We start from the raw sequence: 230,686 nt of genomic DNA on the forward strand, positions 1-230,686 counted from the left end.
GGTCGCAGTGCCGTGGTTAAAGCATTCTGCCAAGTTAGGGCAAGAAGCTTCTTCACAGACCGAGTGCAGACCGTTCGAACGCAATGCTTGCTTGATCTCGAGAATGCGTTGGTTAGAAGCGGGCAGTTTGACCCTTAACCAATCGGGTTTGCGTAACATGGTTTCGCGCTCAGAGGGCACGATTTTAACCGGAATGCGCGAGACCTTATCGGCATCTCTTAATTTGACTCCGGGTTGTAAACGTTCAGGCCTATTCATGACGCTGCTAATCCTTGATGATGAACTAGTTGTTGGTAGCCCAATAGTTGGCTAAGGGTAATAATGAGTTGGTCGCCTGCTTCTATCACGGTTTGTGGGCCGCCCAGTTCCTTGCATTGCACCATTTCAAGGCCGGCATAACCGCAGGGGTTAATACGGCGAAACGGCGCCAGATCCATATCGACATTCAGTGCTAAGCCGTGGAAGGAGCAGCCTTTACGAATGCGAAGCCCTAAAGAGGCGACTTTGCGCTCATCCACATACACGCCCGGCGCATCGGCCTTGGCGTAGGCATTGATATCATATTTGGCGAGCATATCGATAATGCTTTGCTCGATATGGGTCACGAGCTGACGGACGCCAATCTTGCTGCGTTTAATATCGAGGAGAGGGTAGACAACTAATTGTCCCGGCCCGTGGTACGTCACTTGGCCGCCACGATCCACTTGGATCACGGGAATATCACCCGGATTCAAAATATGTTCGCTTTTACCTGCTTGGCCTTGGGTAAATACGGGTGGATGTTCAACGATCCACAGTTCGTCTGGGCTATCGCTGTTACGTGTGTCGGTGTAATGCTGCATCGCATGCCACACAGACTCGTAATCCTGTTGTCCCAGATGCCGAATATGCAAAGTGGTGTCTTGCAAGGGCAACCTCTCCCCTAGAATTGAGTGGCGCTATTATACGCCTCCTGACCATAAATGTAAGACAGATCACATTTCATGGCCTTGAGGAATACTTATAGTACGCGGCGTACGCCTTCGATACCGGCAAGCTCAGTGTACAGTGTCTCAATATGATCTTTGCTGGTCACTGTGACGCGGATGGTCACAGAGTAGTAGCTACCTTTGCTTGAGGCCTTAACCGTAGGTGAATAATCACCTGGGGCGTGTCTTTGCACTACGGCAACGACTCTGTCGGTCAAGGCTTCGTGGGCATCGCCAACTACTTTGAAGGGGAAGGCGCAGGGGAACTCCATGAGTTCATCAAATTTCGTGTTTAACATAGTCGTGCTCTATAACCATTTTAATGGGAACTATATGGTGACGATTATACCCGATTCAAGGGCGATACTCCCCCAAAAACAACTAAGCCACCCGAAGGTGGCTTAGTTTTTGTGATTCGGATTAGCTAAACCAACCAGAAAACAGTTGCTTAAAGTAATCAACTAATTTGCTGAACCAGCTGCCTTCGTTGACTTCTTGCAGGGTAACCAGTGGGAATTGCGCAATATCTTTGCCATCTAACTGGAAGTATAAGCGGCCAACGGTTTCACCTTTTTTCAGTGGTGCATCCAGTGGCTTAGTCAGTTCGAAGTTGGCTTTTAAGTCTTTCGCACGGCCACGGCTGATGGTGATTGGGGTATCAGTAGCAACACCTAAATCGACAGTGCTCTTATCGCCGTACCAAATTTGTTGGGTTACGAAGCTGTCGCCTGCCTTGTAAGGGGTTACGGTTTCGAAGAAGCGGAAACCATAGGTCAGTAGCTTTTTACTTTCGGCTTTACGGGCGGCTTCACTCTGGGTGCCCATGACCACTGAAATTAAACGCATGCCGTCTTTGGTGGCAGATGCAACTAAGTTATAACCCGCGCCAGAGGTGTGGCCGGTTTTGATACCGTCGACATTCATGCTGTTATCCCACAGCAGACCGTTGCGGTTATATTGCTTGATACCGTTGAAGGTATAGTATTTTTCACTGTAGACACGGTATTCTTCAGGCACGTCACGGATCAGTGCGGCACCTAATAACGCCATATCGTAGGCGGTTGATTTGTGGTTTTCAGAGTCTAAACCGTGGGAGTTTTCGAAGTAGCTGTCACGCATGCCAAGCTGCTTCGCCCATGAGTTCATCATGTCGACGAAGGCGCCTTCGGTGCCAGCAATGTGTTCGGCCATGGCCACACAGGCATCGTTACCCGACTGGATGATGATGCCGCGGTTTAAGTCGGAAACCTTAACGGTTTTACCCACTTCGATGAACATTTTTGATGAGTCAGAGAAGTTCTTTGACCAGGCATTTTTACTGATGGTCACATCATCATCTGGGGATACGTTACCGGCTTTGATTTCTTGACCAATCACGTAACTGGTCATCATCTTCGTTAAGCTGGCTGGGTTTAAGCTTTCGTAGGCATTTTCTTCGGCAATGATTTGGCCCGAGTAATAATCCATCAAGACGTAAGCCTTGGCGGCAACTGTAGGTGCATCAGGGGTAACAATCGGCTGCGCAGCATAAACAGGAAGAGAAACACTCGAAATTAGCAGCAATGTTTTAATGGGACTTTTTACAAAATTCATCATTAACTTAGCACGTCTTTTTGGTTGTATTGAAAGAAAAGGCAAAATAGTTTCGCGAGTATACCACCCTTCGACAAAGGTTTTCAGTGAAGGTTCCTTCATCTGGGGTATTTTTAAGCTAAATCTATATCTTATAGTGAGCGGTCACTACTCCAAAACCATATAGCCTTCGGGGTAACCGTCTTGTTTCACTTTATTGAGTAATCGGTCGGCTAGTTCGGTTTGGCCAATTGGACCGAGCTGTAGTCTATACATATTGTTTGCCGGTTGTACACGGGTCTTGACCTGATATTTCTTCTCCAGATCCTTCGCCATTTTGTTCAGCCTATGCTGATCCTTCGAAGCCACCAATTGTATGTAGTGATTGCCTGAGGATTGAATACTGGCGATGGCGGACTGTGTCGCGGCCTGAGTGCCAATATAGATCACATCCAGCTTAATTCGCGCGGTACCTGTGCCTAGCATGCCCAGCTTATAAGCGGCGGCGTAGGATAAGTCCAAAATCCGGTCCGAATGGAAAGGGCCGCGATCGTTAATCCGAATAATGACCTGCTTATTGTTATCTAAATTAGTGACGCGAGCATAGCTTGGCAAAGGCAAGGTCTTGTGCGCCCCAGACATGCCATACATGTCGTAGGGCTCGCCATTTGATGTCTCATAGCCGTGGAATTTCTCACCATACCATGAGGCGCGGCCAGTCTCGGAAAAGCCTTGGCCCGAATCTAACACCGTATAGGACTCACCATAAACCGTGTAAGGTTTATTACCGCGACGGCTGTAGGGCTCGTATTTTGGGGTCGCGTTTGGCACATGGTCCACATTGGGTGGATTGATGGGCATCTTATCGTTTTTTAGCGCATAGCGGCCCTTGTTGGGATCCATGTTCTTGTTCTTCTCGCTGGCCGAGCCAGAATTAGAACTCGAGCAGGCCGCAAGCGCAAAACAGCAGCCGAGCATCAAGAGCTGTAAAAGATTATTTCTTAGCGTCATGTTGTTGCTTCAGTTGTTGGCTAAATTGGTAAACGGCCATGGAATACAAAGGGCTACGGTTATAACGGGTGATCACATAAAAGTTATTAAGCCCTAACCAGTAGTCCTTGCTATCCACTTGTTCCAGTTCGATAAGCATGGCCTTTTGCGAGGCATCTAAATCGCGGGCGGTGGCCAGCGATAAGCTTGGGGAGAGAATATCAGAAACCTTGTACTGCAACTTTTCGCCGGCCCACACTTTGGCTTTAGGCGCATTGGGACTGCTGTTCACTAAAGGAAGCGCAACGGGCGCGTGCAATTGCCAGCCGTGTTCATGGAAATAATTGGCAACACTGCCGATGGCATCCTCTGGACTCTGGAGTAAATCACGGTTGCCGCTGCCATCAAAATCCACGGCATAGTGGCGGTAGCTTGACGGAATAAACTGACCAAAGCCCATGGCGCCAGCGTAAGAACCCTTGAGGCTATTGATATCTAAGTGTTCTTCTTTTACCAGCTTCATCAGCTCGCCAAATTCCTTGCGAAAGAAAGTGGCTCTTGGCTCGTAATAAAACCCTAAGGTGTAGAGCGCGTCGATTACCGGATAATTGCCCGTGTACTGACCATAGAAGGTTTCGATACCAATAATGGCCACAATAATTTGTGGCTCAACTTGGTATTGAGTGGCAGCTTTGGCAATCATCGCCTCGTGTTTTTTCCAGAAGGCTAGGCCCGCGTTGAGGCGTTTCTCTGTGAGGAAAATTGGATAATACTGATGCCAAGGCTTAGCTTCCCAAGGGCGAGAAATCGCATCGATAACAGTCTGGTTGTAGTTGGCTTTGGCCAAGAAATTTTCCACTTCGGCTTGAGTAAAGCCTTGTGCCATTTGGGTTTTAATAAACTCTGCCTTTAAGGCCTCGGGTAATACAGGTGTTGGCGCCTGTGTGGTCACGGCCGCGCTTGGTGGCGGTGTCGTTGTTGCTGGCTCGTTCGCGGTTGAGCAGCCAATGAGGTATGAACTGAGGCAAAGCACTGCCAGTGGAGCCAAACAAGCTCGAAGAATAGGCATTAAGAAGTCCCTAAAAATTATCTATCTACAAAACGTCTATGGGTATGAATGCTCATAAGAATGCCAAACCCTGTCATCAATGTCAGCATGGAAGTGCCACCATAACTGACAAGGGGTAAAGGTACACCCACCACAGGCAGGATACCTGAAACCATGCCAATATTCACAAAAACATAAACGAAGAAAGTCAATGTGATACTGCCGGCAAGGAGTCTGGCAAAGCTGGTTTGCGCCCGAGAGGCGATGACTAAGCCGCGTCCGATGATGTACAGATACATCAGGAGCAGGATAATACTGCCTATCAGGCCAAACTCTTCACCGATCACCGCAAAGATAAAGTCGGTGTGACGTTCGGGGATAAATTCTAATTGGGATTGAGTGCCATCGAGCCAACCTTTACCCCAGAGGCCACCAGAGCCGATGGCAATTTTCGATTGGATAATATGGTAACCGGCACCTAAGGGATCCTGCTCTGGATCGAGTAGGGTCAATACGCGGGTTCTTTGGTAATCGTGCATCAGGAAGTACCAAAGGATCGGTAAGAAGGCTAATACGGCGGCAATAAACCCACCCACAATCGCCCAGCTCATGCCCGATAAAAACAGCACGAAAATGCCCGATGCGGCAACCAAAATCGAGGTGCCTAAGTCAGGTTGTTTGGCAATTAAAAGCGTTGGTACTAAGAGGATCACCGCAGCGCCCGCAAGGTAGCGTTTCTTCGGTGGCAGAGGGAACTTACTGATATACCAAGCCATAGTAATGGGGAAGGCGAGCTTAATCAGCTCCGAAGGCTGGAACTCCATAAAGCCTAAGTTCAACCAGCGCTGTGCGCCTTTGTTGATTTCCCCAAAAAAATGCACACCAAGCAGTAGCACAATCCCCGCAAGGTAAATCGGTAGGGCCCAGCGTTTGAGCGCCTCGGGATTGATCTGCGCCATGGTAAACATGATGCCTAGGGATAAAAACATCCTAAACAGTTGGCGCTCCATCATGCCAAGATCTTCACCGCTGGCAGAGTAGATAACGAACAGGCCAAAGCCCATGACGGCAAACAGGCCGAGCAGTAAGGGCAAGTCGATATGCAATCGTTGCCAGATGTTTTGACGTTGATGGGCACTCATGGCGTTGGTTTCCAAGTGTCTCTTAGCATGTATTCATCGAGCATGGCGCGGGCGACTGGGCCTGCGTTTGCGCCACCCCAGCCGGCGTTTTCCATTACCACAGCGAGGACGATTTTAGGATCTTCAAAGGGCGCGTAGGCGACCACGAGGGCGTTATCGCGGAAATGCTCGGCAATCTTATTGGCATCGTACTTAGTGTTTTCGGCCACGCCAATCACCTGCGCCGTACCGGTTTTCATCGCGGCCGTGTAACTGGCATCGGTGAAGCGAGACTTATGAGCCGTTTGGCGCATGGCTTCGTTGATGATTTTCCAGTTGCGCGGGTTCTTAAGTTCAATCGGCGGTAACTCGTTAATTGGTGAGTCAATTTTGGCCGTATTATCCTTAATCGACTTTAACAAATGCGGTGGGAAGCGGCGGCCATCATTGGCGAGAATGGCGGTGGCGCTAGCCAATTGCAATGGCGTGGCGGTCCAGTAACCTTGGCCGATACCGACAGAAATGGTGTCACCAATGTACCAAGCTTGGTTGTATTTTAAGCGCTTCCATTCCTTCGACGGCATATTGCCTGCCGACTCTTCGAAAATATCGACACCGGTATTTTGGCCAAAGCCGAATTGCTCCATAAAGCGGGCGATAGGATCGACACCGATTTTATAAGCCAATTCATAGAAGTAGGTATCGCAGGATTCCACGATTGCGCTGTAGACGTTCACCCAGCCATGGCCCCAACGTTTCCAGTCGCGGTATTTGCGCTCAACGCCGGGGATTTGCCAAAAGCCAGGGTCCCAAATACGAGTGTGTTCGGTGACGGCTTTTTCATCCAATCCCAGCAGGGCAATAATGGGTTTAACCGTCGATGCGGGCGCATACTGACCTTGGGTCGCGCGGTTAATCAGCGGGCGAGATTTATCATTCAATAAATCGCTGTAATCTTTGCTGTTAATCCCTTGAACGAACTGATTCGGGTCGTAACTTGGGCTTGAGACTAGGGCTAAGATGCCGCCGTCCCTCGGGTCGATAGCAACGATTGAGCCTTTATGGCCTTGGAGTAACTCCACAGCCTTTTGCTGCAATTGCAAATCTAGGGTTAAGTAAATATCTTGCCCTGGCTCCGGCGGTACGATTTTAAGGGTACGGATAGTTCGGCCGCGGTTGTTCACTTCTTCTTCGAGGTGACCCGGTGTGCCGTGCAGTAGAGATTCATAAAATTTTTCAATGCCTTGCTTACCAATATCCTTGGTGGCGGCATAGTTCTTCCATTGATCGTTACGCTCCAATTGGGCGCGATCACGGGTGTTAATTTTGCCCACATAGCCCAGCACATGGGTGAGCTGGCTCGCATAGGGGTAGTTACGCTTTAAACCTGCCTCGACGGAAATCCCGGGAAAGCGATGCTGGTTCACGCTAAAAATCGCCACTTGTTCTTCGGTCAGCTGATTTTTAAGGGTAAGTGGCTTAAAGCGGCGGTGAAACTTTAATGCCTCGGTAAAGGTTTCGCGCTCATCTGGGGTGATTTCGATTAACTTGCCTAGCTCGTCCAAGGTTTCGGACATATTGGCAATTTTCTCAGGCACCAGATCGAGGGAGTAAAAGGGTTGGTTTTCGGCGAGGAGTACGCCGTTTCTGTCATAAATCAGGCCACGGCTTGGGGCGATGGGCACGACACGAATACGGTTGTCATTAGAACGTGTTGCGTAATCTTTATAGGATTCAACCTGAAGGTGATAAAGATTGGTCACCAACACACTCAGGAGGGCGACAACACAAAAAAAAGTGAACAGCGCACGGCGCTTAAACAGTGACGCCTCGGCGGCGTGGTCGTGCATGGTTATCCGCTTTTTTGGCGACACTTAGGCTATCTCCAGCTGATCCCATCCGGGTGGTTGACACTCGTTAACATCAAGATCCCGTTATTCTCTGTGATAAGGGTGATTGGTGTTCACGCTCCACGCGCGGTATAAGCTTTCGGCAACCACAATCCGCACCAAAGGATGGGGCAGGGTCAATGCCGATAGGCACCAACTCTGATGGGCGGCTTCCTTACAGGCGGGCGCTAAGCCTTCGGGGCCGCCAACCAGTAAGCTCACATCACGACCATCGAGTTGCCATTTGTTCATGGCGGTCGCCAATTCCGGCGTAGTCCAGTTTTTGCCAGGAAGATCTAAGGTGACAATATGGTTGCCCTTAGGGATTGCCGCTAACATTTGCTCGCCTTCCTTTTGCAGAATGCGAACGATATCAGCGTTTTTTCCGCGCTTGCCGGCAGGGATTTCGATAAGTTCCAGCGCCATATCTCGGGGGAAGCGGCGTTGGTACTCTTCAAAGCCGCGGGTGACCCAATCGGGCATCCGTGTCCCTACTGCGATAAGTTGCAACTTCATTAGGCTTGCTTTTCTGACCAGAGCTTTTCAAGCTGGTAGAAATCGCGGGTTTGGTCTTGCATAACATGCAGGATCACGTTGCCCATATCCACCAATACCCATTCGCTGCTGTCGCGGCCTTCGATACCAATTGGTGGAATGCCAGCGGCTTTCGCTTCGAGCACGAGGTTTTCGGCGATCGCTTTCACGTGAGTTTTAGATGTACCTGAACAAATCACCATATAGTCGGTGATGTTAGATTGGTTGCTGACATCGATAACCACGACGTCACGGGCTTTTAAATCGTCGATTTTGTCGACAACAAACTGCTTTAATTCGGCGCTCTGCACGCTGATGTACCTCATTCATTTTAAATAGCGCGCTAGTATATCAGTCTTAAGCGGGGGAATACATTCTCTTAGCGATCTTAGCGGCTGAGTTTGTACTCTTAGCGCTTGATTTTCAGCCTAGGAAAAATAAAGCCGTTGTTTTTGAATGTAATTTAGAGTGACGGGTAGGAGGGCGTCCTGTGGAATTTCCCCCATGGCCAGCTGTGAGCGAATTTGGGTGGACGAAATATCCTGTGGGCTGATGTCGACGGTAAAGATGCGCCCATGTTGCGGCGCGCTTGAGTGACTTAAGGCTTCAAGCGTTGCGTGACGTGCGCTGAGCTCATGCTGCATTGGGTGCCCTTCGGCTAAATGCCAGCCCGGGCGCTGACATACCACAATATTGGCTAATTCAAACAGTTGCTGCCATTTGTGCCAGCTTTGCAGGTGAATAAACGAATCCATCCCCATGATAAAAAACAGTTCGTCATCGGGATAAAGCCGACTTAATTGCTTTAGGGTGACAACCGTATAGGATGGGCTGTTGCGTTTAGCTTCGATATCACAAAGCTCGAAACCTGTTAATGCCTCACATACCTGCGCGACCATTTCGAGCCGCTGCGCCGTGCTCGAGTGGGTGGTGTTTTTATGCGGCGGAATATGGTTGGGCATCAGCAGGATGTTATCCAGCTTGAGACTGGCTTTGACTTCCATCGCGGGGCGAATATGGCCGTAATGTATGGGGTCGAAGGTGCCGCCTAAAATACCGATACGCATTCAGTCAGTGCCTTAATCTAAGCTGATATGGGCCAAATGGCCGTGGGCCTTAGGATCGAATAATAAGCACAGGTGGCTGAGCCCTGTCCAATCTTCATGGCCTAATTGCTTTAGGTTCAGCTCCAGCTTAGACGCGAAGGCAAGCATATGTTCGATTTGGATGAGGCTTAAGCGCTGCAACGCAGTTTGGTACAAGGGTTTGCGTTTATCCCAAATTCGATGTTTACCAAACAGGCTATTTAAGGGCGCGCCTTGGGCTTGTTCACTCTTGAGGCTAAGCAGTAACTGTAGCTCTTTGAATAAGGCCCAGAGTAAAATCGGCATGGCCGTGCCTTCACCGTTGAGCTGGGCCAGCATATGCTGAGCACTGTCTTGACGATTATTCAGCAGCGCATCGGTGAGCTGAAACACAGTAAAGCGGGATTGATCTTCAAAGTAATGGCTTAACTCGTCAGCACCGATAGGCTGGCTTGGGCTTAACAGTTGTAGTAACTGCATGGCCTGATCGGCGGCGAGTAAATTCCCTTCGTACAGTGTGTACAGCATAGCGCGCGCATCGGGCTGTAAATTCAGCTTAAAGTGCGCAATGCGTGAGTCGAGCCAACGTCTGAATTGATCGCCCTCTGGCGTAGTGCAGGGCAAATAAATCCCTAAACTATCCAAGGTTTTGAACCACTTGCTATTGGTTTGCTCGCTGGCGAGTTTTGGACCTTCGAGGATCAGCAGCACATCGGGATTCGGCGTTTGCAGCAACGCTTGTAGCGCCGCCGAACCCTCTGCACCGGGTTTTGCGTTGGGTAGTGTTAGCTCAATGATGCGCCGACTAGAAAATAGGCTCATGGACTGCCATTCTTGGGTCAAGTCACCCCAGTTAAAACCCGTTTCTTGAATTAACTGAACACGCTCTTCAAACCCTTGGCGTTTGGCTGCTTGGCGGATCTGATCCTTGGAGGTTTCGAGCAACCAAGGATCATCACCAAAAATCAGGTAGCAAGCGTGAAGCGGATTGAGATGGCGGGAGAGTTGATCAGGATAAACACGCATTTAAACCACTCTCCACATTTTATTGCAGTGCCACATTAATTTGGACCCTGCATTAATTCACCTCTGTGCTGGCCATGGATTGCAGGATCCGGTCGGCCGCCTGGATACGCATTTCTTTGACTAACAGTTCCATCTCACGGCTTTTCGCCAGTGCGGTGCGAGGGTCGTCTAAGTAATCGCGGCGAATTTCAATCTTGAAAGGCTGCGCCTCTTTGCCCGGCAAGGCCACGGCAAATTCGACGAAATAGATAAGCTCATACTCAGCCACATTGCCCGTAGGGTAAAGTGACAGGGTAGAACGCTCTAAGGAGTCTGTGATGAGCCTTAACACTGGCACATCATTGGCAGCATCGACAATCTTGACGTTGTTCAAACGTAACCGCTCACGCACCAAACGGGTGAGTTCGCTGTATTCGTCCGAGCTGCTCAAACTGAGTTGATTGAGCTGCTCGGGGATTTGGTAGCTACGTTGAAGCTTAAAACCGCAACCTGCGCTGGTCATAATGACCAGCGCCATGATTGCGAAAGCTAAGCGTTTAATTAGCATAAGTTTTCGCGGTTTCCTGTTTGTCTTGTGGACAGCATCCGTTTATCACAGCAACGATGTTAGTTGGCAACGATGCTGAGCAGTTTACCGGGTACATAGATAACTTTACGAACCGTAACACCATCTAAGTACTTGATGACTTGCTCGTCCGCCATACCCAGAGCCTCAACAGACGCTTGGTCAGCATCGGCAGCGACAGTGATTTTAGCGCGCACTTTACCGTTCACTTGTACCACGATGAGTTTGCTGTCTTCTACCAGTGCAGATTCATCCACAACAGGCCATTGGCTGTCTTCGATGCTGTTGGTGTTGCCCAGTTCGTTCCACAGGGTGAAGCTCACGTGTGGGATGATTGGGTACAGTAAACGCACTACCGCAGTTAAAGCTTCACCGATAATGGCTCGGTCTTGACCTGTGGTTTGTGGCGCTTTTTGCAGGTGGTTCATCAGTTCCATCACGGCGGCAACCGCAGTGTTGAACATCTGACGACGGCCGATATCATCGGTCACCTTAGCGATGGTCTTGTGCACTTCACGGCGCAGCGCTTTTTGCTCGCTAGTTAATTTGCTAACGTCTAAGGCTTCACTGTTGTCCTGCGCCACATAATCGCTGGCCAGTTTCCACAGACGTTTGATAAAGCGGTGTGCGCCTTCAACGCCTGACTCTTGCCATTCCAGCGTTAATTCTGGTGGTGATGCGAACATCATAAACAGACGCACTGTGTCGGCACCGTATTTCTCTACCATCACCTGTGGGTCGATACCGTTGTTTTTCGACTTAGACATCTTGCACATACCGGTGTAAACCAGTTCGTTACCGTCTTTATCGATGGCTTTGGTGACTCGGCCCTTGTCGTCTTTTTCTGTGGTCACTACATCCAGCGGAGACACCCATACACGGGCACCTTTGTCGTTGTTGTAGTAGAAGGCATCGGCTAAAACCATGCCCTGAGTCAGCAGTTGTTTCGCTGGCTCGTTAGAGTTAACCAGACCCGCATCACGCAGCAACTTGTGGAAGAAGCGGAAGTATAACAAGTGCATACAAGCGTGTTCGATACCACCAATATACTGATCCACGGGTAACCAGTAGTTAGCCTTGGTTGGATCTAACATTTGGTCTGCTTGTGGGCTGCAGTAACGGGCGTAATACCAAGAAGACTCCATAAAGGTATCGAAGGTATCGGTTTCGCGTAGCGCATCTTGGCCGTTAACTTGGGTTTTCGCCCACTCTTTATCAGCCTTGATTGGGCTTTGAATACCATCCATCACCACATCTTCTGGCAGAATCACTGGCAGTTGATCTTCAGGCGTAGGAATAACAGTGCCGTCGGCTAAGGTCACCATAGGAATCGGTGCGCCCCAGTAACGTTGACGTGATACACCCCAGTCGCGTAGACGGTAGTTTACTTGGCGTTTGCCTTTACCTTCAGCCACTAACTTGTCGGCGATGGCATTGAAGGCGCCGTCAAAGTCTAAACCGTCGAACTCGCCAGAGTTAAACAGTACGCCTTTTTCGGTGTAAGCCGCTTCGCTGATGTCTAACTCGCCATCAACAGGCTTGATTACCGCTTCGATGGACAGATTGTACTTTTTAGCAAATTCGTAATCGCGTTGGTCGTGGCCAGGGACTGACATCACGGCACCAGTGCCGTAGTTCATCAGTACAAAGTTCGCCGCCCAAATAGGCACTTGTTTGCCTGTGATGGGGTGAATCGCATAAAGACCAGTCGCGACACCGCGTTTTTCCATGGTGGCTAAATCGGCTTCTGAAGTGGTGCTGTTTTTGCACTCTTCAATAAATTGAGCCAGCTCAGGGTTAGTTTGAGCGGCTAATTCAGCTAATGGATGACCCGCAGCAATCGCCACATAGGTTACGCCCATCAGGGTATCGGGACGGGTTGTGTAGATATCGAATGACTTGTCGCTACCTGCCACACCGAAGGTCATCTCAACGCCTTCGCTGCGACCAATCCAGTTGCGCTGCATGGTCTTAACTTGCTCAGGCCAGCCGTCTAAGGTGTCGATATCGTTTAACAGTTCTTCGGCGTAGGCGGTGATCTTAATGAACCACTGTGGAATTTCTTTTTGTTCTACAGGGGTATCACAACGCCAGCAGCAACCGTCTTGTACCTGCTCGTTGGCCAGTACGGTTTCATCGTTAGGGCACCAGTTAACAGAGGCTGTTTTCTTGTAAACTAAGCCTTTTTCGTAAAGTTTAGTGAAGAACCATTGTTCCCAGCGGTAGTATTCTGGGGTACAAGTGGCGATTTCACGGCTCCAGTCATAGCCAAAACCTAACAGTTTTAGCTGATTCTTCATGTACTCAATATTTTGATAAGTCCATGGTGCTGGGGCTGTTTTGTTGTTGATTGCGGCGTTTTCTGCAGGCAAACCGAAAGAGTCCCAACCGATAGGTTGTAGCACGTTTTTGCCTTGAAGACGCTGGAAGCGGGCAACCACATCGCCTATGGTATAGTTGCGAACGTGTCCCATGTGGAGTCGACCTGAAGGATAGGGGAACATCGAAAGGCAATAAAACTTTTCTTTGTTCGCATCTTCAGTAACTTCAAAGGTTTTGTTGTCGTGCCAGTGCTTTTGCACTAAGGCTTCAATTTCTGAGGGATTATATTGCTCTTGCATCACGCTATTTCCGGCAGTGCCGCCTATTTATTTGATCTAACGCCATATCGACGCGAATAAGATCTGCATAGAATAAACTAGAAGCGATGCATTAAAAAGGTTCTATGAAGGAGTATTGGTTATGAATGATAGAAGTAGTGCGCTACTGGGACTGTATCAAGCCTTAATTAACGAAGTGAAAGCGCAATTTGCGGAAGATAACTCGCTGACTGCAAAGAATTTATTTAAGTCTGTCACTCAAGGGAAGGAGTTTTTACGCCTCAAAGAACAAGCGGGGGAAGATGAGCTCGCCTTAGTGGAGCAATTCTTAAAGCGTGATATCGCCAGCTTTTTGCGTGAGCAAAATGCTGACAGCTTAAGCCACAGCCCGACGGTGATCACCCTTGAAAACACCCTTTGGCATTGGTTAAGTGAAATCACTGACCGCAGCCAAGTGGAGTGGCACGAGTTGACTCAAGACTTCAAGCACCACGGCTATTACCAGAGTGGCGATATTGTCAGTCAAGGGGTGATGGTATGCACTAACTGCGGCCATGAAATGAGTATCGAGTTCCCGGGAGTGATCCCAGATTGCCCCGAGTGTGACCATGAAGAGTTTACCCGCGAGGCATTAACGCCTTAAGGGGATTGCTTCAACGTGCATAAATAAAAAACGACGCTTAGCGTCGTTTTTTTGTGAGTCATCAACAGCCTTGAACATTGATATCGTAAAGCGGCGGAGTGCTCGAATCGGCAGCTTGGGTGTAGCGGAAATAACACTGATCGTCGTCGACGATAGAATTGTCATTTAAGTCGTAACCAATATAAGTAATATCAATGCCTTGGTATTGAATAACGAGTTTATCGTCTTTCGTTATCCATTTTTCGATATCGGTATTGTCCAGATATCCCCACTTGAGACGAGTGTCGACCGTGCCATTACCATCGAGGTCGATGTCGATAATATCGTCACGGCCCACAACGGCTTGGCTTTGCAAACTGGGCATTTGGGTCTTGGAATAGGCCAAGGTATTGGCGGTTTTGACGCTGGCTTGGAGTTGCAGCAGACTTTTCTCCCGCGCCTCTTTGCTCATACCGATAAATTTCGGCGCCGCAATAACCGCTAAAATCCCGAGCACTATGATAACGACGACGAGTTCGATTAAGGTAAAACCTTGAATGCGTTTCTGATTAATCAATTTCTAACTCTATTGTTATTTTTTACGACGAATAAACCCGACTAACAGCAGCGCACCACACAGCAGTAGCAGTGGTGTTTGACCGATTTTGGCAAACCAAGTTTGGCCTGTCACCAGTGGAATCGTCGCGCTTAGCACGCCCGTTTCGAATTGCGGTAGTGCAGCTGTGATATTGCCTTTCTCATCAACTACCGCGGTCACGCCGTTGTTGGTGGCGCGCACTAGCGGACGGCCCAATTCGATGGCGCGCATTTGGGCGATTTCCATATGCTGCAACGGCCCATTTGAGGTGCCAAACCACGCATCGTTCGATACGGTTAACAGCAGATCGGTGCCGAGGTTAACACTGTCACGCAGCTGCTCTGGGAAGGCGATTTCATAACAAATTGCCGGAGCAATTTTATGGCCTACGGCGCTCAAGTTCGGCTGTTGATAATCGCCCCGAGCGAAGGAAGACATCGGCAGATTGAAGAAAGGTGCGATCGGGCGCAGTAAGGCTTGAAAGGGTACAAACTCGCCGATAGGCAGTAGATGGTGTTTCTTAAACTGGTTGCTGCCACCGCTCTCATAATCCGGCGTATCTTGCTGTTTCTGATTATGGTTACCTAGCACGATCAAAGAGTTATAAAACTCGTTCTGTTGACGGCTAATAATCCCCGTGATGATTGAAGTGTGGTTAAGGTTGGCGACCTTGTTAGCATTATCCAAAAAGTCTTGCACTTGGTAGTCAGGTGCAGGGATCGCTGCTTCTGGCCAGACGATAATGTCAGCGTCGAAGTGCTCACGGGATAAATCCATGTATTTCAGTAGGGTTGGCCAGAGCGACTCGGGTTCCCATTTCATACTTTGGGGAATGTTTCCCTGCACTAGTGCAACTTTGACTGACTCGCCTGTCGGTTGGATTTGCGTTAGCTTTGGGGCAACCCAAGCCGCAGCCGCGATGATGGGCAGTAAAATCAACAGGCTTTTGTAGCGCTTGCTAAAACACAGGGCTAAGGCGCCTGCGAGCATCGCAATTAAGAAACTGAGTCCTAGTGCACCAATAATACTCGCGAGTTCCTTTAATGGACCTTGGGTTTGGGAGTAACCAGCCCAGATCCAGGGAAACCCTGTCATTACCCAGCCTCTAGCCCATTCGGTTAAGACCCAAAGCGCGGGGAAGAGGAGCAGGTTACGCCATAGCGAGGGAGTATTAGTGCGGGTCAACCACGCTAAACCGAGACCCGTTAAGGCCGGATAGAGGGCTAAATAGAGGGCTAACAGTGCCATTAGCCCCACTGAGGCGGCCAAGGGTAGGCCACCGAAGGTGTCCATACTGACATGCACCCAACTGATCCCAACGGCAAAACAGCCAAAACCAAAGCTTAACCAATGGAAGAAGCTGGCTTTAGGAGTCAAGGAGTCACTCAGCCACAGGGCTAAGGCCATGGCGACGGGATAGATAATCCACAAGGAATAAGGGGCAAAGGAAAGCGCCGTACTGGCGCCTAAAATAAACGCCAGCACGAGCCGTAACACGCTCAGTCGGGACTTTTGTTGGGCAAAAGCCCGAATGTTAGTTAGCACGGATAATTCTTCTTACACTGAGCGTTATTCTTACGCAGAGGGTTATTCTACGTCTTCACCGACATTGGGATCCGGGAGTTTAACTCTGAGTTGGATTAAGCGTCTGGTATCGGCATTGATGACTTTAAATTCAATACCTTCGATCATAATGCTCTCATTACGCTCTGGTAGATGACCAAAGGCATGGGACACTAAACCACCGACGGTATCAAACTCTTCATCGCTGAAGTGAGTATTGAATTCTTCGTTAAAATCCTCGATAGGCGTCAACGCTTTTACCATGTAGACAGTGTTACCGACCTTGCGGATCTCAGTGTCTTCAGGGCTATCGTGGTCGAATTCGTCTTCAATCTCACCGACGATTTCTTCGAGAATATCTTCAATGGTCACTAGACCCGATACTCCGCCGTATTCGTCGACGACAATCGCCATATGGTAACGCTGGGAGCGGAATTCTTTGAGTAACACGTCGACGCGTTTGCTCTCTGGCACAACGACGGCGGGGCGGATCACGCGCTCAAGGGAGAAGGGTTCGTCACTGTTTGAAAAACCATAAGGGATCAAATCTTTAGCCAGTAAAATGCCTTCGATATGGTCCTTATCTTCGTTAACCACAGGGAAGCGAGAATGGCCTGAACCGATAACAGTTGCGAGCAACTCTTCGACGGTATTGTCGATTTGTATTGCGACAATTTGAGCACGCGGGATCATAATATCCCGAACACGCATATCAGAAACTTCTAATACACCTTTGATCATTTCGCGGGTGTCTTCGGTGATTAACTCGCGCTGCTCTGCGCCATCAATCACATCGACTAAGTCTTCACGATTTTGAGGTTCGCCCTGAAATAACTGGCTTACTCTGTCAAACCAGCCTTTCTTTTGGGCGCTCGTACTCGGGGGGATATCGTCACTCATAGTTTTCTCATTAACCTTGATGCTTTGCACCGCGGTTAATTATTGTTCCTTATATGGGTCAGTAAAACCTAAGCTTTCAATGAGTTGAGTCTCTAACGACTCCATCTCTTCGGCTTCTTCGTCTTCAATGTGATCATAACCTAGCAGATGCAGGCAACCATGTACAACCATGTGTGCCCAATGGGCTTCTAGGGTTTTATCTTGTTCACGCGCTTCATTTTCAACGACTGTGGCACAAATGACAAGATCTCCAAGCAGTGGAAGTTCAATTTCTGGCGGTGCTTCAAAGGGAAACGATAGCACATTGGTCGGTTTGTCTTTTCCTCTGTACGTGCTGTTTAGCATTTGGCTTTCACGGGAATCGACGATGCGAATGGTCAGCTCCGCCTGTTCCATGCTGTTACCAATGGCGGTTTTTACCCAGAGGGCAAACTGCTCTTCACTCGGCAGATAGTCACTCGCCGTGGCGTATTGCACATCTAAGGCTAAATCAAGACTCATGCTTTAAGACTTCCTCTTGTGTTTTTGATTGCGCGTGTTGATAGTCGCGGCGCTCTTTTTCAGCCTTTAATGCCTGCTCTTTACGATCGTAAGCATCATAGGCTTCAACAATCCGAGCAACCACAGGGTGGCGCACTACGTCTTGAGACACGAAGAAGTTAAAGCTGATTTCCTCGACTTGGCTCAGGACTTCAATGGCGTGGCGCAGACCCGACTTAACATGTTTAGGCAAGTCTGTCTGGGTGATGTCACCGGTGATCACCGCGCGTGAGTTAAAGCCAATACGGGTTAAGAACATTTTCATCTGTTCGACCGTGGTGTTTTGGCTCTCATCGAGAATAATAAAGGCATCGTTTAGGGTGCGACCACGCATATAGGCGAGCGGCGCCACTTCGATGACGTTTTTCTCGATTAAGCGTTCCACCTTTTCAAAGCCGAGCATTTCAAACAAGGCGTCATAAAGTGGTCGTAGGTATGGGTCGACTTTCTGGCTTAAATCGCCGGGTAAGAAGCCGAGTTTTTCCCCTGCTTCAACTGCGGGGCGGGTGAGCAGAATACGGCGCACTTCTTGACGCTCTAATGCATCAACGGCGGCGGCCACCGCTAAATAGGTTTTACCCGTTCCCGCTGGGCCAATACCAAAGGTAATATCATGGCGCACAATGTTGGCCACATAGGTGCTTTGGTTGGGGTTACGCGGTTTAATGACGCCACGGCGAGTTTTGATAAATAAGGCTTTATCATCACCGCTGTCGTCCTGTTCGAGGGCGATGGCTTCTTGAATTGCCAAATGCACCTGCTCAGGATCGAGATCTGGCGTGCTGCCCTTGACCGTTTGGGTTTCGATATAGAGCTGCTTAAGTAAGTTATTGGCACTTAAACAGTTACGCGGCAGTCCGGTAATTTGAAAATGGTTGTTCTTACGGACTATCTCAACGCCAACGCGACGCTCAATCTGTTTGATATTGTCATCGAAGGGACCGCACAGCGAGGCCAAACGGCGGGTTTCTGCGGGTTCGAGATACAGATTCATTGTGGTTAATTTACTGGACAAATAGTACTCCTATTGTCAAATACCAAGCAAAGTGCTGAATGAAAAGCCAAGTGCGATGCCTGTTTGCTATCGCAGTCTCTAATCAGAAGATAATCTCAGTTTACGAGCCATAACGGATAATTGCTAACGGAAAATCGTTAAGCCCAAGGGTTTTGAATGACTGCTCTATAGAAGGCAAAAGTACACAAAACAAAAAGGGCGACACTGAGGTTAACTAAACCATGTCGCCCTGATATAGGTGCTACTCGCTCGATTTTAAACCCTTAAGGTTTAAATTGTGTCACACCGAGATCGTCATCCTGTTTGTGTTTGGCCAGAATATCCGATGGGCGCAGGTTGCGGCGCAGATCCATCTCATCTTCACCACGGATAAATTTACCGCGTAGTGAGTTAGTGTAAACGTCGACAATTTCGACATCCACAAAGCTACCAATGTGCTTCGGTAGACCTTCGAAGTTGACGACACGGTTGTTTTCGGTACGGCCGCGCAGCTCCATAGGGTTTTTCACCGATGGGCCTTCAACCAGAATACGTTGTACTGTGCCCATCATATGGCGGCTGTAACGCATGGCTTGTTGAGTGATACGGTCCTGCAGAATCGCCAGACGCTGCTTTTTCTCTTCCATATCAACGTCATCGGGTAAATCTGCCGCAGGTGTACCTGGGCGCGCACTGTAAATAAAGCTAAAGCTGTGGTCAAACGCCACATCTTCAATCAGCTTCATGGTATCGGCGAAGTCTTCTTTGGTTTCGCCTGGGAAGCCAATGATAAAGTCAGAGCTGATTTGGATATCAGGACGGGCCTTGCGCAGACGGCGGATGATTGACTTGTACTCAATCGCCATATGACCACGCTTCATTGCCGTCAGAATGCGGTCAGAACCCGATTGCACTGGTAAGTGCAGGAAGCTGACTAATTCAGGAGTATCTTCGTAAACGTCGATAATATCCTGCGTAAATTCAATCGGGTGACTGGTGGTGAAGCGAATACGGTCGATACCATCGATAGCGGCAACATAGCGTAATAGCTCGGCAAAGGTACAAATGCCGCCGTCGTGGGTTGCACCACGGTAGGCGTTAACGTTTTGACCGAGCAGGTTGACTTCGCGCACACCTTGTTCTGCCAGTTGGGCAATCTCGAGGATGATGTCGTCCGATGGACGGCTGACTTCTTCACCACGGGTATAAGGCACCACGCAGAATGAACAGTACTTGCTGCAACCTTCCATGATAGACACAAACGCCGTTGGGCCTTCGGCGCGCGGTTCTGGTAGACGGTCAAACTTTTCGATTTCAGGGAAGCTCACGTCGATCACGGCCTTTTCGCCACGACGCACTTGCTCGATCATATCTGGCAGACGGTGCAGTGTCTGTGGTCCAAAGATAATGTCAACGCAATGAGCGCGGTCTTTGATCGCTTTACCTTCCTGCGATGCAACACAACCACCAACCCCAATAATCAGATCGGGATTTTTATCTTTGAGGGTCTTCCAACGACCTAACTGATGGAACACTTTTTCCTGTGCTTTTTCGCGGATAGAACAAGTGTTTAGCAGTAGAATATCTGCTTCTTCCGCTTCTTCAGTTAAGGTGTAACCTTGGTATTCGCCTAAAAGATCCGCCATCTTGGATGAGTCGTACTCATTCATTTGACAGCCCCAAGTTTTAATATGGAGTTTTTTGCTCATCAGTTGTGTTGCCCTACGCTGCCCTGTAAAAAGAGTCCTGAGCCGTCGTTGCCCCATAAAAAGACCAACAGACCGCCCAGTCAAAATAGCGCGACATTTTACCCGCAGTTATGGCTGCTGACCAGCTTTGTCCACATTTTTACTCGCTAATGCCCTGATATTGTGATACCCACAAAGAAGCTAGGTTTATCTCAGTTGGTTGATTTTGCGCGAGCGATGGTTGGCTAAATTGGGCGGCATTTGCCATTTCTAACAAGCTATTACGGGCTTGAATGCTAATGTCTTCACGGATTTCGAGTCGAAATACGCTCAACATTTCCGTGGTATGTATATATAAGGCATAATCGACGGGATCGCGGTAGCTGACGGTGATGGTTTCCATCGTTGGTGTTGCGGCCAAGGCATAACTAAATGGGATCGCGCTGCAAATTAGTAGACTACTGGCTATCTGCAAGTGGATGAGTGTTTTCATGACATCCTCACTAACTCTATTAAGTGGATTCACTGGTAACTCGTCCCGAACGGCTAGGGCTCGCTAAGTGAGAGGCTAATCGATTGAACCCCGCTGACAGCCTTAAATTCCCGCGGGGATGTTTTAGAGTGTAACGGGTTTAAGGGAAGGGAAAACTCGCCTTTGTAAGCAACTGTGAGCAAATGCCCCTCTAGCAACATTTGCTCACCGTTGAGCCGAAATTGACATGCTTTTAACAATGTCCCGATTAAGAGTGATGTGCTTTAACTGAGATAAAGTGATGTGCTTTAACTGAGATAAAGTGCGTCAGATAAATGGAAAGAACAGTAAAGAGTGGTAACTAAGATGAGTCAAGCGATAAGCCAAACACTGCAGCCTGAACAGACAACCTCAGACACTCGCGTATTTGATGTGATTTTAGTTGGTGGCGGCATGGTGGGGGCGGCGACGGCCATAGGGCTGGCAAAGCAAGGATTACAGGTGGCCGTGATTGAATCATTTGCCCCCGAGGCTTATTCCCCTGAGCAGGCATTAGATGTGCGTGTGTCGGCGATAAGCGTGGCCTCTGAACAGTTGCTCGGGCAGTTAGGCGCGCTCGAGAGCCTGCTTAACATGCGTAATGTGCCTTATCTGGGCTTAGAAACCTGGGAGCTTGATGGCTGCATTACTCAATTCCATAGCTCACAAATCGGCGCAAGCCATTTAGGGCATATTGTTGAAAACCGTTTGGTGCAACTTGCCCTGTGGGAGCAAATGCAGCAATGGGATGCGATTAAATTGTTTTGCCCCGAACGTGTGGCGACATTTTCGCGCCTCACAGACGGGGTGAGTGTGCACTTACAATCCGGTATTCAACTTGAGGCAAAGCTGCTCATCGGAGCTGATGGCGCCAACTCGCAGGTGCGCCAATGGGCGGGGATTGGCATCTCTGGGTGGGACTATGCCCAATCGGCGATGCTGATTAATATCCAAACCGCCCAAGGTCAGCAAGATGTCACTTGGCAACAATTTACCCCTAACGGCCCGCGCTCGTTATTACCTCTCCCCGGCAATCATGCGTCGTTAGTCTGGTATGACGATGCCAATCGCATTAAACAGTTAATGCAGCTGAATCATAAGCAGCTTGCCGACCAAATTCGCCAACATTTTCCCGCTCGCTTAGACAGCGACTTTACCGTTGAAGCCAAAGGCAGTTTTGCCCTCACGCGCCGCCACGCGAATGCCTATTTTAAGTCGAATGTGGTGATTTTAGGGGATGCGGCGCACACAATTAACCCGTTGGCTGGCCAAGGGGTTAACCTCGGCTTTAAAGATGTCGAGGCCTTACTAACGGTAATCAAGGCTGCATTAACCGAGGATAAACCTTGGTGGTCCACCGAGGTATTAAACGCCTATCAAGCCAAGCGTTATCGCGATAATCAGCTGATGATGACGACCATGGATGTGTTTTACGCAGGCTTTAGTAACGACATTCTGCCACTTAAATTACTGCGTAATGGCGCGTTAAAACTGGCCAATATTAACTCCCCCATCAAGCGAACCGTGCTGAAGTATGCGATGGGCCTCAATTAGGCCACATCGAGAGTGCTGACTCACTCGGCATTTGTTGACTTACGCATTGAGTGCTAAAATGCCGCGTTTTTAACGAGCATAAGCGGCATTATTAACTCAAGATGGTCGTCCATGTGCACTTTGCCATCGACCAATTAACACAGTATTGAGTGCCATTAGTGGGTGTCATGAGCGAAATTAAATTAATCGTAGGTCTTGCCAATCCGGGCGCCGAATATGCGCAGACTCGCCATAATGCGGGTGCTTGGTATGTGGAAGAATTGGCCCGCATCTGTGGCGTCAGCTTAGTGCCGGATAGCAAGTATTTTGGCCTCACCGCCAGAGCCGTATTGCATGGCAAAGATGTGCGTTTGCTGATCCCAACGACTTATATGAACTTAAGCGGCAAAGCCGTGGGGGCCTTAGCGAATTTCTTCCGAATTACGCCTGAAGAAATTCTAGTGGCCCACGATGAGTTGGATATGCCGCCCGGTGTGGCTAAATTTAAACTCGGTGGCGGTCATGGTGGCCATAACGGTTTAAAAGACATTATTGCTAAACTGGCTAATGATAAAAACTTCTATCGTTTACGGATTGGGATTGGCCATCCCGGCGATAAGAATAAAGTCAGTGGTTACGTACTGGGTAAGGCGCCAGCCAAAGAACAAGAGCTGATCAACGCCGCCGTAGATGAAGCCGTACGTTCCACTGAAGTGCTATTTAAAGAGGACATGGTGAAAGCCATGACTCGCTTACACTCCTTTAAAGCGGAGTAAGCCCTGTGCTCGCGGCCTGCGAAAAGAACAGCGAACACCAGGACAATAGAATTAATTAATGTACTGCCTAAGGGCAGGGTGACTATAAACTTGCTGGTGAGTGTGACTCGCCAGCCTATCATCGAGAGAAAGGTAAGAATATGGGTTTTAAATGCGGCATTGTTGGTCTTCCTAACGTAGGTAAATCAACGCTTTTTAATGCGTTAACTAAGGCTGGCATCGAAGCGGCAAACTTCCCGTTTTGTACCATCGAGCCAAACACTGGCGTTGTACCTGTGCCGGATCCACGCTTAGACGCGCTGGCGGCGATTGTTAATCCGCAACGTGTGCTGCCAACCACAATGGAATTCGTGGATATTGCTGGTCTAGTCGCGGGCGCGTCGAAAGGTGAAGGCCTAGGTAACAAGTTCCTTGCTAACATCCGCGAAACCGATGCCATCGGTCACGTTGTGCGTTGCTTTGAAGATGACAACATTGTCCACGTGGCTAACCGTGTTGACCCTGCGCGCGATATCGAAGTCATTAACACTGAATTGGCATTAGCCGACTTAGACAGCTTAGAGCGTGCGGTGATCCGTCAACAAAAACGCGCTAAGGGCGGCGACAAAGACGCTAAGTTTGAAGTGGATGTTCTCGAGAAGATGCGTCCAATCCTCGATGAAGGCCATATGTTGCGTTCTATGGAGCTGTCTAAAGAAGAATTAGAAGCGGTTGCTTACTTAAACTTCTTAACCTTAAAGCCAACCATGTACATCGCGAACGTGGCTGAAGATGGTTTCGAAAATAACCCACACTTAGATGCAGTGCGTGCCATTGCTGAAAAAGAAAACGCCATTGTTGTGTCTGTGTGCGCCGCCATTGAGTCAGAACTGGCTGAAATGGAGGCCGAAGAGCGTGATGAGTTTATGGCTGACCTCGGTTTAGAAGAGCCAGGGTTAGACCGCGTGATCCGCGCTGGTTACCAATTACTGAGCCTGCAAACTTACTTTACAGCGGGTGTAAAAGAAGTGCGCGCTTGGACCGTTTCTGTAGGCGCGACTGCACCACAAGCAGCGGGTGTTATCCACACCGACTTCGAACGTGGCTTTATTCGTGCTCAAGTGATGGCATTTGACGACTTTATTACCTATAAAGGTGAAGCGGGCGCCAAAGAAGCGGGTAAGTTACGTGTAGAAGGCAAGACATACATTGTTCAAGACGGCGATGTAATGCACTTCCTGTTTAACGTATAACGGGTTTGACAAAGGGCTAAGCTTTAGAAAGTAAGGCAAAATACGGGCAACAGAGGTCGATTTAGCGCATCTGTTGCTCAGTTTGGTGAAGTAATAGCCGAACGGTTTGTCTCAAGGAAAATAGCGAAAAAAAGCTGTTGACCTCGATACCTCGAATAAGCATAATACGCCCCGTTCCTCGCTACGAGGGGCGCGCAATAACGAAGTGGCAATGTAGCTCAGCTGGTTAGAGCACAGCACTCATAATGCTGGGGTCGCAGGTTCAAGTCCCGCCATTGCTACCATTTCGTTATCCTAGCGTTTGCTAGCATCAATTCAGGATGTCAACTTGAAGCAGTGCGGGAATGGTGAAATTGGTAGACACGCCAGATTTAGGTTCTGGTGCCGAAAGGTGTGAGAGTTCAAGTCTCTCTTCCCGTACCATTATTTTTAAACATCGGCGTAAGCGGATGTATGAAACAAGTTAGTGATGGGGTATCGCCAAGCGGTAAGGCACCGGGTTTTGATCCCGGCATACCTAGGTTCGAATCCTAGTACCCCAGCCATCATTTCATGTTTCTCAGTTTTTGGGGTATCGCCAAGCGGTAAGGCACCGGGTTTTGATCCCGGCATACCTAGGTTCGAATCCTAGTACCCCAGCCATGGCAATGTAGCTCAGCTGGTTAGAGCACAGCACTCATAATGCTGGGGTCGCAGGTTCAAGTCCCGCCATTGCTACCATATTTAAATCCACGTTAAATCAATTTGATTTATCTGGTAAAAATCCAGAGACGCCTTTGTTTGCCAATCTGGTACATTTTGATGCGGGAATGGTGAAATTGGTAGACACGCCAGATTTAGGTTCTGGTGCCGCGAGGTGTGAGAGTTCAAGTCTCTCTTCCCGTACCATCAAAGTGAAACAAGTTAATTGGGGTATCGCCAAGCGGTAAGGCACCGGGTTTTGATCCCGGCATACCTAGGTTCGAATCCTAGTACCCCAGCCATAGTTAAAAAGCCCGTCTTACGACGGGCTTTTTGCTTTCTGTCTTTTGTGATGTGTTTATCGAGTCACTCCCTCATTACTTCGTTATCTTTCAATCTTCTGCTCTATTGCTCGCGTGTTATGGCTTTACTAGAGCAAGCCTTGTGTTTTGGTTATGTGCGAATGACTCCTAGGATGCGCTTTGGGGGGAATGGATGTGTCATTGAGATAAAAAAAGCCACAGTGCTTAATAAACACTGTGGCTGACACCGACAAAAATGAAATGCGACTAAAACGCTCGCAGAACGTTGATTAGTTGTTATTGTACGGGTTTAACTTCTTTAACCGCTGCGGGAGCTGCGACTTCGCTTACTGCCTTTTCAAGCACCGCTTCCTGTGTTGCTTTTACATCTCCAGTGGCAACCGCTTTTAGGGGCGCAGCCGCTGGGATTTGTTCTTGCAGCTTTTCCGTGCCTGCATCGATCGCCTTTTGCTGTAGTTTTTGCGGATCTGTGTAGTCAGCCAGTTCTTTAGGCCAGCTTGGTACCAGTTTCTCAGCCTGATCGGTAAATTGCTCAGAGATAATTTTTGGCGAGCCACCCGTAAGCAACATCACCGCCATTTGGTTGGTTTCTGAGTTCCACACAAAGCCTGCTTTTTCGGCCATTTCCGGCACAGGCGTATAGGTCGATACCATATAAAACAGCGGACCTTCCTGCTGGATTTTATCGGCGGTTTTCAGCAGCGATACTGTGGTCTCGTAGTTGTCTCCGAGCAGAGCCTTCATTCGATCTTTAATCAGCGGCTGTTCGAACAGCCCCACGTCATTTGGATTTAATCCGACAAGGGGTTTTAGCAGTGCCCACATGAGTTGGCCTTGGGGGGACATCAATAGCAGCGGGGCAACACAGGCATTAAGCATTAGTGCGAGCCAGATAATATGTAGGCAACGCATTTTTTTGAGCAGAGTTGTACTCAAGATGATATTTCCTTTGGAAGTACCAGCAAGTCGCCGGCGGCGGATTGTAGCCGATTGCGATTCTGTAAACGAGAGGGGTGAATAAGTAAATTTTTACCGAGATTAGAGGGTAAAAGGTTAAGTTTTATCTAATTGAATTTGTATCGGTTTTACAATTATTTCGGTTTTCTCCGCTTCTTTTATCGCACTGCGAGTTTGCGATATTTCCCATCAACGTTGCCGTTATACCGTACTCCTGATGTAAAGAATGTAAACCTGAGTTTTGTTGATAATAAATATCATTTACTCTCTATCCCATTAACTTTCGTTAATACAGGCTATTAGCTAACGGTTGGTGGCGATTTAGGCGCTCGCCTAATATCCCTTCTTGAGAGTCAGTCATTGAAATTAAAAGTTAGTAAATCATCGCTTTCCTTCGCTCGGATTATTCATGTTTATGTCTCTATGGCATTGCTGCTGTTAATGCTGTTTTTTGCCGTAACCGGGATCACCTTAAACCATCCCAATTGGTTTTCATCAGCAGATCAAGAACCGCGACGTGAACAGTTTGATATTCCTAACTACTTGATACCAGCAGCGCCGCAGGAGCCAGAATGGCGTTTAGCGGCGGGGCATTGGTTAAAAAGCCAGTGGGATATGGATATTGGCACTGCCGATATCGATGAGGATGAGATAAGCCTTGTGAATAAAGGCCCCGGCACGTATCGCACCGTCACCTTAGATCTGCTCGACGGCAAAGCCTATGTTGAGACCTTAGATTATGGCGTTGTTGCAGTGCTTAACGATCTGCACAAGGGGCGCAATACCGGGATAGTCTGGGCTTGGGTGTTAGATCTCTGCGCCTTGCTGATTATTCTCTTTTCGCTCACCGGCGCTTATTTGCTGCTGCCTCAAACGAAACGACTTAAAAAATCCTTGTTTTATATGGTGATCGTCAGCTCAGGCTGTGCACTTGTGTATGTCTACTTTGTTCCATAGGGAGAACCGATTAATGATGCGTCAGCTTATTCGCACCAGCGCCATCGGTGCGTTGTTTGTGAGTTCAGCGGTATTTGCCGCGCCAAAAATGACCGTTGATTTGACCTTGCCTGAAATTACCGAAGGCCAGTATCACCGCCCCTATGTGGCTGTGTGGGTAGAGGATGCCAAGGGCCAAACCGTTAAAACCTTAAGCCTATGGGTATGGGATGAGGGCCATAAATGGCTTAAGGACATTCGCCGTTGGTGGCGAAAGGCGGGGCGTGAAGATATGAGTTTTGTCGACGGTATCGCCTCGGCGACCAAACCTGCAGGCCATTACAAAATTGATTGGGACTTAACGGATGATGCGGGTAAACCGCTGATTCCTGCCTCCTACACAGTGTTTATCGAAGTGGTGCGCGAGCACGGCGGGCGTGACCTCGTGAGACAAAATCTGGATTTAACGGCGGGGGATTTTACCGCCCAACTACCAGCGACCACTGAAACTGGCGTGATTGATATTCGCTTAAGCGGTATGACTCGCTAAGTCCTGCACTTTACTGAAAGGATATGAAGATGAAACTACGTTTACTTGCCTTAGTTAGCGCGCTCTGCATCAGCCCATTGGCGAGCAGCCATGACCGCTGGATTTTACCTAGCCACTATAACGTTTCGGCCGAAAGCCAAGAGGTGGTGTGGATCACCTCGGATGTGTCCGCCAGTAACCAAGTCTTTATGTTTGATAAACCAGTCACCGCCAGCGATGTGCGAGTGTATTTACCCGATGGTAAGCCAAGCTCCCCAAGTTCAAGCTACACTGGTGGTCGTAAATCGGTTTTCGACGTGCAATTACTGCAAGACGGTACCTATAAGTTCGAAAAGGAAGTCACGCCGAGATACTTTTCTGTTTATAAAATCAAAGGTAAAGAAGGCATGGTTCGCAGTCGACTCGATAAAAAAGCGACAGCGGCTGTGATGCCAAAGGATGCCTATGAGCTAAAAGGTTCATTAAATGTGGCGCGGGTTGAAACCTATGTGACCCGTAACAAACCCACCGATAAGTTATTAGCACCGAAAGGTGAATATTTGGAGTTGGTGCCTATTACCCATCCCGCGGATATCGTTGAAAATGAACCCGCAACACTGCAGTTTGTTTACGATGGTAAGCCCGTCGAAGGCGTGAGTGTGGCGATCATGAAGGATGGCAGCCTGTACCGTAACAAGCCGGAAGAAATCAGTTTAACTTCGGACAAAGAAGGTAAAGTGGCGATGACGCTGCCAGCTGCCGGTCGTTATCTGCTGCATGCTTCAATCGAACGTCCAAGTCCTGATAAATCTCTTGCCGATAAAACAGTTAGCGAAATCTTTTTGACCTTCGAAGCAGGGCTTGAATAAGCGCATGTTTTAACACTCCCCATGCCCACAAATTCATTTGTGGGCATTTTGTCCCACTTAAGTTCGCACTATTATACTTTGGCACTAGCATCTGAGCGTGAGCTTCAGTAAGCTGCACTGGTGCATAGTTCTTGATGCATCCCAAGCGCATAACGATTAGAATAGCGCAATTCCACCCTGATTTTACTGTGTTGACCTTTAGCGTCGGCACGGGTTGCTTTTGTTTTAAAGGAGACGAAAGAAGTTATGACTAAGGTTCCTATGACAGTTGTCGGTGCAGAACAGCTGCGTAAAGAGTTAGATATGCTCAAGTTTGAACGTCGCCCGAAAATCACTGAAGCGATTGCCTCAGCGAGAGAGTTAGGCGATCTGAAGGAAAACGCGGAATATCATGCAGCCCGTGAAGAGCAAGGGATCTGCGAAGCGCGTATCCGTGACATTGAAGGCAAACTTTCTAACGCGCAGATCATCGACGTGACTAAGATGGCGAACAATGGTCGTATCATTTTTGGTACCACTGTGACTATCCTTAATCTGGATACCGATGCGGAAGTGACTTACCGTATCGTGGGTGACGATGAAGCTAACATCAAAGAAAACCTGATTTCAGTCAACTCTCCGATTGCCCGTGGTTTAGTGGGTAAGAATGAAGGTGATGAAGTGTCGATCGCAACTCCTGGTGGTTTGACCGATTACGAAATTATTTCGGTGCAATACATCTAAGTCTTGGTCTCAGCAGACTCGATTATTTACCGATAAGAAGCCGCCTAGCGCGGCTTTTTTATGCCTTTTTATATCTCAGTGTCCTTGGCGCACAAATATGCAAGATGGATAAAGTTTAATTTGCCTCTGAGGCGGCGGTTACCTAAGCTGCATGCTTGGAGCTTTCTATGCATTCATCAAGGTTCTTTATGAAAACTATCCAAAAATGTGTTGTTTCTTCTGCAAATATTTCATCACTTAAAAGTTGCGTGTACCCAATTAGGAACTGAGTTTGATTAAGCACTGGCGCCAAGGATTAATGTTACTCTGTGTGTCGATCATCTTGATCGCCCATGCGGGTGGCTATGCGCCGCGCAGCTTAACCGCCCAGCAACTGCATCTGGCGCCTAAAACGGTAGCGACAACGGTAGTAACAACTGCGCCTACCGCGGATACGCCGTCACTCACTGCGCAAGATAACACTGCACCACATCACTCAACGGTACAATCGACGGCGAGCGATAAACAAGCTGTCTGCACCGATTCAGATAAGGCACAAGCCACCGATTGCTCAGAGTCTGAATTAGTCAGTCACTCGGATGATTTTAATTTTGCTCCGGCTAACTCCCAGCGTTTTATCAATCTTGTTCAGCATGATATGCGTGAGGTGAAGCCTGTTTACCTGTTAGCCTTTGAGTTCGAACCAGAGCCTGCGCCCGCATTAGGGGAAAATATTCGCCTCGATGCACGTCCAGATTGGACTCTCTTAGCCGAATCTTCACCAGCGCGGATCTCCGGCTGGAAAGTCTCCAACCTCCAATATCGCTTTAGTCAGCAAGCCGCTTAACTCACCGCTCCCTTTAGCAAGTTAGCAATGCTTATCCATAACTAACGTCTGAGTTCATAATCTGAACCAGAGGTCGTTAGGGATACCTTTGATTAACTTCGCATTTTGTCATCCGAAACCTGTACCCGATAACCTAGCATCAAAGCCTGCGGTGTGTACGCCGAAGGTGCGACTAAATCGCATTGGATTTAAATCCATTCGGTTTAGACGGATTTTAATCGGTTATCACCACTGAGTTTGCTCGCGTTTAGCGTACTCCTTGTGGGATCCGTGTTTACAGGTTTTACCGTAATACAGTGATTGTTCGCTCATGTTTAGCTGCACTATTTGCGCTACAGATGGCTATTCGAGCGGGCAATATCATGCGAGTGATATCTATGGATAAAATTCAGAGTAAAAAGCTGTTAAATCACTATTCAGCTTGGAAATACGTTGTGCTTATTGTCACGATTATCGTGATGTTATTTAGTGCCTTACCGACTTGGTATGGAGAAGATGCCGCCGTGCAGGTGGGCGCTAAAGCGGGGCTTAATTTAACCCCCATCGAACTGCGGGATAAATTAAAGGCGCAGGGCGTTGATGTTAAGCGTATCGAGGTTAAGCATGCCCAACATGGCAACGCCAACAGCTCAGAAGACGGGCAAACCCTTATTGTACTCAATGATGACAGCGAGCAAACCTTAGTGAAGACCTTAGTGTCATCCATGGTGAGTGAGCCGAAAGAGCTCACGCTCGCACTGGTGAGTGCAGCGCCAAGTTGGTTGCAAAATATGGGCTTTGAACCGATTAAACTCGGGCTCGACTTACGCGGAGGAGTGCAATTTTTGCTGGATGTTGATGTGCAGCCCGTCTATCAAGCCCAGGCCGATGCATTAGTCGAGTCCCTTAGGCAGTTTTTGCGTGAACAGCAAATTCGCGGCGCCAGTGTGCGTATTGATAGCACGCGCGATGACGCAGGGTTGCAAATTGCAATTGCATTTAATGACGCGGCTGAATCCACCAATAATGCGCGCTCAGCTATTCGCCAATTTATGCAACAAAGCTACCCGACTTGGCAATTAACCAATGCGGATAATGGCTTAGTCGTACAGCTCGCTCAAGAAGAGCAAATCAAGTTACGTAATTTAACCGTGCAGCAAAACCTGCAAATTATGCGTAGCCGGATTGAAGAGCTGGGCATCACTGAGGCTTTAGTACAACGTCAGGGCGAACACCGTATCCGCATCGAGCTGCCCGGTGTACAAGACCCCGCTGCCGCGAAAAACGTGATTGGTGCGACCGCTAGTCTGGCCTTTTTTGAAGTCAAAGAATCGGGTTCAGTGAATGCGCAGGTACTGAAGGATAAATCAGGCAATCCTGTTTATGTGGCACGCACGCCGATATTGGGCGGCGATCATATTGTCGATGCCCGCGCCAATATTGGCGAAATGGGCATGGCCGAAGTGAACATTCACCTCGACCGTATCGGCGGCCAAAAAATGTCGGAGTTTTCCCGCGCCAATATCGATAAGCCTATGGCAACATCCTACAGCGAATATAGCCGGGATGAGCAGGGCAAAGCTAAGCAAACCCAAGAGATCATCAGTGTCGCGACCATTCAATCGCAGCTGGGAGATCGTTTCAGGATCACTGGCGCAGGCACCTATCAAGAGGCGCAGCAATTAGCCTTGTTGCTACGCGCTGGCTCAATGACGGCGCCTGTAACTATTGTTGAAGAACGTACCATTGGCCCAACCCTTGGCGCCGAAAACATTCAAAACGGCTTTGCAGCGCTCGGCCTTGGTATGGGAATTACCTTGCTGTTTATGGCGCTCTGGTATCGCCGTCTCGGTTGGGTGGCCAACGTGGCCTTGATTGCCAACATGGTGATCCTCTTTGGTTTGCTGGCACTGATCCCCGGCGCAGTATTGACCTTACCCGGCATTGCCGGTCTGGTGCTGACGGTTGGTATGGCGGTCGATACCAACGTACTGATCTTCGAGCGGATTAAAGACAAGTTGAAAGAGGGGCGCAGCTTTGCCCTGGCGATTGACACTGGCTTTGACAGTGCGTTCTCAACCATTTTCGACGCTAACTTCACCACTATGATCACTGCGGTTGTGCTCTATTCCATTGGTAATGGCCCCATCCAAGGTTTTGCCTTGACCTTAGGTTTAGGTCTGTTGACCAGTATGTTTACCGGTATTTTTGCCTCAAGAGCCTTAATCAACCTAGTGTATGGGCGTGATGCGCGCCGCCATGTGAGGGTATAACTATGAAGAATCTCAATCTAACTAAATGGCGTTATGTGTCGAGCGCTATCTCTCTCTTTTTAATGTTGGCCTCTCTCACCATCATCGGGATGAAAGGCTTTAACTGGGGCTTGGATTTTACAGGTGGTGTGGTGACCGAGGTGCAGCTCGACAGAAGGATCACCAGTAGCGAGCTGCAACCGCTATTGAACGCGGCTTATCAGCAAGAGGTGACAGTGATTTCGGCCAGTGAGCCCGGACGCTGGGTATTGCGCTATGCCGATACGGCGCAAAGTAATGTCAATATTCAAGAAACCTTAGCGCCACTGGGTGAGGTGCAAGTACTGAACACCAGTATTGTCGGCCCGCAAGTGGGTAAAGAGTTAGCCGAGCAGGGCGGTCTTGCTTTGTTGGTGGCCATGCTGTGTATCTTAGGCTATTTGAGTTATCGCTTCGAATGGCGTCTCGCCTCCGGTGCGTTGTTTGCACTGGTGCACGACGTGATTTTCGTGCTCGCCTTTTTCTCATTAACCCAAATGGAGTTTAATTTAACCGTGCTCGCCGCCGTGCTGGCGATTTTAGGCTATTCGCTCAATGATTCGATCATTATTGCCGACCGGATCCGGGAGTTATTGATAGCCAAACCAAAGCTTGCTATTCAAGAGATTAACAACCAAGCGATTGTCGCGACATTTTCCCGTACCATGGTAACCTCGGGCACCACCTTAATGACGGTGGGTGCGTTATGGATTATGGGCGGTGGGCCGCTGGAAGGATTCTCGATAGCCATGTTTATCGGCATCTTAACTGGCACTTTCTCATCGATATCGGTCGGGACTTCATTGCCCGAATTTTTGGGATTAACGCCAGAGCATTATAAAGTGCAAGTCATCACAGATACGCCATAAGTGCTAAAAACAAAACGGCCACTCGCTTGAGTGGCCGTTTTGTTTAAGGCTGGAAAATTACTTAGCTCTTGGCAGGGCAATTTTCATTTCAGGCGATTGACGATAAATCACCAGAATATGACCAATAAGTTGCACTTTTGCAGATTGAGTTTCACGTACTATGGCATCAACGATGGCATTTTTTAGCTCTCTGTCGGCAGAGGCTACTTTCACTTTAATCAGTTCATGATAAGCGAGTGCGCTTTCAATTTCAGCGAGTACACCTTCAGTCAATCCATTGGCACCAAGCAGCACCACTGGCTTTAAATTGTGCGCCAGACCTTTTAAATGCTGTTTTTGTTTGGTTGTTAAGTTCATTTCTACCAACTTTTGCTGAGTTACTGTTGAAAAACGGCTATTCTACCCTTATATAGCCCTTGTGTAACTCTCAATTGTTGCGGATTTTAAATGTCAGGTAAAAAACGTACGGCCAGTTCCACCCGTTGGATGCAGGAACACTTTGATGATCATTATGTCAAACTAGCACAGAAACGGGGATTGCGTTCTCGCGCTGCGTTCAAGCTTGAGGAGCTCCAGGAGAAGGACCAATTGATCCGCCCAGGTATGACTGTGGTGGACTTAGGTGCGGCTCCTGGTGGTTGGTCTCAAATAGCCGTCAAGCTGACCGGAGATAAAGGTAAAGTGATCGCCTGTGATATTTTGCCAATGGATCCCATCGTCGGCGTGGATTTCTTGCAAGGGGACTTTCGTGAAGAGAAAGTGCTCGAAGCATTGCTAACTCGCGTCGGTGCGGATAAGGTTGACGTTGTATTGTCTGATATGGCGCCCAACATGAGTGGTTCCGATGGTGTCGATCAGCCGCGCGCCATGTATTTAGTCGAACTGGCGTTAGATATGTGTCATCAAGTATTGGCACCTAACGGCAGTTTTGCGGTCAAAGTCTTTCAGGGGGAGGGGTTTGACGAATATATGAAGGCGGTAAAAGACGCATTCAAAGTAGTAAAAACACGTAAACCGGACTCGTCGCGGGCACGCTCCCGTGAAGTCTATCTTGTGGCGACAGGGTACAAGTTGTAGTAACCTAGCGTTAATCATCGCAAGACTTTATGAGGTCTAGTAATTTGAGTGACATGGCAAAAAATCTAATACTCTGGGTTGTCATCGCCGTTGTGCTGATGTCAGTGTTTCAGGGTTACTCCCCCTCTTCTTCGTCATCGCAGAAGATGGATTATTCTACGTTCCTAGACAATGTTCGTGATGGACAAGTCGCCAGTGTTGAAGTGAAAAGTGACCAACGTACTATCGAAGGTGCTAAGCGCACGGGCGAAAAATTCACGACCATCATGCCACTGTATGACCAAGATTTAATTAATGATCTTGACCGTAAAGGCATCACCATGAAAGGCCAAGAAGCCGAAGAGTCGGGTTTCTTAACCCAGATCTTTATTTCTTGGTTCCCGATGTTGTTGCTGATTGGGGTATGGATTTTCTTTATGCGCCAGATGCAGGGCGGCGGTGGCAAAGGCGCTATGTCCTTTGGCAAGAGCAAAGCCAAGCTGATGAGCGAAGATCAAATCAAGACCACTTTTGCTGACGTTGCTGGCTGTGATGAAGCCAAAGAAGAAGTGAAAGAGCTGGTCGATTATCTGCGTGATCCAACCAAATTCCAAAAACTGGGTGGCCGTATTCCAACGGGCGTGCTCATGGTTGGCCCACCAGGTACAGGTAAAACCTTACTGGCTAAAGCGATTGCGGGCGAGTCAAAGGTACCTTTCTTTACCATTTCGGGTTCTGACTTCGTCGAAATGTTCGTCGGGGTCGGCGCATCTCGCGTGCGTGACATGTTCGAACAAGCGAAAAAATCAGCCCCTTGTATTATCTTCATCGACGAAATCGATGCCGTAGGTCGCCAACGTGGCGCAGGCTTAGGTGGTGGTCACGATGAGCGTGAGCAAACCCTTAACCAAATGCTGGTTGAGATGGACGGCTTCGAAGGTAACGAAGGGATTATCGTGATTGCGGCGACTAACCGCCCAGACGTATTAGACTCTGCGCTGCTGCGTCCAGGTCGTTTCGACCGTCAAGTGGTTGTAGGTCTGCCGGACGTTCGCGGTCGTGAGCAAATCCTTAAAGTGCATATGCGTAAAGTGCCGCTTTCTGAAGATGTGAAAGCAAGCGTAATTGCTCGTGGTACGCCAGGTTTCTCCGGTGCCGATTTAGCCAACTTAGTCAACGAAGCTGCACTGTTTGCGGCGCGCGGTAATCGCCGTGTTGTCGGTATGGAAGAATTCGAGCGTGCAAAAGACAAGATCATGATGGGTGCAGAGCGCCGCTCTATGGTGATGTCAGAAGCCGAGAAAGAAATGACGGCATACCACGAAGCGGGACACGCGATTGTGGGCTGTTTAGTGCCAGAGCATGACCCTGTGCACAAGGTAACCATTATCCCGCGAGGTCGTGCGCTGGGTGTGACCTTCTTCTTGCCTGAGGCCGATGCGATTAGCCAAAGCCGTCGTAAGTTAGAAAGCCAGATTTCGGTTGCCTACGGTGGTCGTTTAGCCGAAGAGCTGATTTACGGCAGCGAAAAAGTGTCTACAGGTGCTTCGCAAGATATTAAATACGCGACATCGATTGCCCGTAACATGGTGACCCAATGGGGCTTCTCCGACAAACTCGGTCCATTACTCTATGCCGAGGAAGAAGGTGAAGTGTTCTTAGGCCGTAGCATGGGTAAAGCCAAGGCGATGTCCGATGAAACCGCGACGCTTATCGATGCCGAGGTGAAGGCCTTTATCGATAAAAACTACGGTCGTGCCAAGCAAATTCTGCTGGATAACATCGATATTCTGCATTCGATGAAAGACGCGCTGATGAAGTACGAAACCATTGATTCACTGCAAATTGACGATTTGATGAATCGCCGTGAAGTGCGTCAGCCTGCCGATTGGCAAGCGGATGATAATGGTTCAAACGACAAAGGCAGTGACAAAGGCGAGCCTGCGGTTAAAGTCGACGAAGTGGTAAAGACCGCTCCCGTTGAGGCAGAGCTGAAAGATGCCGATGAGTCACCCGTTAAGTAGCGGTTGTTAATTGAAAGAGAACCCCGTTAAGGGGTTTTCTTGTTTTATCTTGCTAGAAAATTGACTGCGCTGTCATTCAATATAAATCAGTCACATGAGTGAACCGCGCAGAGAACAAATGAAACGCGCTAGCAAGCTGTCCCATATGGAGTCAATGCGTGTTTGAATTAATTGCTGGAACCAAACGCTTATCCTTAGCTTCGCCCGTCGTGATGGGCATTCTGAATGTTACTCCCGATTCTTTTTCCGACGGTGGAAAGTTCTCTTCCTTTGAATTAGCTTGTCAGCATGCCGATGACATGGTGGCCCAAGGTGCGCTTATCATCGATATCGGTGGCGAGTCGACAAGACCGGGTGCGGCCGATGTGACGGTTGAGGATGAACTCGCCCGTGTGATCCCTCTGGTGGAATATGTCGCTAAACATCATGATGTGTGGATTTCAGTCGATACCAGTAAACCTGAAGTGATGCGACAAGCGGTGAATGCTGGCGCGCATTTAATCAACGATGTGCGTGCCTTGCTGGAACCTGGGGCATTAGAGATTGCGGCTCAGCTGAATGTGCCCATCTGTTTAATGCACATGCAGGGCGCGCCGCGCAGTATGCAAATGGCGCCGGAATACCAAGACGTTGTTGCCGATGTTTCTGAGTTTTTGCGTGAGCGTATTCAAGCCTGCATCGATGCGGGGATCCCGCGAGAGCGATTGTTAATCGACCCGGGTTTTGGTTTTGGTAAAACCTTAGAACATAACTATGAACTGCTGGCGAAGTTAGAGCGTTTTGCGCAGTTTGAATTGCCGATATTGATAGGTTTATCCCGTAAGAGCATGATAGGAAACCTTCTCGCTAGACCGACCTCCGAGCGTCTAGCGGGGAGCCTTGCTGGCGCCATGATAGCGGCCCAGAAAGGGGCACATATCATTCGTGTCCATGATGTCCCTGAAACTGTCGATATGTTGAAAGTGTTACAAGCGACACAGGCATATCTTTAAAGGCTATTTTTGTTAAGTATTTCATTAATATTATGATCCCAACCGAAGGGACACATTGAAGTTTGTGGGGCGATATGAGCGAACGTAAATTTTTTGGAACCGATGGTATTCGTGGCAAGGTAGGTTCAGGCCAGATGACTCCCGAGCTGGCATTAAAGTTAGGTTGGGCTGCTGGACGTGTGTTATCCCGCAGCGGCACAAACAAAGTGATTATTGGTAAAGATACCCGTATTTCCGGTTATATGTTTGAGTCTGCCTTAGAGGCAGGCCTTTCGGCAGCGGGCCTCAATGTAATGTTAATGGGGCCAATGCCAACACCCGCTGTGGCTTATCTCACTCGTACATTTCGCGCCGAAGCGGGTGTGGTGATCAGTGCATCCCACAATCCATACTATGATAACGGCATTAAATTTTTCTCCAATGATGGCAGCAAGCTCGATGATAACTTAGAGCTTGAAATTGAAGCCGAATTAGAAAAGCCCTTAGAGTGTGTTGAGTCGCATTTATTGGGCAAAGTGTCACGCATTGAAGATGCGCGTGGCCGCTATATCGAATATTGCAAGGGTAACTTCCCTGCGGATCAAACCCTAACAGGGTTAAAAATTGTCGTGGACTGTGCTCACGGTGCGACCTATCACATTGCACCTGCGGTATTTCGTGAGTTAGGTGCAGAGGTGATTGCTATTGGTGATAAGCCCAATGGCGTTAACATCAATGACAAAGTGGGCGCCACGTCCATGGCGAAAATTTGTGAAACCGTATTAACCGAAGGCGCCGATTTAGGGATTGCGCTTGATGGTGACGGCGACCGTATTATGATGGTCAACAGCCGCGGTGAAGTGATCGATGGCGACCAAATTCTCTATATTCTGGCCTGTGATGCTAAGGCTCGTGGCGTGCTGCGCGGTGGCGTTGTAGGGACGCTCATGTCTAATCTCGGTCTCGATTTAGCCCTGCAAGCCTTAGATATTCCTTTTGCTCGCTCTAAAGTGGGTGACCGTTATGTGATGGAGTTACTGAAAGAACTCGATTGGCGCATCGGCGGTGAAAACTCGGGCCACATTCTAAACCTCGACCATGGCACGACGGGTGATGGTATCGTGGCGGGGATCTTGGTGCTGGCGGCAATGCGTCGACAAAATGCCACTTTAGAGCAACTCACTGCCCCGATGGAGATGTTGCCACAAGTGTTAGTGAATGTGCGTTTTGAGGGGGAACACGACCCATTAAGCTCAGATAAAGTCAAAGCCGCTCAAGCTCTGGTTGAATCACAACTGGGTGCCCGAGGTCGCGTATTACTACGTAAATCAGGTACTGAACCGTTAATTCGCGTAATGGTTGAAGGTGATGATCACAATACTGTGTTAGCGCACGCCAATTTGATTGCAGATGCGGTAAAATCGGCGAGCTAATCGAACCAATCTTTAGTCGAGTGCAGCTGATACCGATTAAAAATGAAGGTGTTAGCTGCATTAATGAGCAAGAATAGGGTTTGGCGTGTAAAAAGTAAGCATTCCAACCTAATATCTGAAAAATTTCGAATTTAGCTATTGTAACTTAATAAGTGGTTCGCTATTATTCACGCCGCTTTCAGAGGAGACAGTGATGGCACTCAGACGTCCTATGGTAGCTGGCAATTGGAAGATGAACGGCAGCGCGGCATTAGCCCAAGAGTTGTTCAAGAAATTTGCCTCAAAGCTCCAAAATGATTCAGCTGAAGTGGTTTTATGCCCGCCTTCTATCTATCTAGAAAGCGTAAGGCAACTGCTAGAAGCAAACAAGGAAGCGTTAGACGGTTCACTTGTTAGGATGGGCGCTCAAAATTTAAGTCAACATGACTTTGGCGCTTATACCGGAGAAGTTTCGGGTCAGATGCTTAAAGATTGCGGATGTCGATATGTGATTATCGGGCATTCAGAACGTCGCCGTATGTACGGAGAGACGAGTAATATCGTAGCGGAGAAATTCGCCGCTGCACAAAAGCACGGTTTAACCCCCATTTTATGTGTGGGTGAGTCGGGTCCAGCACGAGAAGCAAGACGTACCTTCGAGGTGATTGCGGAAGAGTTGGATATAGTGATCCAGAAAAATGGCACTATGGCTTTTGATAACGCCATTATCGCTTACGAGCCGTTATGGGCTGTAGGAACTGGTAAGAGCGCGACACCAGAGCAGGCACAAGAAGTACATGCGTTTATTCGCAAGCGTCTCTCTGAAGTGTCTCCGTTTATCGGAGAGAATATCAGGATCTTGTACGGTGGTAGTGTGACGCCGAGTAATGCGGCAGATTTATTCGCCCAACCTGATGTTGATGGTGGACTGATTGGCGGTGCCAGTTTAAACTCTAGCGAGTTTTTAAGTCTGTGTACCATAGCGATGAGCGCATAATATGTATGAAGTTTTAGTGGTTGTTTACTTGTTGGTTGCATTAGGTTTAATTGGCCTGATCTTAATCCAGCAAGGTAAAGGAGCTGACATGGGGGCCTCATTTGGCGCCGGTGCATCAGGTACCTTATTCGGTTCAAGCGGTTCAGGTAACTTCCTGACACGTACAACGGCGATTCTTGCCATTGCGTTTTTCACTCTAAGTCTGCTGATTGGCAACTTAAGTGCAAACCACGCAAAAAATGAAGATACATGGAAAAATTTAGGTGTTGATGAACAGGTAACTCAACCAGTTGATCAAGCAACCGAAAAGTCAGAAACTAAAATTCCTGACTAGTAAAAGGTGTCGCCGAGGTGGTGAAATTGGTAGACGCGCAGCCTTGAGGTGGCTGTGTCCTAACGGACGTGCGGGTTCAAGTCCCGCTCTCGGCACCATAATATAGCTAAGTGAGACGAAGTAAGAGCTGACTTAGTTATTGCAAGCAAAGACGATAGTCAATATACTTGCACACAGTTGACGCGGGGTGGAGCAGCTTGGTAGCTCGTCGGGCTCATAACCCGAAGGTCGTCGGTTCAAATCCGGCCCCCGCAACCAGCTCCTAGTAATGAATGTTGTATAATTCATTATGGTTTACAGGTTCTTGAAGCTAATAACCTCGTCATTACGGGGTTTTTTGTTGTCTGGGACTTTTAAATTTGTCGTATCCTTTACGGCGTTTTACTAGGGCTATTAAGCCCTTTTTTGTTTTTTCGGGGGTCAATTTTGGCAACATTAGAATCCAGACTGGTAGACATGCTCACAGTGCCTGTGGAAGCACTCGGCTTCCAACTTTGGGGCATTGAATATGTGCAAGCGGGTAAACATTCAATCCTGCGTGTGTTCATTGATGGTGAGAATGGTATCAATATTGAAGATTGTGCCAACGTAAGTCGCCAAGTCAGTGCTGTGCTCGATGTTGAAGACCCAATTTCTACTGAATATACCTTAGAGGTTTCTTCGCCAGGCGTAGATAGACCCTTATTTACAGCTGAGCAATATGCGGCCTATGTCGGCGAGGATGTCAAGCTTCAACTGACTATGCCTGTCGCGGGCAGTCGTAATTTAAAAGGCGCCATTACACAGGTTGACGGCCAAATGTTGTCGCTAAATGTGAATGGTAAAGAGCTGGTTGTCGCCTTGGATAATATCCGTAAAGGCAACATCATCGCTAAGTTTTGATGGTTTCAAGGTGAACGAGGCAAGACGAAATGAATAAAGAGATTCTGCTAGTCGCTGAGGCGGTTTCAAATGAAAAGGCCGTTCCACGCGAGAAAATTTTTGAAGCGCTAGAGACAGCTCTGGCAACTGCTACCAAGAAAAAATACGAAGGTGATATCGACGTTCGTGTTGCTATTGATCGTAAAACGGGCGCCTATGAAACTTTCCGCCGTTGGATGGTGATTGATGACAACGGCGTCGCGTTAGAAAACCCATACCGCGAAATCACCTTGGAAGCTGCGCGTTTTGAAAACCCAGAAATCCAGCCTGGTGATTTTATCGAAGACGAGATCGAATCAGTGGCATTCGACCGTATTACCACCCAAACCGCTAAGCAAGTGATCGTACAAAAAGTACGTGAAGCCGAGCGTGCGCAAGTGGTTGAACAGTTCCAAGATAAAGAAGGCGAGTTGATCACTGGTGTTGTGAAAAAAGCGACCCGTGAAAGCGTAGTCGTTGACTTAGGCAATAACGCCGACGGCGTATTGTTCCGTGAAGATTTAATTTCTCGCGAATCTTTCCGTCCTGGTGACCGTGTGCGTGCATTGCTTTATTCAGTCCGTCCTGAAGCTCGTGGTGCGCAGTTGTTCTTAACCCGCACTAAGCCAGACATGCTGATTGAGCTGTTCCGCGTAGAAGTACCTGAAATTGCCGACGAGCTGATCGAAGTCATGGGTGCCGCGCGCGACCCAGGTGCACGCGCTAAGATCGCGGTGAAATCAAACGACCGTCGCATCGATCCAATCGGTGCTTGCGTTGGTATGCGTGGTGCACGTGTTCAAGCCGTATCGAATGAACTCGGTGGTGAGCGTGTGGATATCGTATTGTGGGATGACAATCCAGCACAATATGTGATCAACGCAATGGCGCCTGCTGATGTGGCTTCTATCATCGTTGATGAAGACAACCACTCAATGGATATCGCTGTTGAAGCGGAAAGTTTAGCTCAGGCCATTGGTCGCAATGGTCAAAACGTACGTTTAGCGACTCAGTTGACTGGCTGGGAGCTGAACGTGATGACAGTAGAAGACATGAACAAGAAACACCAAGCCGAAAGCGCCAAGGTGAAGAGCTTATTCATGAAATCTCTGGATGTAGATGAAGATTTTGCACAAGTACTGGCCGACGAAGGTTTTACCTCGCTGGAAGAAGTGGCTTATGTGCCTGTGTCAGAATTATTAGCAATTGACGGCTTCGATGAGGATATCGTTGAAGCGTTACGTGAACGTGCAAAGGCTGCGATCTCTACTCGAGCGCTCGCATCTGAAGAAGCACTAGATGGTGTGGAGCCAAGTGAAGAGTTATTAGCACTTGAAGGTGTTGAAAGACACTTAGCCTATGTTTTAGCAAGCAAAGGTATCGTGACTCTAGAAGACTTGGCTGAACAAGGCATTGATGATTTGATCGAAATTGAAGAATTGACAGAAGAAAAAGCAGGTGCGCTGATCATGGCTGCCCGCAACATCTGTTGGTTTGGCGAAGAAGCATAAGTCGATCAACAGGGGGATTTAACTGATGGCAGATACTACCGTAGAGAAATTGGCCACGGAAGTGGGTAAAAGTGTTGAACGTCTGATTGAGCAATTCTCTCAGGCCGGAATTAAGAAAGGCCATACAGATAACGTGTCTGAAGCTGAGAAGCAGCAGTTACTGGATTATCTCAAGAAACAACATGGTGGCGATAATGCGCCGACCAAAATGACGCTGCAACGTAAAACCGTATCGACCCTGAGTGTGGCTGGTAATGGTGGTCAATCTAAAGACGTTAAAGTAGAAGTGCGTAAAACCCGCACTTTTGTAAAGCGTGATGCGAATGACGCGGTTCTGAAGGCTGAAGAAGAAGCGAAAGCCAAGGCAGAAGCCGAAGCTAAGGCTAAAGCGGAAGCTGAAGCCAAGGCAAAAGCAGAAGCCGAAGTGAAAGCCAAGGCCGAAGCCGAAGCGAAAGCTAAGGCTGAAGCTGAAGCAAAAGCTAAGGCAAAAGCAGCGGCTGAAGTCAAAGTCATCAAAGAATTATCGCCAGAAGCTGAAGCGGCTCGTGTTGAAGCTGAGCGTTTAAAAGCGGTTCAAGCGGAAGCGACAAAGCGTAAGCAAGACGAAGAAGCTGCGAAAGCGGCAGAAAAAGCGCGTCTGTTAGCAGAAGAAAACTCTAAGCGTTGGGCCGAGGAAGAGCGTCAACGTTTAGAAGCCGAACGTTACAGTGATCACCATATCACCACCTCTAAAGTGGCTCGTGCCGCTGAAGATTCATCAGATATGGATGAAGAGAAACGTGGCCGCCGTGCGCGTAACAAAAATACCGCCAAGTCCAAACGTGGTGGTAAAGATGCTCGCGATGGTCGCGAAAAACACATGCGTAACCGCAGCACCGCGCCAGAATCAATGGCTCATGGCTTCAATAAGCCAGTTGCAGCTGTTAACCGTGATGTGCGTATCGGTGAAACTGTTACTGTGGCAGAACTTGCTCACTTAATGGCTGTTAAAGCGACTGAAATCATCAAGCAAATGATGAAGATGGGTTCAATGGTTACGATCAACCAAGTGTTAGATCAGGAAACCGCCCAATTAGTTGCTGAAGAAATGGGTCATAAAGTCGTACTGATCCGTGAAAACGAATTAGAGCAACAAGTACTTTCTGAGCGTGATGAAGAAGGCGTTGTGAAGCTTGAGCCTCGTGCTCCTGTTGTGACCATCATGGGTCACGTTGACCACGGTAAAACGTCGCTGCTTGACTATATTCGCCGCGCGAAAGTGGCTGCGGGTGAGGCCGGTGGTATTACTCAGCATATTGGTGCATACCATGTTGAGACCGATAACGGCATGATCACCTTCTTAGATACCCCAGGTCACGCCGCGTTTACCGCAATGCGTGCCCGTGGTGCTAAGGCAACGGATATCGTAGTACTGGTTGTTGCTGCCGATGACGGCGTAATGCCACAAACCATCGAAGCGATTCAACATGCTAAAGCCGGTAACGTGCCATTGATTGTTGCTGTCAACAAGATGGACAAGCCAGAAGCCGATATCGACCGCGTTAAGAGCGAATTAGCTCAGCACGGCGTAATGTCTGAAGATTGGGGCGGTGACAACATGTTCGCCTTCGTATCTGCTAAGACGGGTGCTGGCGTTGACGACCTACTCGAAGGCATTCTGCTGCAAGCGGAAGTTCTTGAGCTTAAAGCCGTTCGCGATGGTATGGCTGCTGGTGTAGTTATCGAATCGCAACTGGACAAAGGTCGCGGCCCTGTGGCAACGATTCTGGTTCAAGAAGGTACACTGCGCCAAGGCGATATCGTTCTATGTGGTTTAGAGTACGGTAAAATCCGTGCGATGAAAGACGAGAACGGTCGTTCAATCACTGAAGCGGGCCCATCAATCCCTGTTGAGATCTTAGGTCTGTCAGGTGTGCCATCTGCTGGTGATGAAGCTACTGTTGTTCGCGACGAGCGTAAAGCCCGTGAAGTTGCTCTGTACCGTCAAGGCAAGTTCCGTGACGTGAAATTAGCGCGTCAGCAGAAGTCTAAGCTGGAAAACATGTTCGCGAACATGACCGAAGGCGAAGTGAAGGAACTGAACATCGTTCTGAAGGCAGACGTTCAAGGTTCACTCGAAGCGATTACCGACTCCTTAATGGGTCTGTCTACCGACGAAGTGAAAGTGAACATCATCGCTCGCGGTGTGGGTGCACTGACCGAAACCGACGCGACTTTAGCTGCGGCTTCTAACGCGATTATGGTTGGCTTTAACGTCCGTGCCGATGCACAGGCGCGTAAGACTATCGAAAGCGAAAGTGTTGACCTGCGTTACTACAGTGTTATCTATAATCTGATTGATGAAGTGAAAGCGGCGATGACGGGTATGTTGTCACCAGAATTCAAGCAACAGATTATCGGTCTGGCTGAAGTACGTGACGTATTCAAATCACCAAAACTGGGCGCAATCGCCGGTTGTATGGTGACTGAAGGTACCATCAAGCGCAGCGCACCAATCCGCGTACTGCGTGATAACGTGGTGATCTTCGAAGGTGAACTCGAATCGCTACGTCGCTTTAAAGACGACGTTAACGAAGTTCGCAACGGCATGGAATGTGGTATCGGTGTTAAGAACTACAACGATGTCCGCGTGGGTGACCAAATCGAAGTATTCGAAACCGTCGAAGTGGCACGTACACTGTAACGATAAAGAGGGCGGCATTAGCCGCCCTTTCAATTTAATACATTAGCTATGGTAACTCTATTATGGCAAAAGAATTCAGTCGTACACGTCGCATAGGCCAGCAGTTGCAGCAAGAGCTAGCTGTTGTGTTACAACGCGACATGAAAGATCCCCGTATTGGTTTTGTAACCGTTAATGACGTCGATGTGTCCCGCGATTTAAGTTACGCCAAGGTATTTGTGACCTTCTTCGAAGAAGATAAAGAGGTAGTTCAAGAAAAGCTCAATGCCTTGATTGCCGCAGCACCTTATATTCGTACCTTAGTTGCAGGCCGCATGAAGCTGAGAGTTATGCCTGAAATCCGTTTCGTGTATGACAGTTCATTGGTTGAAGGTATGCGTATGTCTAACCTCGTTAGCCAAGTGATCAACAGCGACAAAGCCAAGCAACAGCAGTTTGGTAGTGCCGACGATGTTACGGAGAATGACATCGACGAAGCTGATGACACCGAAGGTAAAGCGTAATGGCGAGACGTTCGAAGGGTCGCTTTATCGACGGTATCGTGTTGTTGGACAAGGCCACAGGAATGAGCTCCAACTTTGCACTACAACGAGTAAAGCGCTTTTTTAATGCCAACAAAGCAGGGCATACGGGTGCACTCGATCCACTGGCAACTGGCATGCTGCCAATCTGTTTAGGTGAAGCGACTAAGTTTTCGCAGCATTTGCTGGATTCGGATAAGCGTTATCTGGTCACAGCAAAACTGGGACAACGTACAGATACTAGCGACTCAGACGGTGAAGTCGTGCAGACTCGCCCGATCGAATTCACTGAGGCGCAGTTAATGTCCGCCTTAGAACATTTCCGTGGCGATACCCTGCAAGTGCCATCCATGTATTCTGCGCTGAAATACCAAGGCCAGCCCTTGTATAAGTATGCCCGCGAGGGGATTGAAGTGCCCCGCGAGGCGCGTCCTATCACTGTCTTCGAGCTGAACTTCATCAGTCTAGAAGGCGATGAGCTGACCCTAGACATTCATTGCTCTAAGGGCACTTATATTCGCACTATCATCGATGATTTAGGTGAGATGCTCGGTTGTGGCGCCCATGTAATTATGCTGCGTCGTACTCAAGTCGCGCATTATCCCTACGACAAAATGGTCACCTTGGAGCAACTCGAAGCCTTAGTCGCTAAGGCGCAGGAAGAGCAGCTTGACCCTAGCAGCTTGCTGGACTCGTTGTTGTTGCCTATGGATACCGCGGTTGCCGACTTTCCTGAAGTGAATGTGCCTGATGCGAGCGCAGCTTACTTAATGCAAGGTCAGGCGGTACGTGTCTCAGGACTCGTTGCAGATAAGTTGGTGCGCATTACGTTGGGCACTGAGCGTCGTTTCGTCGGAATTGGCGAGATGAACGAAGATGGTTTACTGGCGCCTAAGCGCTTAGTCGTGATCCACGACCAAGCTAAAGCATCTTAATGGATTTGCTCGGATATTAATCCACCGCTTTTATTGCGCGCGCCAAGGATTATGGGTAGAATAGCGCGCCCTCTGGCTGAGTTAGTGATCGGCTAGAGATTCACATTTTATATTTGGAGAGACACATGTCACTAAGTACTGAAGCGAAAGCAAAGATCCTGGCTGAATTTGGCCGTGGCGCAAACGACACTGGTTCAACTGAAGTTCAAGTTGCGCTGTTAACTGCTCAAATCAACCATTTGCAAGATCACTTCAAAGAGCACATCCACGATCACCACTCACGTCGTGGTCTGTTACGCATGGTTAGCGCTCGTCGTAAGTTATTAGCTTACCTGAAGCGTACTGAAGCAGCGCGTTACAATGAGCTGATCCAAAAGTTAGGTTTACGTCGTTAATCACGCGTTTACTGACGTAAAAAAGGAGGCTAAGCCTCCTTTTTTATTGCCTCAAATTTAGTGTTCTACGCTATTTTATCGCTCGAATTAGGCGCCACGTAATCCATCGATATTGCTAATAGTTGCGGTTTGATTGGCAATGTACAGTGCCTCAAACTCCGCCTGCGGTAAGGGTTGGCTAAAGTAAAATCCTTGACCAATTTGGCATTGATTACGCTTGAGCCAATCGAGTTGCTGTTCGTTTTCAATCCCTTCGGCAACGATAGTGAGATTTAATTGCTTACCTAACATCAAAATGGTCGAGGCGATCGCACTGTCTTCCGGTAAATCAGAAACGAAGCAACGATCGATTTTCATGGTAGTGATCGGCAAATGCCGCAGGTAAGACAGAGAGGAATAACCGGTCCCAAAATCATCGACGGCGATACCAAACCCCGCCGATTTGAGTTGTTCTAACTTGTTGATCGCAAGCTCAATGTCATTCATCAAGGATGTTTCGGTGATTTCAATTTCGAGTAATTCCGGTTGAATTTGGTAACGCAGCGCCATTTGTTTAATGTCTGACACTAAGCTGGCATCGGCAAATTGTTGTGAAGCAACGTTGATGGCGATAGGAATCGCAAAGTTATATTTTTTCTGCCATTCACGCAGTACTCGGCAGCTTTGTTCGATAACCCAGCGTCCAATGGGAATGATGATACCAGTCTCTTCAGCCACCGGAATAAAGGAAATAGGGCTGATTAAGCGGCCATCTTTTTGCCAACGGATCAAGGCTTCACAGCCAGTGATCTTTCCGGTTTGCAAATCCAACTTGGGCTGGAAGTAGAGCAAAAATTCATTGTTTTTCAAGGCATCATGTAGCGAGGCTTCGGTACGCAGCCGAACGGCCGCTCGCTCGGTCATTTGCTGCTTGAAGAAGGCCCATTGATTCGACCCTGCGGCCTTGGCACTGTACATGGCGATATCGGCATGACGGATAAGATCTTCGGCGCTGTTGCCATCTTCTGGATAGATGGAAATCCCAATTGATGCCGCCGGGTGAATCGCATGTTCATTCAGCTGAATCGGCACATTGAGCTGCACTAAGAGTTTATCGACAAAGTCGGCGGCTTGATCGGGGGAGTGAACTGAGTCGGCTAAAATCACGAACTCATCGCCACCTAAGCGTGATACTGAACCTTTATCACCCACAACGCGTTCTAAAATACGGGCGATGCGGGCGAGGAATTGATCGCCAAGGGCGTGGCCTAGGGAGTCATTGATATTTTTGAATCGGTCTAAGTCGATAAACATCAAAGCAAAACTGCTTTTATGAACCCGTGAGCGCTGGATAGTGACGGCAATGGTTTCGAGTAACAGAGTGCGATTTGGCAGGCCCGTTAATGGGTCGCGGGTGGCCATCTTACGCAGTTTGGATTGGGTCTGACTGAACTGTATAAGGATTTGGTTAAACTTCGATGTCACCAAGCCAAGCTCATCATCCTTATGGGCATTTGACATGGGCAGCAGGTTTTCATCGGGCGAATCGGGGGAGATTTTATCTATCGCCTCACTAATACGAGCTATCGGCTGAGTTAAGAAGCGGTGGAATACTACGGATAACACTAAAGTGAGCAGAAGCGCGCGGGCCAGGGTGGCAAAAAAGCTGAATCTTAACTGGCTAAAGAGGGTATTGGTCAGTTCCTGTGTGTCGTAAAAAATGGTTAATGTGCCAATCAGTTGCTGCTTTTGTGTGCCTTCAAAATAAAAGGGCCGATACAAGGGGCGCGAAATTTCTTTTAAGTCATCAAAGAGTTTGTTGCTAAGACTAATAAAGGTCTGTGAGTCGTTTTTCTTATTATTGCTAACGGACACGAACATGGAGCCATCATCGAGTTCAATCACCGCTGACCCTACATGTTCAACTTTAATTGCTCCTTCAAGGGTTTGCCTTGCGAGATTATCATCCAATGCCCACACGGCATTAGCGGCGGGTTGTTCAACGGAGTCCAGTAATTCTTGCTGAGTCGTGGTTAGCTGTTGTTTAGTGGCGATGACGACGAGGGCAATTTCAACAACGAAGATGGCGATAGCGAAAAAAAGCGCTGTAAAAACGACGAGATTAGTTTGTTTCCAAGTTAGGGATTTAAAGCGGCCCGTCATTCAGCTCATCCTTTCTTATTGTTTTCGCTATGGGAATAATTTTGACATTAAGTTACAACATAACTCTTTGTTCGTTTACCCACTTTAGTGAAAAGATAGACCTTTGTCATCATTATCTGCTCTTTATCTATTGTTCCTAATTGCAGTATACTTACGCGCGTAATTCAAGGTCATTAATTAAGGAATGGGTCACGTGAATCCAATTGTAAAGAGTTTTGAGTATGGTCAACATACAGTCACCCTGGAAACAGGTGTCATTGCACGTCAAGCAGACGCTGCCGTTTTAGCTAGCATGGGTGACACGACAGTGTTAGTCACTGTTGTTGGTAAAAAAGAAGCTGAAGCCGGTCGTGACTTCTTTCCTCTGACTGTTAACTATCAAGAAAAGACCTACGCAGCGGGTAAAATTCCTGGTGGTTTCTTTAAGCGTGAAGGCCGTCCTTCAGAAGATGAGACATTAATCGCTCGCCTGATCGACCGTCCAATTCGTCCTCTTTTCCCTAATGGCTTCACAAACGAAGTTCAAGTGATCATCACTGTAGTATCCGTCGATCCACAAATCGAGCCGGATATTATTTCGATGATTGGTACTTCGGCTGCGCTTGCTATTTCGGGTATCCCATTCAGCGGCCCATTAGGTGCAGCGCGTGTGGGTTACATCAATGGCGAATACGTGCTGAACCCAACGGTTACTCAGTTAGCAAACAGCCAACTGAACCTGGTTGTTGCTGGTACTGAGGGCGCGGTATTGATGGTTGAGTCAGAAGCTCAAGCCTTACCAGAAGAAGTGATGTTAGGCTCAGTGGTTTATGGCCATGACCAACAACAAGTGGTTATCAAAGCGATTGCTGAATTCAAAGCAGAAGCGGGTAAACCAGCTTGGAATTGGACTGCACCTGTTGCCAACGAAGCCTTAGTTGCTCAAGTTAAAGAATTAGCCGAAGTCGGTTTAGCGCAAGCGTATCAAATTCAAGTTAAACAAGAGCGTTATGCTCAAGTTGCTGTGGTTAAAGCTGCTGCTAAAGAAGCGCTGTTGGCTGCAAACCCAGAAGTGGATTTACGTGAAGTTGACGGTCTGCTCGGTAGCTTAGAGAAGAAAGTGGTTCGTGGTCGCATCATCCGTGGTGAGCCGCGTATCGACGGTCGTGAGCCAGACATGGTTCGCGCATTAAGCGTATTAGCAGGCGTATTACCACGTACTCACGGTAGTGCACTGTTTACCCGTGGCGAAACTCAAGCACTGGTAACTTGTACACTAGGTACTGAGCGTGACGCACAAAAGATTGATAGCATCATGGGCGAGCGTACTAACCGCTTTATGCTGCACTACAACTTCCCTCCTTACTCAGTCGGTGAGACAGGTATGGTGGGTTCACCTAAGCGTCGCGAAATCGGTCACGGCAAGTTAGCATGGCGCGGTATTAACGCAGTCATGCCATCTGCTGAAGAATTCCCATACAGTGTTCGTGTGGTTTCTGAAATCACTGAATCTAACGGTTCAAGCTCTATGGCATCAGTGTGTGGTACGTCTCTTGCGCTGATGGATGCTGGTGTTCCAATCAAGACTTCTGTAGCGGGTATCGCTATGGGTCTAGTAAAAGAAGGCGACAACTTTGTTGTTCTGTCTGACATCTTAGGTGATGAAGACCACTTAGGTGACATGGACTTCAAAGTAGCCGGTACTCGTGATGGTGTTACTGCACTGCAGATGGACATCAAGATCGAAGGTATCACCAAAGAAATCATGGAAATTGCACTGCAACAAGCCTACGGCGCACGTGTACATATCCTGAACGTGATGGACCAAGCGATTGGTTCACACCGTGATGATATCTCTGACCACGCTCCACGTATCACAACTATCAAGATCAACCCAGAGAAGATCCGTGATGTTATCGGTAAAGGCGGCGCGGTTATTCGTGCTCTGACCGAAGAAACCGGCACCACAATTGAACTGGAAGATGATGGTACAGTGAAGATTGCTTCGTCAAATGGTGAAGCGACCAAAGAAGCGATCCGTCGTATCGAAGAAATCACTTCAGAAGTTGAAGTGGGTCGTATCTACAACGGTAAAGTTATCCGTATCGTAGACTTCGGTGCCTTCGTAAACATTCTGCCAGGCAAAGATGGTTTAGTGCACATTTCGCAAATCAGCGATGAGCGTGTTGCTAACGTCTCTGACCACCTTGAACTGAACCAAGAAGTGACCGTTAAGGTAATGGAAGTGGATCGTCAAGGTCGTGTAAGACTGTCAATCAAAGAAGCACAGACTAAAGAAGCCGCTGCTGAATAATCGTCTTTACTGACATTATCGGCGTCAGTTTTGATATGACGTGACTAAAAGGAGATCAATTGATCTCCTTTTTGTTTGTTTAGGTTTAATAAAATTGCGTTTAATGCTATTCCTCAATAGCAGTCCTGAAGTGGGATTGCTATCATGAATGTTCTTCTGCGTGGGTTGGGAATCTAAAAAGGTAGAAATGGATGAGTCTTAAAATTAGAACCGCTGTTGTTGCTGTGCTGGCGGGTGCCAGTTTGATGTTGGCTGGATGTGCGACCACTAAGTCTCCCTTAGACAACCAAAATGACGTTGAAGGCAAGTTAGTCATCGCCCCTGTGATGCCTGACTATAAAGTTGAAGTCACCCTTGCCAAGCTGAACGAAATTTTATCGGCGGTTGAACTAACAAACGAGCAGCGCGCACGTTTTCATTACGATCGTGGCGTGATTTACGACAGCGTTGGTTTACGCTTAATGGCGCGCATCGATTTTATGCAGGCGCTTAAACTGCAACCCGACTTAGCCGATGCCTATAACTTCCTTGGTATTTATTACACCCAAGAAGGTGAATACGATAGTGCCTATGAGGCGTTTGATGGTGTATTAGAGCTGTCGCCAAACTATGACTATGCCTACTTGAATCGCGGCATTGCGCTTTATTATGGCGATCGGAACGATCTCGCCTTAAAAGATATGCAAGCATTTTACGCTGGCGATAATAAAGATGGTTATCGCGCACTGTGGTTATATCTCATTCAGTCAAAGGATAACGCCGAAGAAGCTAAACGTCAGTTACAGGAACACCGTAAGGGACTGGAAGCCGATGCCTGGTCAACCGTGATTGTTGATTATTACCTCGGTGCTAAGAGCCGCGAGCAGGTTTTTGCCGACGCCAAGTTAGGCCTGACTCACCCTAAAGAATATGCTGAGCGTCTCTGTGAAGCGTATTTCTACCTCGCGAAAATCGAAATTGCCAAGAATCAATACCAAGAGGCAGCGAATTATTTCCGTCTTGCCCTCGCGACCAATATCTATGACTTTGTTGAGCACAGATACGCGCGAATTGAGCTAGCTAAAGTTAAAGGTTTGCTCGAAGGCACAAAATAAGCCATATCGCCCGAGGTACATCTCGGGCTTTACCTAGCCAAGTACGCACTGAGGCGCTATAATTTGCGCCTTTTTTAGCGATACGAGTGCATAGGTTAAATGTCAGACAATAAAGTAGAGGTCGATAAACGTCGCACCTTCGCGATTATATCGCACCCCGACGCGGGTAAAACCACCATTACCGAAAAAGTGCTGTTATTCGGAAACGCGCTGCAGAAAGCGGGTACCGTTAAGGGCAAAAAATCGGGTCAGCACGCTAAGTCTGACTGGATGGAAATGGAAAAAGACCGTGGTATTTCAATTACAACGTCTGTCATGCAGTTCCCCTATGGTGGCGCGCTCGTTAACCTACTCGACACTCCCGGCCACGAAGACTTCTCGGAAGATACGTACCGCACCTTGACTGCGGTTGACTCTTGCCTGATGGTTATCGACTCGGCAAAAGGGGTAGAAGACCGAACCATCAAATTGATGGAAGTGACGCGTCTGCGCGATACGCCAATCGTGACCTTTATGAACAAACTCGACCGTGATATTCGCGATCCCATCGAGCTGATGGATGAGGTTGAGGATGTACTCAATATCGCCTGTGCGCCTATTACTTGGCCTATCGGTAGTGGCAAAGAGTTTAAGGGTGTTTACCATATTCTGCGTGATGAAGTGGTACTGTACCAGAGCGGTATGGGACACACGATTCAAGAGCGCCGCGTGATCGAAGGCATTGATAACCCGGAGCTGGACAAAGCGATCGGTAGTTATGCTGCTGATTTACGTGACGAAATGGAACTGGTTCGCGGTGCATCCAACGAATTTGATCACCAAGCTTTCTTAAAGGGTGAGCTCACGCCAGTCTTCTTCGGTACCGCATTGGGTAACTTCGGTGTTGACCATATCCTCGATGGTATTGTGGAGTGGGCGCCAAAGCCGCTGCCTCGTGAAAGCGATGCGCGGATGATCATGCCTGACGAAGAAAAATTCACCGGTTTTGTGTTTAAAATCCAAGCTAACATGGATCCTAAACACCGTGACCGCGTTGCCTTTATGCGCGTTTGCTCTGGTCGCTATGAGCAAGGCATGAAGATGCACCATGTGCGCATCGGTAAAGATGTTAACGTCAGCGATGCCTTGACCTTTATGGCGGGTGACCGTGAGCGCGCCGAAGTGGCGTATCCTGGTGATATTATTGGTTTGCATAACCATGGGACAATCCGTATCGGTGATACTTTCACTCAAGGTGAAAAGTTCCGCTTTACCGGTGTGCCTAACTTTGCGCCAGAAATGTTTCGCCGTATTCGTCTGCGGGATCCGCTCAAGCAAAAACAATTGCTTAAGGGCCTAGTACAATTGTCTGAAGAAGGCGCCGTACAGGTGTTCCGTCCATTAGATACCAACGATCTAATCGTCGGCGCCGTGGGTGTGCTGCAGTTTGAAGTGGTTGTCGGCCGCTTAAAGAGCGAGTACAACGTTGAAGCGATTTACGAAGGTATTAGCGTTTCAACGGCACGCTGGGTTTATTGTAAAGATGAGCGTAAGCTAGAAGAGTTCCGCCGTAAGTGTAGCCAAAACTTGGCACTCGATGGTGGTGATAACTTAACTTACATTGCGCCAACTATGGTTAACTTAAACCTTTCGATGGAAAGATACCCTGATATCGAGTTCGCTAAGACGCGCGAACACTAGCAGGGCAAGTTCTCTCGTTCAAGAAGGCGGTAAATCACCGCCTTTTTTGTCTCTAAAATTTGTGGGAGCGACCTATGATTCATTGGATCACTCAGGCGTGGCGTGCCTATATTCGTTGGTGTGACAAGATGGGGCTGACGCCAGAGAATCGCCGTTGTTGTATGCCGCGATTGGAAGATCCGCCCTTAGCCCGTAATAAAGCGGATTGCCAAGTGACGACTCAAGCACCCAATGGAGAAACAAAATCGGAGTAACAATTGATGATGCTAGATACTCATGCGCACCTCGATTTCGTTGAGTTTGATAGTGACCGCGAACAGGTCGTGCAGCGTATGCGACAAGCGGGCATCGACAATCTGATCATCCCGGGAGTTTCTCCCGAGCATTGGCCAAAACAATTGGCGATTGCTGAACAATATCAGTGTTATTTTGCCTTAGGGATCCATCCTTGGTTTTGCCCCGAAGATGTTGATAAGGCCATCACAGAATTAACATTTCAGGTTTCTCAGTTACGAGAATGTCCCCGTTTTGTTGCTATTGGTGAATGTGGTTTAGACAAACTTTATGCTGATAATTGGAGTCAGCAGTTAGCCTTTTTTGACGCGCAACTCACCCTTGCCCATGAGCTGAACCTGCCCGTTATTGTCCATGCCGTCAGAGCTCACCAAGAAGTGTTATCCCATTTAAAACGCCATAAACTCGCCAAAGGTGGCGTAATACACGCCTTTTCTGGCAGCCCCGATATTGCGACCGAATATATCAAGCTGGGTTTTAAGTTAGGAATTGGCGGATTAGTCATGAATCCTAATGCGAAAAAACTGCTTAAAACCGTCAGCGAATTGCCCCTAGACAGCTTCCTACTTGAGACTGATTCTCCTGCCATGACCCCGTTAAATGTTATCGAAAAACGGAATCAACCCGCTAATGCTGTACTTTTTATAGACAAAATCGCAACTTTGCAAAAAAAATCTAGTGTTCTAATATCAGAACACTTGGTGTCAAATGCAATGCAACTGTTTGACCTTTAGTTGTTTTTGGTTAAACAGGTGTAGGTCGCAATAGCATTTTGCTCTAAGCGGTTGAAATTAAACTCCAAAATTTTGATCAAAACGACGATTTTCGACTTTCTCTCGGGTATAATCTGACTCGGAAATAGGTTGATTAACAACATAATTAAAAAGTGTTAACAATAGGGTGATGGTTAATGAATATATTGATGAGCTTAGTAGGGGTGGTCGTCCTACTTGCGATAGGTTTCCTCCTATCGAATAACAAAAAAGCAATTAACTTGCGTACTGTGGGTGGTGCATTAGCCATCCAGGCCGCCTTCGGTGGTTTTGTACTGTACGTTCCTGTCGGTAAAGATATCCTAAAAAGTGTATCTGACGCGGTTTCTAGCGTTATCGGTTATGCACAAAACGGTATCGGCTTCCTGTTTGGTGATTTAGCTAACTTCAAACTTGGCTTTATCTTCGCGGTAAACGTGTTGCCAGTTATCGTGTTCTTCTCTTCTCTGATCGCCGTTCTGTACTACTTAGGCATCATGCAGTGGATCATCCGTATCATCGGTGGTGGTCTGCAAAAAGCATTAGGCACAAGCCGTACAGAATCTATGTCTGCTACTGCTAACATCTTCGTTGGTCAAACTGAAGCGCCGTTAGTGGTTCGTCCATTCATCCCAACTATGACTCAATCAGAACTGTTTGCGATCATGGTGGGTGGTTTAGCTTCTATCGCAGGTTCAGTACTTGCTGGTTACGCGCAAATGGGCGTGCCTATTGAGTACTTAGTTGCTGCGTCATTCATGGCGGCACCAGGTGGTCTATTAATGGCTAAACTGATGCACCCAGAGACTGAAGTTGCTAAAAACGACATGGATGAATTACCAGAAGATCCTGATAAGCCAGCTAACGTATTAGACGCAGCTGCTGCGGGTGCTTCATCTGGTATGCACTTAGCGTTAAACGTTGGTGCAATGCTGTTAGCCTTCGTTGGTTTGATCGCAATGATCAACGGCATCATCGGTGGTGTAGGTGGTTGGTTCGGTGTTGAAGGTTTAACACTGGAACTGATCCTTGGTTACATCTTCATGCCTTTAGCTTTCTTAATCGGTGTACCTTGGAACGAAGCACTGGTTGCTGGTTCTTTCATCGGTCAGAAAATCGTTGTTAACGAATTCGTTGCTTACCTGAACTTTGCGCCATACCTAAAAGACATCGCTGATGGCGGTATGGTTGTTGCTGAAACTGGCTTAGCAATGACTGACAGAACCAAAGCGATTATTTCGTTTGCACTGTGTGGTTTCGCTAACTTGTCTTCAATTGCGATTCTGCTCGGTGGTTTAGGTGCTATGGCTCCTAACCGTCGTCACGATTTAGCTAAGTTAGGTATCCGTGCTGTTATCGCCGGTTCTTTAGCTAACTTAATGAGTGCAACAATTGCAGGTCTGTTCTTAGCTATCTAAGTATAGGCGTGTAGGGGAGACGATCCCCGCTTACTGGGTCCTGACCATGCAGGGCAGGACCTAAGTTAATTCAACCATTTTCCAGTAGTGATTCCTGTAGTGAATAGTTTCTCCGATTGTATAGGCCTGATTACAACTAAACTTTAGCTGTGATGCTGTCTTACGGTCGTGACATACGGTTAAGTTAATTACTCGTAAACAACAAGTCGCGACTTTGTTCACAATTAAGAATTTTGTGTTCGTGATTTTACACTAGATTATTGAGATTTTTTTTAATCGAGGTAGAATGCGAGCGCCACAAAAAGAACGCTACCCTAGATGGTAGCAAACAAAATAATGGGGTTGATGATGAAAAACGTTAAAACTTTAGCTTTAGCTGCTACAGCAGTAGCTGCAATCTCTGGTAACGCATTTGCTGCAGATCGTACAGACCTTCACGGTTCTGACTACAAGTGGATGCAGTTCAACGCTATGTACTCTATCGGCGAAAAGCCTGATAACCCAGCTTCTGGCGACCAACACAACTACTTAGAAATGGAGTTCGGCGGCCGCTCTGGTATTTTCGATCTCTATGGTTATGTTGACGTATTCAACTTAGCAAACGAGAGCAGCAAAGACGGTGACAAGAACCCAGGTTCAGGCACCAGCAAACTGTTCATGAAATTTGCTCCACGTGTTTCTATCGATGCATTAACGGGCAAAGATTTATCTTTCGGTCCAATCCAAGAAGTTTACTTCTCTACTCTGTTCAACTGGGACGGTCTGAACGGTGAAGGCGTTAACTCTACTTTCTGGGGTGTTGGTGCTGACGTAAACGTGCCTTGGTTAGGCAAAACAGGTATGAACCTGTACGGTTACTACGACATGAACGCGAAAGAGTGGAACGGTTACCAATTCTCTGCTAACTGGTTCAAGCCTTTCTACTTCTTCGACAACAAGAGCTTCCTGTCATTCCAAGGTTATATCGATTACCAATTCGGTGCTGACGAAGACAAGACTGCTTTCGTACCAAAAACCTCTAACGGTGGTAACATCTTCTTCGGTCTATACTGGCACTCAGATCGTTACGCTCTGGGCTATGGCCTGAAAGGCTTCAAAGACGTTTACCTGTTAGAAGACGGTGCTGGTGCACTAGCTCTAGAATCAACAGGTTGGTCTCACTACCTGTCAGCTACTTACAAGTTCTAATTTCTTGTAAGAGCCGTTGGAGCCGCGATGGCGGCTCCATCTTTTATGTGTCATGAATCTTTATCTAAACCCATTTATAATTTGAGCAGTGCGTTTATATAAAGGTTTGTGTTTTTCTCGCGCTAAAACGGATTTTTCGCGGAAAAGTAGGAACAAGACATTATTCGTATCCTCTCTTCCGGTCTTCAAGGATTCAAGTCGTGATCACTTATAGTTAATTTAAGTGTCAGGATGCCTATGTGTTATGTATAGGCAAGATTGAATACCTAATAAACATGTAATTTGCCCTACACAAATTACTCGGCATCGCCTGAAGGCCCGGCCAATAAAAATAATCACAATAATGCCACCTCTAAGCGTTGCTTATAAGCGACTGATTTCTATTTATTTGTTTTTCTTTTGGAGAGCTATTATGACTGATTTAAAAAAAGCAGCACAACGCGCCATCGAACTTATGGATTTAACTACCTTAAACGATGACGATACCGATCAGAAGGTGATCGACCTGTGTCACAAAGCCGTGACGCCAGCGGGTAATACTGCTGCCATCTGTATCTATCCTCGCTTCATTCCTATTGCACGTAAGACCCTCGATGAGCTGGGCGCTGAAGACATTCAAATCGCGACAGTAACCAACTTCCCACACGGTAACGATGATATTGCTATTGCAGTATTAGAAACCCGTGCCGCCGTTGCCTATGGTGCCGATGAAGTTGACGTGGTATTCCCTTACCGCGCGCTGATGGAAGGTAACGAAAGTGTCGGTTACGAGTTAGTTAAAGCCTGTAAAGAAGCCTGTGGCGATGTATTACTGAAAGTGATCATCGAATCTGGTGTATTAGCCGATCCTGCGCTTATCCGCCGCGCCTCTGAACTGTCTATCGATGCGGGTGCTGATTTTATCAAGACCTCTACCGGTAAAGTACCAGTCAACGCGACCATTGAAGCGGCCGAAATCATGCTGACTGTGATCAGTGAAAAGAACACCAAAGTGGGCTTTAAGCCTGCTGGCGGCGTACGTGATGCTGCTCAAGCTGCAGAGTTTTTAGGTGTGGCTGAGCGTATTCTCGGTGCGGATTGGGTCTCTCCACGTACCTTTAGATTTGGTGCTTCAAGCTTACTCAACAGCTTGTTACACACATTAGAATTAGCCGATGCGCCTAAGCCGACTCAAGGTTATTAATCGAACATTGCATCTCGATTAATACCAAAATCGTATATCGAAACTAATTAAGTGTGACCTAAATCTAGTTGGAAACATCAAAACTTCGATAGCATGTAATTGTAATATTGCTACAGTTTTGATGTTTCATTGCAAAGCTAAATAACGGATATGTTGTATTAGTATTTAGCTTGGAGGCAGTATCATGTTTCTAGCTCAGGAAATTATACGTAAGAAACGCAATGGGTTAGCCTTAAGCGCCGAAGAGATCCAGTTCTTCGTTAAGGGTATAACCACTAATGCAGTGTCGGAAGGTCAGATCGCCGCATTAGGCATGGCTGTGTATTTTAATGACATGAATATGGATGAAAGAATCGCTTTGACCACGGCAATGCGCGATTCTGGCACTGTACTCAATTGGCAATCACTTGGTCTTAATGGCCCAGTCATCGATAAACACAGTACTGGTGGTGTCGGTGATGTGATTAGTCTCATGCTCGGCCCCATGGCTGCGGCTTGCGGTGGTTATGTGCCGATGATTTCGGGTCGCGGACTCGGACACACAGGCGGTACGCTCGATAAGTTCGACGCTATTCCCGGTTATCAAACCGAACCTTCGAGTGAATTGTTCCGCAAAGTAGTTAAAGACGTTGGTGTGGCGATTATCGGCCAAACTGGCGATCTGGTTCCCGCCGATAAACGTTTTTATTCCATCCGTGACAACACTGCGACCGTTGAATCCATCTCCCTCATTACCGCCTCTATTCTCTCTAAGAAATTAGCTTGTAGTCTCGATGCATTGGCGATGGACGTCAAAGTCGGTAGCGGCGCATTTATGCCAACCTACGAAGCCTCTGAAGAGCTTGCACGCAGTATTGCGGCGGTAGCTAATGGCGCAGGCACTAAAACGACGGCCTTACTCACCGACATGAACCAAGTATTGGCCTCATGTGCGGGTAATGCGGTTGAAGTGAAAGAAGCCATCGACTTCCTAACTGGTGCTTATCGTAATCCTCGTCTGTACGCTGTGACTATGGGGCTTTGTGCCGAGATGTTACTCCTAGGCGGCCTCGCCACCGATGAAGCGGATGCCCGTGCCAAGTTAAATCGAGTATTAGATAACGGCCGCGCTGCCGAGATCTTTGGCAAGATGGTTTCAGGCCTCGGTGGCCCAGTCGATTTTGTTGAAAATTACAGTAAGTACTTACCGCAATCGCAAATTATTCGCCCTGTCTTTGCGGATACCCAAGGTTATGCCCACAGCATGGACACCCGTGAACTCGGTTTAGCCGTGGTTACCTTAGGTGGTGGTCGTCGCAAGCCTGGTGATGCACTCGACTACAGTGTTGGTCTGACGCAAGTCTGTGCCCTTGGCGATAAGATTGATGCTTCAACGCCGATTGCCGTGATCCACGCGCAATCTGAAGATGCCTTTGCTCAGGCGGAAGAAGCCGTGAAAAAAGCGATTCGTATTGATGAAGTCGCTCCAGAAAAAACACCTGAGATCTATGCTTATATCCGAGCAGCGGATCTTTAAGGAAGAATTATGAAACGTACAGTTATAATGATGTTGGATTCCTTTGGCGTGGGCGCCGCTGGCGATGCCGCCAAGTTTGGGGATCTAGGTTCTGATACTTTTGGCCATATCGCTAAAGCGTGTGCCGAAGGTAAAGCCGATATCGGCCGTGAAGGCCCGTTAACGCTGCCAAACTTGGCGCGTTTAGGTTTAGCCCATGCGGCGATGGAAAGCACTGGGGCGTTTGCTCCAGGCTTTGCGGACGATGTTGAGCTGATTGGTGCCTATGGCCACGCTCAGGAATTAAGTTCGGGTAAAGATACTCCGAGCGGTCACTGGGAAATGGCGGGTGTGCCCGTATTATTCGACTGGGGCTATTTCAGCGAGCACCAAAACTCGTTCCCTAAAGAGCTGACAGATAAGATTCTCGCCCGTGCAGGACTCGATGGCTTTTTAGGTAACTGCCATGCTTCTGGTACCACGATTCTGGAAGAATTAGGCGAAGAGCACATGCGTTCTGGCAAGCCGATTTTTTACACTTCGGCGGATTCGGTATTCCAGATTGCCTGCCATGAAGGCACATTTGGTTTAGAAAATTTATATCGTCTTTGCGAAATCGCCCGCGAAGAGTTAGAGCCTTACAACATTGGCCGCGTGATTGCGCGTCCATTCGATGGCACTGGCCCAAGCGATTTTGCTCGTACTGGTAACCGTAAGGATTACTCCCTCGAGCCGCCAGCGAAGACGGTATTAGATAAGTTAAAAGCCGCCGGTGGTGAAGTGGTGAGTGTGGGCAAGATTGCCGATATTTACGCTTACTGTGGTATCACCAAAAAGGTGAAGGCAAACGGTTTAGAAGCGCTATTTGATGCGACTTTAGACGAAGTGAAATCAGCGGGTGAAAATACTATTGTATTCACTAACTTTGTTGATTTTGACTCCCACTATGGTCACCGCCGTGATGTGGCAGGTTATGCGAAAGGGCTGGAGTATTTCGACTCGCGTTTACCTGAAATGCTCGCGCTGCTGGATGAGGACGATCTATTAATCCTCACCGCTGATCATGGTTGCGACCCAACATGGCAAGGTACGGATCATACCCGTGAATATGTGCCTGTATTGGCCTATGGCGCAGGGCTAAAAGCCGGTTCACTCGGTCGCCGTAACAGTTTCGCCGATATCGGCCAATCTATCGCAAGCTACTTCAAGCTTGAGCCGATGGAATACGGTGAGTCGTTTATCTAAGTAAACGTGCAAGATCTCGATTTGGCGGCCAAGATTGGGCCGCCAGTAAACAAAGACTTAAGTCTTAATAAAATAAACAGGGGTTATTTCGATGGCAACACCACACATTAATGCTGTAGAGGGCGCATTCGCTGAGACAGTTCTGTTTCCAGGCGATCCATTACGTGCAAAATATATTGCTGAAACATTCTTAGAAAATGTTGAGCAAGTGACTGACGTTCGAAACATGCTAGGTTTTACCGGTACTTACAAAGGTAAACGTATTTCTGTTATGGGTTCAGGCATGGGTATTCCTTCATGCTCAATCTATGCAACTGAATTAATTAAAGACTACGGCGTTAAGAACCTGATCCGCGTGGGTACTTGTGGCGCGATCAGCACTGACGTTAAAGTGCGCGATGTGATCATCGGCATGGGTGCTTGTACCGATTCGCAAGTTAACCGTTTACGTTTCAAAGGCCAAGATTTCGCTGCTATCGCGAACTACGAGCTGATGAATGCTGTGATCGAATCTGCCAAAGTGAAAGGCACTAAGATCCGTGTTGGTAACGTTTTCTCTGCCGACCTGTTCTACACTCCTGATCCACAAATGTTTGACGTGATGGAAAAAATGGGCGTGTTAGGCGTAGAGATGGAAGCCGCTGGTTTATACGGTGTTGCCCATGAATTCGGTGCCCGTGCACTGTGTGTGGTAACTGTATCTGACCATATCCGTACTGGCGAAAAAACCACTTCCGATGAGCGTCAAACCACGTTCAACGATATGATCGTGATGACATTAGACGCTGCAATTACGCTGTAATGTGTCGCTAATTTCGTTATAAGAAAAGGGTTCGCACTGCGAACCCTTTTTTATTGTCTCGTTATCTCAAGTTCAATCGGCTTAGCTGTATTGCTGAATCTTAAATTGGCAATCCTCAATGCAGCGCTGAACCCAAGACGCTTCAGTTTGAGCTGATACGCCTCGATTAACCCGTAGAATCGGTATCTAAATCGCTCGGTTGAGCAGGGGCTTTCTCTGCGGTAGATTTCGCCGCAGTGGTTTTCACTCGACGCACCGATTTAACCTTAGGTTTATTCGGCGCGGGCGTTGAGCTTGGCGCCTCGGTGACTGAAGCTTGAGTCGCCTGTTCTCTGGTATCCGTTTTAGATTGAGACTGAGACTGAGACTGAGGCGTTGGCTCAGATGATGACTCATCCTTGGTCTCTTTCTCTGGTTTTATCTCTGGTTTAAGCTCTGGCTTCACATCAAGCGCTTTCTCTGCTGCTTTCTCTGATACGGGTTCTGGCGCAAGTGCAGCTTTTGTTTCTGCGCTTGTTTTGGCTTTCTTCGCTTTAGATTCGGCAATGGCTTGATTGCTGTCTTCATTCTGCGCCTTGCTTACAGCCGATTTCTCCAAGAGCGGAGTGTCGAGATCCTGTTCTGCTTTGCTTTCTTTTGCCTTTTTAGCTTCTGCCGGCTTTTGCACTGCCTCAGTGCCACTTGCGATAACGGCATCCTGCTGGGTATCTTGACTATCCGATGGCTTAGCTTCCTCGGCCGCTTCGGGTACTTTTATGGCTTTATTCTTCTTAGGGTTTTTACGCAATTTGGCGCGGGTGCGACGGCGGTCAAAATCGGCGCGCTTAAAGGACAAGGCGCGGGATAACAACATGCCGATAAGGCCGGCAACCAGCAGCATCATTTGCTGCTGCTCCATATTTAGGTTATGCGCTTCTTTGATTTCATTAAAAAATAGTTTGGTATCGAGTCTAACCTCGACATAGCCTAAATTTTTTCCATCTTGGATCACGGGTTCGACATAAGGTGGATATTTGCTTAGGAGCAAACTCATGTCTTCCGATTCGGGATCTAAGGCTTCATTGGTCAGGCTTTGGGCGAAGGCTAAGCGTATACCTTGGTCGCTGAAAATGGCTGCCGACATCACCTTAGGATCTTCGACTAAGGCGCTGGCCAGCCATTGGAGCTGCTCATCGTTTTGCAATTGTAGGGCGGGCGCTGCGCTGTAGGCCGTTTGTTGTACCAGTAATCTGGCCATCTTTTGCGTTTGGGACTTTAGAAGCAGCTGACCTTGTAGTAGGCTTGTCTGCCACAATTGCACTAAGCCGACCATCAAGGTCAGGGCGATGGCGATTTGGAGCAGTCTACTGATTTTATGGCTTTTCTTTAGCCCTTTAAGATATAACACTTTGACCCTTAATAGTTAGAGCGCTTGCCTAATCATAATTGATTCTGAGTAAGCCCGATAGTTGGAGAACACGAGTCCTATGGAAAGCTTGAACCAAAATGCGCTGTTTGTATGGTTAGCTGCTAGCCCTTCACCTCGCTTTGAATATCAGGGGCTCAGTTTCGAGGCTTATCAGGAATCGTCTACGCGGCCATCCCAGAGCGGATTTGCTATGCGTCTGATTTACGAAGATTTAAGCATTGAAGACTCATTAGCGGCTTGGATTGTTTCTCTAGCTGAAAGCCTCAAATTAACCTCGCTCTCCATCGCACCTATTCGCCGTCAAGTGGCGCTGCATTGTGTGGAATTAGCGCTTCCCGTGGAGCCGAGTGCTGAGCTGTTAGCCACTTGTCCATCGCAGGTGGAGTTACACCTTATTCGTGGCCCATTACCTAAACTGAGCGAACCTGGTTTACTGGTGATGGACATGGATTCTACCGCGATCCAAATTGAATGTATTGATGAACTTGCCGCGATGGCAGGGGTCGGCGAGCAAGTGGCGGCGATCACAGAGCGCGCGATGCAGGGCGAGCTGGATTTCGAGCAGAGTTTGCGCCAAAGGGTTGCCCAGCTCGAGGGCACCGATGCCAAGATTATTCAAACCTTGTGTGACACTTTGCCACTGATGCCGGGCCTTGAGGCCATGCTGACCGAGCTTAAGTCGCACCATTGGCGCCTCGTTGTGGCCTCAGGCGGCTTTACGCCGTTCGTTGGTCACTTAAAACAGCTGTTGAATTTAGACGCTGCCTTTGCCAATGAATTAGTGATTGCGGACGGCAAGCTCGCGGGAACCGTCACGGGGAAAGTCGTCGATGCCCAGTTTAAGGCCGATGTGGTGAACCGTTGTAGCCAAGACTGGCAGATCCCTGTTGGGCAGCGTGTTGCCATCGGTGATGGTGCAAACGATATCCCTATGGTGCAGGCGGCGGACTTTGGGATTGCCTTCCATGCTAAGCCTAAACTTGCGGCGGCGGCTGATGCGCGGATCCGCAGTTTAGATCTGCGGGTATTGCCTTATCTGCTGCAGTTTTAATTTATCCACTGTTTCCGAGTCGTGAACATTAGAGTAATGACTCTTGTTTTTTGACGCTTAGCTGGTAGTTTAGTGTTCATTAATGGACTACCAGCGACTGACTTTGACTTCCCCTTCATCCCAACACTCGGCGCAAACGCCCGCACAAACTTCCCTCTATATTCCGTACCGAGATGGACAGCTGCATCTGCGCCAGTTGTTGCCTGCTAATGCGGATTTTTCAAAGCCTCCGATCCTGATGTTACATGGCGCCATGTCCAATGGCCGGGTATTTTACAGCCAGAGTGGCCGAGGCTTAGGATGCTTTCTCGCTCAGGCGGGCTTTGCTGTATATGTGCTGGATACGGCGGGCAGAGGTTTGAGTCTACCCAAAATTGCGCGTGGGTTTACTCTGGGGCAAGGGGAGGTGATCCGCGAGCAGCTGCCATTAGTGCAGCAGCATATTTTGAAGATACATCAACAGCGTTGTCAGGAGCAGGGAAAGCCGGCGCCATCGCAGCTGCATTGGTGCGCGCATTCTTGGGGCGGCGTGTTGATGGCAAGCGCCTTAGCGCGTTACCCCGATTTGCAGCAGAGTGTACGGTCATTGCTAACCTTTGGTAGTAAACGCACGATTCGAGTGAAGTCCTTTAAAAAATGGCTGATGGTCGATGTGTTTTGGAATCGCCTCGCCCCGAGTTTAGCCGTGGGGCAGGGGTATCTCGCCGCCGATAAACTGCGTGTCGGCATGGATAACGAGAGCCGGGCCTCATTAACTCAAAGCATAGATTGGGTGCGTGGAGAGTGGCGTGACCATGACGATGGCTTCGATTATGGCAAGGCGGCGAAAGCGGCCAACTGGCCCGTCGCGTGGTTTATTGCTGGGCAAAACGACACTGTGCTTGGGCATCCCGAAGATGTCGCCGATATGATCTCTGAATGTGGTTTTCGCCAAGTGAAATACACTTTGCTCTCAAAGGCGAATGGCTTTAAACACGACTATGGTCATGCGGATATGCTGACCCATCTGGATGCGATGAATGACCATTTTCCGCTGATCCGCGATTGGTATCTCGGGTTTGAATTGGCGGTGTTAAAAGACTAGGGCTATGTACCCTCGTTTATTTTTGCAGAGCAGGATAGCGCAGCTCCACCTCTTGGGTGATATCGAGTAGCTCACCTACACCGATAATCCGCCAGAGTTGTTCCTCGAGTTGTTTCGCCCTGTGGTTTGCGTGGATGTTGATGTATTCCAATTCGCGGCGCAGGTAACCCATATCCGGTTTCTCGGTTGCACCACGGTAAATCCGCAGCGCCATAAAGCGTCCCGCCAGTTTACTTTGGTTGATAAAGGCGATTTTGGCCTGCGCATCTCCAAGCTCGGTGGCGGGAACACATTTTAAATGGAATTGACCGCGGGACTGGCGGGTTAATTGGATAAATACCTCAATAAAATCCATATCCTGCTGCGGCTTCATTTGGCGGATAGGATCGAGAATGTCCCGTTTAAAGAATCCATCTTTTAGTAGCGGCGCGAGATTATATTGCAGGGTATCCGAGGAACCTGCGGCAAAAATATCGCTGATTTCATCATGCTCAGTGCTGACCCCTAAACAGGCGACCTGTGCCGATTTTGTTGTTTTTTCAACAAAGTAGGGGACCGAGTGCAGCTCGCGTAGCAGAATGTTTTTTAAACCATCGGCGAGCTCTTTTATCTCGCTATTGTTCTCGGTCAGCTGTTCGAGTTTTTCACGGTTATGGGCGATCAGTTTATTTAAAAACTCCACCCCAACGTGGGGCGTGTGACCCATGACCGCAGCTAAATGGAGCGTCACGCCATTTTTACGGGTACGCACTAGACGGTAGGGTAAATTATCCAGCTGAGTCTTACCGGCAATGGTCTGCAACTTAGGCAAACTGATCATTATTGGCTTGTTGGTGGCAAACTCAGTCGGATTATCCAGCGTCAGCTGCATACCTCGGCCTGAAATATCTAAGGTTATCCCCGTCGCTTTTAGGGCTCCCTGTGACACATTGACTAAGGTTTTGAAGGCAAAACGAGCCTCCTGTCGACGCTCACTAAATTGCATCGAAACTGGCTTGATTTGGTGTGCCGTTAGGCGCTGTTGGCCAAAGGCTTTGAGCGCATTGGCATTGCTGTCGTCCTGCCAGGCTTTGTAGCTGGCCCTTTCATCCTCATTGGTGAGGTCTATAAGTTGCAGCATATGGCTGAACTGGGACAATTGCTGCTCCACCAGCGGGCTGTACTTGGCATCATCCCCCGGCAAGGTCGCACGGCGATAACCTTTAGCATGGTAAATCTTATCTGGGATGAGTTTGAAAATCCGCCAGCTCGGTTTCGTTGAAGCAAAACCGAGGAATAAAGACGTCATGCCCTTGGCTTTTAATTCGGCTAAGGTGGCCGAGTAAAAATACAGTGAGCCTTGAGCGTTGTAGGTAAAGCTAAAAAATAATCCGTAATCGGGGTTTTCAGGATGATTGACCAGCGCAGAGAGCCTTGCTGGCGTCAGCATGGCGGGCAACTGGCTGATATCATTCTCATCCTGAAAATAATGCACTATCTGCTGATTGTCGCGGCTCAGCAGCATATGGGTGATGGATTGGGACTGCTGATTGAGGAACAAAGGCAGATGCGGCAGGTGCGGTAGGTAATGACGCTCGAACCCCAAACCCGAGGCCGTCACTAAGACATCATTCACATCCAGCTTATAACGAAGTTTATAACCACGGATTAAGTTGCCCAGCATTTCACCTAAAGCATCGGTACCACCAATCCGGCGTAAGCGTAACCAAACGAATTCACCATTGGTTTGGCTATCGACAATCTGATAATCGACCCCGAGTTGTAAATCGGGGTAGTAATATTCTTCACTCAGCTCGAGCAGTTTGACCTTAAGGGGCTTGTCGAGATCGAAGGGATGATTCGCCGCCAAGCGAATGCGCGCACCGCCAACCGATAAATCGACGGTGATCCCCGGCATTTCCGTCCGCCCGGGTTGCGACACCGCAATGCGGATACTGTAATTCATCCGCTCTTCGGCGCGGTTAAAATAACTGCCGAGCACCACGCCGGGCACCATAAAAGGCTCGGGTTCGACGCTATCGGTTTGTTGTGTTACCTGACGCAGTTTTTGTCGCCGCTGTTGATGGGCGGCGATGACATATTCATACACCCCTAAGGTGTACTTATTGCGGTATAAAGACATGGCCGCTTGCAGACTATGCTTGGCGGGCTCATCGAGAAAATGGCGCTGTTGGCCGAGCATGACTTCGGTGCAGGGCAACTCAGATTTGTCTCTAAGATCGATAATCCGAGTGCAGGGAGAAGCCAAACGATTCAACTCCATTTTCAGCAGAAAACGGGTCGAATTGTTTTCATCGACAGTCAACTGCTGGAAAATCTCCTGGAAATTCGGTTCCATGAGCAGCGGCTTGAGCTGTTCTATGAGTGCACTATGGTTATCTAAACTCATGTAGGGTCTTTTCTAATGCTGATTTTATGCGTGCTGTGTTAGTCTAATGTCGGCAGTATTCACAGTTACTTAAATTGATTTTATACAGATTTTAATAAGTTATGGCAAAGAATAAAACCGCGTACGTGTGCAATGAGTGTGGACAGGATTTTCCACGCTGGCAAGGGCAATGCAGTGCTTGTCAGGAGTGGAATACGATAACTGAAGTGCGCTTAGGTGCCGCCTCGCCCGGACGGGGAACTAAGTTTGCGGGTTATGCCGGTGCTGGTAGTAGCGAAGTCAAAACCTTAGACCAAATTGACCTTAATGCCTTGCCACGGATTGTGAGCCATTTTGGCGAGCTCGACCGTGTGCTCGGGGGAGGCATAGTGCCAGGCTCTGCAATTCTGATTGGCGGTCATCCCGGTGCGGGTAAGAGTACGCTGTTACTCCAAACCCTGTGCCATTTAGCCGAGCAAATGCCTGCGCTCTATGTGACGGGTGAAGAGTCCCTGCAGCAAGTCGCTATGCGCGCCCATCGCTTAGGGCTGCCGACCAATAAACTGAGGATGTTATCCGAGACCAGTGTGGAGCAGATCTGCGAAGTCGCCCTGCAAGAATCGCCAAAAGTCATCGTCGTCGACTCTATTCAAGTCATGCATATGAGCGATGTGGCGTCGAGCCCAGGCAGTGTGTCGCAGGTACGTGAATCGGCCTCCTATTTAACTCGCTTTGCCAAGCAAAACGGTATCGCCGTGATCATGGTCGGCCATGTGACTAAAGACGGCAGCCTCGCCGGGCCTAAAGTGCTTGAGCACTGTATCGATTGTTCTGTGATGTTTGAAGGGGATAGCGACAGCCGTTATCGCACCTTGCGCTCCCACAAGAACCGGTTCGGGGCGATTAACGAGTTAGGCGTATTCGCCATGACCGAGCGTGGTTTGAAGGAAGTGGCTAACCCTTCAGCGATTTTCCTCTCCCGCGGCGAGGAGGAGTCCTCGGGCTCCTTAGTGATGGTGGTATGGGAAGGCACGCGCCCGCTGTTGGTAGAACTTCAGGTGCTAGTGGATAATTCGGCGATGTCGAACCCGCGCCGCGTCGCTGTGGGCATGGATGCGAACCGTTTAGCCATGTTACTGGCAGTGATGCATCGCCATGGTGGGTTACAAATGTCGGATCAGGATGTGTTTGTCAACGTCGTTGGCGGGGTTAAAGTGACGGAAACCAGTGCCGACTTAACCTTGCTGCTGGCCATGGTATCGAGTTTCCGTGGCGATATTTTACCGAGCGATTTAGTGGTGTTCGGTGAAGTGGGCTTATCTGGGGAAATTCGCCCCGTGCCCAATGGTCAAGAACGTTTAGTTGAAGCCGCCAAACATGGTTTTAAGCGAGCGATCGTGCCCCGTGCCAATGTGCCGAAAAAGCCGCCAGCGGGCATGGAAGTAGTGGGCGTGGCAAAATTATCCGAAGCCCTCGAAGCGATATAATCATCAAAACAAAAACAGCGCCAAGGGCGCTGTTTTTTATGATGTCGTTGGCTTATAAAGCTGTGTCACACAGCATTTTATTTTTAATCTGCGCTGTTGTGCTTTTCGATAAAGAGCGCCAATTCACGATTCAGGATTGAAGCATCCCCTAAGTTCAGCTCAACGATGCGTTTAAGGTGGCTGATGCTGTCCACATCAATGAATTTGCACTTAAGCCCTAGTTGTTGGTTGCGTTGATGCACTAACTCGGTTTGCATTTGCAGCTCAATATCCGAGCCTGGCAAGGTAAAACTGAGGGTGATTGGCTCACTTGAATGGCTAAATCCGGCAGGTTCGTCCACCAGTGCGCCATTTAGGCTGAGGTCGAGTATGGTGGTTTGCCATTGTTTATCGCCTTGGTGTACCGATGCGCTAGCGGCAAAGAGGATCCGCGAGAACTTTCGTCTTTCATCAATCACTACTTTTTTATCGTTCATAGTTTGTTAGTGCTCACCCCAATCAATATGCCTAAGCATATGTCATATTGATGTTACTGTAAAAGTTCGGCAGTTTTTTGTGCGAGAAAGTAACGGAGATCGCATATTTTACCTTTTCCTCATATGCAAATATGAAAAAGTATGAATAATTCAGTTAAGCAAAATAAGAGATGTAGAACATGGCCTATAGTGTGCTCGTTGTCGATGATGAAGCGGTTATTCGTGCTCGATTGAAAGGGTATTTTGAAAAAGAAGGTTACCGCGTTGTCGAGGCGGCCGATGGCGAGCAGATGTGGCACGAGTTTAATCGTCAACATATTGATTTAATTATGTTAGACATTAACCTACCCGGGGTGGATGGTTTAAGCTTAACCCGTGAGTTACGTAGCCGCTCCCATGTGGGGATTATCTTAGTTTCGGGCCGTGATGAATCGATTGATAAAATCGTTGGCCTTGAGATGGGCGCCGATGATTATGTGACTAAGCCCTTCGAGCTTCGGGAGCTATTGGTTAGGGTTAAAAACCTACTGTGGCGGATTTCTCTGGTAAAACAAGCCGAACAAGCGCTGGTGCAGGAATTATCCGAGCCCGATGATGTGATGAGTTTTGAAGGCTATCGGCTTGAATTAAACAGCCGTAAGTTGCGCCAAGGGGAGACGCTTATCAAGCTCACTAAGGCCGAATTTGAGTTATTAACCGCCTTTGCTTTGCATCCGCAGCAGGTACTTTCCCGCGAGCGCTTAATGCAGCAAACCAGCCATCGCAATCAGGATGTGAATGACAGAACCATAGATGTCATCATCCGCCGTCTGCGTAATAAGCTCAATCCCGAACTCTTTGTTACTGTCCATGGTGAGGGTTATTTGTTTGCCGCTAAGGTGGATGATTGAGCCGAGTGCTAATAAAGGCTACGGGCGCACTTGATACAGGGGATAAAAATCCGCTTCGGCGAGACTAAAGCTAAGATCCGATAGGGTATTTTGTGAGGTCGTGCGCTCAACGATAGCAGGACCTATATCGCCAAAAGGCGCAGCGCCTTCGAGCTGTTTTACCGTGACATCGATGGCGAGTTTGCCCTGTAACACGACCAAGTCATCATTGCTGTAGACCACTTTTTGCCGCTTTAAGCCGCGCAGAATCGCGGGGGATAAGTAACTGCTCACCAGCTTGATGTCTTGCGTCAGCTGTTTTTGTTTGAGGGTGCTGACAGCGGCTTCTATCGCCACCGCACTGCCGAGAATATAGTCTGGGCGCTGGGCTTTTAGCAGAATCTGTAATTGATCGCGGTAGAGATTGCGATTGTTATCGGCATGCTGAATCGCGCTGATGCTGACATTGCTGCCCTCGAGGGCATGGCGAATGCCTTGTTCGACTAAATCAGTGCCGCCTAGGTTTTCAGGACCCGCTAAGAGGGCTAAGGTGGTCTGCTGGGTGGGCGTATGTGCTTTGGCATCCGCTTTTATAAAATTGCCCGCACTAAGTCCCATTTGATACCAGTTAACGCCGATATGGGTCTGCACTTGCTCTGCATTGAGTTTATTGACTAGGGCGAGCACGGGTTTAGTTAGTGGCTCTGGAAACTGTTCGAGCAGATTGGGACTCACGGCGCCAAGCAGAATCGCGTCGTAATCTCCCTTCATGCAGGCGCTTAATTGCTCGAGTTGTTTATCCTGATGGTAATAGCTGCCCGCTTCGAACAGATCAAGCGATACGCCGAGGCGTTTTGCCTGTTGGATCAACCCGTAGTCGATGCCAATCCAATAGGCATCCTTCAGGTGGGGGACTAAGGCACAAATGCGCCAAGCCTGTTGTGCTTTAGTCAGGGGATGATAATTAAGTGCCTGCGCCTGTTGAATCTTGGCATTAAAGGGAAGGCGTAGCTCTAATGGCCAAGTTTGGCTGTTGGCGCCTGCTGCCGATAAACAAAACAGGCCAAAGGTGGTGAGTGTGAGCAAAGCTTGCCAAAATTTTCCCATTGTCCCGTATCATCCACTGTGATTATCTCGGATGCATTGTAACAGAAGGAATAAGCGTGGCGCCTTTATCTTTATCGCGAAGTAGTTTAACCGGCAGACTCATGCTCGCCTTCGGTGTGCTTGGGGTATTGCTGTTGCTACTGGTTAGCTTAGGTAGCCTGAGTTTGCATTGGCTCAAACAGGCCGACAGTTATCTGTATGAAGAATCCTTACCCGCCTCCCAAGCCGCGCGCCAATTAGTGCAGGCTTCTAATGCCTTATCCGATGGTGTGACCCAATTAGGCCAAGTGGAGGACGAGCGGCAGCGGGAATTTATCGGCCGTAAGCTCAGCCTTGAAAGCGCCACAATGTTAAATAGCATCAAAGTGTTACTAACATTGGATGTGAACGAAGATAATCATTTATCCGTATTAGCAGGGCAAATCATCGAGCAACTAACCTTATTGGGTAAGAGTGTCGGCCAGCGCATTACCTTAGGCGATGAGTTACAGCTTAGGGCCCGCGAATTATCGGTTGCCGCAGGTCATGCCTCTGAATTATTGCAATCCGAATTGGCGGTCGTCGACTCGGCGATTTTGGCAAAACTCAGCCAATCCTATCCGGATATGGCGGGGGATAAACGCAGTGGCCAATTGCTCGATGATGTGATTGAGCGAGAGTTAGATGTGCAGGAGCAGCTCAACCGCGCACTCAAGTTAGTGCATCAAATTGCGCTGCTCAGTCAGTTATTTGAGGCATCAGAATTACAGTCCGAGCTACAGTTGAGTGTTCCCCGTTTATTGGCCACCTTTGCCAGCACTACGCCTTCCCATCCGGCGGCGCAGAGTAAACCCGTACTCGGAACGGCAATCGAGCAGGCATCGAGCGCGGTCACACAGCCGCCAAGGGGTGATGTTGGCATCGATTTAATGGCGCTCACCACAGTATCTGAGCTTATTCGCGATCCCGGCAGGCTCAAGGCGCTAAAGGCGGAGCTGGCAATCCTTCTTCATACCCCAAAAATCATTAAATTACAGCGAGAACTGAGCCAAAGCCTGCAGCGCCAACAGCGGCAGCAACAGGAGTTAGCGGAAAAACTCTATAGCCTCAACACGCTGGTGGACAGTGCGCTTAATCAACAGCAGCAGCGGGCAGAGCTTGCACGTAGCGATTATTTAATGCAGTTGTCCTACGCCCGTTTGGGGCTGTGGGGCACGGGCATCTTAATGTTGGTGATCATCGGTGTGGTGGTTTACCGGGTGATCTATCGCGGCATTGCCCTTAGATTAAATCAGGCGACCGAAGCCATGTCGCGCTTAAGTTTAGGGGACACCAATGTGAGCCTCGATGCCCACGGCGATGATGAATTAACCGCCATGGCCAATGCTATCGAGGCATTTAAGCGAAAAACCGCCCATAATCTGAAATTGCAGGCGGATTTACGCCAGGTGGCTGATGAGCTGACCGAGCATAAAAAGGCTCTCGAACAAACCGTGGCCACGCGGACCCAGGAATTGGCCGAAGCCAACCTGCGCCTCGATGCGGAGGCCAAAGGCCACGCTAAGGCAAGAATCGTTGCCGAGGAGGCGAGTCAGGCAAAATCCCAATTCTTGGCGACCATGAGTCATGAAATTCGCACCCCGCTCAATGGTTTACTCGGGACGCTTACCCTGCTCGGCCATAGCCAGTTACCGCCCGCGCAGCAACAGATGCTCGCGTTGTCGCAATATAGCGGCACGCTGCTGCAAACCGTGCTGAGCGATATTCTCGATTTCTCCCGCCTCGAGCAGGGTAATTTAACCAATGAGCCGCGGCCAACGGATATCAACGCCCTGCTCGATGAAGTGCTGGCGATCATGGTGGCGGGCGCCAATTTGGCGGGATTGAGCCTAAGGCTGAATCGTCCCCAGTTACCCGCGTGTATTCAGATCGATGGCCCTAAGCTGAGGCAAGTGCTGTTTAACTTGATTGGTAACGGCATTAAATTCACCCCCGAAGGCGGCGTGAGTCTCAATGTCAGCGTACGAGGCGATAAGTTAGCCTTTGTGGTGGCCGATACCGGCGTGGGGATTGCGCCCGAAGTGCGCGAGCAGTTATTTATGCCTTACTGCGTATTGCCTAATCAGGGGCGCAGCCGTGGGACAGGCTTAGGGCTTGCCATCTGCAAACAGTTAGTTGAACTGATGGATGCCGAGGGGCCGGGAATTTGGGTCAAGAGCGAGCCAGGCAAGGGCAGCGAGTTTGGTTTTGAGCTGAGCTTTACCCAATGTGACAAGGCATTGGATACGCAAACTCAGGTGCAAAAACGGGTTAATCCCCAACGGGTGTTAGTGATTGAAGACAACAAGGTCAATGCCATGGTCGCGCAGGGATTTTTGGCGCATTTAGGCCACAGCTCCAGCTTGGCCGTCAGTTGTCAGCAGGCGCTGGCGCATGTGAGTGGCGATAAGGCATTCGATGCCGTGATGCTCGATATTCAGCTGAGTGATGGCTCGGGACTCACGCTATTACCCCAGTTAAAGGCGTTATTCGCCAATGACAATGTGAAGTTCGCTGCCTTTACCGCGCAGATGCAAACGGAGGATCTTAGCCTGTATCGGGAGGCTGGGTTTGATACTGTGTTAGCCAAACCCTTGAGCCTGCAAACCCTGACAGAATGGTTAGGCGTTGCGCGTGTGCCAGCTTCAATGCCTGCTTTACCGTATGAGTCATCGTCGCAATCGGCACAATCACTTCAATCGCCAAATCAGGCAGAATCTACCAGCCAGAGCCATCAAGCTGAAACCTTGTTAGATCTTAACCAGTTACAGCAAGATCTTGAGGTCTTAGGCGTGAAAGCCGTGAGTGATATTTTGGCGCTCTATCGATGCTCCAGTGCCGAGCAAATTGAGCGACTCTCGGCGCTAACCTCTGTGGCGCATTTCAGCGAGGGCGCAAAACTATTGCATGCGCTTAAGGGCAGCAGTGCCAGCATGGGGCTAAAAGCACTGACCGAGTGTTGTCAGCAGTGGGAGAAAACACTCAACACCACAGGGGAAAATGTATTGGATAGTAAAGTCGTGGCTGAATTAACCGCCTGCTGGCAGGTGTCGATGACAGCGCTTGAGCAATGGCTCGCAAGACAGAATTAGTAACACAGGGCTAGCAACACTCGATTAGCAGCAAAGTATTCGCGACAAGACGTTAACTCTATAACTGAGTCGTCTTTAACTGCATGTATTTTGCCTAATCAATGCAAATCGAGGAATAAAAAAGCGGCTCCTATGGGAGCCGCATTTCGTTAATTTATTCTAGGACAAGACATGAGCCATCAACTTGAGTCTTAATGCGACTCAGGTTTAACGCGACTCTGGTTTAACGCTACTTGGGTTTAACGCTACTTGGGTTTAACGCTACTCGGGATTTAGGCTGGTGGCGATCAATGTATTGCCTGTTCTAACTGCTGTTTATCTTGCTGCACCCAAGCGAGGGTGAGTGTGGCGAGAGCGCTGTAAAAGCCATTGCTGTGCTGGCTATCGCACTCAATGACCTTGGCGACAAACTTGGCTAACCATGAGTCTATACAAGTATTTAGGAAGCTTAACTGGGCAGCATCTTCACTGTGGCAAGCTAAGTGTCCCATATAGGCGAGTATCACGGCTAAGTGATCGGCAGGCTCAGGGAAGTGACTCTGCACTTGCAGTTTACTCTGGTGTAAAAACTCGCTCATTTGTTGATGCTGCTGCCCAAATAGCAAGGGTTCTTCCTCGGGGCTCAAGTACAGGCTGGCATAGGGCGAGGCGCTATATTTTGTGCCTACGAGGAATAAACCGCAATAATCGGCGGCAAGTTCGAGCAAGGCTTCATCGCTCGTTAAGTCATTCAGCACCTTCTGTATGCTGGCGACTGGTGCACTAAACTCGGGTGCATAACCCAGTTGTGTCCAGAATTGCTGCGCTTGCTCACTGGTGAGTTGCTTAAGGCGCTGCTCATCAATTTCACGGGCAAACAGAGAAGACAGCAGCTGATACACTAAGGCTCTGGCATGATTGATATCGACGTTGCTCATCGCATGTTCCTCAAGATTAACAGTGGAATGCGCCTAGTTGACTAGGCGCATCGCCTTGTGGGCTCGGTTAGATTTCGACTTCGATAGGGCCATCGAAGGAGCTGACCTTAGGGACTTTGCCTTGGTATTTCTCAAACTCGACCAGACAAGTATAGGCTGAGCAGGCTTGAGCCAACTTCGATGTGCCAATGTCTAAGGTCAGAGTATTTGGATCGCCATAGCTGCACAGGGCACCGATTTCGGCGCCGCCTTCAACGCTGCCATCTTTACCCACTGGGCCATACCATGCGCCTTCATGAATTCGCACTACGCCTTTAGGGAAGCGATCCGATACCACTGCGCCCGCTAACAGTTGGCCACGGTCGTTAAAGACGCGCACAATATCGCCATCTTTAATGCCGCGCGCTTTGGCATCCACAGGGCTAATGTAGATGGGTTCGCGGCCGTTGACTGTGTAGGTTTCGCGGTATTCCTTCGACTCACACATCTGTGAGTGCAGGCGTTTATCCGGATGGCAAGATTGTAGCCACACAGGATATTTGTCTGACCCTGGGCCACCATGGCTACGCTCGGCTTTTTCCATCCAAATTGGATGGCCTTGGCAGTCGTCATAACCGAACTGTTCAATCTTACGGCTGAAAATTTCAATCAAGCCAGAAGGCGTACCTAATGGATTGATTTCAGGGTCGTTTCTAAAGTCGGCGTGGCGTGTCCACAGCTCGCCATCACCAAAGTGCACATAACCTTGCTTCCAGAAAGTGGCAAAATCTGGCATCTCATACTTACCCGCGTTCGCGGCTTTACACTCGTTATAGAGGGTTTCTATCCACTCCATTTCGCTCATATTGCGGGTGTATTCTTTCTCTTTCCCCATCAGCGCGGCAAAGCGAGTGAAGATTTCAAAGTCTGACAAACTCTCAAACAGCGGCTCGACCATCTTCTGCATCGCCAAAATACCGCGGTTAGCATAGGCGCCGTATACGTCGATATCGTTACGCTCATAGGTGGTGCAGGCGGGCAGCACTATGTCGGAGAAGCGGCAAGTCGCCGTCCAGTTCACATCGATAGTGACCACACATTCCAGTTTATGGAAGGCTTGCTTCATGCGGTTACGGTCTTGATGGTGATTCCATGGGTTATTACCCGAGAAAATCATCATCTTAATATCGGGATACACCACTTTCGAACCGTTGGCATCAATGGTTTTGCCGGGTTCGAGGATCGCATCAATCCAACGGGCGACGGGAATCGTGCTGCTTGCGCCTTTAAAGTCGGTGCTATCGAACAGGGGTTTTTGGTTCTCGTCTAAGTTACGTGGGAAGGCGCCGGGCGCCGCCGCATTTGTCGCAGGCACACCAATACTGGAGTAGTGGTGACCATAGCTGATGCCGCCGCCTGGTAAGCCAATTTGACCTATCATGGTCGCGAGGACTGCGGCCATCCAGTAAGGTTGCTCACCGTGTTGTTGGCGCTGAATACACCAACCCATCATGATTTGGGTGCGGCCCTTAACTAAGGTTTTCGCCAGATCGCGGATGATGTGTGGCTCAACCCCACAGATTGGCGCTGCCCACTCTGGCGTTTTGGCGATACCATCTTTAGTGCCCATCACGTAAGGCACAAACTCTTCAAAGCCTAAGCTATAGCCTTGGATGAATTTATCATCGTAAAGTTTTTGGGTGATCATCTCATGGGCGATGGCCAGCATCAGCGTCACGTCAGTCTGTGGGTTAACATACAACTGTTCACAGCCAAGGTAGGCCTGAGTTTTGGTGACCACAGGGTCGATGCTGATCACGCGGATCTTGCCCTGTTTGACCTTCTCTTTTAACTGCGCGAGGTAAGCGAAGGCCTCATGGGTTTCGGCGTTCCAACCCACTTGCAGGTTTTTATATGGATCGTTTGACCAGAGCACAATAGTGTTGCTGTTTTCTAAGATCAGCGGCCAAGAGGTACCTTGGGCATACACTTCGGTTGAACCTAACACATAGGGCAGAATGGTTTGGCCTGCACCTGTGGAGTAGTCACCGATTTTCTTCACATAGTTGCCGTGCATCCCCACCGCACGCTGCATATGGCTGGTGCTGGAATGCAGTTGCCCAGTGGCGCGCCAGCCGGTTTGCCCCGCGTGTAAGCCCGATGGGCCGTACTTGGTTTGGACTTCATCGAGTGAGTGTTTAAACAGCTTTAATGCTTTATCCCAGGTCACGCGAACGAAGCGGAAATCTCCCCGTTGTTGGGTATTGCTCTTATGGCCTTTCAGTAAAAAGTCTAAGCGAACCATAGGGTAACGCACGCGAGATGGGTTATAGACCATACCGCGGATACCGTTAATCATATCCGTTGGATATTTATCTAAATCGAAGGCTTTGACCTCGGCAATCACACCGTTTTTACGTTTGATTTTAAAGGCGCCAAAGTGTGAGCCCGTGGTCAGCCATTCGTCTTCATTTAAGCCCGTGCTGGCCAGCGCATTTAAGGGCGCTAACACTGAGCTGCCACCTAAAGCAACGAAAGAGGTTGAGGCTAAGCCTTTTAAAAAGTCTCTTCTGTTCATGGTATTACTCCCGAATTAGTGCTCTTTTTTCACGAAGGTTGACGAATGTTCCTGCAGGTATTTCTGCACTAGCGCTTGGGTGTCTTGATCCATGTTCACGAAGGCCAACATGCCTTGGAACATGCCTGGCCAGGTATTGGCATCGAAATGCGCTTCATCTGGCTGGGTGTGGCACACACTACAGCTTGAGCGGAACGTGTCGCGGGCATAGCCCCAGAGTGGTTGCAGCTCGGTGAGCAGGTAATCCTTATCGGTCCAGATTTGGGCTTCAACCCGTTGCCATTTCAGGCCTGTCATTGGGTCTTCTTTCTCTTCAAAGGTTTGGATAACACCTTCGGTTTCGGCGGCATCTTTGCTTAACTGCGCCGACAGAATGTTTACCCCAAAGTCCATGTAGATCACGCGGCCTGCACCGATTTTCTTACGCCAGCCATCGATGCCAATTTTGATGCGCTTACCTTGGGTTTCGAGCACTTTGACTTTAGTGGCTACGTTTAAGGTACCGGCTTCAACGTCACCTTTTTCACTAAAGAACAGTGGCTTAGTCAGGGCGCTGTAGTAGGTTTGGTTGGTTTCGACTGAACTGACGCCAGCGCCCACTTCGGCGATGAGTTCGGGTGCGCGGGCCGTGCCCATTTCAGGTAAATGGTGGGCAATGCCTTTGTGGCAATCGATACAGCTTTGGTCGATTTCGGCGGCGCGTTTCATCTGTTTTTGCGCCAGTGGTGACATGCTTTCCCACTTCATCGAGTTGTAGTTGTGGCAATTCTTACAGGCCAGAGAATTGTCGCGATCGAAACGTTTCCATTCGCGGCTCGCCATTTCGAGGCGTTTAGCTTCAAATTTTTCAGGGGTGTTGACCGTGTTGAATAACCAGCCCCAAACATCGTGCGAAGCTTCCATCTTACGGGCAATCTTACGGCTCCAGTTGTGGGGCACGTGGCAGTCGGGGCAGGTAGCGCGCACGCCAGAGTGATTCGACCAATGCACTGTTTCCTGTAACTCTTGGTAAGGCTTGCTTTCCATACTGTGGCAGCTAATACAGAAGGCTTCGGTGTTGGTGGCTTCCAGTGCGGTGTTAAATCCGCCCCAGAAGATGATGCCCATGATAAAAGCACTGATGCTGACAGCGCCTAAGGTGAGAGCTTTTGTGGGTTTGTTTAGTGTGCGCCAGAGGTTGATTAACCACTTCATAATAGCGTCCTCAAAGTATCAGTGAATTAGTGGCCGACAACGCCGCCGAAGGCTTGGATCATCCAAATGATGAAACCGTAGAGACTGATCCCCGCGACAGTCAGTGCGGGAAAGAGTATGAAAATGATGAATCCCAGCGCCTTTAACTCATTGCTGCGTGAGGACTTATCCGATGTTTGCATAGTGGGCTTTGTCATTGGGAAGAGCTCCGTTCGAAAGCGATTTTTGATGGGAGCACTATAAAGGGGAGATGTGAATGGACTTGCCTGCAGGGATGAATGGGCTTTGACAATATATGAAAAATTATGAAAATTTTAAAAAGCCGATGACTTTTTGTTTTACTGACAGAGAGTTAATCTAATTTCTGTGATCGGACTCGGCAGTTTGTTGTGCGGTTTAGGCGTTTTTTTAAACACTGATTTTGAATTTTTTCGCTAATTATTTACTGAAGTGCAGGCGAGGTCTTAGCTATCTGGCGGCGTTTACAGTATTATCCGCGCCCAACAAAGGCTGCGTTTGTCTCGTTGAAGCCATTTTAACGATGCAAAGCGTCACTGCTTGCAGATCATGGATTTTTCCCGATGTAGGAGAATGATGTGGATCTCTCACCCAAGTCATTGGATTTGGGGCTCTAATCTGCCGCAGCCAGCGTCGCCAATGGTTAAGCCAATTGGTATCGACCCTATTTTAAGAGATCACAAGGTATAACAAGATATGTCTGAGCAATTGAGTTCAACAGCCGTACCCTCTGGTTCGTTTCTGGACCGTTATTTTTCAATTCAACAACGTGGTAGCACAGTTCGCCAAGAAGTGATCGCAGGGTTAACCACCTTCCTCGCTATGGTGTACTCAGTGATTGTGGTACCCAATATGTTAGGCAAAGCGGGATTCGATCCCGGCGCCGTGTTCGTCGCCACCTGTTTAATTGCCTCCTTTGGCTCGCTGCTGATGGGACTCTGGGCAAATCTCCCCATGGCCATTGGTTGTGCGATTTCACTCACCGCCTTTACCGCCTTCGGCTTGGTGTTAGGTCAGGGCATGAGTATCCCTGTGACCTTGGGCGCTATCTTTTGGATGGGCGTGATTTTTACCGTCGTGAGTGTCACGGGCGTGCGTCAATGGGTGCTGGCTAACCTACCGAAGGGGATTGCCCATGGTACAGGTATAGGTATTGGCTTGTTTTTACTCTTAATTGCCACTAACAGTGTGCAGTTGATTGTGGCCAACGACGCGGGTCTGCCAGTGAAGTTAGGCGACATTAACAGCCTGCCCGTTATCGCCACCGTACTGGGGTTAGCGGCCACTATCGGTTTAGAGCGTCGCGGCGTACCCGGCGGGATTTTACTGGTGATTATTGGCCTATCCCTGTTTGGTTTAGTGTTTGATCCAAGCGTGACATTCCAAGGTTTCTTCGCCGTGCCTGATTTTACCTCTGAGCACTCGCTGATTGGCCAAATGGATATTATGGGCGCCTTGAATCCTGTGGTATTACCGATTGTGCTGGCGCTGGTGATGACGGCGATTTTTGATGCCACGGGCACCATCCGCGCGGTGGCAGGGCAAGCCAATCTGCTGGATAAAGACGATAATATCGTCGGCGGTGGCAAGGCGCTGACCTCGGATTCGGTCAGCAGCATGTTTGCGGGGATCGTTGGTGGCGCCCCTGCGGCCGTGTATATCGAATCGGCGGCGGGTACGGCGGCGGGCGGTAAGACAGGTTTAACCGCGACCATAGTGGGCGGATTATTCCTGCTGATGGTGTTTTTAGCGCCGCTCAGCTATTTAGTGCCAGCCTATGCTACGGCGCCTGCGCTGATGTATGTGGGGCTATTGATGCTCAGCAATGTGACTAAGTTGGACTTTAACGACAAGGTCGATGCGATGGCGGGATTAACCTGCGCCGTATTCATCATCCTCAGCTGTAACATTGTGACCGGTATTATGCTCGGCTTTGTGACCTTAGTGGTTGGCCGCATTTTTAGCGGTGAAATCCGTCAGCTTAAGTTAGGCGTGCTCGCTATTACGCTGGGCCTTGTGGCCTTCTATATGGGCGGCTGGGCAATCTAGTTTGCTACTCTCTCTATAAAGTTGAAAGCGAGTGCCGTTAGCACTCGCTTTCATTGACCTCATTGTGTTCACAATAGGCTCGCAGTAAATCCTTCCAAGTCACTATCCCGACTAAATCGCCATTATCGAGCACGGGCAAACAGCCAATATTATGTTCTAGTAGGGTGTGCGTCGCAGCATCGAGCGATACATGCGGCGCAACAGTAACGGGATTACGGGTCATCACCTGATGGACGCGTTTTTGTAGGGTCTCGAGATCCTTAGCGGTTTCGGCGCTACTGCCCAGATTCGGGCTGATGGCACGGAGTAAGTCGCGCTCCGACAATACCCCTTCGAGTTTATATTCATCCACCACCAGCAGATGGTGGAAGTTTGCCTGATCGAAAATATCCTTCGCCACGGTTAAGCGATCGTCCATTTCGACCGTGACGACTCGGGTACGCATAATATCGGCGATAATGATCGGCATGATAAAATCCTTCCTAGGACGTGTATCGTTAATGCACTGTATTACAGATACTTATAACAGACCGATGTTTATTTAGCCAATGTATTAGGGCGGATTTGTGCCTAATCCTGCTCGTCAGTTTCATCCTCTGCCATCAAGGGGTTGCGTAAGTCTTCGGGTAAATGGGCGCCGATATAACGCTGGTACTTTTTCCCTTTCAGTTTATGGGTATCGACCAAGACTAAGCCATCGACACAGTCGCCAAAATCGGCATCGATCCCGAAGGCGAGAAACTTCACCCCATCCTGCTTACACAGCTCGCCGTACTGCTTGTATAGGGTTGGCACCGCGGCGCCCATACTCGCCAGCATTTGTTTGAGTTGCTTAAAGTGGCTTTGGTAATCCTCACCCGAATAGAGTTCATCCAACTGCAACTTGCGCTGCTTGGACAGTCCAAAGGGCGACATTGACACCGCCAGCTGCTGTGCTGGCGCAAACTCCTTGGAGTAGAAATGCACTAACATCTCCCGCGCGCTGCCAGGCAGTTGATTACTGATGGACACTGGGCCAAACAGGTAGCGATATTCGGGATGTTTAGCGAGGAAGGCGCCAATGCCAAACCAGAGATAGTCGAGACTGCGTTTACCCCAATATTTGGGCTGCACAAAGCTGCGGCCAAGTTCTAAGCCTTGTTTAACAAAAGGCATAAAACCATCGGCATATTGGAACAGGGATTGGCTGTAGAGGGCGTTGTCGCCGTAGCGATTTAGCACTTGCTCGCCGCTGGCGAAACGATAGGCGCCGACAATTTCAAACTGCTCTTTATCCCACAACACCAGATGTTGGTAGTAGGAATCATATTTATCGATATCCCGGCGTTTGCCCGTGCCTTCGCCAACGGCGCGAAAGGCGATTTCCCGCAGGCGCCCAATTTCGCGCATGATGGGGTTGCTGTCCTGATGCTGATACAAATAAATCAGCTTGTTATCTTGGGTTTCGCCGAGGAGTTCACATTGTTGCAGCGCCGCCTGTAGCTCTCGGCGCGACTCAGGGTGGGCGATGGCGCTTTGGGTGATAAACAGCGGGTCTTTATCTTTACCGATGCGATACAGATGATTTTTAAGCAGTTTTATCTTGGTCTTTAGCGGGAAATCCATCGAACGCACGGCTTCATTCGGGATAAGCTCGCCGATACGAATGGGCATATTGCGTTTGGCCTGTTTAAACATCTCCTTGACCAGTAACAATGTGGCTAAGGGTTTGTAAATCATCGAGGCGCCGTAGAAGGTGGCCGAGTTTTTAGCATCCAAAAAGATTGGCAGCAGCGGCGCATTACAGGAAATCGCCATCTTCAAAAAGCCCGAGTGCCACTGAGTATCGCGCACCCCGCTCGGGCGCAGGCGAGAGACTTCCCCCGACGGGAAAATCAGTACCGCGCCTTCATTACGCAGATGCTGGTGGATTTTTTCGAGGTGCTGTTTCGGCGTGCCGCCCGTCATATTGCGCACTGGCAGCAGGATAGAATGCAAAGGTTCGAGCGCCATCAGAAGCTCGTTCGCCACGACCTTGATATCGGGGCGAATTTCGCTGACCAGTTTAATCAGGGCAAGCGCATCGAGGGAGCCAATTGGATGATTGGCGAAGATCACCACGCGGCCCTCACAGGGAATATTTTCGACCTCGTTGGCGGGCACGGTAAAGCTAAAATCGAAGCTGGCGAGCACTTGCTCGACAAAGTCGACCCCTTGTAGATAGGCAAACTGATTGGCTATCTCGTTACATTGTTTTTCATTCAACAGGTAACGCAGCATGGCCTTAGTCGGCTTGGCTAACCAAGGTTTGTCCTTGAGGGCGGGTAGGTTTTGCTCCACCACATTATCGACAGTAAAGATCATCGAACTGGCTTTTAAGGCGGGCAGTGGCATGGCTGCGTCCTGCGCTAATGCGTTGGCGCTTAATGTGTTAGGACTTAATAAATCAGCGTTTGGGGTATGAGGTGTTAATGGGTTCATGATTAGGCAACATCCCTTGGTTGGATTTCTGCTTGTTTGGGGCTGTGTGTGGCCGTTTGTGGAATAGGTTTTGGGGCGTTAACAGGTGCTTTGGGCGGCGTTTGCGCCAGCACAATACTGCTCAGAATATCGAGGTTTACGCTTTGCTCGTTCCAGCGGCAGAGCTGTAATTCCCCGTTTAAGGTTTCGGTGATCAGGCTGCAGTTTTCGACCCAGTCGCCATCATTGGCATAGATTATTTGGCGCTTATCTGGTGTGGTGTATTGGTTATCTCGAGCGTGAATCGATAGCTCTGGCTGGTGGATATGGCCGCAGATGACGCCATCCACATCATAGTGCTGCGCATAATTCACTACGGCCTGGCGAAAACGGGCGATAGCCGTCTGCGCCTTGCCAACGCGGGATTTGATATAGCTGGCGAGTGACCAATACGGGTAGCCTAAACGCTCTCGCAGGCGATGGAGATTGCGGTTGAGGAATAGCAACAAGTCGTAGAGATGATCGCCCAAGATGGCGTAGAAGCGGCCAACGCAAACATCGGCATCGAACTGATCGCCATGCAGCATTAACAGTTTGTGTCCGCCAATCCCCTGATGAATATGTTGGCGAGCAATCTTGATATTCAGCAGCGTCAGTTCGGCATAGGGCTTGATTAGCTCATCGTGGTTACCCGGCAGATATATCACCTGAGTGCCGTTTTGTGCCAGTTCAATCAGCTTTTGCAATACCTTATTGTGACTCCCGGGCCAGTGCAGGCGGCGTTTGAGCGCCCATAAATCCACAATATCGCCGACCAGATACAAGTGCTGACAACGCACGGTATTTAATAGGCTTAACAGATAGTCGGCTTTGCAATCCTTACAACCGAGATGGATATCCGATAGCCAAAGGGCGTTGACTGTGATGGTTTGGTTATTTGCGGCGTTGCTGGCGTTGGCAATATGTGGGGTTGAGAAGGAAGTGTCGTAAACACTGGATGGAGCATTGTCGGAAGAGTTGGAAGGAGTGTTACGGGAAGAGTTTCGGGGAGTCTTGAGTGCGTCGATAAGCGTGCGATCAAGTCCCCTGTAATTAGCTCCAGTCATCTCATATTCACCCTATGCGGCTGTTGACTGCCTTAGAGATTAGTGATGGGCTTTGACTGAATGATGAAGCTTAAGTGACATGCAGATGACAGCAAGGGCGATTGGGCTGGAGTTAACCCAACAAGATTCCGTTCTGGGTGCATTGACTGTCGATAGATTGAGTTAACTCATTTTTGCCCCATTCCGAGTTTCGGCTCGTTAGCTCAACCGAAAATTCCCACACCTACTGCCATACATATTCTTATCTATTTGCCTATGTTTGGCCTTACCAGAAATCGACTAACAATGTATGGGTATACAGTCGTATTTAAATTTAGGTATTTTGGTATGATTTTAAGACAAAATCAGTGCGCACTAATTCCATTCGCAATAAATAAAACGCTATAAAATCAATTGACTATAGAGGCTGAGTTTTAGTTAATAGGTTTGGAAAACGCGCATGCGCGTTTTTCCAGATGGTGTATTAAACAAAAAGCTGATAAGTTCTTTGCATACAGATAGTTAACCGTGCGCGTTTTCACTGGTCCAACGAGGTAAACGCGCATGCGCATGAATAAAATGTTAGCCAAATCAATCAAATTTCAGTAGGTTTTGAATGAATAGAAAACATGAGCAATCGATAGCTGACAGTTTCTCGAATCATTTTACGAGATATGCGGCTACTCAAGGAAGACAGATCAATAGGTGCAGCCTCGACGGGCAAGATGCGATTCTAGGTGCGGACTATATTTTCACAGATACGTCAAACTTTGCTCTCATTGAGTTCAAATATGAAGAACGAGATATTAGGGCTGAAGGTCGTAAGCCTCTTCGCTCTCAATTGTGTGTCCGTCTTGACCAAGAGCAAAATCGGCAGATTCAGAGTTTAAAGTGCCATTATATCGCTTGGTCCCGTAAGAGAAGTAATCGAACTGTGGAGTTAAACCAGTATTATCCTGAGGTCTGCAATAACGCTATATTTACTGATACCAGTTACCCTCAATTGGTACAAGATGAACCTCAAATCCAATCTCGGATCTCAGCAGACGATGCATTTACTAGTTTCTTAAACGGTGATATTGGCTCTAATTACTATACATTTAAGCAATATACAAATTGGTTAATGACCCTAGGCGGACACGAAGGCTCTACTATCGAAGTTATGCTCGATAATCCCGATAGTGATCAACTTGATATTATTGACTTTCCATCAATTGAATTGATGAAAAATTGGCTAGATCACAATAAACCAAGTCGACAAAACACTTATACTCCACCAAGCCCTTAAAAATTTGGCTAACAAAGCATTTAAGAGTGATTCTCAACGCTTGGCATTTTTTATTCCATCGTTGGGTTTCGTGTTTACGGTGGCATGGTTTAGGCTAGGTGGCAGCGTTGCTCACACCTTAATGCGGCGTTAACCCATAGAAATTTTAATCCGAAATTCATTAATCCGAGCTAAAAGTCTAACGCGGAAATGTCCCAAAACATGCTGCGTATTTCTTTTTAAAACTTACAGATTACGCCAACGCTAAATAGGTGAGCCATGGAGGTTTGCGAGACGACCGTCCGCCCCATGGACGGGGCGGTCGAGCATCCACGGATGGACTCGCTGCGTGTCGTCGAGCAAATACCATGGGTCGCCCTTTTATATTGAACGTTCTTTTGTCCCAACTGAGTTATGTGATGATGAGTGGAGTTTGTGCGGCTAACCCACACTCAACGAAGTAATCAAAACTGCTTGTTTGTGTATGAGTTCGTGTTTGAATCAGTATAAAAAAGGGGAGTCAGTTAATCTGACTCCCCTTGATATTTAAGGTGATGTTGCGCTTAGAACAGCAAATGAGCCACGCCGGCAATGACTGGCAGAGTGACTAAGGTACGCAGTACGAACACGACAAAAAGCTCAACAAAATTCACTGGAATTTTACTGCCAATCAGCAGTGCGCCGACTTCACTCATGTAAATCAGCTGGGTTACTGATAAGGCGGCAATCACAAAGCGGGTCATATCCGATTCGATAGAGCTGGCTAAAATCGACGGGATAAACATATCGGCAAAGCCAACAACGATAGTTTTAGAGGCTTCGGTCGCTTCGGGGATATGCAGCAGTTCCAGTAACGGAATAAACGGCATACCTAAGTAATTGAAGATAGGTGTATGCTCGGCGATGATCAGCGCCGTGGTACCAATGGCCATTACCACGGGGAGAATGCCAAACACCATATCGATAACGTTTTTAACGCCTTCATTTAAAACGGCTTTGACACCACCAGCACTGGCAGCTTTCTCGAGTGCTTTATCAAAGCCCCAAGAGAGTGCGCCGTGCCCAGCGGGGATCATCTCATCGTCGGGTTGACGTGGCGTATCGTCGATATAGTTATCTTTCTTCCACGACAGTGGTGGCAGCTTAGGCACAATCACGGCTGCCGCAAAACCCGCTAAACATACTGTCAGGTAGAAGGGCACAAACATATGCTCTAACTTCACCTGTGAGATCACCACTAAGCTGAAGGTAATAGAGACCGCCGAGAAGGTCGTACCGATAACCGCGGCTTCCCTTTGGGTGTAAAAACGCGCTTCGTATTGCTTGCTGGTCAGCAAAATCCCAACGCTGCCGTCACCTAACCAAGAGGCCATACAGTCGATGGCGCTGCGACCTGGTAGGTTAAACACAGGGCGCATTACCTTGGTCAGCAGGGTGCCAAATAGCTCTAATAGACCGAAGTTTAACAGCAGCGGCAGTAGCATACCGGCGAAGATAAACACCGAGAAGAGTACGGGTAACAGGTCGTTCAGTACTAAGGCGCCAGTGCTCGATGAGTGAATGGCTTCGGGGCCAATGCCTAAATAGGTTAGTACGATAAAGATGGCGCCGACCACACGAGTCGTAAGCCACAGCGGGCTGATATTGAGTAAACCATTGAGGAAGTGACTGTTCATCACAAACTTAGGTTTGAGCAACTTAGTCAGCACAGAGGCCGAGGCCATGGCGACGACGATCACTGTCACGATTAAGGTTAATACATCGCTTAACACGCTTTGCAGCGCTTTAGAGATGATTGCGATAGGGATGGTTATCGCGTCGTTGTAGCTGATAGGGGTCATAAACAGCAGCAGACCGATCAGCGAAGGGACGATAAAGGTGAGTATCGTCTTAATGTTGCGGTTTTTATGTTCAGTAGCCAATGGTGTACACCTTAAAGTACGAATCGCACAAATAATCTTGAACAAATTGCCCCTCAAAGCCGCATGTTAGGCGGATATTGGATGCATTTTCATTCAACTCAAAATCGAGAAGGGGGAAGATTACTCGCTTAGCGCTGCCATGTAAAACGATTCGGAAATTTGTTTGAGATAAGCAGCAAAATAGCATAGTTATTTGGGCAATTTCTGAATACTGATCTTGGCGGATTTCGAAGGTTTGTTTTGTTTTTAAACAATAAAATCAATATTTTATGTTTGTGTGTTGTTGCGAGTTTATCGAGTTGTTTTATTCTTGTTCTTGTTAGCATCTAAGGTCGGTTTTGTGCAAATTTTTTCCTTAGATTCTTCGAATATTCAGCTTTTGTTGTTTTTTTGGTCGTTATAGGTAACGGCACTTCAGTCTTAGCTGATGCAATGTGAGCTAGTTAACATCAATTGTCATGGGTTAGTTAACATCGATTAAAATCCATAATTCACTGAATGACTTGTGCATTTTTATGCGATTTTTACTCGCTATTTGCATATTTGAAATTGAAATATGACTAAGTGTAGGGTTGGCAGGGCAGTGACTAAAAAGTCGTAAATAGTGATGAAATAAAATATTTATCCTAAAGAGGATGAACGCCGCTTTAATTCTTTTCAATTCCATGTAAGTTAGTACTACTTTGGTTAGGCTAAATTATCCATGACTGTTACAAAAATGAATGTCGCGACAAGAGGTTTTGCGCTCGCCACTAAGTTTGGTTTTATTGGTATTTTTGGATTATTGCTCGGGATAGGTGTGGCGGTGTTAGGCTTCGAACACACAGAGACCCGATCCTTCAACTTTTTGAATCATACCTTGAGTGAATTAGGCACCTACGGGCATTCATCCCTGGCGGTAGTGCTCAATGGCGGCTTGTTTTTTGGTAGCTTAAGCATTGTTTTTTATTGCCTTTCATCCTTGCAAACCGTGAGTGGTTTTTGGGGATACCCCTTCTTTTGTGCGCTGGCGCTGACGTTTTTAGCTTTGGCCTGTGTGGGGTTGTTTCCGGTCAATGTGTATCACTTGCATATTCTTGCCCTGAAGTGGTTTTTTTACTTCGGCAGCACAAGTGCAATCTGTTATCTGCTGTGGGCTGGGCTTAATTCACAGAGGCGGCAATCCTGGACGCTATTGTTAGCGCTTGTAGTATTGCTGAGCATGATGACCTTTCTCTATGCACCGCTATTAGATCTGGGCTTAACCGAGGGCGACAGGCCTTTCTATCAAGAAATGGTGTTGCAACTGCCTAGGCCCGATTTGTGGTGGCCGGCATTGCTGGAGTGGATTGGGCTTGGGAGTTTATTGGGGTGGACTGTGACGCTGCTGCTAAACCCTAAATGGCTCACTCAGGAGCAAGCTCCCGAGTGAGTGATTTTAGTGATTAACCCATAAAGCTATCAGCTTAAGGATTTCAGTCCCGCCTCGCCAAACCAGTAACCGTTGCAGTGCTCATCGCTTCGAGGAAACTGAGCATCCGTTGCCCCAGTCTTTAACGCCTCGACCAGTGCATCGGCCTTACTGATGCAGGCTAAGCTGCTGGGTGAAACCCGAAATACATCGACGCCCATTTTTATCATTTCATTGAGTTCGCTGCGCAAATCGACACAGTTGGCCGACTGGGTTTGGATGCCGTTTAACCTGAGTAAGGGTTGCGCCTCTTGCGTCTGTGCCAGTAAGCCCTTGCTGTATTGGCGGCAAACGGTTTCGCAGCTGTCCTTCGACAAGTGTTGATGCCTTGCAGTAAAGCAGCGCGCCGAGTGGGCGAGTGGCAAATAGCCATGGCCGAGCACTTCGACTTCGAATGCAGGCTTTTGTGCGACCACTTGGCTAAGCCAAGTCTTTGACAGTTCTACTGGCATCACAAAGCGCTGCATACCAAAGCGCTGCAAAATATCTAAACTGGCGCGATTGTAGTTGTTGATACTGGCGCCGCAGACAAAGGGCAGCTTGTGCTCCTTGGCGAGATACACGGCCGCCATGTCGTTGGCCTCAATGCTAAATTCGCCATTATCGACCTGACGTTTAAGCTCTGTGTATTCAGACGGTGCTTCGATAAGGGCGAGTGTCGACAGCACCACCTCTTTACCCGCAGATTTAAGCATTTTGGCCAGTTCGAGATAGTCGCCAAACTTGAGTTCGCGTCGACGGCTACAAACGGCTTCACCCAAATACACTAACGGGATCTGACTGTTGGCCACTTGTTGGTAAAAGTCGATGACCTGTTGTTTTTCCCAGCAATAGAGCAGTGGGCCGAGGGAAATTTTCATAATCGTTTCTTCTTCTGGTTATCGCTAGGGCTATTGCCAGTCACGCTCGTAGGCGCCTAAGGTGGTAATTTGGCCTTCGGAGACTTTCGCGAGGGCTTGCTCCCAATGGGCCTGAGTCTGGAATTTATCTGGATTATTAAGGTAAGTATCAATCGCTTGACGCCAAACCTTGGTCACTTGCTCCACATAGGCAGGGCTGCGCTGACGCCCCTCAATCTTGAGTGACACTATTCCCGCTTTGGCAAGCTCAGGCAGCAGGCTAAGGGTATTTAAACTGGTGGGAGACTCGAGCAGATATTGCGGTTTATCATCGTCTTGGGTGAGATAACGGCCTTTACAGACGACGGGGTAACCCATTTGTTCATCGAGCCCTGACTTATCAATCAAGACTTCGTTGAGGCGAGTCAATCTGTCTTGGCCCTGTTCCTGCCAGCGCACGTGTTTCGCTGGCGAGCAAGAGCCGCCAGTATTTGGCGATTGGCCAGTGACATAGGAGGATAAGTGGCAGCGGCCTTCGGCCATAATGCACAGGCTGCCAAAGGCAAAGACCTCTAAATCGACTGGGCTGACCTTAGCGAGGTCGCGCACTTGTTTCATCGACAGCACTCTGGGTAATACCACCCGCGCGATATTAAAAGCCTCTTTATAAAAGCTCAGCGCGCCCAAGTTGGTGGCGCTCGCCTGTACCGATAAATGCAGCGGAATATGCGGATATTGCCTGTGGGCATAGTCGAGTAGTGACAGATCGGCGACGATTAAGGCATCGACCCCAATACTGGCCGCCAAGTCGATGGCTTGATACCAGCGGTGTTCCTCATTCGGCTTAGGAAAGGTATTTAAAGTGAGGAAGATTTTCTTGCCCCGCTGATGGGTCAAATCGGCGGCTTCCTGTAATTTTGCGGGGGTGAAGTTTAAGCCCGCGAATGAACGTGCATTGGTATCATCCTTTAACCCAAGGTAGACAGCATCGGCTCCGGCCTGCAGCGCCGACTTTAGCGAGGCCAGGTTTCCTGCTGGACACAACAACTCCATAATGGTGCTCCCGATAAAATAACAGGGGCAGAGTGTAGGGAAGATTGAATGGCGGTGAATTGATTTAAAACAGGTTTAAGATCATAAAATCTCGGTAAACTGGGAGATATAGTGTTTTTTATCCTTAGGTAGCCGCTTATGTCCGCTGTTTTTTCAGCTAATCTTGCAAAACAACTGCTCGAACTCACCCCAAAACTGATCCGTTTGCCACTCTCCAAAGTGCCCTTTAGCCTCAAGGCCAAGGTGCTTAGCCAACTCTTAACACAGCTGCTGGCGCCGCAGGCCGAAGATGGCGAGTTAGCTTTCTTGGCGGACAAGTGGGTTGCGATTCGGGTTGAAGATTTAAATCTGTATTTTGAAGTGAGTTTCGATGGCCGTTGGCAGGTGCGTGAGCTGACCGATGCCCAGGTCAGCTTTAGTGCCAATTCCGCCGAGCTCTTATTGGTCGCTGCGGCAAAAGAAGACCCTGATACACTGTTTTTCCAACGTAAACTGAGCATTGAAGGCGATACCGAGTTAGGGCTTGAGGTGAAAAATCTGCTGCTGAGTATCGAGTTTGCCAGCCTGCCGACACCCATTCGCTTAAGCGTTGAAAAGCTGGCCGATGCCATTGTGCGTTTGCAGCTTGAGGCAAAACCGACGGTGATTTTGGCTAAATCCCCAAGCTTAAGCTGATGCGAACTTGGCTGTAATCAAGTGATAAACAAAAGCCCCGCTGACATTGCGGGGCTTTTGTTTAGCTTGGACGGGCGATACCCACTTAAATTTTTTGCGTGAGTATGGCGAATTTGACCAACAGCTCGTCGTGGGACTCGACGCGGTTAGGGTCGGGGTCAATACAATCAATCGGACAGACGGAGACGCAGGTCGGCTTATCGTAATGGCCTACGCATTCGGTGCAGCGGTCTGGGTCGATTTCATAGATTTCTTCCCCCATGGTGATGGCCTGATTCGGACATTCAGGTTCACACATGTCGCAATTGATGCAGCTGTCGTCGATCAGTAATGCCATGCCTTAGCCTGCTTCGTGTGGGTTACGGGTATCCTGACCTTGGGGCAGGTTACGCAGTAAAATGCCGTGGTTCAGATCAACCTCTTTCGGCACGGGCAAGTAAACGGTATGGCCCGAACCTAATCCCGCTTCAACCGATTCGGCTTTGCGGTTCTCGAGTTGCTCGATGGTGAGGCTGATATTGCCCTGTGGCGTCATTAATTCAACACTATCACCGACAGAGAATTTGTTCTTCACTTCGATTTCGGCAAGGCCAGCCAGATTGCGTTTACCGGTTAATTCGCCCACAAATTGTTGGGTATCGCTGACCGAGTAGCCATAGTCGTAGTTTTGATATTCATCATGTACGTGGCGACGTAAGAAACCTTCGGTATAGCCGCGGTGTGCTAAGCCTTCGAGTTGGTTCATCAGGCTGCGATCGAAGCTCTTGCCTGAGGCGGCATCGTCGATGGCCTGACGGTATAGCTGGGCGGTACGGGCAACATAGTAGAACGACTTAGTACGGCCTTCGATCTTCAGCGAGTCGATGCCCATTTTCGCCAAACGCTCAACGTGTTGGATTGCGCGCAAGTCCTTAGAGTTCATGATATAAGTGCCATGCTCATCTTCAAACGCTGGCATATATTCGCCGGGGCGATTGGCTTCTTGCAGCAGGAAGATTTGGTCGGTCGCAGGACCCGTGCCCAAGGTTGGCGTCTCGATTTGCACCGCATTGGGGGTGGCAATGATATCGCCAGAGTCAGTTTGCTGCGCTTCGTGCACATCGTATTTCCAGCGGCAGGCGTTAGTGCAAGTGCCTTGGTTTGGATCGCGCTTATTGATATAACCCGACAGTAAACAACGGCCAGAGTAAGCCATACACAGGGCGCCGTGGACAAACACTTCTAGTTCGATATCGGGGCAGCGTTGACGGATTTCTTCGATTTCATCTAAGGATAATTCGCGGGATAAAATTACCCGTTTAATGCCTTGGGTCTGCCAGAATTTGACCGATGCCCAGTTAATGGCGTTGGCTTGCACCGATAAATGCACCACCTGCTCAGGGAAGGCCTCACGTACCATCATGATAAGGCCAGGATCTGACATGATCAGCGCATCGGGCTTCATCGCCACTACCGGTTCCATATCTTTGATATAGGTTTTGAGCTTGGCGTTGTGGGGAGCAATGTTACTCACCACATAAAGCTTTTTACCCAACGCATGGGCTTCTTCGATACCCGTCGCGAGGTTTTCCATTTTAAAGTCGTTATTACGAACCCTCAGGCTGTATCTCGGCTGGCCGGCATACACGGCATCTGCACCATAGGCAAAAGCGTAACGCATGTTTTTCAGCGTCCCAGCGGGAGATAACAACTCAGGTTTAAACATAATGACTCTCGAATTGGTTGGTAGATGGAGGCGCAGTGCGCGGGGGCGGCATTTTACACAATCAAAGTAGGGTTATGCAAATTGCTCCGCCTAAGATTAGGTATAGTTCGCATTTTACGAATATACCTGAAAGCCTGATAATGGCGGTAAATTGAGGCGAAGACCGGATTGGCTATTTCTAGCCTGGTTGAATTGATTTACCTTGAGATGGTCGATGCCATTCTGGGTGAAATTGATAACAGCGTCATACAAATAATTAACGTCTGTTGCTTTTTTCTGCCCATCAATCGGTGGGCAACTGATATACTCCAACTATTGAAGATTTATGTTTGCAGATTGATGGGAGCGAAGATGTCTACCGAACATCTACTGTTAGTCGGATTACTCAAAAAATTAAAAGATGATGCTTTAGTGCTACCGACTCTGCCCGAAGTAGCCATGCGGGTACAAGAAGTGGTGAGTCGCTCCGATGCGAGCCTAAAGCAAGTGGCTGAGGTGATCGGTCAAGATGCGGCGATTTCGGCGCGTATTATTAAAGTCGCCAACAGTGCTTTGTATAGCCGTGGCATTCCCGCCGAGAGCATTAATAGTGCGGTCTCCCGTATCGGTTTAATCCAAATTAAGAGTATTGCGACCTCAGTAGCTATGGAGCAGCTCTTTATTTCTACCAATGAAATGGTATGGGAAGTGATGGATGAAGTGTGGCGCACCTCGATTGAAGTAACGGCCGCCGCCTGCGCCATGTTGCAAATGTACAATAAGCGTCACCCCGGTCAGCTCAATCTCGATACCTTAACATTGGCAGGTCTAGTCCATAATATCGGTGCATTACCAGTACTGACCGAAGCCGAAGCCCATCCAGAGTTATTCACTAGCATTGATCAATTGCGCTCTTTAGTACGTAAAATGCAAGGTCCACTGGGACGTGCGGTGTTAAAGAGTTGGGCTTTTGCGCCAGAGGTGATGGAAGTGGTTGAGCGTTGGGCGGATTTACCTTATCTGCCGGACCATGTGACCTACTTAGATTTTATCCGTGCCGCAGCCTTTTACACCGGTGAGTTACGTGCCGGTGCCGATTTTGAGCAACGGATGGAAGTCTTTGTGAGTCGTGGTTTACCCGTTTCGGCGAGTGATTTAGCGAGTGATGAATTTATGGATAAATTCCATTCAATCAGAGAGAGTTACCAGTAGTCGTAGGGCCTAGAGGGAAGCCAATCTTACTCCGTGCTGGGGAGAATGGTGTATTAAGCTTACGTGGTAAGATTGAGGCCAAACTATGGTTATTCTGGGATTTATCGGTTTAGCATTGGTTATTATCTTGATAGCCGTGCTCTATATTTTACTTGCAAGATATCAGGCTCTGCGGCTACAGCAGCGATTTTTGGCGCAGTTATGCCCCCAGCTCGATCAACAAAAGATTGAACGCCGCCCCCTTAATATTCCTATCGTGCCGCAGGAGTTTGCGCCCCTGTACCACTCCTTAAATGAGATGCTCGCAGCGCTGCCTGCGGGTATGGGCAAGGACAAACTCACTGGGCTGAATAACCGTGTCGGACTCAAGCGCTCATTGACGGCTATGATGCCTATCACCCATGGCACCTTAGTGCTCATCGATATCTATCGTTTTCGCTATGTGAATGATCTCTTTGGTTTTGTATTTGGGGATATTCTGCTTAAACAGTTTGCCGATCGCTTAACCAGCTTAAGTCTTAAACCTAAGTTGATTGCGCGTCTAAACGGTGATGAGTTTTTCCTCTATTACGAGCAAAGTCTGTCCGAGGAGCAATTGCTGCATTTACGTGGCCGTTTACAAGTTCCCTTTAAAATTAAAGATACGCCTGTGAGTGTGCGAATGCAGATTGGTTGTTTGCAATTGGCTGAGCACCATACCGATGTGAGCCATATGCTCAGAAGGCTAGATCTCGCCCTTAAAAAGGCTCGTGCCACTCGCAGCGCTATCGCCTGTTACAGTGAGAATGACGATATTCGTCAGTTGAGGGAGCTTAAGATTATCGACAGTCTTCCCAGTGGCTTACAGCGGAATCATTTGTATATGGTGTACCAGCCTAAGCAGGATATTCACACTGGAGCTTGCACCCAAGTAGAGGCTCTAATTCGCTGGGAGCATGAGGAACTCGGGTTTATTTCCCCCGCAGAATTCATTCCGCTGGCAGAATGCGCCGGCATGATAGATCTAGTGAGCAATTGGGCGCTGGAGCAAGTGCTACAGCAGCAGGTAAAGTGGCGTGTAGCAGGTATCTCTGTATGTGTGGCGCTTAATCTCTCGACCCGTGATCTCGATAGTGAAACCTTACCCAATGAGATAGCGACCCGCCTCGAACATTATAAATTATCGCCAGAATGCTTAATGATTGAGATTACCGAAAGCACTCTGATGGCGGATTTAAACAAGGCCGTGGATACCTTGGAACAAATTCGTCGCCTTGGGGTGAAATTGGCGATCGATGATTTTGGCACAGGCCATTCATCGCTGGCGTATTTAAAGCATTTACCCGCCAATGAAGTCAAAATCGATAAAGCCTTTCTTCGGGATCTTGAGCCGAATAAGCCCTCTGAATATATCCTTGAGGCCAGCATCAATATCGCTAAAAAGCTCGGCTACGAGGTGACAGTAGAAGGTGTTGAAACGATCGAAGTCCATGATATGTTGGTGAATATGGGCGTCGATCGTATTCAAGGGATTGTTTATGCTAAGCCTATGCGGGCCGCAGAGCTTGAAATGAACTGGGAGCAGCTTCGGCCAACGCCTGAAATGCTCTGCGTGAATGGTTCACATCCCTAGGCTTAATTGGGTAATTAAGTCGGCGGGCATGGGCGCAAGTTGCCGAGCTTGATTCATACATACCATTTCGATAGTAGCCGTAACCGCTGGTTTTTTACCGTTTGGGCGCCAAATTTCCTGATGCCAGACGGTGCGATATTTACTCTCAAAGTAGAACTTAGTGCGGATATCGATGATATCGGCAAACTCCACTCCTTCGTGGCACAACATGTCGCTGCGATACACCGCAAAACCCAATTGCTGCTGTTGCCAGAGGTCGCGTAAACGCTCGGCGCCAATCACATGCTCACGGGCGCGCTCGAAGTATTTCAAAAAGTTCGGGTGATACACCACGCCAGAAAAATCCGTATCTTCATAGTAAATTTGCACAGGGAAAGAATAACTTGGGCTAAATTGCGGCATGGCGTTTTCGATATGAAGTATGTTGAGTGAGCGCAGTCTAGCGGTTTATCGGGCTAAACAAAACCCAAGATGTGGGTAAACTCGGTGGTTAGGATTGAGAATAGCTAGACGATACAAAGTAAAAAGCCATATTCGCCGAAACGAATATGGCTTTTTTGTAGGGTAATCGGTGGCTAAAGCGTTTCGCTTAGCGAATGATCATCTGGTCGCGTTCAGGTCCTACAGACACCATGCTCACACGCACGCCCATTAAGGCTTCGATGCGCTCAACATAATGTTGTGCCGCCTTTGGCAGGCTTTCGAAGGTGCGACAGCCAGTGATGTCTTCGCTCCAGCTTTCCATTTGCTCGTACACTGGGCTTAATGCCGCAGTTTGAGGCCAAATGGGGTTTTCAGTGTGCTCACCTTCGTAGGCTACACAGATTTTCAAATCTTTCATGCCAGTCAAGCAGTCAATCTTGGTCAGAGCAATTTCAGTCGCTGCTTGCAGTTCAACACCGTTACGAGTTGCAACCGCATCGAAGTAACCCATATCACGTGGACGACCCGTAGTTGCACCAAACTCGTTGGCATTTTTACGGAAATCATCCTGCTCTTCCATCGCAGTCACTAAGGTGCCTGTACCGACAGATGAGCTGAAAGCTTTCGCTACCGCAATCACACGCTCTGGACGCAGAGCCGGTAAACCACTACCCAGACCTGCGAAAGCCGCCGTCACGTTAGAAGAGGTAGTGTAAGGATACTCACCGTAAATCAAGTCACGACCCGCGCCTAATTGCGCTTCAAATAACAAGTTAGCATCTTGTTTTTGTAAGGCTTTTAATGGCTCTGTGACGTTGCAAATAAATGGGCGCCATGGGGCGGTCACATCCAACAACCATTGGGTCATTTCGGCGGCCGTTTGGCTAAAGTCACAGCTTGGGTACAGTGCTCTTAACTGGGGCAGTTTCCAGTCGAGCATAAATTGAATGCGTTCTTGCAGCACTTCGGGTTGGTTTAACCAGCCAACCAGAATACCTTTCTTCATTACGCGGTCGCCATAGGCTGGGGCAATCCCTTGACGGGTTGAACCATAGGCCAGATCGCCTAAACGTTGTTCTTCTAAGGTATCTTCCAGTGCATGGATAGGTAAGCACAGGGTCGCACGGTCAGAAATGCACAGTTTAACTTCAATGCCAGCCGCTTCGACTTCAGCGATTTCAACACTGAGTTTTTCAGGGCTGATCACCATGCCAGGGCCAAGTACTGCAACGCAGTTTGGATTGAAAATACCGCTAGGTAATTGGTGTAATTTAAAGGTGCCAAAGTCGTTAACGACCGTATGACCTGCGTTGTTACCGCCTTGGAAGCGGACACTCGCTGCAGCATCTGCGGCTAAATAATCTACGATTCGGCCTTTGCCTTCATCACCCCAATTTGCACCAACAACTACGATAGACGGCATAACATCATCTCCACAGGAATTAAGCGATTATGCTAGACCTGCTTAATGAATAAGAGAAATTAATTATAGTTATCGTCGTGATAAGGAAATCATATATCATAGGGTGAGCTGAATGGATGGAGATGAATGCGATGCTGGAACTTCATTGGTTAAAGACCTTCGTGACCTTAGCCGAGTGTAAGCACTTCGGAAAAGCGGCAGCAGCGCTGCATATGACGCAGCCTAATGTCAGCTTGCATATCAAACAACTGGAGCAGAATACTCGAGTTAAGTTGATTGAGCGCAATCCGTTTAGGCTAACTCAGGCGGGGTTTCGTTTACTCGAGAGTAGCCAGAAGACCTTGATGGAGCTGCAAGTGTGTCAGGCGGATCTCAATGCCATCAACGATCTCAGTCAAGGCACCTTGACCATAGCAGCCAGCGATATCATTTCGCGGTTGCTGCTTATTCAGCCATTTCAATTATTTAAAGCGGAATTCCCCGGGATTGATTTTTCCCTGCTCAATACCACGTCTTCCCAAGCCTCAGAATTAGTGACTAATGCCGAGGCGGATTTAGGCTTTGTGATCGCGCAAAAGGAGAGTCAGCCGCTGCATTTTACCGAGTTACAGCAAATCAAATGGTGTGCCCTTGGGGATAATTTGCAGCTGTGGCAGCAAAGCCAAGCCAGCCATGATATGCCCCACGCGGAGCGGCCGACTTTGATTCTGCTCGGCCATGATACTCGTACCCGCGAGTTGCTCGATCCCGCATTACCGACCTTAAATTTACCCCGTTATCGGATCATGGAAGTCGGTAGTGTGGATGCGCAAATCGATTGGGCCGAGGCGGGCTTTGGGGTAGCGATTGTGCCTGAGTTTTCAATTTACACTAAGACGCACTTAAAGAGTAAAGTCACGCCATTGCCACAGTTCCCGAGCACCAGTTTGGGTTACATAGTGCGGCAGAATCAGATCCTATCGAAGGCGATTAAGCAGCTGCTACATTGGGTGAACCAAGAGATTATCCGTACCCAAGGCAGCTAATGGCGGTTTGAAAGGTTACTTAGTGCTAAGCAGTTGTTGATACTGTCCATTGGCTTTTAACTGGGTTAAGCCCAGATCCAGCTCTTTAGCGAGTTGTGCGGCTTTGGGGTTTTCCTTCGAAAAGGCCAGATAAATCTCGCTGCTATGGTTATTAAAGGCGGGGATCACATCGTCACTGACGCCCATTTTTTGCAGGTTTTCCTGTGCGACTAAGTCGAACATGACCGCCGCATCGATTCGGCCAATCATCAACAGATTAATCAGTTGCTGTTGGTTGGCGACCGTGATGACATTCAGTTGGCGCTGTTTCACCAGTTCGGGAAACTCATCGCCATACTCATAACTTTTTATGACCCCGACTATGCTGCCTTTGGGAATTTCCCATTTATTGGCGGCGATGAGCGGGCGTTGTTTGCGTTGATAAAAAGAGGCTTTCGCCACAAATAGCGGCGTGTTACCAAACACAAAACGTTGCTCAGTACTCGCTTCGCGGGTCACGTTAAAGACTCCATCGACGGCACCTTTTTCGGCCATCATAAGGGCGCGGCTATAGGGCACGACTAGGCTGTTGACTTCCACTTGAGATTGCTTGAATGCCGCCGCGATAAGGCGATGGGAGATCCCTTGGCCAAACTGATTGGCGAACGGCGGCCAGCTGTCTTCGGCGGCTAAGGTGATGCTATGTCCTACGGCTTGTGGGTTACTTTGGCTTTCTTGGGCAAAGGAGGAGTGGGTTGTGGCAGAGAATAAAAATAGGCAAGCCGCAGTCAACAACGTCAGCGGGTTATTTATTACTCGCTGAAATTCATTCCTTGTTGGGCTGCAAACACGCATCTTACTTCCATATCATCCTATTCCTAATCGGAAATTTATATCATAAGTGCCTATAACGAACCTAATCATTTTGCGATTTGTGATGTGGCCGAGATTGTTTATGACAAAACGAGTTAGGCCATAAAACTGTGATCTTAAGTTGTGACTTTTGGTTTTTTAATTATTAGAATAATCTGATTGAAAAAAAACTAATGGAGTAAGTCATGGCGGATAAAGTCGTTGAAGTCACCACACATATGGGAAGCGGTTGGAAGGTTACGGCGCAGGTGCGTGAGCATTTGCTGATTATCGATCAACCCAGCGCGACCAATGAAGGAGCGAATCCCTTAGAGACTTTTTTATTTTCGCTCGGAGGCTGTATTTCGGCGATTGCTAAGATGGTTGCGCGTGAGCGAAATATCACCATTCACCAGTTCGATGTGCATGTCAGAGCCGTGATGAATTCGGCGGGATTACTAGGCCAGCCTTCGGATGATCCTGTGGGATTTAAAGAAATTGCCATCAATGCCAGCATTGATGCTGACTTAACCGATGCACAAAAGAGCGAGTTTTTAGATACTGTTTGTAACCGTTGCCCTGTCCACGACAATCTGCTGCGCCCAAGTTTAGTCACTCACCAAGTTCAGCACTAATCTCAAGATTAATTTCGATAGCGGCTTAAAAGCATAAACCCCAGAGTTTGCTGGGGTTTATGTCAATGGTTATCAGCTAGTCGCACTATCACGCATTATTTTTCGGAAAGTTGGCTAACACTAGCTCGGCGACTTTACGTAATTCTCCGGGGCATATGCCATTGGTGGCTTGCACTGCCATGCCTTGCAGCACTGTGCCTATATATCGAGACAGCAGCAGTGGATCGGCATCTGCGGGTAAATCGCCTTCATCCTTTGCCCGTTGCAGACGTTGGCATAGTGCCTGTTCACCGTCACGGCGGCGGGTGATTAAAGTCTCTTTAATGGCTTGCCCTGCTTCGCTACAGGCGAGGGCACCTTGTACTATCAGACAGCCTTGAGGGTGATTCTTATCCACCAAATTCGTTGCTGCGCCATAGAGCATGGATTCAGCCACTTGATAGGCGGTTTCTTTTTCAAGGGAAGGATAGAAAAACGCACAAGGGAGCTGCTCGTATAACTCGATCGCTTTCAGAAACAGCTGCTCTTTGTTACCGAAGGCGGCATACAGGCTGGGTTTGTTAATGCCCATGGCCTGAGTTAGGTCGGTTAACGATGTACCTTCAAAACCTTTTCGCCAGAAGACTTCCAAGGCTTTAGCTAATGCATCGTCGGCGTCGAAGGCTCGCGGGCGACCTACACAGGGCGTCTGGGTGACGGTTGACATCATTAGGCTCCTCAATTCTCAATTGCCCCTAGGATAGACATGGGTTTAGTTCATGTCCAGCCACACTTGCCTGCTGTCTGCGGGTTAGGTGAGTTACTCCCCCAAAAATACATCGTCCATTCGAGCCCACATAGCACGCTATCGGCGGCTAATCACCTCAAAGGCTTAACTAGCTATTTATTAAGCTGTCACAAATAATTAAATACTTATCGGTACAAAAATCTGTTGACAGGGTCATTTTACACTATATATTACCGCTCAGTACACAATATTTTTTACCAGTCGGTATTTATTGGTTTTGACCGAGTGTTATCACTGATGTCTGTTTTAAACGAGATAAATGCCTGCCACATGAGGATTGTAAGATGAAAAGTAACCAACCTTTACGGATATTGATGTTGACTGCCGTGGCGGCGTTTGTCCTTTCGGCCTGTGGTGAACCCGAAGCCCAGCAGGGGCAAGCACCGGGGGCACCTAAGGTCGATGTCGCGCAGGTATTGCATGAGCGCGTTACCGAGTGGGATGAATTTACTGGCCGTTTGCAGGCGCCAGAAAGTGTGACCTTAGTGCCACGCGTGTCTGGCTATATTGCCTCGGTCAACTTTAAAGAAGGCGCCTTAGTGAAAAAAGGCGATGTGCTATTCCATATCGATGCGAGTGTGTTTGAAGCGGAAGTGGCCCGGTTAAAAGCAGATCTTGCTAGCGCGCTCTCTGCTGAGCAACTGGCCACTAACGACTTAGAACGTGCCCGCAAACTCTTTGCCCAAAAGGCGGTATCTGCAGAATTACTCGATACCCGCGAGTCTAACAAACGCCAAACCACGGCGGCCGTAGCCTCTGTAAAAGCGGCGCTGCTGCGCGCCGAGCTGGACTTAGATTACACCCAAGTGCGCGCACCGATTGATGGCCGCGCCTCCTACGCCAATGTCACCGCGGGTAACTATGTGTCTGCGGGGCAGAGTGTGTTAACCAGCTTAGTGTCGACAGCCAGCATGTATGCCTACTTCGATGTGGATGAGCAAACCTATCTGAAATACGTCAAGTTAACCGCCGAGAAAAAGCGTAAAGACCCTCGTGCTGGCGACAATCCCGTGTATATGGCACTGGCCAACGAGCGCGAATATCAACACATAGGCCTAGTGGACTTTGTCGATAATTCGATGGACAGACAGACGGGCACTATTCGAGTACGTGCCACGTTTAGCAATGAAGACAACAGCTTGCTCCCTGGTCTGTTCGCCAGATTACGTACCGCCGGTAGCGGCGCCTACGACGGCATTTTAATCGACGATAAAGCCGTGGGCACGGATCTGAACAATAAGTTCGTGTTAGTGGTGGCAAACGATGGCACTGTGGAGTATCGCGGCGTCACCCTAGGTGAAAAAGTTCAAGGTTTACGTATTGTTAAGCAAGGTTTAGCGGCAGACGACAAAATCGTCGTCAATGGCATGCAAAGGGTTCGTCCTAAGATGCAAATTGAGCCACACCTGGTTGATATGGCCGACAGCGAACAGCTAGAGGCGCTTCGTCAAGCTCAATTACTGCTTGATAAACATCAAGAAAATATCACCACCCCAGACGTTGAAGTAGCGAGCCGCGGTTAAGGAATCCAACAGAATGTTGTCGCAGTTTTTTATTAAAAGACCGATATTTGCAGCCGTTCTCTCGCTGCTATTTTTTATCACAGGGGCGATTGCCGTCTGGCAATTACCCATTACCGAATACCCTGAAGTGGTGCCTCCGACGGTCGTGGTAACCGCCAACTACCCTGGCGCTAACCCTAAAGTTATTGCTGAAACGGTTGCCTCGCCCTTAGAGCAGGAAATCAACGGCGTCGAAGACATGCTGTATATGTCATCGCAGGCGACGTCCGATGGACGCATGACCTTGACCATCACCTTTGCCATTGGCACCGATGTGGACAGGGCGCAAACCCAAGTACAGAGCCGGGTTGACCGTGCTATGCCACGTTTACCGCAGGAAGTTCAACGCCTAGGGATTGTGACCGAAAAATCATCGCCAGACTTAACCATGGTGGTGCATTTACTGTCGCCGGATAACCGTTATGACATGCTGTATTTGTCTAACTACGCGGCGCTCAACGTAAAAGATGAGTTAGCACGCATCAAAGGCGTGGGCGCGGTGCGTTTATTCGGTGCGGGCGAATATAGTCTGCGGATCTGGCTTGACCCCAATAAAGTCTCGGCGCTTGGCATGTCGCCAGCTGAAATTATCGCCGCCGTACGTGAGCAAAATCAACAAGCGGCAGCGGGCAGTTTAGGGGCGCAGCCTAGTGGTAATGCCGACTTCCAACTCTTGATTAACGTTAAGGGTCGTCTGACTGAACTGTCAGAATTCGAAGACATTATCATCAAGGTCGGTCAAAACGGTGAGGTGATCCGTCTTAAGGATGTGGCCCGTGTAGAGCTCGGTGCAACGAGTTATGCGCTGCGTTCATTGCTGGATAACAAAGACGCGGTAGCGATCCCAGTGTTCCAAGCATCAGGCTCGAATGCGATTCAAATCTCCGATGATGTGCGCGCCGAAATGGCAAGACTGGCGAAGTCTTTCCCAGAAGGGCTGCAATACGAGATTGTCTACGACCCGACTGTGTTTGTGCGTGGCTCTATCCATGCGGTGGTGAAAACCCTGCTCGAAGCCGTGCTCTTAGTGGTGCTCGTGGTGGTGCTGTTCCTGCAGACTTGGCGCGCCTCGATTATTCCGCTGGTGGCCGTGCCTGTGTCTTTGGTGGGTACCTTCGCCTTTATGCACTTGATGGGCTTCTCGCTCAATGCGTTGTCGCTGTTTGGTCTGGTGCTGGCCATCGGGATTGTGGTCGACGATGCCATCGTGGTGGTAGAGAACGTGGAGCGAAATATCGCTTCGGGTTTAAGCCCCATTGCCGCAACACAAAAAGCCATGAAGGAAGTGACTGGGCCGATTGTGGCAACCACCTTAGTGTTGGCCGCGGTATTTATTCCGACCGCCTTTATGAGCGGATTAACCGGGCAGTTTTATAAGCAGTTCGCGCTGACTATCACGATTTCGACCTTTATTTCGGCCATTAACTCGCTCACCTTGAGCCCAGCGTTATCGGCATTGTTACTCAAGGGCCATGACGCGCCTAAAGATGCGCTCACTCGGTTAATGGATAAGCTGTTTGGTGGTTGGTTATTTACGCCATTCAATCGCTTATTCAACCGAGCATCAGAGGGTTATGGCTATTTAGTGCGTAAGGTGATCCGTTTTGGCGGCATTATCGGACTGGTGTATCTGGGTATGGTTGCGCTTACGGGCGTGCAATTTGTAAATACCCCAACGGGCTATGTGCCAGGACAGGATAAACAGTATTTAGTGGCATTTGCCCAATTACCGGATGCGGCCTCACTCGAGCGTACCGATGCGGTGATCAAGAAAATGTCCGACATCGCCTTAAATCACCCCGGTGTGGCGCACTCTATTGCCTTCCCCGGTCTGAGTATCAACGGTTTTACCAATAGTCCTAACTCGGGCGTGGTGTTTGTTGCCCTAGATGATTTTGAGTTACGTAAGAGTCCTGAACTGTCGGCTAATGCGATTGCCGGCCAATTAAATCAGCAATTTGCTGGTATTCAGGATGCGTTTATTGCCATCTTCCCGCCGCCACCTGTGCAAGGCCTCGGCACTATTGGAGGGTTCCGTCTGCAAATTCAAGACAGAGCCAACCTTGGTTATGAGGCCTTGTATCAGGTGACCCAACAAGTAATGTACAAGGCGTGGGCCGATCCACAATTAGCGGGGATTTTCTCCAGCTATCAAGTGAACGTGCCACAACTTGAACTGGATATCGATCGGACTAAAGCGAAACAGCAGGCAGTGTCGCTCGATCAAATTTTCCAGACATTACAAACCTATATGGGCTCGACCTATGTCAACGACTTCAATCGTTTCGGTCGAACCTATCAGGTGAATATGCAGGCCGACGAAGCCTTCCGTCAAAGCCCGCAGCAGATTAGTCAGCTAAAAGTGCCTAATGTTAATGGCGATATGATCCCACTCGGCTCCTTTATCAATGTGAGTCAGAGCGCGGGGCCAGATCGTGTAATGCACTATAACGGTTTCACCACGGCTGAGATTAACGGTGGCCCAGCACCCGGTGTGAGTTCGGGCCAAGCGCAGGCAGCGATTGAGAAAATCCTCGCCGAGACTTTGCCGATAGGCATGACCTACGAGTGGACTGAGCTGACCTATCAGCAGATCCTCGCCGGTAACACTGGTTTGTTAGTGTTCCCTCTGGTGATCCTACTGGTGTTTATGGTGCTGGCGGCGCAGTACGAGAGTTTGAGTCTACCATTGGCGATTATCTTAATCATTCCAATGACCTTGCTTTCGGCACTCAGTGGCGTGCTTATCTATGGCGGCGATAATAATATTTTCACCCAGATTGGTCTTATCGTCCTCGTGGGCTTAGCGACCAAGAACGCGATTCTGATTGTCGAATTTGCCAAGGAAAAACAAGACCATGGTATGGAAGTCATGGAGTCGATTCTCGAGGCGGCGCGCTTACGTTTACGCCCCATCTTGATGACCTCTATTGCCTTTATCATGGGGGTGGTGCCCATGGTGTTCTCAACGGGCGCGGGCGCCGAGATGCGTCAGGCCATGGGGGTAGCGGTATTTGCCGGTATGATAGGGGTGACACTGTTTGGTTTGATCCTGACGCCGCTATTTTACTACGCCCTCGCTAAACGCGGTCGCCGTAAATCGGAAGCGCTAACGGCTCAATAGTTAAGCCTATTTAAGCTGTTAACCTTAAAAAGACCTGCAAATGCAGGTCTTTTTTTTCGGCTTTAGCGGCTAAATATAACTGATCTAACTATAGTTAGATCAGTGCGTTAAATTAGGTAAATACGATGAATGCTTTTCAGCCTCAGGAAATCAGTATCAAAATTGATGTTCGGCATGCGTTGTTAGCCGTGGCGACGGCATTGGATTTTGTCGGCGTGGATGATTTACACCACGGTCATCGAGTGGCCTATATGGCCTATGAATGCGCCAATGTGTTGGGTTGGTCAGATGAAAAGAAGCAGTTTGCCTATTTTGCGGGGCTTATCCATGACTGTGGCGTGTCTTCCTCCGAGGAGCATTTACGCCTACTCAAATTAATGCAGCCAGAAGATGCCACCTCCCACAGCCGCCGTGGGTATGAGGCCTTAATGAAATGCCCCATACTTGACCGTTTCGCCTTAATCGTACTGTATCACCACACTCCTTGGCTTGAGCTGCAAACCCTGCATATTCCTGAGTTTGATCGTGATCTTGCTGCATTGGTGTTTCTGGCCGATCGGACCGATTTTCTGCGGGCGCGCTATACCCATGGTTGTCACCAAGAGCTAATTACCCTCCATGAAGGGTTGGTTGCGGATAATTTGCTAGCCCACAGTGGCGTGTTGTTCGAGCCTAATATGGTGGCGGCCATGTGCCAATTAGTCAGTAAAGACGGCTTTTGGTACAACATGGAGGCTGTCCATATCGAGCAAATGGCCCTCGAGTTTGAAGCGAATCAACTGTACGACAAACAGCTTGATCTCGAAGGCGTTAAGCAGATATCAAGATTTTTGGCACGGATTGTCGATGCCAAGAGTCCCTTTACTTTTCATCATTCGGACAAGGTTGCACTGCTGGCAAAACTGGTCGCTAAGGATTGTGGCATATCGGATACCGATGCCGAGTTATTGTATGTGGCTGGGCTGTTACACGATGTTGGCAAGCTCAAAACCCCCGATTTATTACTCCATAAGGAAGGCAAGCTGACCAAGGAGGAATACTCAATTATGAAGCGCCACACAGTCGATACCGACCACACCTTAAAGAGCTTTTTTCCTAAGTCTGTTATTGGTGAGTGGGCGTCAAACCACCATGAGCGTCTCGATGGCTCGGGTTATCCCTTTAGAAAAAGACAAGAACAGTTAGATTTACCTTCGCGGATCCTTGCACTCGTCGATGTGTTTCAAGCCTTAACCCAAAAGCGACCCTACCGTGGCTCCCTGTCCTTAAGTGAGGTGCTGGACATTATGTTGCCAATGGTTCAACAGGGTAAGTTGGACTCGAACGTTTATGATGTATTGCTAGCCGATGCCGATAATTTTTATCAACTCTCGACGCAAGAGTATGAGGACATCAAGTTATAAAGCTGAGCAAATGGTGACTCTAAATTAGTCACTGTCGGTGCTTTAGCACTATTTAAGTGTGGTGTTTTCATCTTTCTGCTGCCCGTTAGCACAACGGCCGTTGGGCGATAAGCCTTGCTCCTGTTTTAATTCTGCTAGATTGGGGCGGATTCTCGGTAAATGAATGATTTTCAACACCACGCAGATCCAAATCCTATACTGATATCGTATGACTAGATATGCCTATGTCTTGCAGCACTCTTGCCGTCACCTTTCGTTTGGGGTAACCAATGATATTAAATCGCGCTGTATTTACCTTGTTAGTCTGTATGGTGGTGCCCATGAGTATGGCCGCAGACCTCCAGATTCAGGTGGTAGACTCGCAACAAGTGGCGCTGGCCGATGCGGTTGTGGAACTTATCCCTGATGTGATGCCCGATAAAACGACCATTACTGATCATTATGAAATGTCACAAAAAAACCGTACCTTTATCCCCTTTGTGCTGGCAGTTCCTAGAGGAGCAAAAGTAGATTTTCCTAATCTGGATCGTACCCGCCACCATGTGTATTCCTTTTCCGAGGCCAAGCCGTTCGAGTTGAAACTCTATGTGGGTAAAGCCGAAGCGCCTATTCTGTTTGATAAACCTGGCCTAGTGGCGCTTGGCTGCAATATTCACGATTATATGCAAGCCTTTATTTATGTTGCAGATAGCCCCATTGTGGCGGTGGCTAACGAAAAAGGAGAGATCCAATTCAAGGCACTTATGGCCGGTCATTATAAAATCAAACTTTGGCATCCATGGCAGAAGGCCATGTCTGAGCCTAAGGACCTCAATTTGGCTGCCGAGACTCAAACACTCACGCTGGCATTGGATGTCGAGCGTCAGGCAAAACCTTCGGCTCCGCCATCGGGGTTTGGATCCTTCGATGCTAAATAGTTTCCGTGCTCGACTGATTTTAGTTTTCTTTACTGTGCTGACCCTAGTGCAGTTAGCCACGGCATTTTCAGTGTTGACGGCAACACAGAGAGATAACTTTTTACAGCAACAAAAGAGCCTTGAAATCGGCGCGAATGTGTTTCTCGAAGTGTTGTCGAATCGCGGTGCTCAACTCAGTCAAAGCTTATCTGTGCTCAGCGCCGATTTTGGTTTTAAGCGCGCGATTGCGACCAGAGAGCAAGAAACGATAGCGTCGGTATTATCCAATCATGGTGCCCGTATCGGTGCAGATGCAGCCATATTGTTGTCACCCAAGGGGGAACTGTTAACCTCAAGCCTGCCAGGGCTTACGCAGGATGATATTCAATCCCTATTTGAACTGGCCACCAGCAATACCAATGCCTTGGCGATTCTCGATTTTGACCATGCGAGTTATCAGTTTGTCCTTCAACCAGTCAAGGCGCCAACTCTGATAGCCTGGGTTGGTATGGGCTTTTTGTTAGATGAAAAAGTGGCTAGCCAAGCCAAAGCCATCACAGGGATTGATGTTAGCTTTGTTAATCAGACCAATGGCAGGACTGAAATCGCCTCCACCTTATCCAGCGCCGAACAGCAGAGTGTGCTTGCGCAGAAAAACCGCTTCCCCAGCCTGTTAACTATGCCCAGCGAGTATATTCCTGCGGACTACTTATCCATGGCAATCAAGCTATATGAGCATAATGGTCGCCAGTTGGCGCTGCTGCACCAGTCAAACCTCAAGTGGCAGCAAAGTTATCTGCATTTACGCAATAACATGCTGCTGATCTTTGCGTTGACGCTGGCATTGGCGATTGCCATTGCCATTTGGTTGTCGGGCAGTTTGACTGAGCCCGTTCATCGATTGGTGCAGTATGCCCGTAAAATTGGTCAGGGACTGCAGCCTGAGAGCATTCAGGGGGCGCCTGCGGAATTGCGGGTATTGGCCAACAGTTTGTCTTTGATGCGGGAGGATATTGAGGCGCGCGAAAAGGATTTGCTGTATCAGTCGCGCCACGACAGTTTGACAGGCTTGCTGAATCGTTTCGCGGCAAAACAGCATTTAACCGATCTTAACCAAGATCTCTCTGGCACTATCGTATTGCTGGATATCAAGCATTTTCGCCATATCAACGACATTATCGGTTTTGCTAACGCCGATAGCTTATTGCTGCTGTTTGCCCGCCGTTTGGAACAGCTGGCGCCCACAGCCGATATGCTGGCACGATTGGATGGTGATTCGTTTTTGCTCTTGTATCGCCAAGGAATTGGGGGCGATCAATTACTGAAATTCTTGGATATGCTAGAAGCTCCCTTTCCTATCCAAGGTTCCAATATTTCGCTGACGGTGCGAGCAGGGCTGCTCGAAATTGATGCCAATGGTGCCGACATTGATGTGTTGCTGCGCCGCGCCGAAATTGCCCTCAACCAGGCCTGCCTTCAGGAACTGCGAATCGTTAGTTATCGTGAGGGCGACGATGAAAAGTACCAGCGAGAACTCACACTTATCCGTGATTTGCCTATTGGTTTGGCGCAGGACCAGCTCTATTTGGTGTTTCAGCCCAAGGTTAATTTGCCGCTCAATCAATGTACTGGTGCCGAAGCACTTATCCGTTGGCAACATCCTACTCTGGGTTTTATCCCGCCGGATGAGTTTATTCAACTCGCTGAAAACTCTGGCAACATTGATATTGTCAGCCAATGGGTATTGAAGCAGGCCATCAAACAGTTGGTGACATGGCAGCAGCAGGGCCTAGCGCTGAAGTTGGCGATTAACCTGTCTGCCCACGATTTACTGGATACTCGTTTACCAAATCAAATTGCCAACTTGTTAAAGGACAATCATCTGCAACCCGGTGCACTCTGCATCGAGGTCACCGAAGGCGCCGTGATGAAAGATGCGCAAACCGTTGTGGGGGTCTTGCAACGATTCCGCGATATGGGGGTCTCGGTTGCGATTGATGATTTTGGCACCGGACATTCATCACTGGCGTATTTGAAATTATTACCCGTTGATGAAGTGAAGATTGATCGTAGCTTTATCCAGAATATGCACTTGAACAGTCAGGATGCCATGATAGTCAATACCAGCATTCAATTGATCCATGGCCTCGGTTTTAGCGTTGTGGCTGAAGGTGTTGAAGAGCGAGAAGGTGTTGATATTCTTCGTCATCTCAACTGCGATCTGATCCAGGGCTATGTGTATTCCAAGCCGTTAAAAGCGGCTGAGTTTGACCAGTGGTTTGAAGCATTTAATAGTAGCAGCAAATAAGAAAACGCCGACTGGCGTCATCATCGCCCTCTAATGCAAGCAATCGCGTATTGAGTGAGTATGTCCATGAACACAATGAAGTTGAGCTTATCGACTCGGCGCTATACTAGGGCGCTGCTTTGTCTGTTTTGCCCGCTTTGGTTAGGTGGCATTGCGCCAGTTGTGGCTGAGGGTAGCCGTGTGATCGCCACTGGCGGCGCGTCAATGATAGAGGGCAGTGCTGGCGGTGGCATAGTGCCTTGGGCCGTGATCAACGGTTATGGCAGTAGTGATGAGTGGTCGGCAACGGCCATGGCCACGGGTGTTTATGTCGATGATTTTACGCTAAAAGTGATGGGCGCCTCGTTAAGTTATGACAATCGGTTTGAGCTCAGTTTGGCAAGGCAAACCTTTGACTTGGATACTCTGGGCGGCGAGCTTGGCCAGGATATTGTGGGGTTCAAATACAAGCTTGCCGGCGAGTTGTTATATACCGCCATGCCACAAATCACCTTGGGCGCACAGTATAAAAAAGTGGATGACTTTAGCCTTCCTCAGGCGGTTGGCGCGCGGGATGATTGGGGTTTAGATATATATGCCGCAGCCAGTAAAGTGTTTTTTGATACGGTAGCGGGTCGTAATTTGTTACTCAATGCCACAGTGCGCGCGACCAAAGCCAATCAAACTGGCTTATTAGGGTTTGGCACTGAGGCCAGTAACGATTACCACTTTATGTTGGAAGCCTCTGCTGCGTTACTGCTCACCGATAATCTGGCACTGGGTATTGAATATCGTCAAAAACCGAACGAACTGGGATTTGCTCGAGAGGATGATTGGCAGGACATATTTTTAGCTTGGTTTATCAATAAGCATCTGTCAGTGGTCACGGCCTATGCCGATTTAGGCTGCATTGCGGGTTTTGAGCATCAGCAGGGCTGGTATCTGTCGTTGGAGGGCGCGCTATGAGTCATTTTCGCAAGTTTCTCGCACACTTAACCACGGCACTTTTAATCACAGCACTTCCAATCTCGACAGTTTTACTTGCTGGCTGCGCCCAATCTGATCCTAACACCCCATCACCTAGTGCGAACGCCAGTCCTACAACCTTGTATCAGGCCCTCGGTGATGATTCGGGCGTTTCGGCTATCGTTGATGGCTTGCTTGCGCGTATCGCGCGGGATCCCCGCATTGTGCACCACTTCGATGAAACGGATATTGCCATCTTTCGCGAGCGTCTTATCGAACATTTGTGCGCTGTCACGGATGGTGGCTGCGTCTATCAAGGCGAAAACATGGCAGACAGCCATAAAGGTTTGAATATCACTCAGGCCGATTTTGATGCTTTAGTCGGGCATTTGATTGAATCGATGAAGGAACAGCATATTTCAACATCGACCCGCAATGCGCTGCTGAAGCGCCTTGCGCCCATGTATTCCGAGGTGACGTATCAGTAACGGCTCGCTAACTCGTTCGTGTGGGTGATGCAGTTAAGGCTGGGGATAAATTGGCATTAACGTAACAATGACTCTTCTATCGGATGAAAGCAGCTAGCCGCCTCCATCAGAGATTTTGCCGTGAGGGAGGGCACGCCATACACCTCAGCCTCGATGGCGTATTTTTGCCTTATCTTATCGAGCAAAAGGGCAAAGTCTCCATCGCCAGACAGCAAGATTACAGTATCCACCTCGGGCGCCATTTCCAGCACATCTATGGTGATGCCCACATCCCAATCACCCTTTGCCGAACCATCACTGCGCTGAATAAAGGGCTTAAGTTTTAGCTCAAAACCAATATGTCTCAGCGCATCTTGAAATTTTAACTGGCCATCGTCCCCGCGATGAATGGCGTAGGCGATGGCGCTGACAATCTCACCCTGCGCGCTTAACTGTTGCCAGAGTTTGCAATAGTTAAACTGGCGCTGATAAGCCTCACGGCAGGTGTAGTAGATGTTTTGCACGTCGACAAAGAGGGCGATTCTTTTCAAGGGATTATGGTTATCAGTTGGGTGACTCTGCGCACTATAGCACAGCAAGGCGGCGAATGGCGCGAGCAGGCAAAACTGCAATGGGTCTAAAAGGGAGTAGCCGTGTGTAGCTGCGCTTAATGGATTTTTAGCTAGTTTAAATTGTTGTTTATCTAAAATATTGCGCCGGGGTGGTGCCGGTATATTGTTTAAAAAAGCTGATAAAGGCGCTATCGCTGGAAAACTGTAAGTTAAATCCTACCTGCGCCACCGAGGCGCCCGCAGCTAATTGCTCAATAGCTGATAGCAAGCGCCATTGCTGCCGCCACGCCTGATAAGCCATGCCCGTTTCGTTGCTAAAAATACGGCTGATGGTGCGTTCGCTGGCGCCGATTTCAATGGCCATGTCTTGCAAGCTGGCGGGGATTTTTTGCTGTTGTTGCAATTGCTTAAGCCAGTTCTGCAGCCGTTTGTCCTTGGGCAGGGGTAAGCTTAAATTCTGTGCATCCGCATGGAGTAACTCTTCAATCAGCAGGGCAAAGGCATTGTGCTGGCTGTGTCTGGATTTGTCCCAAGGCCAAAAGGACATAGTGTCGATTAACGCTTTGAGTAACGGATTCACATGGAAAATCGTGACGTTATCCGGCAAAGACGCCACGGTTTCAGGCTCAAAGTAGAGTGAACGATAGGCCACTACATCGCGCATTGTGACTTGGTGTACCACACCTGCGGGCAGCCAAGCTGCACGGGTTGGCGGCAATACGACTTGAGTATCGGCTAAGGTAAACCGCATACATCCCGCCGATGAGTAGAGCAGCTGAGCCTTGCGATGCTGATGTACGCCTGAGTCATGTTCGCCAATTTCGGCGGCAATGCCTATCACTAGGTTGTCTAAGGCATCGGGATTAAATTGCTGCTCGGGTTGAATAAAGGCCATGTTGTCTTATTTTTGATGTTTTTTGTCTAAGTGTCGTTAATTGTCACTTGGGGATCCTATCTATACTGCGCCCTCTTTGACAAGTATGGAGCGCCGTTTTGGTTTATCGGTTAACACTGAAAGGCTAAAACGCAGATAAAAATCATGAAAATAAAACCACCACTCTGGCTGTGCGTGCTGTTGATGATGTTTCCGCAAATTATGGAAACCATCTATAGCCCGGCTTTGCCAAATATTGCAGAAAACTTTGCGGTGTCTGTTACCAGCGCCTCGCAAACCTTATCCGTGTACTTCATCGCCTTTGCTGTAGGCGTATTTTGCTGGGGTCGTTTAGCTGACATTATTGGTCGCCGTAACGCCATGCTTGCGGGCTTAGTCTGTTATGCCATTGGTTCAGCCTTCGCGTTGATGATTAGCGACTTTACTCTGCTGTTGCTGGCGCGCATATTATCGGCCTTTGGTGCCGCGGTTGGCTCTGTCATTACTCAAACCATGATGCGTGACAGTTACAGCGGGGAGGAATTGGCCAAAGTCTTTTCGGTGATGGGCATGTCTCTTGGGATCAGCCCGATTATCGGATTGCTATTGGGGAGTCTCCTCAGTGCTTATTGGGGATATCAAGGTGTGTTTGTCGCCCTGATGGTTTCTGCCATAGTGTTGTTGTTTTTGTCGTTAAAATCTTTGCCCGAAACGAGGCCTGCACATACCCAAAAAATCGCGATAGTTGAGTTAGCTATCAAGATGCTTACCGACAGTGGGATAATTAAAAACACCTTGCTGGTGGCCTCATTTAACTTGATGTGGTTTAGCTACTTTTCATTGGCGCCATTTATGTTTGAGGCGCAAGGATTGTCGACGCTTGCCTTCGGGATGAGTGGGTTGTTATTGGGCCTTGGCGCATTCCTTGGCAGTTATTTTAATAAACTATTACTAGGCAGAGGTTACTCCAGTGCACTATTAGTGCGGTTAGCAAGCCTTATTGCACTATTCGGAGGACTTGGTATTTGGCTGTTCCAATCGACAGATATTGGCTTGGATAATGTTTACTTCTTACTACCCATGCTGTTGATTGTGATTGCTTATGGGATAGCGATTCCGAACATACTCAGTTCGGCGCTGGCAAACTACCGCGCTTATGCTGGTTCTGCTGGCGCGCTGTTTGGACTGTTTTATTACATTCTGTTGGGGCTAGGTTTAGGCGCTGCAGGCATGGTTAGCCATCTTGGGGGCGTGATTAGCTTCGCGGCGCTGCTTTGTGTGGGGCTTGGTTTGACGAGCTTGACTAACTTGAAGAGCTTGACTGGGCGAAGAGGGAGCGGTTCTCAGACTTAAATAAAAAAGCCAAGGGGCAATGAGTCCCTTGGCTTTATGATTTTAACAAACACCTTATGCCGTTTCGCTTTACTGTATCGCGCTAGGCTTTGGCTGTTTGTTCCTGTTGTTTGGCAGCCTCTTGCGCTGCTAATTCTTGCGCAGCTAATTCTTGAGCCTTAATGGCCGCTTCGAGTTTTGCCTCAACATAACCCGGTGAATGGGTCGCGGCCGAGATTAAGCGGTACATGGCCGGGATCACGAACAGGGTCACAAAGGTGGCAAAGGCCATACCGAAGAACACTACAGTACCTACGGCAATCCGGCTTTCAGAGCCTGCGCCCGATGAGAAGATCAGCGGCACAGCACCTACTAAGGTGGTGAAGGCTGTCATCAGAATGGGGCGTAAGCGACGAGTCGAAGCGTCGATAATGGCTTTATCTAGGGCTAAACCTCGGTCACGCAATTGGTTGGCAAACTCGACGATTAAGATACCGTTTTTAGTCACCATACCAATCAACATGATCATCCCAATCTGGCTATAGATGTTAATGCCTTGACTGGTAACCAACAGGCCAAGGAAGCCACCGAATACCCCCATAGGCACGGTAAACATCACCACTAAGGGGTTGATAAAGCTTTCAAATTGCGCCGCCAGAACCAGATAAGCCACTAGGAGCGCTAAACCGAACACGATTAAGATGCTGCTCTGGTTTTCTTTAAAGTCCTTAGATTCGCCAGTATAACCGATGGAAATATCCTTAGGTAATAACTCAATCGCCTTATTATCCAAAAACTTCAAGGCTTCACCCAAGGTGTAGCCTTTACTGATGTTGGCCTTGAGGGTGATGGATTTTTGCTTATTGGTATGGCTAAGTTTTTGTGCCGATGCGACTTCTTCGATATGGGTTAGGGTATCGAGCGTCACTAATTCGCCCTTGGCCGAGCGCATATAGATTTGGCTCAAATCGCCGACGTTGTTAAAGCTGTTTTCATCGCCGCGCAGATACACATCGTACTCTTCGCCTCGGTCGACATAGGTGGTTTCTTTGCGACCGCCGAGCATCACTTCTAAGGTTTGCGAGACTTCGTCGACGCTGATCCCAAGTTCCGCCGCCCGTTCTTTATCGACGGTGACGATAAGCTCCGGCGTGGTTTCGGCATAATCTAAATCCGCGCCTTCCATCATAGGACTGGCATTGGCTTCTTCTTTTAATACCTGCGCCCATTTAAACAGCTCGGCGTAATCTGAGCCGCCGAGGACGAATTGTACTGGCTCACTCGATTGGCCCCTAAAGCCTGGCATCATAGGGCGAACCATCACGTCGGGAATGTCTTTTAAGGCGTTACTGATAATGCCAAGAGCTTGTTGCGCCGTGACATGGCGATGTTCCCAGTCCTCTAACTGCATGATCACAAAGCCTGTTTGATCGCCAGCGCGGCCACCGAAAGCGGGGGCTTGAACGCTAAAAGAACGTAACACGCCTTGGCCGAGCAGGGGCATCAATCGGTCTTCGACTATGTCCATGTTCGCTGTCATACGGTTATAGCTAGTGCCTTCGGCGCCTTTTACGAAGGCGAACAGTACGCCGCGGTCTTCCTGCGGTGCTAACTGTGAGGGCACTTGTTGCATTAACCAGGCACTGCCGCCAACGCAGGCGAGGATCACCAGTGGCGCCAACCATTTAAAACGGATCGCCTGAGTCACGCCAACACGGTAAACCTTTTCCATGCGGGCAAAACCACTGTCGACGAAACGGTTAAAACGGTTCGGTTTAACATTGGCCTTGAGCAGTTTGCTACTCAGTACTGGTGTCAGCGTCAGGGCGATAAGTGAAGAAAACAGCACGGATACCGCCAGCATCACCGAGAACTCGGTAAAGAGTAAACCGACCATGCCCTCCATAAAGGAAATCGGCAGGAACACCATGACTAACACTGCTGTGGTGGCCACAACCGCAAAACCTACTTCCCGCGTGCCTTTGTAAGCGGCGAGCAGCGGCTCTTCACCGCGCTCAATATGGTGGAAGATGTTTTCTACCACCACGATGGCATCGTCAACGACAAGACCGATGGCGAGAATTAATGCCATCAGCGTCAAGAGGTTAATCGAGTAGCCGAACATATTGGCGGCAATAAAGGCCGAAATCAGCGACACAGGTACAGTCACCGCAGGGATGAGGGTCGCTCTGGTTTGGCCGATAAAGATGTACAGCACTAATACCACAAGGGCGCCAGTCACATAGAGAGTGTTGTATACCTCATTAATTGAGCGGTCGATAAAGACGGTCGAGTCAAAGTCCACCACTAGGCTTGTGCCTTCGGGGAGAAAGTCTTGAATTCTATCGACTTCTTTATGGACTTCCTGCGCCACAATCAAAGGATTCGCATCGGACTGAGTGATGACGCCTAAGCTTAAGTTAACGATACCATCGCTCTTAAAGGTGGAGTTTTCGTTCTGGGCGCCAACGGCCACATCCGCCACATCCTTAAGATAGATAGGCGTGCCATCGCTGGCGGTGCGAACCACCAAATAGTCAAAGTCCTTCGGGGTGTAATAGAGTCGCTTAGTGCGCACAGACATTACAGTGGTATCGTTACGTACTTGACCGCCTGGGGTTTCAACGTTTTCTTTACGCAGTGCGTTAATAATGTCGGTGACAGTAACATTGCGTCCCGCCATTTGCTCGGGTCTGAGCTTAACGTACATCACCTTGTACAAACCGCCCGAGATGCTGATGGAACTCACGCCGCTGATGAGGCTAAATCTGTCTTCTAATACGCGCTGGGCGTAATCGGTCAGCTGAGTTCTGTCCATTACGCTTGAGCTTAAGTTGACATAGACAGAGGGCTCGCCAGAGCCATTGTCCTTAGAGACGACAGGATCGTTGGCATCTTCAGGCAGGCGGCGCTGGGCGCGGGCCACTGCGTCACGCACATCACTCACGCCTTCGGTTAAGTTCCAACCGAGGAGGAATTTCACTGTGATCCGCGAGCTGCCATTACGGGTGGTTGAGGTGATTTCATCGATGCCGCTGATCCCCGTAAGTTCATCCTCGAGGGTCTTAGTGATTTGGCTCTCCATAATCGCGGCCGAGGCACCTGAGTAGCTGGTACTGACGGTCACCACTGGGCTTTCGACATCGGGCATTTCTCGTACCGACAGTTTAGTGAAGGACACTAAACCAAACACGCACAACAATAAGCTTAAAACGATCGCGACGACGGGGCGCTTAACGGAAACATCGGACAGCCACATTATTTCATCTCCGCGGTGTTGACGTCTGATTTAGCGGCAGGACCTTGAGTCTTGTTATTGGCTTCGAGCACGACTTCATTGATCTTTAAGCCATCGCGCATATTCACTAGTCCTTGCACTACCACTTTGTCGCCAATCTTGAGGCCAGAATCGATAAGCACTTGATCACCCACACGTGCGCCTAAAACCACTTCGGTGCGATGGGCGATTTTATCCTCGCCAACCACATACACATAGCGCTTAGTGCCTGAATATTCTAAGGCTTGTACTGGCACAATTGGGGCGGAAATCGGTGGGAAGGTGATGGTCGATGACATCATCATGCCGGGTTTTAAGCGGTTTTTCGCGTTTTCAAATTGTACGCGGACCTTCAAGTTTAAGGTTTCTTCATTCACGCGGGGATCGATAGCGATCACTTTGCCGATAAAGGTTTCACCTGGCCAAGCGCGGCTGGTGGCCGAGACTGGCATACCAATACTTAACTGTGACAGAAAATGCTCGGGCACCTGTAGGTCGAGTCGCATGCTGGATAAGTCATCCAAGGTCATCAGCTCAGTGCCTATGCTGACCATTTTACCTTCGCTGAAGTTAATCAGCCCGGTTTTGCCGGCAAAGGGGGCGATCAATGAATGATAGTGTAAGTCTGCCTGCGCCGAGGCGAGTCGTGCTCTGGCGATATCGACACTGGCCTTTTGCGCATCAATTTCTGTTTGGGTGATGGCGTTGCGGCTGATGAGTTTTTCAAATTCCCTGAGTTTACGGGTTTCATCATTTAAAAAGGCATTGGCTTCGGCCACCGCAGCTTGGGCCTTCATGTCATCGAGTTCGATAAGCAGCTGGCCTTTCTTGACCGCTTGGTTTGATGTCACTGCGATTTGCTTAATTTTGCCTGTGACTTGCGGCGCGATTACCACAGCGCGATCGGCAGCGAGCTTACCAATCAGTGAAATCGATTGTGTTAGCGGATGTTCAACCACTTCTCCGGTAACCACAGGTACTGTACGCATTAAATGGGGCGCGCTTTCGGGTTTGGCCGCTTGCAGTACATCACTAAAACTCACAGCGGCGGCAACCGCAGCAACTAAGGCAATGGCTATTATGGTTTTTTTCATTGGAATAATTATCTCGCACAAAGACGGTTAACAGGCGAATGCACTAATGGCGCTATTCTAGTGAATAACCGTCATCAGGTGGGTAAAAGTTTGTAAAGTTAAGCACTCGAAAGTGAAAGAAATTGTGTTTTGTGTCGAGACACCCCATGGCAATCTCATCCGCCCCGTTCGAAGTGGCTAAGATAGCCGAGTTCTGTTACTAAGGATGTGCTTGTGTTCGTATTTTCTCTATCGGATCTAAGGTGGATTGAATTTGCGGATATTGGCTTAAAATCGCGCCAAGGCGGCCATCCAGGGCCATGCTTTCCAATCCTTTATTAAACTCATCGACTAAGGTGGCCTGATCGGCAATCGCTAACGATACCCCTAAATGGAATACCTCAGTTGCTATGGGCTCGCCAACCTGTTCAAGGGCATCGAGATATTCATCGCCATGTTGCTTGATTAAATATTGGCCAAGGTTGTAACCAGTTAGCACTAAGTCGATGCGTTTTAGAAACAATTTCTTAAGATTCATCTCATCGGAACTGCCTTCCTCAGTGGTGAGTTCTGCTGCGGCAATCTCGGGCGGATTGGCGTAGCCACGGCCAATGCCAATGGTGAAGGGCTTTAGCTCACTTAATTGACTAAAACTTAAGGGATTATCCTTACGTTTATAGAACACAATCTGTACGGCCTGAATGGGATTGGAATAGTGCGCCCATTGCTCACGTTCTTTGCGATACCAAAGGCCAATAATGCCATCGGCTTGGCCAGTTTTGACTAGCAAGGCTGCCCGCGCAAAGGGATAGAATTTGACACTGGCATTATAGCCGCGACGTTTAAAAGCCTCTTTGACCACGAGGGCGACACCGCCTTGATCGGCTAACTCACTGCTATAAAAGGGAGGGTAATTGGTCGCCACCAATGTTAAATCTCGCCCCGCTAAACTGGGTGCGGATAATCCTAAGAGCTGTAATACAAGGCTAATCTTGATTAGCGACTTGAAGTCCATACTCGCCCCTTAAAAACACGGAGTCACTTTGCTGAGTATAGGGGGAGTTTGGACCTTGAGTGGGAATTTTCTCTGGTGATAACTACGCTGGTAACTCTTCCTAATCTAAGAGGAAAATACAAGGAGGCATACAACTGAGTTATTGGACTCAAGATGTAAAAAGGGCCTATGGGTAAACCTCATAAGCCCTTCATTCTGTAGTGCGGCACTATATACTTGAGTGAGATTTTTATTTGATAGCCGTACTTTAAAGTGGCACTTGCTCACCTTGATACATACCGCGAGTGAGTTTATCTTGCTCTATGAGTAGTAGTTCGCCTGACTGACCATTCTTAATGCTGCTATCAATCGCGATGATTTTATTATGATAAAGCCCAAGAACACGATCCTGCGAGGTATGACCGACAATGATATGGTCGACCTTAAAGTAGTTCAGGATTTGGTCAATTTCTTGCTCGTTAAGCACATCTTTGAAGTAGCCACGGTACCAAGTGGGACCGTTAGTGAAAAACAGAAAGTTCAACAGGTCGTTTTGTTTTAAATCTTCTTTTTTATCGTCTAAATGTTGACGAAATAACTGATTGGCATCGCTAATATTGAGTTTGCGCTCGACCCATTCAGGGCTTATCCCACCGTGCATAAACAGCAGATTGTTAATCTTTACCATTGTGTTTTTACTGCGAAGCCAACGGCCGATTTCGGTGTCTTTGTTGTAGAGTGCATCATAGCTGCGGTTGAGTAGTTGCGCGGAGGTTTGATAACGTTCGTTCACATAACGTAAGTCGCCGCGAAACACCATTTGTTCGTGATTGCCCATGAGTAGATGTAAACGACCACCAGCGGCTTGGGCCTCTTTATCTAGCTCATATAAAAACCACAAAACTTCGTTCACTTGATGACCGCGGTCGAACATATCGCCCGTCATCACCATATGGCCATCACCAAAGGCCCAATGATGTTGGTCATCGATAATCTTGTGCGCTTTAAGCAAGTTAATCATCACATCGAATTGGCCATGCACATCGCTCAGGGCCACAATTTTACCCGCATGGGTATAAGTATCGGCTTCAACCTGAGGCGCCTCGTTATGACGTACTGGTTGTGGCAAGTTACCGCAATCGCTAGGGCGGGCTAATTGGTTGTTTGCGATAGGGGTTTGTTTTAATTCACTCTGGCAGATCCAATAGGCGGTATTTTCTTGTCCCTGATCGAGAAACACATAGGGACCATCTGTTACGGCCGATGCTGTTGGGCTTGGCTCTGCACTATAGGTGGCAACGGAAAATAAGCTGAGCAGAGAGAGCAAGGCTCCATGAGCGGCGATAGTGCTGCGTTTTTTGGTCGATGCGGATGAAAACACATCCTGTGATGGGCATTTCATGTGATTGACGCCTCGTTCGGAGAGTATGTGCATTCGATGTTCCTCTTATCGTTTACGCCGCCTATTTTGGGGTGGTTAGCATAATGTTAATAATTGGATGCGGCAAGGGGTATAAAGATGGGATATTTTCATGTTGAAAAAGTTTGGACCTGAAAATATCGATAAATAGGTATTGGAATTTGATGTCAATTTTAGACAGATAAATTTTGGCTAGTACTATTTTATGCATATTTTTAACGCGTTAGTCTTAGGTTTGATTTAAGCGGGTTTTGTACGGTTATTTTCTGAATAAATTATTCTGACTCATTTTAAATGACGAGTTTTAAATGCACGGCATTGTAAATTTGTTGATATTTATTTTTCCATTTAAATAGTTTTGTTTATTTATTGCCAAATAAGTGTTGATAATGGTAAAAGTCAATGTGAATCGCCTAAAGTTATGATTTTACTGGGTCTCATTCGGTAATTGTTGCTTGTGCTTTTATTCTTAATCTATGGGTTAAAGCCTGGAATATTAGGTGAAAGAGTTTTTATTATTATCTCAATAACAGATATGCGTACTGTATGATTTCGTGTTTATTTACATATCAATTCGAAAATCGATTGGTATTCTCTCTTGCTCGTATTTCTTCGCTAATATCCCTTAACATTCGCCCACAAAACGTTCGTCATACGTTAACGTCACTGTTTTCTCTTATTCTGTCGAGTGTAATTGTGAGTGCGGCCAGTTTATTTATGGCGCCGACTCACGCCGATGACACTGAGCTTTATGTTTTCGAAGCGTCCGCCCGTAATGGCTCGCGTCCGCAGGTGCTGATTATCTTTGATAACTCGGGCAGCATGAGTAATCTCGCCTATGATGTCGAGGCGCCCTACGAGAATAAGCGCGCAGTAAATTATGCCCAATCGGGTAATTTATTCTATAGCCGAGGTTCATCGGAAAACGCGGCTGCGCCCAATCCTAATTCAGGGCGGGAAAAACGTAAGTTCAGTGGTGGACTCAATGGCTGCGAAAGCTCATGGGAATATCTGAATCGTTACGGCACCTTTACGGGTTTTTTTAGGGAATATGGTTTTTCGGGAAGCTCGGGATCTTGGAGAGAGTTCTCAGAGCTTAACGGCAGTTCCATTTCCGCCGTCGATTGTTTTGAGGATATTCAGGAAAACAAGTTCGGTAACGCGGCAGGTGAAGCCCAAGGTTTACCCGTGGACAGCCTAGGGACGGCGAGCAAACCGGTTCGTTACACTGAGGCCAGTACTAGCTCATCAGACAATGTAAAGTCCGCGGCCAAGGCTAAGGCAGAAAAAACCGCGTTTGGTACCGGTAAAGTGGTTACCGTCTATACCGAAGATTACTTAAACTGGCTGCATGGTCCTAAAACTAGGGTCAATAAAACGCGACTAGCCTTGGCTAAAGATGCGATTGAAAGTGTGATTTTAACCACGCCGGGTGTGGATTTTGGCCTAGCGATTTTTAATATGAATGGCCCCTATGATGGGCAGCGTGATGGCGGGCGGATTATCTCTGGGATTAAGCCTATGTCCGCTGCAGCTAAAATTGATTTGCTTAAAGGGGTTAATGATATTAACTACGCCCAAAATACTCCCTTATGCGAAACCCTCTATGAGGCGTACCGTTATTTCGGCGGGCAGAGTCAGTATTTTGGTGATGATGACAGCGATTATGACTATTTCGACCGCTGGGGACGTTATTTGGGGACTTACCAAGCGAGCAGAAACTCTTTTACCGATCCCGAAGCGTTAGTCGTGGGGACCAATAACTATAACTCGCCCTTCAAACGTTGCCAAAATGAAGCCTATATCATCTATATCACCGACGGTGAACCCACGCTGGATAATGCGGCCGATGGTTTGGTTGAACAGTTAACCAAAGGTGTTGGAAAACATACCTCTCGCCCCGTCAGCTACCTCAGTGCGCTTTCAGGCTGGATGAGAAACGAAGATGTCAATCCTAATTCTGCGGGTAAACAAACCGTTAGAACCTTTACCATCGGTTTTAGTGAAGGTGCCGCCAGTGCCGAACATTTGCTGAAGCAGACCGCCGAAAATGGCGGAGGTAAGTATTTCGATGCGACCGATGCCAGTAAATTACGCTCTTCATTACAAACGGCCCTGAACAATATTCTCGAAAAAAATGCCAGCTTTACCTCTCCCTCGGTGGCAAGTAATAACTTTAACCGAACGCAAACCTTTGATTCCGCTTATTACTCTATGTTTTTGCCGAACAAAGGGCCGAGATGGTTAGGCAATATTAAGAAATTCAAAGTCACCAGTAGTGGTGATGTTGTCGATAGCAAAGGCAACAATGCGATAGGTGAAGATGGCAACATCAAAGCCGAGGCCTGCTCCTATTGGACCTCGGCCGAAGAGTGTGGTGCGAGTGGCGATGGTAACGATGTGAAGCGGGGTGGAGTGCTAGGCGCAATGCAGCAGGCGGGTAGTCGCACCTTGTACAGTAATTTAGGCACGGGATTAAGCCCGTTTACCCTGTCGAATGCATCTCGCAAAGCGGGGGGCGATGCACGTTTGGCCTTGTATATGGGGGTCGATGAAACTGAGCTTAGCGAGCATTTTGATTGGGCCAAGGGCATCGATGTCGACAATGACAAGAATCAGGACCTCAGTGCCGCGAGTGGCGCAACCCCCAATTGGCGCGCCGATATTATGGGGGATGCTTTACATTCCAAACCCTTAGCACTTAATTTTGGCTCTGAAGATCAGCCCGATATTCGGATTATCGTGGGGACTAACCATGGGTTCCTGCATATGTTCAAGGATGAAGGCGATAGCGTGTCTGAGACTTGGGGTTTTATCCCCTATGAGTTGCTGCCGAATTTTCGCGATCTGAAGGCGAACGCGCCAACGGGCGTGCACTCGGTATACGGTATTGATGGCTCGCCAGTCGCTTACACCAAAATGCAGGGCAAACGTATTGAAAAAGCGTGGGTGTTTGTGGGGATGCGTCGTGGGGGAAATGCTTATTATGCCCTCGATATCACCTCCCCCGATAATCCTACTTTTATGTGGAGGATTGATGCCAGCTCACCGGGAATGGGCGAATTAGGTCAATCATGGTCGACGCCTGTCGTCACCACGATTCCGAGTGCCACTGGGGATAAACCCGTGCTCATCTTCGGTGCGGGATATACTCCAGCGACCAAGGATGGCGCTGAGATTGGCAGTGACGATAGCCAAGGCCGAGGCGTGTTTATTGTCGATGCCGAAACGGGGGCGTTAATCCATCAATTTGGGGGCAGTGGCGCAAACACCCAACTGCCAGGGATTGCCAACAGTATTCCGAGCAGCGTTGCCGTGTTAGATGGTAATGGTGATGGCCGAACGGATAGGATCTATGCCACAGATACACAAGGGAATGTGTGGCGAATGGACATGCCTACGGCAAATACCTCGACCTGGTCGGGATTTAAATTTGCCGCATTAGGGGATAGGAGTTCGGTGGCAAGTGACAGACGATTCTTCTCCGGCCCCACGGTCGCGCAGACCATTATCACCAATACCTTCGAGTTGACTCAGGTGGTGAATGGGAAATCGACCAAGACAGTGACGACACAGAATATTCCCTACGATGCCGTAGTGGTGGGCAGCGGTCACAGGGCAAAACCTAGCGATGTGTCCCGTTCGGATATGTTTTTTGCCTTGCAAGATAGGAACATAGTAACTCAGTCATTCCAAGGTAAGCCTAATCAAAAGCCTGTGCCGAGCGCCTTAACCTTAAGTGACTTATACGATGTGACTACGGCGGCGCCAAGCAACCAAGCTAGCGAAATCGCCTTTGGCCAAAAACGGGGTTGGTACTATGACTTCTCCCGTAAAGGTGAAAAGAGTCTATCGTCAGCGACCATAGTTCAGGGCGAGGTGTATTTCACCAGTTTTGTGCCTGGTAGTGATGCTTCGGTGAACCAATGTTTAAGTTCGGGGAAGGGCTACCTCTATAAAAAGAATTTACACAAAGGCACGAATGGCTACAGAACCGATTTCTTATATGCCGGTGAACTGGTTTTGGATACGCCGCAATTGGTCATCCCCCCGGCAGCGCAGCCTGATGACCCCAATGCTAAGGCTCCCACTCTAGATATGTTTTTGATTGGGATTGGTAAGGCAGTGCCTGAGGAGGCGACTTGTGAGAGCGGTAATCCTAAGTGTATTGGCAGTGGGCCTAAGGCAAATAAGATTTACTACTACGTAGATCAATAATGCAAAGCCTTAATAAATCAATATGAGTGATAGCTTAATGATGAAATATGGTGCCATTTTTTTATTGCTGTTATGGGGGCTTCAATGGCCTGCAATGGCGGCAGAAAAAGAGAGACGACAGGATTACAAATGCTATTTAGAAACGAATCAAGGAGCTAAATTGATGCGTTTCTCCTGGTTTGAATCTAAAGCCGAGCAGTATCAACTGTCTTTACCCGGAACAAAATTGCCCCGTTTACCGCGGGACAAACCCATTGCGCTCTACGCTAAGAAGGTGCTGGAATGCGTGAAAAACACTGAGAGCTTCACCCTCGAAGAGGCCAAGCAGGCCGAGCTTGCTCCTGAAAATCAAGGTTGACCGGTTTTCTAAGCTTTTAAAAAGACTTAGAAAATTGCTTTGTGCTTAGGACTAAAATATTACGCCTTAGGTAGTAAACTTCCTAAGGCGTATGCTTTTAAACACCAACTTGATAAGAAAGCTGCCGATTAGGATAGCTGCTCTTTCAGATATTCAAGCCACTCAGAAGGTTGACCGTAAAAGCGGCTGTGATTGATAAGCTTTAAATGACCTTCACTGGTCTCTAGCGCCACGGAGGGAAACCCTTGGGCGCCGAGCCGATTCATTAATGCCCGCGAAGCGACGATATGTTGATAGAGGGCTTCTTCATTTTCGGCATATTCCCGGGCAAAGGCGGCGCCATCTATGCCCAATTTTTCCGCTAAAAGATGCAGATTATTTTCATCGCTTGCGCACTTGCCATCGCGATAATGGCCGAGCTGCATCGCATGCAAGTAGGCTAAGTCATTGCCACCTAAGGCGGTCATTGCGAGTAACGCCCTGATGGGCAGCGCCGAATCTAATAGGATACTCGTGTCACGCAATAGGCCTTCGTAGTAGTTTTCACCAAAGACTTGTCCGGTTAGCGCGGCAATACGTTGATCATGGGGCATCACATAGTCGCGCCATTGATTATCAATCTGTTTGCGTCTTGGCCCTGTGAGCATGCCGCCCGCGTAGAGTTTGATGCTAAATCCGGCTGCGGCTGCGGCATCAAACAGTGGTGCCGCGGCATAACACCAACCGCACAGAGGGTCGATAATGGCATGTAAAACGGCCGGGGGATTTTCAATGGTATTCATGGGGACTTCCTATAAAACGGGCTGAACTGAACTTTGGCTTGAGTGCTAACCAAGGCTTACATCAGAATGAATGGGGCAGGGAATACCGTGCCCCGATGCGTTTACATGGGCCAGCGCATTTCGCCCATAATGACTTTAGCGCTGATCTCAAGGCCCACATCGCTGGGGATTTGTGGGTAGAGTGCAAGCATCTTGGCGATTAAGTCCGCAGAATTTTTTGCTGTTTTAGCTGCATTTTCAAAGGCATGAATATAGTCGCGGGTAAAGCTAATCGCGCGCTGATCAAATCTTGCCTTGCCAAGATAATGGCCAGGGATCACTGTTTCGGGGGAGAGGGCACTCATTTTATCCAAATGGGCTAACCAAGCCTGGTGAGACTCGATACTTTGGGTATCAGCTATCCAAACATGGGTATTATCAAATACTTCAACTCCGCCAGTGATGGTCTTAGCCGAAGGTACCCACAGGAAGGTATGCTTAGGGTGAGTATCCTCTAGACCTTCAATCAGCACTTGTTCACCGTCGATACTAAAGCTATTGGTTGTCACCACCTTTGGCAGCACTAATTGGCTCGGCGCATTGTCCTTTAAAATCGGTCCCCAGTAGGCAAGCTTGCCCTCCATCGAGGCTTTAATATCATCGACAGTGGTTTGGGTGGCGACGATTTCTACCTCGGGGAAGTTTTGCTTAATCACATCCAACCCAAAGTAAAAGTCTGGATCGCTGTGGCTGATATAAACCAAGGTGAGTTTTTTACCGCTGGCCTTAATGGTATCCACTAAGGTCTGGGCATCATTTTTTTGGAACTGAGCATCGACCAACATCATTTCATGCTCGCCACTGATAAAGCTGGAGGACACGGCAAAGATGCTGTTTTCACCCGGATTAAAATGGCTCACTTGCAAAGGTGCGGCCTGCGCCGTAGCCATTCCTGCCACAAGCATTGCAGCGGCGAATTGGGGTTTGAAGCTGGCCAAGCTCAGGTTATTCAATAGTGTCATTTCAGTTCTCACTTATTCATTCAAATAGGCATTCGGTGGTTTGCACTGCTGCAAAAGTGAGCTTAGTTTAGGTTGCAAAAAACGTTAGATAAACACGGAAAATTGCGCTTGTTTGTTGCATAATTCGGATGAATCGGCGTTGAAAGCCGAGAATCTAGTGCAAGCTAATCAACAAGGGGCGAATAAACCATGGATAGACTCGAAGCGGCAAAGGTGTTTGTGACTATTGTCGAACGAGGGAGCATGATTGGCGCCGCCGAGGCGTTAGATATGTCGCGCTCCATGGTGACCCGTTACTTGGCAGAGATGGAAGAATGGTCGGGCGCCCGTTTGTTGCACCGCTCTACAAGACGTTTGAGCCTGACCGATGCGGGTGAACAAGTGCTCGATTATTGTCAGCGCTTACTTGAGCTGGCGCAGGAAGTCCCTGCCGTCAGTCATGCTCAGAGTGCCCAGCCCCGAGGGCTACTGCGGATCAGCTGCTCGCAATTTATGGCGCATTTACTCCTCCCCAGCGTCGTGCGTCCTTATTTAGCTCAATACCCGCAGGCGAGTGTGAACTTTCATGTGACGAGTCAAACCGTTGATTTAGTAGCTGAACGAATCGATCTTGCCATTCGTATCACCAACGAACTCGACCCTACGCTTATCGCCAGACGTTTAGGCGAGTGTGAGTCTGTGGTGTGCGCGGCGCCGAGTTATCTTGCCTGCCATTCGGCCATCACGCATCCCGAGAATTTAACTCGGCATAACTGCCTAACCTATTCTTACTTTGGCGATGTGATGTGGCGATTCACTCAAACGCCTATCGCCGCGAAGGCAACGTCAACGCAGGAAGTCGGGCAGATATTCAATATTCCGGTGAAGGGCAACCTAAGTGCCAATGACTCTATGGTGGTGTTAAACGCCACCTTGGCGGGGGAGGGAATTGCCATGCAGCCCCTGTGGGCGGCTAAACCGCACCTCGATTCGGGGGCATTAGTGCCATTGCTGCGGGAATATAAACCTCAATCCCTCGGCGTGTACGGGGTGTATCAATCCCGCAAACATATGCAGCCCGCATTAAGGGTGATGATGGATATGCTAGTGCAGCATTTTAATGGGGCAATTTGAGGGCGTGATCTTGAATGCGCGACTTGCGCTTGCATCTCTATGAGATAACGGTGACAGGGTTGCGTTGTTCGTTCGACTCTGTCCCTCGGTTTACGTCACTTTGGAATCGTTAATCAACCCCAGCTCCTTCCTTTGATTTATATTTTGCGCCAGACGCTTAAACCCCATTGCGGCTATTTTCTGTTCAGCTATATTGGTTGGGATATTTTTGTTTTAAATGTGCAACTTAGGTCCCATCCTCCCTTGCTGAGCAGACGATATGAGCGAAGATATTAAAGATCACAAAGAAATTACCCGCGCGAATATTCGCGTCAATGCCCAGCTCGATGTGCCCTTTTTGGCGATGAACACCCTAGCGGCCATCATCGCCAGCTACGGACTCTTGGCCAACAGCGCCGCGGTGGTCATTGGCGCCATGATTGTCGCTATGCTGTTTTCCCCCATTTTAGGCTTGGCATTAGGGCTGGTCGAAGGGGAAAAACTCTTAGTCCGCCATGCCATTAAAAGTTTGATTGTGGGGAGTATTCTGGTTTATTTCACCGCCTTTTTAATTGGCTTTCTGCATTCCGATATTCCTATCACGCCGGAGATCATGGCAAGAACGGCGCCTAACTTTCTCGATTTGATGGTCGCGTTTGCGGGTGGTGCGGCTGGCGCCTATGCGACCATTTCGCCGCGGTTAAGTACTTCCTTTGTGGGGGTGGCGATTGCTACCGCATTAGTGCCGCCCCTGTGTGCCTCGGCGATATTGCTCGGCCATGGCAATTTTGAACTCGCCCGAGGCGCCTTCTTACTGACGTTTACCAACATAGTCGCCATCCAATTTGTGTCCTCCGTGGTGCTGTGGTTGAACGGTTTCCACGGATTTTATTTTTGGCAAAAAAGCTCACTGTGGGAGTTGTTGAAACGTAACTTTATTACATTGATCTTGTTGGTTATTTTAGTTATTGCCCTCAGTGTGAATCTGCATAATGTGGTTGCAAGACAGTTGTATGAGAGCAAAGTGACTCGGATTGTGAGTGAGCAGCTACTCAAGTTCCCCAATATGCGGTTGATTAAAGTGGGGATTGAAGAACAAGCCAGTCAATGGATAGTGCGGGTCACCGTTGGCGGCATTAAAAAACCAGATGCCAGCTTTGTACGGCTACTGGAGAGTGAGTTGACACAGACGGGGCAAGTAAAACCGGCGACCGTGCGCGTACGTTACTTTCCGGTCGATGTGATTGACCGCGATGGTGATGTGAAAGCGATTCAGGAGCAGGATTAGTCGGCATAACCTTTTGTGCATAAAAGAAAAGCCCCGCAATTGCGGGGCTTTTTATGTACCTATAAACGCATGGCGCTTACTTGGTCATACGCTTGTATTTTAAGCGGTGTGGCTCAACCACATCGGCACCATAGGTGTTCTTCAACCACGCCGAGTATTCGGTGTAGTTACCTTCGTAGAAGTTCACTTGGCCTTCGTCGCGATAATCCAGAATATGGGTCGCGATACGGTCTAAGAACCAACGGTCGTGCGAGATCACCATAGCGCAACCTGGGAATTCGAGAATCGCTTCTTCCAGTGCGCGCAGGGTTTCAACGTCTAAGTCGTTGGTAGGTTCGTCGAGGAGAAGTACGTTACCGCCAGCCTGCAGCAGTTTAGCTAAGTGAACACGGTTGCGCTCACCGCCCGACAGCGTGCCAATCACCTTTTGCTGATCCGCACCACGGAAGTTGAAACGGCCCACATAGGCGCGGCTTGGGATTTCCATGTTGTTGATACGCATGATGTCTTGACCACCGGAAATTTCTTGCCAAATGGTGTTCTTGTCATTCATCGAGTCACGGAACTGTTCAACCGATGCCAGTTGCACGGTTTCACCCAGCTCAATGGTACCGCTATCAGGCTGCTCGCTGCCAGACAACATGCGGAACAGGGTCGATTTACCCGCACCGTTGGCACCGATAATACCGACGATTGCGCCCTTAGGAATGGAGAATGACAGGTTATCGATCAGAACGCGGTCACCGTAGGACTTGGTTAAGTTCTTCACTTCGATGACTTTGTCACCTAAACGCGGTCCGGGCGGAATAAACAGCTCGTTGGTTTCGTTACGTTTTTGGTAATCAGTGGTGTTCAGCTCTTCGAAGCGCGCCATACGGGCTTTGCCCTTAGACTGACGGCCTTTTGCACCTTGGCGAACCCATTCTAATTCTTTCGCAATGGTCTTTTGACGCGCGCTTTCTGCGGCAGATTCCTGCTTCAAGCGGGCATCTTTTTGCTCAAGCCATGAAGAGTAGTTGCCTTCCCATGGGATACCCTCACCACGGTCAAGTTCTAAAATCCAGCCAGCAGCATTGTCGAGGAAGTAACGGTCGTGGGTAATCGCCACAACGGTGCCCGAGTATTCCTGCAGGAAGTGCTCGAGCCAAGCGACTGATTCGGCATCCAAGTGGTTGGTGGGTTCGTCGAGCAGCAGCATCTCTGGCTTTTCCAGCAGCAGACGGCAAATTGCCACACGGCGGCGCTCACCACCCGATAAGACTTCAATCTTTTCATCCCAATCTGGCAGACGCAGGGCATTCGCCGCACGCTCAAGGATGTTGTCCAGATTGTGGGCGTCCTGCGCTTGGATGATGGCTTCGAGTTCGCCTTGCTCTTTGGCAAGTGCGTCGAAGTCCGCATCGGGATCGGCGTAGGCTGCATAGACTTCGTCTAAGCGTTTGAGGGCATTTTTGGCTTCAGAAACCGCTTCTTCAATCGCTTCACGCACGGTTTGCGTCGGGTCGAGTTTCGGTTCCTGTGGCAGGTAACCAATCTTCAGCCCTGGCATTGGGCGCGCTTCACCCTCAATTTCGGTATCGATACCGGCCATGATGCGCAGTAGGGTGGATTTACCTGAACCGTTAAGACCTAACACACCGATCTTAGCGCCGGGGAAAAAGCTTAAGGAAATGTCTTTAAGGATCTGCTTCTTAGGAGGAACAACCTTGCCCACCCGCAGCATGCTGTAAACAAACTGAGCCATTTTTCTGCATCTTAAGTGACTAATGATGCGGCTAATTCTACTCGATTGCGCGCCGAACTCAACTCGGCATTGAGGCGAGTTCAAGGTAAAACTGTAGGATTTTCATGTTTCAGAGACTGGGATTGTCGGCTCGTTACGAGTAGAATACCGCGCAACCCTACCTACAAGAATTGGCAGCTGGAGTAAGCAATGCTGAAAAAAGATATGAATATCGCAGATTATGATCCGGAACTGTTCAACGCAATTCAGAACGAAACTCTGCGTCAAGAAGAGCATATTGAGCTGATTGCTTCTGAAAACTACACCAGTCCACGCGTGATGCAAGCGCAAGGTTCACAATTAACCAACAAGTACGCCGAAGGTTATCCTGGCAAGCGTTACTACGGTGGTTGTGAGTATGTGGACGTAGTTGAAACCTTAGCAATTGAGCGTGCAAAACAACTGTTTGGTGCGACTTACGCAAACGTGCAACCTCACTCAGGTTCTCAAGCAAACAGCGCCGTTTACATGGCATTGTTAAAACCAGGCGATACCGTTTTAGGTATGAACCTCGCTCACGGTGGTCACTTGACCCACGGTTCACCTGTAAACTTCTCCGGTAGACTGTACAACATCATTCCTTACGGCATCGATGAATCAGGCAAAATCGACTACGACGAAATGGAACGTCTGGCAGTTGAACATAAGCCTAAGATGATGATCGGTGGTTTCTCTGCTTACTCAGGCATCGTTGACTGGGCAAGAATGCGCGAAATCGCAGACAAAATCGGTGCTTACCTGTTTGTCGACATGGCGCACGTTGCGGGTCTTATCGCCGCTGGTGTGTATCCAAACCCTGTGCCACACGCGCACGTTGTGACCTCAACCACTCACAAGACCTTAGCCGGTCCTCGTGGCGGTATCATTCTGTCTGCAGCCGATGATGAAGATTTATACAAAAAGCTGAACTCTGCGGTATTCCCAGGCGGTCAAGGCGGTCCTTTGATGCACGTTATCGCAGGTAAAGCGGTAGCCTTCAAAGAAGCTTTAGAGCCAGAGTTCAAAGCTTACCAACAACAAGTGGTTAAGAACGCTAAAGCTATGGTTGAAGTGTTCTTAGAGCGCGGTTACAAGATCGTTTCTGGCGGTACTGACAACCACTTAATGCTGGTGGACTTAATCGGTCGCGACCTGACGGGTAAAGAAGCCGATGCCGCTTTAGGTAGCGCGAACATCACAGTAAACAAAAACTCTGTGCCTAACGATCCACGTTCTCCATTCGTGACCTCTGGTGTGCGTATTGGTACGCCTGCGATCACTCGCCGCGGCTTTAAAGAAGCTGAAGCGAAAGAGTTAACCGGTTGGATCTGTGACATCCTCGACGATGCCCACAACCCAGCAGTCATCGAGCGCGTAAAAGGCCAAGTATTGGCACTGTGCGCCCGTTTCCCTGTTTACGGTTAATTCGTTAATTTATCTGAATATGAAGGCTGAGTTCACAACTGCTTAGGGTGTTACTCTTAGGTGGTTAACCTCAGCCGATAAATAGGATAAAATCCCATGGCCGCATTAAGCGGCCATTTTTATTGCTAAAATCTTAGACTTAAACCCGCTCGGTTTAAGCGAGAAACAGCGAAAGCCACAGGCTTTATTCCATTCACGGCAGGAGGCTCAATGCATTGTCCATTTTGCAGCGCGACAGATACTAAAGTGATCGATTCCCGATTAGTGGCGGAAGGCCATCAAGTGCGTCGTCGCCGAGAATGCACCGAATGCCACGAAAGATTTACTACCTTCGAAGGGGCTGAATTAGTGATGCCACGGGTGATTAAACGCGATGGCACGCGCCAACCCTTCGATGAAGAAAAGCTGCAAGCAGGTATGTTACGCGCGGTCGAAAAGCGCCCTGTGTCTATGGATGAAATCGAGCAGGCCTTAAGTAAAATCAAGTCAACACTTAGGGCTACTGGCGAGCGCGAAGTGCCATCCGAGATGATAGGTAACTTGATGATGGAACAGTTAATGAGCCTAGATAAAGTTGCCTATATTCGTTTTGCCTCGGTTTATCGCGCCTTTGAAGACGTCTCCGAATTTGGTGAGGCGATTGCGAAACTGCAAAAGTAATGTGGGTTATCTTAAGTTAGTGCTTAGGTTAGCGCCTCGTTATGCGCCGCATTCGGGCACGCTTCCTCAAGATTTCATAGGGTTTATATGAATTGGTCAGAACTCGATAACCAGATGATGAGCCGAGCCATACAACTGGCTCGCAAAGGATTTTATACCACTCGCCCCAATCCCAGTGTGGGCTGCGTTATCGTAAAAGATAATCAGATTGTCGGTGAGGGTTATCATCAAAAAGCTGGCGAGCCACATGCTGAGGTGCATGCACTGCGGATGGCTGGCGAGCTTGCCCGTGGCGCGACCGCCTATGTCACCTTAGAACCTTGCAGCCATTATGGCCGCACACCGCCGTGTGCCTTGGCACTGATTAATATTGGTGTAAAACGAGTCGTGGTGGCGGTTGAAGATCCCAATCCGCAGGTCGGTGGTCGCGGTATTCAAATGCTGCGCGATGCGGGCATTCAAGTGGATGTCGGTTTGCACCGCGACGAAGCTTACGCTTTAAATCTTGGTTTTATGAAGCGCATGGAATCAGGCCTACCTTGGGTGACGGTAAAGCTTGCCGCGAGCCTAGATGGTAAAACCGCGTTATCAAACGGTGTGTCCAAATGGATCACAGGCCCCGAAGCTCGCCGCGATGTGCAGCGCTTACGTTTACGCGCCTGCGCGCTAGTGACGGGGATTGACACTGTGCTGGCCGATGACCCTTCGCTTAATGTGCGTTACTCAGAGCTTGGCAGTCTTAGCTCACAATTGAGTGAAGCGCAGATTTTACAACCGCTGCGGGTGATATTAGACAGTCGTTGCCGGATGCCGATTACGGCAGCCTTGCTTGCGATTGAATCGCCGATGTTATTAGTCTCAACTGAGCCTTACTCGCCAGCCTTTATGGCGCAGTTGCCCGCCCATGTGACTTGTCTTCAATTACCGGCGATTGATGGTCGAATCTCGCTGCCTGCACTCTTAAGCTATTTAGGCAAAAGCTGTAATCAGGTGCTTATCGAAGCGGGCGCGACCTTAGCCGGCGCCTTTATCGGTGACGGATTAGCCGATGAATTAGTGTTGTATCAAGCGATGAAAATCCTTGGCGCACAGGGACGTAATCTACTCGAATTACCCGATTATCAAATGATGGCCGATATTCCGACCCTCAAACTGGTCGATGAGCGTAAAGTGGGCGCGGATACGCGTTTCACCTTGAGGCTTACATCCAATCCATCTTTAGCGAATAAGTGAGTTAACCATGTTTACTGGGATTATTGAGGCCGTTGGCACGCTGCGAAAGCTTGAACGTAAAGGCGATGATATTCGTTTGACGGTCGCCAGTGGCAAACTGGATTTAAGCGATGTGCGTTTAGGCGACAGTATCGCCACCAATGGTGTGTGTTTGACTGTGGTTCAGCAATTAGCCGATGGCTATGTGGCGGATGTGTCGGCTGAAACTGTCAGTCTCACAGGCTTTGCTAACTATAAAGTCGGCACTAAGGTTAATCTTGAAAAAGCCGTTACCCCGACAACTCGCCTCGGCGGGCATATGGTCAGCGGCCATGTGGATGGCATTGCCACCGTAGAGCAGCGTCTTGCTCGTGGTCAAGCAATCGAATTTTGGTTAGCGGCGCCTGCGGAGCTGGCTCGGTATATTGCTCATAAAGGTTCTATCACCATCGATGGCGTGAGCCTGACGGTAAACGAAGTCGATGGACACCGTTTCCGATTAACCATAGTGCCCCATACAGCGGGTGAAACCACGTTGGTAGATTTGAAAGCCGGCGATAAGGTAAATATTGAAGTGGATTTAATCGCCCGCTATTTAGAGCGTTTAATGCGCTTTGATACTAAAGAAACCCAAGGCGGCGGGGTGACCATGGAAATGTTAGCCCGTGCTGGCTTTGTGCGTTAGGGCACTGGCACTTAGCTCACTTAGGTATAGAATTTCATAACAACAGTAAAATCATAAAGGTCCTACAATGGCGCTGCACAGTATAGAAGAGATCATCGAGGATATTCGTCAAGGCAAAATGGTTATTTTGATGGATGACGAAGACAGAGAAAACGAAGGCGACCTGATTATGGCGGCCGAGCTGGTCACGCCTGAAGCGATTAACTTTATGGCGAAATACGGTCGTGGACTCATCTGTCAAACGATGACTAAAGCCCGTTGCCAGCAGTTAAACCTGCCCTTGATGGTGACTAATAACAATGCGCAGTTCTCGACTAACTTTACGGTATCGATTGAAGCGGCAGAAGGCGTAACCACTGGGATTTCGGCCCACGATCGCGCCGTAACGGTAAAAGCAGCCGTGGCTAAAGATGCCAAGGCATCGGATTTAGTTCAGCCGGGTCATATCTTCCCATTAATGGCGCAGGACGGCGGCGTGTTAACCCGCGCAGGTCACACTGAAGCGGGTTGTGATTTAGCCCGTTTAGCAGGGCTTGAGCCATCGGGGGTGATTGTTGAGATCCTCAATGAAGACGGCACTATGGCTCGTCGCCCTGATTTAGAGATTTTCTCTGAATTACATGGGATTAAAATCGGCACTATTGCGGCGCTTATCGAATACCGCAACACCAAAGAAACCACAGTCGTGCGCGAAGCTAAATGTAAACTGCCGACCCGCTTTGGCGAGTTCGACATGGTGACCTTTAGGGACACTATCGACAATCAACTACACTTTGCCTTAGTGAAGGGCGAGGTGAAGCCAGATTGTTTAGTGCGCGTACACTTACAAAATACCTTCAACGATTTACTCCACTCAGAGCGCGATCAGCAGCGCAGCTGGCCGCTTGAAAAAGCTATGGAACGCATTTCTGCCGAAGGTGGTGTGTTGGTGTTGCTGGGCAATCAAGAGCATCCTTGTGAAATCCTCTCTAAAGTCAAAGCCTTTGAAGCTGAAGATCAAGGTCAAGCGCCAGCCTCTGCAAAATGGCAAGGCACTTCGCGCCGTGTAGGTGTAGGCTCACAAATTCTGGCCAGCCTTGGGGTAACTAAAATGCGACTCTTAAGTTCGCCTAAGCGTTATCATTCACTCTCAGGTTTTGGTCTTGAAGTGACCGAGTACGTGGCGGAGTAACGGGCTAAGCCTGTCTGACGTTGTACTAAGGTAAAATTAATTATTTGTATAATTTGCATAGGGCTGTGGGCGATTGACTGTGATATCATGTCGCCACTTTTCGCCCAGAGCCGGGTGCTTTAGCTAAATTAGGTAAGAAAATGAACGTAGTTCAAGGTAATATCGAAGCGAAGAATGCCAAAGTTGCGATTGTAATTTCGCGTTTTAACAGCTTTTTAGTTGAGAGCCTGCTTGAAGGTGCACTTGACACGCTGAAACGTTTTGGCCAAGTCAGTGACGAAAACATCACTGTCGTCCGTGTACCTGGTGCGGTTGAGTTACCGCTGGCTGCACGTCGTGTTGCCGCAAGTGGTAAGTTTGACGGTATCATCGCACTCGGTGCTGTGATCCGTGGTGGTACCCCTCATTTCGATTTTGTTGCAGGTGAATGTAACAAAGGTCTAGCTCAAATCGCATTAGAGTTCGATCTGCCCGTTGCTTTCGGTGTATTGACTACAGATACCATTGAACAAGCCATTGAGCGTTCAGGTACTAAAGCGGGTAACAAGGGCGGCGAAGCTGCACTTAGCTTGCTAGAAATGGTCAATGTTCTGCAGCAGCTAGAACAACAGTTGTAATAGTAGGAAAAATAATGAAGCCTTCTGAGCGCCGCAAGGCCCGCCGTTTAGCCGTACAAGCCATCTATTCATGGCAACTAAGCGGGAATAATATTGCCGATGTCGAGCATGAGTTTTTAACTGAACAGAGTCTCGATGGTGTAGACGTAGCTTATTTTCGTGAGCTATTTGCAGGCGTAGCAACTAAGAAAACCCAACTGGATGAGTTGTTCATTCCACACTTGGACCGCCCCATTGATGAGGTGTCGCCAGTGGAGAAGGCCATAGTTCGCTTAGCTGCCTATGAGCTGACTTTCCGTAAAGATGTGCCATTTAAAGTCGCGATTAACGAGGCGATTGAACTGGCTAAAGCTTTCGGTGCGGATGAAAGCCATAAGTTTGTTAATGGATTACTCGACAAACTGGTTGCACGTAAGTAATAAGGACAAACGGTATCTTAGGATACCGTTTTTCATTGCTAACAAAGGTGGCCGATGTGAGTCGCGCCAAACTGTACAGTGAAAGAATTCCAACTTATTGAATGTTATTTCAATCACCGCGGCCCCACGCGCCGTGATGTCAAACTGAGTATTGGCGACGATTGCGCCCTAGTGCAGCCCGCCGAAAACAAGTCGATCGCCATCTCCTGCGATACCTTAGTCGAAAACGTTCACTTCTTCCCCGATATTCCCCCTCAAGCCTTAGGTTACAAAGCCTTAGCAGTGAATCTTTCAGATTTAGCCGCCATGGGGGCAGAGCCTGCGTGGATGACGCTTGCGCTTACCTTACCAGAGGTTAACGAAGCCTGGCTGAGTGGGTTTAGTGAGGGACTCTTCGAAGCGGCTGAATACTATGGTATTGCCCTCATTGGCGGCGATACCACCCGCGGCCCTAGAGCCATTAACATTACCGTGCATGGACAAGTGCCGCAGGGTAAGGCATTGACTCGTCACGGTGCAAAAGCGGGTGACTGGATTTATGTGACCGGTACGCTCGGCGATTCAGCATTAGGGCTGGATTTGATCCGTGGCGTGCAGCATGCGCGTGCGGAGCATAAAGAGTTCCTAATCAATCGCCATTATCGTCCAACACCTCGAGTGTTAGCGGGTCAGTCGTTACGGTCTTTAGCATCCAGCGCCATCGACTTATCCGACGGTTTTATTTCGGACATTGGCCATATCCTCAAAGCATCGCAGGTAGGCGCGGTTGTGGATGTAGGCTTGATTCCGTTGTCCCGCGCCATGCAGGATACCGTGAGCGAAGAGCATGCCTTAGGTTATGCGCTAACGGGGGGCGAGGATTATGAGCTGCTCTTTACCGTGCCAGAGGCGCAAAAAGGTGCGTTAGAAACTGCACTGAGCCACGCGGGGACTAAGTTTGTGCGGGTTGGACAAATTTGTGCGGGCAGTAAACTTAAGTTGCAACTCAATGGTGAGCCGTTTACGCCGCCATATCATGGTTTTGAGCACTTTTAATGAAGTTGTTATCCCAAGATCAGGCGCTGTCGCGCCTGTCTCTTAAAAATCCAATCCATTTTTTAGCATTAGGCTTTGGCAGTGGTTTAGCGGCTAAGGCACCTGGCACCTTTGGCACTTTGGCGGCGATTCCTCTGTATTTGCTGTTGGCTCAATTGCCCTTGGCTTGGTATTTAGCTGTGACCTTAGTGTGCGTGTTCGCGGGGATTTATATCTGCGATAAGGCGGCTAAAGACATGGGCGTGCATGACCATGGCGCGATTGTATGGGATGAGGTCGCAGGCCTGTTAATCACTATGATTGCGGCGCCTGCTGGAGTGCTCTGGTTAGTCGTTGGTTTTGTGCTGTTTCGTTTCTTTGACATTATCAAGCCTTGGCCAATCCGTTGGCTCGATGCCAAGGTCGAAGGTGGCTTTGGGATTATGATCGACGATGTATTAGCAGGCATTTTCGCGCTTATTGGTGTTCAGGCCCTAGCGGCTTTTATCCATTAACGAAACCGATTTGTGGTAATCAAGCAGCCTTTAGTGAATTCTAAAGGCTGTTTTTATTTGCGAGATTGTTGAGTGGAGAGTGATTAGCGCTTAGTGATTAGTGCGGATGTCGCGGTTTGACAATAAAGAGATCGGTTCGTAGCTTGTTAATAATATTTCGCGCCGCATTGCCTTTGAATGCGCTCAACATGCCTTTGCGTTCGGCGCTGCCCATCACCAGCATATTGACGTTGAGTCTACGGGCCTCATTGGAAATCGTATCTTCGGGTAAGCCTTCTTCGATGTGTAGATTATGTGTATTGAGATTGTGCTGTCGCGCTACCGTCGTAAGTCTCGCCTTATATTTTTCTCGCTCGGAGACTTGCTCTTGCGGCTGATGATTAAAGCTCATATAGAAGGGATCGGGTAAATAGCTATTAATTAAGTGCAGATCGTTCGAGAGCAGGCTGGCAATCCGTTTGCTTTCTTCTATCAGGGTTTCATTAAACTCAAGATGAGTGATGTTTTCATTGTCGAGTTCTAGTGCTGTGAGTACGTGGCCGTTCTCATGCCAATCTTCAAGATCTACAAACATCACGGGAATATGGGGTAATCGTAACAATTGCCATTCATCTGCAATTAAAAATTCATTGAAAAAGGGTGGATAGAATTTATGACTCACTATGATGAGATCATAATCTGACTGGTTACATTCATTGACAATAGCATTGTGTATTGAGTGGGATAAGCATTCTTTTATTTGGATTGGATATTGTTTATCGGGATAAGCCAAGATGGGCTTTCGCCTGTCATCGGACATGAGGTTGGATTTATCTCTATGAAATAAAAGGTTTAGATTAAAGTTATGAGTTCGTTTGACCTTGAGAACAGTCAAAGATGCTTGGCATTTTCTTGCCAAGACAACGGACTTTTTGAGCACGGCATTAGGTGGAACGGAATCATCAACCGCAGCGAGAATATGCTGGAAAGGCATGTTCAACTCCTATTGACCTGAGAGGTAATTAAGTCTAGGAGAGCAGGACTCATTCGAAAATATTAAATATCGCTAATAAATTTGCAATCTAGCTAATAATAATCTAATGGAAATTAAATTTTAAATTTCAGTTAATTACAATGAGCTTACAGAGGGCTTTCGATTATTTTTTTATAATCACTTCAGTTGATATGCAAATATATTTGCTAATAGTAGGTTTTGATAAAGCGTATAGCTTCATTGCGAGTTGAATATAATTTTTAATTATTAAATGTAAAATCTTAATGCTTTTAGTTTGTTAGCATTTCAGTCTTCCATCCTAAGTCATAAATAAGGCTCTGCTAGAGCCTTATTTATGTGTAAGCCTGAATTTACAGTTTGGTCTGGCGACTACTGTAATAACTCCCTGGCATTGGCTAAGGTATTCGTCGTAATCGTATCGCCACCGAGTAATCTGGCGAGCTCTTGGATACGTTGCTCCCTATCTAAAGGCATCATAGTGGTTTCAGTGCTTCCGGCCTTGTTGAATTTATTCACAAACATATGTTGATGGCCGTTACCAGCAACTTGAGGTAAGTGGGTCACACACAGAACTTGGGTCGACTCGCCAAGGCTACGCAGCATGCGTCCAACGACGGCTGCTGTGGGGCCTGAGATCCCAACATCCACCTCGTCGAAAATCAGGGTAGGGGTAGCAACCTTCTTCGCGGTAATGACTTGGATACCTAAGCCAATACGTGACAATTCGCCGCCTGAGGCAACCCTTGATATAGGTTGTAATGGCTGGCCTGGGTTGGTGGTAACCATAAACTCTATGTTATCGCTGCCGTTCATCGACATGATTTCTGGATTGAAATTCACTTCAATGGTGAACTTTCCCTTAGGCATGTTGAGCTCATGGATGGATTGAGTCACCAGCTTGTCCAGCTCTTTCGCATAACGGGCGCGGCTTTGACTTAGCTTTTGCGCGTTAGCGAGGTAGGCCACTTTACTGGCTTCCACTTGGCGTTGAATATCTTCTAGCTTATTTTCATCATGATCTAGGGTCGTGAGTTCGGCTCTGAGGGCGAGATGATGCTCGGCTAATTTATCAGGGCTGACATGGTGCTTACGGGCCAGTTGCATGGCTTTAGAGAGCCTTTCCTCTAAATAGGCAAAATGCGCCGGATCGAGTTCGAGTTTACTCAGGTAGTGCTGCAATTCGCCAGCACTTTCTTGTACTTGAATAAGCGCTTCGTTCAGCATAGTGCTGACATTGGTTAAAGCGGGGTCATAGCTTTGCAGATTCTCGGCAAGGCCGACGACTTTGTTCAGCAGTGATTCGATATTGCTCTCTTCGCCATCAGTGAGTAAAAACAGGCTGGCTTGGCAGCTATCAACCAGCTCTGTGCCATTTGCGAGGCGCTTATGTTCCTGTTCAATCTCTTCAAATTCACCAACCTTGAGATCAAACTCATCTAACTCTTCAACTTGATATTGCACCAGCTGTTTACGGGCGATACGTTCCTGCTGGGAGGCTTCTAATTGTTTGAGTTCGGCTTCAATTTGTTTACAGCGCTGATAGCTTGCCGCCACTGTATCTATCAACAGCCTGTGATTGGCGTAGCTATCGAGTAAGGTGAGCTGATGCTCACTCTTTAACATTGCATGGTGGGCGTGTTGGCCATGGATCCCCACAAGCAATTGCCCCAGTAATTTTAACTGAGTCAAAGGGACGGGATTGCCATTGATATAGGCGCGTGAGCGGCCGTCACTACCAATGGTTCGCCGTAGAATACACTCATCATCGAGTTCGAGATCGTTATCTTCGAGCCAACGTTTTGCAAGAGGTACATCCTCTAAGGAAAATCGGGCACTGACTTCGGTTTTGCTCGCGCCAGGGCGAACACTGCTGGCATCGGCACGGTTACCTAGGCATAAGCCTAGTGCGTCAATGGCGATGGATTTTCCCGCGCCAGTCTCACCGGTAATGCTGGTCATTCCGGGGCGAAAGTCCAGTTCAAGGAAACGTACGATAGCGAAATTGTTGATGCTGAGTTGGCAAAGCATAGTGAGTTCCTGTCGAAAAACTTACCAAATCACTGTATTGATAAACAGTATATACTGAATTTATATACAGTAAAGTGGCTTTGGGTGAATATTCGACATGTCGCGATAACCTAAAGCCTAATTATTTGTTTATGAATAGGTTTTAACGATCTGCTCCAGAATGGGTAAGCTGAAAAAGGTCACTATAGTGCCAAAGAGTATCCCTTGAGCACTGGTGGAGGCCTGAGTGTTATAGCGCTGCGCCAACAGATAGACGCTTGCCGCCGTGGGCAAGGCACTAAGAATGACGCCCATAACGAGATAGTCGCCCGTGACACCTACGCCTTTTAACATGAAGTAAACCAAGGCGGGTTGCAGGATGAGTTTAAACAGGTTGATAAGGCTCAGTTCGATAAAGTTTGTCAGGCTAAATACCTTGCTATCTTTTTGATAGCGCATGGCTTTAGCTAGTACCATGCCGACGGCAAAGAGGGCGCAGGGGCTGGACGTATTGCCTATCTGCTGGATCATCATTGCCAAGCCTGCTGGCAAGGTTATCCCTAATGCCGAAATGGCCACGCCAATAAAACAACCTATCACAATCGGGTTTTTCACCACGGCTAGCAGCATGATCACCGCGGCGTGATGTTGCCGCTGTTTATTGGTGGCGAGTTCTAGCGAGACCAAGGCCACGGCAAACATGAGTACGGACAATAAACTGGCAATCGCAGCGGCAACTAAGGCGCTTTGTTGTTGGGGGAATAAGATGACAAGGAGTGGAATACCGATAAATGCGGTATTACCAAAGGTAGCATTTAAGGCGCGCACGGCGGCTATCGCAGACTGTTTAGGATTCACCAGCAGGGAGATGCCGATACAAACGAGGTAAATCACCAACATACCTGCGCTGTACCCGGCGATAAATCCCCACTGTAGGATCTCTTCAATGGGCTGCTGCGCGAGTGCTATCAATAAGATGGCAGGAAACGCAATATAGTAAACATATTGATTGAGTACTTGGTCTGTTTCTACTGGGAGAAAGCGCAGTTTTTGCACCAGAGTGCCCAGCAGCATGATCCCAAAGACGGCAAACAGAGGGGTTAAAATGGTCATGTCCCTCACTCATCCTTTTGTATTTTTTTCCCGCGAGATGACCTTATTGCCCTTAAAACTCACAAGTGACCAAGAGGAGGTCATCAGGGCATTTTATCTCAGGTAATTGACTATAATCGGCGCTAGCGCAGTAAATTTATCGGCAAAATAGCATAGCATTCCCCCTGGAGGCTATTGCGCTATGGTCGTAGAAGTGAATAATTCTACGTTTAAAACACAATGAGGTAGTGCGCGTTATGGATGCAAGCACTCACATACACAATTGGGATTGAGAATGGCTGATGATGTAGGCGGCGAGCTGCAATTAATTTATCTGTTTGTGCATTTAGTGAATGCGGGGAGTTTTTCTCTGGCGGCTAAAGAACTCGATATGCCCATCGCCACCGTGAGCCGTAAGCTGGCCAAACTTGAGGAAAAGCTTGATAAGCAGTTGTTTATGCGTAGCACCCGTAAACTGCGGTTAACCGAAGAAGGCTTAGCATTATTCCAACGTTATCAGAGCGTCATTGCCCAATTTGATGAACTCAGTGGCATTGGTAGCGATAAGCCCGAAGGGACATTGCGGATTGCGGCGCCGATTTCGATTATTTCTATCATCTTTATCCGCGCATTGAACGAATTTGGGCGTTTATATCCCGATATTCGCTTACATATCTCACAAAGTAATGAGTTAGTGGATTTAATCGATAAAGGGATCGATGTGGCGATTGTGGGCGGCGCGCAGCCTGATTCCTCTTGGGTGTCGAGCACCTTAGGTGAACTCGATTATCGCCTGTTTGCCACGCCGGAATATTTAGCCACTGCGCCAAAGTTAACCCATCCCGATGACCTCGAAGCCCACCAGTTAATTAAGGTTTGGCCACTGTTTAATTGGCATTTAAAGCACCCCAATGGCGAGTCGTTCTATTTTAATGGTCCGACAAAACTCACGCTTACGGATCTTCACGGTGCGATTCAGGCGACACTCGACCACGGCGGCATTCTCTATGGCCCAGAATTATTTGTAAAACAACAGATTAAAGATGGTCAGTTAAAAGTGTTGCTGCCGGAATGGATAGGTGAGCAGCGCAGAATATCGATTCTGTATCACCAACGGAGTCAGCAGCCGCAGAAGGTCAGGGTGTTTATCGAGTTTATGCAGTCTAAGGCGCCTGAGCTGTTCTCGATGGCGTAAGCCTGTTAGCGTTTGCGAGGTTTTAGCGGATTTTTACTCATGGAGTTTTGGGTCTGTTTCGCCTCTTGCAGGCTGGCGCGGGTGGCTGGCAAGATACCCAGCTCAAGGTAGTAATTGACTAAACGGCGCAGTTCAAACAAGGAACCAATACGGCTTTGCTGACCTATGGTGAGTTTCCAGGTATCGGTGCGACCTTCGCTATTGGTTAAGATAAATCCTTGATAAACGAGTTTTTTCATATTGAATGGATGCTTGGCTTAATCCTATTCTTGAGGTGGAATCCCGTAGTCAGGATGCTACCTAATAGCGAACCACTCTTAGGTAGCAGGACTCACTTACGCGACGCTAATACCGATATTCGATACACCCGCTTCGATGATCTCTTTGCGCAAACCTTTCACTAACTCTGCGGTGATCTTAGGATTTTCTTCGATGATTTCCAGCAGCGTATTTTGCAACTCACGCTCTTCTTCCATCACTTCATGGGCGAAGACGTAGTCATCTAAGGCATCATCGGTTAAATCCACATCGCTGATGGTTTCAATGTAGTTTGCCACAGTGCTTGAGGATAACTTGCTGATATTAGTTATATCTTCCTCAAGGTTGGTTTGAATCGCCCCAAGCAGTGTTGAGAGGGCTACTACAGCATCCATCGCTGGATATACACCATAGCTATCAAAATCGGCGGGTTCAGGGGTGTTATCTTCTAAGCGCTGCAGATGCACATCGATGTTGAATTTAAGCTTGTTGTCGTACTGGGATTGCCAAAGAAGCTCGAGCACAGTGCTTAATACCACAGGATCACCAAATTCGCAAACCTCTGAAAACAATTGATAATTAGGTAACATTCGTTGGCAAAGGGCAATGGCAAAGAGTTTTTTCTGTGGTAGTTCTAGCGCCTTTAAACGCTTAAAGAAGCCCGTTTTTTTGGTCATCTGTAATTTCCGCTGATAGCTGTGATAGCACTTGTTTTGCCGCCGATTCTACCTTAGTTAGCTCATCAAGTAACTCTAGTATTTCCGGTTCGAGATCTTCGACACGGGCATCACGTTTCAATGCCGATTCAATCTCTTGGCATAATCGCTGTGTCGTTGGCACTCCGCAATAGCAACTGGCACCATGAAGTTTGTGGATAGTTGTGAGCATAGTGTCCTGATCGTCCTGACCCAGCGCCGTCTCGATTGCCAAGACGGTTTGGGGCAGCGAGTCCAACAGCATACGCAACATATCTAACGCCAAATCCGACTTATGGTTGGCTTGGGTGAGACACAAATCCCAGTTGAGGGTATGTAAATCGAAGTGGGTAAACTTGGGCCGGGTGATCCAGCGGTTTATCTCCGCTTTGAGGGCGGCTTCATCTATGGGCTTGGGCAAATAGCCATCCATACCACAGCCTAAAATCAGCTCACGCTCCTCGGCTATCGCATGGGCCGTCACGGCTATAATTGGCGTGTTGCGGTTCATCGACCCTTGACGGATTTGCTTAGTGGCGCTGATCCCGTCGGTGCCTGGCATCTGAATATCCATAAAGATAAGGTCAAAGGTGCGGCCCTTGGCTTGTTTCACGGCTTCTTCACCGCTGTTAACGGCGATAACTGTCGTCACTAACTCACTAAGCAGCGTATCAATCAGTTTTAAATTGGCAAAGTTATCGTCCACCGCCAATACGGTCAGTGATTGGCGCGCGGCGGGCACTGTGATGCTGGCAGGTGGTGAAATATCATATTCCATCGGTGGATAGAGCATATTGCGCGCCAGTTGGTGCTCGCTTACTGGCAGTGACAACACTACATCGGCATTGGGGCGAATAAACTGGCTTAGCACTTCCTGCTCTTGGCAATCGAACAGTACAATTAAGCAATCCGTCTTGGTCTTGGCTTGGTTTAAGGTGCTGACTAATTGATTGGGATTGCTAAATCCATGGCAGCTCAATAACACATAATCGAACTGATGCTCAGTGGTTGAGAGCGTCGTGAGTAAGCTCGGAATGTGTTGATGGTGGGTAACTTTGGTATCCCACTGTTTTAGTTGGCGACTAATCACCGAATGGGTGAGCACTCTGGGCTCATAAAACAGCACGGTTTTATCTTTGAGTTTTTCAAGGGGTAGCGAATCGCCGATCTGGAATTGACCTAGGCCCAATGGCAGGGTGAACCAGAAGTTTGAACCCTTATCCACCGCCGAGGTAAAGCCAATTTGGCCGCCCATTTGATTGACTAGGCGCTTAGTGATAACGAGCCCCAGCCCTGTGCCGCCAAAGCGGCGAGAAATCGAGGAGTCCGCTTGACCAAAGGCTTGGAAGAGGAAGTCCTGCTGGCTGTCGTCAATCCCAATCCCGGTATCAATTACATCACAGCGCAGTACCACTTGTTCGTCGGTTTGATTTTGTAGCTCTAATTTGACTAACACGCTGCCCGAATCGGTAAACTTGATGGCATTGCCTACTAAGTTATTGATAATCTGACAAACACGCATCGCATCGCCATTAACATTGTCGGGGACGTTGGGTGCAATATCGACAACTAACTCAAGCCCTTTCGCCTGCGCGCTGCCGGAGATTAAGGTAATCGTCTCACCTAAGGTTTCCCTTAAGCCGAATGGCATTTTTTCTAACACCATTTTACCGGCTTCGAGTTTCGAGAAGTCGAGAATATCGTTGATAATCGCCAGTAGGTTAGTCGCGCTGCGCTCGATGGTATTAATGTAATCGACTTGGCTCGAGTGCAACGGGGTTTTAACGAGCTGACGGGCAAAGCCTATCACGCCGTTTAATGGCGTGCGCAGTTCGTGGGACATGTTCGCCAAGAACTCCGACTTAATGCGGCTGGCCTCCAGCGCGCGTTTTTTGGCTAAGTCGAGCTCGACGTTTTGGATCTCAATCTGCTCTAAGGTTTCCCGCAGATCCGAGGTGGCCTGATCGATATTTTGCTGCATCTCATCGTGATATTCCGATAGCGAACCCGCCATGGCGTTAATACCGCGTTTAAGCAAATCCAGCTCACCGATAAGATTACCTTCGAGCCTCGCATCGAGTTTACCCTCGCGAATTTTGGCCACCACTCGCACCATTTCGGTAATCGGCTGGGTAACGTTTTTAACCAGACGAAAGGTAAACAACAGGTTTAATTGCACCCCAATCAAGACGATAATAAAGGCGGCCACGGCGGCCCTGTGCTGTTCGAGCAGCGCGCGTTCTTTATTGATAATCACCGAAATATAGCCGAGCAACTCGCCGTTATCGGTTTGAATATCAAAATTGATGGTCGCGCCCGGCGCCGGAGGGGCGGTAGCAAAAATCGGCGTTCGAAGGATAAGGCTATCGCCTACATGCTCGATTTCGGTTTTGTGCAGATTACTCAGCGCCTCTTTATAGCGCATGATTTCGAAGTCTTTGTGGTAATGCGATGTGACAAAGAGTTGATTTTGAATGTCAAAAATGGCGATGGATTTGACGAGTGTGGACTTATTGAGTTGCGCGGCGGCAAGGAGTCGTTTGGTCGCTTCCCTGTCATTGCCCACGAGTCCCACTTCACTGGCAATTGCTAAAGGTTCGATAATATTGCTGCCCTGTTCAATCAGCGTATCTTCGAGTTCATAGAAGCGATTTATGGTAAAGTAGCTGCCCAGCAGAATACCGACTAAGATCGTCGGCGCAAGCGCTAGCACCAGAACCCAGGAACGTAAGCTGTATTTGGTCATGTTGTTGACAGGGTTCATAGCCGCAGCGCAGTTTCCTAAATTCTAGGGACGATATGATTTTATAAGACTGCCAGAAAATGGGCGGTCTTTACCAGTTTTTTATTGATTTAGAGGCCGAAATGGCACAATTTTTTAAAGCAAAACCAAATAGTTCCAAGCAATTGTCCGCGAAGCAGTCCTTTAGCGTGCACCAGCTCGATCATCTAGGGGCAGGTATAGCACAACATCAGGGAAAAGTCGTATTTATCCCCGGCGCCTTGCCCAGCGAAACCGTGCAGGCGCAGCTGACCGAACAAAAGAAAAACTATGCCCGAGCCAAGCTAATTAAAGTCGAGACGCCGAGCGCTGAGCGAGTCACGCCGCTATGCCCACATTACCAAAGCTGTGGCGGCTGCGATTTACAGCATATGTCATTAGCTGGGCAACGCGAGCATAAGTCTGCGGCCTTGGTTGATATTATGGCTAAATTTGCTGGCGCCGAAGGCAACTCAGTGCCCGCCTTGACGGGTGAGGGGTGGCACTATCGTCGCCGTGCCCGCCTTGCGACCCTATTTGATAAAAATACCAAGCAGTTGAGCCTAGGGTTTCGTGCCTCGAGCAGCAACCAAGTCGTGCCTATTGATAGCTGTTTAGTCTTGGCGAAACCCTTATCGGATTTAATTGCCCCGTTTGCTAAGTTGCTTAATCAATTGGCGGCCAAATCGAGTCTTGGGCATTTAGAGTTGATTGATGCCGACAACGGCCATTTTGCGGTAATTCGGATCACTAAATCCTTAAATGATAAGGACATGGCTAAGCTTGCGCAGTTTGCCGAACATCATCAAATCCATATTTGTTTGCAAGACAACAACGGCGAGTTCCATGGGGTGAATGGCACGCTGTTATTGCCCGTTTACCAGTTGCTCGATGATAAAGCTGGTGCAACGCCTGTGAGCCTCACCTTCACCCCGGGTAACTTTGTGCAAGTGAATGCGCAAATTAACAAGGCCATGGTGGCGCAGGCGTTAGACTGGTTAGCGCCGCAGCCGGGTGAGCGAATTCTCGATCTCTTCTGTGGTATGGGGAATTTCAGTTTGCCATTAGCTAAACTGGGCGCCGAAGTGATTGGGGTTGAAGGGGTGCCAGATATGGTTAGCCAAGCCCGTGAAAACGCGGCGGCAAATGGCTTAAGCAATTTAACCTTTTACCATGGCGATTTAAGTGCCGATTTATCCTGCGAGCCTTGGATGGGCAAGATTGATAAGTTGCTACTCGATCCTGCCCGCGCGGGGGCGTTTGAGAGTTTGCAATGGCTTAAGAAGATGAAACCTCGCCAAGTAGTGTATGTGTCTTGTAATCCGGCGAGCTTGGCCCGCGACAGTGCGGTGTTACTTGAACGTGGCTACAAGTTACAAAAGTTAGGTTTAATCGATATGTTCCCGCAGACACATCATATCGAAGCCATGGCGTTGTTTGAGCTTGCAAAATAAAGCTTATCGGTTGGGCAAGGTTTCTTCACTTGCCCGCGTTATTCGAGTGTAAAGTAAGCAAAGCGTTTGAATAACGTAAAAAATGTGAAGTTTCGTCTCGTTGGGTTTGACAAGTCCGTGCCAATGCTGAAGATAGGAGTGCCGAGGTGGTGCCACTTTTCTCTGAGCACGAATAAGGAAATAAATTAGATGGTCTCTGTTCGCGAAGCGCACTTTAATGATCCCGATTTTCATCTTGAAGATTGGGTGGCTCGCTATGTCAGTCATGTCGAGGAGGCGCAAACCTTACTCACCCTGATTGCACAGGTCGAAGCCTTACCCGCTAAGAGTCCTGCCGCGAAAAGAGAACTGCTCGAACGTGCCCGCGAGATGATTGAAATCCTCGCGCCGCTGAATATGGATATCGAGACGCTGCAAGCGGCTATCCTGTTTGTGGTGTTTGATGCCGGTTTATTAAACGAAGAAGCAATCAAAGAAAAATTTGGCGAGTCCCTCGCGCGGTTAGTCGCCAGCGTTGTGACCATGGATGCCATTGGTGCGTTAAAAATTAATCCCAATAGCCGCTCAACCGAGCCGCAAATCGACAATATCCGCCGCATGTTACTGGCGATGGTCGAAGACGTACGCGCCGTGGTGATTAAACTGGCCGAGCGTGTTTGTTTGCTGCGCGCCGTGAAAAATGCCGACGAAGAAACCCGCGTCTTGCTTGCCCGCGAAATTGCCGATATCTATGCACCGCTCGCTAACCGTTTGGGGATTGGTCAGTTAAAGTGGGAATTAGAAGATATTTCCTTCCGTTATCTGCATCCAGATACTTACAAGGACATTGCGAAACAGCTCGACGGTAAGCGGTTAGACCGCGAAGTCTATATCGAAAAATTTGTCGAGCAGTTGCAGCAGCGCCTCGATGAGGATCATATCCGCGCTAAGGTGTATGGTCGTCCAAAACATATCTACAGCATCTGGCGCAAGATGAAGGGCAAACACCTCAAGTTTGATGAGTTGTTTGACGTGCGCGCCGTGCGGATTGTCACCGAGCGTTTGCAGGACTGCTATGGCGCCTTAGGGGTCGTGCACACTCTTTGGCACCATATCCCGCGCGAGTTCGACGACTACGTGGCCAACCCTAAACCTAACGGTTATCAATCGATTCATACCGTAGTGGTGGGGCCTGAAGGTAAAACCGTTGAAATTCAAATTCGTACCCAAGATATGCATGAAGATGCAGAGCTGGGGGTTGCCGCGCACTGGAAATACAAAGAGGGTAATCACTCCGGCAAACAGAGCGGCTACGAAGAAAAAATCAATTGGCTGCGTAAAATTCTGCAATGGCAGGAAGACGTGGTCGAGAGCGGCAACTTGGTTGAAGAAGTCCGCAGCCAAGTGTTTGAGGATAGAGTCTATGTCTTTACCCCTAGCGGTGAAGTCGTTGACTTGCCACTCGGCTCAACCGTGCTCGACTTTGCCTACTATATTCACTCGCAGGTCGGCCATAAGTGTATCGGTGCCAAGGTCGATGGCCGCATTGTGCCGTTTACTTATCAGGTTGAAACGGGTGAGCGTATCGAGATCATCACCTCGAAGCACCCTAATCCTAAGCGTGATTGGCTTAATCCCAACTTAGGTTATATCCGCACATCGCGGGCGCGCTCGAAAATTCAGCATTGGTTTAAGCAGCAGGACCGCGATAAAAACATTATCGCTGGCAAAGAAATGCTCGAAGCCGAGCTGGCGCGAGTCAGCCTTAAAATCAAAGATGCCGCCATCGCCGTTGAGCGTTTTAATATGGCGAGTATGGACGACTTGCTTGCAGCTATCGGCGGCGGTGATGTGCGTTTACATCAGGTCGTTAACCATATTCAAAGTAAGTTGCGCCTCGATGAGGCGAGCGAAGAAGATGCGGTAGAAGAATTAGTTAAGAAGAGCCAACCTAAATCTGGCACCAATAGCCGTGGGCAGGTGGAAGTGAATGGCGTGGGTAACTTACTCAGCCATATCGCCCGTTGCTGCCAGCCTGTGCCAGGGGATGAGATTTTAGGCTTTATCACTAAAGGGCGCGGTATTTCGGTGCATCGCTCCGACTGTGAACAGGTGAAAGAGTTAATGCGCGTTCACCCAGAACGTGGCGTCGATGTGGTTTGGGGCGAAAATTACTCTGGCGGTTATCGCATGCGCCTGCGCGTTTTGGCCCATGATCGCAGCGGCTTATTGCGGGATCTGACCTCGGTACTCGCCGCCGAAAAATCCAATGTGCTTGCCATGAGTTCCTCATCGGATATTAAGAATCAGACGGCGGCCATTGAGCTGGAATTAGAGCTTTATAATCTCGATGGCTTATCGCGGGTGTTATCTAAGCTCTCCCAAGTCGATAGCGTGATAGAAGCAAGACGGCTTTAAGGTTAGCAATACCTTTCGAAGCGATTAGCCTCGAAATTAGCTTTGATAAGAGATATAGATTGGGGGGGCGGGAGGCTGTTCACCATTCTGAGCAATGGCATTTGCTCTCCGACGCGCAGCGAGTCCGTCCTTGGATGCTCGACCGCCCCATCCGTGGGGCGGACGGTCGTCTCGCAAATCACCATTGCTCAGCTTCCTAGCATCGTTGTTGGCTGTAGGTTTCAAAGAGACACACAGCATGCTTTGGGACATTTCCGAGTTATATTTTTAGCTCGAATTAGTGAATTTCTAATTAAAATTTCTATGGGCTAACATTTTAAATAACCGGCCCGCGTAGCGGGTCCGGCGGAAGCAAAGTTGATTTATTTGTTAAGGCTTAACTTGCCAGTCCAATAATCAATGGATAATTTAACTGCGTTATCAAAATCAACGATTGAACCATCTACTAATTCTACCTCTAGCATGGAAATGTCAAAGCCACGACTAAATCCAGATGAAAACGCGCCCTGGTGAACCTGGGCTTTTCGGATAACTGGAGTTCGTGTTTTATCTAAACTGGCATGTTTTGAACCATTACATATATCGCGCATGACTCGGAGACTTGGACACTCACTCCCAACATATCCTTGTAAATCAATTAATTGTTTATATGGGAGGTTGTTTTTGTACTCTTCATAATACCAATCACACAAGTGCCAGAGTTTTCCTGCACATTCGACGGCAAGCTCTTCATTAAGCGGATCAGTAAGGAATACTGCAATCTTTCTTTGTACTGAATCCCAGTAATTAATAAATGAGTTAGTGCCAAACGAGTAATGCATTATCTATGACCTTAACGTCTTAGTATTTATGCGCTGCGCTGTTTGCAGGGCATAAATCGCTTGTTGGACTTGGCCGCTGCCACATCCATGTCAATTGGTATAAATGATGCTATAGGAATTTGCTTTTTTGCGGTAGCGGTTTTTTATACAGTTTGGTTGGTAATTACTTGATATTGTTTTAGCTTTCTCATGCTTTTACGCTTATTTTTTGCTGATTAATCGCTATCTAACGACTCAAAACTCCAAGGATTACATCTTCCCTCGGAGTTGCCGCGGGGCGAGTAGACAAATTGCGTGAGTCTCGCCACGGATGGCGAGCTAGCTTTCGCAGGTGCAGGGACGCATCCTTCGGAAGCGATAGCAAATTTGGCAATGAGCACAAGGGGCTTTCAACTCCGTTAGGGGCGTCTTGGAGCATCCAAGGAGGATAGGACGAGCAGTTCTCCTTGGTCGGGTGTGGGGTGAAGCCCCACGACTTTGATTAAGCATTCAAGCTACGAAAAAGATGGGATACATAACATCTAAGTCGAACCATCAACTTTTCTATAGGCAGAGCTTTACTTGGCCTATTCCCCTTTTAAACTGCGAAACCCACTTTGGGGCATATTCTCTTCACTAAAATCTTATCTCTGACTCAAAATAGCACTTTAAGCTTGGCTACTTTATCATTAGCGCTTTATTGCCATTATTGCAGCCTTAGTTGCGACTCAGCTTGAGTGTATTCCTGTTTACGCATCCTGCACTTGTGTCGACTATCTTGAAAGGATATCAGCATGACTTCCCATACCACGCCTTCTATTTCTGAGCTTTCAGCAACAGCACTTTCTGCAACCGATGTCGCGCCGCTACTGAAGATTATGGAGAAGCTGCGCGATCCGCAAACGGGTTGTCCTTGGGATAAAGCGCAGACCTTTCAAACCATAGTGCCTTTTACCCTCGAAGAGGCCTATGAAGTGGCCGACACTATTGAACGTTTAGCCCTAGACGAGCTGCCCGATGAGCTGGGGGATTTATTATTCCAAGTGGTGTTTTATTGCCAGCTAGGCAAAGAGCAGGGCAGGTTTGATTTCAGCACCGTCGTCAATAAAATCACCGACAAACTCACTCGTCGTCATCCCCACGTGTTTGGCGAAGCCACGTTTGAGGCCGATGCCAGTAGTCAGCAAATGAAAGCCAATTGGGAAGCAATCAAAGCCAGCGAGCGTGAACAAAAGGCATTGGCGGCTGGGGTGACTTCACCAAGCGAGGTTTCTGTGCTTGATGATATTCCGCGTGCACAGCCGGCGTTATCCCGTTCAATCAAAATTCAGCAGCGGGTCGCACGTGTCGGGTTCGATTGGCCTGAGCTTGAGCCCGTTGTCGCAAAAATCCACGAAGAAATTGATGAAGTGCTGGCGGAGGTGAATCAGCCAACACTCGACCAAGCCAAAGTACAGGCCGAAATGGGCGACTTATTGTTTGCGGTGGTGAATTTGGCGCGTCATTTAAAGGTGGACCCAGAACAAGCGCTGCGCCAAGCCAATGTTAAATTTGAACGCCGTTTTAAAGGTGTAGAGGCATTTGCAAGACAAAATAATAAAGCATTAGAAGAACATAGCTTAGAAGAGTTAGATGCCTATTGGGATAAGGTTAAACAGGGCGAGCCAAGATAAAGGGCAAATTATCCGGATTGGTGTTTGTCGAATGGCAACACCTTTGGTATACTACTGCCCCGTCCTAGTGCTTTCTTACAAGCACGTATTTTCAAACTCATTTTCTCAGGTTCAGCATGACTACAAGGTATATCTTCGTTACTGGTGGTGTGGTTTCATCACTAGGTAAAGGCATTGCAGCCGCTTCATTAGCCGCAATTTTAGAGGCCCGTGGTCTCAATGTAACCATCATGAAACTGGACCCATACATTAACGTTGATCCAGGTACCATGAGCCCAACGCAACATGGTGAAGTGTTTGTGACTGAGGACGGCGCAGAAACAGACCTTGACCTTGGCCACTATGAGCGTTTCATCCGCACTAAGATGAACCGTCGCAACAACTTCACTACGGGTCGTATTTACGAGGAAGTACTGCGTAAAGAGCGTCGCGGTGATTACTTAGGTGCGACCATTCAGGTGATCCCACACATCACTAACGCGATCAAAGAAAAAGTGATTGCAGGTGGTGAAGGTCACGATGTGGCTATCGTTGAAATCGGCGGTACTGTGGGTGATATCGAATCACTGCCATTCCTTGAGTCTATCCGCCAGTTAGGTGTTGAACTGGGCCGCGATCGTACCCTGTTTATGCATTTAACCTTAGTACCATTCCTTGGCGCAGCGGGTGAAGTGAAAACCAAACCGACTCAACATTCAGTCAAAGAATTGCGTTCTATCGGTATTGCACCAGATGTGCTGATCTGCCGTGGCGACCGCGCGATTCCTGCCAACGAGCGTGCGAAGATTTCGTTATTCTGTAACGTTGAAGAACGTGCGGTTATTTCATTAAAAGATGTCGACAGCATCTACAAGATCCCAGCGCTGCTGCGCTCACAGGGTTTAGATGACTTAGTGGTTAAGCGTTTTGGCTTAGAATGCCGCGAAGCTGACTTGTCTGAGTGGGAAAACGTCATTTACCAAGAAGCTAATCCAAACGGCGAAGTCGTGATTGGTATGGTAGGTAAATACATCGAACTGCCAGACGCCTATAAGTCAGTCAACGAAGCATTAAAGCACGCTGGCCTTAAAAATCGCGTATCTGTGACTATCAAGTATATCGATTCACAAACCGTAGAAGCGAAAGGCGATGAAGTTCTGCAAGGTTTAGACGGTATCTTAGTTCCAGGCGGCTTCGGTGAGCGCGGTGTGGAAGGTAAGATTCTGGCGGCTAAATATGCCCGTGAAAACGAGCTGCCGTACTTTGGTATCTGTTTAGGTATGCAAGTGGCGCTGATTGAATTTGCCCGTAACGTTGCAGGCATGGCCGATGCACACTCAACCGAATTCAATAAAGCAACGCCATTCCCAGTGGTTGGCTTAATCACTGAATGGGTTGATGAAGAAGGTAACGTTGAACAACGCCATGAAGCCTCTGATTTAGGTGGCACTATGCGTTTAGGGGCACAGTTATGTCACCTGCTTGAAGGTTCAAAAGCGGCGCAAGCGTACAAAGGTAACACTTGTGTTGAGCGTCACCGTCACCGTTACGAAGTGAACAACAAGTACAGAGAACGTTTAGAGCAAGCGGGTCTAGTATTTAGTGGTTTATCTTCTGACCGTAAACTGGTTGAGATGATTGAGCTGAAAGATCATCCTTGGTTTGTTGCGGGTCAATTCCACCCAGAATTCACTTCGACCCCACGCGATGGTCATCCATTGTTCGAAGGTTTCGTTGCTGCCGCAAGTGCACATCAAAAACGTGATCTGAAGAAATAAATTTTAAGGCCGGACCCGCGACAGTGGGCCCGGCCTTTTGTTACACTCAGGCCGCGTAATCATGAGTCAAAACTCATACCCATGTGTATAAACGACATGCGTATAGACGGAAATAGTAAACGGAATTTAAAGATTTTGGTCGTACTCTACATCTGTTAATTCCCATTGGTATTGGTTTTTTCTTTTCTCTTTTAAACTTAAATCGAGGGTAATATGGCTAAGATTATTAACGTGATTGGTCGCGAGATTATGGATTCTCGTGGTAACCCAACAGTTGAAGCCGAAGTGCATTTAGAAGGTGGTTTTATCGGTATGGCGGCTGCGCCATCTGGTGCATCTACTGGTAGCCGCGAAGCGCTGGAACTGCGTGATGGCGACAAGAGCCGTTACTTAGGTAAAGGTGTATTGACTGCTGTGGCTAACGTAAACGGCCCTATCCGTGCTGCGTTAATCGGTAAAGATGCGACTGCACAGGCCGAACTCGATCAAATTATGATCGACTTAGACGGCACTGAAAACAAAGACAAGTTAGGCGCTAACGCGATTCTGGCTGTGTCTTTAGCGGCGGCTAAAGCGGCTGCAGCATTCAAAGGCATGCCTCTATACGCTCACATCGCTGAATTAAACGGCACACCTGGCCAATACGCTATGCCAGTGCCTATGATGAACATCCTTAACGGTGGTGAGCACGCTGATAACAACGTTGATATCCAAGAGTTCATGGTTCAACCTGTTGGCGCGAAAAACTTCCGCGAAGCTTTACGTATGGGCGCTGAGATTTTCCACACCCTGAAAAAAGTACTGCACGGTAAAGGTTTAAGCACTTCTGTGGGTGACGAAGGTGGTTTCGCACCTAACCTGTCTTCTAATGCTGATGCATTAGCGGTAATCAAAGAAGCTGTTGAATTAGCAGGTTACAAGCTGGGTACTGACGTGACTCTGGCATTAGACTGCGCGGCTTCTGAGTTCTACAAAGACGGTAAATATGACCTGTCTGGCGAAGGCAAAGTATTCGATTCAAACGGTTTCTCTGACTTCCTGAAATCACTGACTGAGCAATATCCAATCGTCTCTATCGAAGACGGTCTGGACGAGTCAGATTGGGACGGTTGGGCATACCAAACTAAGATCATGGGCGACAAGATCCAATTAGTGGGCGACGATTTATTCGTAACTAACACTAAGATCTTAACCCGTGGTATCGAGAACGGCATCGCAAACTCAATCCTGATCAAGTTCAACCAAATCGGTTCATTAACTGAAACCTTAGCGGCTATCCGTATGGCAAAAGCGGCGGGTTACACTGCGGTGATTTCACACCGTAGCGGTGAAACTGAAGACGCTACTATCGCTGATTTAGCGGTAGGTACTGCGGCTGGCCAAATCAAGACGGGTTCACTGTGCCGTTCTGACCGTGTTGCTAAATACAACCAATTGCTGCGTATCGAAGAGCAATTAGGTGAAAAAGCACCATACCGCGGTTTGAAAGAAATCAAAGGTCAGGCGTAATTTAGTCGTCTGATGTAAAAAGGCCACCACTTGGTGGCCTTTTTTGTTGTACTATCTGCAGTATATTTTTTTAATTCAAGATACTGACGCTAATTCCTCCATGAAATTCTTTGTCATTGCACTCATAGTGCTTCTCGGTTTGCTGCAATATCGGCTGTGGTCCGGCGATAACAGCCTGCCCGAATACTTTGTTCTGCAAAAACAGATTGCTGCTCAGCAAGATGGTAATGCAAAACTCAATGAGCGTAATCAGGTGCTTAAAGAGGAAATTATCGACCTTAAGAGCGGTACCGAAGCGATTGAAGAGCGGGCGCGTAACGAGCTAGGCATGGTGAAAGAAGGCGAGACCTTCTATCGCGTGGTGGGCGGTGACCGTTCAGTATCGAGTCCCTCGCAGTAACGGAGCGCCTATGGATACCGTATTAGAAGCCGCGCCGCAGGTCGAAACCCAAGTTGCAGTTCAAATTGATCCTTTCTCGCACCATGTGGTCGCGATTGTGCCCGCCGCGGGGATTGGCAGCCGCATGGGCGCGGGCAAACCCAAGCAATATTTAACCTTGCTGGGGCAAAGCATTCTGGCCCATACCTTAGACAAGTTATTGTCCCATCCTCAAATTAACCAAGTGATTGTGGCACTGCATCCAGAGGATACCGAGTTTGCTGCGTTATCGCAGGCCAAGCATCCCAAGCTGGTGACTGTCATTGGCGGCTCTGAGCGCGCCGACTCGGTGCTGGCGGCACTCGATAAGGCGCCTGATAATGGTTGGGCCTTAGTACACGATGCGGCCAGACCCTGCCTGACGGCGCAAGACATAGATAAATTGCTGGCATCGCGGGTGCACTTTCCCCAAGGGGCGATTTTGGCCATGCCTGTACGGGATACCATGAAGCGCGCCAATAGCTTAGGTGAAATTAGCTCGACCGTTTGCCGCGATAATCTCTGGCATGCGTTGACGCCGCAGTTATTTCCAACCTCCTTGTTGCGATTACATTTAAAAGCCGCGCTTGCCGCGGGTGCTGTCGTGACCGATGAGGCCTCGGCGATGGAGTGGGCGGGTATTTCCCCTGGTTTGGTCGCTGGGCGGGCGGATAACATTAAAGTGACCCATCCCGATGATTTGGAGTTGGCAGAGCTCTTTTTACTGCGCGCAAATGCTTGAAGGCAAGCTGAGTGAATTGCGCAATTTATTAAATACGTTAGGAATTAAGTAATGAAAATCCGAATCGGCCATGGTTTTGATGTCCATAAATTTGGTGAAGCGCGCCCGTTAATTTTATGTGGGGTCGAAGTCCCCTACGAAACCGGGCTGGTGGCTCATTCCGATGGCGATGTGGTGCTGCATGCCATTTCCGATGCCATTTTAGGGGCGATGGCCCTAGGGGATATTGGTAAACATTTCCCTGATACCGATGCCGCTTATAAGGGCGCCGATAGTCGCGTTTTGCTGCGCCACTGTTATGCGCTAGCGCGGGCGAAGGGATTTGAGCTGGGTAATCTGGATGTCACTATCATTGCCCAGGCGCCTAAGATGGCGCCGCATATCGAGGATATGCGCCAAGTGCTGGCGGCCGATCTTAATGCTGACATTGCCGATATCAACGTTAAGGCCACCACTACCGAAAAACTCGGGTTTACCGGCCGTAAAGAAGGCATAGCGGTCGAAGCCGTCGTATTACTCAGCCGCCAATAGCCTGCAACTTTAAGAGATAAGAAAGACCCATGAGCGAACTACATTACCTGTACGGCAAACCGACGGGCACCGCAGATTTAAGAACCGTTAACAGCGACTTTATCGTGAAAGAGATTTTGCCTTTTAGCCCGTCGGGCGAGGGCGAGCATCATTTAGTCCACATTCGTAAGGATGGGCTGAATACGGTACAAGTGGCTGAAATGCTGGCGAAGTTCGCTAAGGTTCATCCCAAAGAGGTGACCTATGCCGGACAAAAAGATAAAAATGCCATTACAGAACAGTGGTTTGGCATTCGTATTCCAGGTAAAGAAACCCCTGCGTGGAGCGAGCTAAACAGCGAGCGTTTAACCATTTTATCCAGTAGTCGCCACAGCAAAAAACTACGTATTGGCGCGCTTTTGGGCAACCGTTTTATTCTTACCCTGCGCAATGTCACCAATGTGGAAGACATTATCAACCGTATCGAAAAGGTCAGCCAAATTGGTGTGCCCAATTATTTTGGTGAGCAGCGTTTCGGTCATGATGGTAAAAACCTAGTGATGGGACGGCAAATGCTGGCGGGCAAAAAGGTGAAAGACCGTAATAAGCGCAGCATGTATCTGTCTGCGGTGCGCTCCAATCTGTTCAATACCGTTGTCTCCTATCGTTTGGCGAATCATGGCACTAAACCCTTAGCGGGGGATTGCGTGATGCTAGCAGGCAGTAAGAGCTTTTTCGTCACGCCAGAATGGGATTTAGTGGTATTAAAGCGTTTGATTGAGAAAGATATTCAGCTTTCTGCCCCACTTTGGGGGCGTGGAAAAATGCTGCCGCAGGGTGAAGCCGCCGAGGTTGAAACCCTCGCCATGGCAGCGCTGAGCGAAGATTGCTACGGCCTTGAGCACGCGGGGCTTGAGCAGGAGCGTCGTCCATTGCTGCTCGAACCTCAAGGCCTTAAGTTCGAGCAAACTGCGGATGGACTGGTGCTCGAGTTTATCTTACCTGCGGGCAGTTTTGCGACATCGCTGTTAAGAGAACTGGTTGATTATCAAGATGTGAAAGAGCTGCAATGGCAAGCGACAGTCTCACCTGATGCTAATGCTCCTGAGGCCAATCTCGCCACTGAAAGTGATGTGGCTGAGGTCAGTTCAACAGATAATGGCGAGTCCGCTTTATGATCCGCATCCTTGTCAGTAATGATGATGGTGTGAATGCGCCGGGGATCAAGGCCTTAACCGAGGCGCTTGCCGAAATCGCAACCGTGATGACGGTCGCGCCCGATCGTAATTGTTCCGGCGCAAGTAACTCTTTAACCTTGACTAACCCATTAAGAATTAATAGGTTAGATAATGGTTATATTTCGGTTCACGGTACGCCAACGGATTGCGTTCACTTAGCCATTCGCGAACTTTGTGATGGTGAGCCGGATATGGTGGTATCGGGCATCAATGCTGGCGCGAATATGGGCGATGATACCTTATATTCGGGCACGGTAGCGGCGGCGATGGAGGGGCGTTTTTTGGGTTTCCCCGCCGTTGCGATTTCGCTTAATGGTAAGGCCTTAAAGCATTATCACTCTGCGGCTGTGTATGCGCGGCGAATCGTGCAGGGGCTGTTAGCGCATCCGATTGCGAGCGATCAGATCCTCAATATCAATGTGCCCGATTTACCGCTCGATGAGATTAAAGGGATCAGGGTGACGCGCCTAGGTGCACGGCATAAGGCCGAAGGCATAGTGCGAACGCAGGATCCTGCAGGGCGAGAAATTTTCTGGCTTGGCCCTCCGGGTGTTGAACAAGATGCGAGTGAAGGAACGGATTTCCATGCGATTGCCCATGGTTATGTGTCGATCACTCCCTTAACCGTGGACTTGACCGCGTATAGACAATTATCGGTATTGCAAGATTGGGTAGATAAAATATGACTCGAGTTGCCTTAACATCGGCGGTGAATTTAGCTAAAAAGCTTCAGGAGGCGGGGATCCGTCATCCAGCCGTTCTTAAGGCAATATCCCATACCCCGCGAGAACTGTTTCTTGATAATGCGCTGGCCCATAAAGCCTACGAAAATACCGCCTTGCCCATAGGCCAAGGACAAACCATTTCGCAGCCGTATATTGTTGCACGTATGACTGAGTTACTGCTGCAACATCAGCCGCAAAAGGTGCTTGAGGTGGGGACGGGCTCTGGCTACCAAGCGGCTATTCTCGCACAACTGGTGCCAGAACTGTGCACCATTGAGCGTATTAAAGGTTTACAGATCCAAGCGAGGCAAAGATTAAAGCGACTCGATCTGCATAATGTGTCATTCAAATATGGCGATGGCTGGCAGGGCTGGCCGAATCGCAGCCCCTTTGATGGCATTATGGTCACGGCAGCAGCGGCCAAGGTTCCCGAGGCCTTATTATCCCAGTTAGCCGAAGGCGGCGTGCTGATCATCCCTGTGGGTGAAGAGACGCAACAATTGATGCGCTTTACCCGCCGCTCGGATCGTTTTAGTTCTGAAGTGATAGAAACCGTCAAATTTGTTCCCTTGGTCAATGGCGAACTCGCTTAATTTATTTGCTTAAGTTTTTCGCTTAGGTCACTTAGTTAAATACTTGACCTTTTATGATTAGGTAAAACAGTAAGATAGCCCTAAAGAGGAGTTTTTATTGTTGAATGCGGGTTTACTCTTAAACCTCAGTTTAGTGTTGTTGCTTGCAGGCTGTAGCTTTCAGGCGAGTCGCCCCGCACCTGTCGAAAGTCTTTCCCACAATTATTCCAAACATAATAAAGGCCACATTAAATCTAATTCATATAAAGTTAAGAAAGGGGACACCCTGTACTCGATTTCTTGGGCCGCGGGTAAAGATTTCGCCGAAATTGCTAAAATTAATCAATTAGATAAATCGTACACCATCTACCCTGGACAGATTTTATATTTAACGAATGACGATAGAAAAAATGCCAAAGGTTCTACAACTTTAGGTGGAAGTAATTCGGTATCTAAAGGGCGGAATCAAGATAATTTTTCGGAAAAACAATCAGCTAACAGCAATTCCTCCGCGAAAAACTTGTCAAGTGAACAGCAGAAAAAAACACTTGATCAGAAAGCGAAGCCTGCGTATTCTGCAACAAGTTCCCAACAAAATATTAACCCTTCGATCGTCGCCCCTACCTCAACACTGCCAGACAGTGTCAGTCAGTGGCAATGGCCAGTAAAAGGTAAATTGATTGGGACATACTCTGCCAATGAGCAGGGAAATAAAGGAATTAAGATCGCAGGAAAACGCGGAGATATCATCAAAGCCGCTGCAGATGGGCGGGTGGTATACGCAGGTAGTGCTCTTAGGGGTTATGGTAATTTAGTGATTATTAAACATAGTGACGATTACCTTAGTGCCTATGCTCATGCAGATCAGATCTTAGTCGAAGAAAAGCAACATGTCCTCGCTGGACAGACAGTTGCAAAAATGGGCAGTACAGGTACGAACCAGGTAATGCTTCGCTTTGAGATCCGTTACCACGGTCAGTCTGTTAACCCACTTAATTATTTACCTAAGCAATGATTGTTTAGGGCCTTGTTGGCATGGAGGATAAAAAATTGCAGTAATTCAAGCAGTTTACATTAGGTTTGGGAGATTCGATCATGAGCCGCATAAATAGCACTGCCGCAGAAGAACTAGTAGATTTTTCCGTAGATACCGCAGAGTTTGATCTCGATAAAGAGGATATTGCCGCCGATTTAGTTCAAGAACTAGGACTCGAACAACAGGTTCAAGACGACCTGCAAAAAAATCTTGATGCCACCCAGCTCTATTTAGGTGAAATAGGGTTTTCCCCACTGCTTAGCGCAGAAGAAGAAGTTTACTTTTCCCGTAAAGCCTTAAAAGGCTGCGAAAAATCCCGTAATCGCATGATTGAAAGTAACCTACGACTCGTGGTTAAAATTGCCCGTCGTTACAATAATCGTGGCCTAGCGCTGCTGGATTTAATCGAAGAGGGTAATCTTGGCTTGATCCGTGCGGTGGAAAAATTCGACCCAGAAAGAGGTTTCCGTTTCTCAACCTATGCGACTTGGTGGATCAGACAAACGATCGAACGTGCGATTATGAATCAAACCCGCACGATTCGTTTGCCAATCCATGTGGTGAAAGAACTCAACGTGTATTTACGGACGGCTCGGGAATTAGCGCAAAAACTTGACCACGAACCTACGGCAGAAGAAATTGCCGAGAAACTGCAAGTATCCAGTGTTGACGTCAGTCGTATGCTGAAGCTCAACGAGAAGATCACCTCTGTCGATATCCCCTTAGGTGGCGATAACGACAAGGCGTTACTCGATGTGCTTGCCGATGACGACAATGTAGGCCCAGATTACAAAGTACAAGACGAAGACATTTCAAACTCAGTGGTGAAATGGCTCAACGAACTCAATACCAAGCAAAGAGAAGTGTTAGCGCGCCGTTTTGGTTTATTAGGTTATGAACCCTCAACCCTTGAAGACGTAGGCGCAGAAATTGGCCTCACCCGTGAACGTGTTCGCCAAATTCAAGTGGAAGCCCTTAAACGCCTACGTGATTTGCTGGGCGCTCAAGGTCTCTCTGTAGAGGCACTATTTAGAAACTAAGGTTTAGAGATTTAGGTTTAGAAACTTTGGCTTGGATATTTACCCTTAAACCAGTTTAAAAAGTCATAAAAAACGCCCAATACTTAGGGCGTTTTTTTATGCTTTCGCGTTTATGTTATCGCGAGTTCTCACTCTATGTGTTAACTCAAGCGTTTTAGCTCGTAGAGTAAATCCAGCGCCTGTTTTGGGGTCAGGTTATCGGGATTGATGGCTTTTAATTTGCTGACAGCGGGATTCTCCACCGGCTCAGGCAGAGCGAGCAGGGTTTGGATCGGTGCCCTAGTGCCGTTAACATTAACACCTTCTACTTGATGATCGCGGCTCTCAAGTTGATGTAACTTGTGTTTTGCCGCCTTAATCACCCGAGCAGGCACCCCGGCAAGGGCCGCAACCTGCAAACCATAACTCTTACTGGCCGCACCTTCTTGCACTGCATGCATAAAGGCGATGGTGTCTTCGTGTTCAATTGCATCGAGGTGCACGTTATAGACGCCAGCCATGAGTTCCGGTAATTGTGTTAACTCGAAATAATGGGTCGCAAACAGCGTCATTGCGCCGACTTGCTGTGCTAAATATTCAGCCGCAGACCAGGCTAATGACAGGCCATCGTAGGTCGAGGTGCCACGGCCAATTTCATCCATCAAGACTAAACTTTGCGCGGTTGCATTATGGAGAATATTTGCCGTTTCAGTCATTTCCACCATAAAGGTTGAGCGACCAGAGGCGAGATCGTCTGAGGCGCCAATCCGAGTAAAAATCCGATCGATAGGGCCAATGATGGCGCGATCTGCTGGCACAAAGCAGCCAATATGTGCCATTAGGGTGATAAGCGCCACTTGGCGCATGTAGGTCGATTTACCGCCCATGTTTGGACCTGTAACAATCAACATCCGGCGTTGATTGTACAGGGTGACAGGGTTGGCGATAAAAGGCGTTTGACTCACACGTTCAACCACTGGGTGGCGACCCGCTTCGATTTTTACCCCGATTTCGCTGCTCAGTTCTGGGCAGGTATACCCTAAGGTTTCGGCACGTTCGGCAAAGTTACTCAGCACATCGAGCTCGGCTGCCGCTCTGGCGAAGGCTTGTAGCTCATGCAACTTGGGGAGGATTAAATCAAACAATTCGTCCCATAGTTGTTTTTCAAGGGCGAGCGCCTTACCTTGGCTCGACAGCACTTTTTCTTCGTATTCCTTAAGCTCGGGCGTGATGTAACGCTCCATATTCTTAAGGGTTTGACGGCGCTGGTAATTTAACGGCACTTGCTGCGATTGCAGGCGACTGACCTCGATGTAGTAGCCATGCACTCGGTTGTAGCCAACCTTCAACGTGGCAATGCCTGTACGCTCTTTTTCCCGTGCCTCGAGCTGAACTAGATAATCAGTGGCTCCTTCACTTAAACCTCGCCATTCATCTAACTCGGCATTGTAGCCTTCACGGATCACGCCGCCGTCACGGATAAGCATCGGCGGGTTATCGACAATGGCGCGCTCAAGCAGTTGTTGCTCTTCGGGAAACTCACCTAAGAGTTGGCCTAGTTTCACCGTATGGGGCGCACTTAATTGCGCGAGTGATTGCTGCAACTTAGGTAATAGGTTTAATGCTTGGCGTAGGCGGGCAAAATCCCTTGGACGAGCGGTACGCAGCGCCAGCCTTGCCATAATACGTTCGATATCGCCTAGGGCTTTAAGCTGCTCATGCAATGACTCATGGGCAGTGGTCTCGAGCAATTCATTCACGGCCGTTTGGCGAGCAAAAATCTGGGCATGGTCCCTTAGCGGCTGATGGATCCAGCGTTGCAACATCCGGCTGCCCATGGCTGTGGCGGTATTGTCGAGTACGGCTGCTAAGGTGTTATCTCGACCACCACTCAAATTTTGTGTCAGCTCGAGGTTACGGCGCGTTGCCGCATCCAAGACAATCGTATCGGTTTGATTGAAACGGGTAATGGCATTGATATGTGGCAGGGCGGTGCGCTGGGTGTCTTTCACATATTGCATTAAGCAGCCAGCCGCTTGTAGCGAAAGCCTGGCATCGGTAATCCCAAAGCCGTGCAAATCCTTAGTGCCAAATTGTGCCAGCAGCAGTTTGATGCTGGTATCGTAATCAAACTCCCACTCTGGGCGGCGACGCTTGCCTTTAAAATGATGCAATAGCTCCATCGCGCCAAAATCTTCGCTATAGAGAATTTCGACCGGATTGGTACGTTGCAGTTCGGCTTCGAGGGACTCTTTTGTCTCTAATTCAGCAATCACGAAGCGGCCGGAAGACACATCGAGGGTAGCGTAGCCAAAACCAACTTTGCCTTGGTAAACCGCGGCTAACAGATTGTCCTGTCTCTCTTGCAATAGGGCTTCGTCGGTCAAGGTACCAGGGGTGACGATACGCACCACTTTTCGCTCAACTGGGCCTTTTGAGGTGGCGGGGTCGCCTATCTGCTCACAGATCGCGACCGATTGACCAATTTGAACCAATTTGGCCAGATAGCCTTCAACCGCATGGTAAGGAATTCCCGCCATCGGGATCGGATCGCCACCACTTTTGCCGCGAGCTGTAAGGGAAATGCCCAATAATTCAGAGGCGCGTTTTGCGTCATCATAGAAGAGTTCATAGAAGTCACCCATACGATAAAACAGCAGCATGTCGTGATGCTCTGCTTTCATGGTCAAATATTGACGCATCATAGGGGTATGTTTTTCTAAATCATCGGTATCTATAGGATTCATTAAATCGTTTTCGTCCGTTATGCCGGCCCAAAGCGGGGAAATAAGTCGTACAGTAATGGGATAAAAAATCAGTGGATATGCACTATTACTGTCTAAAATAAATTGACGCCAATCTTAGCAATAATTTTCTGAAAATTGACCCTTAAACCATGGATATTCACTGATATCCTGACAAATCTGCAGCACGAGTCGGTAAAAGCTTGTCTCAACGGGAAAATTTTCTGACTTAAAAATAAATCATTCACAGGTCTTGATACTGTATGATTGTACAGTATACTAGTCAGCAGATTATGACAAAGAGCCTCGCTTTTTGTATTACCCGCTTTATTAAATTGAATATCACTTTTGACAGTACTGATACTGTCTAGATGAGGGAACAGGAATGAAGGTCGATCCAAACAAAGAGAAAGCACTTGCTGCGGTATTGAGCCAAATTGAAAAGCAATTTGGTAAAGGCTCCATCATGAAGCTGGGCGAAGACCGCTCTATGGATGTTGAGACTATTTCTACTGGTTCACTTTCCCTTGACGTCGCCTTAGGTGCTGGCGGTTTACCAATGGGACGTATCGTTGAGATTTATGGTCCTGAATCATCAGGTAAAACAACGCTAACATTAGAAGTGATTGCCGCCGCTCAGCGGGAAGGTAAAACCTGTGCCTTTATCGACGCCGAGCACGCGCTAGACCCTATCTATGCTAAAAAATTAGGCGTAGATATCGATAACTTACTGTGTTCACAACCCGATACTGGTGAACAAGCCCTTGAGATCTGTGATGCGTTAACCCGCTCTGGCGCAGTAGATGTGATCATCGTTGACTCGGTCGCGGCATTAACACCCAAAGCAGAAATTGAAGGTGAAATCGGTGACTCACATATGGGCTTAGCGGCGCGTATGATGAGCCAAGCGATGCGTAAGTTAGCGGGTAACCTCAAGCAATCGAATACACTGTTAATCTTCATCAACCAAATTCGTATGAAGATTGGTGTGATGTTTGGTAACCCAGAAACCACAACGGGCGGTAACGCGCTGAAATTCTACGCCTCTGTTCGTCTTGATATTCGCCGTACTGGTGCTATCAAAGAAGGCGATGAAGTGGTAGGTAACGAGACGCGCGTTAAAGTGGTTAAAAACAAAGTTGCTGCGCCGTTTAAGCAAGCTGAGTTCCAAATTCTTTACGGTCAAGGTATCAACCGTACCGGTGAATTAGTCGATTTAGGTGTGGCTCATAAACTTATCGAAAAAGCCGGTGCATGGTACAGCTACAAGGGTGACAAGATTGGTCAGGGCCGTGCAAATGCTGGCAAATATTTGACTGAAAACCCAGCGATAGCAGCTGAAATTGATAAAACACTACGTGAGCTATTATTGAGTAACCCTGCAGCCTTGTCATCATCAGCTTCTGATGATGAGAATAGTGAAGGCAATGTTGACTTCGAAACAGGCGAAGTATTCTGAGCCAGTCAGCCCGTCAAATCGCGGTCGCGCTGTTAGCGCGCCGCGACTATTCCCGCCAAGAAATCCGCTCCAAACTGCTCGAAAAAGGCTTTGAGGTCGTAGATATCGATCCCGTGCTCGATGATTGTGAAGCATCGGGTTTTATCAATGATAAACGTTATGCTGAGCTGCTCGTAAGAAGCCATATTGCCCGTGGTCATGGGCCTATCCGTATTCGTCAAGCCATTGCCCAAAAGGGGCTTTCAAAGGATTGTATCGAAGCCGCGTTATCTGTAAATGATCATGATTGGTTTGAGTTAGCAAAAGCCAAAGCCATCAAAAAATATGCTACCCCTAAAGTCACCGCGGTAAAAGGCTCACAATCCCGCGAGCTAGTGGCGAAAGAAAAAGCCAAACGGGTGCGGTTTTTACTGAGCCAAGGCTTTAATTACGAACAAGTCTCCTATGCTTTAGATTACGACCCCTTGGCAGATAATGATGACTAACGTCATGGCATAAACTCGCAGCCCTTGGCTTGTCTGGCCATTGTCTTTTGCGTTCGGCAGCAGTGCGGGTTCGCCCCATCGACTCCTCTTTACCGCTTGGCTTTTGTGATAAGCCTCGTCATACCCGCAAACTCACCGAAAATATGAGATTCCTAAGCCTATATCGCTATTCAAGGCTGGTCGTCTTTCTTCAGTCTGCTTATAATGCTGGGCAAATAGAAATACGGCTACCTTATGGTGTAGCTGGTCATGCTTACCCAATTCAGGACGATTTCATGTATCAAACGACAGCAGCGCTTAGAAGTGCTTTCCTCGAATTTTTCCGCAGCAATGGTCACCAAGTTGTGGACAGTAGTTCTCTTGTACCAGGCAACGATCCCACGCTTTTATTCACCAACGCCGGTATGAACCAGTTCAAGGACGTGTTTCTTGGCATGGACAAACGTAGCTATACACGTGCGACCACTGCTCAACGCTGCGTCCGTGCGGGTGGTAAACACAACGATTTAGATAACGTTGGTTACACCGCGCGTCACCATACTTTCTTCGAAATGCTGGGCAACTTCAGCTTTGGTGATTATTTCAAAGAAGATGCGATTCGTTTTGGTTGGACATTCCTGACTGAAGTCTTGAAGCTACCAAAGGAACGTCTGTGTGTGACTGTTTACCAAACAGACGATGAAGCCTTTGAAATTTGGAATAAAAAGATTGGTGTTGCCGCTGAAAACATCATTCGCATCGGCGATAACAAGGGCGCGCCATACGCTTCAGATAACTTCTGGCAAATGGGTGACACAGGTCCTTGTGGTCCATGTACCGAAATTTTCTACGATCACGGCGATCATATTTGGGGCGGACGTCCCGGTAGCCCAGAAGAAGATGGCGACCGTTTCATCGAAATCTGGAACATCGTATTCATGCAATACAATCGTCAAGCTTCTGGTGAAATGTTGCCGCTGCCAAAACCTTCAGTCGATACCGGTATGGGGATTGAGCGTATCGCTGCGATTATGCAGGGCGTTCATTCAAACTACGAAATCGATATTTTCCGCGCCTTGATTGCTAAAGCAGCCGAAATCATCGGCGTGACTGACTTATCTAACAAGTCACTGCGCGTTATTGCCGACCATATCCGTTCATGCGCCTTCTTAGTTGCCGATGGTGTAATGCCATCGAATGAAGGTCGTGGCTATGTGCTGCGCCGTATTATTCGCCGCGCAGTGCGTCATGGTAACAAGTTAGGGGCAACTGAAGCCTTCTTCTACAAGTTAGTTCCGACGCTAATCGAAGTGATGGGCGATGCCGCTAAAGGTCTTGCCGATACTCAAGTGATTGTTGAAAAAGCCCTTAAAGCGGAAGAAGAGCAGTTTGCTCGTACACTTGAGCGTGGTTTAGGTATTCTAGATAGCGCATTAAACGAATTGCAGGGCGACACCTTAGACGGTGAAACAGTCTTCAAACTGTACGATACCTATGGCTTCCCAGTGGATTTAACCGCTGACGTATGCCGTGAGCGTAACATTATTGTCGATGAAGCGGGCTTCGAAGCGGCGATGGCTGAACAACGTAGCCGCGCTCAAGCCGCGGGTAACTTCGGCGCCGATTACAACGCTGCACTGAAAATTGATGCTGAAACCGCATTCTGTGGTTACTCAGAACTCACAGGCAATGCCAAAGTCACTGCACTTTACCTAAACGGTGAGTCAGTGCCTGCAATCAATGCGGGTGATGATGCCGTAGTCGTGCTCGATGTGACGCCTTTCTACGCAGAATCGGGCGGCCAAGTCGGTGATAAGGGCGTATTAGTGGCTCAAGGTATTGAGTTTGCTGTTAGCGATACGCAAAAGTTTGGTCAAGCTTCAGGCCACAAAGGAACGTTAACGGCTGGCAGCTTAAGCGTTGGCCAAGTACTTGAAGCAAAAGTGGATAAGAAACTGCGTCACCGCACCCAGTTAAACCACTCAGTGACTCACTTATTACACGCTGCGCTGCGTCAAGTGTTGGGTACTCATGTCACTCAAAAAGGTTCGTTAGTTGACCCTGAGCGTTTACGTTTCGACTTCTCTCATTTCGAAGCGGTGAAACCTGCTGAATTGAAACAGGTTGAAGAGTTAGTCAACACCCAAATTCGCCGTAACCATGAGCTGAAAGTCGCTGAAATGGCGATTGATGAAGCGAAAGAAAAAGGCGCTATGGCACTCTTTGGTGAGAAGTACGATGCGCAAGTGCGTGTCGTCACTATGGGCGATTTCTCTATCGAGCTGTGTGGTGGTACTCACGTTGGCCGTACCGGTGACATTGGTCTGTTCAAAATTACCTCAGAAGGCGGTATAGCTGCGGGCGTTCGCCGTATCGAAGCGGTAACCGGCGCTGCGGCGATGGCCTATGTGGCACAACAACAAGCGCAACTTGAAGAAGCAGCAGCACTGCTTAAAGGCGATACACAATCTGTTGTGGCTAAGCTGAAAGCGCAGCTGGATAAAATGAAGCAGCTTGAAAAAGATATGCAGCAACTAAAAGATAAGTTAGCTGCGGCTGCGAGTGCGGATTTAGCCTGTGATGCGGTTGTGGTTAATGGCGTAAATGTGCTGATTAAGAAGCTTGATGGCGTTGAAGCAGGTGCACTGCGTGGACTGCAAGATGAGTTGAAGCAAAAGCTGAAATCCGCCGTTATCCTGCTAGGTGTGGCTCAAGAAGGCAAAGTGAACCTTATCGCGGGTGTGAGCAACGACTTAGTCGGTAAAGTTAAAGCCGGTGAACTGGTTGCTATGGTTGCAGCGCAGGTGGGTGGTAAAGGCGGTGGCCGCCCTGATATGGCTCAAGCGGGTGGTAGCCAACCAGAAAACCTGGATGCGGCACTGTCTCAAGTATTACCTTGGATTACTGAGCGTTTAGCTTAAGAGGTTGCTGTGCTCGAAAAACGAAAGCTTAGTGGTAGCAAGCTTTTTGTGAAGAAGTTTGGTGGCACTTCGGTGGGTTCGATTGAACGCATCGAAGTGGTTGCCGAGCAAATTGCAAAGTCCGCTCACAATGGTGAGCAGCAGGTTTTGGTGCTTTCTGCGATGGCAGGGGAGACCAACAGACTATTTGCGCTTGCGGCGCAAATCGATCCCCGCGCGAGTGCGCGGGAACTCGATATGCTGGTCTCGACGGGAGAGCAAATCAGTATTGCGTTAATGGCGATGGCGTTACAACGTCGCGGCATTAATGCAAGATCCCTGACTGGTGATCAAGTTCAAATTCATACCAACAGTCAGTTTGGTCGAGCGAGTATTGAAAGTGTCGATACGGCATACTTAACGTCTTTGCTGAGCGACGGCATAGTGCCGATTGTGGCGGGTTTTCAAGGTATCGATCCCAATGGGGATGTGACAACCTTGGGTCGCGGCGGTTCGGATACTACCGCAGTGGCACTCGCTGCGGCGCTAAAAGCCGATGAATGCCAAATCTTTACCGATGTACCCGGTGTATTTACTACCGATCCGAATATCGATAGTAGTGCCAGACGCCTCGATGTGATTGGTTTTGATGTGATGCTAGAAATGGCAAAACTCGGCGCCAAGGTGTTGCATCCCGATTCGGTTGAATACGCACAACGTTTTAAGGTGCCACTGCGGGTATTATCGAGTTTTGAGGCGGGCCATGGAACATTGATCCAATTTGGTTATGAATCAGAGCTGGCGATGGCCGCTTCGGTGCAAGGCATTGCGATTAATAAGGCCTTAGCGACCTTAACTATCGAAGGCTTGTTTACCAGCAGCGAGCATTACCAAGCGCTGTTAGCTTGCTTGGCACGGCTTGAGATTGATGTTGAGTTTATTACCCCGCTCAAGCTTAATGAAACCTCAGCAGCCGAATGTGTCAGTTTTATGCTGGCCGAAGCCAAGGTGGATATTTTATTGCACGAGCTCGAGCTTTTAAGTGAAAGTCTTGACCTAGGCCAATTGATTGTTGAGCGTCAACGTGCAAAAGTGTCTTTAGTTGGCAAAGGTTTACAGGCAAAAGTTGGATTATTGACTAAGATGTTAGATGTATTGGGTAATGAAACAATCCATGCTAAGTTACTTTCGACATCGGAGAGTAAATTGTCAACTGTGATCGATGAAAGGGACTTACACAAGGCGGTTCGGGCGCTGCATCACGCCTTCGAGCTAAATAAGGTGTAATTAAATAACTGTTTGAGTATTGAATACTATTAATTTGTACTCAGCTGACCCTATAATATGCCCATCTACCGGATGAGTGCCGTGTGTAAGCTGAATTAAGACATAAAGGAGCTATCGAATGCTGATTTTGACTCGTCGTGTTGGCGAAACACTGATGATTGGTGATGAAGTCACAGTTACAGTGCTAGGGGTAAAGGGCAATCAAGTGCGTATTGGTGTGAATGCACCAAAAGAGGTTTCTGTCCACCGTGAAGAAATCTATCAGCGCATTCAATCTGAAAAATCAGGTACACCTTCTGAAGGTGGTAACTTTTAATACCGCGCTTAGGCGAGTATTAGCGACATAGAAGAGTCAGTTTTTTAACTGGCTTTTTTATTTTTTGAACCGAAAGATTGGCGCAAATCAACACATTGGATTGATATAACAGCAATGTGATTAAAAACGCTTCAAACAGAAGTTGTTTCAGAAAAAGGGTTTGACTTATTTTCGTCAAACAGTAATATGTGCGCCAAGAAAACGGAGAGGTGGCCGAGTGGCCGAAGGCGCTCCCCTGCTAAGGGAGTATGGGCTTTATCTCCCATCGAGGGTTCGAATCCCTCCTTCTCCGCCATTTCTTACCGATAAAAAATTGCGCGTGTAGCTCAGCTGGATAGAGTACCTGGCTACGAACCAGGCGGTCGGAGGTTCGAATCCTTCCACGCGCACCATTTTTATTGGAGCAAGTATAGATACAAGTCGCGCATGTAGCTCAGCTGGATAGAGTACCTGGCTACGAACCAGGCGGTCGGAGGTTCGACTCCTTCCATGCGCACCATCTCTGCATCAGTTATGTTTAACTCATCAGGTTTGAATTTCAGACGAAATTTTGTAATCAGTGCTTCAAGTAAGTGTTTTAAGCGCGTGTAGCTCAGCTGGATAGAGTACCTGGCTACGAACCAGGCGGTCGGAGGTTCGAATCCTTCCACGCGCACCATATTCAATCTTAATGCGAATGTGTTGAGATAACAGTTAAAAATGCGCATGTAGCTCAGCTGGATAGAGTACCTGGCTACGAACCAGGCGGTCGGAGGTTCGACTCCTTCCATGCGCACCAATTCGCCGACAGAGCATTAGCTTTGTTAGCAAAACGCAAAAATCGCGCGTGTAGCTCAGCTGGATAGAGTACCTGGCTACGAACCAGGCGGTCGGAGGTTCGAATCCTTCCACGCGCACCATTTTAGTAAGCAATAGCTTACAAATGCAGATTTTGCGGAGAGGTGGCCGAGTGGCCGAAGGCGCTCCCCTGCTAAGGGAGTATGGGCTTTATCTCCCATCGAGGGTTCGAATCCCTCCTTCTCCGCCATTCTATTCCTAGTGAATAGATTTAATTTGCGAGACTTAAGTGCTTCTTCTAGACTCAAGTCTGTCGGTAAGATGGCAACTTACCCTGTATTTAAGCGCGTGTAGCTCAGCTGGATAGAGTACCTGGCTACGAACCAGGCGGTCGGAGGTTCGAATCCTTCCACGCGCACCATCTACTTAGTTAGATTTAGATAAGCCCTGCAAGTAATTGCAGGGCTTTTTTAATGGAATTTTTCCGCTTAATCTCGCATCAATCCTTATCCCTTCCTGTGCTTTAGCGCATTGATAATCCATCTCTTACTCCACGTTATGCTTGTTTGAATACCTATGCCTTAAGCGGTGATGTTATCGCGCAGGCTTGCTGTTTAGCGCCTGATAAAGAGATAGCTGTAAGGGGTATTTTGACCCACAAGCTGAGCGGTAAAAGAGACGAAGAGATAAGCATGAAACAAGGGATTGATGAGTGACTTTGCGTCTTAGGGTGAGTCTGACAGAGGTTTGAAGAGTGTCAACGCTATTTAGGACGGGTCTGGGGAAATAAAAAGGGCTGTAAAATACAGCCCTTTTTAGCGTAGATGTCGTGATTAGGCTTCTAGCTTAGCAAACTCGGCTTTTTGCTCTTTTAGTTTGTCCATATCACGGCTCAGATCGGCCATCTTGGCGCGCTCTTTATCAATGACGGCTGGCGGTGCTTTCGCGACGAAGCCTTCATTCGATAATTTACCTTCGATACGAGCAATCTCTTGAGTCAGCTTCTCAAGCTGCTTGTCGATGCGAGCCATTTCGGCCGCGACATCCACCAGACCTGCCATCGGAATTAATAATTCCATTTCGCCGATCAGGCCTGTGGTCGACATAGGCGCCGTTTCACCTTCGCCAAGAATCGTCATGCTCTCTAAGCGCGCAAGCGTTGTGAAGAAGGCTTGGTTCGCTTCAACACGGCCTTGGTCTTGGGCACTCACGCCACGTAGTAGGGCATTTAATGGCTTCGACGGTGCAATATTGAGCTCGGCACGGATATTACGCACTGCAACAATAACTTGCTTAACCCACTCGAGATCGGCCATCGCGGTCGCATCTACTTTGGCGGCATCGTAGCTTGGGAATGGTGCCAGCATGATGGTATCGCCTTGGGCGCCAGTCAGGGGTTTAACGCGTTGCCAGATGGTTTCAGTGATGTATGGCATCATTGGGTGCATCAAGCGTTGCATCGCTTCTAACACATTGACCAGCGTATGGCGGGTGCCACGCATTTGCGCTTCATTGCCGTTTTGCAGTACTGGTTTAGTTAACTCTAAATACCAATCGCAGAACTGGTTCCAAGTGAACTCGTACAGCGTGTTCGCCGCAAGGTCGAAGCGGTAGTTTGCCATGTGGTCGTCGTAGGTTTTCACGGTTTGGTTGAATAAACCGATGATCCAGCGATCCGCCAGTGACAGTTCCATCTCGCCGCCTTGGTAATCCGGTGAGTTCGGGCCGCAATCTTGGCCTTCGGTATTCATCAGCACGTAACGTGACGCGTTCCAAAGCTTGTTACAGAAGCTGCGGTAACCGTCTAAACGCTTCATATCCCAGTTGATATCACGGCCAGTTGAGGCCATTGCCGCTAGGGTAAAGCGCAGGGCATCGGTACCGTGGGCTTCGATACCGTTTTCAAATTCTTTACGGGTGCTCTTTTCAATCTTGGCGGCAAGTTGAGGTTGCATCATGTTGCCGGTGCGTTTTTCAACTAGGGATTCTAGATCGATACCGTCAATCATATCCAATGGGTCAAGTACGTTGCCCTTAGATTTTGACATCTTGTTACCCGCTTCATCGCGGATAAGGCCAGTCACATAAACGGTTTTAAATGGCACCAGTGGCTTACCGTCTTCATCTTTGATGAAGTGCATGGTCATCATGATCATACGGGCAACCCAGAAGAAGATGATGTCAAAACCCGTCACCAACACGTCGGTCGGGTGGAAGGTTTTTAAATCTTCAACATTGTCAGGCCAGCCTAAGGTTGAGAATGTCCACAGGGCTGAGCTGAACCAAGTATCCAGTACGTCTTCATCTTGGCGCAGGGCAATTGAATCATCGATATTGTGCTTAGCACGCACTTCAGCTTCGTTACGGCCAACATACACCTTACCGTTCGCATCGTACCAAGCGGGGATGCGGTGACCCCACCATAATTGGCGAGAGATACACCAATCTTGAATGTCTCGCATCCAAGAGAAGTACATGTTTTCGTATTGCTGCGGCACAAACTTAATGTCGCCATTTTCAACGGCTTCGATAGCGGTTTTCGCCATAGGCGCAACGGCGACGTACCATTGATCGGTCAGCATTGGTTCGATTACCACGCCAGAGCGGTCACCGTAGGGCACTTTTAGGCCATGTGGCGCGATTTTTTCGAGCAGACCTAAGGTTTCAAACTCGGCCACGATAGCATCACGGGCTTTGAAACGGTCAAGGCCTGCGAAACGCTCTGGCAGGCTGCCATCTAAGCTAGTGTTGATGGTGCCATCGGTATTGACGACTTCAGCGGATGCACGAATGGCCGCATCTAAGGTCAACACGTTGAACATAGGAAGTTTGTGACGTTTACCGACTTCATAGTCGTTAAAGTCGTGGGCAGGAGTGATCTTCACACAGCCTGTGCCAAAGGCCATGTCTACATAGTCATCGGCAACGATAGGGATGCGACGATTAACGATAGGCAGCAGAATAAATTTGCCGATCAGCGCTTGATAACGCTCATCGTCTGGATGAACTGCAACCGCGCTATCGCCCAGCATAGTTTCTGGACGCGTGGTGGCGACTTCGAGGTAATCTTTACCGTCGGCAGTCAGCTCGCCATCGGCTAATGGATAACGTAGGTGCCACATGTGGCCTTGCTTTTCTTTGTTTTCCACTTCGAGATCAGAAATCGCGGTATGTAGTTTAGGATCCCAATTCACTAAACGTTTACCACGGTAAATCAAATCATCTTCATAGAGACGGACAAACACTTCTTGAACGGCTTTAGACAAGCCTTCGTCCATGGTAAAGCGCTCACGGTCCCAATCCACAGAGGCGCCCATACGACGCAGCTGCTTAGTGATGGTGCCGCCAGATTGCGCTTTCCATTCCCATACTTTTTCCATAAAAGCATCGCGGCCAAGGTCATGGCGGCTCTTGCCTTCTTCGGCTTCAAGCTTACGCTCAACCAGCATTTGAGTCGCAATACCCGCATGGTCAGTACCGACTTGCCACAGGGTGTTTTTACCCTTCATACGTTGGTAGCGGATCAGAGTATCCATGATGGTATCTTGGAAAGCGTGGCCCATGTGCAAGCTGCCCGTCACGTTAGGTGGCGGGATCATGATGCAATAGTTGCCCTGTGAGGCATCGCCGTGGGGCTTAAAGTAACCTTGCTCTTCCCAGTTTTGGTAAAGAGTCTGCTCAATGGACTGAGGATCGTATGTTTTTTCCATGGGAACGTATCTGTCTCAAGCTAAATTAAGTGGATGTGTTGCTAAATTTTGGGTTGTTAATTCAATCCCTAAGCCACGATATTGGCGGTAGCGTTCACGTGCTATCGCCTTATGTTGGTCGTCATTAGCCACAAAATCGAAGATTTGACCAAAGTTTACCGCAAACGGAGGTACTTGGTCTGCAAGATTAATCAGAAGTTGGCGACTTTTGTTTGGTCCGAGCCTGTCAAAACCGATTTCAACGGGTGAGCCAGTAGTGGGGCCTTCACCTTTGAGGTTATGGGGGACAAATGCACTGGGTTCAAACTGCCATAGTAACTCGTCGATTTCGAAGGCGATGTTCTTGTCCTGACAGTGAATATAGACCTGCTGCTGGTGTATAAATCCCTGTTGGGCTAGGCGGCAAGCCAATTGATACATGTCATTAAGGGCCGTGTTCACGCCCACCGGCGGCAGTAAATAAAACAGCGCTTGAGTCATGATTTCAATGCCTTGCTTTAAGTTATAGACGAACGGGTAAGTCTACACTAAAACTCAAGCAGGGTTAACGCTTAGCACTGGGGTTTTTAGGGATAGATTGAGCTGAACAGGCTCAGAGTTGACTTAAAATGTAGCCAGCAAAACTTGTATTTAACTGAAGGATAAGAGTTTACGCTCGGACGGTTAAAATACTATTAGATATAAAAGCAAAGCGCACCCGAAGGTGCGCTGATTGAAAGACTTGTCAAACAAACTATTCCTCCTCAGTTATTGAACGTTGTGATTAAAGGATTTACTGACTCTTTCTGAATAAACAAACAGTTGTCACGTTAGCTTTTGTTTATTCAGCATGTTAACTCACAATTACAACTCACAATTACAACTCACAATTACAACTCACAATTACCATTCAGAATAAAAATAACGGAAACTGGCTAATGATAGTACTCATATTGGTACTGGGTATTTTGCTGTTAAGCAGCTCGCCTTATTCCATGTTATCTCAATTCTTTTTACTAACCATTTGTAATATGTCCACTTGCTCATATTACCGATAACGCTATTAACCTCCTCGTATTGTCTGACTGTTAAGAAACATATCCACCTAAAGTGGTCTTTAACATGATACCTATATGGTTCTATTGCTAACGTCCTCCTCTTTGGGTTGTCTCATTTGGGTTTAAAAGAGTGCGCAAGACTAAAACTGGCAATACGATGTAGTAGGTTACTCCTTTATGATTGACTGGTGTTTAAACACTCATTAGTGCGTTTCAGTTCGTTTTTATCGGTCATCAATTTTTATTCTTTAGTAATAGTAACCTCGCATCTAATTTCATGAAGAGAGAGGAAAACGCGTAAACGTTACAGCATTGGCGTTACCGAGTTTGTATCACTGTTTACAAGAGTTTGTATTGTGTGGCGGAGTACTCCTTCTATGGTGGTATTAACACTATCAAGTTGAAATTCACATCACTTCGATTCTGCTGTCACTTAGTAAAGTGTAGTAGTTATTTAAAGGTTCACACTCTTTTTACTTGGCCATTAGGATGGCTAAACAAACTTTTGCTAAAAAATGTGACCTATTAAACCTTATCTACTTTATGCTCTCGAAGTGATGTGGTCTCGCACTAACATCGAGTAACTTAAGCTGCATCTTCCTCCTCGTAATCATCCTCGACATTAACAGCGTCTTCGGGATGAGCAATCGATGCGAAACGTTGTGCTTCAGGTTTATGGGTTAATCGATTGAGTTGTTTCTCTAATTTTTGACCCATGGCCGTAATGGCTGCATAAAGATTGTCGTGTTTTGCTTGAGCAAAAAGTTCTCCATTTGGGATGCCAACCGATGCTTCAATTTTGAAACCAGGTTTCTCCTCTGTGATGATGACATGGGGATTAATCAACTGCACATCGTGCCTAGAAAGTTTGTCAAAACGGCTTTCAATGCGTTCACGGATTGGGGCAGTGACTTCTAGTTGTTTGCTCGTAATCTTTAGCATATGTTGCACCTTCTATTTGTTTCCTTCGATTTCAGATTACCAATCTACACCCTTAAAAACGAGATCTAAATCACATTTCTCACCCTGTTCAGTTCTGTTCGTTGGTTATTTGATCGCTTAGACAAATCTCGCGGATTCTTGGTCGAAAAGGCTTGTATTGCCTATCAGAACAGGCCATATTTGATGGGATAACTACGCAGTCTTTCCCATCATTTACCTATCTTTACTTTAAGTTTTTCATTAGTTCCCGATAAAATACCTTCACTTATTTCATTGCTCAGTCGAGTGGCAGGTATTATGGAAACCGAACATATCAAAGTTAAAGTCTGGGATTTACCCACACGCTTTTTTCACTGGGGCATGGTGGCCCTCATGGCCTTACTCTGGTGGAGCGCCGAAGTGGGTGAAATGCAATGGCACCAGATCTTTGCTTATAGTTTGTTGATCTTGATTGGCTTTCGGCTTTTATGGGGCTTGATTGGCAGTGATACTGCGAGGTTTAGTCACTTCGTGCATCATCCCAAGGTGGTGTTTGAGTATTTGAAAGACGTTCGCGCAAAGGGCGTGTCAGTGGTTTTAGGGCATAATCCGATGGGCGGTTATATGGTGATTGTGTTGATTGCCATTATCAGCTTACAGCTAATCACTGGACTCTTTGCTACCGATGATGTGTTTACCGAAGGTCCACTGTACAGCTATGTGAGTGCTGATACAGCTTCGTTTCTCACTTGGTTGCATAAGATGAATTTCAACCTAATCTTAGCCTTGAGTGCCGTGCATGTGTTGGCTGTCGTTGTACACGCGCTTAAAGGTGACAAGTTAGTGGGAGCCATGCTCAGCGGTTACAAACGGGTGTCTAAAGTAGAGCACGCCAAATCTGAGACTCAGTTGGTGTTTAAATCACAGTGGTTGGCTTTAATTGTGCTGTTAATCATCGCTGGAGTGGTGTTTACCTATTTGATGTGGCCCATAGTACAAGTGCTCTAGCAAGTGCTGAACATTAAAAAAGCCTGCATGTAGCAGGCTTTTTTATTAGACATTACAACGCGTAATTAGTCTTTTTTGTAAACGTCGTGACAACCTTTACAGCTCTTGCCAGTGTTCATAAAGGCTTGCTTGATTTCAGCTTGGTCACCTTTTTGAGCCACAGTCGCTAAAATAGCGGCATTTTCTTGGAAGGTTTTCATCTTAGCGTCGAAGTCAGCCTTGTCTTGCCATACTTTGGCTAGCGCTTCGGTATCGCCTTTATCTGAATCTTCAATAAAGCCTTCGAAAGGAATGTGTGAAAGAGCAGCGACATTGTTGGCGCGCATTGCGAAGGTTTCAGCTTCGAAAGGTTTCTTGCCTTTCATCATAGCGCCCATATCGCCAAAGTTATAAGCAATCAGGCCAAATGCAGATTGGCGATATTCAATCGCGTCCTTTGCATCTTCAAAATTGTGTGCTTGTGCAGTTGAAGCCAATAAGGTACCGGCAACGAGAGTCAGGAGTAATTTTTTCATCGTATTCTCACAAATTAGCGTCTAAGTGTGACATTGCGCTCCTATTGTACACAAATTAACTCAATGTACTAGAAGCATTTTTGTCAGTTTTTGTCTAGGTAGGAGGGATAAACGTAACAAGTTATTTGTTGGTTGAGTAAATCTGCTAAACTGCCGTTGTAATGCTTAAACAATACTACTGGGGCGATTATGCGAGCCAATTGGGACTTAGTTTTAGAGAAAATTTTGAGCCATGGAAACTATGAAGAACTCTCAGTGTTGTTCCATTTATTGCTGACAGAAGAAGAGCGCAGTGCGATCGCGGGACGATTAAAGGTATTCCAATTATTACTCGATGGTGAGATGAGCCAGCGGCAAATCGCGGCGGAATACGAGGTCAGCATCGCCACGATCACACGCTGTTCAAACTATTTAAAGAATATGGCACCCAGCCATAGAGAAAAAATTCAACAGCTCATCAAATAAGGTCGCTGTGGTGCCTTTATCCTTAATAGCCTAAAACATTGGGGTGACAGGCAACTTATGACGACGATAAAGCGTACGTCTTACCAGAATATAGAAGCTATAGCTTAAGAGTAATATGGCTAATAATGGGTAAAACTTTTCGGGTAAAAACTTAAAGATGGACAATGCACCTAGCAAGTATAAGAAGGGTAATAGGTCATAAATCATCTTAGGGATGCCGCCTGATTTCCTACGTTTGATAGGATCGGTGCGACGGTTTTGGGAGCGCATAGTGTAAATTCTTGCGCCAAGCACAAAGATGACAGCTGAAGCAATCAAAGCATAATTGGGTTCGAGCAGCATAAAGCTTGCAATGCCTAATGCCATATAACCATAAGGTAAAGCTTCATATACCGATTTTGTTAACATATGCACTCGGTCGCATGATATCGAAATAGGTTTAAAACCCTAATATTCCAGTTAAAAATGCTAAATCTATCTAAAACTTCCGTGTTTACCTTTAGATTATAAACATTTGTTGATAAAAAAAGCACCTCCTTATGTAAGGAAGTGCTTCATTATCTTGCTCGGGTTAGTGAGCTTTAGGCGTTACGGCCTAGATTAGCCGCGGCAACCGCAACCGCCATTGCCATCACAACCTGTTTTTGGTGTGTCGCAGGCTTCATGATCGTGGTCATGGTGATGATGACCATGATCATCAGAACCGCCACAACAGCCACCAGTATCTTGGCTTGAACCACCACAGCATCCGCCGCCGTGGTCATGATCATGGCTGTGTCCATGGCTACCGCATCCGCCGTGGGCATGGATATGGCCATGGGCAACTTCTTCTGCAGTTGCAGCGCGAACATCGATAATTTCAATGTTGAAGCTCAGTGCTTGGCCCGCTAAGGGATGATTGCCATCAACGATGACCACATCATCTTTGACTTCGACAACTTGCACTGGGCGTTGACCCATTTCTGTCTCGGCAATAAAGCGCATACCAGGAACGATATCTTCGATATCACCGAATGCTTCTAATGGCACAGCTTGACGCAGACCATCGTGGTAAGGACCGTAGGCTTCTTCGGCACTAATAGTCACATCCAGTGTTTCGCCCTTGGTTTTACCTTCTAATGCAGCTTCTAATCCAGGGATCAGGTTTTCTGCACCGTGCAGATAGAGCATAGGTTCGGCATCAAAAGAGTCTTCTAAAAGTCTGCCGTCTTGATCTGATAAACGGTAATGAATGGTTACCGCGCTGTGTTGGGTGATCTTCATATCGCCTCCGGTTCGGAATGTGCGCGCATAATAACGTGCTTTTGGGGCGCTGGCGATAATTTGAAGTTGCTTATGTTAGATATCGCACAGCTTTTTGTTGATGCGATGAACGGCCATTTGCAGAGGAATTTACGCCAAATTGTTGATGGATATCGCTTGCGGTTTGTTGGCCTCGAAAGTGGGTTTACATAGCTTAATCTAAAGGCATTACGACATGCTTGATATAATTAATTGAATTTAAATGTTTAAAATCAGATGTATTTGCGTGGCATTACGTTTACGTCAACAGTTTTCTATTGATGAAATCGCATTTTTACCCTAGGAAAACTTGATATTAATGAATGTTAAGAGGCGAATTTGAGGCAGTGAAAGATTTGTTCATAAATAATCCAGTTAGGGGGTTGACAAGGCTAGGTGAAAAAGGCAATTCTGTTTTACATCACATTGACATGGATTAGCCCAAACGTATGCATAGCCTAGGTTTTGTAGTAATTACCATTATTACAACCACCACTACAACCAGAGTGGGGGCGGGCTGATACACCCTAAAGAATTTTAACGACGAGCCCGCTTCCCACAAAGAAGCGGGCTTTTTTGTTTCTAGCTTATGTTTCTTAGTCGGGCGCGGTACAGGAGATCAAGATGAAAGTTATGAAATTTGGTGGTACCTCGCTTGCAAATTGGCAGCGATTTTCAATGGCGGCGGATATCGTGGCCAAGGCGGCAAAAGCAGAGCCGGTGGCTACAGTGCTTTCTGCGCCCGCGACAGTGACAAACGCCTTGCTAGAAATGGTCGATGTGGCGGTGAAAGGGGAAGATTATTCGCCAGTCATTCAACACGTTGAGCGGGTGTTTACCTCGATCTATCAGGATGCGGTCAGTTCTGGACTCTCGAGCAGTCAAAGCGAAGTGTTGTTCGCCGGACTGAGTGCGCAGCTTGCGCGTTGGCAGGACAGATTACGCGGTATTACGCTGCTGCAGGAATGCCCTGACGGAGTACGCGCCGAGATCGTTGTTGCTGGCGAGCGTTTGTCTGCTGCTTTGATGGAGCAAGTCATGCTGGCAAAAGGCATCACTTCGGCGCAGCTAGATCCGCGTGAGCTGTTTTTAGGCCGTGGTCGTCCACTCGAATCCGTGGTGGATATTGCCGTCAGTAAACCGCGATTCAAAAATCTTGCCCTCGATGAAAAACGGGTTTGGGTGATGCCCGGCTTTACTGCCGCCGATGAAGACGGCAAGGTTGTGACCTTAGGCCGTAACGGTTCTGACTATTCCGCTGCCGTGCTGGCCGCTTGTTTAGATGCTTCAAGTTGTGAGATCTGGACCGACGTTGACGGCGTATACAACACCGATCCTCGGGTTGTCACCGATGCTAAGTTGCTGTCACAGCTCAGTTATCAAGAGGCGATGGAGCTGTCTTATTTTGGGGCTAAGGTACTGCATCCTAAAACCATTGCGCCTATCGCTCAGTTTCATATTCCCTGTTATATCAAGAACAGCTTTAATCCCGATGCGCCCGGCACTCTAGTATCGAATCAGGCCGATGAAAGCGGTCTGCAGGTGAAGGCCATTTCTAATCTGGATAATCAAACCATGTTTGATGTATCAGGCCCCGGCATGAAGGGCATGGTCGGCATGGCGAGCCGCACACTGGCGGCAATTTCCCGTAGTGGCGTTTCCGTGTCACTCATCACCCAGAGTTCTTGCGAATACAGCATCAGCTTTTGTGTGGCTACAAGCGAGTCCGCCAAAGTGAAGTCGGCACTGGAGCAAGAGTTTGAGCTAGAAATCAAAAGTGACTTACTCGAGCCGATTGAAATGCGCCATGACTTAGCAATCGTCTCCTTGATCGGTGATGGAATGCGTACCCATAAAGGTGTGGCGGCGCGGTTCTTCCAAGCGTTAGCGCAGGCGAGTGTGAATATTATCGCGATTGCGCAAGGCTCCTCCGAGCGTTCTATTTCAACTGTAATCGAGCAGCGAAAGACCAAACATGCGGTTGCCGCCTGTCATCAGGGCTTTTTCGATGTGCAGCAATATTTGGATGTGTTTTTAGTGGGTTGCGGCAATGTTGGCGCAGGCTTACTCGAGCAAATCAAACATCAGGCGAGTGTGTTAAAAGAGCAGCACATTAGTATTCGTGTCTGCGGCATCGTGAATTCAAGCAAGATGTTACTCGATAGTGCCGGTATTGATTTAAATAATTGGCAAAACCTGCTTGCCGACAGTCAGCAGCCAAGCGATCTGCCCGCGCTATTGGCTTGGGTGAAAGAGCAACAATTATTAAACCCTGTACTGGTGGATTGTACTTCAAGCGATCAAGTGTCGAACCAGTATTTAGAGGTAATGAATGCGGGCATGCACGTGGTGACGCCCAATAAGAAGGCCAATACTCGAGACTACGCTTACTACCAAGCACTGCGTCAAACAGCCTTGAAACAACGTCGTCAGTTCTTGTATGAGACTAACGTTGGCGCAGGATTGCCCGTTATCGATAACTTGAAAAAACTGTTATTTGCTGGCGATAAGTTGCACAAGTTTAACGGTATTTTGTCAGGCTCCTTATCCTTTATCTTCGGTAAACTCGATGAGGGTATGACGCTGTCAGAAGCGACTAAACTGGCGCGGGAAAAATGCTTTACCGAGCCCGATCCCCGTGATGATTTAAGTGGTATGGATGTGGCGCGTAAAGTGCTGATCTTGGCCCGTGAAGTGGGTTTGAAACTTGAGCTAAGCGATATCGTTGTCGACTCAGTCTTACCTGACGATTTTGATGATTCAGGCGATGTGGAAAGTTTTATGGCGCGTTTACCCGAGGCCGATGCCGCGATTGCGGCGCGAGTGGCAGAGGCGAAAGCGCAGGGTAAAGTGCTGCGTTATGTGGGGCAGATTGAAGAAGGCGCGTGTTATGTGCGTATCACCGAAGTCGATGCTACCGATCCGCTCTACAGCGTAAAAGGCGGTGAAAACGCGCTAGCATTCTACAGCCGTTATTATCAGCCGATTCCTTTTGTATTACGTGGATACGGTGCGGGTACAGAAGTGACAGCGGCCGGCGCCTTTGCCGATGTATTAAGAACCTTAAATTGGACTCGTGAGGTGAGTGTATGAGTTTGACCGTTTACGCTCCCGCCTCTATGGGTAATGTGGGTGTGGGCTTTGATTTATTGGGCGCAGCACTTGCGCCCATCGATGGCAGTTTACTAGGCGATAGAGTCACTATTGCGGCGGCGGATGCGGGGGTGAGCCTCACTCAAGTGGGAGCGTGGGCGCATAAGTTACCCAGTAATCCCGAGGAGAATATCGTCCATCAATGCGCGGTGTTTTTCTTAAAAGCCCTTGGAAAAGAAAACCAAGGCGTGGCATTAACCCTAGAAAAAAACTTGCCCGTCGGCAGTGGCTTAGGTTCGAGCGCCAGTTCTGTGGTTGCAGCGCTTTACGCGCTTAACGAGCATTTTGAGCGTCCATACGATAAGCAAGCACTACTCGAACTCATGGGCGAATTTGAGGGCAAGATCAGCGGTAGCGTGCATTACGACAACGTCGCGCCCTGTTATCTGGGCGGCATGCAGCTGATGCTCAATGTGCCTGGCGCTATCTGTGAGCCGATCCCCAGTTTTAAACAATGGTATTGGGTGGTGGCGTATCCTGGGATTTCACTCTCAACGGCAATGATGCGTAAACTCATGCCAGAACAATACGATAAGTCCGTGGCCATCGATTTTGGGCGTTATTTGAGTGCCTTTGTACACGCCTCTTATCAGCAAAACGCCAAGCTTGCGATTCAAGTCTTGAAGGATGTGCTGGCCGAACCTTACCGCGCGGCGGCGATACCAGGTTATGACAACGCCAGAGCGGCACTCGCCGAATTAGGCATGTTAACCACTGGCATCTCGGGTAGTGGGCCAACGCTGTTTTCGGTGACAGACAATCTTGCGACGGCTAACGCCGCCAAGGCGTGGTTAGAGGCTCATTATCTGACTGAAGCGGGGGGCTTTGCCCATGTGTGCCGCCTCGATGAGCAAGGCACGCGCCGAGTCGATTAATTTTCTTACTTTTAACAGCATTAAGCCCAAGCCTAAAGGCTTGGCACTGATAAGGTCGAGTGAGCATGGAACTATATAATTTAAAACACCCTTCGCAGAAAGTGAGCTTTAAGGAAGCGGTGCAATTAGGACTCGGTAAAGACAGAGGGTTGTTTTTTCCTACTCAAATCCCAGTGTTGCACGATATTGAGGCGCTGCTGGCAATGCCTTTTGTCGAGCGCAGTAAAAAAGTGCTCGGCGCTTGGCTCGCCTCAGAGCTTGGGCAAGGCGCGGTAGATAAGCTAGTCGAGCGTGCCTTTAATTTCGATTTGCCCTTGGTGGCGGTCGATGAGCAGCGCTCGTGCCTCGAGCTTTTCCATGGGCCAACTTTAGCATTCAAGGATTTTGGTGCGCGCTTTATGGCGCAATGCATCAATGCCTTTGCTCAAGACTCGCGCTTAACCATTCTAACCGCGACCTCGGGTGACACTGGGGCGGCGGTGGCCGATGCCTTTTACGGCCTAGATAAAGTCAATGTAGTCGTGCTCTATCCTAAGGGCAAAATCAGTGAGCTACAGGAAAAGATGTTCACCACCTTAGGTAAGAACATCCACACTGTGGCAGTAGCGTCCGATTTCGATGCTTGCCAGCACTTAGTCAAACAGGCTTTTGAAGATAGCGATGTGCGTGATGGCTTGCATTTAAACTCGGCCAACTCAATCAACATCAGTCGTTTACTGGCACAGATTTGTTATTACTTCGAAGCGGTCGCCCAATCGAAACAGCGCCATGAGGCCGATCCTGTGATTGCCGTGCCCAGTGGAAACTTTGGAAACTTGACCGCGGGATTATTTGCCAAAGCCATGGGCTTACCTGTTAAACGTTTTATTGCCGCCACCAACGCCAATGACACTGTCCCACGTTATTTAGAGAGTGGTGATTGGCAACCCAATCCCACTCAAGCGACTATGTCCAATGCGATGGATGTGAGCGAGCCAAGTAACTGGCCGCGCGTCGAGGCTATTTGCGAGAAACTCGGTTGGCCACTTTCGGACTTAGTGGGTATTCGCCTGTCTGAGGCTCAAACCTCGGAGGCCTTGGCGGAATTACAAGCTAAGGGCTATGTGTCTGAGCCCCATGCGGCGATTGCGGCTAAGGCGTTATCGCTCAACTTAGTGCCTGATGAAGTGGGGATATTTTTAGGCACGGCGCATCCCGCCAAGTTTAAGGATGTCGTAGATAGAGAGCTTAACCTCGATTTACCTTTGCCTGCAGAACTTAAGGCGGTGGAGCATAAACCTATACTCTCGGCTGAATTAGCCGCCGATTTTGCCCAGCTAAAGTCACATTTATTTGCGGTGTTAAGCTGAGCTTGAAAATTACTGTTAAGCGAAATATCAAGGGAGTCAATTGACTCCCTTTTTTACAAGTGTAAATGAGGCTCAAGAGAATTAATTAAAACTTATCATCCACAGTGATTATCAAACCTTTATATAACTACCTGAAATCAAATTAATATTTGTAACTTAGTGTATGGGTTGTCGTTAAGGAGATGTGACTTGCCTCACAATTAAGTCGGATTGAATTCGGTATGTTCGCCCGCCTATTTAGGATTTAACAATTGGATAAACTGTTTTGTTTAAATGTGCCTTATTAGGATCTTGTCTTATCTTTTTTCTTGCCGGCTGTGCAGTTGAGCCTTTGCAACTGCAACAGCGCATTAACGAAGCCTACGATTTTGAAGTGACTCACTGTGATAGTTTTGCCTTAGTAACGGGCGTGAGTCGCCATGCCAATAACCTTGCCGAGGCAAAGCAATCCGCCGCCTTGCAAGGACAGGAGTTAGGTGGTACCCATATAGTGTGGTTGCAAACGGATATGGGCGACCCAACCAAAGTGGTTGCGATAGTGTACAAATGCTTATTGTAAGGCCAAGGGTTTATGCCTTAATGGCGCTTGAGCCAATTTAAGCCTATGGCATCCTCAGGTGATGCGGACTAAGCTTAGGAAGGCGATAGGAACGCTGCGGGTTCTAACGGCAAACTGAATGCGTTAGCTATCCTAGATAGGGACGAGAACAACCGATAATGGGGCGACTATGGTGCCTAGGTTCGTTTTTCAGTTTAGCCATATCTTGCTGTTATGTATTTTTATTTTCCCCACTTTTGGTGCTCCTTCTGAGGCAGTAGTATCTGTCTGTTTAAATCCCCTGAGAGTCGGTTATAACGATTGGCCGCCCTATGCCTGGCGAGATCAGCAGGGTGAAGCGCAGGGGCTTGATGTGGAGCTGCTTCGCGCCTTTGCCGAACACTTAGGTTGTGAGGTGATTTTTATCAATGTGCCCGCTAAGCGCTCACACCAAATGCTGAAAAGTGGTTCCTTAGACATGATGATGGGCGCTACCAAAACGGCCAAACGTGAGGAGTATGCCTTATTTTCAGCCGCCTACCGTGATGAAGAAGTGCGTCTATTTGTGTTGGACGAGAAAAAAGACAAGATCCAGTTGACCCAATGGCAGGATATTTTCAGCCAAAAACTACGTTTATTAGTGCCCATCAGTGGATGGTATGGCGTGGATTATGAGCAGACGCGGCAGCGCTTAGAACAAGAGCACCTGTTGATACTCAGTCCCGATGCCGACAAATCGGTGCAAATGCTTACTTATGGCCGAGCGGATCTGATTATCGGTGATTCCATGGCTATGCCTTATATAGCCAGTCAGCATCAAGGGGTGAGGTTATCGTCACTGAAACCTGTTTTGGATCGTAATCAAATCCACTTAATGTTCAGCAAGCAAACATCCTCGTCATCGCGAGTGAAGCAATTTAATGTCGCCATCGAGGCGCTAAGCGCCAATGGTGAGATTGCCCGAATTGTTTACAAGTGGCAGCAATTTTCGCTGGCGCAACAAACCAAAATGAGTCATCAGTTTAATTCATTCTCTTGGCAATATGCTGACTTGCTCACCATCGAATGACTCAGATAAATACCTTTAAGATTATTGGTATAGCAAATGGTAAGCCTATGACACATTTGCTAAAACTTCTATTGGCTTAAGATACTGCTCTCTCTATCAATTTCTGCTAGCTTGTGGGATTACTTTGCCAGACTTTGGGTCATCATTCGTCAATCACGCCCATTAACAGTCCATTGCTAACAATAACAATAGGATAGAGACTACACATGAAACTTCGTCATTCTGTTGCCTGCTGCATGCTTGCCCTTGGCACTTTGTCCGCAGCCCACGCCATCGCTCAACCCGCCAGCAATCAAGGTTATTACCGTGCGCCAGCATTGCATGACCAGACCTTAGTCTTTACGGCCGAAGGTGATCTTTGGACGCAAACGCTCGGGCAAAAGGCGGCGACGCGCCTGACCACTCTTCCTGCCGAAGAGCTAGGCGCCGCCATCTCCGCCGATGGTAAATGGGTGGCCTATGTCGCCAATTATGAGGGCGCGAGTGAGGTTTATGTTATTCCTGTTGCGGGTGGTGTGGCCAAACGAGTGAGTTTCGAAAATAGCCGAGTGCGCGTGCAAGGCTGGACCGCAAAGGGCGAAGTGCTTTATTCCACCGATAGTGGTTTTGGCCCTGCGAACAATTGGATGTTGCGACTGGTGAATCCAGAAACCTTGGCGACGACCGACTTACCACTCGCCGATGCGGTGGAAGGGGTGGTCGATGCCAATAATCAATATGTGTACTTTACCCGTTTTGGCCTGCAGGTCACCGGCGATAACGCTAAGGTTTATCGCGGCGGCGCTAAGGGTGAGTTATGGCGCTTTAAACTCGGTGGCAAAGACGAGGCACAGTTGCTCAGTGGTCAGCATCAAGGTTCGGTGCGTCAACCTATGCTATGGCAAGACAGACTCTACTTTATCAGCGACAGCGATGGTAACGACAATCTCTGGTCCATGGCTCTGGATGGCAGTGACGCGAAACAGTTGACCCAATATAAAGATTGGCAGGTGCGCGGCGCTCGCATGGACCAAGGTAAAGTCGTGTTCCAGCAGGGCGCAGATATTCATGTTTTTGATATCGCCGCTGCCAAAGACTCATTATTAGATATTGAATTAAAGTCCGATTTCGCCCAACGCCGCGAACATTGGGTAAAAGATCCTATGGATTATGCGACCTCAGCGAACCTTGCGCTTGCGGGCGATAAAGTGGTGATCACCGCCCGTAGCCATGTGGCGATTGCGGGCATTGATGGTTCACGTTTAGTCCAAGTGGCACTGCCTGGTACCTATCGCGTGCGCAATGCGATTATGAGTCAGGATGGTAAATCGGTTTATGCCATCAGTGACATGAGTGGCCAACAGGAAATTTGGCAATTCCCTGCCGATGGCAGCAGCGGCGCGAAGCAACTCACCAAAGATGGCCATACCTTAAGAATGACGCTGAGTCTGTCAAACGATGGCCGCTACCTTGCCCACGATGATAACGATGGCAATGTGTGGTTGCTGGATCTGAAGAAAAACTCCAATCAAAAAATCATCAGCAACGGTGAGGGACTCGGCCCCTATGCGGATATTCGCTGGTCGGCAGACAGTCGTTTTATCGCGTTAACTAAATCCGAAATCGGTAAGCAAAGGCCACAAATTGTGCTGTATTCAGTGGACGAAAATAAGGCCCAAGCGCTCACCAGTGACAAGTATGAGTCCTATTCGCCGACCTTTAGTCGCGATGGCCAGTGGTTATATTTCCTCTCCAATCGCCAGTTTACTGCGACACCAAGCTCACCTTGGGGCGACCGCAATATGGGGCCAGTGTTTGATAAACGCAGCCAGATTTTTGCGATTGCCTTAGTGAAGAATGCCAAGTTCCCCTTCAGCAAACCCACAGAGCTGACGGCTAAGACGGCGGAAAAGGCAGACTCTAAAGATAAGCCTACGCCTGTAAAAATTGATTGGGCGGGAATTGGCGAGCGTTTATGGCAAGTGCCTTTCGATTCAGGCAATTACAGCCAGTTAACTGCCATTGATGGCCGTCTCTATGTGCTCGACCAAGCCATTGGCGATGACACCGAGCCTAGCTTAATGACGATTAAGTTTAGCGAGCAGCGCCCAAAAGCCGAAGTGTTTGCCGAAGACGTGGCGAATTACAGAGTGTCCGCCGATGGTAGCAAGTTGTTGCTGCGCAAAAAAAGCAATGAAAAGTCGCTGCTGATCGTCGATGCGGGCGACAAGTTGGGCGATACCGAAAATGCCAAGGTGCAAACGGATCAGTGGCAATTAGCGATTTCACCCACCCTAGAATGGCAACAAATGTTTGAAGATGCCTGGTTAATGCACAGGGACTCCTTTTTCGATAAGAAGATGCGCGGCCTCGATTGGCAAGCGACCAAGGCCAAGTACCAACCGCTACTTGATCGTTTGACCGACCGTAACGAGTTAAACGATATCTTTATGCAGATGATGGGTGAGCTAGATTCGTTGCACTCGCAAGTGCGGGGTGGCGATCTGCCCAAAGACCCTGACGCGGCCAAAGGTTCGAGTTTAGGCGCGCGGCTACAACAAACTAACGATGGGGTAAAAATTGCCCATATCTATCGTAATGATCCTGAACTGCCAAGCCAGGCATCGCCCTTAAGCCGTATCGAAGTCGATGCGAAAGAAGGCGATATGTTACTCGCCATCAATGGCACACCTGTGACTAATGTGGCCGATGTGACCCGTTTATTGCGTAATCAGCAGGATAAGCAGGTGTTGCTTGAGCTTAAACGCGGCGGCCAAAACCATAAAACCGTGGTGATGCCGGTTAGCACTCAGGTCGATAGCCAATTACGTTATTTAGATTGGGTTAACCACAACGCAGGTGTCGTGACCGAGGCGAGTAAGGGCAAGATTGGTTACCTGCATTTATACGCCATGGGCGGCGGCGATATTGAGAGTTTTGCCCGTGAGTTTTACACCAATTACGACAAGGACGGTTTGATTATCGACGTGCGTCGTAACCGTGGTGGCAATATTGATAGTTGGATCATCGAAAAACTGTTACGCCGCGCTTGGGCCTTCTGGCAGCCAACCCATGGCACGCCTAATACCAATATGCAGCAAACCTTCCGTGGCCATTTAGTGGTGTTAACCGACGAGTTGACATACTCAGATGGTGAAACCTTCTCGGCGGGGATTAAGGCGCTGGGCATTGCTCCGCTCATTGGTAAGCAAACCGCGGGCGCAGGCGTGTGGTTATCGGGTCGTAACTCTCTCACAGATAAAGGTATGGCGCGGGTCGCCGAATATCCGCAATATGCGATGGATGGCCGCTGGGTACTCGAAGGACATGGGGTAACACCGGATATCGAGGTGGATAACTTACCCTTTGCGACCTTTAATGGCCACGATGCGCAGCTCGAAACGGCCATCAGCTATCTTAAGGATGAGTTGATTAAGCAGCCTATCCCCGCATTGAAGGCGCAGCCTATGCCGGCGAAAGGAATGGCAGAAGACATAAAAGCTAAGTAATTAGCTTAAAAAATAGAAATTTAACTAAGGTTTAAGTTAGCCGAGTTAAGCTGGCTTGGTTCAATGTTAGGGTGTTGTCTTGTGGTTCCCGAGACAACACCTTTTTTTATGCCCACTCATTAGTGCTTTCGCTGGCATCAACATAGGCTTGCAGGGTGTTGACTTGTTGTTGATTCGCCATTTGCCCCACAGTTGCAGCCCTAGCCGAATCGTTGTGACTCAAATAGTAAGCCGTGGGAGCCGAAATCCCATCGTTCGTTCCCATCGCGATATTGACCATGTCCGATGCGACCTGATACTTCATTTTGGTCGCTTGAATATGGGCATATTGCTCAACACCCGCCTTCACTTTGCTTAAGTCTGGCGCATGAGGTTGTGGGATCGGGTCCACCTGCGACAGTTGTTTCGCTTCATTAGACAGGGTCACAGTGCTCGCGCTGGCGGGTGCGGCTGCTGCCGTACTCGTCGTGGCTGTTGCTGCTGGCTGTTGATAGGGGGTTGCGGTATTACGATAGGCTTGGATTTGCATAGCTGACCTCGAGTGTGAGCGTGCGATATGGCGTTATCATACGGTAACTGAGCTTGAGCTAAGCTGAACGGGTGGGGAAATAGGTCATCGGAAAGGGCAAGTTTATCGCGATAAACTTGCCCCAAATCGTTAAAACTTAATTTGAATGTCTGTCGCTAACGTATTGGCGATAAAGCAGTTTGCGTGTGCTTTTTCGTGAATTTTCTCAAGAGTCTCAGCAGAAACCTCGACACCTTCGGCAAACACTACCTTAGGATTTAAGACCATTTTTGTGACCGCAAGCTTGCCTGCCTCGTTTTTCCCTAGCTCAGCCGAAGCCTCGTCGACATAGGAGGCGACAGGGAGACGTTTAAGATGAGCGATGGCGAGGAAGGTCAACATATGACAGGAGGACAAGGCCGCAAGCAGGCTTTCCTCTGGATTAACCAAGTGTTCATTGCCCTTGTACTCGGGGGCAGAAGATGCCTGAATCGTTTGACCGCTGCCAAACGTAATGCTGTGGTCACGGCAGAATTCGCCTTCTTCGGCTGGAGAGGTTTGCCAATTCACCGTTAAGTTAAAGCCCATGTTTTTCTCCTCATTGCAGGACATCAGGGCACTATAGCTTAGCTAAAAAGACTTCTCCAGCATGGGGCGCACAGTTTAGTGCGCCGCCTTGGAAACGGTTTAGATCCCACCCGTTAACAGTAAGCTGCAAGTCAATACACTGCCGGTGACTATACCGATGGGAAGATGGCGCGGGCTGTAGCTTAGGGTCAAAATCACAAGCATCGCCGCAAGCGAGATGATCCCCATAAACAAAATGCTGCCATAGGCCCAACCTTGTCCCTGGGCGCAGGTGCTTAGGCTGATGATTAATAACAGCCAAGCAAACAGGGTTAACAGACGGCTCTGCCACTGCGATGGTGGGCGCTTAAACACATCCTTAAAATGGCCAAACTTGGCTAACGCAAACAGCGCAAGGGAGAGATAACTGAGCCCGAGAATGCCGAGCACTGGGATAAATTCTGGCATCATGATTTTGCTTCCTCCAAGGGAGACGACGAGGCAAGTTCGTTAGCATAACTCGGTTCAGGTTGTTTTCTCCTGACTTTTTCAACTGCTGTGGTATTTTTTCGACTCGGCTTTTGCAATGTTTTCACCACGGCCGAGAGTCGAGTGCTCGCAAAAAGCATGGCACAACCCAGTAACAGCGCGAGCACATCAAACCCAACCAGTGCCCATTGTTGGCTGCGGATATTATCAATTAAGTGGCTCGGAGACGTGGCCGCATTTAACAGCGGCAGTGCGCAATAAAGCGCTCCGATAAGCATCAAGGCGAATTGCCAATGGCGTCGGCTTCGACCGAAAAATGCCCATACGCCCATCGCTCCTAAAGTGATAAAGAAGCTATGTACTTCCCAGGCTGAGCGGGCGGCAAAATCCGTTGGTAGTAGGCGGTTTGCATAGAAAAATGCCGCCGCGCCTAAGGGCAAGCCTAAGATAAACATGAAGTTTAATCCTTCGACTAAGCGCAGACCACGACTCGCTTTCTCGCCTTTATCGATTGCCTTTTGCTGCTTCTGGCGTAGACGAATCGCCCACATTAAGGTGCCCGTTGCGACCATGGCGCAGCCGAGTAAGCCACAGAAGAAGAACAAAATACGCAGCAGTGGCGCGGCAAAACGCGCGGTGTGCAGCGACATCATAGTGTCGTAGGTCACGACGGTTGCCGACATCTCATGGGGGCTGGCGTACTTGAGTTCACCCGTAACACCGTTAAACACTAGGAGTGTTGATTCGTCGGTGACGTCTTTACCGGTATTTTGGTAGAAGGTCACTTGGCTATTTTGATCTTTCGGATAGGAAACAATCACCTGCTTGATAGGTGCATCGCCCCATTCTGCCTGAACTTGGGGCAACAGTTGGCTTAAGCGCACTTGCTCTGCCTGAATGCCCGAGGCTTTTTCTGTTTGTCTCGCCGGATTGAGTTCTTTTAAAAAGGCTTGATTATCCTCAGGATAAGCTGTGCTTACCGTCCATGGGATATAGATCAGCATTAAAGTGATGAGGCCAGTATAGGTGATCATTAAATGGTAGGGCAGGGCAATCACAGAGCTGACATTATGGGCATCTAACCAAGAGCGAGCGCCCTTGTTCTGACGAAAGCTAAACAAGTCTTTAAAGATACGCTTATGGATAACGATGCCGCTGATAAGGGCAATTAACATAAACATAGTGCAGACACCCACAATGTAGCGCGCCGTAATGGCTGGCATGTAGTGTAGGTCGAAATGTAAACGGTAGAAGAAGTCACCGCCGCGGCTGTCGCGGACATCGGTGATCATGCCACTGCCATCGGCCTTGGTGACATGCTGCTCGATTTTGCCTCGGCGTTGACCCTTTTCAGGCGGCAGTTGCCACGCAAAGCTCAGCATGGGGCTTCTATCGGTTGGGAAATTGATTAACCAGCGTTGGGTTGCCGCCGCGGAATGCGCTTCAATGTAGTCTTGACCTTGGTCAAGCTGAGTCGCTACTTGATTCGTTTGATAGTCTTGAAAGGCGCCGCGGTGGAGTTCTGGCTCGGCCCACAGGCTCATTTCATGGCGGAAATAACTCAGGCTACCAGCAAAAAAGATCAGCAGTAATACCCAGCACACGAGCAAACCCGCCCAAGTGTGCAGCCAGGAGAGGGTTCTAAAAAAAGTTTCTTTCATCTTACTGTCCACACACCTTAAGCAGAGCAAAACACAGGAGGCTAAATAGGCTTAAGTCACGCCACGCATGCCACGTTTTACGCACACAGAAGGCGTAAATGATGGCGATGGCATAAAACAAAAAGGCCAGCATATTGGCGGTTAAGGTGCTTTCAAATCGAGACATAGGCAGGACTTGGGTCAACATACAGGCTAGTGTTGCCGCAGCGATATAACCCGCTAATAAAGCGGCGCTGGCGCGCACAAACACCTGCAAACCAAACTGGGTCTGGTCTTGCTTAATCCAGCGAATGACGGCGTGATAATAACTCGTCACAGCGGAAGCAGAGGCTGCCGATGTTGGTGTATTGGAAACTGGGATATGAGACATAAGTGTTGCTTATTTCAGTCAATATTAAAACCGTTATGGCGATGTGCCATATCATGCATACCACTCCATTGATTATTCTTATGCCTAACCCAGTCCGCTTGGGTGCATGAGCAAAGGAGAGTCGCTACTCGGCTTGGAGTATAACCTAGTTTATTTAAATGATAAACAATATCATTTGCGTTTATCTGTGAGATCCCTAACGAATTTGTGACAGCGTAAACATCACGCTGGAGTCGCTTAAGCGGCAAACATTTCATAATGTGCAATTTGTCACAAATGTTTGTTTTTATTGATGTGATTGATCTTGCTTGTTTAGAATTTGGTTAATTTTTATGCTCTCACTGTGAGCTTAATCAAAGCAGGCGTTCTGTGCTTTTGGCAAAATGCGGCGCAACTTTCACATGGAATCCGTTAGTGCGCCCTATGCAAACACATTCAAAAAATGGTGAAAAACACCTATCCGAAAACGCTATTCTCCTCTCGACAACCGATCTGAAAGGCAACATTAAGTATGTCAATCAAACCTTTTCGCAGATCAGTGAATATAGCGTTGCCGAGTTGCAGGGGAGCCCGCATAACATAGTGCGCCATGGTGATATGCCATCAGCCGCCTTTAAAATGCTTTGGGAACGGATAAGAAGCGGCAAACCTTGGATGGGGATTGTCAAAAATAGAACAAAAACCGGTGGCTATTACTGGGTGAATGCCTACGTCGCCCCTGTGTACGAAAATGGCAAAATTCATGAGTATCAATCCGTTCGCCGCCAAGCAACCCCAGAACAAATCAAGGCGGCCGAGGAAATCTATCAAGGGATCAATCAAGGACAACAGCCCAAGGCGCTGAAAAAAGACCGCTTAGGATTTCGCGGAAAAATACTCGTGACGATGTTGTTTACCATCGCACTAACTGCCTACTTGGCAACGTATTCGCCCATCTTAGCTGCCCTTGCTGGTGGACTACTTGCTTTGGGTCTGTGGTATATGCTCATGCAGCCTTTTCAGGCATTAGTACAGGTGGCCAGCAATATTATCGATGATCCCGTTGCTATGGGGGTTTACACCGGCAGGCAAGATGAAATCGGTAAGCTAGATCTGGCGCTGCGATTTTTGATCACCGAAATTGGCGGCGTAGTGGGCCGAATGGCGGATTCTGCCAGTGAGATCCAAGAGCAGAGCGTGAATCTGAAACAAACTATCACCAATACTTGGGAACATGCCGATAGCCAGAGCGCGCAAACCACACAGGCTGCAACGGCGATGGAGCAAATGAGTGCCAGCTTTGCGGAGGTAACGGATAATATCCATCGCACCGCATCCGAGATGGTTTCTAGCCATGAGGCGGCGCAGCGTGGTCATTCACGGCTTGAAACCGTTATCGAGGCGATACATCAGCTGAGTGTACAGGTGAGCCATTTCTCCGATGTGGTGCAAACGATTGAGCAGGACAGCCAAGCGATTCATCAAGTGCTAGAAGTGATCCGCGCGATTGCCGATCAAACCAATCTGTTAGCGCTGAATGCCGCGATTGAAGCGGCGCGGGCGGGGGAAAGCGGTCGCGGTTTTGCGGTCGTTGCCGATGAAGTCCGGCAGTTATCTAGCCGAACCAGCCAGTCGACCTCGCAAATTGAACAGATTGTAAGCCGCTTTAAAGACAGTACGCAAAGGGCGGTATCAACTATGACGGCGGGTCAAGAGCAGGTTAAGCGCTCAGTTTCATTAGCGCAGGATGCCAGCATTGCCTTTGGTGAGTTGTTATCTTCTATCGCTAGAATTAACTCTTTGAGTGATGATAATGCGGCCGCAATGACTCAGCAGACCTCCGTGGCGGCAGAAATCAGCCGTGCTATCCATGTGATCAGCGATTTGGCGCAGCAGAGTTTGCAGCAGACCCAGGATGCGGCGGCCAGGGGAGATCAGGTTTCGCGATTATCGACTAAAACCCACCACCTATCGCAGCAATTCTGGCAACAGAGCGTACAACGTAAGTATTAATCCTTGGTATTCAACTGGTTGGTTTATATTTTTTGTCGATTATAAATCAACCAGTTACTCATTTTTTTAGTTCCCTTATCGTGTCATTTCTTTGATAAATCTCACATTTAGCAGCTGCTAATACCCGTTTGGCTCGAAATATTTGCCTAGGGGGCTTGTGTTTTATTTGCCATGCCCCAAGCTCTAATAGTGAAGTGAAAAAAAGTAAAGACACTAAAAGGGACAATCTATGAAAATTAATCTTTCTGGTCACCATGTCGATGTTACTGATTCTGTAAAAGAACACGTTAACGAAAAGTTTTCAAAAATCGCCACTCATTTCCCCACACTCATCGGCCTCGATATTATTATTGCGAAGGAGCATGGCGAGTTTCAGGTTGAAATTCGGACAAATTACGAAGGTAGTCGCATCTCAGCTTCGGGTACGGATGAAGTCATGTATCCCGCGATTGCCGCAGCAGCTAAAAAACTGGATGCTGCACTTAAACATCGCAAAGGCCAGTTAAAGGCGGACTTACATGAAAAGCCAACCTGCACAACGCCACCTATCGCCCATGAAATTATCCAAGAGATGGATTTGCGCTAGGTTATTACCTTAACGATGCAATAAAAAAGGGCCAACTGGCCCTTTTTTATTGGCTGTGTGACACGTCCTAAATCAAATGGTAAAGCCATAATATTTAGAGCCAAGGCATTTATAAGCCAATCCTTAAATTTGCCGCATTTCTTAAATCAAAGAGAGCTGCAACCCCTTAAGCACGGCTTGGGTGCGGTCACGGCAATCGAGTTTAGCCAGTATGGTGGATACATGGTTTTTGACCGTGCCTTCGGCCAAAAACACTGCATTGGCAATTTCTTTATTGGAAAATCCCCCCGCCATAAAACCTAAGATCTCCCGCTCGCGTTCGGATAATAAGTAGTGAGTCGGGCCGCTTTGCGCTGTTGCAGAGGATTGCTGCATCTGTTCAAGTACTGAAGGTTCAATCAAGTGTCCGCCCTGGGCCACGATTTCGATGGCCTCAAGTAATTTATCCAGAGAGACATCTTTCAATAAGAAGCCATTCGCGCCCGCCTGCAGGCTATTTAAAAACAATTCGCTGTCATCAAAGGTGGTTAACATAATGACTGGTATGGAATTTTGTGCGGCGCGAAGCTGTTTTAGCAGACTGAGACCATCGAGCACTGGCATACGTATATCGCTTAAAAGCACATCTACGGCATCCGTTTGCAGCCGTTTTAGCGCCTCTTGACCATTCTCGGCCTGCCAGCTCACCTCGATATGCTGTGAGATGGCTATCAAGCTGGCGATACCCTGACGTACAAGCTGTTGATCTTCCACTAATCCTACTCTGATTGTGCGAGCGGTGGGCTGACCATAGGTTGTGACTTTATGCTGAGATTCCATGGGGGATTCATTCCTTGATTTAGCGTGTCGGTTTACATGACGCATTACAATGTGTTGCCGCGCGGTAGACGAATCATTAGCGAGCAGCCTTGAGTACGCGAACTGTCTACGCCTGCCTGATTAGCTTGCAAACGCGCACTGCCGTGAAAGGGAGATAACCTTTCTTGCATGCTACTTAGCCCAACACCCTGAGAGGGGCTTTGGCTAATTCCTTGGCCATTATCTTTAAGGCAAATGATAAGCTCGGCTTGCTCCTCTTGCATCGACAGCGTGAGTTGATTGGCTTTGCCATGGCGCACAGCATTACTTATTCCTTCCTGCAACACGAGCAATAAGGCTTGGGCCAGTTCAGTCGACTGGAGCGGCATTAACGATTCATACTGCAGGCTAACATTGGGTAAACGGCTTACAATGGCATCGAGCGGCGGCGTTAAATCGAGACCAATATTCACCCGCTGAGCCCGAACTACGGCGCGGATGCTCTCTAATAATTCCTTGGCAAGTGATTTACTCTGATTGACTGTGGGTTTGAGCTCCGTAGGCGCTTGATGACTTAAGAGCTCAAGTTGCAACGATAACGCCGTGAGCTGGTGGCCGAGAATATCGTGCAGATCCCGTGAGATCCTCAACCTTTCTTGCTGTTCGCTAGTTTGGCTCAGCAAGGCTCTGGTGGCGATAAGTTGTTGGTTAAGATGTTCCTGTATCCGGCGAGACTCGCGCTCGGATAATCTCGCTTGGCTACTGCTGTAGGCAAACAGTTGAAACCCCATGTAAATAAGCACATTAATCATCACACTGTTTGAGGTTTGTGCGTGCAGGATCAGGTAATAACCAAGATTGGCTAACAGGATCTGTGCAATCGCGACGCGGCGATTAAAAAATTCTGGCAAGAGCGAGGCCCAAATCACCAGCAGAATGGGGAGCAATGGATGTTGACTCAACAGCATCAATCCGAAGACGCTGCCGACGAGTGCGGTGCTTAACAGCCTGCTTAGATTGAGGTTTTTTCGGGGGAAGTCCAGCGTCGTTAATAACAAGAAGAACAAGATAAACAAGGAATAAAGGGCGATATGGCTAAAGGTCGCGAGCGTGGGGAGCTTTGCTTGCATATCCTGATTGAGCCCTAGCCAAGCGACGAGCGCCCAGGTGAGGCTGCCTGCGCCAATCAGCATAGTTTCTGCTCTAGTTAATCGATTTCCCTGCACCAGCTTGTTTCCTTTTATTAACATTTTCATCCATTCTAAGGCAAGAATGGGATAAGTCACTATGGCAAATATGACTAGGTGTTAATGCAAGTCTACTCATTAGCAATTTGATTTATTTCACTAAAATGTCATCAAACTTGGCTTGATCTTCTTTAGCGACTGGCATAACTTGGCCCTATGCACAAATTTACCGTTTACTTCACCCACACTACGACCACAACTGCTTCGGCGGTGCGTGCGTAGCGATTTGTGCTTCAAAAAATCGATTACTCAACCCCGCCCAAAGTGGCGGGGTTGTTTTTTCCGTCTTTTGGGCAATAACGCTGGAGAATGTGATGGATAACATGAGCTTGCCTAAAACTGCGCTGTTAATAATTGATATGCAGCAGGGGCTGTTTTACGCCGATGCGCCGCCCTTTAATCGGGAACAGGTGCTAAATAATATCAATCTCTTAATTGCTAAAGCCCGTGAGGCCGGGGCACCGATTTGGGCGGTTCGCCATACGGGGCCAGAAGGTTCCCCCATTGCCGCCGGAACGGCAAATTGGCAATTGATAGAATCCTTAGCGATTAATCCACAGCTGGATAATATCTTTGATAAAACCAAGCCAAGTTGTTTTTATCAAACCGGATTAGCAGAGGCGTTAGCCCATGAGGGGGTCAGCGAGCTGGTGATAGTGGGGATGAAAACCCAGTATTGTATCGATACCAATTGTCGGATTGCGGCTGTACTTGGCTGGCAGGTGGTGTTAGCCGATGATGCGCATACTTGTATGGATACGGCGCAGCTCTCGGCAGAGGCGATTATTGCTCACCATAATGCCACGCTCCAAGGCGCCTTTGTGCGTTTAGCCAAGAGTGCGGATATCGTATTTCGTTAATATCCGCAAACAAAAACGCAGCCATTAGGCTGCGTTTTTTGATATCAGAATCAACTTATTCTTGAATGTCTGCATTGTGATACACGTTTTGCACGTCGTCACAATCTTCTAATGCGGCAATAAACTTATCGAATGTCGCGATATCTTCGCCAGACACAGGCGTCATGTTCTGTGGTACGAAGGTGATGTTTTCCACTTCGAAGTTGATGTCTGGCATCGCATCGGTCAGTGCGGTTTTCACTTTGAAGAACTCAGTGTGCGGCGCGATAACGCTGATCATGCCGTTTTCCACTTCGACGTCGTTTACATCGGCATCGGCCATCATCAGGATCTCGAGGATGGCATCTTCGTCTTCACCCGGGAATACGAACACAGCAGATTGATCAAACATGTGGCCCACAGTGCCTGGGGTGCCGAGTTTGGCATCGTTCTTCACGAAGGCTTGACGTACTTCGGTGAAGGTACGTTTTACGTTGTCGGTTAAGCAGTCCACGATAACCATACAGTTACCTGGGCCGAAACCTTCATAACGAGCTGTATCATAATCTTCACCGCCGCCACCCTTGGCTTTATCAATAGCACGTTCGATAACGTGTGCCGGCACTTGGTCTTTCTTAGCGCGTTCGATTAAACGGCGAAGTGATAAGTTGCCGTCTGGCTCAACACCACCTTGCTTGGCGACTACGTAAATTTCTTTACCGTAGCGCGAGTAGAGGCGGGTTTTCTGGCCAGCTGTTTTCGCCATGGATTCTTTACGGTTTTGATATGCTCTGCCCATCTTGATCTCGTTAGCTCAAAAAAATTGCGCCGATATTAGCAGTTTTAAGTCTGATTGTGCAGTCACTCTCGCGGGAATTATTGCCGATAAAGCGATGGATACCACATTTTAAGATGGCATTTATTGCTGACACTTTTGGTTCCAGAGCGTGTGCAATTCGGTCATATCTATACTAAGGTCTAATGCCATAAGCGCTGTAGAGTGCTGATGATAGCAAGATAGGTTATATTTCCTAAGGGCGAATAGTTCAATTCAGTCAGAGGGATAGACTCACTATACCGTTCTTAATCTTGTCTGCTCCGCTTGGCTTAGGCGAATCGAATGGTAAAGGATAGCCAGTGAATCTCCGCTTCTCTCACTTCCTTATCAGTCTTCAGTGAGAAACATTATGGAATTACAACATAAAGTCGCCATTGCGCTCAGCTTCGTTTTAGTCGTACTCAGTAGCCTGTTACTCAACGCAATAGCACTGTCCGGTTTAACCCAGGCATTGGTGTTGGGGGTCATTGTCTGTGCTTGGGTGTTGTGGATTGTGCAGCGCTTTTTTAGCCATAACGCGCCAGAGCCTGAGCAAGTGGTGAAATCATTTAAATCTATCAACTCGCCAGAGCATGAGATAAGCGTGCAAACCAGTAAGATTGCGATTGGCTCGGCCGAGGTGTCGCATTTTATTGATCTATTGAATAAATCCATCGAGTCCAATGGCGAACATGCCAGTGCCATCGCGGTGGCTGCGTCAGAATTAAGCCATACCACGGCGCTGTTAGGCGACAATGCCACGCATATTTTAGGGCAAACTCAAGAGGCGGAGCGTTTAAGTGTGCAGGGGCGTATCCAAGCACAAAAGGGTGTATCGGCGATTGAATCCCTCAGTAGCGACATCAATACCGCCGCACAGCAGGTGCAAGCGTTAAAGTCTAAAGCCGAGCAAATTCAAAAAATTACCGAAGTGATTAACTCTGTTGCCGAGCAAACGAACTTACTGGCTCTCAATGCTGCCATTGAGGCGGCGCGGGCGGGCGAGCAGGGGCGTGGTTTTGCCGTGGTTGCAGATGAGGTTCGCAGCCTTGCGGGAAAAACGGCAGGAGCGACCAAAGATATTGGTAAGATGTTGCTCGAAATCCGCGCCGAAACTGATAAAACCTCGGGGCTGATGGAGCAGGTTGTCTCACAAACCGCCGATGTGGTTTCTGCGATGGGGACGCTCGATGGCCACTTTACCGACATTTCGACTTCAGTGACCCACTCGGCGCAATCCCTTAGCGATATGGAAGACTCTCTCAAGCAATATAACCACACGACCAATGAGATAAGCAGCTCGGTGACCCAGATCCGTGACTCACTCACAGTGACAGGTAAACAAAGCCACAAACTCTCGGAGCAGGCGTTTACTCTGTCATTAACCACTGAGGGTATTTTCAGAGCCCTAGCGAATTGGGATACCCATACCTTTGACCAACAAGTGTTATTACTCGCCAATGAAGCGGCTAAAGCCTGTGGCGAAAAACTCTCCCAGGGATTAGCGAATCGTAGTTTTACCGAGACTGAATTGTTTAATCCACAATATCAACCAATTGCGAATACTCAGCCACAAAAGTATAGCACGGCCTTTGACCGCTATACCGATCAACATTTTCCAGCCATACAAGAGCCGATCCTCGCCAAGCACAGTGAGATAGTGTATGCCGGCGCCGTGGATAGAAAAGGTTATTTCCCGACCCACAATAAACGCTTTAGCCAAGCCTTAACTGGTAAGGTAGAAATTGATATGGTGCATAATCGCACTAAGCGTTTGTTTAACGACCCGACTGGAATACGCTGCGGCGCCCATACTGAGCCTGTGCTGCTGCAAACCTATAAGCGGGATACCGGGGAAGTGATGCATGATTTGTCCGTCCCGATTTATGTCAATGGCAAACATTGGGGCGGTTTTAGGATTGGATTTAAGGCGAAATCTTAATTAGTGTATTTATTCTAGGTTTAGTGCATAACGACGCAGAATAAAATGTTGACCAGTTGTGATCTTTGGCGCGTATTCGCTTAACAGAATAGAAATAGTTTGGCATCTATTTGCCGAAGTGCTTAAATAAGTGGATATTCATGGCGCTAAGATTTTCCTAAGGGTTGTTTTTAGGCTTGTCGCATGATGTTTTTATAGTTTTTTGATTTTTAAAGGTAAAATGCATCTTGGAGTTTTGTTGTTATAAGAGATGAAGGGAGACTCTTGCCACTTTGATCGATAGCAGTAGATTCTGCTTAATGTGAGTTAAAAGTTATGCAAGCAACACAAGCGACAGTTACCGTTTTGTATTATGACGCGCCAGTCGGGTTAATTATGCACAACGCGGTGTTAGAAGGTTTACCTGTGAGCGATTCCGGTCGTGTGATGATACCTGCGAGTTTTCGTAAGGGAAAATCCATCATCGCCGTGCTTGAAGGTGAGTGTAAAATATTGAACTCACTCGGTGAGCGGGTATTTGCGCAGGCTAATATAGGTTAATAAAAACGAAAAATAGCACTGGTAACACTTGAAACTTAAAGGACGATAAGTGGATTTATTGTCCTTTTGCGTTTTTGGGGCTGCTTAACTAAGCACGCCGTTTTTATCTGCAGACATCATCAAACAATTTATCGGCCAATTGTTGCAGGATTTCCGCCTGCGGATGGGTATGGGCAAAGGTTCTTAACCCATAAATACCCATCATCAAGTATTGCGCCCGCTGCTCACTGTTAAGCTCGCCTTGCAACATCCCTTGGGAGGCTGCTAATTCAAATTGTGCCGTCAACGCATTCTGCCAAAGCATGAGGTTTTGACTGATAATGTTTTGGATTTCATCATCTTGTTCTGCAATTTCATTTAACGCTTTAGTGAGCAAACAAGCTTGCTGGCTATCGCAGCTTAAACATTCGACCACGATATTGTCCAAGTAGGTCTTTAAATTACCCAGCACGGGACGGCTATTGGAGAAGATAAGCTTGAACTGCTCGTTTCTATCCTGCTGATATTGCTCGATAGCGGCGATCAGCAATCCACGCTTATTGCTAAAGGCGCAATAAATGGAACCGGGATGTAACCCCGTTGCTTGGGTCAGATCCTGCATGCTGGTTTTGGTGTATCCCTTGTGCATAAAGGCGGCCATCGCCCCCCTGAGCACCTGCGCCCTATCAAACTCTGCGTTTCGCATTGCAATCTCACCTCTCACCGATACTTGCGGCTGATTCTAACTAATTTTGAACAAACATTCAAAAATGTTCTTGAATGATCGTTCAAATAAGAATATCTTGAATGCACATTCAAGAATGGGGCAACAGCAATGACGATTGAACATGCAGCGAATTCCGTGGGTAATTTATTCGATACCTACACACTTAATGACACTATTACCTTAAAAAACCGTATTTTAATGGCGCCATTAACGCGCTGTATGGCCGATGCGGATTTAGTACCGACCGATGACATGGTGGCTTACTATGCTCGCCGCGCCGAAGCGGGATTGATTATCTCCGAAGCGACGATCATTCGCCCTGATGGTCAAGGTTACCCAAATACGCCCGGCATTTTTAATCAAGCGCAGATCGCCGGTTGGCGTAAAGTGACGGATGCTGTGCATGCCAACGGCGGCAAGATTTTTGTGCAGTTATGGCATACTGGCCGTGTCGCGCACCCACATTTCTTCGGTGGCGGCGATGTACTGGCGCCTTCGGCTGAAAAAGTAGAGGGCAGTGTGCCCAGAATGCGTGAGCTGACCTATGTCACTCCAAAAGCGGCAACTCTTGAAGATATTCAGGGTTTAGTCCGCGATTATGCGAAAGCGGCCGAAAACGCGATTGAAGCCGGATTCGATGGGGTTGAGATCCACGGTGCAAACGGATATTTAATCGATGCATTCTTACACCATGACAGCAACCGTCGTACCGATGAATACGGCGGCACACCGGCCAATATGTCACGCTTTGCCTTAGAAGTGGTTGATGCGATTGCGGCGCGTATTGGTAAAGACAGAACCGGTCTTCGAATTTCTCCCGGCGCCTATTTCAATATGGCTGTCGATAACCGTGACCGCGCCGTGTTTGATTACCTGTTACCTGAGCTCGAAAAACGTGAACTGGCCTTTGTGCATATCGGTATCTTCGACGACAGCATGGAGTTTGATTACTTAGATGGCCGTGTTTCTAGCTATGTGCGTGCTAACTATGGCAAAACCTTAGTGGGTGTAGGTGGTTACAGCGCCCAATCGGCAAGTGAAGCGATTGCCGCCGATAAGTTTGATTTAATTGCGATTGGTCGTCCCTTTATTGCCAACCCAGATTATGTGGCAAGAGTGCGCCAAGGTCATGAATTGGTGACCTATAGCGATGAAATGCTGGCAAGCTTGGTGTAACTCAGAGCAGCAATTACCGATAAGAAAGGGTTAGCTTAGCTAACCCTTTTTGCTTTTGGTCCAACTATCAATTGGCTTTAGGGAGCGCCCTCAGGGCATTGAGTTTTTGCTGGGCAATCCCAAATACGCACTCTGGGGCATAATGGCCTGTGTGTTTCCCATCATCGCCTCCTAAGGTCGCCGCCGCTTTGCCCAGGAGTAGTGCCATCGCTTGGGTGACATGGCTAATCGCCCAAATATGGAATTCTCCACGCGCAACCGCTTCTACAATGTCTTGGCGTAACATGAGATTGGCGATATTCGACTCGGGAATAATTACCCCTTGGCTCGATGAGCGGCCCTTAATCTTACACACATCGAAAAAGCCTTCGATTTTTTCATTTACGCCGCCGATGGGTTGCGCCTCACCAAACTGATTCATCGATCCGGTAATGGCAATATCCTGCCTCAAGGGCAACTCACTGATGGCGGAGATGATGGCGCAGCATTCGGCCATCGAGGCGCTATCACCATCGACACCGCTGTAGGATTGCTCGAAGGTGAGATAGGTGGTGAGGGGGATTTGCGCGGTTTTTCCAAGGACCGAAGCCAAATAAGCCGTCAGGATTAACACCCCTTTAGAGTGAATGCGGCCACCGAGCTTAACCCTATGCTCAATATCCAGCACTTCCCCCTTACCAAAGGCGGTGGTGGCGGTAATACGATTCGGCAGACCAAATTGATGATCTGAGGTAGATATCACTGATAACGCATTGATTTGGCCGACAACTTTATCGTGGGTATTGATTAATGTTGTGCCGTTGATAAAGCTCTCCATAATATTGTCGTGCAGGCGTGAGACCCGTTGCTCTTGGTTTTTCAGTGCCTGCTCAACGTGCTGTTTTTCAATACATTGACTTGCGGCGGCCTTAGCGCAGAAGTTTGATTCCCTAAGCAGATTGGCGATGTTTGCCGAATGCAGCGACAGCTTTTGTTGGTCCTGCGCCTCACGGGAACTGTATTCGATGATCCGTGCGATGGCACTGCGGTCACAGTGCAACATATTGTTATCGTGGACTATGCTGGAAATAAATCGTGCATATTGCGCCTCCGAAATATCGGTTCTGTCCATCACATCTTCAAAATCGGCCGTGACCCTAAATAACTCACTAAAATCAGGATCATAATGCTGTAAAAGCTGATAGGTTTCATGATCCCCAAACAGAATGATCTTCACATCTAAGGGAATGGGTTCCGGCGCCAATGAGATAGTGCCCGAGAGTGAGACTTCCCGCTCCAAGGAGCTTAAATCTAACTTGCGGGAGCGCAGTGCACGTTTCAAGCCGTCCCATACATAGGGGCGCTCCAGTACTTTGATGGCATCCATCAACAGCACGCCACCGTTGGCCTTGTGTAAGCTTCCTGGGCGGATGAGTGAAAAGTCGGTAAACACTGTGCCCCTAAAGGTGGCGTTCTCAACATAGCCAAACAGGCTGTGGTAGCTTGGGCTTTCTTCAACCACAATCGGGAATTTTTGCTCCCCTTGGCATACGATGACGTTGACCTGATAGCGGCGTGGCATTTTCTTTTCAAGGGAGGCGTAGGCGAGGGCGAGTTGCTCTTCACTCTCCTCAAGGAAAATATCTAAATTACTTAAGATATCCGACTGCATCCCCGTTAAGAAGGCTCTGACTTCGGGCTGATGTTTGTATTTGTCTTTCAAGGGTTTGAAAAAGTGCACCAGCACATCTTTAGCGACTTGTTCGTCGTGTTCCTGTTGGGTATCGCTAAACTCTTCTTCCCATTCGGTATTTTGTCGAATGATGCCGCGAAGTTTAACTTCGAGCCCATTGATATTGCTTTCAAACTGGGCGCGCTCGGCTTCGGTTAAGGCGCCAAAGGAGACCTCGTCATGGGGCTCTTCGCCATTGAGGGCAACCATTTGATAATCGCCCTGCAGGGTTAAACTGAGGCTAATGTTTTTCTGTTTGGCTTCTTCACTCAGCTCTGTCAGCGCGGCTTCTTGTTTTTGTGCTAGTTGGCTTTTGAGCTTTTCAGCTCGGGCATAATACATTTCGTTATCGAAGGCTAAGGGCAGCGCTTTGACCAGTTTTAGCATGAGTTTTTCGATGGACTTTTTAAACTCTTGCCCCGTTCCTGCGGTCAGCTTAAGCACTTTAGGGCTGCGAGTATCGTCAAAGTTAACCACATAGCACCAGTCAAACAGTGACGGTTCAATAGGATCATGGCGATTCAGGTAACGCAGCATCATTGTGCGTTTACCTAAGCCGTTTTGGCCAATAGCATAAATGTTATAGCCCTTTTCCTTGATCCCCATGGCGAATTCCACCGCCTGTTGGGCACGCTCCTGCCCAACAATATCATCGAGTGGCGTGAGCTGAGCGGTAGACTGACACTCAGGGTTAAGCTGTTTAAGTTCGGATTTACGATAAAGCTGTTGACTCGTTAACGGGATGGCGGGTGTTGCTGTGGGCACGGTAGGCATAGAGATCCTTGTTTTTCATCCTGAATATTTCCATTGTAGACAATAGGATAATGTTGTTGTCAATGAAAAGGCGCTAAATTGTATTTAAATCAGTGTTGGGATTGATGAATGGTTTTTTGTCAGTTGAAGGGACTAAAAATTTCTTATTTTCATTAGGTTAGATTTGCTAGTTTTTTCGTGGCGATATTTGAAACAAAGTAATCGGCGATTGGGCCAAATATTTATGTATTAGTGAATGACGATGATTGAGTGTCTGCGGTAATATTGTTGAGCGAGCCTGAGTGTTAAAGCGCTTGAGCGACTAATCTAAGCTGGCGGTTAAGGTTGGATTGCAGTGTGTTAAGGCGAGGGCATGCCCTCAATCAAAATGGAATTGTAGGGGCTACAGTTAGCAAGCTTATGATTGATATTACAATTTCACCAAAACAGTTGTCGGATTGGGCAAACGATTTACAGTTGGTTGCCGATATGACTCAGTCACATGCTGTGGTCCTACAGGCCAGTGTGGCGGGTGACTATCGTCTATTAGTTCAGTCGTCTCAATGCCAATCATCTGATATTGAAGCCCTTATTCGGCATTTTAATCTTAAAGCGCATTTAAACCTGCATCAAAATGCCACTCCTAAAGTCAAAGTCGCCTCTTCTGCTGACACCGCTTATAACCCCTTCAATGAATCACGCACCTTTAGTCACCATCAGGTGGACCTTCCCGAGGATATTCGTCAGGCGTGTGCCTATAAGCGCGCCTTGATCCAAAATATCAGCAGCAATCTCCAATGGTGCGATACTGGGCTTGGCAGTTTGATTTACCTGCCGATCCTCTGGACTTCGGGGGCGCATTTTGGCGTCTTGTGTGTGTATAACAGCGATCCTTTACATTTAGGGGATAGGGCGCTGCAATTGGCTTCGCTCACGGTCAATAGCCTACAGCTCAATTTGAGCGAGTTGCTAAAGCAGCATAAATACGCCTTGGAGGCGCAGCGCGGGCAAGTCTATGCGCCCGATGTCATTGACCTACAAACCTTTATCGATAGTTTTGAAGAACATATTTGGGTTAAAAATACCGAAGGTGTTTATACCATCTGCAACCATAGTGTTGAGAAAGCCTGGGAGTTGCCACGCAGTGAAATTGTCGGCAAGACGGATGAAGACCTTTTTGGTAAAGAAATCGCCGAGATTTTTCTCAATGGTGACAGGCTTGCGATTGAAGCGGGGACACCGATTATCGTCGCCGAGTGTTTAGACGGTGAAAAACAGAATAAACACTTATGGTTAGAAACCCTTAAAATTCCGGCTACTACGGCCGACGGCGCGCTTGCCGGTGTCATAGGCATGACCCGCAATATCTCCAAGCATAAAGAGGTTGAAGAGCAGCTCACGCTGGCGACTAATGTGTTTAAACATACCCTCGAAGGTGTGGTGATCACTGACAGGCATGGCAATATCACCGATGTGAATGGTGCCTTCTATGAAATCACTGGCTACTCGCGGGAAGAGTTGCTCGGCCAAAATCCACGATTATTTAACTCGGGTCGCCACGAGAAAGCCTTTTTCGATGCCATGTGGAATCACTTACTCGAGACGGGTAAGTGGAATGGCGAAATTTGGAATCGCCGCAAGGATGGCACTATCTTCCCGCAAAATATCACCATCAGCACCATTTATGATGAGTTAGGTGATGTGCGCTATTTTGTGGCGGTATTTTCCGATATTTCCGCTCAAAAACAGAGCGAGGCCCAGCTCGCCCATTTAGCTTATTTCGATCCTTTGACCCATCTGCCAAATCGCATGAAGCTGATGATGCAGCTTAAACAAGAACTCAGACATGCAAAAAGGCTCAATGCCCAACTAGCCACAGTGTTTATTGATGTGGATTTGTTTAAACATATCAACGACAGTTTCGGCCACAGTATTGGTGACGAAATGCTAGTGGAGTTGGCTAAGAGGTTACGCAGTCAGCTGCAAGAGCAAGATGTGTTGTCGCGAATTGGCGGCGATGAGTTTGTGGCGCTGATCTCGGGCATTCAAAGCCATGAGGATGCCGCCGCGGCCATTAACCAATTACGCCAAGTGTTTGAACAGCCCTTTGTGGTGAGCACTGGGGATCATCTGCGTCTGACAGCCAGTATGGGAGTGTCCATCTATCCCGATGATGGCAGTAATGCCGATACCTTACTGCGTAACGCCGATGCCGCCATGTACCGCGCTAAGAGTGAAGGCCGCAATAACTTTGCTTTTTACACTGAGTCGCTCACTAAGCAATCCTTTGAGCATCTAAAACTGCAGAGTGCGCTTTATGGCGCCCTTGAGCAAAACGCTTTGTATTTGATGTATCAGCCTAAATTGGATTTAGTCAGCCGTAAAACTATAGGGGTTGAGGCGCTACTGCGTTGGAATGACCCGATATTGGGACAAATTTCCCCAGGGGTATTTATTCCCGTCGCCGAGAAAATCGGGCTGATTTACGATATTGGTTTGTGGGTGCTCGAAACCGCTTGCCTTCAAGGTGTGCGTTGGCTTGCCGAGGGGAAACCCTTTGGCCGAATCGCCGTTAACGTTGCCGGACAACAGCTACAACGTAGCTCCTTTGTTGAGGATGTAAAACGCATCCTGACACAAACAGGATTGCCCGCCACTTGCCTTGAGCTTGAAGTGACTGAAAGCGTGATGATGCATAATCCCGATGTGGCGATTCGCGACTTAAAGCTGCTAGGGGATCTTGGTATTGAGCTTTCGGTCGATGATTTTGGTACCGGATACTCCTCCCTTAACTATCTGAAAAAACTGCCGATTCATAAGCTTAAGATTGACCAATCCTTTGTGCGGGATATTCCCTTCGACACCAACAATACCGCTATCGCTAAAGCCGTAATTGTTCTAGGGCATGCGCTCAAGTTAGAGATAGTGGCAGAAGGGGTTGAGACTCAAGCACAGGCCGAGTTTTTAACCCAAAACCTGTGCGATCAGGCGCAGGGGTATCTCTTCAGCCGTCCGCTATTACCCGCGGATGTTGAGGCGTTTTTAGCGAAAGCCTAAGCGCGTCTAGTGAAAGCCTAAGCGTGCCTATCGATCATCAGGCTGATTAGGCACGATTAACGCCGTGAGCAACTGACAGATGCAATGCAACTGGTCGCTCTAGCGGCTGTCTGTTAACATGGCGCCATTATTGTTTTTGGTGATCTTCCATGTCTTTTAGCGCGCTTTCCCTACATTCTCAGTTAGTGAATACCTTAGCCGAACTTGGCTATCAGCAGCCCACGCCTATCCAAATTGAAGCCATTCCCGCTATTTTGGCAAAACAGGATGTGATGGCGGGTGCACAAACGGGAACAGGGAAAACCGCAGCCTTTGCTCTCCCGGTTTTGCAGCAATTACTCCTCGATAACCAAAGCCAAGATGCACCTAAGGATATTCGAGCCCTAGTGCTAGTGCCGACTCGTGAGTTAGCGGTGCAAGTGCAGCAGAGTTTTGGGAAATATGCCAAAGGCACTGACATTCGTATCGGGATTGCCTACGGCGGCGTGAGTATCGAGGCTCAGCAAGCCGAATTTAAGGCCGGCATCGATGTGCTTATCGCGACGCCTGGGCGCCTGCTCGATCATCTGCGTCAAGGTGCGCTTAACCTTAAGCATTTGAGTGTGCTGGTATTTGATGAAGCCGACCGTATGCTCGATATGGGATTTATGGATGAAATCAAAGCGGTGCTCAAGCAAGTGCCGGCGCAGCGACAGACACTGCTGTTCTCGGCTACCTTAGATGATTCGATTTTCGGTTTCAGTAAAAACCTTTTGCGTGAGCCTAAGCTTATCGAAGTCGCGAAACGCAATACCACGGCCGCACAGGTGGAGCAGCGGGTTTATGCCATCGACAGTGATCGTAAAACCGAGTTTGTCAGCCATTTAGTACGCAGTAAAAATTGGCAGCAAGTGCTGATCTTTAGCCGCACAAAGCAGGGTGTCGATAAGCTGACTACTCAGCTTAATCAACTCGGGGTGGCAACGCAGGCATTTCACGGTGACTTATCCCAAGGCGCAAGGGAGAAGGTTTTAAAGGATTTTAAACAAGGACTAGTGCAGGTTTTAGTCGCGACCGATGTTGCCGCTCGTGGCCTCGATATTGCCGACTTACAGTATGTGATTAACTTCGAACTGCCCTTTATTGCCGAAGATTATATCCATCGTATCGGTCGCACTGGGCGTGCGGGTAGCACTGGTTTGGCGATTACGCTCTTTAGCCAAGAGGATGCACTGCTGCTTGAAGAGGTTGAAGCATTGCTCGATAAACGCCTGCCGCAGCAATGGTATCCCGGCTTTGAACCTGATTTTAATAAGATGGAACCCGAGCCAAGACGCAATAGTAAAGCGGCTCAAAAACAGCGAGCTAAGAAGCGCGCCTTAGGTGGCAAGAAACGCTAGTTTGCCTATCGGGTATGGCTTAGCTTGTGGGTTGAAAGCGTTATCAAAAGTCCTGATTTAGATACTTATCCGCCCCAGAGATGGGGCGGATTTTTGTTTTTCAACAGTTGACGACTCCGCCGTTATTTTGCGCGGCAGTTTACTTATCTTTCACCGTTCTCACACTGCCGATGGTATTTGGGGTTGCATCTCACTCATTGTGTGTCTAGTGACTTGCTTATCAAGGTCTTGTTTTTCAGGTTCTTAGCACAAAATATTAAGCATTAACTAAAATAGACTTCAGCTTGATTATTGCGTTGCCGCTCTTCATTTTTTTCAGTCGCTTCTTTAATTAGCTCAGCTTTTTGGGCTTCGAGTAGCGCTATCTGCTTGGCCTTTTCTTCTTCGGATAAGCTGTCATTGGCGGCAATTTTCGCCATTTCTTCTTCTAGCTGCTTCAGTTTTTCCCTGTCGACTCCGGTGCGTTTGTCGAGGATTGCCTGCATGGCCTCCGCTAATCTGTCTTCGGATTTTGCGCTCTCTTGAGAACCGGCAATATTTTGCACATTGCTGGTGTAATGTTGTTTGGCGTTTGGCGCAAGCTGGCTATAGGTATCACTGGTTTCAGCGCTTCGAGTCACACCGCCCGATAGGGTGACAGTATCTTGCGGAGCTGTCATTTGAGGGCTCGAACTTTCCGCGGTGCTTGGTACGCCCTGCGTTTGTTGAGTCTGAGCCGATTTTAGCTGGCTTAGTGCAATGGCTGCATAGCTATTGGGATTGATGACCGTCATTTCCTTATTCTCCCTCGTCGATGTTTACTTCCTGATGCCGCGCCAATGGGGCGAATAAACTAAGCAATATCAGGGCCAAGCCCTAGCGACTTTCGTTGGATTTTTAGCGTCAGAAAAATTTTATAAAAATTTGTACAAAAACTTGATCCTTGTACAAGAATGGTCCGTAATATTATTCAAAGTGATACAAGGAATAGCATTATGTACAAGTTTAATCCGCAGCGAATTCAAATTGGGATCAGTGCCTGCCTACTAGGGGAGAAGGTGCGTTTTGACGGTGGGCATAAAAATTCTTCCTATTGTAATCAAGAGATTGCCCCTTTTTTTGATTATGTTCCCTTGTGTCCAGAAATGGCGATTGGCCTAGGTGCACCGCGAAAAAGCATTCGATTAGTGCGCGATGGTGAGCAGATCCGAGTGCAGAGTGGTGATGGCAGCTTAGATGTCACCGACAAACTCAATCGCTTTAGCGAGCAAAAGGTTGAGGAATTAGGCTTTTTAGGCGGTTACTTACTCTGCGCCAAATCGCCAACCTGCGGTATGAAACGGGTGACTGAGTACAAAATCGGTACCAATAATGGCACTAAATCAGGCATTGGAGTGTTTGCCCGTAAATTAATGGAACGCTACCCCTATCTCCCCGTCGAGGAAGAAGGTCGCCTGCACGATATGGTGCTGCGGGAAAACTTTTTTACCCGAGTCTATGCCTATCACGACTGGCATAAGATGTGTCATGAGGGCCTAACCAAGCACAAGTTAGTCAAGTTTCACTCCCGCTATAAGTACCTATTGATGGCCCATAGCCCTAAATGGTACCGCGAGCTAGGGCCGATTGTGGCCAATATTGAAGACTTAGATCAAACCGCCGAGCGCTATTTTGCGGGCTTTATGACCGCCTTAAAAATCAATGCGACCCGTCGAAACCATACCAGCACCTTACAACATATTCAGGGCTATTTTAAAAAGCATTTGAATAAGGAACAGAAGTTAGAACTGTCTGAAATGATTATGAAATATCGCCAAGGGCTTCTCCCTTTGCTGGTGCCTATCACTTTGATTAACCACTATTTGCGCCAATTTCCCACCCCCTATATTGAGGATCAAGTGTACTTAAATCCCCATCCTGAGGAATTAAAGCTGCGCTATGCCTATTAATACAGGTAGCTGGCGAAAATACGCACTTGAACGATTAGATAATGCATTAAGATTAACGAGTTAAGTGATTGACATGAAACAACATGATTCAAAGATTGAGGCCGAAAACCTCGAGAGTCGCGAGCTGCTCCCGATAGGGGAAGTGTCGCTACTCACAGGGGTTAACGCGGTAACACTAAGAGCATGGCAACGGCGCTTTGGGCTGGTGATCCCTGCACGTACGCCTAAGGGCCATAGGTTATACACACCTGAAAATATTCAACAAATCCATGAGATCAATGCATGGTTAGCCAAGGGGGTCGCCATCAGTAAGGTCAAACCGTTACTGATGAGTTCAGCTCGTGCGACCGAGGATGACCATACTACACTGCAAGAGGGGGATTTGTGGCAGGAGCAGATCACAGCTTTAAATAGTGCGCTGTTTGAACTGGATCAATCAAAGCTGCACCAAATCCTTGATGAAGCCCTTGGCTTATATCCCTTTCAATTAGTGAAACAAAAATTGTTGCTGGCTTGGATGGCGCAGTTACCTGCTTTGCTTGAGCCTCGTTTAGATGCCGAGCTGTTGCTTGCATGGCTAGAAAGTGAGTTAGCCAGTCGCATCGGAGGGCGCGCCAGTTTTGCCGGGCAGGCCAGTTTGGCGCAAATCGGTGTCGTGTGTTTGCCATCTATCCAAGGGCAAAAAACGGCAGAGCTGCACGCGGGTCATTCGAACATGATTCACTCGAGCGCAAGCAACTCAAGCACAAGCAACTCAAGCATAAGCAACTTGAGTATGACTAATCGCTTGTATAGTCTGGTTTTACGCTTAGAGCTTGCCGAGTTAAGAGTGTCAGTCATTCATCTTGGCGTACTCGACACCACAAGTCTTGGGCTTATCAATAATCGACTCAAGGTAGATGCACTCTTGCTAGTGCCTGAGGCGAATCATCCACCATCGAAAATCTTCGAGCTGCAAAGCTTGCTCGAGCAAATGCCACTTTCCTGTTATCTCATCGGCCCCTTTGCACTGACTCTCACGGCCTTATCAGCGTTTATGGCGCCAGACTTGGCTGAATGGGTTAGCCAAGTTTCGGCGGCAAAAGAGCAACAGAAGAAACAGCTACGTAAGAACAAAAACGCGGCCGAAGCGGAGCAAGGAGGGCAAGCCGATGAGTGATAATCAACCCCAAGCGGCAAAGCACACGTTGATGTGGTTTCGCCAGGATCTGCGCCTAACGGATAACCAAGCACTGACGGCAGCCTGTGATTGGGTGCGGCAAGTGCCTGGCGCAAAACTCAGGGCGATTTATATTGCGACTCCGAGCCAATGGCTCAGCCACGATATGGCGCCGATCCAGATTGATTTTATCCAGCGGCATGTGAATTTGCTCGCTCAAGGACTCGCAAGCCTAGGGATTGAATTTGAGCTTATTCAACTTGATAGCTTTAAAGAAGTGCCCGCCTTTTTAGCGAGTTACTGTGAAAAGCTTGGAGTTGAGCGGGTGTTCGCGGGGCGAGAACCCGAAATCAACGAGCAAAAGCGCGACCAAGCCTGTCTCGATGTGGGTATTCCCTTGGTGCTCAGCGACGAGCATTGCCTATTACCGCCGGGCACAGTGCTTAACTTAAGCGGTGATATGTATAAGGTGTTCACGCCCTTTAGCCGCAAGTGGCGAGAAGTTGCCGCCAAGCGCGCCATTTTGCCGCTTGCTGTACCTGCGCCGCTTGGCCCTATGTTACCTGAACCAAAGCCAATCAGTTTTAAAGAACGTTTCCCATTCACTAGCAAGCTAACCTCTAGCGAGCAATGGGCGGCGGGAGAGGGGCAGGCAAAACGTATTCTTACCGCATTTATTCAGCAAAAAGCCCAAGACTATAAACAGGATAGGGACTTTCCTGCTCTCGAGGGTACCAGTGTTATCTCCCCTTATTTGGCGCTGGGTGTGCTGAGTCCAAGGCAATGTATTGCGGCGCTGCTTGGGCGTTTTCCCGAGGTAATTGTCGATGATACTAGCCCTGGGCGAACCTGGTTGAATGAGCTGATCTGGCGGGAGTTTTATCGCCATTTGTTAGTGGCTTTTCCAGATTTATCCAAGGGGCATAACTTTAATCGTCAGGCCGACCATGTGCAGTGGCGCAACAACCAAGCTGAGTTTTTGGCATGGTGCGAGGGCAAAACGGGTTACCCGATTGTAGATGCGGCAATGCGCCAGCTTAATCAAACTGGCTGGATGCACAATCGACTGCGCATGGTGGTGGCGAGCTTTTTAACCAAACACTTGCTTATCGATTGGCGCTGGGGTGAACGTTACTTCCGGCAGCATCTTATCGACGGCGATCTGGCGGCTAATAACGGTGGCTGGCAATGGTCGGCGGGCTGTGGCTGCGATGCCCAGCCTTATTTCCGCATTTTTAATCCTATCAGCCAGAGCGAAAAGTTTGATCCAGATGGCAGCTTTATCCGTAAGTACTTACCAGAGCTGGCATCTTGGGGAATCAAGCGTTTGCACCAACCCAATATGCAAAAAACGCCTTCGTTATTTGAGGTGCCAACGCTGGAGTCTGACTCGGCTTATCCCTATGCAATTGTGGAGCACAATGCGGCAAGGGCGAGGGCGCTAGCGGTACTTGGGGTGCTGAAAAAGGCCTAGGCCATAGGCTCAACCTTACAACTTATCCCTTAGGGAGTTATCTGGATGATAAACCAAGCGAAGATTGAACAGAGCGGTGTGGTTGATGAGTTTATCGCGCTCTATCAAGCATTAAACAAGGACAATCTGCATCTGCTGGCTCAGGTCTACGATGACAATATTTGTTTTATCGATCCTATGCATCAAGTGAATGGTTTAACTGCCTTGACTGAGTATTTTGCCAAACTCTACAAAAACGTTGGCTACATTCACTTTGAAATCAAAGAAGTATTGCAAGATGACTCCCAAGCTTCGCTATTCTGGCAGATGCAATATTGCCATCCTAAATTAAACAAGGGCGAACTTATCCGGGTTGATGGCATGAGCCAGCTTAAGTTTCATCAGCTGATTTACTTTCACCGGGATTATTTCGACTTAGGGCAAATGCTGTATGAGCATTTGCCTTGCATGGGCGGTCTCATTCGCCTGCTTAAAGACAGGGCGGCAAAGTGATGACCTCGGTACAGATCCACAAAATCAACACTGTGCTGATCACAGGGGCAAGCTCGGGGATTGGGCTGCAATTAGCCAAGGATTATCTCGCCGCTGGTTGGCATGTGATTGCCTGCGGCCGAGATAAAGCCAAGCTCGATGCACTTGCCGAAACCGTGCTGATTGGGGCGACTTGCATCAGCTTTGATATTAATGAGCGCAGCCAAGTCCAAGAGAATGCTCTCCGTATCAAAGATTTACTGGCTCAGTGCGCCTGTCAGCTGGATTTAGTAGTCCTTAATGCGGGTGGCTGCGAGTATATCGATGACGCTAAACACTTCGACGACAGATTGTTTGAGCGTGTCGTGCACACCAATCTGATAGCCATGGGCTACTGTCTCGGCGCGTTTTTACCTTTAATGCCAAGAGGCGCGCGCTTGGCACTGATGAGTTCGAGCGCAACGTATTTAGCCTTTCCCCGTGCGGAGGCCTATGGCGCTTCTAAGGCGGGCGTGCAGTACTTAGCCGCTAGCCTGAGGCTCGATCTTGCTCAACACGGGATCTCTGTGAGTGTGATTTGCCCAGGATTTGTGGCGACGCCTCTAACAGCCAAGAATGATTTTGCCATGCCGATGCAAGTCGATGTAAAGGCGGCGTCAACGGCAATTCGCCGTGGGCTCTCGCGCGGCGTAACCGAGATCCATTTCCCCAAACGATTTACTTATTTATTGAAATTGATGTCATTTCTACCAGCCTTGGTTTGGCAAAAAATGATCCAACGGGATAACCAGCCAAGGGCGCTTAAGGATGCAGGACGATGAAAAATATTGCCATTGTAGGGACGGGAATTTCAGGGCTGACCTGTGGCTATCTACTCAGCCAATCCCACAAGGTTACTGTGTTTGAGGCCAATGACTATATAGGCGGCCATACCGCGACCGTGGATGTGGAGCATCTTGGTAAACACTATGCGATAGACACTGGTTTTATCGTGTTTAACGACCGAACTTATCCCCGTTTTGAACGGCTGTTAGCCCGTTTAAATGTCAGTATTTTGCCGACCGAAATGAGTTTTAGTGTGCACAACGCCCTAACGGGGCTTGAGTACAATGGCCATAACGTTGCCAGTTTGTTTGCCCAAAAGCGTAACCTCCTGAATCCGCGCTTTTGGGCCTTTTTAAATGAAATTGTGCGCTTTAATAAAAGCTGCAAGGCGATTTATCAGCAGGATAATTACCCCGCTGGCAACTTGGGTGAGTTTCTCGACCGCGAGCAGTTTTCTCACTTTTTTGCCGAACATTATATTTTGCCCATGGGCGCGGCAATTTGGTCATCGAGCATCGAGGATATGCGCGCCTTTTCGCTGCGTTTCTTTATCCGTTTCTTTGAGCACCATGGCTTATTAAATGTCAGTAACAGACCGCAATGGTATGTGCTTAAGGGTGGCTCACGCAGTTATATACCTGATTTAATTGCCCCTTTTAAAGACAGTCTGCATTTAAACAGCCCAGTGAGTGCCATCGAACGCCATGCTGACGGCGTAAAACTCTATGTGAATGGTGAGTGGAAGGAATTCGATGAGGTGATCCTCGCTTGTCATAGCGACCAAGCGCTTAAGATGTTAACTGATGCCAGCTCGGCCGAAAAAACGATTCTGGGTGACTTGCAGTATCAAAATAATGAGGTGGTTTTACATACAGATACCAACCTTTTACCTAAGCGCAAGGCGGCGTGGGCCAGCTGGAATTATCGTTTGGATGGCAATCAAAAACGCCCCGCCTCTGTGACTTACAATATGAATATTCTGCAGCGCCTACCTAGCGACGCGCCAACCTTCTGCGTAACGCTTAACCAGACTGAGCTGATTGACGAAGCCAAAATTCTGCGCCGTTTTAATTATGCGCACCCAGTGTTTAATGAGCAGAGTTTACATGCGCAGGCGCGCCGGGAAGAAATCTCGGGCCAAAACCATACCCATTTTGCGGGCGCCTATTGGCACAACGGTTTCCATGAAGACGGTGTCCGCAGCGCCTTAGATGTGTGCGCTCACTTTGGGGTTACGCTATGAGTGAGCTCAATAGCGGTATTTACTATGGCAGCGTGACCCATAGTCGCTATACGCCAGTAAAACATCACTTTAGCTACCAAATGGCTTTGCTGGCGATTGATTTAGACGAGGTCGATAGTATCAGTGCCATGGGGCGCAGTTTCGCCAGTCAGCGGCGCGCTCTGCTCAGATTTAATCCCAAGGATTACCTTCGTACTTTTACGACAAGGGATAACCAGAGTCGGCAGCTTGAGATAAACGAGCCAAGCAGCTTTGCCCTTAAGCAGCGGGTGCTTGAGCAAGTTGCTGAGTTGGGCGGTCACCAGCCTTGCGACAGAGTGTTGTTTGTTGGGCAAATCCGTCACTTTGGCGTGTACTTCAGCCCAGTGAATTTTTACTTTTGTTATCAAGCACAACAGCCTCTATATATGCTCGCTGAAGTAAGTAACACCCCGTGGGACCAACGCCACTGTTATTTAGTGGATTTATCCACCCCTAAAACCACGGATAAAGTGTTTCACGTTTCGCCTTTTATGAACCTCGATATGCGCTACCAGTGGCATGTTGAACCGCCCGCTGAACGTTTAAACATTGGCATCGAGAATCTACCTAATCAGTCGGGTAAGCGTTTGTTCAATGCCAGCCTGTCGATGACTCGCCAAGCTATCAATGCTCAATCCCTTCGCGCCTTGTTGTTTCGCTTTCCATTTATGACGCTGAAAATTTTCGGCGGAATTTATTGGCAGGCGTTAAAGCTGTTCTTTAAGCGCGTACCTTTTGTGCCACATCCTGCCCAAGTGGAGAAATAAAATGGAAAACACTGCATCGCAATCTTCTGTTATTACGGCAAAATTGCCTGACAGTCTGGCCCGTAAGCTACTGCTTAAAGCATTAGAAAATCTCCCCCACGGCTGTTTAACCTTAGTGGAGGGCGACAAGAGCTATCGCTTTGGTGAGCATCACAGTGATTTGCATGCCACCCTGGTGGTGAAGCATCCTAGCTTCTATCGCCAAGCGATGTTTTCGGGCTCCATTGGCGCCGGTGAAAGCTATATCCAAGGTCATTGGACTAGCCCAGATCTCACTAAGGTGGTGCAACTGTTTGCCCGCAATCTGCCCTTGCTCGATAAGATTGAGGCGAAATTTGGTTGGCTGACAGGATCGGTTAACCGTATGAAACATATGCTGAATCGTAACTCACAGCAGGGCTCTAAACGTAATATCTTGGCCCATTACGACTTAGGTAATGCCTTGTATGAGCAGTTTTTAGATCGCGAAATGTTGTACTCCAGCGCTCTTTATCCCGATAGCGGAGCGAGTCTGGAACAAGCGCAGCTGCATAAACTGAAAACCATTTGTGAGCGGCTCGACCTACAACCTGGGCAGACCTTACTCGAAATCGGAACGGGGTGGGGCGCCTTAGCCATTTACGCAGCTAAACATTATGGCGTGCACGTGACGACCACAACGATTTCGGATGCGCAATATGCTTACGCGAAAGCGCGAGTCGAACGGGAAGGCTTAAGCGATAGCATCACCTTATTGACTGAGGATTACCGTAATCTCGGTGGCACTTACGACAGACTAGTGTCTATCGAGATGATAGAAGCCGTTGGCCATGAGTACCTGCCGGGGTTCTTTAAAAAGCTCGAATCCCTACTCAAACCCCATGGCCGCATGTTATTGCAGGCTATCACCATCGCCGACCAACGTTACGACAGTTATCGCAAAGGTGTTGATTTTATTCAGCGATATATTTTCCCTGGCGGTTGCTTACCTTCGGTGCACCAAATGGTTGGACACTTGGCCAAGCGCACCGATATGCAGGTGTGGTCGATTGATGATATGGGCCTCGATTATGCCAAGACTTTAAGGGACTGGCATAACAACTTCGACCGCGCCATCGAGCAAGTGCAAGCCCTTGGCTATGGCGACGACTTTATCCGCATGTGGAAGTTTTACTTAAGTTATTGCGAAGGAGGCTTTTTAGAGCGCACCACGAGCACAGTGCATTTGGTTGCGGTGCGCCCAGACTACCGTTTGCCGAATGCGGTGAGCGGCAACTAAGGTGGTGATGAGATGTCCTCTATGGCGAGAAATATACTCAATATCTCAAAGTATCAGGGCTTTATACTCTATAACGCCTTGAGTTTTCAATGTGTGTGGTGGACTGGCGTGTTGTTTGGCAATCGCGCGCTGTTACTGAGTATCCCTCTGTTAGTGCTGCATTTTATATTACTGCCGCGAGTGGAAACCGCCGCCGCTATCCCTCGGGACTTAAGTACAATGCTTAAGATTGGGTTACTCGGTATGGCGGTTGATAGCCTGCTTACGTTGGCTAGTGTATTTGAATTTTCGGTTTTTCCCGCTTGGTTGGCGTGTCTCTGGTTGCATTTTGCGGTGAGTTTGCACCATAGCCTTAAGCTTATCCGCGCGTTTGCGATTGTATTACAAGCTATTTTAGGGGCAATCTTCGGTAGCCTGAGTTACTTGGCTGGGGCCGCATTTTATGCCGTGAGCCTTCCCTATGGTGAGGGCGTTTCTGCGGTGTTTCTCGCGATTATTTGGGCTGTGTCATTGCCTCTTTTCATCAAACTCTCGCGTAGCCATAGGTCTATGGGATGAGCTATCTAGGCGCGTTTATATCGTCGTTAATCCTTGTCTTGCTGGAGAAATCTGATGCTTCATCATTCATCTATCTTGTCAGCGATGTTGTTAAAAAAGCGATATCTCGGCGCTCTGTGTGGATTAATGCTGCCAGTCGCAGGATATAGCGCCACGCAAGCGGCCATCGAAAATACTATGGCCTCAGGGCTGGTTGAGGTTGGCCGAGGTGAGATGGATTGGCTCTGGTTTAATGTCTATAAAGCCACACTGATGACTACTACGGGTAAATACCAGAGCGGGATTTATCCGCAGTTATTAGACATTGAATATTATCGTGATATTGAGGCGAATGATCTGTTAGAGGCGACGGCAGATCAGTGGCGACACTTAGGCTACACCAAGGATGAAATTGCCAATTGGCTGCAATTACTCAAGGGAATTTGGCCTAATGTTGTGCCTGGCGATCATTTAAGTTTCAAACTCATCGATGCGCAGCGCAGTCAGTTCTTTTTCAATGGTCAGCTGCTTGGCGTTATAGAAGAGCCCAAATTAGCCGAAGCATTTCTGGCGATTTGGTTATCGACCAATACCAGCAGGCCAACCTTAAGGGCGCAATTATTAGGAGAAAAATCATGCGATTGCTAAAGCTTAACTGGGGAAAGCCTGTTGTCTTAGGGTTGTTGATGGCCAGTCTTTTGACGAGCTGCTCCAGCGTCGATGTGAGTGACTATCGAGATACTAATCCCCCCTTAGTGTTAGAAAGCTTCTTTAATGGCCCGCTTAAGGCATCGGGCATTGTTGAGAACTTCAGTGGCAAAGTGATACGTCGGTTTAATGTCACTATGGAGGCGAGTTGGCAGGGGGCGGAAGGCACCATCAAAGAGTGGTTTATCTATGATGATGGTGAAACCCAAACTCGCATTTGGCGCATTCAATCCCAAGGAGAAGGGAAATACACTGGCATGGCTGACGATATTATCGGTACCGCGGAAGGGAAGGCGAGCGGGAGTGCGCTGCGTTGGCGCTACGATATGCTACTGCCCGTCGAGGGTGATGAATACCAAGTGCACTTTGATGATTGGATGTACTTAGTGAACGACAATACCATTATTAATCAAAGCGATATTATTAAATGGGGCGTCACTGTCGCCAAAGTGACCTTAGTGATCCAAAAGCATTAACGGTATAGCCTAACTAATAATTTTTCGTTTATTACAGTAGGCTGACAAAACACTTCAATCCTGCATGGCTAAGTCGATGAAAAATTATTGGATGTTAATGCTGGTATTCGTAAGTCTGTCTTTAACGGCCTGTTCGAATATCGATTTTCAGTTTGAAGGCCAGTCAGATGAGCAAGTCGACCCTAATCAACCAGCAAGCGATCCTATGGTGCATGATAATGAGCGCCGCGTTCGTGATGCCCGTGAGGATGGACGACTAGAGACAAAGAGTGAGTTTAAATTCTAGAGCTGCTTGATTCTAGAACCTATTTAAAACTCAATATCGAGCAAATCTAGCGAGAGGGCGATGTTTTCAGCCCTTACTGAAAAATAAGGGCTGAACGTTAGGAGGATTAACCCGCTTGGCGGCTATTGTCGACCGCCTTTTTATCGTAATACTCGAAGGGAAATTGGTTACGGATCCGCTGCTGCAGGTTGTCATTCACATTGGCAGAAATATGCAGACGCACGCCGGAGTTTTTTTCTGCTCTAATAGTGCAAGTCAGCTTTTCCGCTTTGGCCAGCTGGCGACATTCGCGTTCGAAACGCTCGGGGATTTTGCCTTTATGTTGAGTCATGCGACCATCTTTAAAATGCATTTCAAAAATAGTCAGTCCCTTCTTACCTGCAAAGATCAGTTTATAAACCAGAAACAAACCAATCGCGATAAAAACGAGCTTTAAAATAGTGGCTGTCATAATGCCTCCTCTCTTATGTTTATAGGACAAAGATACTCTGGAGTTATTGCTTTTAACAGTGCGCTAACACGCAATTTTAATTTGGCAAAGGAATGATTTTGGCATAGTCTTAAATTGCTCAGGAAATGTACTACTTCAGTTAAGGAAAACGCCATGTACCTATCTAATGCTGACCGTTGGTCTTTATTGTGCAAAAAACAAATTGATATTATTGATAAACTGTCTGCACAGTTTCCAGAACGAAAAGAACCGCTTAATGAGTTGACCCATGGTTGGCGGCATTTGCAACATCAAGTGCAGGCGGGGGATAGGCCGATAGTGCATGAGACGACCAAGTAAATTACTTAAGGTACCGATACAAGAGTCGGACTCGGGAACTACTGTAATTATCGAGAGTAAGTCAGTTGCTACCTACTATTGATGCTGTGACTTTTACTCAAAATCTAGATACAAAATATGGAAACAAAAAAGCCACTCATTGAGTGGCTTCGTTGTTTTTATGGTGCCGGCACCAAGAGTCGAACTCGGGACCTACTGATTACAAGTCAGTTGCTCTACCAACTGAGCTATGCCGGCGAATGGTGGTGCCCGAACCCGGAATCGAACCAGGGACACGAGGATTTTCAATCCTCTGCTCTACCGACTGAGCTATTCGGGCAACTAAACTAAGCGTTAGTTAACTACTTCAAACCGAGTGTTTAACACCCCATTCGTTCGAAGTGCGCGTATCATATAGTGCTCGCTTTCACTGTGCAAGCCCTTTTAATTCGACTGGCCAAGTATTAAACAAAAAGCGCCTTATTTAAGGCTTTATAGAGATGCGAATGGTTTACTTGGCCTAACTATCAATGGGTTAATTCGATTTAGTCGTGGGATAAATGAGTAAAAGGGCAGTGGATGACTGGGAATTTTAAATATTCACAGTGCTAAGGACTAAGCTGTTAATCAGTATTTTGTTTATATGACGTCATGCCCAAGAACCGAACTTAAGCACTGTTTAAATGATTGATAGCTGGTTAGTCGTAATGTACTTGCATCGAACATTGAAGGAGTGTGAATTCATCCAAATACCAGAAACAAAAAAGCCACTCAGTGAGTGGCTTTTTTGTTTTTTATGGTGCCGGCACCAAGAGTCGAACTCGGGACCTACTGATTACAAGTCAGTTGCTCTACCAACTGAGCTATGCCGGCGAATGGTGGTGCCCGAACCCGGAATCGAACCAGGGACACGAGGATTTTCAATCCTCTGCTCTACCGACTGAGCTATTCGGGCAACTAAACTAAGCGTTAGTTGACTACTTTAAACTGACAACTTAATGCTGCCTCGTTCGAAGTGCGGCTATATTAACTAGGGTGTTTATCCTCTGCAAGTGCTTTTTCCTGATAAATGATGTGTTCGACTGTTTAATGTGCACTTTGGCTGTTTTTTATCTATAAACCTGTTGGGAATGAGCCTTTTTGATGCCTCAAAGTTGTATTTCCTGCCGCGTGAGTGACCCGTTTAAGCCCCACAATCAGCGTTAACACCATAATAGCGTTAATCTATCTGAATTTTAGAAAGATATGAGCGATTTTTACTGATTTTAGTTTTTAATTTTCGTTTTATGATAATGACTATTATTTGATTGTGCGACTTAAGTGCAGAGGTGTGGAGTAGCTATATGTTTAGAAATACTAAGTTGAATTATGGACTTATTGCTATTGCCAGCCATTGGCTGAGTGCGGTTGTGGTGATAGGACTCTTTGCCGTCGGTGTGTGGATGGTGGAATTGACCTACTACAGTGCCTGGTACAAAACGGCACCACATTGGCATAAAAGCATTGGAATTTTGCTGCTGGCGGTAACCCTGTTTCGTTTAGTTTGGCGTTTGGTTAATCCAAAGCCCGCTCCTGAGCAAAATCACCAGACATGGGAAAAGGTGAGCGCCCACATTGCCCATGGCGCGATTTACCTCTTATTACTGGTGATTATGGCCGCTGGTATTTTGATTTCGACGGCAGAGGGCCGTGGAATTATGGTGTTTGACTGGTTTGAGTTACCCGGCCTAACGCCGCTGATTGAAAATCAGGCTGATATCGCGGGGGATATTCATCAATATGCCGCCTATAGCTTGATTGCTCTGGTTTTACTGCATGCGTTAGGCGCGTTAAAGCACCATTTTATCGATAAAGATTCAACACTACTCAAGATGATTAAATTTAACCGAGGATAATATAATGAAAAAACAACTATTAGCTGCTTTGATTGGTGGGTCTTTACTGGCTCCAATGGCTGCATCTGCCGCCGATTATGTAATTGACCGCGAAGGTGCTCATGCATCTATTACCTTTAAAGTAAGTCACTTAGGTTATAGCTATGTCGTAGGTCGTTTTAACGATTTCAGCGGTGATTTCAGCTACGACGCTAAAAATCCAACGGCAGCTAAAGTGAATGTTAAAGTGAACACCTTAAGCGTTGACTCTAACCATGCCGAGCGTGATAAGCACATTCGTAGTGGCGACTTTTTAAATACGGCTAAATTTGCTGAAGCGACTTTCGTTTCGACCTCG

At 48.3% G+C, this 230,686-nt stretch carries 197 protein-coding genes and 21 tRNA genes (2 of these 218 only partly in view); 135 read left to right on the forward strand and 83 right to left on the reverse strand.

Going from position 1 to position 230,686, the window contains the following annotated elements; translation table 11 throughout:
* The 14 genes from lipA to leuS all read right to left on the reverse strand — a co-directional run.
* On the reverse strand, nucleotides 1–258 hold the 5' end (the start) of the coding sequence (gene lipA, locus SHEWMR4_RS05110) for a lipoyl synthase (protein WP_011621776.1). The gene continues 708 nt to the left of window position 1, outside the view; only the first 258 of its 966 coding nucleotides appear in the window; the start codon lies at nucleotides 256–258; the stop codon falls past the left edge of the window.
* Entirely contained in the window at nucleotides 255–908 is a 654-nt protein-coding gene (gene lipB / locus SHEWMR4_RS05115) for a lipoyl(octanoyl) transferase LipB (protein WP_011621777.1), read from the reverse strand. The genes lipA and lipB overlap by 4 nt, the downstream gene beginning before the upstream one ends.
* A gap of 92 nt (nucleotides 909–1,000) precedes the next feature.
* Nucleotides 1,001–1,267, reverse strand: a complete 267-nt coding sequence (ybeD, locus tag SHEWMR4_RS05120) for a DUF493 family protein YbeD (RefSeq protein ID WP_011621778.1) — start codon at nucleotides 1,265–1,267, stop codon at nucleotides 1,001–1,003.
* A 121-nt stretch (nucleotides 1,268–1,388) separates the two neighbouring features.
* Complete coding sequence (locus SHEWMR4_RS05125) at nucleotides 1,389–2,564, reverse strand: serine hydrolase (protein ID WP_011621779.1); 1,176 nt, start codon at nucleotides 2,562–2,564, stop codon at nucleotides 1,389–1,391.
* 144 nt (nucleotides 2,565–2,708) lie between these two features.
* Nucleotides 2,709–3,551, reverse strand: coding sequence for a septal ring lytic transglycosylase RlpA family protein (locus SHEWMR4_RS05130; protein ID WP_011621780.1), 843 nt, complete (start codon nucleotides 3,549–3,551; stop codon nucleotides 2,709–2,711).
* Complete coding sequence (mltB, locus tag SHEWMR4_RS05135; protein WP_011621781.1) at nucleotides 3,535–4,599, reverse strand: lytic murein transglycosylase B; 1,065 nt, start codon at nucleotides 4,597–4,599, stop codon at nucleotides 3,535–3,537. The genes SHEWMR4_RS05130 and mltB overlap by 17 nt, the downstream gene beginning before the upstream one ends.
* Before the next feature lie 17 nt (nucleotides 4,600–4,616).
* Nucleotides 4,617–5,720: a rod shape-determining protein RodA gene (gene rodA, locus SHEWMR4_RS05140; RefSeq protein WP_011621782.1), complete on the reverse strand. Its 1,104-nt coding sequence runs from the start codon at nucleotides 5,718–5,720 to the stop codon at nucleotides 4,617–4,619.
* Nucleotides 5,717–7,573, reverse strand: a complete 1,857-nt coding sequence (mrdA, locus tag SHEWMR4_RS05145) for a penicillin-binding protein 2 (protein WP_011621783.1) — start codon at nucleotides 7,571–7,573, stop codon at nucleotides 5,717–5,719. Before mrdA ends, rodA begins: the two co-directional genes overlap by 4 nt.
* Before the next feature lie 60 nt (nucleotides 7,574–7,633).
* A complete protein-coding gene (rlmH, locus tag SHEWMR4_RS05150; protein ID WP_011621784.1) occupies nucleotides 7,634–8,104 on the reverse strand; it encodes a 23S rRNA (pseudouridine(1915)-N(3))-methyltransferase RlmH in 471 nt (156 codons plus the stop codon).
* Nucleotides 8,104–8,433 (reverse strand): ribosome silencing factor, encoded by a 330-nt coding sequence (gene rsfS, locus SHEWMR4_RS05155; protein WP_037430791.1) that lies wholly within the window; start codon nucleotides 8,431–8,433, stop codon nucleotides 8,104–8,106. The genes rlmH and rsfS overlap by 1 nt, the downstream gene beginning before the upstream one ends.
* Before the next feature lie 117 nt (nucleotides 8,434–8,550).
* A complete protein-coding gene (gene nadD, locus SHEWMR4_RS05160) occupies nucleotides 8,551–9,189 on the reverse strand; it encodes a nicotinate-nucleotide adenylyltransferase (RefSeq protein ID WP_011621786.1) in 639 nt (212 codons plus the stop codon).
* A gap of 12 nt (nucleotides 9,190–9,201) precedes the next feature.
* Nucleotides 9,202–10,233: a DNA polymerase III subunit delta gene (holA, locus tag SHEWMR4_RS05165; RefSeq protein WP_011621787.1), complete on the reverse strand. Its 1,032-nt coding sequence runs from the start codon at nucleotides 10,231–10,233 to the stop codon at nucleotides 9,202–9,204.
* Between the two features lie 52 nt (nucleotides 10,234–10,285).
* On the reverse strand, nucleotides 10,286–10,780 hold the full coding sequence (gene lptE / locus SHEWMR4_RS05170; RefSeq protein WP_011621788.1) for an LPS assembly lipoprotein LptE: 495 nt from the start codon (nucleotides 10,778–10,780) through the stop codon (nucleotides 10,286–10,288).
* A gap of 59 nt (nucleotides 10,781–10,839) precedes the next feature.
* A complete protein-coding gene (leuS, locus tag SHEWMR4_RS05175) occupies nucleotides 10,840–13,419 on the reverse strand; it encodes a leucine--tRNA ligase (RefSeq protein ID WP_011621789.1) in 2,580 nt (859 codons plus the stop codon).
* A gap of 121 nt (nucleotides 13,420–13,540) precedes the next feature.
* Here leuS and SHEWMR4_RS05180 point away from each other — a divergent pair, with 121 nt between their 5' ends.
* On the forward strand, nucleotides 13,541–14,041 hold the full coding sequence (locus SHEWMR4_RS05180; RefSeq protein WP_011621790.1) for a zinc ribbon-containing protein: 501 nt from the start codon (nucleotides 13,541–13,543) through the stop codon (nucleotides 14,039–14,041).
* Between the two features lie 61 nt (nucleotides 14,042–14,102).
* Here SHEWMR4_RS05180 and SHEWMR4_RS05185 read toward each other — a convergent pair whose 3' ends face one another.
* From SHEWMR4_RS05185 to SHEWMR4_RS05215, 7 genes are all read right to left on the reverse strand, one after another.
* The gene (locus tag SHEWMR4_RS05185) at nucleotides 14,103–14,597 is read right to left on the reverse strand and encodes a type II secretion system protein (RefSeq protein WP_011621791.1); all 495 of its coding nucleotides are present in this window, start codon (nucleotides 14,595–14,597) and stop codon (nucleotides 14,103–14,105) included.
* A 15-nt stretch (nucleotides 14,598–14,612) separates the two neighbouring features.
* The gene (gene lnt / locus SHEWMR4_RS05190; protein ID WP_011621792.1) at nucleotides 14,613–16,163 is read right to left on the reverse strand and encodes an apolipoprotein N-acyltransferase; all 1,551 of its coding nucleotides are present in this window, start codon (nucleotides 16,161–16,163) and stop codon (nucleotides 14,613–14,615) included.
* Nucleotides 16,164–16,205: 42 nt separating this feature from the next.
* Nucleotides 16,206–17,081: a CNNM family magnesium/cobalt transport protein CorC gene (corC, locus tag SHEWMR4_RS05195; RefSeq protein WP_011621793.1), complete on the reverse strand. Its 876-nt coding sequence runs from the start codon at nucleotides 17,079–17,081 to the stop codon at nucleotides 16,206–16,208.
* Nucleotides 17,082–17,120: 39 nt separating this feature from the next.
* Nucleotides 17,121–17,582: an rRNA maturation RNase YbeY gene (gene ybeY / locus SHEWMR4_RS05200; RefSeq protein ID WP_011621794.1), complete on the reverse strand. Its 462-nt coding sequence runs from the start codon at nucleotides 17,580–17,582 to the stop codon at nucleotides 17,121–17,123.
* Nucleotides 17,572–18,636 carry a PhoH family protein gene (locus SHEWMR4_RS05205; RefSeq protein WP_011621795.1) on the reverse strand — a complete coding sequence of 355 codons (1,065 nt, stop codon included), beginning with the start codon at nucleotides 18,634–18,636 and terminating at the stop codon, nucleotides 17,572–17,574. Before SHEWMR4_RS05205 ends, ybeY begins: the two co-directional genes overlap by 11 nt.
* A gap of 263 nt (nucleotides 18,637–18,899) precedes the next feature.
* Nucleotides 18,900–20,324 (reverse strand): tRNA (N6-isopentenyl adenosine(37)-C2)-methylthiotransferase MiaB, encoded by a 1,425-nt coding sequence (gene miaB / locus SHEWMR4_RS05210; protein WP_011621796.1) that lies wholly within the window; start codon nucleotides 20,322–20,324, stop codon nucleotides 18,900–18,902.
* A gap of 139 nt (nucleotides 20,325–20,463) precedes the next feature.
* The gene (locus SHEWMR4_RS05215; RefSeq protein ID WP_011621797.1) at nucleotides 20,464–20,796 is read right to left on the reverse strand and encodes a hypothetical protein; all 333 of its coding nucleotides are present in this window, start codon (nucleotides 20,794–20,796) and stop codon (nucleotides 20,464–20,466) included.
* Between the two features lie 345 nt (nucleotides 20,797–21,141).
* Here SHEWMR4_RS05215 and SHEWMR4_RS05220 point away from each other — a divergent pair, with 345 nt between their 5' ends.
* From SHEWMR4_RS05220 to SHEWMR4_RS05265, 10 genes are all read left to right on the forward strand, one after another.
* Nucleotides 21,142–22,368 carry an FAD-dependent monooxygenase gene (locus tag SHEWMR4_RS05220; RefSeq protein ID WP_011621798.1) on the forward strand — a complete coding sequence of 409 codons (1,227 nt, stop codon included), beginning with the start codon at nucleotides 21,142–21,144 and terminating at the stop codon, nucleotides 22,366–22,368.
* A 167-nt stretch (nucleotides 22,369–22,535) separates the two neighbouring features.
* Nucleotides 22,536–23,123 carry an aminoacyl-tRNA hydrolase gene (gene pth, locus SHEWMR4_RS05225; RefSeq protein ID WP_011621799.1) on the forward strand — a complete coding sequence of 196 codons (588 nt, stop codon included), beginning with the start codon at nucleotides 22,536–22,538 and terminating at the stop codon, nucleotides 23,121–23,123.
* 140 nt (nucleotides 23,124–23,263) lie between these two features.
* A complete protein-coding gene (gene ychF, locus SHEWMR4_RS05230) occupies nucleotides 23,264–24,355 on the forward strand; it encodes a redox-regulated ATPase YchF (RefSeq protein WP_011621800.1) in 1,092 nt (363 codons plus the stop codon).
* A gap of 207 nt (nucleotides 24,356–24,562) precedes the next feature.
* Nucleotides 24,563–24,639: transfer RNA gene (locus SHEWMR4_RS05235), tRNA-Met, on the forward strand.
* Between the two features lie 54 nt (nucleotides 24,640–24,693).
* Nucleotides 24,694–24,778 (forward strand) — tRNA-Leu (locus SHEWMR4_RS05240).
* 47 nt (nucleotides 24,779–24,825) lie between these two features.
* Nucleotides 24,826–24,900 (forward strand) — tRNA-Gln (locus SHEWMR4_RS05245).
* Nucleotides 24,901–24,922: 22 nt separating this feature from the next.
* Nucleotides 24,923–24,997: transfer RNA gene (locus SHEWMR4_RS05250), tRNA-Gln, on the forward strand.
* Nucleotide 24,998: 1 nt separating this feature from the next.
* Nucleotides 24,999–25,075 (forward strand) — tRNA-Met (locus tag SHEWMR4_RS05255).
* Between the two features lie 83 nt (nucleotides 25,076–25,158).
* Nucleotides 25,159–25,243 (forward strand) — tRNA-Leu (locus SHEWMR4_RS05260).
* 20 nt (nucleotides 25,244–25,263) lie between these two features.
* Nucleotides 25,264–25,338 (forward strand) — tRNA-Gln (locus tag SHEWMR4_RS05265).
* A gap of 297 nt (nucleotides 25,339–25,635) precedes the next feature.
* On the opposite strand, the gene SHEWMR4_RS05270 is transcribed toward SHEWMR4_RS05265, so the two are convergent.
* Nucleotides 25,636–26,271 carry a hypothetical protein gene (locus SHEWMR4_RS05270; protein WP_011621801.1) on the reverse strand — a complete coding sequence of 212 codons (636 nt, stop codon included), beginning with the start codon at nucleotides 26,269–26,271 and terminating at the stop codon, nucleotides 25,636–25,638.
* A 405-nt stretch (nucleotides 26,272–26,676) separates the two neighbouring features.
* Here SHEWMR4_RS05270 and SHEWMR4_RS05275 point away from each other — a divergent pair, with 405 nt between their 5' ends.
* The 7 genes from SHEWMR4_RS05275 (at nucleotide 26,677) to secF (ending at nucleotide 33,338) form a co-directional block, all read left to right on the forward strand.
* Nucleotides 26,677–27,273 (forward strand): PepSY-associated TM helix domain-containing protein, encoded by a 597-nt coding sequence (locus SHEWMR4_RS05275; RefSeq protein ID WP_041408719.1) that lies wholly within the window; start codon nucleotides 26,677–26,679, stop codon nucleotides 27,271–27,273.
* Between the two features lie 16 nt (nucleotides 27,274–27,289).
* Nucleotides 27,290–27,802 carry a DUF2271 domain-containing protein gene (locus tag SHEWMR4_RS05280; RefSeq protein ID WP_041408986.1) on the forward strand — a complete coding sequence of 171 codons (513 nt, stop codon included), beginning with the start codon at nucleotides 27,290–27,292 and terminating at the stop codon, nucleotides 27,800–27,802.
* A 29-nt stretch (nucleotides 27,803–27,831) separates the two neighbouring features.
* Nucleotides 27,832–28,650 carry a DUF4198 domain-containing protein gene (locus SHEWMR4_RS05285; protein WP_011621804.1) on the forward strand — a complete coding sequence of 273 codons (819 nt, stop codon included), beginning with the start codon at nucleotides 27,832–27,834 and terminating at the stop codon, nucleotides 28,648–28,650.
* Between the two features lie 246 nt (nucleotides 28,651–28,896).
* Nucleotides 28,897–29,373, forward strand: coding sequence for a transcription elongation factor GreA (gene greA, locus SHEWMR4_RS05290; RefSeq protein WP_011621805.1), 477 nt, complete (start codon nucleotides 28,897–28,899; stop codon nucleotides 29,371–29,373).
* 298 nt (nucleotides 29,374–29,671) lie between these two features.
* Complete coding sequence (locus SHEWMR4_RS05295; protein WP_011621806.1) at nucleotides 29,672–30,199, forward strand: hypothetical protein; 528 nt, start codon at nucleotides 29,672–29,674, stop codon at nucleotides 30,197–30,199.
* Between the two features lie 377 nt (nucleotides 30,200–30,576).
* Nucleotides 30,577–32,451 carry a protein translocase subunit SecD gene (gene secD, locus SHEWMR4_RS05300; protein ID WP_011621807.1) on the forward strand — a complete coding sequence of 625 codons (1,875 nt, stop codon included), beginning with the start codon at nucleotides 30,577–30,579 and terminating at the stop codon, nucleotides 32,449–32,451.
* A gap of 2 nt (nucleotides 32,452–32,453) precedes the next feature.
* On the forward strand, nucleotides 32,454–33,338 hold the full coding sequence (gene secF, locus SHEWMR4_RS05305; protein WP_011621808.1) for a protein translocase subunit SecF: 885 nt from the start codon (nucleotides 32,454–32,456) through the stop codon (nucleotides 33,336–33,338).
* A gap of 57 nt (nucleotides 33,339–33,395) precedes the next feature.
* On the opposite strand, the gene yhbY is transcribed toward secF, so the two are convergent.
* Nucleotides 33,396–33,695: a ribosome assembly RNA-binding protein YhbY gene (gene yhbY, locus SHEWMR4_RS05310; protein ID WP_011071425.1), complete on the reverse strand. Its 300-nt coding sequence runs from the start codon at nucleotides 33,693–33,695 to the stop codon at nucleotides 33,396–33,398.
* Between the two features lie 90 nt (nucleotides 33,696–33,785).
* On the opposite strand from yhbY, the gene rlmE reads away from it, so the two are divergent.
* From rlmE to rpsO, 14 genes are all read left to right on the forward strand, one after another.
* Nucleotides 33,786–34,415, forward strand: a complete 630-nt coding sequence (gene rlmE / locus SHEWMR4_RS05315) for a 23S rRNA (uridine(2552)-2'-O)-methyltransferase RlmE (RefSeq protein WP_011621809.1) — start codon at nucleotides 33,786–33,788, stop codon at nucleotides 34,413–34,415.
* A gap of 29 nt (nucleotides 34,416–34,444) precedes the next feature.
* Entirely contained in the window at nucleotides 34,445–36,418 is a 1,974-nt protein-coding gene (gene ftsH, locus SHEWMR4_RS05320; protein ID WP_011621810.1) for an ATP-dependent zinc metalloprotease FtsH, read from the forward strand.
* A 158-nt stretch (nucleotides 36,419–36,576) separates the two neighbouring features.
* Nucleotides 36,577–37,410, forward strand: a complete 834-nt coding sequence (gene folP / locus SHEWMR4_RS05325) for a dihydropteroate synthase (protein ID WP_011621811.1) — start codon at nucleotides 36,577–36,579, stop codon at nucleotides 37,408–37,410.
* Between the two features lie 74 nt (nucleotides 37,411–37,484).
* Complete coding sequence (gene glmM, locus SHEWMR4_RS05330) at nucleotides 37,485–38,822, forward strand: phosphoglucosamine mutase (protein ID WP_011621812.1); 1,338 nt, start codon at nucleotides 37,485–37,487, stop codon at nucleotides 38,820–38,822.
* A gap of 193 nt (nucleotides 38,823–39,015) precedes the next feature.
* Nucleotides 39,016–39,798: a triose-phosphate isomerase gene (gene tpiA, locus SHEWMR4_RS05335; protein WP_011621813.1), complete on the forward strand. Its 783-nt coding sequence runs from the start codon at nucleotides 39,016–39,018 to the stop codon at nucleotides 39,796–39,798.
* A 1-nt stretch (nucleotide 39,799) separates the two neighbouring features.
* Nucleotides 39,800–40,132: a preprotein translocase subunit SecG gene (gene secG / locus SHEWMR4_RS05340; protein WP_011621814.1), complete on the forward strand. Its 333-nt coding sequence runs from the start codon at nucleotides 39,800–39,802 to the stop codon at nucleotides 40,130–40,132.
* Nucleotides 40,133–40,143: 11 nt separating this feature from the next.
* A tRNA-Leu gene (locus SHEWMR4_RS05345) sits at nucleotides 40,144–40,230 on the forward strand.
* Nucleotides 40,231–40,313: 83 nt separating this feature from the next.
* Nucleotides 40,314–40,390: transfer RNA gene (locus tag SHEWMR4_RS05350), tRNA-Met, on the forward strand.
* A 168-nt stretch (nucleotides 40,391–40,558) separates the two neighbouring features.
* Nucleotides 40,559–41,014 (forward strand): ribosome maturation factor RimP, encoded by a 456-nt coding sequence (rimP, locus tag SHEWMR4_RS05355; protein ID WP_011621815.1) that lies wholly within the window; start codon nucleotides 40,559–40,561, stop codon nucleotides 41,012–41,014.
* Nucleotides 41,015–41,043: 29 nt separating this feature from the next.
* Complete coding sequence (nusA, locus tag SHEWMR4_RS05360) at nucleotides 41,044–42,543, forward strand: transcription termination factor NusA (protein ID WP_011621816.1); 1,500 nt, start codon at nucleotides 41,044–41,046, stop codon at nucleotides 42,541–42,543.
* Nucleotides 42,544–42,568: 25 nt separating this feature from the next.
* Nucleotides 42,569–45,226 (forward strand): translation initiation factor IF-2, encoded by a 2,658-nt coding sequence (gene infB, locus SHEWMR4_RS05365; protein ID WP_011621817.1) that lies wholly within the window; start codon nucleotides 42,569–42,571, stop codon nucleotides 45,224–45,226.
* 62 nt (nucleotides 45,227–45,288) lie between these two features.
* Nucleotides 45,289–45,729, forward strand: a complete 441-nt coding sequence (gene rbfA / locus SHEWMR4_RS05370) for a 30S ribosome-binding factor RbfA (RefSeq protein WP_011621818.1) — start codon at nucleotides 45,289–45,291, stop codon at nucleotides 45,727–45,729.
* Nucleotides 45,729–46,682, forward strand: a complete 954-nt coding sequence (truB, locus tag SHEWMR4_RS05375) for a tRNA pseudouridine(55) synthase TruB (RefSeq protein ID WP_011621819.1) — start codon at nucleotides 45,729–45,731, stop codon at nucleotides 46,680–46,682. Before rbfA ends, truB begins: the two co-directional genes overlap by 1 nt.
* 125 nt (nucleotides 46,683–46,807) lie before the next feature.
* Nucleotides 46,808–47,077, forward strand: coding sequence for a 30S ribosomal protein S15 (gene rpsO, locus SHEWMR4_RS05380; RefSeq protein ID WP_011621820.1), 270 nt, complete (start codon nucleotides 46,808–46,810; stop codon nucleotides 47,075–47,077).
* Between the two features lie 87 nt (nucleotides 47,078–47,164).
* Here rpsO and SHEWMR4_RS05385 read toward each other — a convergent pair whose 3' ends face one another.
* Nucleotides 47,165–49,219: a putative bifunctional diguanylate cyclase/phosphodiesterase gene (locus tag SHEWMR4_RS05385; protein ID WP_011621821.1), complete on the reverse strand. Its 2,055-nt coding sequence runs from the start codon at nucleotides 49,217–49,219 to the stop codon at nucleotides 47,165–47,167.
* A gap of 193 nt (nucleotides 49,220–49,412) precedes the next feature.
* Here SHEWMR4_RS05385 and pnp point away from each other — a divergent pair, with 193 nt between their 5' ends.
* The 11 genes from pnp (at nucleotide 49,413) to deoD (ending at nucleotide 62,663) form a co-directional block, all read left to right on the forward strand.
* The gene (gene pnp / locus SHEWMR4_RS05390) at nucleotides 49,413–51,512 is read left to right on the forward strand and encodes a polyribonucleotide nucleotidyltransferase (RefSeq protein WP_011621822.1); all 2,100 of its coding nucleotides are present in this window, start codon (nucleotides 49,413–49,415) and stop codon (nucleotides 51,510–51,512) included.
* A 191-nt stretch (nucleotides 51,513–51,703) separates the two neighbouring features.
* Nucleotides 51,704–52,606 carry a lipoprotein NlpI gene (gene nlpI, locus SHEWMR4_RS05395; protein WP_011621823.1) on the forward strand — a complete coding sequence of 301 codons (903 nt, stop codon included), beginning with the start codon at nucleotides 51,704–51,706 and terminating at the stop codon, nucleotides 52,604–52,606.
* A gap of 99 nt (nucleotides 52,607–52,705) precedes the next feature.
* Nucleotides 52,706–54,286 (forward strand): peptide chain release factor 3, encoded by a 1,581-nt coding sequence (prfC, locus tag SHEWMR4_RS05400; RefSeq protein ID WP_011621824.1) that lies wholly within the window; start codon nucleotides 52,706–52,708, stop codon nucleotides 54,284–54,286.
* Between the two features lie 74 nt (nucleotides 54,287–54,360).
* Nucleotides 54,361–54,540, forward strand: a complete 180-nt coding sequence (locus tag SHEWMR4_RS05405; RefSeq protein WP_041408720.1) for a hypothetical protein — start codon at nucleotides 54,361–54,363, stop codon at nucleotides 54,538–54,540.
* Nucleotides 54,541–54,549: 9 nt separating this feature from the next.
* Nucleotides 54,550–55,314: a TatD family hydrolase gene (locus tag SHEWMR4_RS05410; RefSeq protein WP_041408987.1), complete on the forward strand. Its 765-nt coding sequence runs from the start codon at nucleotides 54,550–54,552 to the stop codon at nucleotides 55,312–55,314.
* 176 nt (nucleotides 55,315–55,490) lie between these two features.
* Entirely contained in the window at nucleotides 55,491–56,750 is a 1,260-nt protein-coding gene (locus SHEWMR4_RS05415; RefSeq protein WP_011621826.1) for a NupC/NupG family nucleoside CNT transporter, read from the forward strand.
* A 348-nt stretch (nucleotides 56,751–57,098) separates the two neighbouring features.
* Complete coding sequence (locus SHEWMR4_RS05420; RefSeq protein WP_011621827.1) at nucleotides 57,099–57,938, forward strand: outer membrane protein OmpK; 840 nt, start codon at nucleotides 57,099–57,101, stop codon at nucleotides 57,936–57,938.
* Nucleotides 57,939–58,350: 412 nt separating this feature from the next.
* Nucleotides 58,351–59,121, forward strand: a complete 771-nt coding sequence (gene deoC, locus SHEWMR4_RS05425) for a deoxyribose-phosphate aldolase (protein ID WP_011621828.1) — start codon at nucleotides 58,351–58,353, stop codon at nucleotides 59,119–59,121.
* Nucleotides 59,122–59,305: 184 nt separating this feature from the next.
* A complete protein-coding gene (gene deoA, locus SHEWMR4_RS05430) occupies nucleotides 59,306–60,637 on the forward strand; it encodes a thymidine phosphorylase (protein ID WP_011621829.1) in 1,332 nt (443 codons plus the stop codon).
* A 9-nt stretch (nucleotides 60,638–60,646) separates the two neighbouring features.
* Nucleotides 60,647–61,861 (forward strand): phosphopentomutase, encoded by a 1,215-nt coding sequence (locus tag SHEWMR4_RS05435; RefSeq protein ID WP_011621830.1) that lies wholly within the window; start codon nucleotides 60,647–60,649, stop codon nucleotides 61,859–61,861.
* A gap of 91 nt (nucleotides 61,862–61,952) precedes the next feature.
* A complete protein-coding gene (deoD, locus tag SHEWMR4_RS05440; RefSeq protein WP_011621831.1) occupies nucleotides 61,953–62,663 on the forward strand; it encodes a purine-nucleoside phosphorylase in 711 nt (236 codons plus the stop codon).
* A 166-nt stretch (nucleotides 62,664–62,829) separates the two neighbouring features.
* On the opposite strand, the gene SHEWMR4_RS05445 is transcribed toward deoD, so the two are convergent.
* A complete protein-coding gene (locus SHEWMR4_RS05445; protein WP_011621832.1) occupies nucleotides 62,830–64,050 on the reverse strand; it encodes a YtjB family periplasmic protein in 1,221 nt (406 codons plus the stop codon).
* 79 nt (nucleotides 64,051–64,129) lie between these two features.
* Between SHEWMR4_RS05445 and serB the strand changes: the two genes are divergently transcribed.
* Both serB and SHEWMR4_RS05455 read left to right on the forward strand, forming a co-directional pair.
* The gene (gene serB / locus SHEWMR4_RS05450) at nucleotides 64,130–65,122 is read left to right on the forward strand and encodes a phosphoserine phosphatase SerB (protein WP_011621833.1); all 993 of its coding nucleotides are present in this window, start codon (nucleotides 64,130–64,132) and stop codon (nucleotides 65,120–65,122) included.
* An 82-nt stretch (nucleotides 65,123–65,204) separates the two neighbouring features.
* Nucleotides 65,205–66,206: an alpha/beta fold hydrolase gene (locus SHEWMR4_RS05455; RefSeq protein ID WP_011621834.1), complete on the forward strand. Its 1,002-nt coding sequence runs from the start codon at nucleotides 65,205–65,207 to the stop codon at nucleotides 66,204–66,206.
* Nucleotides 66,207–66,222: 16 nt separating this feature from the next.
* Here the strand turns inward: SHEWMR4_RS05455 and SHEWMR4_RS05460 are convergent, their stop codons facing one another.
* Nucleotides 66,223–68,595 (reverse strand): PilZ domain-containing protein, encoded by a 2,373-nt coding sequence (locus SHEWMR4_RS05460; RefSeq protein ID WP_011621835.1) that lies wholly within the window; start codon nucleotides 68,593–68,595, stop codon nucleotides 66,223–66,225.
* A gap of 101 nt (nucleotides 68,596–68,696) precedes the next feature.
* Here SHEWMR4_RS05460 and radA point away from each other — a divergent pair, with 101 nt between their 5' ends.
* On the forward strand, nucleotides 68,697–70,061 hold the full coding sequence (gene radA / locus SHEWMR4_RS05465) for a DNA repair protein RadA (RefSeq protein WP_011621836.1): 1,365 nt from the start codon (nucleotides 68,697–68,699) through the stop codon (nucleotides 70,059–70,061).
* An 83-nt stretch (nucleotides 70,062–70,144) separates the two neighbouring features.
* Here radA and SHEWMR4_RS05470 read toward each other — a convergent pair whose 3' ends face one another.
* Entirely contained in the window at nucleotides 70,145–70,516 is a 372-nt protein-coding gene (locus tag SHEWMR4_RS05470; protein WP_041408989.1) for a PilZ domain-containing protein, read from the reverse strand.
* A 200-nt stretch (nucleotides 70,517–70,716) separates the two neighbouring features.
* On the opposite strand from SHEWMR4_RS05470, the gene torR reads away from it, so the two are divergent.
* Nucleotides 70,717–71,427 (forward strand): two-component system response regulator TorR, encoded by a 711-nt coding sequence (gene torR, locus SHEWMR4_RS05475; RefSeq protein WP_011621838.1) that lies wholly within the window; start codon nucleotides 70,717–70,719, stop codon nucleotides 71,425–71,427.
* Nucleotides 71,428–71,445: 18 nt separating this feature from the next.
* Here torR and torT read toward each other — a convergent pair whose 3' ends face one another.
* Nucleotides 71,446–72,513 (reverse strand): TMAO reductase system periplasmic protein TorT, encoded by a 1,068-nt coding sequence (torT, locus tag SHEWMR4_RS05480; protein ID WP_011621839.1) that lies wholly within the window; start codon nucleotides 72,511–72,513, stop codon nucleotides 71,446–71,448.
* 56 nt (nucleotides 72,514–72,569) lie between these two features.
* Here torT and torS point away from each other — a divergent pair, with 56 nt between their 5' ends.
* Nucleotides 72,570–75,623, forward strand: coding sequence for a TMAO reductase system sensor histidine kinase/response regulator TorS (gene torS / locus SHEWMR4_RS05485; protein ID WP_011621840.1), 3,054 nt, complete (start codon nucleotides 72,570–72,572; stop codon nucleotides 75,621–75,623).
* A gap of 287 nt (nucleotides 75,624–75,910) precedes the next feature.
* On the opposite strand, the gene torD is transcribed toward torS, so the two are convergent.
* From torD to torE, 4 genes are all read right to left on the reverse strand, one after another.
* Nucleotides 75,911–76,540: a molecular chaperone TorD gene (gene torD, locus SHEWMR4_RS05490; RefSeq protein ID WP_011621841.1), complete on the reverse strand. Its 630-nt coding sequence runs from the start codon at nucleotides 76,538–76,540 to the stop codon at nucleotides 75,911–75,913.
* A 67-nt stretch (nucleotides 76,541–76,607) separates the two neighbouring features.
* On the reverse strand, nucleotides 76,608–79,097 hold the full coding sequence (gene torA / locus SHEWMR4_RS05495; RefSeq protein ID WP_011621842.1) for a trimethylamine-N-oxide reductase TorA: 2,490 nt from the start codon (nucleotides 79,095–79,097) through the stop codon (nucleotides 76,608–76,610).
* Nucleotides 79,098–79,112: 15 nt separating this feature from the next.
* On the reverse strand, nucleotides 79,113–80,291 hold the full coding sequence (gene torC, locus SHEWMR4_RS05500) for a pentaheme c-type cytochrome TorC (RefSeq protein ID WP_011621843.1): 1,179 nt from the start codon (nucleotides 80,289–80,291) through the stop codon (nucleotides 79,113–79,115).
* Nucleotides 80,292–80,317: 26 nt separating this feature from the next.
* Entirely contained in the window at nucleotides 80,318–80,488 is a 171-nt protein-coding gene (gene torE, locus SHEWMR4_RS05505) for a trimethylamine N-oxide reductase system protein TorE (RefSeq protein ID WP_011621844.1), read from the reverse strand.
* Nucleotides 80,489–81,005: 517 nt separating this feature from the next.
* On the opposite strand from torE, the gene SHEWMR4_RS05510 reads away from it, so the two are divergent.
* Complete coding sequence (locus SHEWMR4_RS05510) at nucleotides 81,006–82,358, forward strand: NCS2 family permease (protein ID WP_011621845.1); 1,353 nt, start codon at nucleotides 81,006–81,008, stop codon at nucleotides 82,356–82,358.
* A 37-nt stretch (nucleotides 82,359–82,395) separates the two neighbouring features.
* Here the strand turns inward: SHEWMR4_RS05510 and SHEWMR4_RS05515 are convergent, their stop codons facing one another.
* The 3 genes from SHEWMR4_RS05515 to SHEWMR4_RS05525 all read right to left on the reverse strand — a co-directional run bounded on the left by SHEWMR4_RS05515 (nucleotide 82,396) and on the right by SHEWMR4_RS05525 (nucleotide 85,903).
* Complete coding sequence (locus tag SHEWMR4_RS05515; protein WP_011621846.1) at nucleotides 82,396–82,827, reverse strand: CBS domain-containing protein; 432 nt, start codon at nucleotides 82,825–82,827, stop codon at nucleotides 82,396–82,398.
* Between the two features lie 101 nt (nucleotides 82,828–82,928).
* The gene (locus SHEWMR4_RS05520) at nucleotides 82,929–84,818 is read right to left on the reverse strand and encodes a GNAT family N-acyltransferase (protein ID WP_011621847.1); all 1,890 of its coding nucleotides are present in this window, start codon (nucleotides 84,816–84,818) and stop codon (nucleotides 82,929–82,931) included.
* A 2-nt stretch (nucleotides 84,819–84,820) separates the two neighbouring features.
* On the reverse strand, nucleotides 84,821–85,903 hold the full coding sequence (locus SHEWMR4_RS05525) for a UDP-2,3-diacylglucosamine diphosphatase (RefSeq protein WP_011621848.1): 1,083 nt from the start codon (nucleotides 85,901–85,903) through the stop codon (nucleotides 84,821–84,823).
* A gap of 595 nt (nucleotides 85,904–86,498) precedes the next feature.
* Here SHEWMR4_RS05525 and SHEWMR4_RS05530 point away from each other — a divergent pair.
* On the forward strand, nucleotides 86,499–87,170 hold the full coding sequence (locus SHEWMR4_RS05530) for a hypothetical protein (protein WP_041408721.1): 672 nt from the start codon (nucleotides 86,499–86,501) through the stop codon (nucleotides 87,168–87,170).
* 542 nt (nucleotides 87,171–87,712) lie between these two features.
* Here SHEWMR4_RS05530 and SHEWMR4_RS05535 read toward each other — a convergent pair.
* Nucleotides 87,713–89,071: a YjiH family protein gene (locus SHEWMR4_RS05535; protein WP_011621849.1), complete on the reverse strand. Its 1,359-nt coding sequence runs from the start codon at nucleotides 89,069–89,071 to the stop codon at nucleotides 87,713–87,715.
* Between the two features lie 703 nt (nucleotides 89,072–89,774).
* On the opposite strand from SHEWMR4_RS05535, the gene SHEWMR4_RS05540 reads away from it, so the two are divergent.
* Nucleotides 89,775–90,482 carry a DUF998 domain-containing protein gene (locus SHEWMR4_RS05540; RefSeq protein ID WP_011621850.1) on the forward strand — a complete coding sequence of 236 codons (708 nt, stop codon included), beginning with the start codon at nucleotides 89,775–89,777 and terminating at the stop codon, nucleotides 90,480–90,482.
* Between the two features lie 29 nt (nucleotides 90,483–90,511).
* Here SHEWMR4_RS05540 and SHEWMR4_RS05545 read toward each other — a convergent pair whose 3' ends face one another.
* Together SHEWMR4_RS05545 and ubiU are read right to left on the reverse strand one after the other, a co-directional pair.
* Entirely contained in the window at nucleotides 90,512–91,381 is an 870-nt protein-coding gene (locus SHEWMR4_RS05545; RefSeq protein ID WP_011621851.1) for a U32 family peptidase, read from the reverse strand.
* 30 nt (nucleotides 91,382–91,411) lie between these two features.
* Nucleotides 91,412–92,413, reverse strand: coding sequence for a ubiquinone anaerobic biosynthesis protein UbiU (gene ubiU / locus SHEWMR4_RS05550; protein ID WP_011621852.1), 1,002 nt, complete (start codon nucleotides 92,411–92,413; stop codon nucleotides 91,412–91,414).
* 138 nt (nucleotides 92,414–92,551) lie between these two features.
* Here ubiU and ubiT point away from each other — a divergent pair, with 138 nt between their 5' ends.
* On the forward strand, nucleotides 92,552–93,088 hold the full coding sequence (gene ubiT / locus SHEWMR4_RS05555; protein ID WP_011621853.1) for a ubiquinone anaerobic biosynthesis accessory factor UbiT: 537 nt from the start codon (nucleotides 92,552–92,554) through the stop codon (nucleotides 93,086–93,088).
* 85 nt (nucleotides 93,089–93,173) lie between these two features.
* Here the strand turns inward: ubiT and SHEWMR4_RS05560 are convergent, their stop codons facing one another.
* Nucleotides 93,174–93,425 carry a YfhL family 4Fe-4S dicluster ferredoxin gene (locus SHEWMR4_RS05560; RefSeq protein ID WP_011621854.1) on the reverse strand — a complete coding sequence of 84 codons (252 nt, stop codon included), beginning with the start codon at nucleotides 93,423–93,425 and terminating at the stop codon, nucleotides 93,174–93,176.
* Between the two features lie 3 nt (nucleotides 93,426–93,428).
* Nucleotides 93,429–94,793, reverse strand: a complete 1,365-nt coding sequence (gene yegQ / locus SHEWMR4_RS05565; RefSeq protein WP_011621855.1) for a tRNA 5-hydroxyuridine modification protein YegQ — start codon at nucleotides 94,791–94,793, stop codon at nucleotides 93,429–93,431.
* Nucleotides 94,794–95,144: 351 nt separating this feature from the next.
* Between yegQ and SHEWMR4_RS05570 the strand changes: the two genes are divergently transcribed.
* Nucleotides 95,145–95,984, forward strand: coding sequence for an HDOD domain-containing protein (locus tag SHEWMR4_RS05570; protein ID WP_011621856.1), 840 nt, complete (start codon nucleotides 95,145–95,147; stop codon nucleotides 95,982–95,984).
* 85 nt (nucleotides 95,985–96,069) lie between these two features.
* Nucleotides 96,070–97,596 (forward strand): putative bifunctional diguanylate cyclase/phosphodiesterase, encoded by a 1,527-nt coding sequence (locus SHEWMR4_RS05575; RefSeq protein WP_011621857.1) that lies wholly within the window; start codon nucleotides 96,070–96,072, stop codon nucleotides 97,594–97,596.
* Here the strand turns inward: SHEWMR4_RS05575 and SHEWMR4_RS05580 are convergent.
* Both SHEWMR4_RS05580 and SHEWMR4_RS05585 read right to left on the reverse strand, forming a co-directional pair.
* A complete protein-coding gene (locus tag SHEWMR4_RS05580) occupies nucleotides 97,585–97,998 on the reverse strand; it encodes a thioesterase family protein (protein WP_011621858.1) in 414 nt (137 codons plus the stop codon). The genes SHEWMR4_RS05575 and SHEWMR4_RS05580 overlap by 12 nt on opposite strands.
* A gap of 187 nt (nucleotides 97,999–98,185) precedes the next feature.
* Nucleotides 98,186–99,442, reverse strand: coding sequence for an adenylosuccinate synthase (locus SHEWMR4_RS05585; RefSeq protein WP_011621859.1), 1,257 nt, complete (start codon nucleotides 99,440–99,442; stop codon nucleotides 98,186–98,188).
* 131 nt (nucleotides 99,443–99,573) lie between these two features.
* Between SHEWMR4_RS05585 and SHEWMR4_RS05590 the strand changes: the two genes are divergently transcribed.
* A complete protein-coding gene (locus SHEWMR4_RS05590; protein ID WP_041408992.1) occupies nucleotides 99,574–100,467 on the forward strand; it encodes a LysR family transcriptional regulator in 894 nt (297 codons plus the stop codon).
* A 15-nt stretch (nucleotides 100,468–100,482) separates the two neighbouring features.
* Here the strand turns inward: SHEWMR4_RS05590 and SHEWMR4_RS05595 are convergent, their stop codons facing one another.
* Nucleotides 100,483–101,301 carry a substrate-binding periplasmic protein gene (locus tag SHEWMR4_RS05595; RefSeq protein WP_011621861.1) on the reverse strand — a complete coding sequence of 273 codons (819 nt, stop codon included), beginning with the start codon at nucleotides 101,299–101,301 and terminating at the stop codon, nucleotides 100,483–100,485.
* Between the two features lie 203 nt (nucleotides 101,302–101,504).
* Between SHEWMR4_RS05595 and SHEWMR4_RS05600 the strand changes: the two genes are divergently transcribed.
* Nucleotides 101,505–101,933 (forward strand): OsmC family protein, encoded by a 429-nt coding sequence (locus tag SHEWMR4_RS05600; RefSeq protein ID WP_011621862.1) that lies wholly within the window; start codon nucleotides 101,505–101,507, stop codon nucleotides 101,931–101,933.
* A gap of 88 nt (nucleotides 101,934–102,021) precedes the next feature.
* Here the strand turns inward: SHEWMR4_RS05600 and SHEWMR4_RS05605 are convergent, their stop codons facing one another.
* Nucleotides 102,022–102,642 carry a TetR/AcrR family transcriptional regulator gene (locus tag SHEWMR4_RS05605; RefSeq protein ID WP_011621863.1) on the reverse strand — a complete coding sequence of 207 codons (621 nt, stop codon included), beginning with the start codon at nucleotides 102,640–102,642 and terminating at the stop codon, nucleotides 102,022–102,024.
* A gap of 362 nt (nucleotides 102,643–103,004) precedes the next feature.
* Here SHEWMR4_RS05605 and SHEWMR4_RS05610 point away from each other — a divergent pair, with 362 nt between their 5' ends.
* The 7 genes from SHEWMR4_RS05610 (at nucleotide 103,005) to SHEWMR4_RS05640 (ending at nucleotide 113,446) form a co-directional block, all read left to right on the forward strand.
* Nucleotides 103,005–104,243 carry an efflux RND transporter periplasmic adaptor subunit gene (locus SHEWMR4_RS05610; protein ID WP_011621864.1) on the forward strand — a complete coding sequence of 413 codons (1,239 nt, stop codon included), beginning with the start codon at nucleotides 103,005–103,007 and terminating at the stop codon, nucleotides 104,241–104,243.
* 13 nt (nucleotides 104,244–104,256) lie between these two features.
* Entirely contained in the window at nucleotides 104,257–107,406 is a 3,150-nt protein-coding gene (locus SHEWMR4_RS05615) for an efflux RND transporter permease subunit (protein WP_011621865.1), read from the forward strand.
* A gap of 125 nt (nucleotides 107,407–107,531) precedes the next feature.
* Entirely contained in the window at nucleotides 107,532–108,809 is a 1,278-nt protein-coding gene (locus SHEWMR4_RS05620; protein ID WP_011621866.1) for an HD-GYP domain-containing protein, read from the forward strand.
* 269 nt (nucleotides 108,810–109,078) lie between these two features.
* The gene (locus tag SHEWMR4_RS05625; protein WP_011621867.1) at nucleotides 109,079–109,726 is read left to right on the forward strand and encodes a methylamine utilization protein; all 648 of its coding nucleotides are present in this window, start codon (nucleotides 109,079–109,081) and stop codon (nucleotides 109,724–109,726) included.
* Nucleotides 109,716–112,013, forward strand: a complete 2,298-nt coding sequence (locus SHEWMR4_RS05630; RefSeq protein ID WP_011621868.1) for an EAL domain-containing protein — start codon at nucleotides 109,716–109,718, stop codon at nucleotides 112,011–112,013. Before SHEWMR4_RS05625 ends, SHEWMR4_RS05630 begins: the two co-directional genes overlap by 11 nt.
* 66 nt (nucleotides 112,014–112,079) lie before the next feature.
* On the forward strand, nucleotides 112,080–112,958 hold the full coding sequence (locus SHEWMR4_RS05635) for a DUF3034 family protein (RefSeq protein WP_011621869.1): 879 nt from the start codon (nucleotides 112,080–112,082) through the stop codon (nucleotides 112,956–112,958).
* Nucleotides 112,955–113,446 (forward strand): group I truncated hemoglobin, encoded by a 492-nt coding sequence (locus SHEWMR4_RS05640; RefSeq protein WP_011621870.1) that lies wholly within the window; start codon nucleotides 112,955–112,957, stop codon nucleotides 113,444–113,446. The genes SHEWMR4_RS05635 and SHEWMR4_RS05640 overlap by 4 nt, the downstream gene beginning before the upstream one ends.
* 56 nt (nucleotides 113,447–113,502) lie before the next feature.
* On the opposite strand, the gene SHEWMR4_RS05645 is transcribed toward SHEWMR4_RS05640, so the two are convergent.
* Both SHEWMR4_RS05645 and SHEWMR4_RS05650 read right to left on the reverse strand, forming a co-directional pair.
* Nucleotides 113,503–113,976 carry an NYN domain-containing protein gene (locus SHEWMR4_RS05645; RefSeq protein ID WP_041408994.1) on the reverse strand — a complete coding sequence of 158 codons (474 nt, stop codon included), beginning with the start codon at nucleotides 113,974–113,976 and terminating at the stop codon, nucleotides 113,503–113,505.
* Between the two features lie 148 nt (nucleotides 113,977–114,124).
* A complete protein-coding gene (locus SHEWMR4_RS05650; RefSeq protein ID WP_011621872.1) occupies nucleotides 114,125–114,892 on the reverse strand; it encodes an AraC family transcriptional regulator in 768 nt (255 codons plus the stop codon).
* 144 nt (nucleotides 114,893–115,036) lie between these two features.
* Between SHEWMR4_RS05650 and SHEWMR4_RS05655 the strand changes: the two genes are divergently transcribed.
* Entirely contained in the window at nucleotides 115,037–116,224 is a 1,188-nt protein-coding gene (locus SHEWMR4_RS05655) for a multidrug effflux MFS transporter (protein WP_011621873.1), read from the forward strand.
* An 82-nt stretch (nucleotides 116,225–116,306) separates the two neighbouring features.
* Here SHEWMR4_RS05655 and SHEWMR4_RS05660 read toward each other — a convergent pair whose 3' ends face one another.
* The 4 genes from SHEWMR4_RS05660 to SHEWMR4_RS05675 all read right to left on the reverse strand — a co-directional run bounded on the left by SHEWMR4_RS05660 (nucleotide 116,307) and on the right by SHEWMR4_RS05675 (nucleotide 122,982).
* Nucleotides 116,307–119,462 carry a multidrug efflux RND transporter permease subunit gene (locus SHEWMR4_RS05660; protein ID WP_011621874.1) on the reverse strand — a complete coding sequence of 1,052 codons (3,156 nt, stop codon included), beginning with the start codon at nucleotides 119,460–119,462 and terminating at the stop codon, nucleotides 116,307–116,309.
* A complete protein-coding gene (locus tag SHEWMR4_RS05665; RefSeq protein WP_011621875.1) occupies nucleotides 119,462–120,574 on the reverse strand; it encodes an efflux RND transporter periplasmic adaptor subunit in 1,113 nt (370 codons plus the stop codon). Before SHEWMR4_RS05665 ends, SHEWMR4_RS05660 begins: the two co-directional genes overlap by 1 nt.
* Nucleotides 120,575–120,773: 199 nt before the next feature.
* Nucleotides 120,774–121,568 carry a substrate-binding periplasmic protein gene (locus tag SHEWMR4_RS05670; RefSeq protein WP_011621876.1) on the reverse strand — a complete coding sequence of 265 codons (795 nt, stop codon included), beginning with the start codon at nucleotides 121,566–121,568 and terminating at the stop codon, nucleotides 120,774–120,776.
* Between the two features lie 247 nt (nucleotides 121,569–121,815).
* Nucleotides 121,816–122,982 carry a metallophosphoesterase gene (locus tag SHEWMR4_RS05675; protein WP_011621877.1) on the reverse strand — a complete coding sequence of 389 codons (1,167 nt, stop codon included), beginning with the start codon at nucleotides 122,980–122,982 and terminating at the stop codon, nucleotides 121,816–121,818.
* A gap of 531 nt (nucleotides 122,983–123,513) precedes the next feature.
* Here SHEWMR4_RS05675 and SHEWMR4_RS05680 point away from each other — a divergent pair.
* Together SHEWMR4_RS05680 and SHEWMR4_RS05685 are read left to right on the forward strand one after the other, a co-directional pair.
* Nucleotides 123,514–127,185, forward strand: coding sequence for a pilus assembly protein (locus tag SHEWMR4_RS05680; RefSeq protein ID WP_011621878.1), 3,672 nt, complete (start codon nucleotides 123,514–123,516; stop codon nucleotides 127,183–127,185).
* A gap of 40 nt (nucleotides 127,186–127,225) precedes the next feature.
* Nucleotides 127,226–127,543: a TapY2 family type IVa secretion system protein gene (locus SHEWMR4_RS05685; protein ID WP_227499246.1), complete on the forward strand. Its 318-nt coding sequence runs from the start codon at nucleotides 127,226–127,228 to the stop codon at nucleotides 127,541–127,543.
* A 128-nt stretch (nucleotides 127,544–127,671) separates the two neighbouring features.
* On the opposite strand, the gene SHEWMR4_RS05690 is transcribed toward SHEWMR4_RS05685, so the two are convergent.
* Entirely contained in the window at nucleotides 127,672–128,325 is a 654-nt protein-coding gene (locus SHEWMR4_RS05690; RefSeq protein ID WP_011621880.1) for a DsbA family protein, read from the reverse strand.
* Nucleotides 128,326–128,426: 101 nt separating this feature from the next.
* A complete protein-coding gene (locus tag SHEWMR4_RS05695) occupies nucleotides 128,427–129,326 on the reverse strand; it encodes an MBL fold metallo-hydrolase (protein ID WP_011621881.1) in 900 nt (299 codons plus the stop codon).
* A 189-nt stretch (nucleotides 129,327–129,515) separates the two neighbouring features.
* On the opposite strand from SHEWMR4_RS05695, the gene SHEWMR4_RS05700 reads away from it, so the two are divergent.
* Nucleotides 129,516–130,439 (forward strand): LysR family transcriptional regulator, encoded by a 924-nt coding sequence (locus tag SHEWMR4_RS05700; RefSeq protein ID WP_011621882.1) that lies wholly within the window; start codon nucleotides 129,516–129,518, stop codon nucleotides 130,437–130,439.
* 259 nt (nucleotides 130,440–130,698) lie between these two features.
* Complete coding sequence (locus SHEWMR4_RS05705) at nucleotides 130,699–131,706, forward strand: TIGR00341 family protein (protein ID WP_011621883.1); 1,008 nt, start codon at nucleotides 130,699–130,701, stop codon at nucleotides 131,704–131,706.
* A 76-nt stretch (nucleotides 131,707–131,782) separates the two neighbouring features.
* Here SHEWMR4_RS05705 and ettA read toward each other — a convergent pair whose 3' ends face one another.
* Nucleotides 131,783–133,450 (reverse strand): energy-dependent translational throttle protein EttA, encoded by a 1,668-nt coding sequence (gene ettA, locus SHEWMR4_RS05710; protein ID WP_011621884.1) that lies wholly within the window; start codon nucleotides 133,448–133,450, stop codon nucleotides 131,783–131,785.
* A gap of 189 nt (nucleotides 133,451–133,639) precedes the next feature.
* On the opposite strand from ettA, the gene glyA reads away from it, so the two are divergent.
* The 9 genes from glyA (at nucleotide 133,640) to SHEWMR4_RS05755 (ending at nucleotide 141,186) form a co-directional block, all read left to right on the forward strand.
* Nucleotides 133,640–134,893, forward strand: a complete 1,254-nt coding sequence (glyA, locus tag SHEWMR4_RS05715) for a serine hydroxymethyltransferase (protein ID WP_011621885.1) — start codon at nucleotides 133,640–133,642, stop codon at nucleotides 134,891–134,893.
* 210 nt (nucleotides 134,894–135,103) lie between these two features.
* Complete coding sequence (nrdR, locus tag SHEWMR4_RS05720) at nucleotides 135,104–135,553, forward strand: transcriptional regulator NrdR (protein WP_011073317.1); 450 nt, start codon at nucleotides 135,104–135,106, stop codon at nucleotides 135,551–135,553.
* 87 nt (nucleotides 135,554–135,640) lie between these two features.
* Nucleotides 135,641–136,786 (forward strand): bifunctional diaminohydroxyphosphoribosylaminopyrimidine deaminase/5-amino-6-(5-phosphoribosylamino)uracil reductase RibD, encoded by a 1,146-nt coding sequence (gene ribD / locus SHEWMR4_RS05725; protein WP_011621886.1) that lies wholly within the window; start codon nucleotides 135,641–135,643, stop codon nucleotides 136,784–136,786.
* A 7-nt stretch (nucleotides 136,787–136,793) separates the two neighbouring features.
* Nucleotides 136,794–137,450: a riboflavin synthase gene (locus SHEWMR4_RS05730; protein WP_011621887.1), complete on the forward strand. Its 657-nt coding sequence runs from the start codon at nucleotides 136,794–136,796 to the stop codon at nucleotides 137,448–137,450.
* A 67-nt stretch (nucleotides 137,451–137,517) separates the two neighbouring features.
* Nucleotides 137,518–138,621, forward strand: coding sequence for a bifunctional 3,4-dihydroxy-2-butanone-4-phosphate synthase/GTP cyclohydrolase II (gene ribBA, locus SHEWMR4_RS05735; RefSeq protein WP_011621888.1), 1,104 nt, complete (start codon nucleotides 137,518–137,520; stop codon nucleotides 138,619–138,621).
* A 140-nt stretch (nucleotides 138,622–138,761) separates the two neighbouring features.
* Nucleotides 138,762–139,238: a 6,7-dimethyl-8-ribityllumazine synthase gene (gene ribE / locus SHEWMR4_RS05740; RefSeq protein WP_011073313.1), complete on the forward strand. Its 477-nt coding sequence runs from the start codon at nucleotides 138,762–138,764 to the stop codon at nucleotides 139,236–139,238.
* Nucleotides 139,239–139,252: 14 nt separating this feature from the next.
* Nucleotides 139,253–139,657 carry a transcription antitermination factor NusB gene (gene nusB / locus SHEWMR4_RS05745; protein WP_011621889.1) on the forward strand — a complete coding sequence of 135 codons (405 nt, stop codon included), beginning with the start codon at nucleotides 139,253–139,255 and terminating at the stop codon, nucleotides 139,655–139,657.
* 78 nt (nucleotides 139,658–139,735) lie between these two features.
* Nucleotides 139,736–140,692, forward strand: a complete 957-nt coding sequence (thiL, locus tag SHEWMR4_RS05750; RefSeq protein WP_011621890.1) for a thiamine-phosphate kinase — start codon at nucleotides 139,736–139,738, stop codon at nucleotides 140,690–140,692.
* Entirely contained in the window at nucleotides 140,692–141,186 is a 495-nt protein-coding gene (locus SHEWMR4_RS05755) for a phosphatidylglycerophosphatase A (protein WP_011621891.1), read from the forward strand. Before thiL ends, SHEWMR4_RS05755 begins: the two co-directional genes overlap by 1 nt.
* Nucleotides 141,187–141,283: 97 nt before the next feature.
* Here the strand turns inward: SHEWMR4_RS05755 and SHEWMR4_RS05760 are convergent, their stop codons facing one another.
* The 3 genes from SHEWMR4_RS05760 to SHEWMR4_RS05770 all read right to left on the reverse strand — a co-directional run bounded on the left by SHEWMR4_RS05760 (nucleotide 141,284) and on the right by SHEWMR4_RS05770 (nucleotide 145,300).
* Nucleotides 141,284–142,159, reverse strand: coding sequence for a universal stress protein (locus tag SHEWMR4_RS05760; RefSeq protein WP_011621892.1), 876 nt, complete (start codon nucleotides 142,157–142,159; stop codon nucleotides 141,284–141,286).
* A 390-nt stretch (nucleotides 142,160–142,549) separates the two neighbouring features.
* Entirely contained in the window at nucleotides 142,550–144,208 is a 1,659-nt protein-coding gene (gene recN, locus SHEWMR4_RS05765) for a DNA repair protein RecN (RefSeq protein WP_011621893.1), read from the reverse strand.
* Between the two features lie 129 nt (nucleotides 144,209–144,337).
* Entirely contained in the window at nucleotides 144,338–145,300 is a 963-nt protein-coding gene (locus SHEWMR4_RS05770) for an AEC family transporter (protein ID WP_011621894.1), read from the reverse strand.
* Between the two features lie 274 nt (nucleotides 145,301–145,574).
* Between SHEWMR4_RS05770 and lldR the strand changes: the two genes are divergently transcribed.
* Nucleotides 145,575–146,474, forward strand: coding sequence for a LysR family transcriptional regulator LldR (gene lldR, locus SHEWMR4_RS05775; RefSeq protein WP_011621895.1), 900 nt, complete (start codon nucleotides 145,575–145,577; stop codon nucleotides 146,472–146,474).
* A gap of 5 nt (nucleotides 146,475–146,479) precedes the next feature.
* Here the strand turns inward: lldR and SHEWMR4_RS05780 are convergent, their stop codons facing one another.
* The 3 genes from SHEWMR4_RS05780 to barA form a co-directional block, all read right to left on the reverse strand.
* A complete protein-coding gene (locus SHEWMR4_RS05780; protein WP_011621896.1) occupies nucleotides 146,480–146,713 on the reverse strand; it encodes a DUF3319 domain-containing protein in 234 nt (77 codons plus the stop codon).
* 96 nt (nucleotides 146,714–146,809) lie between these two features.
* Nucleotides 146,810–147,409, reverse strand: a complete 600-nt coding sequence (locus SHEWMR4_RS05785) for a YjaG family protein (RefSeq protein ID WP_011621897.1) — start codon at nucleotides 147,407–147,409, stop codon at nucleotides 146,810–146,812.
* The gene (gene barA / locus SHEWMR4_RS05790) at nucleotides 147,384–150,191 is read right to left on the reverse strand and encodes a two-component sensor histidine kinase BarA (protein ID WP_011621898.1); all 2,808 of its coding nucleotides are present in this window, start codon (nucleotides 150,189–150,191) and stop codon (nucleotides 147,384–147,386) included. The genes SHEWMR4_RS05785 and barA overlap by 26 nt, the downstream gene beginning before the upstream one ends.
* Before the next feature lie 101 nt (nucleotides 150,192–150,292).
* Between barA and rlmD the strand changes: the two genes are divergently transcribed.
* Both rlmD and relA read left to right on the forward strand, forming a co-directional pair.
* Nucleotides 150,293–151,642, forward strand: a complete 1,350-nt coding sequence (gene rlmD, locus SHEWMR4_RS05795) for a 23S rRNA (uracil(1939)-C(5))-methyltransferase RlmD (protein ID WP_041408998.1) — start codon at nucleotides 150,293–150,295, stop codon at nucleotides 151,640–151,642.
* Nucleotides 151,643–151,831: 189 nt separating this feature from the next.
* Nucleotides 151,832–154,039, forward strand: a complete 2,208-nt coding sequence (gene relA / locus SHEWMR4_RS05800; RefSeq protein ID WP_011621900.1) for a GTP diphosphokinase — start codon at nucleotides 151,832–151,834, stop codon at nucleotides 154,037–154,039.
* Nucleotides 154,040–154,401: 362 nt separating this feature from the next.
* Here the strand turns inward: relA and SHEWMR4_RS20915 are convergent, their stop codons facing one another.
* Complete coding sequence (locus SHEWMR4_RS20915; protein WP_011621901.1) at nucleotides 154,402–154,860, reverse strand: hypothetical protein; 459 nt, start codon at nucleotides 154,858–154,860, stop codon at nucleotides 154,402–154,404.
* A gap of 773 nt (nucleotides 154,861–155,633) precedes the next feature.
* On the opposite strand from SHEWMR4_RS20915, the gene mazG reads away from it, so the two are divergent.
* The 11 genes from mazG to rpoS all read left to right on the forward strand — a co-directional run bounded on the left by mazG (nucleotide 155,634) and on the right by rpoS (nucleotide 166,059).
* Nucleotides 155,634–156,512, forward strand: coding sequence for a nucleoside triphosphate pyrophosphohydrolase (gene mazG, locus SHEWMR4_RS05815; RefSeq protein ID WP_011621902.1), 879 nt, complete (start codon nucleotides 155,634–155,636; stop codon nucleotides 156,510–156,512).
* A gap of 116 nt (nucleotides 156,513–156,628) precedes the next feature.
* Nucleotides 156,629–158,269 (forward strand): CTP synthase, encoded by a 1,641-nt coding sequence (locus SHEWMR4_RS05820; RefSeq protein WP_011621903.1) that lies wholly within the window; start codon nucleotides 156,629–156,631, stop codon nucleotides 158,267–158,269.
* Between the two features lie 213 nt (nucleotides 158,270–158,482).
* On the forward strand, nucleotides 158,483–159,778 hold the full coding sequence (gene eno, locus SHEWMR4_RS05825) for a phosphopyruvate hydratase (RefSeq protein WP_011621904.1): 1,296 nt from the start codon (nucleotides 158,483–158,485) through the stop codon (nucleotides 159,776–159,778).
* 100 nt (nucleotides 159,779–159,878) lie between these two features.
* Nucleotides 159,879–160,178 (forward strand): cell division protein FtsB, encoded by a 300-nt coding sequence (gene ftsB / locus SHEWMR4_RS05830; protein WP_011621905.1) that lies wholly within the window; start codon nucleotides 159,879–159,881, stop codon nucleotides 160,176–160,178.
* A gap of 10 nt (nucleotides 160,179–160,188) precedes the next feature.
* Nucleotides 160,189–160,938: a 2-C-methyl-D-erythritol 4-phosphate cytidylyltransferase gene (ispD, locus tag SHEWMR4_RS05835; protein WP_011621906.1), complete on the forward strand. Its 750-nt coding sequence runs from the start codon at nucleotides 160,189–160,191 to the stop codon at nucleotides 160,936–160,938.
* 51 nt (nucleotides 160,939–160,989) lie between these two features.
* Nucleotides 160,990–161,469 carry a 2-C-methyl-D-erythritol 2,4-cyclodiphosphate synthase gene (gene ispF, locus SHEWMR4_RS05840; RefSeq protein WP_011621907.1) on the forward strand — a complete coding sequence of 160 codons (480 nt, stop codon included), beginning with the start codon at nucleotides 160,990–160,992 and terminating at the stop codon, nucleotides 161,467–161,469.
* 29 nt (nucleotides 161,470–161,498) lie between these two features.
* Complete coding sequence (gene truD / locus SHEWMR4_RS05845) at nucleotides 161,499–162,626, forward strand: tRNA pseudouridine(13) synthase TruD (RefSeq protein ID WP_011621908.1); 1,128 nt, start codon at nucleotides 161,499–161,501, stop codon at nucleotides 162,624–162,626.
* Nucleotides 162,623–163,372: a 5'/3'-nucleotidase SurE gene (gene surE / locus SHEWMR4_RS05850; protein ID WP_011621909.1), complete on the forward strand. Its 750-nt coding sequence runs from the start codon at nucleotides 162,623–162,625 to the stop codon at nucleotides 163,370–163,372. The genes truD and surE overlap by 4 nt, the downstream gene beginning before the upstream one ends.
* On the forward strand, nucleotides 163,369–164,004 hold the full coding sequence (locus SHEWMR4_RS05855; protein WP_011621910.1) for a protein-L-isoaspartate(D-aspartate) O-methyltransferase: 636 nt from the start codon (nucleotides 163,369–163,371) through the stop codon (nucleotides 164,002–164,004). The genes surE and SHEWMR4_RS05855 overlap by 4 nt, the downstream gene beginning before the upstream one ends.
* Before the next feature lie 97 nt (nucleotides 164,005–164,101).
* Entirely contained in the window at nucleotides 164,102–164,998 is an 897-nt protein-coding gene (locus SHEWMR4_RS05860) for a peptidoglycan DD-metalloendopeptidase family protein (RefSeq protein ID WP_011621911.1), read from the forward strand.
* An 80-nt stretch (nucleotides 164,999–165,078) separates the two neighbouring features.
* Nucleotides 165,079–166,059 carry an RNA polymerase sigma factor RpoS gene (rpoS, locus tag SHEWMR4_RS05865; RefSeq protein WP_011621912.1) on the forward strand — a complete coding sequence of 327 codons (981 nt, stop codon included), beginning with the start codon at nucleotides 165,079–165,081 and terminating at the stop codon, nucleotides 166,057–166,059.
* Nucleotides 166,060–166,199: 140 nt separating this feature from the next.
* Here the strand turns inward: rpoS and mutS are convergent, their stop codons facing one another.
* Nucleotides 166,200–168,785, reverse strand: a complete 2,586-nt coding sequence (gene mutS / locus SHEWMR4_RS05870; protein ID WP_011621913.1) for a DNA mismatch repair protein MutS — start codon at nucleotides 168,783–168,785, stop codon at nucleotides 166,200–166,202.
* Between the two features lie 382 nt (nucleotides 168,786–169,167).
* Between mutS and recA the strand changes: the two genes are divergently transcribed.
* The 13 genes from recA to SHEWMR4_RS05935 all read left to right on the forward strand — a co-directional run bounded on the left by recA (nucleotide 169,168) and on the right by SHEWMR4_RS05935 (nucleotide 176,406).
* On the forward strand, nucleotides 169,168–170,241 hold the full coding sequence (recA, locus tag SHEWMR4_RS05875) for a recombinase RecA (RefSeq protein ID WP_011621914.1): 1,074 nt from the start codon (nucleotides 169,168–169,170) through the stop codon (nucleotides 170,239–170,241).
* 17 nt (nucleotides 170,242–170,258) lie between these two features.
* A complete protein-coding gene (locus tag SHEWMR4_RS05880; protein ID WP_413540386.1) occupies nucleotides 170,259–170,726 on the forward strand; it encodes a regulatory protein RecX in 468 nt (155 codons plus the stop codon).
* A gap of 275 nt (nucleotides 170,727–171,001) precedes the next feature.
* A complete protein-coding gene (alaS, locus tag SHEWMR4_RS05885) occupies nucleotides 171,002–173,626 on the forward strand; it encodes an alanine--tRNA ligase (RefSeq protein ID WP_011621916.1) in 2,625 nt (874 codons plus the stop codon).
* 9 nt (nucleotides 173,627–173,635) lie between these two features.
* Nucleotides 173,636–174,892, forward strand: coding sequence for an aspartate kinase (locus tag SHEWMR4_RS05890; RefSeq protein WP_011621917.1), 1,257 nt, complete (start codon nucleotides 173,636–173,638; stop codon nucleotides 174,890–174,892).
* A 118-nt stretch (nucleotides 174,893–175,010) separates the two neighbouring features.
* Nucleotides 175,011–175,208 carry a carbon storage regulator CsrA gene (gene csrA, locus SHEWMR4_RS05895; RefSeq protein ID WP_006082602.1) on the forward strand — a complete coding sequence of 66 codons (198 nt, stop codon included), beginning with the start codon at nucleotides 175,011–175,013 and terminating at the stop codon, nucleotides 175,206–175,208.
* 203 nt (nucleotides 175,209–175,411) lie between these two features.
* Nucleotides 175,412–175,503, forward strand: a tRNA-Ser gene (locus SHEWMR4_RS05900).
* Nucleotides 175,504–175,523: 20 nt separating this feature from the next.
* Nucleotides 175,524–175,600, forward strand: a tRNA-Arg gene (locus SHEWMR4_RS05905).
* Between the two features lie 30 nt (nucleotides 175,601–175,630).
* Nucleotides 175,631–175,707: transfer RNA gene (locus tag SHEWMR4_RS05910), tRNA-Arg, on the forward strand.
* A gap of 82 nt (nucleotides 175,708–175,789) precedes the next feature.
* A tRNA-Arg gene (locus tag SHEWMR4_RS05915) sits at nucleotides 175,790–175,866 on the forward strand.
* A gap of 43 nt (nucleotides 175,867–175,909) precedes the next feature.
* Nucleotides 175,910–175,986 (forward strand) — tRNA-Arg (locus SHEWMR4_RS05920).
* A 44-nt stretch (nucleotides 175,987–176,030) separates the two neighbouring features.
* Nucleotides 176,031–176,107: transfer RNA gene (locus SHEWMR4_RS05925), tRNA-Arg, on the forward strand.
* Nucleotides 176,108–176,143: 36 nt separating this feature from the next.
* Nucleotides 176,144–176,235, forward strand: a tRNA-Ser gene (locus tag SHEWMR4_RS05930).
* Between the two features lie 94 nt (nucleotides 176,236–176,329).
* Nucleotides 176,330–176,406 (forward strand) — tRNA-Arg (locus tag SHEWMR4_RS05935).
* Nucleotides 176,407–176,818: 412 nt separating this feature from the next.
* Here the strand turns inward: SHEWMR4_RS05935 and SHEWMR4_RS05940 are convergent.
* From SHEWMR4_RS05940 to hpf (SHEWMR4_RS05950), 3 genes are all read right to left on the reverse strand, one after another.
* On the reverse strand, nucleotides 176,819–179,695 hold the full coding sequence (locus tag SHEWMR4_RS05940; RefSeq protein WP_011621918.1) for a valine--tRNA ligase: 2,877 nt from the start codon (nucleotides 179,693–179,695) through the stop codon (nucleotides 176,819–176,821).
* 15 nt (nucleotides 179,696–179,710) lie between these two features.
* Nucleotides 179,711–180,175, reverse strand: a complete 465-nt coding sequence (locus SHEWMR4_RS05945; protein WP_011621919.1) for a DNA polymerase III subunit chi — start codon at nucleotides 180,173–180,175, stop codon at nucleotides 179,711–179,713.
* Nucleotides 180,176–181,317: 1,142 nt separating this feature from the next.
* Nucleotides 181,318–181,674 carry a ribosome hibernation-promoting factor, HPF/YfiA family gene (gene hpf / locus SHEWMR4_RS05950; RefSeq protein WP_011621920.1) on the reverse strand — a complete coding sequence of 119 codons (357 nt, stop codon included), beginning with the start codon at nucleotides 181,672–181,674 and terminating at the stop codon, nucleotides 181,318–181,320.
* Between the two features lie 297 nt (nucleotides 181,675–181,971).
* Between hpf (SHEWMR4_RS05950) and SHEWMR4_RS05955 the strand changes: the two genes are divergently transcribed.
* Nucleotides 181,972–182,661 (forward strand): cytochrome b/b6 domain-containing protein, encoded by a 690-nt coding sequence (locus SHEWMR4_RS05955; protein ID WP_011621921.1) that lies wholly within the window; start codon nucleotides 181,972–181,974, stop codon nucleotides 182,659–182,661.
* A gap of 65 nt (nucleotides 182,662–182,726) precedes the next feature.
* On the opposite strand, the gene SHEWMR4_RS05960 is transcribed toward SHEWMR4_RS05955, so the two are convergent.
* Nucleotides 182,727–183,176: a c-type cytochrome gene (locus SHEWMR4_RS05960; RefSeq protein ID WP_011621922.1), complete on the reverse strand. Its 450-nt coding sequence runs from the start codon at nucleotides 183,174–183,176 to the stop codon at nucleotides 182,727–182,729.
* Between the two features lie 189 nt (nucleotides 183,177–183,365).
* Here SHEWMR4_RS05960 and trpR point away from each other — a divergent pair, with 189 nt between their 5' ends.
* Nucleotides 183,366–183,641, forward strand: coding sequence for a trp operon repressor (trpR, locus tag SHEWMR4_RS05965; protein WP_011621923.1), 276 nt, complete (start codon nucleotides 183,366–183,368; stop codon nucleotides 183,639–183,641).
* Between the two features lie 30 nt (nucleotides 183,642–183,671).
* Here the strand turns inward: trpR and SHEWMR4_RS05970 are convergent, their stop codons facing one another.
* A complete protein-coding gene (locus tag SHEWMR4_RS05970; RefSeq protein ID WP_011621924.1) occupies nucleotides 183,672–184,049 on the reverse strand; it encodes a hypothetical protein in 378 nt (125 codons plus the stop codon).
* Nucleotides 184,050–184,241: 192 nt separating this feature from the next.
* Nucleotides 184,242–184,904, reverse strand: coding sequence for a peptidylprolyl isomerase (gene slyD / locus SHEWMR4_RS05975; protein ID WP_011621925.1), 663 nt, complete (start codon nucleotides 184,902–184,904; stop codon nucleotides 184,242–184,244).
* 642 nt (nucleotides 184,905–185,546) lie between these two features.
* Between slyD and thrA the strand changes: the two genes are divergently transcribed.
* The 6 genes from thrA (at nucleotide 185,547) to SHEWMR4_RS06010 (ending at nucleotide 195,394) form a co-directional block, all read left to right on the forward strand.
* The gene (thrA, locus tag SHEWMR4_RS05985; protein WP_011621926.1) at nucleotides 185,547–188,015 is read left to right on the forward strand and encodes a bifunctional aspartate kinase/homoserine dehydrogenase I; all 2,469 of its coding nucleotides are present in this window, start codon (nucleotides 185,547–185,549) and stop codon (nucleotides 188,013–188,015) included.
* On the forward strand, nucleotides 188,012–188,950 hold the full coding sequence (thrB, locus tag SHEWMR4_RS05990) for a homoserine kinase (protein ID WP_011621927.1): 939 nt from the start codon (nucleotides 188,012–188,014) through the stop codon (nucleotides 188,948–188,950). Before thrA ends, thrB begins: the two co-directional genes overlap by 4 nt.
* A gap of 65 nt (nucleotides 188,951–189,015) precedes the next feature.
* Entirely contained in the window at nucleotides 189,016–190,299 is a 1,284-nt protein-coding gene (gene thrC / locus SHEWMR4_RS05995) for a threonine synthase (protein WP_011621928.1), read from the forward strand.
* Nucleotides 190,300–190,597: 298 nt separating this feature from the next.
* Nucleotides 190,598–190,858: a hypothetical protein gene (locus SHEWMR4_RS06000; protein ID WP_413540387.1), complete on the forward strand. Its 261-nt coding sequence runs from the start codon at nucleotides 190,598–190,600 to the stop codon at nucleotides 190,856–190,858.
* A gap of 169 nt (nucleotides 190,859–191,027) precedes the next feature.
* Nucleotides 191,028–191,906, forward strand: coding sequence for a substrate-binding periplasmic protein (locus SHEWMR4_RS06005; protein WP_011621930.1), 879 nt, complete (start codon nucleotides 191,028–191,030; stop codon nucleotides 191,904–191,906).
* A gap of 206 nt (nucleotides 191,907–192,112) precedes the next feature.
* Nucleotides 192,113–195,394, forward strand: a complete 3,282-nt coding sequence (locus SHEWMR4_RS06010) for a S41 family peptidase (protein ID WP_011621931.1) — start codon at nucleotides 192,113–192,115, stop codon at nucleotides 195,392–195,394.
* 106 nt (nucleotides 195,395–195,500) lie between these two features.
* Here the strand turns inward: SHEWMR4_RS06010 and SHEWMR4_RS06015 are convergent, their stop codons facing one another.
* The 5 genes from SHEWMR4_RS06015 to SHEWMR4_RS06035 all read right to left on the reverse strand — a co-directional run bounded on the left by SHEWMR4_RS06015 (nucleotide 195,501) and on the right by SHEWMR4_RS06035 (nucleotide 198,989).
* Nucleotides 195,501–195,923 (reverse strand): hypothetical protein, encoded by a 423-nt coding sequence (locus tag SHEWMR4_RS06015; RefSeq protein WP_011621932.1) that lies wholly within the window; start codon nucleotides 195,921–195,923, stop codon nucleotides 195,501–195,503.
* Nucleotides 195,924–196,052: 129 nt separating this feature from the next.
* Complete coding sequence (locus SHEWMR4_RS06020; protein WP_011621933.1) at nucleotides 196,053–196,490, reverse strand: OsmC family protein; 438 nt, start codon at nucleotides 196,488–196,490, stop codon at nucleotides 196,053–196,055.
* Nucleotides 196,491–196,589: 99 nt separating this feature from the next.
* On the reverse strand, nucleotides 196,590–196,940 hold the full coding sequence (locus SHEWMR4_RS06025; protein WP_011621934.1) for a DUF3325 domain-containing protein: 351 nt from the start codon (nucleotides 196,938–196,940) through the stop codon (nucleotides 196,590–196,592).
* Nucleotides 196,937–198,619 carry a PepSY-associated TM helix domain-containing protein gene (locus SHEWMR4_RS06030; protein ID WP_011621935.1) on the reverse strand — a complete coding sequence of 561 codons (1,683 nt, stop codon included), beginning with the start codon at nucleotides 198,617–198,619 and terminating at the stop codon, nucleotides 196,937–196,939. The genes SHEWMR4_RS06025 and SHEWMR4_RS06030 overlap by 4 nt, the downstream gene beginning before the upstream one ends.
* Nucleotide 198,620: 1 nt before the next feature.
* Nucleotides 198,621–198,989, reverse strand: a complete 369-nt coding sequence (locus SHEWMR4_RS06035) for a DUF3649 domain-containing protein (protein WP_011621936.1) — start codon at nucleotides 198,987–198,989, stop codon at nucleotides 198,621–198,623.
* A 423-nt stretch (nucleotides 198,990–199,412) separates the two neighbouring features.
* On the opposite strand from SHEWMR4_RS06035, the gene SHEWMR4_RS06040 reads away from it, so the two are divergent.
* Complete coding sequence (locus SHEWMR4_RS06040; RefSeq protein ID WP_011621937.1) at nucleotides 199,413–200,981, forward strand: methyl-accepting chemotaxis protein; 1,569 nt, start codon at nucleotides 199,413–199,415, stop codon at nucleotides 200,979–200,981.
* A gap of 229 nt (nucleotides 200,982–201,210) precedes the next feature.
* The gene (hpf, locus tag SHEWMR4_RS06045; RefSeq protein ID WP_011621938.1) at nucleotides 201,211–201,567 is read left to right on the forward strand and encodes a ribosome hibernation-promoting factor, HPF/YfiA family; all 357 of its coding nucleotides are present in this window, start codon (nucleotides 201,211–201,213) and stop codon (nucleotides 201,565–201,567) included.
* Between the two features lie 141 nt (nucleotides 201,568–201,708).
* On the opposite strand, the gene SHEWMR4_RS06050 is transcribed toward hpf (SHEWMR4_RS06045), so the two are convergent.
* On the reverse strand, nucleotides 201,709–202,386 hold the full coding sequence (locus SHEWMR4_RS06050) for a response regulator transcription factor (protein WP_011621939.1): 678 nt from the start codon (nucleotides 202,384–202,386) through the stop codon (nucleotides 201,709–201,711).
* A 44-nt stretch (nucleotides 202,387–202,430) separates the two neighbouring features.
* Nucleotides 202,431–203,615, reverse strand: coding sequence for a histidine kinase (locus SHEWMR4_RS06055; RefSeq protein WP_227499229.1), 1,185 nt, complete (start codon nucleotides 203,613–203,615; stop codon nucleotides 202,431–202,433).
* A 311-nt stretch (nucleotides 203,616–203,926) separates the two neighbouring features.
* On the opposite strand from SHEWMR4_RS06055, the gene SHEWMR4_RS06060 reads away from it, so the two are divergent.
* Nucleotides 203,927–204,472 carry a cysteine hydrolase family protein gene (locus tag SHEWMR4_RS06060; protein WP_011621941.1) on the forward strand — a complete coding sequence of 182 codons (546 nt, stop codon included), beginning with the start codon at nucleotides 203,927–203,929 and terminating at the stop codon, nucleotides 204,470–204,472.
* 55 nt (nucleotides 204,473–204,527) lie between these two features.
* Here the strand turns inward: SHEWMR4_RS06060 and SHEWMR4_RS06065 are convergent, their stop codons facing one another.
* A complete protein-coding gene (locus tag SHEWMR4_RS06065; protein WP_011621942.1) occupies nucleotides 204,528–205,250 on the reverse strand; it encodes a YebC/PmpR family DNA-binding transcriptional regulator in 723 nt (240 codons plus the stop codon).
* Between the two features lie 388 nt (nucleotides 205,251–205,638).
* Here SHEWMR4_RS06065 and SHEWMR4_RS06070 point away from each other — a divergent pair, with 388 nt between their 5' ends.
* Both SHEWMR4_RS06070 and SHEWMR4_RS06075 read left to right on the forward strand, forming a co-directional pair.
* Nucleotides 205,639–207,210: a methyl-accepting chemotaxis protein gene (locus SHEWMR4_RS06070; protein WP_011621943.1), complete on the forward strand. Its 1,572-nt coding sequence runs from the start codon at nucleotides 205,639–205,641 to the stop codon at nucleotides 207,208–207,210.
* A gap of 315 nt (nucleotides 207,211–207,525) precedes the next feature.
* Entirely contained in the window at nucleotides 207,526–207,750 is a 225-nt protein-coding gene (locus SHEWMR4_RS06075) for a TIGR02922 family protein (protein ID WP_011621944.1), read from the forward strand.
* Nucleotides 207,751–207,853: 103 nt separating this feature from the next.
* Here the strand turns inward: SHEWMR4_RS06075 and SHEWMR4_RS06080 are convergent, their stop codons facing one another.
* Nucleotides 207,854–208,435, reverse strand: a complete 582-nt coding sequence (locus SHEWMR4_RS06080) for a TetR/AcrR family transcriptional regulator (protein ID WP_011621945.1) — start codon at nucleotides 208,433–208,435, stop codon at nucleotides 207,854–207,856.
* Nucleotides 208,436–208,564: 129 nt separating this feature from the next.
* Between SHEWMR4_RS06080 and SHEWMR4_RS06085 the strand changes: the two genes are divergently transcribed.
* On the forward strand, nucleotides 208,565–209,632 hold the full coding sequence (locus SHEWMR4_RS06085; protein WP_011621946.1) for an alkene reductase: 1,068 nt from the start codon (nucleotides 208,565–208,567) through the stop codon (nucleotides 209,630–209,632).
* Between the two features lie 67 nt (nucleotides 209,633–209,699).
* On the opposite strand, the gene SHEWMR4_RS06090 is transcribed toward SHEWMR4_RS06085, so the two are convergent.
* Complete coding sequence (locus SHEWMR4_RS06090; protein ID WP_011621947.1) at nucleotides 209,700–212,117, reverse strand: Lon protease family protein; 2,418 nt, start codon at nucleotides 212,115–212,117, stop codon at nucleotides 209,700–209,702.
* A gap of 399 nt (nucleotides 212,118–212,516) precedes the next feature.
* Here SHEWMR4_RS06090 and SHEWMR4_RS06095 point away from each other — a divergent pair, with 399 nt between their 5' ends.
* Both SHEWMR4_RS06095 and SHEWMR4_RS06100 read left to right on the forward strand, forming a co-directional pair.
* Complete coding sequence (locus SHEWMR4_RS06095) at nucleotides 212,517–215,153, forward strand: bifunctional diguanylate cyclase/phosphodiesterase (protein ID WP_011621948.1); 2,637 nt, start codon at nucleotides 212,517–212,519, stop codon at nucleotides 215,151–215,153.
* Nucleotides 215,154–215,302: 149 nt separating this feature from the next.
* Nucleotides 215,303–216,532: a DEAD/DEAH box helicase gene (locus SHEWMR4_RS06100; RefSeq protein WP_011621949.1), complete on the forward strand. Its 1,230-nt coding sequence runs from the start codon at nucleotides 215,303–215,305 to the stop codon at nucleotides 216,530–216,532.
* 263 nt (nucleotides 216,533–216,795) lie between these two features.
* Here the strand turns inward: SHEWMR4_RS06100 and SHEWMR4_RS06105 are convergent, their stop codons facing one another.
* A complete protein-coding gene (locus tag SHEWMR4_RS06105) occupies nucleotides 216,796–217,305 on the reverse strand; it encodes a hypothetical protein (RefSeq protein WP_011621950.1) in 510 nt (169 codons plus the stop codon).
* A 201-nt stretch (nucleotides 217,306–217,506) separates the two neighbouring features.
* On the opposite strand from SHEWMR4_RS06105, the gene SHEWMR4_RS06110 reads away from it, so the two are divergent.
* From SHEWMR4_RS06110 to SHEWMR4_RS06165, 12 genes are all read left to right on the forward strand, one after another.
* Nucleotides 217,507–218,460, forward strand: coding sequence for a YbgA family protein (locus tag SHEWMR4_RS06110; RefSeq protein WP_011621951.1), 954 nt, complete (start codon nucleotides 217,507–217,509; stop codon nucleotides 218,458–218,460).
* Nucleotides 218,461–218,533: 73 nt separating this feature from the next.
* Nucleotides 218,534–219,619: a MerR family transcriptional regulator gene (locus tag SHEWMR4_RS06115; RefSeq protein WP_011621952.1), complete on the forward strand. Its 1,086-nt coding sequence runs from the start codon at nucleotides 218,534–218,536 to the stop codon at nucleotides 219,617–219,619.
* The gene (gene phrB / locus SHEWMR4_RS06120) at nucleotides 219,612–221,093 is read left to right on the forward strand and encodes a deoxyribodipyrimidine photo-lyase (protein WP_011621953.1); all 1,482 of its coding nucleotides are present in this window, start codon (nucleotides 219,612–219,614) and stop codon (nucleotides 221,091–221,093) included. The genes SHEWMR4_RS06115 and phrB overlap by 8 nt, the downstream gene beginning before the upstream one ends.
* A 45-nt stretch (nucleotides 221,094–221,138) precedes the next feature.
* Entirely contained in the window at nucleotides 221,139–221,585 is a 447-nt protein-coding gene (locus tag SHEWMR4_RS06125; protein ID WP_011621954.1) for a nuclear transport factor 2 family protein, read from the forward strand.
* Nucleotides 221,585–222,385 carry an SDR family NAD(P)-dependent oxidoreductase gene (locus SHEWMR4_RS06130; protein WP_011621955.1) on the forward strand — a complete coding sequence of 267 codons (801 nt, stop codon included), beginning with the start codon at nucleotides 221,585–221,587 and terminating at the stop codon, nucleotides 222,383–222,385. Before SHEWMR4_RS06125 ends, SHEWMR4_RS06130 begins: the two co-directional genes overlap by 1 nt.
* Nucleotides 222,382–223,632, forward strand: coding sequence for an NAD(P)/FAD-dependent oxidoreductase (locus SHEWMR4_RS06135; RefSeq protein ID WP_011621956.1), 1,251 nt, complete (start codon nucleotides 222,382–222,384; stop codon nucleotides 223,630–223,632). The genes SHEWMR4_RS06130 and SHEWMR4_RS06135 overlap by 4 nt, the downstream gene beginning before the upstream one ends.
* The gene (locus SHEWMR4_RS06140) at nucleotides 223,629–224,420 is read left to right on the forward strand and encodes a DUF1365 domain-containing protein (RefSeq protein WP_011621957.1); all 792 of its coding nucleotides are present in this window, start codon (nucleotides 223,629–223,631) and stop codon (nucleotides 224,418–224,420) included. Before SHEWMR4_RS06135 ends, SHEWMR4_RS06140 begins: the two co-directional genes overlap by 4 nt.
* 1 nt (nucleotide 224,421) lies before the next feature.
* Nucleotides 224,422–225,678: an SAM-dependent methyltransferase gene (locus SHEWMR4_RS06145; RefSeq protein WP_011621958.1), complete on the forward strand. Its 1,257-nt coding sequence runs from the start codon at nucleotides 224,422–224,424 to the stop codon at nucleotides 225,676–225,678.
* A gap of 21 nt (nucleotides 225,679–225,699) precedes the next feature.
* The gene (locus tag SHEWMR4_RS06150; protein ID WP_227499230.1) at nucleotides 225,700–226,236 is read left to right on the forward strand and encodes a DUF2878 domain-containing protein; all 537 of its coding nucleotides are present in this window, start codon (nucleotides 225,700–225,702) and stop codon (nucleotides 226,234–226,236) included.
* A gap of 54 nt (nucleotides 226,237–226,290) precedes the next feature.
* Nucleotides 226,291–226,863, forward strand: coding sequence for a chalcone isomerase family protein (locus SHEWMR4_RS06155; protein WP_011621960.1), 573 nt, complete (start codon nucleotides 226,291–226,293; stop codon nucleotides 226,861–226,863).
* The gene (locus SHEWMR4_RS06160; RefSeq protein WP_011621961.1) at nucleotides 226,851–227,399 is read left to right on the forward strand and encodes a DUF3833 domain-containing protein; all 549 of its coding nucleotides are present in this window, start codon (nucleotides 226,851–226,853) and stop codon (nucleotides 227,397–227,399) included. Before SHEWMR4_RS06155 ends, SHEWMR4_RS06160 begins: the two co-directional genes overlap by 13 nt.
* A 64-nt stretch (nucleotides 227,400–227,463) precedes the next feature.
* Nucleotides 227,464–227,685, forward strand: a complete 222-nt coding sequence (locus SHEWMR4_RS06165) for a hypothetical protein (protein WP_011621962.1) — start codon at nucleotides 227,464–227,466, stop codon at nucleotides 227,683–227,685.
* A 106-nt stretch (nucleotides 227,686–227,791) separates the two neighbouring features.
* On the opposite strand, the gene SHEWMR4_RS06170 is transcribed toward SHEWMR4_RS06165, so the two are convergent.
* Nucleotides 227,792–228,136: a DUF3634 family protein gene (locus SHEWMR4_RS06170; RefSeq protein WP_011621963.1), complete on the reverse strand. Its 345-nt coding sequence runs from the start codon at nucleotides 228,134–228,136 to the stop codon at nucleotides 227,792–227,794.
* Nucleotides 228,137–228,289: 153 nt separating this feature from the next.
* Between SHEWMR4_RS06170 and SHEWMR4_RS06175 the strand changes: the two genes are divergently transcribed.
* On the forward strand, nucleotides 228,290–228,475 hold the full coding sequence (locus tag SHEWMR4_RS06175; protein WP_011621964.1) for a hypothetical protein: 186 nt from the start codon (nucleotides 228,290–228,292) through the stop codon (nucleotides 228,473–228,475).
* 161 nt (nucleotides 228,476–228,636) lie between these two features.
* Here SHEWMR4_RS06175 and SHEWMR4_RS06180 read toward each other — a convergent pair.
* From SHEWMR4_RS06180 to SHEWMR4_RS06195, 4 genes are all read right to left on the reverse strand, one after another.
* Nucleotides 228,637–228,712, reverse strand: a tRNA-Thr gene (locus SHEWMR4_RS06180).
* Between the two features lie 6 nt (nucleotides 228,713–228,718).
* Nucleotides 228,719–228,794 (reverse strand) — tRNA-Phe (locus tag SHEWMR4_RS06185).
* A gap of 457 nt (nucleotides 228,795–229,251) precedes the next feature.
* Nucleotides 229,252–229,327 (reverse strand) — tRNA-Thr (locus SHEWMR4_RS06190).
* Between the two features lie 6 nt (nucleotides 229,328–229,333).
* A tRNA-Phe gene (locus SHEWMR4_RS06195) sits at nucleotides 229,334–229,409 on the reverse strand.
* 388 nt (nucleotides 229,410–229,797) lie between these two features.
* Here SHEWMR4_RS06195 and SHEWMR4_RS06200 point away from each other — a divergent pair.
* Both SHEWMR4_RS06200 and SHEWMR4_RS06205 read left to right on the forward strand, forming a co-directional pair.
* Nucleotides 229,798–230,349: a cytochrome b gene (locus tag SHEWMR4_RS06200; RefSeq protein WP_011621965.1), complete on the forward strand. Its 552-nt coding sequence runs from the start codon at nucleotides 229,798–229,800 to the stop codon at nucleotides 230,347–230,349.
* A 4-nt stretch (nucleotides 230,350–230,353) separates the two neighbouring features.
* A protein-coding gene (locus SHEWMR4_RS06205) for a YceI family protein (RefSeq protein ID WP_011621966.1) crosses the window boundary here: on the forward strand, nucleotides 230,354–230,686 show its 5' portion. Its footprint extends 243 nt past the window's final position; the window shows 333 of its 576 coding nt (coding positions 1–333); its start codon is at nucleotides 230,354–230,356; its stop codon lies beyond the right edge, outside the window.

It is taken from the genome of Shewanella sp. MR-4, from assembly GCF_000014685.1.
GTDB lineage: Bacteria > Pseudomonadota > Gammaproteobacteria > Enterobacterales > Shewanellaceae > Shewanella.

Bases quoted from the DNA above. Each gene is read 5' to 3' on its own strand.
- trpR (WP_011621923.1), top strand. From the start codon at position 183,366: ATGCGAGCCAATTGGGACTTAGTTTTAGAGAAAATTTTGAGCCATGGA.
- radA (WP_011621836.1), top strand. From the start codon at position 68,697: ATGGCAAAGAATAAAACCGCGTACGTGTGCAATGAGTGTGGACAGGAT.
- SHEWMR4_RS05455 (WP_011621834.1), top strand. From the start codon at position 65,205: ATGGACTACCAGCGACTGACTTTGACTTCCCCTTCATCCCAACACTCG.
- SHEWMR4_RS05610 (WP_011621864.1), top strand. From the start codon at position 103,005: ATGAAAAGTAACCAACCTTTACGGATATTGATGTTGACTGCCGTGGCG.
- SHEWMR4_RS05665 (WP_011621875.1), bottom strand. From the start codon at position 120,574: ATGAAAAAAACCATAATAGCCATTGCCTTAGTTGCTGCGGTTGCCGCC.
- ubiT (WP_011621853.1), top strand. From the start codon at position 92,552: ATGTCCGCTGTTTTTTCAGCTAATCTTGCAAAACAACTGCTCGAACTC.
- ftsB (WP_011621905.1), top strand. From the start codon at position 159,879: ATGAAATTCTTTGTCATTGCACTCATAGTGCTTCTCGGTTTGCTGCAA.
- SHEWMR4_RS06175 (WP_011621964.1), top strand. From the start codon at position 228,290: ATGTACCTATCTAATGCTGACCGTTGGTCTTTATTGTGCAAAAAACAA.
- SHEWMR4_RS06135 (WP_011621956.1), top strand. From the start codon at position 222,382: ATGAAAAATATTGCCATTGTAGGGACGGGAATTTCAGGGCTGACCTGT.
- SHEWMR4_RS06025 (WP_011621934.1), bottom strand. From the start codon at position 196,940: ATGATGCCAGAATTTATCCCAGTGCTCGGCATTCTCGGGCTCAGTTAT.
- yhbY (WP_011071425.1), bottom strand. From the start codon at position 33,695: ATGAACTTAACAACCAAACAAAAACAGCATTTAAAAGGTCTGGCGCAC.
- SHEWMR4_RS05435 (WP_011621830.1), top strand. From the start codon at position 60,647: ATGAAACGTACAGTTATAATGATGTTGGATTCCTTTGGCGTGGGCGCC.
- SHEWMR4_RS05560 (WP_011621854.1), bottom strand. From the start codon at position 93,425: ATGGCATTACTGATCGACGACAGCTGCATCAATTGCGACATGTGTGAA.
- rpoS (WP_011621912.1), top strand. From the start codon at position 165,079: ATGAGCCGCATAAATAGCACTGCCGCAGAAGAACTAGTAGATTTTTCC.
- SHEWMR4_RS05220 (WP_011621798.1), top strand. From the start codon at position 21,142: ATGAGTCAAGCGATAAGCCAAACACTGCAGCCTGAACAGACAACCTCA.
- SHEWMR4_RS06085 (WP_011621946.1), top strand. From the start codon at position 208,565: ATGACGATTGAACATGCAGCGAATTCCGTGGGTAATTTATTCGATACC.
- SHEWMR4_RS06110 (WP_011621951.1), top strand. From the start codon at position 217,507: ATGTACAAGTTTAATCCGCAGCGAATTCAAATTGGGATCAGTGCCTGC.
- rbfA (WP_011621818.1), top strand. From the start codon at position 45,289: ATGGCAAAAGAATTCAGTCGTACACGTCGCATAGGCCAGCAGTTGCAG.
- SHEWMR4_RS06075 (WP_011621944.1), top strand. From the start codon at position 207,526: ATGCAAGCAACACAAGCGACAGTTACCGTTTTGTATTATGACGCGCCA.
- SHEWMR4_RS05615 (WP_011621865.1), top strand. From the start codon at position 104,257: ATGTTGTCGCAGTTTTTTATTAAAAGACCGATATTTGCAGCCGTTCTC.
- secF (WP_011621808.1), top strand. From the start codon at position 32,454: ATGAAGAATCTCAATCTAACTAAATGGCGTTATGTGTCGAGCGCTATC.
- torC (WP_011621843.1), bottom strand. From the start codon at position 80,291: ATGAAGTGGTTAATCAACCTCTGGCGCACACTAAACAAACCCACAAAA.
- SHEWMR4_RS05415 (WP_011621826.1), top strand. From the start codon at position 55,491: ATGAATATATTGATGAGCTTAGTAGGGGTGGTCGTCCTACTTGCGATA.
- SHEWMR4_RS05530 (WP_041408721.1), top strand. From the start codon at position 86,499: ATGAATAGAAAACATGAGCAATCGATAGCTGACAGTTTCTCGAATCAT.
- SHEWMR4_RS06165 (WP_011621962.1), top strand. From the start codon at position 227,464: ATGGCTAAGTCGATGAAAAATTATTGGATGTTAATGCTGGTATTCGTA.
- SHEWMR4_RS05515 (WP_011621846.1), bottom strand. From the start codon at position 82,827: ATGCCGATCATTATCGCCGATATTATGCGTACCCGAGTCGTCACGGTC.
- SHEWMR4_RS05580 (WP_011621858.1), bottom strand. From the start codon at position 97,998: ATGCCGCAATTTAGCCCAAGTTATTCTTTCCCTGTGCAAATTTACTAT.
- SHEWMR4_RS05420 (WP_011621827.1), top strand. From the start codon at position 57,099: ATGAAAAACGTTAAAACTTTAGCTTTAGCTGCTACAGCAGTAGCTGCA.
- SHEWMR4_RS05600 (WP_011621862.1), top strand. From the start codon at position 101,505: ATGGCGGATAAAGTCGTTGAAGTCACCACACATATGGGAAGCGGTTGG.
- infB (WP_011621817.1), top strand. From the start codon at position 42,569: ATGGCAGATACTACCGTAGAGAAATTGGCCACGGAAGTGGGTAAAAGT.
- pth (WP_011621799.1), top strand. From the start codon at position 22,536: ATGAGCGAAATTAAATTAATCGTAGGTCTTGCCAATCCGGGCGCCGAA.
- rlmE (WP_011621809.1), top strand. From the start codon at position 33,786: ATGTCAGGTAAAAAACGTACGGCCAGTTCCACCCGTTGGATGCAGGAA.
- ribE (WP_011073313.1), top strand. From the start codon at position 138,762: ATGAACGTAGTTCAAGGTAATATCGAAGCGAAGAATGCCAAAGTTGCG.
- SHEWMR4_RS05960 (WP_011621922.1), bottom strand. From the start codon at position 183,176: ATGAAAAAATTACTCCTGACTCTCGTTGCCGGTACCTTATTGGCTTCA.
- recA (WP_011621914.1), top strand. From the start codon at position 169,168: ATGAAGGTCGATCCAAACAAAGAGAAAGCACTTGCTGCGGTATTGAGC.
- SHEWMR4_RS05215 (WP_011621797.1), bottom strand. From the start codon at position 20,796: ATGAAAACACTCATCCACTTGCAGATAGCCAGTAGTCTACTAATTTGC.
- SHEWMR4_RS06140 (WP_011621957.1), top strand. From the start codon at position 223,629: ATGAGTGAGCTCAATAGCGGTATTTACTATGGCAGCGTGACCCATAGT.
- SHEWMR4_RS05125 (WP_011621779.1), bottom strand. From the start codon at position 2,564: ATGATGAATTTTGTAAAAAGTCCCATTAAAACATTGCTGCTAATTTCG.
- SHEWMR4_RS06100 (WP_011621949.1), top strand. From the start codon at position 215,303: ATGTCTTTTAGCGCGCTTTCCCTACATTCTCAGTTAGTGAATACCTTA.
- ispD (WP_011621906.1), top strand. From the start codon at position 160,189: ATGGATACCGTATTAGAAGCCGCGCCGCAGGTCGAAACCCAAGTTGCA.
- SHEWMR4_RS05760 (WP_011621892.1), bottom strand. From the start codon at position 142,159: ATGCCTTTCCAGCATATTCTCGCTGCGGTTGATGATTCCGTTCCACCT.
- SHEWMR4_RS05285 (WP_011621804.1), top strand. From the start codon at position 27,832: ATGAAACTACGTTTACTTGCCTTAGTTAGCGCGCTCTGCATCAGCCCA.
- ybeD (WP_011621778.1), bottom strand. From the start codon at position 1,267: ATGTTAAACACGAAATTTGATGAACTCATGGAGTTCCCCTGCGCCTTC.
- thrC (WP_011621928.1), top strand. From the start codon at position 189,016: ATGGAACTATATAATTTAAAACACCCTTCGCAGAAAGTGAGCTTTAAG.
- SHEWMR4_RS06130 (WP_011621955.1), top strand. From the start codon at position 221,585: ATGACCTCGGTACAGATCCACAAAATCAACACTGTGCTGATCACAGGG.
- SHEWMR4_RS05675 (WP_011621877.1), bottom strand. From the start codon at position 122,982: ATGCACATACTCTCCGAACGAGGCGTCAATCACATGAAATGCCCATCA.
- tpiA (WP_011621813.1), top strand. From the start codon at position 39,016: ATGGCACTCAGACGTCCTATGGTAGCTGGCAATTGGAAGATGAACGGC.
- nusA (WP_011621816.1), top strand. From the start codon at position 41,044: ATGAATAAAGAGATTCTGCTAGTCGCTGAGGCGGTTTCAAATGAAAAG.
- SHEWMR4_RS05460 (WP_011621835.1), bottom strand. From the start codon at position 68,595: ATGAGTTTAGATAACCATAGTGCACTCATAGAACAGCTCAAGCCGCTG.
- eno (WP_011621904.1), top strand. From the start codon at position 158,483: ATGGCTAAGATTATTAACGTGATTGGTCGCGAGATTATGGATTCTCGT.
- deoD (WP_011621831.1), top strand. From the start codon at position 61,953: ATGGCAACACCACACATTAATGCTGTAGAGGGCGCATTCGCTGAGACA.
- rlmD (WP_041408998.1), top strand. From the start codon at position 150,293: ATGGCACAATTTTTTAAAGCAAAACCAAATAGTTCCAAGCAATTGTCC.
- SHEWMR4_RS06090 (WP_011621947.1), bottom strand. From the start codon at position 212,117: ATGCCTACCGTGCCCACAGCAACACCCGCCATCCCGTTAACGAGTCAA.
- SHEWMR4_RS06030 (WP_011621935.1), bottom strand. From the start codon at position 198,619: ATGAAAGAAACTTTTTTTAGAACCCTCTCCTGGCTGCACACTTGGGCG.
- torR (WP_011621838.1), top strand. From the start codon at position 70,717: ATGGCCTATAGTGTGCTCGTTGTCGATGATGAAGCGGTTATTCGTGCT.
- ettA (WP_011621884.1), bottom strand. From the start codon at position 133,450: ATGGCTCAGTTTGTTTACAGCATGCTGCGGGTGGGCAAGGTTGTTCCT.
- SHEWMR4_RS05585 (WP_011621859.1), bottom strand. From the start codon at position 99,442: ATGCCGTCTATCGTAGTTGTTGGTGCAAATTGGGGTGATGAAGGCAAA.
- SHEWMR4_RS05970 (WP_011621924.1), bottom strand. From the start codon at position 184,049: ATGTTAACAAAATCGGTATATGAAGCTTTACCTTATGGTTATATGGCA.
- SHEWMR4_RS05685 (WP_227499246.1), top strand. From the start codon at position 127,226: ATGAAATATGGTGCCATTTTTTTATTGCTGTTATGGGGGCTTCAATGG.
- nrdR (WP_011073317.1), top strand. From the start codon at position 135,104: ATGCATTGTCCATTTTGCAGCGCGACAGATACTAAAGTGATCGATTCC.
- SHEWMR4_RS05130 (WP_011621780.1), bottom strand. From the start codon at position 3,551: ATGACGCTAAGAAATAATCTTTTACAGCTCTTGATGCTCGGCTGCTGT.
- SHEWMR4_RS05755 (WP_011621891.1), top strand. From the start codon at position 140,692: ATGAAGTTGTTATCCCAAGATCAGGCGCTGTCGCGCCTGTCTCTTAAA.
- SHEWMR4_RS05855 (WP_011621910.1), top strand. From the start codon at position 163,369: ATGACTCGAGTTGCCTTAACATCGGCGGTGAATTTAGCTAAAAAGCTT.
- SHEWMR4_RS06070 (WP_011621943.1), top strand. From the start codon at position 205,639: ATGGAATTACAACATAAAGTCGCCATTGCGCTCAGCTTCGTTTTAGTC.
- SHEWMR4_RS05730 (WP_011621887.1), top strand. From the start codon at position 136,794: ATGTTTACTGGGATTATTGAGGCCGTTGGCACGCTGCGAAAGCTTGAA.
- SHEWMR4_RS05540 (WP_011621850.1), top strand. From the start codon at position 89,775: ATGACTGTTACAAAAATGAATGTCGCGACAAGAGGTTTTGCGCTCGCC.
- torT (WP_011621839.1), bottom strand. From the start codon at position 72,513: ATGGGAAAATTTTGGCAAGCTTTGCTCACACTCACCACCTTTGGCCTG.
- SHEWMR4_RS05690 (WP_011621880.1), bottom strand. From the start codon at position 128,325: ATGAATACCATTGAAAATCCCCCGGCCGTTTTACATGCCATTATCGAC.
- SHEWMR4_RS05660 (WP_011621874.1), bottom strand. From the start codon at position 119,462: ATGTGGCTGTCCGATGTTTCCGTTAAGCGCCCCGTCGTCGCGATCGTT.
- SHEWMR4_RS05635 (WP_011621869.1), top strand. From the start codon at position 112,080: ATGAACACAATGAAGTTGAGCTTATCGACTCGGCGCTATACTAGGGCG.
- SHEWMR4_RS06150 (WP_227499230.1), top strand. From the start codon at position 225,700: ATGGCGAGAAATATACTCAATATCTCAAAGTATCAGGGCTTTATACTC.
- glyA (WP_011621885.1), top strand. From the start codon at position 133,640: ATGCTGAAAAAAGATATGAATATCGCAGATTATGATCCGGAACTGTTC.
- SHEWMR4_RS06050 (WP_011621939.1), bottom strand. From the start codon at position 202,386: ATGGAATCTCAGCATAAAGTCACAACCTATGGTCAGCCCACCGCTCGC.
- glmM (WP_011621812.1), top strand. From the start codon at position 37,485: ATGAGCGAACGTAAATTTTTTGGAACCGATGGTATTCGTGGCAAGGTA.
- SHEWMR4_RS05820 (WP_011621903.1), top strand. From the start codon at position 156,629: ATGACTACAAGGTATATCTTCGTTACTGGTGGTGTGGTTTCATCACTA.
- SHEWMR4_RS05670 (WP_011621876.1), bottom strand. From the start codon at position 121,568: ATGGACTTCAAGTCGCTAATCAAGATTAGCCTTGTATTACAGCTCTTA.
- SHEWMR4_RS05680 (WP_011621878.1), top strand. From the start codon at position 123,514: ATGATTTCGTGTTTATTTACATATCAATTCGAAAATCGATTGGTATTC.
- SHEWMR4_RS05595 (WP_011621861.1), bottom strand. From the start codon at position 101,301: ATGCGTGTTTGCAGCCCAACAAGGAATGAATTTCAGCGAGTAATAAAT.
- SHEWMR4_RS05545 (WP_011621851.1), bottom strand. From the start codon at position 91,381: ATGAAAATTTCCCTCGGCCCACTGCTCTATTGCTGGGAAAAACAACAG.
- SHEWMR4_RS05510 (WP_011621845.1), top strand. From the start codon at position 81,006: ATGTCTGAGCAATTGAGTTCAACAGCCGTACCCTCTGGTTCGTTTCTG.
- nusB (WP_011621889.1), top strand. From the start codon at position 139,253: ATGAAGCCTTCTGAGCGCCGCAAGGCCCGCCGTTTAGCCGTACAAGCC.
- phrB (WP_011621953.1), top strand. From the start codon at position 219,612: ATGAGTGATAATCAACCCCAAGCGGCAAAGCACACGTTGATGTGGTTT.
- slyD (WP_011621925.1), bottom strand. From the start codon at position 184,904: ATGAAGATCACCCAACACAGCGCGGTAACCATTCATTACCGTTTATCA.
- holA (WP_011621787.1), bottom strand. From the start codon at position 10,233: ATGCGTGTTTATCCTGATCAACTCTCCCGCCATCTCAATCCGCTTCAC.
- SHEWMR4_RS06015 (WP_011621932.1), bottom strand. From the start codon at position 195,923: ATGCAAATCCAAGCCTATCGTAATACCGCAACCCCCTATCAACAGCCA.
- SHEWMR4_RS06155 (WP_011621960.1), top strand. From the start codon at position 226,291: ATGCTTCATCATTCATCTATCTTGTCAGCGATGTTGTTAAAAAAGCGA.
- SHEWMR4_RS05520 (WP_011621847.1), bottom strand. From the start codon at position 84,818: ATGAACCCATTAACACCTCATACCCCAAACGCTGATTTATTAAGTCCT.
- SHEWMR4_RS06040 (WP_011621937.1), top strand. From the start codon at position 199,413: ATGCAAACACATTCAAAAAATGGTGAAAAACACCTATCCGAAAACGCT.
- serB (WP_011621833.1), top strand. From the start codon at position 64,130: ATGGAAAGCTTGAACCAAAATGCGCTGTTTGTATGGTTAGCTGCTAGC.
- SHEWMR4_RS06125 (WP_011621954.1), top strand. From the start codon at position 221,139: ATGATAAACCAAGCGAAGATTGAACAGAGCGGTGTGGTTGATGAGTTT.
- SHEWMR4_RS06055 (WP_227499229.1), bottom strand. From the start codon at position 203,615: ATGTTAATAAAAGGAAACAAGCTGGTGCAGGGAAATCGATTAACTAGA.
- thrB (WP_011621927.1), top strand. From the start codon at position 188,012: ATGAGTTTGACCGTTTACGCTCCCGCCTCTATGGGTAATGTGGGTGTG.
- secG (WP_011621814.1), top strand. From the start codon at position 39,800: ATGTATGAAGTTTTAGTGGTTGTTTACTTGTTGGTTGCATTAGGTTTA.
- barA (WP_011621898.1), bottom strand. From the start codon at position 150,191: ATGAACCCTGTCAACAACATGACCAAATACAGCTTACGTTCCTGGGTT.
- nlpI (WP_011621823.1), top strand. From the start codon at position 51,704: ATGAGTCTTAAAATTAGAACCGCTGTTGTTGCTGTGCTGGCGGGTGCC.
- truB (WP_011621819.1), top strand. From the start codon at position 45,729: ATGGCGAGACGTTCGAAGGGTCGCTTTATCGACGGTATCGTGTTGTTG.
- secD (WP_011621807.1), top strand. From the start codon at position 30,577: ATGGATAAAATTCAGAGTAAAAAGCTGTTAAATCACTATTCAGCTTGG.
- yegQ (WP_011621855.1), bottom strand. From the start codon at position 94,793: ATGTTTAAACCTGAGTTGTTATCTCCCGCTGGGACGCTGAAAAACATG.
- greA (WP_011621805.1), top strand. From the start codon at position 28,897: ATGACTAAGGTTCCTATGACAGTTGTCGGTGCAGAACAGCTGCGTAAA.
- recN (WP_011621893.1), bottom strand. From the start codon at position 144,208: ATGCTTTGCCAACTCAGCATCAACAATTTCGCTATCGTACGTTTCCTT.
- SHEWMR4_RS05270 (WP_011621801.1), bottom strand. From the start codon at position 26,271: ATGCGTTGCCTACATATTATCTGGCTCGCACTAATGCTTAATGCCTGT.
- SHEWMR4_RS05695 (WP_011621881.1), bottom strand. From the start codon at position 129,326: ATGACACTATTGAATAACCTGAGCTTGGCCAGCTTCAAACCCCAATTC.
- SHEWMR4_RS05700 (WP_011621882.1), top strand. From the start codon at position 129,516: ATGGATAGACTCGAAGCGGCAAAGGTGTTTGTGACTATTGTCGAACGA.
- SHEWMR4_RS06170 (WP_011621963.1), bottom strand. From the start codon at position 228,136: ATGACAGCCACTATTTTAAAGCTCGTTTTTATCGCGATTGGTTTGTTT.
- torA (WP_011621842.1), bottom strand. From the start codon at position 79,097: ATGAACAGAAGAGACTTTTTAAAAGGCTTAGCCTCAACCTCTTTCGTT.
- leuS (WP_011621789.1), bottom strand. From the start codon at position 13,419: ATGCAAGAGCAATATAATCCCTCAGAAATTGAAGCCTTAGTGCAAAAG.
- SHEWMR4_RS06115 (WP_011621952.1), top strand. From the start codon at position 218,534: ATGAAACAACATGATTCAAAGATTGAGGCCGAAAACCTCGAGAGTCGC.
- deoC (WP_011621828.1), top strand. From the start codon at position 58,351: ATGACTGATTTAAAAAAAGCAGCACAACGCGCCATCGAACTTATGGAT.
- hpf (WP_011621920.1), bottom strand. From the start codon at position 181,674: ATGCTAAAGATTACGAGCAAACAACTAGAAGTCACTGCCCCAATCCGT.
- SHEWMR4_RS06005 (WP_011621930.1), top strand. From the start codon at position 191,028: ATGGTGCCTAGGTTCGTTTTTCAGTTTAGCCATATCTTGCTGTTATGT.
- SHEWMR4_RS05295 (WP_011621806.1), top strand. From the start codon at position 29,672: ATGTTACTCTGTGTGTCGATCATCTTGATCGCCCATGCGGGTGGCTAT.
- rlmH (WP_011621784.1), bottom strand. From the start codon at position 8,104: ATGAAGTTGCAACTTATCGCAGTAGGGACACGGATGCCCGATTGGGTC.
- SHEWMR4_RS06095 (WP_011621948.1), top strand. From the start codon at position 212,517: ATGATTGATATTACAATTTCACCAAAACAGTTGTCGGATTGGGCAAAC.
- ribBA (WP_011621888.1), top strand. From the start codon at position 137,518: ATGGCGCTGCACAGTATAGAAGAGATCATCGAGGATATTCGTCAAGGC.
- SHEWMR4_RS06060 (WP_011621941.1), top strand. From the start codon at position 203,927: ATGGATAACATGAGCTTGCCTAAAACTGCGCTGTTAATAATTGATATG.
- csrA (WP_006082602.1), top strand. From the start codon at position 175,011: ATGCTGATTTTGACTCGTCGTGTTGGCGAAACACTGATGATTGGTGAT.
- ispF (WP_011621907.1), top strand. From the start codon at position 160,990: ATGAAAATCCGAATCGGCCATGGTTTTGATGTCCATAAATTTGGTGAA.
- torD (WP_011621841.1), bottom strand. From the start codon at position 76,540: ATGAGCAACGTCGATATCAATCATGCCAGAGCCTTAGTGTATCAGCTG.
- SHEWMR4_RS06160 (WP_011621961.1), top strand. From the start codon at position 226,851: ATGCGATTGCTAAAGCTTAACTGGGGAAAGCCTGTTGTCTTAGGGTTG.
- relA (WP_011621900.1), top strand. From the start codon at position 151,832: ATGGTCTCTGTTCGCGAAGCGCACTTTAATGATCCCGATTTTCATCTT.
- miaB (WP_011621796.1), bottom strand. From the start codon at position 20,324: ATGAGCAAAAAACTCCATATTAAAACTTGGGGCTGTCAAATGAATGAG.
- prfC (WP_011621824.1), top strand. From the start codon at position 52,706: ATGTCAGACAATAAAGTAGAGGTCGATAAACGTCGCACCTTCGCGATT.
- SHEWMR4_RS05575 (WP_011621857.1), top strand. From the start codon at position 96,070: ATGGTTATTCTGGGATTTATCGGTTTAGCATTGGTTATTATCTTGATA.
- SHEWMR4_RS06200 (WP_011621965.1), top strand. From the start codon at position 229,798: ATGTTTAGAAATACTAAGTTGAATTATGGACTTATTGCTATTGCCAGC.
- SHEWMR4_RS06035 (WP_011621936.1), bottom strand. From the start codon at position 198,989: ATGTCTCATATCCCAGTTTCCAATACACCAACATCGGCAGCCTCTGCT.
- SHEWMR4_RS06080 (WP_011621945.1), bottom strand. From the start codon at position 208,435: ATGCGAAACGCAGAGTTTGATAGGGCGCAGGTGCTCAGGGGGGCGATG.
- thrA (WP_011621926.1), top strand. From the start codon at position 185,547: ATGAAAGTTATGAAATTTGGTGGTACCTCGCTTGCAAATTGGCAGCGA.
- SHEWMR4_RS05770 (WP_011621894.1), bottom strand. From the start codon at position 145,300: ATGACCATTTTAACCCCTCTGTTTGCCGTCTTTGGGATCATGCTGCTG.
- ybeY (WP_011621794.1), bottom strand. From the start codon at position 17,582: ATGAGTCTTGATTTAGCCTTAGATGTGCAATACGCCACGGCGAGTGAC.
- lldR (WP_011621895.1), top strand. From the start codon at position 145,575: ATGGCTGATGATGTAGGCGGCGAGCTGCAATTAATTTATCTGTTTGTG.
- SHEWMR4_RS06105 (WP_011621950.1), bottom strand. From the start codon at position 217,305: ATGACGGTCATCAATCCCAATAGCTATGCAGCCATTGCACTAAGCCAG.
- SHEWMR4_RS05785 (WP_011621897.1), bottom strand. From the start codon at position 147,409: ATGACCAAAAAAACGGGCTTCTTTAAGCGTTTAAAGGCGCTAGAACTA.
- nadD (WP_011621786.1), bottom strand. From the start codon at position 9,189: ATGCGTATCGGTATTTTAGGCGGCACCTTCGACCCCATACATTACGGC.
- rpsO (WP_011621820.1), top strand. From the start codon at position 46,808: ATGTCACTAAGTACTGAAGCGAAAGCAAAGATCCTGGCTGAATTTGGC.
- corC (WP_011621793.1), bottom strand. From the start codon at position 17,081: ATGAGTGACGATATCCCCCCGAGTACGAGCGCCCAAAAGAAAGGCTGG.
- SHEWMR4_RS05590 (WP_041408992.1), top strand. From the start codon at position 99,574: ATGCTGGAACTTCATTGGTTAAAGACCTTCGTGACCTTAGCCGAGTGT.
- SHEWMR4_RS05385 (WP_011621821.1), bottom strand. From the start codon at position 49,219: ATGACGGGCCGCTTTAAATCCCTAACTTGGAAACAAACTAATCTCGTC.
- mltB (WP_011621781.1), bottom strand. From the start codon at position 4,599: ATGCCTATTCTTCGAGCTTGTTTGGCTCCACTGGCAGTGCTTTGCCTC.
- ftsH (WP_011621810.1), top strand. From the start codon at position 34,445: ATGAGGTCTAGTAATTTGAGTGACATGGCAAAAAATCTAATACTCTGG.
- torE (WP_011621844.1), bottom strand. From the start codon at position 80,488: ATGACAAAGCCCACTATGCAAACATCGGATAAGTCCTCACGCAGCAAT.
- lptE (WP_011621788.1), bottom strand. From the start codon at position 10,780: ATGCTAATTAAACGCTTAGCTTTCGCAATCATGGCGCTGGTCATTATG.
- SHEWMR4_RS05620 (WP_011621866.1), top strand. From the start codon at position 107,532: ATGAATGCTTTTCAGCCTCAGGAAATCAGTATCAAAATTGATGTTCGG.
- SHEWMR4_RS06145 (WP_011621958.1), top strand. From the start codon at position 224,422: ATGGAAAACACTGCATCGCAATCTTCTGTTATTACGGCAAAATTGCCT.
- SHEWMR4_RS05640 (WP_011621870.1), top strand. From the start codon at position 112,955: ATGAGTCATTTTCGCAAGTTTCTCGCACACTTAACCACGGCACTTTTA.
- SHEWMR4_RS05630 (WP_011621868.1), top strand. From the start codon at position 109,716: ATGCTAAATAGTTTCCGTGCTCGACTGATTTTAGTTTTCTTTACTGTG.
- deoA (WP_011621829.1), top strand. From the start codon at position 59,306: ATGTTTCTAGCTCAGGAAATTATACGTAAGAAACGCAATGGGTTAGCC.
- SHEWMR4_RS05780 (WP_011621896.1), bottom strand. From the start codon at position 146,713: ATGAAAAAACTCGTTTATCAAGGATTTATCTTAACCAATAGCGAAGGT.
- rodA (WP_011621782.1), bottom strand. From the start codon at position 5,720: ATGAGTGCCCATCAACGTCAAAACATCTGGCAACGATTGCATATCGAC.
- SHEWMR4_RS05650 (WP_011621872.1), bottom strand. From the start codon at position 114,892: ATGGCCTTTATTCAACCCGAGCAGCAATTTAATCCCGATGCCTTAGAC.
- hpf (WP_011621938.1), top strand. From the start codon at position 201,211: ATGAAAATTAATCTTTCTGGTCACCATGTCGATGTTACTGATTCTGTA.
- SHEWMR4_RS05570 (WP_011621856.1), top strand. From the start codon at position 95,145: ATGTCTACCGAACATCTACTGTTAGTCGGATTACTCAAAAAATTAAAA.
- ubiU (WP_011621852.1), bottom strand. From the start codon at position 92,413: ATGGAGTTGTTGTGTCCAGCAGGAAACCTGGCCTCGCTAAAGTCGGCG.
- SHEWMR4_RS05525 (WP_011621848.1), bottom strand. From the start codon at position 85,903: ATGACTGGAGCTAATTACAGGGGACTTGATCGCACGCTTATCGACGCA.
- SHEWMR4_RS06020 (WP_011621933.1), bottom strand. From the start codon at position 196,490: ATGGGCTTTAACTTAACGGTGAATTGGCAAACCTCTCCAGCCGAAGAA.
- ychF (WP_011621800.1), top strand. From the start codon at position 23,264: ATGGGTTTTAAATGCGGCATTGTTGGTCTTCCTAACGTAGGTAAATCA.
- ribD (WP_011621886.1), top strand. From the start codon at position 135,641: ATGAATTGGTCAGAACTCGATAACCAGATGATGAGCCGAGCCATACAA.
- SHEWMR4_RS05180 (WP_011621790.1), top strand. From the start codon at position 13,541: ATGAATGATAGAAGTAGTGCGCTACTGGGACTGTATCAAGCCTTAATT.
- SHEWMR4_RS20915 (WP_011621901.1), bottom strand. From the start codon at position 154,860: ATGCATTACTCGTTTGGCACTAACTCATTTATTAATTACTGGGATTCA.
- SHEWMR4_RS05625 (WP_011621867.1), top strand. From the start codon at position 109,079: ATGATATTAAATCGCGCTGTATTTACCTTGTTAGTCTGTATGGTGGTG.
- SHEWMR4_RS05940 (WP_011621918.1), bottom strand. From the start codon at position 179,695: ATGGAAAAAACATACGATCCTCAGTCCATTGAGCAGACTCTTTACCAA.
- alaS (WP_011621916.1), top strand. From the start codon at position 171,002: ATGTATCAAACGACAGCAGCGCTTAGAAGTGCTTTCCTCGAATTTTTC.
- mazG (WP_011621902.1), top strand. From the start codon at position 155,634: ATGACTTCCCATACCACGCCTTCTATTTCTGAGCTTTCAGCAACAGCA.
- mutS (WP_011621913.1), bottom strand. From the start codon at position 168,785: ATGAATCCTATAGATACCGATGATTTAGAAAAACATACCCCTATGATG.
- SHEWMR4_RS05955 (WP_011621921.1), top strand. From the start codon at position 181,972: ATGGAAACCGAACATATCAAAGTTAAAGTCTGGGATTTACCCACACGC.
- SHEWMR4_RS05280 (WP_041408986.1), top strand. From the start codon at position 27,290: ATGCGTCAGCTTATTCGCACCAGCGCCATCGGTGCGTTGTTTGTGAGT.
- SHEWMR4_RS05605 (WP_011621863.1), bottom strand. From the start codon at position 102,642: ATGATGTCAACCGTCACCCAGACGCCCTGTGTAGGTCGCCCGCGAGCC.
- SHEWMR4_RS06010 (WP_011621931.1), top strand. From the start codon at position 192,113: ATGAAACTTCGTCATTCTGTTGCCTGCTGCATGCTTGCCCTTGGCACT.
- surE (WP_011621909.1), top strand. From the start codon at position 162,623: ATGATCCGCATCCTTGTCAGTAATGATGATGGTGTGAATGCGCCGGGG.
- SHEWMR4_RS05405 (WP_041408720.1), top strand. From the start codon at position 54,361: ATGATTCATTGGATCACTCAGGCGTGGCGTGCCTATATTCGTTGGTGT.
- SHEWMR4_RS05705 (WP_011621883.1), top strand. From the start codon at position 130,699: ATGAGCGAAGATATTAAAGATCACAAAGAAATTACCCGCGCGAATATT.
- SHEWMR4_RS05410 (WP_041408987.1), top strand. From the start codon at position 54,550: ATGCTAGATACTCATGCGCACCTCGATTTCGTTGAGTTTGATAGTGAC.
- SHEWMR4_RS05945 (WP_011621919.1), bottom strand. From the start codon at position 180,175: ATGACTCAAGCGCTGTTTTATTTACTGCCGCCGGTGGGCGTGAACACG.
- SHEWMR4_RS06065 (WP_011621942.1), bottom strand. From the start codon at position 205,250: ATGGGCAGAGCATATCAAAACCGTAAAGAATCCATGGCGAAAACAGCT.
- SHEWMR4_RS05655 (WP_011621873.1), top strand. From the start codon at position 115,037: ATGAAAATAAAACCACCACTCTGGCTGTGCGTGCTGTTGATGATGTTT.
- truD (WP_011621908.1), top strand. From the start codon at position 161,499: ATGAGCGAACTACATTACCTGTACGGCAAACCGACGGGCACCGCAGAT.